Raw genomic sequence first — 224658 nt, forward strand, 5'->3', positions numbered from 1 at the left:
CTCCATCATGTTTTGGCTGATGGGCATGTGCTTGTCGTACTGATTGATGACCAGCCGCAGCCGTTCTGCGCGATAGCCCAACGAATGGCAGATCTCCATCAGTTTTCGGCCAGCGCGCAGATAGGGGAGGCTGAGATGCAACACGGGGTAGATCACGTTGCTGTGATCGAGCACGACGATGGAGGCCGGATTGATGTCCTGCCCAACATCGAAGACCACCACGTCATACATTGACGCGGCTAGAGCGAGGATGCGCTCGAGGTGCGTTGCCTTGATCTCGCCGCTCTTGATCGGGTCTCCGGCGCCGGCCAGCACATCAAAGTCTTGCGACACGTGGGTGAGACAAGCGTCGAGCAGGGCTGCGTCGAGCCGATCAATCTGATTGCACACATTGGCCAGCGTGGCGGGGGGCGATTGATCGGTGAGCAGGAACGCGGCGTCGCCGTATTGCTGACAGAGATCGATCAGCAGCACACGCTTGCCGTGGCGGGCGCTGAGCACGTGGGCGAAGTTGGCTGCGATGAATGTCGTGCCACTGCCGCCTCGGCACGAAAGGAACGACACCACCTGCCCGTCATTGTGCGAGCTGGAGAGTGCGTGGCTGGTGCAACGCTGCACTTCGTCGCGAAACTCCTGCGCTTCAGGCGGCCACGGCAGCACGCATTGCACGCCGGCACGCATGGCACGCATCAGCAGGTCTGCGGACGGTGCTTCGGTCAGGAGCATGCATAGTGTCTCGGGGTGCTCGCTGGACAGGCGGCGCAGTTGCTGGAGGTCGTCGCTGCTGAAGCGGCTGGCTTCCAGGATCAACAGGTCATTGCCTTGCCCGAGGTCAGGCCGAGTCAGTGCCTGAGACGGCGTGGCGCGCGTGCGTTGCACGACATGGTTCGCGGCCTGTGTAATCAACCCGGCCAGGTGCTGCAGGTGCGATTCGTCGGCGGATACGAGGGCGATCTTGGCCATTGCCTTGCTCCTGTAAGCCTTGCGTGGCGCGGCAGCAGCCTGGTGCGCCACAGGTTAGGTCACTTGCCCATGGAGTCCAGGCTATTGCCCGAACTGACGCCCACGGTGAACGCGCTGGCGTCCGACTGCGGCGCACGGTATTGAGTGTTGTAGCGGTCCATGGCGGACGTAGCAGCGCGTCCGTCGACACCGCTTACCGGGTCGCTGTTCATCGAAGCATTCGGGTTCAGCGTCTGCATGACGCGTACCGTATGTACGGCCTCGCCGAAGTGCTTGTCGTAGACCGGCGTCGAGCTCATGCAGCCGGCCAGGGCGAGAGCCAGTCCGCTGCAGAGTCCGACACGCGCGAGCATCGAAATGGTGTTCATGGTTTTCTCCTTGACGATTGCTGGCGATGGGCTCAGTTGCCGGTGGATTGCTCGCCAGTCGCTACAAAGCGCCGTGTATCGCGGGGCGCGGTACTGGCGGCGGGGGCGACCGGAGTAACAGGAGCCGCCGGCGCCGCAGGTACGTTGGTAGGCGTCGGAGCTTGGGCGGACGGTCCTGGCGCTGCAGCGGGCTCTGCGGCGGCCTTTTCCGGGTTGGCGGCGGGGGCTGCAACTGCGGTTGGCTGGCTGGCGGGTGCCTGGACGTGGCCCTCCATGTTGCCGTTGAGGTACAGCTCGCCGCGGTTGATCGTTCCGAAGCTGTCGGTCGGAAGCGGATACTGAGCCGGCAGCGGCTTGACCAGCCGCGGTGTGACCACGAACAACAGCTCGGTCTGGTCTTGCTGGAAGCTGGTGCTGCGTGCCAATGAACCGATGATCGGCAGCTCGCCAATGCCCGGGAGTGCTTTCAGGCTGCCCGTGATGTTGTTCTTGATGAGGCCGCCAATGGCGAAGCTCTGGCCGTCATGCACCTGTAGCGTGGTCGACGCGCGGCGTGTGGTGATGAGCGGCAGGATCGACGTGTTGTTGCTGTTGGGCGCGGTGACAGCCACACCTGTGGGCGACAGTTCCGACACCTCGGGCGACACCTTCAGGTTGATGCGTCCGTTCTCCATGACCGTGGGGGTGAAGCGCAGGCCCACACCGAAGGTTTCTTCCTGCAGAACGATCGTGGCCACGCCGTTGGCGGCAGCGCCCTGCGCCACCGGGATGAACACCTTACCGCCCGCCAGGAAGCTGGCCTCTTGCCCGCTGATGGCCATCAGGCTCGGTTCGGCCAGCACCTTCACCAAGCCATCGCCCTTTTGCGCATCGAGCGCGAACTTGAGCGGCAAGTGGTTGGCCTTGCTGAAGTTGACGATGTCGCTCGAGCCCGAGAGGAAGTTGGCGATGGCCCCGAAAGACCAGCTACCGAACGCACCGTTCGCGTTGAACGCGGCGCCCATCTGGTCAATCAGCGTCTTGGACACCTCGGCCACCTTCACTTCCAGCATGACCTGCTGGGGTGCTTCGACCGTCATCATGTTGATGATGCGCGGGCTGCGCAGCGGTGCTCCGGGGCCGGCGGTGTGGAGCTGCTGGCCACCCTGGCCGGTCGCGTTCTGATCGCCCTCGTTGGGGCCGCGCGTGCGGCGCATGACAAAGGCGTTGGCAATGTCGACCACCTTTTGCGCCTGGACGGAATCGCTGACAGAGCCGCCGAGGACCAGGCTATCGGCGGCGGCCGACACCTGCACATTCCGGGCTTCGGGCATCAACTTGCGCAGCGTGGATTGCAGACCGCCTGGGTCGGCACCGACGGCCACGTCCACCACGCTGCACGACCCGCTGCGGCCCTGCACGATCATGTTGGTGGAGCCCACTTCCAGCCCCAGCACGTACAGCGTCTGCGGAGAGACGAGCATCGCCTGCACGACGTTCGGATTGCCGACGGTACGGCTTCGCACGGGCTCGGGCAGTTGCACCATCGTCGATTTGCCGACCGGCACCGTGACCTCGCTGTGCGAACGCATGGGGCCCGTGCAGTTTGGGCCCTTGCCGGCCGAGTCGCGGTTGGCTTCAGCGGAGGCGGGGCTGCCAATCGTGAGCTGGATTGGGCCGTTGGCCGCCATCTTCAGCGGCTTGCCCGGTGCTGCCGCATTGTTGGTCAGGATGGCGCTCTCGACGCCCACCTGGCCATGCGCCATACCCACGCACAGCACCCCCAGCGCGGCCGCCGCAAACGCCTTGCGTGTCAGGTACGGTCCGATGCAGCGCTTGGCGCTGCGATGAACGAGTCGGTCCATGACGATCCCCCAGATTGGTTGTTCTGCATGACAGGGCCGGTGCCCCGTCGGACTCAGGACTCTCTTCGCGGAGCCTCTCGTCTGTTTCTTCTTTTCTTCGCGCGATGCCTGCCGATGCTCAGAAGCACTCTTGGCTGTGCTGCACGCCGTTGATCACGCCCACGCAGTTGCCTGCGGACCGACGCTCGGCCACGCGATGCACGATCTGCACCGTCTTCACCACTGGCACCGCCACGGCCGTGCTCACGACGGGCTCTTTGAGGAGCGTGCTCTTGGTGGCGCCGGCAGTGACGTCATGCTGCGAGTCCACTTGGTTGCGCAATACCAGCGAGAGATTGCCGACGCTGCGTGCCAGATCGATCTTCTCGGCCTGCTCCGGCGTGACTTCCAGCGTGACGGCATTGACGACCTTGGGCTTGGTGTCGTCGCGGTTGACCTCCTGGGCCACAGCCAGCACGAGAATCTTTTCCAGCACGATCTTCGAGATCGACTGGTCATTGCGATCGGCGCCAGGCTTGGCTTCCCTGGAGTCCTGCTGCGTGTTGACGATGATGTCGACGTAGCTGCCCGGCAATGCGAAGCCCGCCACGCCCACCACGTCATTGACCCGTACGGTGATCGCGCGCTTGCCTTCGGCGATCACGGCTGACAGACCGCCTGCTGTCCCGACCGGCGTCAGCTTGGAGTCGAGCACCGGCTCGCCGCGCGTGAGGCTGGCGCGCACAACGCGGCCATCCAGCGCGTGCGGGTCGTTGATCGCCCCCGGGGGCAGGCTGGAGGCTGGCCAATCGACCAGCTTGATGGCCTCGGGCGACAGGCGCTGGCCCAGATCGATGTCCGTCGCCGCGACCGCGATCTTGGTGATGCCGCTGCCGCTTTGCTGCGTCAGCCAGCGCGACGCGAAGGCCACCGCCGCAAGCGCGGCAATCGTGGCAATGAGCAGCATGGAAAGGATGCGCAGGTTTTTCATTTCCCAACCCCTTCTGTCAGTGTTCAATCCCACCGCCACTTGGTTCGCAGGCAGGCGGGGGGTAAGCACGGCCGGCCAAGACGCCGGTCGTTTGCGCGGTGCTCGGGCGAAGGGGGCGGATGCCAGGACGGACGCGGACCGTCCGCATGGCGATGGGGCGCCGCACTGGTCCTGGCTTGCCCAATCGTTCGACTGCATTGACGCATTTCACTTCCCCCGCGTGGGCCGCTGTTGCGCGGCCCTTGAATGCCGTGGTATCTGATGCGTGCCTGGGACGTTGTTGACCGGTCGTGCCTGACCGGTGGTCGTCAGCTGTTCTTGCAGCGCTTGGGCACGCGCCAGAGTTCCTCCCCTCGACTACATCGCTCCCCACTTCACCAGCAACGTGCCTGCGGCAAACGCCACCGCATAAGGCAACTGGATCGTTCCACCGTGCTTCGGACCTTGCCCTTCTGCATGCACGGCCTTGCTGCCGAACGGGATTGACAGCAATAGCGCCGAGACCCCCGCCGCCGAGCGGCGTGCCTCCCGGCGCAGCAGCACCATGACGAGCGCCAGTACACCGCCCGCAAGAAAACTCACCAAGGCCACATGAAAGGCACCGAACGGCCCCATGAACGCGCCGATCGCGCCCATCAGTTTCACGTCGCCCGCGCCCATGCCACCGAGCACAAAGAACCCGAAGCACAAGCCAATGCCAACAGCGGCGCCGCCAAGCCAAGCTAGACAACCTGCGCCCACGCCGATTGCCATGCCCTGTGCTACGAGCGCGCTGACCAGACCCATGCCCACCAGCCAGTTCGGGATGCGGCGGGTGCGCACGTCGTACGCGGCGGCCGTAAGCACCAGCAGAATCAGGGCGAGATTGGCTAGGCTGAGGTGAGTCGAAGTGGTCATGGCACCGGTCCCCCGGGGGCACTGTCTTGTTTCCTGTCCGTGCGACGCCGTTGGCGCTGTCGGCCAGGATCGATTCGGCCGGATCAGGTCCGAGTTCTCCGGACCTGACCTGGGCACACAAACACTACTCAGGCGGCGGCCGTCGACAGCTGGGTCGCGATGGTGCTCCAGATGCTGCCGACGGCAGCCTTGACGGTGGGGCCAGAGGCCACCATCACCAGTGCCACAAATGCCAGCAGCAGTGCGTATTCCACGCCGGCTGCACCGTCTTCTTCGCGCACGAAACGCTTGATCATGGCTTTCATGTCCAACTCCTTTGGTCACGGTTCAAGGAAGAGCGCACCGCTGAAGATCGGGCGCGTTTTGGCCAGGCAAGCCGGCCAGGGTCGGATCGAGGGGGTTCGGGATTTCGCGAGCGAGTGCCGGCGCCATGCCAGCCAGGACCGGCACGTTCCAGTTCACTACGCGATAGACGAGGCTCCCCCGACTTCACCGCTGCCCAGGGGCGACGCGTGTGGCAAGCCACCCGCGCTGCCTCGCCGTGCGCATCGCCGCTGGTGCGACGGTTGCGCCATGGGTGTCGCGAATCGGCCGGTATGACCTTCAGGAACCGGTTCGCGCCCGGGCATACTGCAAAAACCACTACCTGCGATCGTCCGGCTACCGTGCCGGTGCGCTTCGCAATGGGCCTGTGTTCAATGGCACTGGCCCTGTTCTGAACTTCCCCAAGACACCAAATTGGGTGCCGTGTTCTTGTTGTCGCGACCGGCGCGTCGGTCCGTCACCACATGAGGTGCTTTGAGGCGCGCCGCTTGCCCGCTTCAGTCACCGTGGTGACCATGGCCGTTTCCGTTTCCGTTTCCGTTTCCGTTGTTGCCGTTGCCGTTGCCGTCATCGCTGCCGCCACCTCCGGATTGACGCGAGCTGGCCATCGACGACAACCCCGTCGACGTGTTGTTCCAGATCGCGCCGGTGGACGTTTTGACGCTCAGACGAAATCCGGCCATTGCCAAAGCGACGAACGTCAGCAGCAACGCGTACTCAATGCCGGCAGCTCCGATGCTCTTGCGCTTGCTTCCTGCAGTCTTGGTTTTCACGTTGATCTCTCTGAAGCTTGGTCTGGAGTTTCCGGAACGGTCCGCCGCTATGTTGTGCGAAACATAAGAGCGACGACCGTGCCATTGCTGCTAAGTCCTTGATTTTCAATGGTTGAGCAGGCAGGTGAGCGTCTAGCCCAGGCAAAAGGCCGGCGCTTGTTTCCCCGGCGTCACGCGGAATTTGTGCCGCATGCAAGACAGCAAACGATGACGCACATGGGCTTTGCGCAAATGCCAAACGTGAAAGTGACGGATGCGCGTTGTGCGCTGCAAAAAGCCGCGGGTAAGCCCGCATCCGTGCCACCCGCGCCAATGCGTGCATTGCTGAAACATTGGGGCGCTTGCCAGGACAAGATGCGATGCGGTGCAGTCGTCCGGCTCGATGTGGCCGCAAGGTGTCTCGGGCGGGGTCTTGCAGGAAGAGAGGACCGCTTTATCGGAGAGGTGGCCTACGGCGGAAGCTGGGCCTGATCTCGACGCCCGATGCGCGCGTAGCCAGCCCCTCGTATGGAAGGATTAGGCGCGTGGCTGACAGGGGTGGCGCGGCCGGGCGCGTCGAAACCGTTTCAGTTCTGAAACATGGCCCAGCACGGCAGGGGGAAAAATAAATGAAGCGTTGCGCCGTTACAGCACGACCGGCCGGTCGCTCAGCTCATTGGTGCGCGGCGTGCCATCGGAAGGCACGTGCGCGGCGAGGAGGTCGTTGATCTGCGCCAGCGCGTCGAGCACCGGCGCCATGGTCACGCGCTGCGCAAAGCCACGCGTGATGGTCTCGCAGATGGCGCGCCACGCGTGTGCGTCCACCTTGGCGGCGATACCGTGGTCGGCCAGGATCTCGACCGCGTGGTCGGCCAGGTTGATGTAGAGCAGCACGCCCACGTGCTCGCGCGTGTTCCACACCTCCAGCAGCCCGAACAACGTCCGGGCACGGTGCCGCGGCGACATCCCGGCCCAGGCGTCGCGCACGGGCAACGAGCTCTCGATGACGACGCGCACTTCGCCGCGATGGTGTTGTTCGCCTTCGCGCACGGCGGCTTCAAGCTTTTGCAGATCCGCCGGCGGAAACGCCCGCCTTGCATGCGACGAGGTTGTCAGCAGATGGGTCAGGGCACGGCGCGCGCCGTGGTGATGTCGGGTCGTGGAAGCCATGGATACGTTCACCGGTTACCAGTTGCCGGAGGCACCACCGCCACCGAAATCACCACCACCCCCGCCGCTAAAACCGCCGCCTCCACCGCCGCCGCCACCGAAATCACCGCCGCCGCGTCCCCAGCCGCCGCCCAATCCACCGCCTAAGCCGCCAATGGTGCCCGGGCCCCAGCCGCGATTGCCCATCACCACGCGCGAGCCGGGCCGGCCGGGCAGGCTGCCCGTGACGCGCCCGCCCGAGCGCATGGCCGCGCTGAGCACGAAGAACACGATGATCGCCAGCGGAAACAGCACCGGCAGCCAATCGCCGATGCCGCCGCCGGATTGCTGACGCTTCGCCCGCTCGGCAGGCGGCAGGCTCTCTTGTGCAATGACGGTCTGGATGGCCGAGATACCTGCCGACAGCCCGCCGTAGAAATCGCCCTGGCGGAAGTGCGGCGCCATCACGTCCTGCAGGACATGCTTGGATTGCGCGTCGGTCAGCGCACCTTCCAGCCCGCGCCCCACCTCGATGCGCATCTTGCGCAGCGATGCCGGGTTGTCCTTGGCGATGAGGATGATCGCGCCGTCGTCCACGCCCTTGCGGCCGGCCTTCCACGCATCGGCCACGCGGATGCCGTACGCCTCGATGGGTTCCGGCGCGGTAGACGGCACCATCAGCACGAAGATCTGGCTGCCGCGCTGCTGTTCGTAATCGGCCAGCACCTGCTCGAGCGCGCTCTTCTGTTCGGCGCTGAGCGTGCCGGTCAGGTCGGTCACGCGCGCGGCCAGCGGCGGCACGGCCACCATGTCGCTTTGCGCGCGCGCAGGCAACGCGGCGGCCAGCCACAGGGCCGCAGTCAGCAGGAAGGTGAAGCAGGCACGCGCGCGCATCGACATGATCGTCAGCTCGTCAGAACTTCACTGCCGGGGCGGTGGAAATCCCCTTTTCGTTCTCGACCGTGAAGTTCGGCTTGACCTGGTAGCCCATCACCTTGGCCGTCAGGTTGGTCGGGAAGCTACGGGTCAGCACGTTGTAGTCCTGCACCGATTTGATGTAGCGCTGACGCGCCACGGTGATGCGGTTCTCGGTGCCTTCCAGTTGCGATTGCAGATCACGGAACGACTGGTCAGCCTTGAGTTGAGGGTAGTTCTCCGACACGGCCATCAGGCGCGACAGCGCGCTCGAAAGCTCGCCCTGCACCTGCTGGAATTTCTGGAACGCCGCCGGGTCGTTCAGGACCTCCGGCGTGATCTGGAAGCTGGTGGCTGCCGCGCGCGCCTTGGTTACGGCTTCGAGCGTGTCCTTTTCGTGGGACGCATAGCCCTTGACCGTATTCACCAGGTTGGGAATCAGGTCCGCACGGCGCTGGTACTGGTTGACCACCTCGGCCCAGGCAGCCTTGGTGGCCTCATCCTTCGCCTGGAAATCGTTATAGCCGCACGCAGACAGGAATGGCGCAACCAGCACGGCCAACGACAGCGTCAGCCAGCGCAGCACCGAAAAACGCGTCGAGCGGAAGGTCAGGGCAGGGGTCATGAAATCCTCTAGATCTTGAATCCGAAAAGAATGTGGCATGAGACCGACGTCGTTACATGACGTTTCAGCGCACTGTAGCTTATGCGCTTGACGCTCCAGTCACACATCAGTACGGTATGGAGACTTTTTTGACAATTTCCATGCGCGTGATTTCCCGTTCCTCGTCGATCAGCACGGCACCGGCCTTCAGCCTGTCGGTCGTGTCGACGCTCGCGCGCGCCAAAAAAGCCACCAAACAGCCGCTCGTCTGACCGGAGCGCTGTTCCGTCAGATGGGCGACGGAACAGCGGTTGACCGATACGTTAGACACGGTTGCCTCTCACCCGCATCTCGCGGGGCCGCATTCCCGAAGCGCTTCTGACGGTTCTTTGACCGGTCGTTGATTCGTCCAGGAGTGTTGTCGTGCTTGAAAATTCATCCATCAATCTGTACACCCGCGAGCGTCCGTCTTATGCGGGCATCTGGGTGCCCATCGTGACGCCGTTTGCCGATGACGCGGCACGGTCGGTGGACCACGGCGCCCTGTATACATTAGTGGTGCGGTATCGCGAGCTGGGCGTCGCGGGTTTCGTGGCGTGTGGCAGTACCGGTGAAGCCGCTGCGCTGACCGATCAGGAACAGGCCGACGTGCTCGATACGGTACGTGCCGCCGCCGACGGCTTACCCGTAGTGATGGGTGTCTCGGGCAGCGCTCTCGCATCGGTGCGCGAGCGGATGCTGCGCCTCGCTGAGCATCGGCCGGCAGCGTTCCTGATTCCCGCGCCTTCCTACATTCGGCCATCGCAGGACGGGATCATCGAATACTTCACCGCACTGGCCGACGCCTCGCCTGTGCCGGTGCTCTTGTACGACATTCCGTATCGCACCGGCGCAAACATCGACACCGAAACGCTGCTCGCGCTGGCGGCGCATCCCAACATCCACGGCATCAAGGATTGCGGCGGCGACGCGGACAAGACGCAGCGCCTGATCGCCGACGGGCGGTTGCAGGTGCTGGCCGGGGAAGATGCGCAGGTGTTCGGCACGCTGTGCGCCGGCGGTGTCGGGGCGATTATTGCTGCCGCGCATGTCCGCACGGAGCTGTTTGTCGAGATGGCAAGGGCGGTGCAGGAGCAGCGGTTGAACGATGCGCGGCGGTTGCATCACGCGCTGGCACCGGTGATTCGGTTGCTGTTTGCCGAGACGAACCCTGGGCCTTTGAAGGCTTGGCTGGCTGCCGAGGGGTTGATTCGCAATGTGTTGCGGGCGCCGATGATGATGGCTTCCGAGGGTTTGGGGCGGGAGTTAGGGGAGGTGGTTGGACGGGTTTGAGTTTTTTGTTGGTGGTCCATCCCCCTTTCAGTCCCGGCAGGGGATGAAACAGGGGATGCACCGCCAAGTCCCATCCCCCAAATACAAGAAACTCAAATACCCTTAAACGCCTTCCGGGCCGCCTCAAACGTCGCATCCAGAATCGCATCATCGTGCGTGGCGGACACGAAACCCGCCTCAAACGCGGACGGTGCCAGATAGACGCCCTGATCCAGCATCGCATGGAAGAACGCATTGAAGCGCCCAACATCGCTCTTGGTGACTTCAGCAAAGCTCGTCGGCACGCCTTCGCGGAAGTAGATGCCGAACATGCCGCCCACGCTGTCAGCGGCAAACGGCACGCCAGCCTCGCGCGCAATTTCGGCCAGCCCATCCACCAGTTTTCGTGTCTGGACAGCGAGCCTGTCATGGAAACCCTCCGCAGCAATCAGCCGCAGCGTGGTCAGGCCAGCCGCCACGGCCAGCGGATTTCCCGACAATGTGCCCGCCTGGTACACGTTGCCTAGCGGCGCCAGGAATCCCATGATGTCGCGGCGGCCACCAAACGCCGCGGCCGGCATGCCCCCGCCAATCACCTTGCCCAGGCACGTCAGGTCCGGCTTGATCCCGTACAGCGCCTGCGCGCAACCGAGCGCCACGCGGAAACCCGTCATCACCTCGTCAAAGATCAGCACGGCGCCGTGCTCGGTACACAGCGCGCGCATGGCCTGATGGAATTCGTTGCTGCCACGCACCAAGTTCATGTTGCCGGCCACCGGCTCGACGATCACGGCGGCGATTTCCTTGCCGTGGCGCGCGAACGCCTCGCGCAGCGCGGTGACGTCGTTGTATGGCAGCACCATCGTGTGCTTGACCACGTCTTCCGGCACGCCGGCGGAAGAGGGCGCGTTCTGCGTCGTATCGGCAAACGTCAGCAGGCCCGAACCGGCCTTGACCAGCAGGCTGTCGGCGTGACCGTGGTAGCAGCCCTCGAACTTGACGATCAGGTCACGCCCGGTAAAGCCGCGGGCCAGTCGCAGGGCGCTCATGGTCGCTTCGGTGCCCGACGACACGAGCCGCACCTGCTCGATCGACGGCACGAGCTTGCAGATTTCCTCGGCCATGACGACTTCGGCCTCGGTAGGCGCGCCGAACGAGAAGCTGTCGGCTGCCACGTCCTGCACGGCACGCACGACGTCCGGGTGCGCGTGTCCGACGATCATCGGGCCCCATGAGCCGACGTAGTCGATATAGCGCGTGCCGTCGGCGTCCCACAGGTACGGGCCGGCTGCCTTGGCAATGAAGCGCGGGGTGCCGCCCACCGAGCGGAAGGCGCGTACCGGCGAGTTCACTCCGCCGGGGATGGTCTTCTGGGCACGTTCAAACAGGGCGGCGCTGCGGGAGGGAGTCGACATGGAGGGTGTTCGGAGAGAGCGTGGCGCCGGGCTGAGCGGCGCTGCGGCACGGTTTAAAGGCGGTTCGAGGCGATTATGTGGTGGTTTGCCGCAGATCCGGGTTGGATGCGGTCAAACACCGTGTCTGCCCGGTGCCTGTTCTGGCGCAGCCGGGCGTGATTCGGTACCATCTGGCCTGCCATTTTAATAGACGGAACCCACCGAAGCTTTGCCCTATGGAACAACAGATTGAATACAAGACGTGGATGTGCCTGATTTGCGGCTGGATCTACGACGAAGAACAAGGCGCCCCGGACGACGGCATTGCGCCTGGCACGAAGTGGGAAGACGTGCCCATCAACTGGACGTGCCCCGAGTGCGGCGCGCGCAAGGAAGACTTCGAAATGGTGCAGATCTGATCCGGATCTGACCTGTCTCCCGTCAGCAAGTGAGTGTTTGCCCTCTTGCTGACAGCCAAGTATCAGGAAGTGACGGTTCGATGAATGGGCTCGTCGCTTCCATGCCACAAGCGCCCGGCGGACGGCCGGCGCCATTGACGGCGAATAGGTGACTTGTCACACTTCGTCAAATTCTGAGCTTCACACTTCATAAGCGGGCCGGGGGGCGTAGTTTTGAAGTCGTCGCCAGCGTGGGCCTTTTCCGTTTGGAGGGCACGCTGCGTGGCGATTTGCCGCGATCCATCCGGTCAGAATGTCGTGGCGACCCGTGGTCGCGCACTGCGAGAACATGATGCAATCCGCGCGGGTGGAACAACTGGCTGACTCTCAACCGCTGGCGAACTCTCCGCTGGCGCATTCCCTGACAGGCTGCAAAGTGCTGGTAATCGACGATTCCAGCACCATTCGCCGTACCGCGCAGATTTTCCTCACCCAGGCCGGGTGCCAGGTCGTGCTGGCCGAAGACGGCTTCGACGCACTGGCCAAGGTGGGTGACCTGAAGCCCGATCTCGTGTTCTGCGACATCCTGATGCCCAATCTAGACGGCTACCAGACCTGCTCGCTGATCAAGAAAAGCCCAAAGTTTCATGCCACGCCTGTGATCATGCTGTCTTCGCGCGACGGAATTTTTGACCGCGCGCGGGGCAAGTCGGTCGGGGCGGTGGACCATCTCGCCAAGCCGTTCTCGAAGGAAGCGCTGCTGGAGGCGGTCCAGACGCATTTGCCGGTGGCGCAAGCCGCCGCGCAGTGACGGCATCTCTCTTAATGAAGGACTGTTTGTATGGCAATCAAGAAAGTGTTGGTGGTCGATGATTCTCCGACCGAAGCGCTGCACCTGTCGGAGATTCTCGGCAAGAACGGTTTCAAGGTGACGGTCGCTGCCGATAGCGAGCAGGCCATGACCAAGCTCGAAGCCGAAACCTTCGACCTGATCCTGATGGACGTGGTGATGCCGGGCCAGAACGGCTACCAGGCAACCCGCGCCATCAAGAAGGACGAGCGCTTCCAGGGCATCCCCGTGATCATGTGCACGACCAAGGGCCTGGAGACCGACCGCGTGTGGGGTATGCGCCAGGGCGCATCGGACTACATCGTCAAGCCGGTGAAGGCCGAAGAGCTGCTCGAGAAGATCGCCAAGCTGGCGCAGTGATGCTGCGACAGTTCGTTTAGAAGCGCGACGTCGAGACCGCGCGCAGCAAAGACCCAGCACCGGACATGAGCCAGACGTGAACGAACAGCGCACCAACCTGACCTCCCGCCAGCGCCTGCACGAATACCAGGCGATGCTGGCCCGCCGCCTGCAGGAGGCGCGCGCCAAGTCGGCGACGGAAGGCTTTCTGGGCGTGCAGATCGGCGAGCACCACTGGCTGCTGTCGCTGACCGAAACCGGCGAGGTGCTGGACTACCAGCCGCCCGCACGCGTGCCGCTCACACAGCCGTGGTACCTCGGTCTCGTGAACGCGCGCGGCAATCTGCTCGGCGTGATCGATTTCGGCCTGTTCTGCGGTGAAGCGCCGACGGGCAGTGGCAGCGGCGCCAAGATCGTGGTGCTGTCCAAAGACCCGCAGCGTGCGTGCGCGATTGTCGTGCCGCGCGTGGCCGGCCTGCGCAGCCTGAGCGATCTGCAGCCTGCGGAAGCCACGGCGGAAGTGGGGCGCCCGTGGTTGGGACGCGCCTGGAGCGATGCGCAGGGCACGCAATGGCGCGAACTGGATGTGCGGCAGTTGCTGGCCGATCCGGCGTTCCTGCAGGTCGGTCGCAGCCGCACGTAAAGCGAGTGGGCAATCAGGCCGTAGAGCCGTAGAGCACACGAGAAAGAAAGATTGGGCACGCCGCAACGGGAGCGGCGTGTGCAGGGGCAAGAGGCGGTGCGAGGCGCGTGCAACAGGGCGCGCCAGGTGGCCAAGGTGTATTCACGGGCATCGCCGAAGGTGCGTACCACGCCAGATGGAACAAGGCGCGGACGCGGACGGGAAATCCATGCGGCTGATCTCGACAGAACGGGACGGCAGCATCGACAAGAAAAGAGGGTCCTATGGGGTTCAAGTGGTTCAACGCAGGTCGCCGTGCCGGTGAGGCAGGGGCGCCGGAGGTTGCAGCGGAGGGCGCGTCGGCGGCTTCCGTGCAGTTGGCGCAGTTGGACAATGCGTCCCATACGGATGACGACAATCCTGCTGGCACGCCCACGCAACTGGGCCGCTCGCCCATGGATGCCGTGGTCGGCTGGATGGAGCGCGTGCCGTTTGCCGCGCAGCAGCGCGTGTTCACGATCGGCCTGGTGGTCGGTCTGCTGGCCCTGCTGATCTCGGTGTACCTGGATAACCGCCAGGCCAACAACGGTTCGGTGCAGATTGAAATTGCCGGTGACACGCTGATGCACTCGCAGCGTCTGGCCAAGGCGGTGCCGGTTGCGCTGCTGGGTAACACCAACGCATTCGCCCAGCTCAAGGAGAGCCGCGCGCGTCTGCAGGAAAACCTCGATGCGCTGAAGAACGGCAACTCCGAGCGCGGTGTACGCGCCTCGGGTGGCGATGCCGAAGCGCTGCTCGACAAGTCGATCGAAGAGTGGAAGCGCAGCGACAAGAGCGCCCAGGCCATTCTGGCGCAGGAAAAGACGCTGGTGGCGGTGGGTAAGACGCTGAACGTGTTCAACGCGTCGAACCCCGAACTGCTGGAAGAAGCCGAGCAGATCTCGTCGATGAAGCTGCAGACCAACGCGCCGGCGCGTGAAGTGGCCGCCTCGTCGCAGCTGGTGATGTTGACGCAGCGTCTGGGTAAGAACATGAACGAGTTCCTGGCCGGCGAAGGCGTGAACCCGGAAACGGCGTTCCTGCTCGGTAAGGACACCAACACCTTCCGCGAAACCCTGAACGGCCTGCTCAACGGCTCGGAAGCGCTGCGCCTGTCGGCTGCCACCGATGCCGAGACGAAGGGCTACCTGCAAGAGCTGTCGACCCGCTTCGACAACGTGCAGAAGACCACGCAGATCATTCTGGAAAACCTGCCGGGCCTGATCGCTGCCAAGCGCGCCCAGCAGCAGATCTTCAACGACAACGAAAAGCTGCGTGCCGACCTGTCGGACCTGCAGTCGGCCTATGCCGGCAGCGTGCGCAGCCGTCCGGTGACGCTCGGTGCGGTGGTGCTGTCGGCCATCCTGACCGTGGTCTGCCTGGCTGGCCTGGCCGCCCTGTACCTGCGCGATTCGCGCGTGCGTACGATGGAAGCAGAAGCCCGTCAGCGCGAAGCTGAAGAGCGCCGGATGGTGGAAAAGCGCAACAACGACTCCACCCAGGCTGCAATTCTGCGTCTGATGAACGAGCTGCAGGACATTGCAGACGGTGACTTGACCAAGCAGGCCACCGTGTCGGAAGACATTACCGGCGCCATCGCCGACTCGGTGAACTACACCGTGGAAGAACTGCGCGAGCTGGTCGGCCGGGTGCAGCAGACGGCCGAGCAGGTGACGCAGGCATCGTCGGCGGTGCAGACCACGTCGGAAAGCCTGGTGGCCGCGTCGGAAGAACAATCGCGCCAGATTCGCCAGACCGGTCAGTCGGTGGTGGAGATGGCGGACCGCATTACGCAGGTCTCGCGCGGCGCAGCCGAATCGGCCAACGTCGCACGCGCCTCGCTGGCTGCTGCCGAGCAAGGTCAGCAGGCCGTGCAGAACGCCATCACGGGCATGAACGACATCCGTGATCAGATTCAGGAAACCTCGAAGCGGATCAAGCGCCTGGGCGAGTCGTCGCAGGAGATCGGTGAAATCGTTGAGCTGATCTCGGACATTACCGAGCAGACCAACGTGCTGGCACTGAACGCGGCGATCCAGGCCGCATCGGCTGGTGAAGCGGGCCGCGGCTTCTCGGTGGTGGCAGAAGAAGTGCAGCGCCTGGCAGAACGCTCTGCCGAGGCAGCCAAGCAGATCGGGGCGCTGATCCGCACCATCCAGACCGACACGCAAGACGCGGTTCACGCCATGGAGCGCAGCACGGCGGGTGTGGTGGAAGGGGCGAAGCTGTCCGATAACGCCGGTGCCGCACTGGTGGAGATCGGCCGCGTGTCGCGCCAGCTTGCCGAACTGATTGAGAGCATTTCGCAGACGACGTCGCACGAAGCGACGCTGGCTTCGGACGTTGCGCAGAACATCGAACAGATCCTGCATATCACGGAGCAGACCTCCACGGGTACGCGCCAGACCGCACAGTCGGTGCGCCAGCTGACGCAGCTTGCTGAAGAACTGCGTGACTCCGTGGCGCGGTTCCGCATCGCCTGATCTCGTCACCACTGGATTTCGGGCGGGAACGCCGAAGGGGCCACCCCGGGGCAATCGCGGCAACCGCCACCTGCTTTTTGGAAGCACACATGCGTCATCAATCTGCCGCCGAGCCCGCCCAGTCCCATCCTGCCTCGCTTGAGGCGACCGGGGCCCCCGCGGTTCGTCCGAAAGCCGCCGTGCCCGCACGTGATCTCTCCGCGCTGGCGTGGGTTGCGCCCAACATGCGCGCCGCGCTCGACGATGCCGTGCGCGAGTTCGGCGAATACGCAGCCGATGTCATCGCCGATCCGGAGGTCATCGGTGCGCGCGATACGACATCGCTGCGCCTGGCCGGCCAGTATCTGCACCAGGCCGCCGGCGCGCTGTTGATCGTCGGCCTGCGCGGTGTCGACGTGTATTGCCAGGCCGCCAAGCGCCTGCTTGAGGCAGTGGATGCCGGCACCGTTCCAGCCGACGCCCAGACGCTGGATGTGTTCTCGCGCGCCGTGCAGGCGTTGCAGGAATACGTGGCCGACCTGATGGCCGGTATGGGCGAAGAGCCGCTGCGCCTGTTCCAGCCGTATCAGGCCGTGCTGACCCGCCTGGGCGAAGAGCGCATCCATCCGGCCGACCTGTGGGCCGATGAGTTGCGGCACCTGCCGGCGCTACTGCTGCCCTCGCGCGATCTGCCGGGCCTGGCGCGCCTGCGCCGCAAGTTCGAGCTCGCCTTGCTGACCGCGCTGCGGGCGCCGGCCTCGAACGCCGATGGAGCGGTGGTGGATCCGTCGGCCGCCGCAGCGGCCTACGCCCCGCTGGAAGACCTGCTGCATGGCATCCGCGCGCTTGAGCGTGAACCGCGCCGCGCCGGAGACGATCTGCACCGCGATCTGTGGCTCGTGCTGGCCCTGACCTTTGGTGCCCTGCGTGCTGGCCTGGTGCCGGCCGACATGACCGCCAAGCGCCTCGCCGCACGCGTCAACCTGCTGCTGCGCCAGTACTCGCACAACAATGTCCATCTGCCGCAAGGCCTGCTGACCGACGCGCTGTATTTGCTGGCCGGCATGGCGTACAGCAACGCGCCGGCAACGCCGGTGGGCGACGACACGCTCGGCCCGGACATCGTGGCGTGTGTTGAGGCCTTTGCGATTCCGCCTACGCACGCACCGGCTGGCGCACTGCACACGCGCCAGTATTACGCGCTGCTGCCGACGGATACCAGCGACACGCTGCAACGCGTCGGCCGCTCGCTCGAAACACTGAGCCAACAACCTGCGCCCGCTGCGGACGAACTCGACGCTGCACTGCAGACGCTGGCGCTGCATGCCGATGCGCTCGGTCAGCCGGCGCTGTCTGAGCTGTCGAATCGCCTGACCGAAGCTGCCGGGCAGGACGTTGCCCCTACGCTGCAATTCCTATCGCGCATGCTGGCCCGCCCGTGGGCGCTGCATGGTGAATCCGGCGATTTGCGCAGCGCGTGGTTTGCCGCTCGCTGCAGTGAATTGGCCGAACACGCCCGCGTCGCGCAAGACGGTCAGGCCGTGCCGGCACCTGCATGGCTCACGCTGCTGGCCGGAGAAGCTGTGCAACGCCGCACGCGTGCTGAACAGGTTCGCGCACTGCAAACGCAGCTGGCATCCGCCGAAACGCACCTCGATGCTTTCGAGCGCGAAGGCGAAGAAAGCGGCGGTCTTCAGGAAGCCGCCCGTCTGTTCGGCGAGATGCAAAACGCCTTCGCCGCGCTGGACGCCTATGAGGCGGTGCATGCCACCGAAGCTGCGCAGTCGACCATCAACGCTCTACAAGCTGCGGGCGAAGGCGCAACCGCCGATCGCGAACGCTACCTGGCCGCGCTGGCCGCCAACGTCAGCGGCCTGCAGGCCCTGCTGGATGCACTCTCCGCCGGCACAGAGTTGACCGGTGGCCAAGTCGACGAGATCGTCATCGAAGGCCAGTTGACCCCGAATGCGCGCGAGACCGCATGGCGCGAGTTCGTCTTCGATACCGAATCCGGCATGCTGGCCCGCCGCGAGCCTCAGTCCGAAACGCAGTCCGGCGCAGACGCGGCCAACGCCGATGCGGCGTCGCCGCTGCAATCGTTGCTCGATCGCCTGCTGGCCAAGCAACCGGTCGACCCGACCGACCCGCTGGCTGCGGAGCTGCGCACTGCGCTGCAGGAAGCGCGCGATGCCGCCGCCATCGACGACGATCCGGCTCGCCGACGCCGCCTGGAAGAGGCGCTGGCCCAGTTCGATGCATGGCAGGTTGGCAGCCCCGGCGCGCTTGAGCGGATGCAGGCCGCATTGGCTGCACCGGTTGCCGCGCCTGCCGCCGCCGCACCTGCGCCAACTGCCGCACGGGATACCCAATCCATTGATGCCGAGCTGCTCGACATCTTCCTGTCTGAAGCCGAAGAAGTGCTAGCCGGCGTGCGCGCCGATCTGCAGGGTCTGCAGGCCGCTGCCGACATGGGCACCGGCGGTCTGGCTGCCGGTTCGGACCTGGACTTGCTTACGCAGCTGCGCCGCGCGTTCCACACGCTCAAGGGCTCGGGCCGCATGGTCGGGCTCACGCGCTATGGCGAAGCGGCCTGGGCCATCGAGCAGGTGATGAATGTCTGGCTGGCCGAGAGCCGTGTGCCGACGCCTGACCTGGCCGCGCTCCTCACGCGCGCCGAGTCCGAGTTGTCGACGTGGGCCGCTGCCATCGCGCAAACGCCCCAAGCCGATCACGCCATCGAACCGCTGGTCGCCGCCGCAGAGCGCGTGCGCCATGGCGGCCCATTCGTGTGGCTGGAGGCCGTGCCGACGTCTGAGCCAGCCGAAGCTGCTCCGGCCGCTGAATACGCAGAGCCGCATCGGGTGGAAGCGCCGGCGGCTGAAACCGCATCGCACGACGCAGTCGCTGAACCGTCGTTGGAATTGGCCGCGCCGGATGCCCCCGTTGCTGAAGCCGAAGACGCGGTCGCGCTCACATGGGACGACGAACCAGCGATCCCTGAAGCCGAGGCGCCGGTGTCCGACGCCACCGCACCGGTCGTCGAGCATGAGGGCGTCGAGCCGGTTACAGAGCACGTTGAAGAGGCGCATCAGGAAGCCGCCGCTGAACCGCTTGCCGCCGATGCCGACGCCAAGGTGATCCCATTCCCGTTCGCGCAGACCGGCGAGCCGGAAGAGTTACCGCACGACGATGGTGTAAAGGAGATTGGTCCGGTCCGCATCAGCGTGGCGCTGTACAACGTCTACCTGCAGGAAGCCGATGATCTGATCCGCCGCCTGGGTGTGGATTTCTCGGAGTGGCGCCACGAAGGCCGCACGCCGCCGAGCGAGCTGGCCCTGCGCGCCGCGCACACGCTGCAAGGCAGTTCCGCCGTGGTTGAGCTGGAGCCCGTGCGCCAGTTGGCTGGGGCGCTGGAGCAGGTGCTGTTGAACCTGAACAGCCGGCCAGTGGCGATGCATCCGGGCGATTTCCGTCTGCTCGATCAAGCCGTCGAGCGCATGCGCGGCATGCTGCATCAATTTGCCGCCAGCCTGTGGCCGGACACTGACGAGCCGCTGCGCCGCAGCCTGGACGAGCTGTGCGAGCGCCTGCTCGTGCGGCCGCGCCTGCCGCTGGAGCCGGCACCCGCTGCCTTCTCCGAAGCCGAACAGGCCGAGAATGAAACTGCCGGTTCGGCTGGCGAGCCCGAGTTTGACCCGGCACCGGTTGCGCCGACGTTCGTGCCGGTGCACGAGTCGCCGGTTGCCGAACCTGCCGTGGGTGAACTGGTCCGCCAGGCGCCGGCAGACGCGCTCGACCCGGCGCTGCTTGAGATCTTCCTGGAAGAAGCGCACGTCGCGCTGCCCGAGCTGGGTCAGCATCTGCGCGCTTGGGAAGCCGCGCCGCAAGACCGCAATGCCGCCGGCCTCCTCCTGCGCAACCTGCACACCGTCAAGGGCAGTGCGCGCATGGCCGGTGCCATGACGCTGGGTCAGGCCGCGCACGAAATGGAAAGTGCCATTGAAGGCGGCCTGCGGCAGAACCGCGTGGACGACGCGCTGTTCCGCAAGCTCTACGTGTGGTTCGACCGCATTCAAGCGCACGTCGATGCGCTGGGCGCGGGCAACCTGCTGCCGCTCGATGCCGGCCTTGCGGATGCCGCCGATGCCACGCAGGCATCGTCCGAAACGCAAAGCCCGTCCGGTAGTTCGATGCTGCCTGCAGTGGCCGCCACCAGCGTAGATTTGGCCGGCACGCGCAGCCCCGAAGCCGAGGCGCTGGAAGTGGCCGAACGCCAGCGCGCGATGGTGCGGGTGCAGGCGCGTGCGCTCGATTCGCTCATCAACGATGCGGGTGAAGTCGGAGCGGCGCGTGCGCGCCTTGAGTCGGAAGTCGATGCGCTGAAGACCTATCTGTCGGAACTGAACGACAACGTGGCGCGTTTGCGCTCGCAGGTGCGTGAGATCGAAATCCAGGCCGAAACGCAGATGGAGTCGCGCATTGCTGATGCGGCTGCGCACGACGAGTCGTTCGACCCGCTGGAGTTCGACCGATTCACGCGCTTGCAGGAACTCACGCGGATGATGGCCGAGTCCGTCAACGACGTGGCGACGGTGCAGCAGAACTTGTTCCGCGGTTTCGATCAGGCATCGCTCGATCTGGAAACGCAGGCGCGCCTCACGCGCGGTCTGCAGCGCAGCCTGATGCGTGCGCGCATGGTGCAGTTCGATACCGTGGCCGACCGTCTGTATCGCGTGGCGCGCCAGGCAGCAGCGGAAACCGGCAAGGAAGTCCGGCTGTTCATCAAGGGCGGTACGGTAGAACTGGATCGCAGCGTGCTGGACCGCATGGGCGGCCCGCTGGAACACATGATTCGGAATGCGGTTGCGCACGGCATTGAATCGGCCGACGAGCGCCGCGCCAAGGGCAAGGCACCCGCCGGTGAACTGACGCTCGAAGTGCAGCAGGAAGGTAACGAAGTCGTCCTGCACTTCGTCGACGACGGCGCGGGCCTGAACCTCGATCGCATCCGCGCGCGTGCGTTGGAGCGTCAACTGCTGGCTGCCGACGAAGAAGCCAGCGACGCGCGCCTCACCGAGATGATCTTCACGCCGGGCTTCTCCACGGCCGATCAGGTGTCGGAACTGGCCGGCCGCGGCGTGGGCATGGACGTGGTGCGTGCGGAAACCGTCGCCCTGGGCGGCCGGATTTCGCTGCAGACCACGCCGGAAGTCGGTACGCGCTTCACCATCCACCTGCCGCTGACGACTGCGATTACGCAGGTGCTGCTGGTGCGTGTGAGCGAGCGTGTGTACGCGATTCCGTCGGGCATGATCGACCACGTGCAGCAACTGCGCCCGCAGGCGCTGGCCGAGGCGTACAACGCCGCCGCGCTGCAACTGCCGACGGGCCCCGTGCCGTTCCACTACTTTGGCGCGCTGCTTGAAGAAGCGACGTCTGTCACAAGCGGGCGCAAGTACTCGCCGGCCGTGGTCGTGCGCAACGGTGCTGACCGCGCCGCCGTGCATGTCGATGAAGTGATCGGCAACCGCGAAGTCGTGGTCAAGCACATTGGCCCGCACCTTGCGCGTCTGGAAGGTATTGCCGGTGCAACGACGCTGGGCGACGGCGAGATCGTGCTGATCTACAACCCTGTGGTGCTCACGCAGCGCTTTGAGCGCGAAGCGGTTGCACGCAGCCTGTCAGACCCGGAAGCCACGGGCGCCGTGGCCGAGCTGCAGCGCGACGGCAGCACCGACGCCGTGCCGGGCCTCGCCACACAGCCGATCGTCATGGTGGTCGACGATTCGCTTACGGTGCGCAAGGTCACGCAGCGTTTGCTTACGCGCTCCGGCTACCAGGCCGTGCTCGCACGCGACGGTGTGGATGCGCTGCGTCAGTTGCAGGAGATCACGCCCGACGCAATGCTCGTCGACATCGAAATGCCGCACATGGATGGTTTCGACCTCACACGCAACGTGCGTGCGGACGAACGTATCGGCGCCACGCCAATCATCATGATCACCTCGCGTACGGCGGACAAACACCGCCGTTACGCAGCGGAGATCGGCGTGAACGTCTACCTGGGCAAGCCGTACAACGAAGAGGAGTTGCTACAGCATCTGCGCAACCTCATCGGCGAGCGCGCACCGGCGGCCAAGGCAGGCTGACGAGACGCTTCGCAGAAACAACTACGGGCCGGTAACACACCGGCCCGTAGTTTTTGGCGGGTGGTGATCTTCAATCGTCGGCGCCGGCTTTGCTGAGTGCCGCAGCCTCAGCGCCCGATGTGCGATGTGCCTTGGTGACGGCATAGCGGTCGAGCGTTGCTGCGCGGGCGGCCGCGTGGTCGACGATGGGCAGCGGATACGTCTCGCCCAGTACCACGCTTGCTTCCTTCAACACATTGGCCGGTGCCGTCCATGGCGCATGGATGTACTTGTCGGGCAGCTTCGCCAGTTGCGGCAGGTACTTGCGGATGAAGCGGCCTTGCGGGTCGAACTTCTCCGATTGCGTGACGGGGTTGAAGATGCGGAACCACGGTTGCGCGTCGCACCCACTGGACGCGGCCCACTGCCAGCCGCCGTTGTTGGCGGAAAAGTCGAAATCGTTGAGCACGTCGGCAAAATACTGCTCGCCGCGCCGCCAGTCGATACCAAGATCCTTGATGAGAAAACTGGCCGCGACCATGCGCAGGCGGTTGTGCATGTAGCCGCTCTGGAAAATCTGCAGCATGGCCGCATCGACGAGCGGATAACCGGTGCGCGCGGCCTTCCACGCTTCAAAGCGCGCGTCGCCAGTGTCGCCGTCCACCCAGCGGATACGATCGAATTCCGGATGGAACGCGGCGCCGTCGGCCAGATCGGGGCGGTGGTGCAGGATCATGAAATAGAAATCCCGCCAGACCAGTTCCGACAGCCACGTCGCCGCGCCCCGGCTGCCGCGCAGCATGGAGGCATGGGCACGCGCGGCCAGCGTGCGGATCGACACGGTGCCAAAGCGCAAATGCGTTGACAGATAGCTGGGCCCGCGCACGGCGGGAAAGTCGCGGCGCGCATGGTAGTCGTCCATGCGCTCTTCAAATTCGTCGAGCAGGGTTTGCCCGCCCGACATGCCGCTGGGCAGGGCGATTTCCGACAGATTGGTGCGGGCGAAGCCCATCGCTTCCAGCGCCGGCGTTGGGTGCGCAAGTGCCTCAGGCGGCTTCGCCAGCGCGCCGAAGTAGGGCTCTGTCGGATACGCGCGCAAGTCGAACGGCGTCAGCGCGGCCAACCAGGCGTTCTTGTAAGGCGTGAAGACGCCGTACGGTTTGCCTTGCCCATTCAGGATCTCGTCGCGCTCGAAGATCACCTGATCCTTGAAGTCGAACCAAGCGCACGGCTGCTGCGCCAATGCTTTGCGCACCGCTTCGTCGCGGGCTTGTGCAGAAGGTTCTTCATCATGGTTGGCGAAAACCGCTTCGACGTTGAGCTGGCGCGCGATCTCCGGAATCGCGTGGCGTGGGTGGTCATGGACGACGATCAGGTCGCCGCCGGTCTCGCGCAATGCGCCGCGGAGTTCTTCGATGGACGCACGGATGAACTCGACGCGGCGGTCGGACTTGAGCCCGCGCGCAAGCAGCGCGTCGAGGATGTCGCGATCGAACACGAACACGCAATAGACCTCGCGGCAGTGCCGCAAGGCATAATGCAGCGCCGCGTGGTCAACGTGCCGCAGATCGCGCCGGAACCACACCAGACCACGCTGGAAGTGCGCTCCGATGTTGTAAGGCTGGCGGCTTGGGGCGGTGGAAGGCATCGGATGGAATCGGTTGCTCTTTAGACTGGCGGAGCGTATCGCAAAATTCGCCCCTTTTTGTTTTGTTCACGTTGTTGTCATGGCTGATTCTTCCCGTCTTCCGCTGTATCGCATCCTCCAATCCCAGGGTTTCGGCACCCGCCGCTATTGCAAGGACCTCGTCCTCGCGGGGCTGGTCTTCGTCAACGGCGTCGAGATGGAAAGCCCCGATGCGCTGGTCGATACCGCCGGCCTGGTCCTGGATGTCGACGGCGAACGCTGGGCATACCACGCCCGCGCCTATCTGATGCTCAACAAGCCGGCCGGCGTGGAGTGCTCGCAAAAGCCGAAACATCATCCGAGCGTGTACACGCTGCTGCCGGTGCCGCTGCGCGAGCGCGCCGTGCAGTGCGTCGGGCGGCTCGACCAGGACACCACGGGGTTGCTGCTGCTGACCGACGACGGCCAGTTCGTCCACACCATCACCAGCCCGCGCCACCAGGTGCCCAAGGTGTACGAGATCACCACCGCCGAGCCCGTGACCGAGGCGCAGATCGCCCAGCTGTGCGCCGGCGTGCTGCTGGCTGACGAAAATGAAAACGTTGCCGCCGCCTGGGCCGAGCGCGTCGGCACGCACCACTTGCGCATGGCGCTCACGCAGGGCAAATACCACCAAGTGAAACGCATGGTGGCCGCCGCCGGTAACCATGTGGCTGGCTTGCACCGCAGCGCCATTGGCGGGTTGTCGCTGGGGGATCTGGCGCCGGGCGAATGGCGCTGGCTGGAAGCCGCCGATCTGGAAGCGCTAAACACCACGCCACCCCATGCAACCGGGCCAAGTGCCTGAAGCGGCACAATGCGTAATCCCAAAAAACCTTGCGCTGAAGGCCGATTCCTCCAAATGAGAGGGGCAGCGGCCGGGGGCTTTTGGTAAACTCCCCCCATGGCCTCGCCTGACGCACTTATCAATCTCACGAATCAGTTCCTGATCGCTATGCCCGGCATGGCGGACTCCACGTTTTCGGGCACGGTCGTGTACATGTGCGAGCACAACGAGCGCGGTGCGCTTGGGCTCGTCATCAACCGCCCCATCGACATCGACTTGGCGACGCTGTTCGACAAGATCGACCTCAAGCTCGAAATCCATCCCCTGGCAGAACAATCCGTGTACTACGGCGGCCCGGTGCAGACCGAGCGCGGGTTTGTGCTGCACGACGCCACGGGCGCGTATTCGTCGTCGCTGGCGGTCCCTGGCGGGCTGGAAATGACCACCTCCAAGGATGTGCTGGAAGCCGTCGCCCAGGGCGGCGGCCCCCACCGTTTCATCCTGACCCTCGGGTATGCCGGCTGGAGTGCCGGTCAACTGGAAGACGAAATCAGCCGCAACGGCTGGCTGACCGTCCAGGCCGATCCCGAGATCATCTTCAACGTGCCTCCGGAAGCGCGGTTTGCCGCGGCGCTGAATCTGCTCGGCATCAACCCCGCCATGCTGTCGGGTGAGGCCGGGCATGCCTGAGCCGGCACGTCCGGCCCCCGCTCCCATGCCCGCAGAAGGCACCTTGCTGGCATTCGATTACGGCGAAAAGCGCATTGGCGTGGCGCTCGGCAATTCCATCACGCGTTCGGCACGGGCGCTGGAAACCATTCCGAACCGCTCGGTCGATTTCCGCTTCGCGCAGATCAGCCGGCTGGTCGGAGAATGGCAGCCTGTGGGTTTTGTGGTCGGCATGCCGGTCCACCCCGACGGAGAGGAACAGCCGATGATCAAGCTCGCCAAGCGCTTCGGCAATCAATTGCACGGCCGCTATGGTCTGCCGGTCACCTGGGTGGATGAGCGTTATTCGTCCATCGCTGCGCAGGATGCCGGTGCCTCCGACGATGTGCTCGACGCAGAAGCCGCGCGCATCATCCTCCAACAGTTTTTCGACGAACACGCATGACATCGCAACAGATCGATGCCGAGGCGCTGTACCAGAGCCTCGTTGCACAACTGCGCACGCGGCTGGCCGACGGCCACACCTGGTCGGTGGCCGGCATTGTCAGCGGCGGCGCCTGGATCGCCAAGCGGCTGGCGCATGACCTTGGCCTGCCGGAATACGGCGTCGTCAACGTTGCCATGCACCGCGACGACTACGCGAAGAAGGGCCTGCACGCCAAGGCGCAACCGACCACGCTGCCGTTCGATGTGAACGAGCGCCGCATCCTCCTGGTGGACGACGTGCTGGCCAGCGGCCGCACCATCCGCGCGGCCATCAACGAGCTGTTCGACTACGGCCGTCCGGCGGCGGTGGAACTGGCCGTGCTGGTCGACCGCGGTGAACGCCAACTGCCTGTTGCGCCGGATTACATCGGGGAACGCATCACGCTGCCCGCCGATGAATCGCTCGTGCTGAGCGAAGCCGGCGAGGGCGCTGCCGCGCGCTTCACCTTCACGCGCGAGCCCAAGGGCACCTGACTTCAAGCGCGCACCGCACCGGCTTTGACCTGACCTGTACTGACCTCGTCGCCTTTCGTTTCTCCATGCCCAAGACTTTTGCCAACCCGCAGCTCACGAAAAACGGCGAGCTTAAGCACCTGCTGTCGATCGAGGGATTGTCGCGCGACATCCTCACGCACGTGCTGGACACCGCGCAGCAGTTCGTCTCCGTATCGGATTCCGACCGCGAGGTGAAGAAGGTGCCGCTGCTGCGCGGCAAGAGCGTGTTCAACCTGTTCTTCGAGAATTCCACGCGCACGCGCACCACGTTCGAGATCGCAGCCAAGCGGCTGTCGGCGGACGTGATCAATCTGAACATCAATGCGTCTTCCACGAGCAAGGGCGAGTCGCTGCTCGACACGATCAACAATCTGTCGGCGATGCAGGCGGACATGTTTGTCGTGCGGCATGCCAGTTCCGGGGCGCCGTACCTGATCGCCGAGCACGTGGCGCCGCATGTGCACGTGATCAATGCGGGCGATGGCCGTCATGCACACCCCACGCAGGGGCTGCTCGACATGTTCACCATCCGTCACTACAAGAAGGATTTTTCCAACCTGACGGTGGCGATCGTCGGCGACATCCTGCACTCGCGCGTGGCGCGTTCCGACATCCACGCGCTGACGACGCTGGGTTGCGCCGAAGTGCGTGCCATCGGCCCGCGCACGCTGTTGCCGGGCGGACTGGAGCACATGGGCGTGCGGGTCTTCCACAACATGGAAGAGGGCCTGAAGGGCGTGGATGTGGTCATCATGCTGCGCCTGCAGAACGAGCGCATGAGCGGTGCGCTGTTGCCCTCCGCGCAGGAATACTTCAAGGCCTACGGCCTCACGCAGGACCGCCTGGCGCTGGCCAAGCCGGACGCCATCGTCATGCACCCCGGCCCGATGAACCGCGGCGTGGAGATCGACTCCGCCGTGGCCGACGGTGTGCAATCGGTGATCCTGAATCAGGTGACGTTCGGCATCGCGGTGCGCATGGCGGTCATGGGCATCGTGGCTGGCAACAACGACTAAGAAGAGCAATGAAACTGCATATCAAAGGCGGCCGCCTGATCGACCCGGCCAACGGTATCGACGCACAACAGGACTTGTACATCGCGGCAAGCAAGGTGGTCGGTGTCGGCCACGCGCCGGCAGATTTCCATGCCAACAAGACCATCGACGCGACGGGCTTGGTTGTTTGCCCGGGCCTGATTGACTTGTCCGCCCGCCTGCGCGAGCCGGGTTTCGAATACAAGGCCACGCTCGAATCGGAAATGGCCGCGGCCATGGCCGGCGGCGTGACCTCGCTGGTGTGCCCGCCGGACACCGATCCTGTGCTGGACGAACCCGGCCTGGTCGAGATGCTCAAGTTTCGCGCGCGCAACCTGAACCAGGCGCATGTGTATCCGCTCGGTGCGCTCACTGTCGGCTTGAAGGGCGCGGTGCTGACGGAGATGGCCGAATTGACAGAGTCTGGCTGCGTGGGCTTCTCGCAGACCGATGCGCCGATGGCCGACACGCAAGTGCTGATGCGTGCGCTGCAATACGCGCAGACCTTTGGCTTCACCGTCTGGCTGCGCCCCGAAGACCCGTATCTGGGCAAGGGCGGCGTGGCCGCAAGCGGCCCGCTGGCTTCACGCCTGGGCCTCTCGGGTGTGCCGGTAATCGCCGAGACGGTGCGCCTGCACACCATCTTCGAACTGATTCGCAGCACAGGCGCCCGCGTTCACCTGTGCCGTTTGTCGTCGGCCGCCGGCATCGAGCTTGTACGCCGCGCAAAAGCCGAAGGCCTGCCGGTCACGTGCGATGTGAACGTCCACCATATCTCGCTCACCGACATCGATATCGGCTACTTCAATTCGCAGATGCGCTTTGTGCCGCCGCTGCGTTCCGGGCGCGACCGCGATGGCATCGTGCGTGCGCTGGCGGATGGCACGATCGACGCGATCTGTTCCGACCACACGCCCGTGGATGACGACGAGAAGCTGCTACCGTTTGCCGAGGCCACGCCGGGCGCGACCGGCCTCGAAACCCTGCTGCCGCTCACGTTGCGCTGGGCCACCGAACACAAGGTCGAGCTTTCGAAGGCGCTGGCCCGCATCACCAGCGAGCCTGCTCGCGTGCTGGGCCTGCGTGCGGGCTCGCTGGAAGTGGGTGCGATGGCCGATGTGTGTGTGTTCGATCCGGAAGCGACCTGGAAACTTGAGCCTCGCGCTCTGCGCAGCCAAGGCAAGAACTCGCCCTACCTGGGCTTTGAGCTGGCCGGCCGCGTGCGCGCCACAATGGTCGCCGGCCACCTTGCCTATGACGGGCATTGATCAGCGCGTGGCAAGCGCGCCCGCCGAGGCCAGCTCGCTGCAGCGCAAGCATGTGCTGCGCAAGCTGCGTTTGCTCGTACATCTGGTCGAAGGCCTGATCACGTGCGCGCTGCTGTTCTGGTGGATCAAGCCGCACACCAAGCAGGCGCTGATTCAGCGGTGGTCGCGCAAGTTGCTCGCGCTCTTCCGCGTGTCGCTCGTGGTGCATGGCGAGCCCGTCGCGGGCCCGGAACTGGCCGGCTCCATGCTGGTGTCCAACCACGTGTCGTGGATCGACATCTACGCGATCAACAGTTGGTACCCGCCGCGCTTCGTCGCCAAATCAGAGATCCGCAGCTGGCCGGTGATTGGCTGGCTGTGCGCGCAGACCGGCGTGCTGTTCGTCGAGCGCGCCCGCAAGCGCGATGCGCATCGCATCATGCACGTCATTGCCGATGCAATGCGTTCTGGCGATGCCATTTGCGTGTTTCCTGAAGGGACGACGTCTGACGGGCTGCAGCTGCTGCCGTTCCACGCCAACCTTTTTCAGGCGCCGGTCAGCGCAGGCGCACCGATCCGCCCGCTGGCGCTGCGCTATCGCATTGCCGCGACGGGCGAGTTGACGACCATTCCCGCGTATATCGGCGATCTGTCGATGATGGATACGATCAACGCCATGCTGAACGGGCCGCCGTTGGTGGTGGAGGTGTTCGTAGGCCCCGCCGTGGCCCCCGAGATGGACCGCCGGGCGCTGGCTGCACATAGCCAGGAAGCCGTTGCCAACCTGATCGCTCGCGCGGGCTAGGTCAACCGGCTATTTCTTTTTGTGCGCGAGCGGGTCCTGCGCCTGCTCGCAATCCACCTGGATCACGTCACGTCCGGCCGGCGCGAGCGACAGCTTGGCAGCCGTAAGCTTGCCTCCCCACACGCAGCCGGTATCCAAGCCCATCACATCGTCGCGCATCACCAGCCCGCGTGTGGACCAATGCCCGAACACGATCGGCGTGCCGCGCGTGCGGCGGCCCGGCACGTCGAACCACGGCATGTGGCCGTCCGGAGCGCCATCGGCATCCGTCGTGTCGAACTCCATCGTGCCGTCTGGCTTGCAGAAGCGTAGGCGCGTCAGGGCGTTGATGGTCAGACGCAGGCGGTCCATGCCGACGAGATCATTGCTCCACTTGTCTGGATGGTTGCCAAACGCATCGGCCAGGAAGGCTTTCCAATGCGGGCTGCGCAGTTCGCGCTCCACCGCACCGGCCAGCTCCAGTACGTCGCCAGTCGTCCACTGCGGCAGAACGCCGGCGTGCACCATCAGGAAACCGTTTTCGAAGATGGCCAGCGGCTGGTGACGCAGCCATGTGATGAGCTGGTCGCTATCGGGCGTGGAGAGGATGTCGCCGAGCGTGTCGCGCTTGCCGGGTTTGCGCACTCCCGCAGCTACGGCCAATAGGTGGATGTCGTGGTTGCCCAGGACGGTGCGTGCACGGCCGGTCTCGCAAAGTGCGATGACTTGGCGCAGCGTGGCCAGCGACTCGGGGCCGCGGTTGATGAGGTCGCCGACGAAGCGCAGGGGAGCGTTGGCGGGGAGAGCGGCCAGCAGAGTCTGGAGGGGGGAGCAGCAGCCTTGGAGGTCGCCGATGGCGTGGGGAGTCTTTTGCAGATGTTCCATGTGCACTCAGCCGCGCATTTGAACCGGACGAGGTGTTGCAATCGCAATTGTTACAACGCGCTACAAAAAGATCGAGCGCTTTAGCAGGGCATGTACGGGGGTCAGATAGAATACGCGACTTCCCTCAAAATTTGACAATTTCCGCTGGTCCCCGCAGGGGCGGCAGGGCGGATTCCCGAGGCACGCGGAAGGCGCGGCAAGGAGTACACAGTTTGTCCTACATTCTGGTCACCGGCGGTGCCGGCTTTATTGGTGGCAATTTCGTTCTGAACTGGTTAGCGGACCCGAGCGCTGACGGTATCGTCAACGTCGATAAACTGACCTACGCGGGCAACCGCAAGACGCTGGCGGCAGTCGAGCAAGATTCGCGTCATGTATTTTCGCAAACGGACATCTGCGATCGTGCTGCGCTCGACCGGCTGTTCGCACAATACCGGCCGCGCGCGGTGGTTCACTTTGCTGCCGAAAGCCACGTAGACCGCTCCATCCACGGTCCCGGGGAGTTTATTCAGACCAACATCGTCGGCACCTTCACCCTGCTGGAGGCGGCACGCGCCTATTGGAGTGGGCTCGACGACGAAGCCAAGGCTGCATTCCGCTTCCTGCATGTTTCGACGGACGAGGTCTTTGGCTCGCTCGGCCCGACCGATCCGCAGTTCTCCGAAACCACGCCCTATGCACCCAACAGCCCGTACTCCGCGTCCAAGGCAGCATCGGACCACCTCGTGCGGGCCTATCACCATACGTACGGGCTGCCGGTCCTGACGACCAACTGTTCCAACAACTACGGTCCGTACCATTTTCCGGAAAAGCTGATTCCGCTAATGATCACCAATGCGCTCAGCGGCAAACCGCTGCCGGTGTACGGTGACGGCCAGAATGTGCGCGATTGGCTGTACGTGGGCGACCACTGTGCTGCCATCCGGGAGGCACTCGCGCGCGGGCGCCTGGGTGAGACGTACAACGTAGGCGGCTGGAACGAGAAAACCAACCTCGATGTGGTCTACACCCTCTGCGATCTGCTTGATGAACTGAAGCCGAAGGCTGCTGGCTCCTATCGTGATCAGATCACCTTCGTGAAAGACCGCCCCGGGCACGATCGCCGCTACGCGATCGATGCTCGTAAGCTCGAGCGTGAGCTTGGCTGGAAACCGGCCGAGACTTTCGAGACCGGCCTCCGGAAGACCGTTCAGTGGTATCTGGACAACCAGGCTTGGGTGCAGGACGTTGTGTCGGGCGAATACCGGAACTGGGTTGCGAAGCAGTATGCAGCATAAGGCGCGCCCCATCCCTAGCCTGCTGGTGACCGGAAGCAACGGTCAGGTCGGCTTCGAGCTCCGGCGCAGCCTTGCGCCTTTGGGCGACGTGATTGCCCTGGACCGTGCCACATGTGACCTCACTCGGCCCGACATGCTGCGCAAGGTGGTACGCGAGTACCGCCCCGACGTCATCGTCAACCCCGCCGCTTACACCGCCGTCGACAAGGCCGAGACAGACGCCCAGACGGCATTCGCCGTCAACAGCACGGCAGCGGGCGTGCTGGCTGAAGAGACACGTGCCCTCGGCAGCCTCCTGGTGCACTACAGCACCGACTATGTCTTTGACGGCACCAAGGACGGCGCCTATGTCGAGACCGACCCCGTCAATCCTCAGTCGGTCTATGGCAAGAGCAAGCTTGCCGGCGAAGAGGCGATCGCGCAGTCGGGCGCGACTGCGTTGGTCATGCGCACGTGCTGGGTGGCTGGGGCGCATGGCGGCAACTTTGCCAAGACCATGCTGAAGCTCGGCCGCGAGCGAGACAGCCTGCGCGTGATTGCAGACCAATTTGGCGCGCCCACCACGGCTGCACTCATTGCAGACGTGACCGCGCAGATTGTCGCCCGGGCCTGGTTGGCCGGCGATCGCGCAGCGTTTCCGTCCGGCGTGTACCACTTGGCTGCTGCGGGTGAAACGACCTGGCACGGTTACGCCACCGCCGTACTGCGTTACGCCAAGGCGCTCGGGGTCGAACTCAAGGTCGATCCGGATCGCATCGAGGCCATTCCGGCAACCGCATACCCATTGCCGGCGCCGCGGCCTGCCAATTCCCGCATGAACACGGGCAAGCTTGTCGAAACATTCGGCGTACATCTGCCAGACTGGCAACGGGGCATTCATCTCCTGTTGGACCAAATCCTTTCCTGAACGACTCGCTATGCGCAAGGGCATTATCCTGGCCGGAGGCTCCGGCACTCGGCTCTACCCGATCACCCGCTCGGTTTCAAAGCAACTGCTGCCGGTGTACGACAAGCCGATGATCTATTACCCGCTGTCTACGCTGATGCTGGCGGGGATTCGAGACATTCTCATCATTTCCACACCGGAAGACACACCGCGTTTTACTGAAATGCTGGGTGACGGCAGCAAGTGGGGGCTTAACCTGCAATACGCGGTACAGCCTTCGCCGGACGGGCTGGCGCAAGCGTTCATCATTGGTCGAGATTTTGTCGGCAATGATCCTTCGGCGTTGATTCTTGGTGACAATATATTTCATGGTCATGATTTGATCAAACAACTGGAACGAGCTTCTCAACAGGATCGAGGAGCCACGGTGTTTGCCTATCATGTCCACGATCCCGAACGTTATGGCGTAGTCGAGTTTGATGAAAACTTCCGCGCTTTGTCGTTGGAGGAGAAACCAAGCAAACCACGCTCGAACTATGCTGTCACAGGCTTGTATTTCTATGACACGCAGGTGTGTGATATCGCCGCGGACATTAAGCCTTCTGCGCGTGGCGAACTCGAGATTACGGATGTTAATAAGCGCTATCTGGAGCAAGATTCGCTGGATGTAGAAATCATGGGGCGTGGCTATGCGTGGTTGGACACTGGGACTCACGACTCGTTACTCGAGGCCGCCGCATTTATCGCCACACTGCAAAAACGTCAAGGCTTGATGGTGGCTTGTCCTGAAGAGATTGCGTACAGAAAAAATTGGATTTCGCTCGAGCAAGTCGAAAAGCTAGCGGCACCCCTAGCAAAAAATGGTTATGGTGCCTATCTCAAACAAATCGTCGCTGAGCACGTCGCATGAATCTAACTACTATTCCGACCTCGCTTCCTGAAGTTCTTATCCTTGAGCCTAAAGTATTCGGTGATGCGCGAGGGTTTTTCTTTGAGAGCTTCAACGCTAAGAGTTTCGAAGTGGCGACCGGTTGCCAGCGAGCCTTCGTACAGGATAATCACTCCCGTTCCGCTCATAAGGTGCTGCGCGGTCTGCACTATCAGGTTGTGCGACCACAAGGCAAGCTAGTCCGAGTCGTTGCGGGGGAAGTTTTCGATGTTGCGGTGGATCTGCGCAAGAGCTCACCAAATTTTGGTAAATGGGCAGGGGCGGTACTTTCTGCAGAAAATAAGCGACAACTTTGGGTTCCAGAGGGATTTGCGCATGGTTTTGTCGTTCTTTCCGATAGCGCGGAATTTCTCTACAAAACTACAGACTATTGGTATCCCGAGCATGAGCGAAGCGTGCTTTGGAATGATTCGGATATCGGCATTGAATGGCCATTCAAAGGCGAGCCTCTACTGGCAGCAAAGGACGCCGCGGCTAAGCGTTTAGTAGACGCCGATTTCTACGACTGAGCATGTCAGGGTGTGGTGCAACGATCGGAGACACCGCTTTCGCACATAATCTCTAAAGAAGTAATTTGATAACATCGAATTCAAGTGCAACGCCCAACTCTCTAATGCAGTCCACCGAAAACAGCAAAGCGAAAGGCCTCTCGTTGTCATTTCTCCGCAATGTCGGGTGGAACCTGTTCGGACAAATCGCTCCACTAGTTGCCGCGTTGATCAGCATCCCGATTTTGGTTAAGCATCTGGGCGTAGATCGATTCGGCTTATTGACTATCGCGTGGATGCTGATCGGCTATTTTAGTCTGTTTGATCTTGGCATCGGTAGAGCTCTTACTCAACTGCTTGCTCAGCGCATTGCTCAGGGCCGCCATAGATCGGTCGGCCCCTTGCTATGGACCGGTACTGCGGCAATGGCAATACTAGGACTGGTTGCCATGATGGTCCTTGGCATATCAGCTCATTGGATAGCCTATAGCGCGCTAAAGATCCCCTCTGAACTGCGCACTGAAACGTATTGGGCACTTTTGTCGCTCACTCCGGCGCTCCCGGCGGTTATGCTTGCCGCGGCCTTCCGAGGGGCATTGGAAGCTAAGCATGCGTTTAAATTAGTCAACCTAGTGCGAATACCTCTAGGGGTGCTAATGTTCGTTGCGCCGTTGTGTCTGCTTCCTTTCTCCAATAGTTTGGTTGGCGTGTTTGCCTCGCTGCTTGCTGTCCGATTACTGACCTGCGTTGCATTCTGGTTATGCCTACGCGGCGAAATGCCGGATGCACTATCGTATCGCTTTGACAGGCGTTTGCTTCCACAGCTGTTTCGATTCGGTGGCTGGATGACGGTCACAAATATCGTCAGCCCTCTCATGGTTCAAATGGATCGATTCGTCATAGGTGCAATGTTGTCGACGGCAGCAGTTGCATATTATTCCACTCCGTTTGAAATGGTTTCAAAGGTTTTGATAATTCCAGGCGCGATTGCTGGGGTTTGCTTTCCCGCATTCGCAAAGTATTTTGGCGAACGAAACTTCATTGCGGCAGGTAAGCTTCTAAAACAAAGTATTGTTATCACTGCTGTTGTATTGGGGCTCGTCACGGTGATTGCGCTCGCACTTGCTAAGATTGTTCTTAACATATGGGTGGGTGAAGCTTTTGCTTTGCATAGCACTAGTGTTATGAAAATGCTGATTGTAGGTATGCTAATTAATGGAGTTGGTCATATTCCATTCTCATTCATACAGGGCATTGGAAAGCCAAAAATTACTGCTCAGTTCCATTTGATGGAGCTTGTCATTTATGCGCCTTTGGTGATTTTTTTGATAGAGGTTCATGGAATCATTGGTGCGGCGGTCGCGTGGACGCTTCGCGCAGCAATTGATACCACTTTGCTGACCGGATATTCATTCTTCGCTTTACGGCGAGCTCGGGATGGCAATTCTTTGCAATATAGCCAAAAGGGTTAGGCCATGAAGACAGTTGCGGCTATTGTTGTCACTTATTTGCCAGAGAAAGATCATTTCCGGAAATTGCTCTCTGCTTTAAAGGGGCAAGTTCAAAAAATTATTATTGTTGACAATAGCCCAGCGGATCATGTTGACCACGAGATGGGAGGCGATATTATTTTTATTTCAAATAAGAATAATATTGGATTGGCGGCTGCCCAAAATCAAGGCATCGAACGAGCTCTGTCGGATGGGGCAACTGACATAATTCTCTTCGACCAAGATAGTTTGCCTCGGAGCGATATGGTGCATCACCTATTGCAGGCTCAGGACGTTTTGGCAATGCAAGGTTTAAGGGTTAGCTCTGTGGGACCAGTCGCCGTCGACTGCCGATCCGGCCGCAGAGCCCCCTTCTTTCGTTTGAAAGGATGCTCATTCGAAAAAGTAGCCACGTCCTCGGAAGGTGCTCCAGTGCCTTGTATATATACAATTGCGTCGGGTCAATTGATTAATCGCAACTGTCTGCACTCTGTTGGATTGATGCGTGATGATTTTTTCATTGATTACATCGATATCGAATGGGGGCTTCGTGCGAATCAAAAAGGCTATCTCGCGTATGGAGTGCCGGCAGCCATCATGCAGCATCGAGTTGGGGATAATGTAATACGGGTTCTAACAAAAGAAATTCCCGTGCATAGCCCCCTGCGCTCTTACTTCATGGTGAGAAACGCGATAACTCTTTATAGGGATAAAAATGTGCCATTTTCTTGGAAGGTTGCAGACGTGAAATCTCTTGCAAAAAAGCTGCTAGTGACAGTATTTTTTGGCTGCAATCGATTTAATCACATGAAAAACATTATGAAGGCCTGCAAAGAAAGCATATTAAAATAATCGAGCAGAAAGATGGCTGCCATATATTTCTGCGTCGCTGCACTATTGTTGTTGAGTGCCGACCTCTTTTATTTTGTCCGTCCGGTGCAATTTTTCCTTGTCGCACTCGTCCTGTTGACGGTATTCGCAGGAAACCAGCTGAATGGGGCGGACTGGATAAATTACACTACGGTGTACGCCAGGGTGGCTGAAACTACATTGGAAGAATCGCTTGCGGCGCCTGATTTCGAGCCATTGTTTACGATTTGGATGTGGTTATTCTCTCATGCGGGAGCTTCATACCAGACTTTTGTTGCATCGATCGCAGTTTTTAATGTGGGAGCGCTCTTATTTGTAGCGATTTTGCTACGAATAAGAAATATAGGCTTCCTATTTGCGATTATATTTCTCATGGAAGGGTGGTCTTTATATCAAGAGCAGATAAGAAATTCTCTTGCGCTAAGTTTATGTCTTCTTGCGTGTGCGCTGAAGGCGCGAGAAAGGCCAAAACTTGCGATTATCACGGTTGTTATTGCTGTCGGCTTCCATTTTAGTGCGCTAGTTGGTTTTTTCTACATTTACCTGCTGGATGTTATTAGACGGCGGAATAACCTTAGTCCGCCCAGCTTGGCATCTATTGTAAGATCTACAATTGTCGTTGCGCTGATATTTGGTGCTCCTCTTTATATTGGATTGCGTGATCCGGATATATTTTCTTTTGTTCCAATTATTCCGGAGAAACTGCGTTTCTATGGGCAGGATATCACCTCGGGGAGTTCTCTCCTTAATGCAGGACTTTTGATCTACCCAATAGGTTTTTTGGTGCTCTGCCAGAGATATCCCGCTATAGCGCGAGCAGGAAATGTTTTTCTCTCTTTTTCGTTCGTGGTTGGCGTGATATGGTGCCTAATTGGGACAATCTTGCGGACTAGTGCTATCCTCACTCGCTTCGAGCACTATTTCTTGATGTTAATACCTTTTGCGTTTGTCGCTTATCGAGGCGACGGAGCAAAGGTGAGGATAAGCAGCTGCATAATCGTATTGATTTTTGCGTCTATCTTTACGGTTAGGCTATTAATTCAGCCTGGACATGCTGAATGGACTGCAAATTATCAGAATGTTTTTATAAGCGATTTTTTTGGATTACCATTGAAAAGTGAGGATGCTAGGCGAACGGCGGTATGTGACGCGCTAAACGACGCTGGTATCGATTTTTGCAACACTCAATCATTACATCCATGACTATAAGCGCTTTGACAATTTGCTCTCTGAACTACTTGGCGAGAGCGCTGGTGCTGGCCGAGTCTTATCTGCTGCATCATCCGGATCATCATTTTTCAATTGTATTGGTTGATCGGAAAGACGTAGATGTTCTCCCAGAGATGCCAAATGTCCAGTTTATTTGGGCGGAAGACCTAGGAATCCAGGACTTCTGGAAGAAAGCATTCATGTTTGATGTGATCGAGTTTAATACTAATGTTAAGCCGAAGGCGATGCTGCGCTTGTTGGAGAGCCAGGATGCTGTGGTCTATTTAGACCCTGATATTAAGGTATACGCCCCGCTTACCCCCGTGATGAGCGCTCTTGAATCACATTCAGTGGTTGTTACTCCGCACGCGAACCAGCCTATTTTGGATGGAAAAAAGCCAGATGATTTGGAATTTCTTAAATTTGGGAGTTTCAATCTTGGCTTCGTCGGTGTGGCGGCATCGGGCGAGGGGAGGAGATTTCTGGAATGGTGGTCCGATCGATGTCTCGAATTTGGATTTTATGAGCCACAAATGGGGCTCGCGGTCGATCAAAAATGGGTGCAGCTTGCTCCCTGCTATTTCCCAAATCTTGGCATCTTGCATGATCCAGGTTTGAATTTGGCTTTCTGGAATCTTCACGAGCGCACGCTATCTCAAGTTGACGAAAAGTGGGTCGTCAATGATGAATTCCCGCTGCGCTTTATTCATTTCAGCTCGTTTAATTCATCTCATCCAGAGAATATTGCGAACAAGCAATCTCGTTTTGCTCCAAACAGCAGAGAAGATTTTATTGCGGTGGCACGAGACTACGCCAATGAGTTGCATGGTAAAGAGCGAGAATATCCAACCACAAGAAGGTATTCTTTTGACTACTTTACCAACGGGAAGCCAGTTTCGGTCACACTGCGTCGCGCATATGCGTCACGCCTTGACGAATTTGGTCATGTAGAGCAGCCGTTCGACACGAACGAGGGGGTTTATGCGTTTGCTAAGCAAAACGGACTGCTATCTAGGAATGATACACCGGCGAAAAGGAAGACATTCAAAGACATCGGAGCTGAGAGTGTTCAAGTTAAGGTAATAAATTTTTTGCTGCGACTCGCGTTGCGAATCCTAGGGCCGGACCGATATTTTGATTTGATGAGATATATGGCCCATATCTCTTCCATTCGAAATCAGGCTGAAGTATTTAAGGTGAAATAGGGCGCAATTCCAATAAAGGGTGATATTTTGAAAGTACTCATTTCCGGCGGCGCCGGTTTTATTGGCTATCATCTCAGCAACAGGCTGCGCACTTGCAACGCATCTCTACGTATTCTCGATAACCTCTCGCCTCAGATACACGGGGAGTTGCCGGACAATCTGGACTGGCTCATACATCCGCAGATCGAGTACATCAGAGGCAGCGTGGTTGATCGCGATACATGGAAGCGTGCTCTTGATGGCGTGGACGTTGTCGTCCACCTAGCAGCTGAAACGGGTACAGGGCAGTCGATGTACCAGATCGCCCACTATAACGAAGTGAATTCGCAGGGTACGGCCCTGCTGCTGGATATCATTGCCCAGGGCGAAGCGTCTCAGGTAAAGCGCTTGGTTCTTGCTTCTAGCCGATCCGTCTACGGGGAGGGGGCCTATGTTTGTCCATCTTGCGGGCTGGATCCTGTGTATCCTGATAGCCGCAGTCTGGAAGCTCTTGCAGCACACCGTTGGGAATACGAGTGCCCGGCGTGTGTTCAGGAACTGGCTCCTCGCCCAACCCGTGAAGACGATCGTGTACGTCCCGCGTCAATCTATGCAGCGACCAAGTACGCGCAGGAAGATCTCGTGCAGATCGCCTGTAAAGCCTTGGGCATTGGCTACGTTATTTTTCGATTCCAGAACGTTTATGGCGAAGGGCAGTCACTAAATAATCCCTACACCGGGATTCTGTCCATCTTTTCTACACGAGTGAGACGTGGTTTGATTCTGCCTCTGTTCGAGGATGGGAAAGAAAGTCGGGATTTCGTTCATGTCGAAGATGTCGCCGAAGCCGTGACGTTGGGTGTCTCGGCAAAACAGCATGCCAATGCGGTTTTCAATGTGGGTAGCGGTGAAGCATCATCTGTCCAAGCGGTGGCCGATCAGCTTTCTCTCGCGTTGGGGGTCCAGCCAAATACGCAAGTGACGCATCAATACCGTCTAGGAGATATCCGGCACTGTTATGCAGACCTGACACGCATTGGGGATGCGCTGGGCTTCAAACCAGGCGTATCGTTGTCTGATGGAATGAAGCGCTTTGCCGGTTGGGTAATGGCACAACCATTGCCGGAGGACAAGCTCGACAAAGCCAATGAGGAACTAAAAGCGCGAAAGCTAATGGGCTGATAATGAATCCTCCATTTCAACTGCGCTCCTACTTGCAGGCCGATCTTTGTCAAGCGGTTCGATTGCAAGGCGGTGATCCTACCTCGCTTTCTGTCGCGAGATTGTGGTTCGGGTTGCTGTCTCCGCGCTTCGGTCCGGTTTTGTTATGCCGCCTAACGTATTGGTTGGCGCTGAAAGGGCTTAAGCCCATAGCAAGGCTTGTGTCTTTGATCAATTTTGTGGCCTTCGGTGTAGAAATCGCTCTACAAGCAGATATCGGGCCTGGATTGTTTTTTCCGCATTCTCAAGGAATCGTCATTGGTTCCTGGCGGATAGGAAAAAACTCAGTGATTTATCAAGGAGTAACTCTCGGGGCCAAAGAGCTTGACTTCGCGTACAACGAGCATTCACGGCCTACCTTGGGCGACAATGTAACTGTTGGTGCTGGCGCGAAGGTATTAGGCGGCGTCGAAATTGGCACAGGCGCCCGCGTGGGTGCCAATGCAGTTGTAGTGACATCCATTCCCCCCAATGCTGTAGCAGTGGGAGTGCCTGCCAAGGTTATAGACACATGAGCACACCTGAATATCCTCTAGCTGGAAAGCGTGTATTGATTATGAGTCCGCGCTTTTTTGGCTACGAGAACGCGATTGCCGATGCCGCCCGAGCGTTGGGGGCGCATACCATCGTTGTGCTGGACAAACCGTCAAACACGATTTGGACGAAGGCAGCCACGCGCGTTTTCCCATCCGCGGTAGCATCGCGGATGATGGAGTATGTCAGATCGATGCAGGATCGTTATGGATATCAAGGTTTTGACGAAATTATCGTAATAAAGGGGGAGGCGCTGACTGCCGGTGCGGTTCATCTTCTGCGTGAATCTTTCCCTAATGCTCGGTGTATCTATTACAACTGGGATTCGCTGAGAAACTATCCGCACCTCAGGGAAATTCTCCCGCAGTTCGATGCGTGCTTTAGTTTTGACCCAGAGGACTGTGCATCCACGAAGGGGTTAAAGCATCTTCCACTATTTTATGTGGATGAATATAGAGATTTGCCCGCAGAGCTTGTTCAGTATGAGCTGTTCGCGGTGGCTTCGTTGCACTCAGATCGTTACGAAGTCACTAGAAAGGTGATGCAGGCCTGCCCTGCAGATGCTCGAGCGCTCACATATTTTTTTTTCCCCAGTCTCGTTGCTTTAATGGGGAAGAAGTTCTTGGAGCCTAACCTTGTTATTCCTCCTCTTCGGGAGATTAACTGGCGGCCCATGTCGAAAGACGCAATGTTGCAAGGTTTAGCGCGCAGCCGTGCCGTTATTGACATCCAACATCCCAATCAGACTGGATTGACGATGCGTACAATCGAAATGATTGGGGCGCGTAGAAAGCTTATTACTACTAATGCGCTGGTTAAATCTTATGATTTTTATGATAAAAATAATATTGCTGTAGTTGATAGGGTGTCGCCAGTAATTCCTAGCGATTTTCTTTCAACTGATTATGTTGCAGTGCGACAGGATATCCGAAAAAAATATAGTATTCACGCTTGGCTGGCCGTTTTGCTTGGATTGCAGCCGCTTGGCGTCTATCGGAATGGTGGTGGATAGCCATTATCCATCGATGATGGGGTACCGTATGTGATTTTGTGCGGCTATTGATGATTTTTTTGTTGGGTGTGATTTTGCTTGGTAAAAAAGTGCTAAAGACAGACCTCCGTGGAGTGTAAATATGGCTGGCTTATTGTTTTTCAGATGTTATTTTCATGTGTGAAAAGTTAATTCTTGGTGGGTATTAAAATAATATGCTATTTAATCAATCGGGACTATTGAGAGAGAAAACTCTGGCGCGCGTGAACGCAATGCGCTCCGTTGTTGGACGATAAAACTGCGCGCTTCCTATGCTTACATTGTCGGTGGCTTTTCTTGTGTCGTTTGTCGTGACGCTGATGGTGATCCGGTATTCGAGCCTTCACGCTCATATCACTGCCGACTGGGATCTTGACGGTGTGCAGAAATTCCATGCTCGTCCCGTACCACGCGTCGGCGGGCTCGGGATTGTGCTGGCGCTCGCGGCCGCAGCCGTGGCCGCGTGGATAAGAGACCCCAAGCTCGTGGGGTATCCGTTTCTATTGCTGGTGCTTTGCGTCATGCCCGCTTTCGTTGCAGGCTTTATCGAAGACATGACAAAGCGAGTCAGTCCACGGGAGCGCTTGCTTGCGACAATGGCGGCAGCCTTGGCGGCGGTCTATTTCCTTAACGCGAAAATCGTTCGGATCGACGTCCACCTCATCGATATGGCGTTAGCCTTCCCCATCATCTCCATCGTGATCACGACGATTGCGGTGGCTGGCCTGGCCAATTCCATCAACATCATCGACGGCTTCAACGGGCTCGCTTCTATGGTGGCGATGATGATGTTTGTCTCGCTCGCTTACGTCGCATTCCACGTGGGGGATACGTTGATTCTGACGATCGCGTTCGCCATGATCGGGGCGATCCTCGGCTTCTTCATTTGGAATTTTCCGGCCGGACACATCTTCCTGGGCGATGGGGGAGCCTACATGATCGGCTTTGTTCTTGCGGAGTGCAGTATTTTGCTGGTGCTGCGCAATGTCAGCGTTTCAGCTTGGTACCCCGTACTGATGGTGATCTATCCGATCTTTGAGACGCTGTTCTCGATCTATCGGCGGCGGGTTCTCAAGGGGGTCCCTGCTGGCTACCCGGATGGAGTGCACCTGCATACCTTGATCTATCAGCGCGTCATGCGGTGGGCTGTGGGTAGTAAGGACGAACGGCACCGGCTGCGGCGGAACTCATTAACCTCGCCCTACCTTTGGCTCCTGAGTCTGCTGGCGGTGCTACCAGCAACACTGTTTTGGAATAACGAGCTGGCTCTTCTTGGATTTGTCGCGGTTTTTATTTTTTTCTATGTCTGGCTCTACTGGCGCATCGTGAGGTTCCAATCGCCGCGCTGGCTCATCGTCAAAAAGCACCATCGAGTGAAGAAGCACCATGAACACTAATCCGCACCCTGACGATACGCCTGAAAACGATGCAGTGATGGTGACGGCGGGGCAGGTTCTGGCCTTTCTGTATCGCCACATTAAGAAGCTCGCTTTGACTGGCATTGTAGGTGGCGCGGTCGCGATAGGTGTCGCATTGATGCTGCCGAAGCAATGGGAAGCCAGCGCGGCGCTGCAGATCGGCCAGATCGCCAGCGAGGCTCCCCAGTCTCCTGCCATACCCATTGAGGCTGCGGGTCGCGCGATGGAACGACTACAACTGCCTCAATTCAAGGATGTGGTTCTACAAAAGCTCGGTCTGCCGCTGGGGGCTGGCGAAAACGCTGACACGGATCTCATCCGCAGTTCGCTGAAAGTCACGCAACTCAAGAACGCTGACCTCATCCAACTGACTGTGCGCGGCTTTTCCCAGGCAGATGCGCAGTTGTATGCGAAGGCGTTCTTGGATGAGCTGGTTGGGGCACATGCGTCCCTTGCTAAACCGTCGATCGACAAGATTAACGCAAACATGGCTGAAGTGACCCGATCGATTGCTGCGGAAGAGGCCAGGAAAACTCACCTTGCGGAACTGGCTCGTGTTCGTGATCAAGCAAAGCACACAGAGACGTTTCCAGCGGCAGTATTGTTGGCAAACACGACGGCCGAGAACGATAAGCAGCTCCAAGCCCTCCGTCAACGCGAAATTAGTATCCGAGAACAACTGAATCCTGAACGCACCTTCAACACGCGGCTTTTCGGCCCAATGTTCGTCAGTCCGCGCCACGTATTTCCGAACCGCTTGATTTTCGCGGCAATCGGCCTGGTGCTTGGCTTGCTTGTTGCGGTGGGTTGGGGGCTCTTCAGCGACTGTCGGAAGGGTATTCTCCGGTGCCGCGGGTAATTGCTTCTATTTGTGAGCCAGTGCCCGCCAGCTCTTTTACGAAAGACGATTGAATCAGGCTATATGCAGACACAACTGAACCCCACCATCTTCAAAGCCTACGACATCCGCGGCATCGTCGGAAAAACCGTCGATGCAGAAACCGCACGACTGATCGGCCGTGCGTTCGGCTCCGCAGCACGCGCCAAGGGCGAATCCGCCGTCGTCATCGGTCGCGATGGCCGCTTGTCTGGCCCGGAACTGCTCGCAGCGCTGGCAGACGGCCTGCGCGCGAGCGGCGTCGATGTGATCGATTTGGGTCTTGTGGCCACGCCGATGGTCTACTTTGGCACAAACATCGAGCTGGCCGGCCGTCGCGCCACGTCGGGCGTGATGGTTACGGGCAGCCACAATCCGCCCGACTACAACGGTTTCAAGATGGTGCTGGCCGGCCAGGCCATCTACGGCGAACAGATTCAAGCATTGCGCACACGCATCGAGCAGGGCGATTTCACTGAGGGCTCAGGCGATTATGTCCAGGTGGACATCCGCCAACAGTACATCGACCGAATCGTCTCGGACGTCAAGCTGAGCCGCCCGATGAAGATTGCCGTGGACTGCGGCAACGGTGTGGCAGGCGCCTTTGCGCCGGAGCTGTTCCGTGCGATGGGCTGCGAGGTGACGGAGTTGTTCTGCGAGGTGGATGGCCACTTCCCGAACCACCATCCGGACCCGGCCCACGTCGAGAACCTGCAGGACTTGGTGCGCACGCTGCAGACCACGGATTGTGAACTCGGCCTCGCGTTCGATGGCGACGGCGACCGCCTGGGCGTGGTTACCAAGGACGGCCAGGTCATCTTCCCCGACCGCCAGTTGATGCTTTTCGCGCAGGAAGTCCTGTCGCGCAACCCGGGCGGCGAAATCATCTTTGACGTGAAGTGCACGGGCAAGTTGGCGCCCTTCATTCGCGAGCACGGCGGTAAGGCCACGATGTGGAAGACGGGCCATTCGCTCGTCAAGGCCAAGCTGAAAGAAACGGGCGCGCCACTGGCCGGCGAGATGAGCGGCCACATTTTCTTCAAGGATCGCTGGTACGGTTTCGATGACGGTCTGTACACGGGCGCGCGCCTGCTGGAGATCGTCTCGCGTCTGGCCGACCCGAGCGCCACGCTCAACGCGCTGCCGAACTCGCACTGCACGCCAGAGCTGCAGCTGAAGTGTGCCGAGGGTGAATCGTTCGAGCTGCTCGACAAGATCAAGGCCAATGCCACGTTTGCCGGCGCAAAGGAAGTCAACCGCATCGACGGCGTGCGCGTGGAATACGAAGATGGCTTCGGCTTGGCGCGTCCGTCCAACACCACGCCGGTGGTGGTGATGCGCTTCGAGGCCGACAACGATGCCGCGATGACGCGTATTCAGGGCGAATTCCGTCGCGTGATCCTGGCCGAGAAGCCGGACGCGCAACTGCCGTTCTGATCGCACGGTTCGCACTCATGAAGTTGGGGGAAGGGGTGGCGGCATGCGCGTGCTGATCGTCAAGGTGTCGTCGCTTGGCGATGTGGTGCATTGCACGCCGGTGGTGGCCGATATCCTGCGTGCGCATCCGGATGCCGAGATCGACTGGGTGGTCGAGGAGGGCTTTGCCGGACTGGTGCGCATCGTGCGCGGGGTCCGGGGCGTGATTCCGTTTTCCCTGCGGCGGTGGCGCAAGTCACTGGGCTCCGGCAGGACTTGGGGTGAGGTGGCGGCGTTCCGTCGCGCATTGCGTGCGAAGTCGTACGACGCGGTGCTCGATACGCAAGGCCTGATCAAAACGGCGCTCGTGGCTGCGCAGGCCAAGCTGGCGCCGGGTGGTTTCGTGGCGGGCTTCGGCAATCGGACGGAAGGCGCAGGCTATGAGCCGCTTGCGAAGCTGTTCTACCAACGCAAGGTCGAAATGGAACCGCACATCCACGTAGTCGAGCGCTCGCGCCGCATGGTGGCGGAGGCGCTCGGTTATGCGCTGCCTGACGCCATCGACTTCGGTTTGCAGCCGCCCGCCGACTTGCCGTTCAATCTGCCACGTCCGTACGTGGCACTGGTGCATGCGACTTCGCGCGCCGACAAAGGTTGGCCGCTCGAGGCGTGGGTGGATGTTGCACGCGCGCTGCTTGCACGCGACTACGCCATCGCCTTGCCGTGGGGCAGCGAGACCGAGCGACGCACGAGTGAATCCATCCGCGAAGCCATCGTCGCGGCGGTGCCGGGTACGGTCGGACGCGTGGTGATTCCGCCGCGCATGTCTCTGCCCGATGTGACGGCATTTCTCGATCAAGCGATTGCGGTAGTCGGGGTGGATACCGGCCTCGTGCACATTGCTGCAGCGTTGTGCAAGCCGACCGTGGCGCTTTACAACTTCACCACGTCGTGGCGTACCGGTGGCTATTGGACGCCGAACGTACACGACATCGGCAACGCCCAGGCCCATCCCACCAGCGCGCAGGCGCTCGCTGCGCTCCGTACGCTGGGTGTGCTCTGATGCTGCGCCTTCTGTATCGCTGGTTATGGCGCATCGCGCTGCCGTTCGCCCTGCTGCGCCTGTGGTGGCGCGGCCGAAAGGAGCCCGGCTATCGCCAGCACGTCGGCGAGCGGCTCGGCTTCTACCCGCCACGCCCGAATCCGGACCGCCCGTTGCTGTGGGTGCATGCCGTGTCCGTTGGCGAGACACGCGCCGCGCAGCCGCTGATCGATGCGCTGTTGGCGCGCTTTCCCCACCACGCTGTCCTGCTGACGCACATGACGCCGACGGGGCGCCGCACCGGCGCCGAGTTTGCGGTCCAACGCAGCGGCCGGGTCATCCAGGCGTATCTGCCGTACGACTTGCCGAGTGCAGTCGATCGGTTTCTGCGTCATTTCCAGCCGCGTCTTGGTTTGCTGATGGAGACCGAGATCTGGCCGGTGCTGATCGAGCGTGCCTACTCGGCTGGTGTGCCGATGGTGCTCGTCAACGGGCGCCTGTCTGCGCGCAGCCACCGGCGGACCGCGCGCCTGGGTGACGCCGCGCGCCAGACGTACGCGCAACTCGCCGCGGTGCTGGCACAGACGCCCGACGATGCTGATCGCTACCGCTCGCTCGGCGTGCCGCGCGTGCGGGTGACCGGCAACCTGAAGTTCGACATCACGCCGCATGTGGACCAGATCATGGCTGGCCGCGTGCTGCATGATGCGTTGCACGGTCGCTCAGCATGGGTGGCGGCCAGCACGCGTGAGGGCGAAGAGGCGTTGCTGCTCGACGCATGGCTGGCACATCGCGCGCAGCATGTCGGGCGCCGGCATGCCCTGCTGATTCTTGTGCCGCGTCATCCGCAGCGCTTTGATGAAGCGGCCCAGGCCGCCGAGCGCGCAGGCCTACGCGTCGTTCGTCGCAGTGCATTGTCGGTGTCGGCTGCAGGGTTGACGGATTCCGATCGACTTGCCGAGGCCGATGTCTTGCTTGGTGATTCGATGGGCGAGATGGCGCTGTATTACTCAGCTGGCGAAGTGGCGTTCATTGGCGGTAGCCTGCTTCCGCTCGGTGGGCAGAACTTGATCGAGGCCTGCGCAGTTGGCACGCCCGTGGTCATCGGCCCGCATACATTCAACTTCGCGCAGGCAACGCGCGATGCAGTGGCCGCAGGCGCGTGCGCGCAGGTGGCCGATGCTGCCGCGGCCGTACGTGTGATCGACGCGTGGCTGTCCGATGCCGATGCGCGCGAAGCCGCATCACGTGCCGCGCTGGCGTTTGCCGCCACACACGGCGGTGCGACGGCGCGCACGGTGGAAGCGGTGGCATCCCTGGTCTTGCCGACGCTGTAACGCTGTGTACGTCCGGCACGAAACGTGCGAACTCATGGCGAGCCGGACAGACTAATGGCTCTTCGTGTAGTTTGCATTCCGTCACCGTTCACGATCCGTTTATGTCCCAATCGAATCGACCCAAGCCGAGCCTGCTGCAAACGCCGCGCCGCGTGGTGCTGACCGCCGCGGCGCTGGCAGCCGTGACCGCCGCCACCATCATCGGTGCCGGCTGCATGACGCCAACGCCTTCATCCTCGCCCGCCGCGGCAGCCCCCGCTGCTGCGTCAGCGTCCGCCGCTGCAACCAAACAGACTCCTGCCAACGCCGCACCCAATACGGGCCAGGCGTCGCTCGCCCAAGCGCAGGGCGAAGGCCGCTCGCGGTTCGTGCTCGTGCGTTGGCAAGAGTCGGGCGCTGCGCCCAAGGAATTGCCCTCTGCCGAAGGCGACGACGCTGACCCGGCTGCGCAGCCGATTTCCATCGAATTCAGTGGCGGCCTCGAGGCCGCCAACGGCGTGGTGTCCGGCTACTCGGGCTGCAATCGCTTCTCGGGGCCGTATGAGAAGCTCGCCTCGGGCATGCGCTTCGGCAACCTGGTGTCGACGCGCATGGCATGTGACCCGGCGCGCATGGAGTTGGAAACCGCCTTCCTGGAGGCGCTCAAGTCGCCGTTGGCGACTGTCGGTATGCAGCCCTCGGCCAGCGGCAAGCAGGGCCGCCAGGTGATCTGGAAGACGACCAGCGGCGCACTGCTGCAGTTTGCCGAACGGCCTTTGCCGCCGCGCGGCCAGACCCACTGATCAGCGCTTGGCGGATTTGCCGGCAGGTTTGGCCGATTCAGATTTGGCGCTTGCCGGTGGTAACGCCGTGATATCGCTCGAGCCGTTGGCCGTGAGCAGCGTGTTCACCTGAATCACGTCTGCCTCGGTCAACGAGCCGGCAGCAGACTTCAGCCGCAGCCCATTGACAATGGTGTCGTAACGCGCCCGTGCCAGATCGCGGCGTGCCTGAAAGAGCTGCGCCTGCGAATTCAGCACATCGGTGCCGATGCGTACGCCCACACCGTAGGCGAGCTGATTGGAGTCGTACGCCGTGCGCGCCGACAGCTCGGCCGCTTCCAGCGCTTTCACCTGCGCAAGTCCGGCAATGACGCCGATATAGGCTTGCCGCACACCTTGTTCGGCAGAACGGCGGGCGAACTCAAGATCGTTTGCGGCCTTGGTTTCCAGCGCGATGTTCTCACGCACGCGCGACTGGATCGCACCGCCCGCAAAGATCGGGATCGACACCTGCACGCCAATCTGTGAACTGTCGAAGCGCGCGCCGCCCGGCAGCGACGGCAGGTATTGGTTGCCGCTGGCATTGGTGTGGCCGGTCTGCGCCACGAGGTCGATCGAAGGCAGGTGGCCCGCGGTGGCCTTCTTCACATCGCGCTCGGCACTTTGCAGGTTGTATTGCGCCAGTGCCACCTGCAGGTTGCTGCTGCGCGCCTGATCCACCCAAGGTTCTGCTGAAGCGGGCTCCGGCTGGGGGATCGTGACGCCCGGGCGCACGCCGGCCAGCGTGCCAACAGGCTCCCCGATGATCTGCTTGAGCGCCGACTGCTTGATCTCGAAGTCGCTGCGTGCGGCGATGACGCTGGCGTCGATCGCGTCGCGGCGGGCCTGCGCGTCGTTCGCGTCGGTGATGTTGGCGTTGCCGACGTCAAAGTTGCGGCGCGCCTGTTCGTACTGCTGTTGGATGGCATCGCGCTGCGCGGTGGCGAGCTGCAGCGTGTCCTGCGCGTTGAGCACGTCAAAGTAGGCCTGTGCCGTGCGCGTGATGAGATCGAGTTGCGCTTGCGCGAGCGAAGCCTCGGCGGCCTGCGCAGCGATTTCGCCTTGCTTGTAGGTTTCCCACCTGTCCCAGCGGAAGAGCGGCTGCGACAGCGACAGCGTCCAGCCCGTCGAAGAGAACGTCTTGTTGAATTCAGCCGGGGCGTTTTGATCGAAGATGATGCGCGTGGAACTCCAGGCGCCGCCAATTTGCGGCAGCAGACCGGCGCGGCCTTGCGTGAGCTTTTCGCGTTGCGCCAGCGACTGCGCGCGCGCCGATGCGAATTGCGGATCGTTGGCCAGCGCGGCGCGGTAGGCGGAGAGAAGGTCGGTTGCAGCGGCCGTGTTCGGTTGGGACTGCGCCCACGCGAACATCGGCATCATCGAACAGCACAGCACAACAAGCGAACCGCGCGCGGCCATCCGCGTACGGCTACTGCGAGCAACAGTCATAAAGCCCCCGAGCGAGGAGGAAACGTTCGCGTTCGGAAGGCAGCGCGGGCGCGTCAGACCCTGTTCAGTGCCTGTGGCGCGTGAACAGGGCTTTGCCCGGCGGCGGCTTCCCCAATCAGTACGTCGCCATCTGCGGGTCCACCTGGTTAGCCCAGGCATGGACGCCGCCTTGCAGGTTGTAGACGCGCGCAGCATCAAAGCCGGCACGTTGAATCAGAAACTGCGCAACCTGCGCGCTGCGTCCGCCGTGGTGGCAGATGCAGACGATGTCTTGGTCAGCATTCAGCTCGCTGGCACGTACCGGGATCTGGTCCATCGGGATGTGCGTGATGCCGGGAATGGCACAGATTTCCACCTCCTCCGTCCAGCGCACGTCGAGCAGGACGGGCTTAGCGCGCGATGCGTCGGCGAGCCATTGGGCGAGGGTGGTGGGAGCGAGCTGCTGCATGATGATTGGGGGCCGAGAGGGATCAGAAGCGGAAGGACGACGGCGCGGGAACACCCACCAGCGGCGTCACATACGTCTCGAACAGGTTGCGCGTCTGATATTCGGTGTTGGAGATGCGCGTGATGAGCTGCGCTTCCATGACCGGCGCGCCGCCCACGAAGATCGACAGGCGGCCACCCACCTTGAGCTGCTTGAGCAGCGCTTCCGGCACGGCGGGCACCGAGCCCGACACGCAGATCACGTCGTACAGGCCTTCGCCCCAACCTTGCGCGCCGCTGGCTTCCACCACGTCGACGTTGGTCACGCCATTGCGCGAGAGATTGTCGCGGGCGAAGGCCACGAGTTCCGGCACGATGTCCAGCGTGGTGACCTGGCGGCCGCGATGGGCCAGCAGGGCGGCCATGTAGCCCGAACCGGCGCCCACTTCCAGCACGTCTTCGTGCTTGCGCACAGCCAGCTCCTGCAGCACGCGAGCTTCAACGCGCGGTGCCAGCATGTTCTGGCCGCCGGCCAGCGGGATCTCCATGTCGACGAAAGCCAGCGCGCGGTAGGCCTCGGGCACGTAGTGTTCGCGCTTGACGACGCTGAGCAGGTCGAGAACGTCGGTATCGAGCACGTCCCAAGGACGGATTTGCTGCTCGATCATGTTGAACCGGGATTTTTCGATGTCCATGGGCATGCCTTCCACGCGGAGCGAGTGATGCAAATGAGGGTTTGACGACAAACCCGGCATTTTAGCAAGTCCGGAGGACATTCCGGCAGACGTTGTCATGACGAGGCGCCTTGATCGGGGTTGTTGCCGCCCTCGGGCAAGGGGCGCCACGGTTGCGCGGTGAGGGCGGGTGGTGGCGGAATCACCGCGCCCGTCGCCGGATTGCGTAGCACGCCGTGCAGCAGCAGTGACACGACGTGGGCGATGAACGCCTTCGGTTCCAGCTCCCGGTGCGAGCAGGGGCCGAACGAATGCTTCCACATCATCAGGAAGATCATCGGCGCGACCATGGTCAGCGTGGTGAGGTCGATGTTGACGTCACGGAATTCGCCGCGGGCCATGCCGCGTTCGAGGATGCGCGCGAACAGGCGGTCGCAGCGGTCGATGACTTCTTCGTGGTAGTACTGCGCCAGGTCGGGAAAGTTGCCCGACTCGGCCATCAGCAGCTTGGTGAGACCCGAAGCCGGCGATTCGCCGATGAGTTCCCACCAGCCTATCAGGATCTCATGCAGCAGCGCTTCGCTGGTGCCGTCGAAACTGTCGATCAGGGCCTCGCCCTCGGCCAGCGCGGGCACCAGGTTTTCCTGCACCACGGCCTTGAACAGCTCTTCCTTGTTGGCGAAGTACAGGTACACCGTGCCCTTGGACACGCCGGCCGCCGACGCCACGTCTTCCAGCCGCGTGGCCGCATAGCCGCGCGCCACGAACAGGTTCAGCGCGGCGGCGACCAGTTCTTGGGGGCGGGCCTCTTTGCGGCGCGTCCAGCGTTTGGAGGAGGAGTCGGAATCTTGATCGGTCACGGCGGTAGGCGTCAGCCAGCGCACGAGATCACTGACTCACGGATAACTTACTTTTCGGTCATTAATGTACGCATGCCGCAAGGGTGGGTCAAGCGGCATCGGCATTGTCAATCAGACCGGGCCTCGATTGTGCTGGTGCACAATAGCGGTTTCCGCCCTGATTTCACCCGCTTGGACAGCATGGACTGTCGACCTCACTGCGGCGCGTGCTGCATCGCGCCTTCCATTTCCAGCCCCATTCCTGGCATGCCGAACGGCAAGCCGGCCGGCGTGCGCTGTGCGCAACTGGATGACGCCAACGGTTGCCGGATTTTCGGCCAGCCGGAACGTCCGGCGGTGTGCGGCAGCCTGCAGCCCGCGCCCGACATGTGCGGAGGCTCGGCCACGCATGCCATGCAGTTCCTGACCCGACTTGAACTCGCTACCGCAGCGCACTGAACTGTCATGACCGATTCCACGAAACCCGCTGTCCGCTCCAACCGCGTCCGCTGGTGGGCGGGTGCGGTCGCTGCTGCAGTGGCGGTTGCCGTCACGCTCGTGGCTTGCATGCCGACCGGCTGGACCGGTGACGGCTACACCTTTTCCCGCGGCCAGATGCAGGACGCGCTGGCGCACAAGTTTCCGTTCCAGCGGCGCTTTCTCGGCTTCTTTGACGTGACGCTGTCGAACCCGCAGGTGTCGCTCGACCCCGCGCGCAATCGCATCGCCATCCAGGCAGATGCCGTGGTGGAAAGCGGCCTGTTCCGCCAGCCGCTGACAGGGCCGCTGGCCGTCTCCAGCGGCTTGCATTACGACCCGCCCACGCATTCGATCCGACTGAATCAGCCCAGTGTTGATCGCTTCGATCTGCAGAACGTGCCCGGCGGTATCGGTCCGCAGATCAGCTCGATCGGTTCGTTGATTGCGGGCCAGTTGCTCAATGACTACGCCGTCTACACGTTCAAGCCCGACCAGCTGAAAGTGGCCGGCATTGCGGTCGAGCCCGGTACAATCACAGTTTTGCCCGAAGGTGTGCACGTTCAAGCCAAGCGGCCCTGAATCTGCAGCACGCCCAGCGCTTCGTTTTCTTCTTCCTTCTTTGCCTACTGCATGGACATCGCACTCGCCATCAAAGCGCTGATTCTCGGCATCGTCGAAGGCCTGACCGAGTTCCTTCCCATTTCCAGCACCGGCCACCTGATCCTCGCTGGCCAACTGCTCGACTTCAATGACGAAAAAGGCAAGATCTTCGAGATCGTGATCCAGTTCGGTGCCATCCTGGCGGTGTGCTGGGAGTTCCGTCACAAGATCATCGACGTGATCAAGGGGCTGCCGAATGATCCGCGTCAGCAGCGTTTTGCGATCAACGTGATCGTGGCGACGATTCCCGCGATCACGCTTGCGCTGATCTTCGGCAAAGCGATCAAGGCGCATCTGTTCAACCCGATTGTGGTGGCGTCGGCGTTCATCATTGGCGGCTTTGTGATCCTGTGGGCCGAATGGCGCGAACGTCATCGCGGCGAGACACATGACCCGCGCGCCAATGCACTGCTCGAAGCCGCCAAGGCTGGCGCGCCGCGCATTGAAACGCTGGACGACCTGCGCATCTCCGACGCCATCAAGGTGGGTTTCGCGCAGTGCTTCGCGCTGATTCCGGGCACGTCGCGCTCCGGCTCGACCATCATCGGCGGCCTGCTGTTTGGGCTGTCGCGCAAGGTGGCGACGGAGTTCTCGTTTTTCCTGGCGATTCCCGTGATTTTCGGTGCGACGGTGTACGAGCTGTACAAGTCGCGTGCGCTGCTGTCGGCCGATGATCTGTCGATCTTCGCCGTGGGGTTTGTGGCCGCATTCATCTCCGCGTTCTTCTGCGTGCGCTGGCTGCTGAAGTTCATTGCCACGCATGATTTTCGCGGTTTTGCTTGGTACCGGATCATCTTCGGCATCATCGTGCTGGTGACGGCTTATACGCACCTCATCGCCTGGCAAGCCTGAGCTACAGGCGAGCAATTCCCTTCCTCGGTGCGAGGCTTTCGCACCGTCTGCACGATCGGGCGGATTCGGACACACTGGCGGTTTCTTTAGCCAGCCGCTGACAGCCGAATCTCCCGATCATGAGTGCTCTCTTCCAGCCTTTCTCCCTGCGCGGTCTCACGCTTGAGAACCGCATCGTCATTTCGCCGATGTGCCAGTACTCGGCCGACAACGGCCAAGCCACGGCGTGGCACCACACGCATCTGGGCAGCCTGTCGCTTTCGGGCGCCGGATTGCTGATGATCGAGGCGACCGCGGTGTCGCCAGAAGGCCGCATCACGAACGGCTGCCTGGGTTTGTGGGACGACGCGACCGAAGCCGCGCTTGAGCGCACGCTGGCTGCCATTCGCCAGAATGCGTTGGTGCCGATCGGCATGCAGATCGCGCACGCGGGCCGCAAGGCTTCGAGCGCTCGGCCTTGGGAAGGCGGAGCGTTGCTGGCGCTCGATGCCGGCGGCTGGGAAACGATGGGTCCCTCCCCGCTGCCACAGCGCCCTGAAGAGCGCCCCCCGCGCGAAATGACCGATGCGGACCTCGCCCGCGTGCGCGATCAATTTGTCGATACCGCGCGTCGGGCTGTGCGCTTGGGCCTATCGGCCATCGAACTGCATGCCGCACACGGCTATCTGCTGCACGAATTCCTGTCGCCGATTGCCAATCAGCGCACCGATGCCTTTGGCGGTTCACGCGAAAACCGCATGCGTTATCCGCTGGAGATTTTCGATGCGGTGCGCGCAGTGGTGCCGGACAACATCCCCGTGGGCGTGCGCGTGTCGGCCACCGATTGGGTGGAGGGCGGCTGGACGCCGGAAGATTCGGTGGCATTTGCGCAGGCACTGCGTGCCCGCGGCTGCGATTGGATCGATGCGTCGTCGGGCGGTGTGTCGCCGCTGCAGCAGATTCCGCTGTCGACGGGCTATCAGGTGCCGTTTGCCGAGAAGATCCGAAACGAGGCCGACATTCCGACCATCGCCGTCGGCCTCATCAACGAAGCGCATGAGGCTGAGGCCATCGTTGCGCAAGGGCGCGCGGACTTGGTCGCTGTCGGCCGGGCCTTCCTCTACAACCCGCACTGGGCCTGGGCGGCGGCCGCTGAGCTGGGCGCGACAGTCAAGGCGCCGCCGCAATACTGGCGCGCCTTCCCGCGCCACGCCAAGAACCTCTTCGGCGATACGCATTTCGGCGCACGCTGACTCGCGCGAGCGTGCGCGGACGTGGCTAGCCGCGCTTGCGGAAGACCACGTCCCACACGCCGTGCCCGAGGCGCAGGCCGCGTTTCTCGAACTTGGTGACAGGGCGGTAGTCGGGGCGCGGTGCAAAGCCGTCGGCGGTGTTTTCCAGCGTCGGCTCGGACGACAGCACCTCCAGCATCTGGTGGGCGTATTCCTCCCAGTCCGTCGCGCAGTGCAGATAGCCGCCCGGTTTCAGGTGCGCCGCCAGACGTGCGACAAATGGGCTCTGGATCAGGCGCCGCTTGTTGTGGCGCTTCTTGTGCCAGGGGTCGGGGAAGAACACGTGGATGCCATCCAGCGTACCCTCCGGAATCATCTGCGCCAGCACTTCCACGGCATCGTGCGAAACGATACGGATGTTGCCGATTTCGCGTTCGCCGATCAGCTTGAGCAGCGCTCCAACGCCCGGCTCATGCACCTCGACGCCCAGAAAATCGTCGTCCGGGCGCAATTGCGCGATGTGCGCGGTGGTTTCACCCATGCCGAAGCCGATCTCGAAGATGCGCTTGGCGCCAGCGCGGGCGAAGGCGGCGTCCCAGTCCAGCGGCTCCGTGGTGTAGGGCAATTGGAAGCGCGGACCGAGTTCATCGATGGCACGCTGCTGGCCGGTCGACGTACGGCCGGCGCGGCGCACGAACGAGCGGATGCGACGCGGGTGGCCGGTTTCCGCACCGCTTTCGGCGCTTTCCGCGGTATGGGTGTCTTGCGATTCCGGCGTGATGTCGTCGGGGCCGGTGCCCGGCTGTTCGATGGGCTGCATGGAGATCCCGTGCCGGTTGCCCGTCAATGGACGAGGGGCGCGCAGGCAACAAAAAAGCCGCCGAGGGCGGCTTCAGACTGTTCGGTGGAGCGGGCGATGGGAATCGAACCCACGGCTCTAGCTTGGGAAGCTAGGGTATTACCATTATACGACGCCCGCGTAGACTACTATTTTACCCGGCTTTGCCCGAGCTTCGCAAACAGCGCCTGTGGCGGCTTCAGCGCCGCAGCGCCATCGCCTGCATGGCCGCATCCACGAACTTCGCGGCGGCGTGTTCGCCCGCCAGGGGGGCTGCAGCCCTCGCGCATGCGGCAACCACGTCGCACAGCGATTGCGGGTCTTCCTTGCAGGCCCGCAGCAGCGGCATGGCGGCACCTGCCGCAGAGCCGAAGTGCTGCACGGCCAAACGCATCAGCTCGACCTTGACCACGTTGGGCAACACGTCGGCCAACTCCGGTGGAACGGCAGGCTGTGGCGCAGAAATGACCTGGACCGGCGCCGTGTGCGGCTTGCTGGCGTCATTGGCGGCAGGCTCGTCGATCGGCGCCGCCACCGCTTGCAGACCAAGCGTCATGCCCGTCAACGGCGGCAGCTCGTCGTAGATGTGCGAGAGGGCAGCAGGGCCGGGGCTGCCATGGTCGTCGAACAATGGACGATTGAAGTGCGCGATGGGGTCGAAAGGCGGGGCGGTCGCTGCGTTTTCAGGCGAGATACCGGGCAGCACGTCGACCATGCCGGCCCGTTGCAGCCCCACCAGCAGGTCGTCGAGGTCCGGCCAGTCGCTCAGCAGTTGATGCAGTTGACCGACCGTGCGGGCTCCGTCAATGAGGATCAGCAGATGCCGCTGGCGCATCTGCATGTCATGGCGGCGCTGGGCTAAGGCTTCGCGGCCGTCCTCCGTCTTGATCAGGACGTTCGTCGTTACAAGCATGGTGACTCCCCGTTAAGCAGACTTGCCCGGCATCTTGATGTGCCGGTGCTAGCTGTACGTTAGTCATCACACCCGGCCCCTGCCATCGTTCGATTGGCGGAGATTGTGAAACCAGAGACCAACGATCGGTCTAGCTCCGCCACGATTCCAATGCGGGCGCGGGCTCGCCGTGCGCGCTGCTTTGCCGAGCCAGCGACCCGGCGTAGGCCGCGTACCACGCGAGCACCTCCGGGTTTGCCATTGCATCGGGGTGGGCGACGCGCTCGACTGGTGCGCCAAGCAGCAGTTTCTTGATGGGCACTTCCATCTTCTTGCCAGAGAGCGTGCGCGGCACACCTGGCGCCTGCACGATCACGTTGGGCACATGCCGGGCTGACAGTCCCGCCTTGATGCGTGCGTTGATCGTGCTGCGCAGCGTGTCGTCGAGCGTCGCACCTTCGCGCAGCACGACGAACAGCGGCATGAACGATTCGCGGCCGAGAAATTCGAGATCGACGACGAGGCTGTCGAGCACTTCCGGTAGGTCTTCCACTACGCGGTACAGCTCGGCTGTGCCCATGCGGATACCGTGGCGGTTGATCGTGGCATCCGACCGGCCGTAGATGATGGCGCCGCCGCGCGGGGTGATCTTGATCCAGTCGCCATGGCGCCACCGGCCGGGGTACATGTCGAAGTAGCTGTCGCGGTAGCGGCTGCCATCGGTATCGCCCCAGAAGAACAGCGGCATCGATGGGATTGGTGCCGTGCAGACCAGTTCGCCCACTGCATCGATCAGCGGGTGGCCGGCCTCGTCCAGGGCTTCAACACGCGAGCCGAGGTTGCGGCATTGCATCTCACCTGCATAGACGGGCAGCGTGGCGACGCCGCCCACGAAGCATCCGGCGAAATCGGTGCCGCCGGAAATCGGATTGAGCCAGACATCGGCCTTCACGTGGCGGTAGATCCAGTCATACGCCTCGGCGGAGAGCGGCGAGCCCGTCGACCCAACCGCGCGCAGCTTCGACAAGTCGAAATCGCGACCGGGCTCGATGCCGGCCTTCAGGCAATTGGCGAAGAACGCCGCCCCGGCGCCAAAGAAGGTCACGCCCGCATCCTGTGCGAAGCGCCACAGCGTATTGAGATCGGGCGTGCCGGGGTTGCCGTCGTAGATGGCGAGCGTGACGCCGCCCAGCAGGCCGCTCGCTTGCGAATTCCACATGACCCACCCGGTGCTGCTGTACCAGTGGTAGACGTCGTCGGGGCCAAGGTCGAGATGCAGCGCGCCCATCATCGTCTGCACCAGCAGCAGGCCGCCATGGCCGTGCACGATCGGCTTGGGCATGCCGGTGGTGCCGGACGAATAGAGAATCCACAGCGGGTGGTCGGCGGCAACGGGTGTGACGACGAGTGGCACGTCGTCGGTCGTCAGGTCGCGCCAGTCGCGGGCCTCTGGGAAACGTGCGCGGTTGATCTCGCCAAGCAACTGCGGCACGAGCACGAGGTGTTCGACTGTTGGCAGCGCGTCGACCATCTCTGCGACCACGTCGGCGCGGTCGAACGCGCGGCCGCCGTAGTGATAGCCGTCCACCGCGATCAGCACTTTGGGCTCGATCTGGCGGAAGCGGTCGGTCACGGCCACCTGGCCCATGTCGGGCGCACAGACAGACCAGATGGCCCCGACGCTGGCCGCGGCGAGAAACGCCACCATCGCGTCCGGCGTGTTCGACAGATATGCGGCGACGCGGTCGCCCGGCACCACGCCCATCTTGCGCAGCGCATCCGCCAGCGAGGCAACGCGCTGGCGCAGTTCGCGCCATGACAAGTCAGCCAGCGGCTTGGTCTCGCTGGCGTATCGGATGGCGGTGCGGTCGGGGCTGCCGCCTTCTTCCACGTGGCGCATGACCTGATCGACGTAATTGAGCTTCGCGCCGACCAGCCATTGCGCGCCGGGCATGGTGCGGTCGCCCAGCATCTGCGTGAACGGTGTCGAGGCGCGCAGGTCGAGGTAGTCCCAGACGGACGTCCAGAACGCCTCGAGTTCAGTGGTCGACCATTCCCAGAGTCGTGCGTAGCCCTCGGGCGTGGTCGCCGAAAAGCGCAGCCCGCGTTCGCGCGCGAGCCAGTCGAGGTAATGCGTCAGGCGCGAGCGCGCGATGAAGTCAGCCGATGGCGTCCATAGCAGGGCGCCTTCCTGGATGGTGCTCATGTGTCTCCTCCGCCGGTCAGGCAAGGGGAAAGCCGCCCGCTCTATCGAGGTGGCAGGTCGGCCAAGAGGGGGCGACGCTTCAGATGCCGCCCATGCACAGATACTTGAGTTCGAGATACTCGTCGATGCCGTAGACCGAACCTTCGCGGCCGAGGCCCGACTGCTTGATGCCGCCAAACGGCGCGACCTCGTTCGAGATCAGCCCCGTGTTGATGCCGACCATGCCGTATTCGAGTTGCTCGGCCACGCGCCAGATGCGGCCGATGTCACGGCTGAAGAAGTACGAAGCCAAGCCGAATTCGGTGTCGTTGGCCAGGCGCACGACTTCCGCTTCGTCCTGGAATTTGAAGATGGCGGAGACCGGGCCGAAGGTCTCTTCGCGAGCGATCAGCATGTCGGGCGTGGCGTCCGCCAGCACGGTGGGCTCGACAAAACGTTGCGAGCCGAAGCCCTGCATCAGCTTGCCGCCGGCGGTCAGGCGTGCGCCTTTCTGCGTCGCATCGTCGATGTGGCGCTGCACTTTCTCCACGGCCTGGTCGTCGATCAGCGGGCCTTGAACAACGCCCAACTCGAAGCCGTTGCCGACCTTGATGCCGCGCACCTTGGCGGAGAGCTTCTCGACAAACGCGTCGTACACCGAGGCATGGACATAGAAACGGTTCGTACACACGCACGTCTGACCCGCGTTGCGGTACTTCGACTGCACCGCGCCCTCCACGGCAGCATCGATGTCGGCGTCGTCGAACACGATGAACGGCGCATGGCCGCCCAGTTCAAGCGCCACCTTCTTCACCGTCGGCGAGCATTGCTGCATCAGGATGCGGCCCACCGGCGTCGAGCCCGTGAACGACAGATGGCGCACGATCGGCGATTCGCACAGGGCTTTGCCGATGGCGATCGAGCGGTCCGCATCGCCCGTCACCACGTTGACCACGCCCTCGGGAATGCCTGCGCGGTGCGCCAATTCGGCCATCGCCAGCGCGGAAAGCGGCGTCTGTTCTGCCGGCTTGATGACGATGGTGCAGCCTGCCGCCATGGCCGGCGCGACTTTGCGGGTGATCATCGCCAGCGGGAAGTTCCACGGCGTGATGGATGCGCACACGCCCACCGGCTGCTTCAACACGACCATGCGCTTGTCGCGCCAGGTGCTGGCCATCACGTCGCCGGAGACGCGCTTGGCCTCTTCGGCAAACCATTCGATGAACGACGCGCCGTAGACGATCTCGCCTTTGGCTTCGGCCAGCGGCTTGCCTTGTTCCGCGGTCATCAGCGCGGCGAGGTCGTCGGCGTTGGCGATCAGCAGGTCGAACCAGCGGCGCATCAGGCCGGCGCGCTCTTTGCCGGTCAACTCCCGCCATGCGGGCCACGCCGCATTGGCTGCGTCGATCGCGCGCAACGTTTCTGCGTGGCCGAGATTGGCGACGTCGGCCAGGTGTGCGTTGGTGGCTGGGTCGTAGACGGGAAACGTCGCGCCGTCTACCGCGCCTACCCAGGCGCCGTCGACATAGGACTGCGTCTTGACGAGGGTGCGGTCTGTGATGCGCTCCAGCGCGTTGGAGGCTGTGTGGGATGAGTCGAGTGCTTCGGCCATGGCGTTCTCCATAAGGAAGGCGGACCCAGTACAAAAAAGGGCCCGCCTTTTAGATGCAGCAGTCGCTTAACTCGCTAAGAATAACCGAACGGTCGTTCGCTCGCAGACCGTGCCGCCAGGCCTTGTGGTTATTGGAAGAGCGTGTCCCACATGGCGTCGACCTTGGCCTTGACAGCGGTATCCATGACGATGGGCTGGCCCCATTCGCGCGTGGTTTCGCCGGGCCATTTGTTGGTGGCATCGATGCCCATCTTGGAGCCCAGGCCCGACACCGGGGACGCAAAATCGAGGTAATCGATCGGCGTGTTTTCGACCATGACCGTGTCGCGCGCCGGATCCACGCGCGTGGTGATCGCCCAGATCACTTCCTTCCAGTCGCGCAGGTTCACGTCGTCGTCCACCACGACGATGAACTTCGTATACATGAACTGCCGCAGGAAGCTCCACACGCCAAACATCACGCGCTTGGCGTGGCCGGCGTATTGCTTCTTCATGCTGACCAGCGCCATGCGATAGCTGCAGCCCTCGGGCGGCAGATAGAAATCGGCAATCTCCGGAAACTGCTTCTGCAGCAGCGGCACGAACACTTCATTGAGCGCCACGCCGAGCACGGCCGGCTCATCGGGCGGCTTGCCTGTATATGTGGAGTGATAGATCGGGTCGCGGCGCATCGTGATGCGCTCGACCGTGAACACGGGGAACCAGTCCTGCTCGTTGTAATAGCCGGTGTGATCGCCGAAGGGGCCTTCGAGCGCGTGCTGATAGCCACTCGGGTGCGTCGGGTCCGGCTGGATGTGGCCTTCGAGGATGATTTCGGCGCCGGCCGGCACTTGCAGTTGCGCCTGCGCCAAGGACGGCGTCAGGCATGTCGCAAGTTCGGTCCGGCTGCCGCGTAGCAGCCCCGCAAACTGGTACTCCGACAATGTGTCCGGCACCGGCGTCACCGCGCCAAGAATGGTGGCCGGGTCGGCGCCCAGTGCCACCACAATCGGAAACGGCTGACCCGGATTGGCGATGGCGTGCTCGCGGAAATCCAGCGCGCCGCCGCGGTGCGCCAGCCAACGCATGATGAGCTGGTTGCGACTGATGACCTGCTGCCGGTAGATCCCCAGGTTCTGCCGCTTCTTGTGCGGCCCGCGCGTGATGACCAGCCCCCAGGTGACGAGCGGCGCCGCATCGCCGGGCCAGCACGTCTGTACGGGGATGCGCGAGAGATCAACGTCATTCCCTTCCCACACGATCTCCTGGCACGCCGGCGACGACACCTTGCGCGGCGCCATATCCCACACGGCCTTGGCCATCGTCCACAGCTTGCCGGCTTCACGCAGGCCGCGCGGCGGTTCGGGCTCTTTCAACGCCGAGAGCAGGCGACCGACGTCCCGCAGTTCATCGAGCGACTCCGCGCCCATGCCCAGCGCCACGCGACGCGTGGTGCCAAACAGGTTCGCGAGCACCGGCATGTCGTACTTCTGTGCGCCGTCCACCGGCTGCTCAAAGACGACCGCTGGGCCTTCGGCGCGCAGCAGACGGTCACAGACTTCGGTCATTTCCAGGCGCGGCGACACCGGCCGGTGTACGCGGCGCAGTTCGCCCGTGCGCTCGAGCTGGGCGAGAAAGTCACGTAAGTCTCTGTATTGCATGGAGATTTTGTAACCAAAGGTAAGGTCGATCGCCTATCACGCGGACGGGCCGCCCCCCGAACGGTCGTCCGGGCGACATTTTTTTGGTGTAGGCAGGGTGGCCGCGATTGTACGACCAAAACCGCATGGCCCCCTGATGACAGAACGCGTCGCAGGTCAGCTAGTCGCAACAACGGGACGCATATCATAACTTTTGGATATGAAAAATCGTTTCTTTATGATTGACTTGGCATAACGCGCTTCCTACAATCCAATCCGATCTGGTAATTGTTGCAACGCAACATGTTTTCGGCTAATGCCTTCGCCCTGTTCTCAACCATGTGAGGGGCGACACCAGAGCACATCAGCATCGCTGCGGGACGTGACCTCCCCAAGGACACGGCCCGCATTTCTCTGGGCACTAGGGGAGTGCCCCCAACAGATGCCGGCTGACTGCAACAGCGCGGCATCCTTACTAAAAACCGTTGCGACCTGAAACGCACGGCGCCATGCAAAAGAAAGGCGTCTACCGGATCTGAGCAGCGGACGGAGGTAAGTATGAACGGTTGGAAAACCCTTCATTCTTCCGGGATCGGATCGGCGCTGCAACGCCGGCTCGTCGCCCCGGTTGGCCGCCGCCTCGCGCGTGCCGGTCAAGTTGCGCTGCCTCGTAAGCTGCGCATGGAGTTGAACGCAGGGGGCGCCGCCGCGTCCCGCAATGAGTTGCATCCTGGCGTACTGCTGGTGTTCCGCAGCGGGCATGTCGTGCTCAATAGCATCGGCTTGCTGGCGGTCGCGGCCGCAGTTGCACTCTCGCTGAACAGCGAGTGGCGTGCCACGGTCGCTCAACGCGTGCTGCATTTCACGCCGGGTGTCGACACCAGTGTCGCCTCGGCAAATCCGTCACCCGCAATTGCGGCTGGCGTGCAGCCGGTGGCTTTTGCACCGACAGCGCCGTCCGCCGGCACGGGCGCCGCTCAAGCTGTCGCTCCGGCGACGGCCCAGGGTGGCACGGTCGCGGCGGCAGGTTGGGACGCGCTTTCGAAGGTGCCGTCCGTGGCCGAGTTGGCTGCGCAGATTCCGAACACGCAAGTCGTCCGCGACGCGCGTGAGTCGGCAACCGCCGGTACCCCGCGAGAGCAGGCTGCCGTGGCGGAATACATTGCCCGCAAGTATCGCGTGGCGGCTACAGCCACCGGCCAGCTGGTGAAGGCTGCGTATCAGACCGGCAAGGAAGTCGGCCTGGATCCATTGCTCATCCTTGGCGTGATGGCGATCGAGTCCAGCTTCAACCCGTTCGCCGAGAGCGGTATGGGTGCGCAGGGCCTGATGCAGGTCATGACGAAGGTCCACCAGGACAAGTACGAAGTGATGGGCGGCGTCGGTGCAGCGCTCAACCCGTACGCCAACATCAAGGTCGGTGCGCTGGTACTGAAGGATTGCATCGCACGCGCAGGATCGATCGAGGGCGGCCTGAAGCTGTATGTCGGGGCCGTGACCCAGGGCGATGGCGGCTACGGCGGCAAGGTGTTGCAGGAGCGTTCGCGCCTGCGCATGGTCGCGACGGGCCATCGTTCGCCGATGACTGCGGCATCCGAACGTGAACCGGTGAAGCCGGTGGCGACAGCCGCGCCCGTGGCGCAGGCTGACGTGAAGACGCAAGCCGCCAAGCCGACCGACAAACCGGCCCCACGCCAACAGGAAGAGGCGCGTCTGGACAGTAAGTCGCAGGGCCAAGCCTGATCAGCTTGATTCGCTGCACTAAATAGAAAGGCCGTCCTCCGGGATGGCCTTTTTGTTTTGGCGATACGAAGCGTGCTTTATCGACCGAATAGCTTGCCGAGCCGTGCGACCGCTTCTTCCAGATGTGCCATCGACGTGGCGTAGGACAGCCGGATGTAGTGCCGCGCTGTATGCGGTCCAAAATCGAGTCCCGGCACGAGCACCACGCCCGCGTCGTGCAGCATCGACTGGGTGAGGGCATCGGCATCGTCGGCACGCGGATGGTTCACGCCTCGGCAATCGGCGTAAACATAGAACGCTCCGTCCGGCTTGACCGGTACCTTGAAGCCGAGCGATTCCAGGGCCGGCACAATGAAATCCCGGCGGCGGCGGAATTCGGCCTTGCGCTCTTCGTAAATCGCCAACGCTTCCGGCTCGAAGCACGCGAGCGCCGCGTACTGCGCCACCGCCGACGCGCAGATGAACAGGTTCTGCGCGACCTTTTCGAACTCGGGCACCAGTTCGGCGGGCGCCACCAGCCAGCCGAGTCGCCAGCCGGTCATGTTGAAATACTTGGAGAAGCTGTTGATCGTGACGACATCGTCGCCGAACGACAGTGCCGAGACGGGGGCTTGGTCGTACGAAAGGCCTTGGTAAATCTCGTCGACGATCGAAAATCCGCCTCGCGCGCGTACCGTCTGCACAATACGCTGCAGCTCATCCGGCAGGATCGACGTGCCCGTCGGATTGGAAGGAGAGGCCAGCAGCACGCCCTGCGTGCGGTCGCCCCAGTGAGCGTCGACCTGCGCAGCCGTCAACTGGAAGCGTTCGTCCGGCCCCGACGGCACCAGCTTTGCCTCGCCATTGAAGGCATCCACGAAGTGACGGTTGCACGGATAGCTCGGATCGGGCATCAGGACTTCGCCGCCGATCTCCACCAGCACCGCACACGCCAGCAGCAATGCTGCCGACGCGCCCGCCGTCACGACGATGCGCTCGGGAGCGATGTCGAGGCCGTAAACGGTGTGATAGTAGCGGGCGATTGCCTGGCGCAGCGGGCGAATGCCCAAGGCCCCGGTGTACTGCGTGACGCCGCGCCGCATGGCGTCGGCCGCGGCTTGCACGACGGGCTCGGCGGCGGTGAAGTCCGGCTCGCCGATGCCCATGTGGATGATGCTGCGTCCCGCCAGTTCCAGTTCGCGGGCCTGCTTGGCCAGCTCCATCACGTGAAAGGCGCGGATATTGGCGAGCCGGGCGGCTGTCTGCAGGCGGTAGGCGTCCATCTTGAAGCGAAGCAAAAAGGTAAAGCGAACCACAGACGCCGAATTACCGGCGGGCAGCGACCTCGACAGCGCGGACCTGGGCGGCCAGTTTGTCCAGCACGCCGTTGACGTACTTGTAGCCTTCGACGCCGCCAAAGGTCTTGGTCAGCTCAACCGCCTCGTTGATCACGACCTTGTACGGGATGTCCACGCAGTGCACCAACTCGTACGCGCCGACCAGCAGGGCGGCACGCTCGACCGGCGACAGCTCGGCAACCGGACGATCCAGGTACGGCGTGAACGCCTCTGTCAGCGTGGTTTCTTCGCGGATCGCACCGTGCAGCAGCGCGTCGAAGTGCGCGCGGTCGGCCTTGTTGAAGCCTTGCGCGTCCTGCAGATGCGCCTCGACCACGCCCGGGTCGTTGCGATTGAGCAGCCATTGATACAGACCCTGCAGCGCCAGTTCGCGCGCACGGCGGCGCGCGCTCTTGGCGGGCGCTTTGGCCTTGGCTTGGGAATTGTCTTGCGTCATGGGAAAAGCCTTTGCGCGAGGAAGCGCTTATTCATTCTCGCCGTCGTCGTCCTGGCCGTGATCCTGCAGACCGTCGAGGTCGTTGGTCAGGTTGGCCATTTCGACAGCGGTGCGGGCGCAGTCGCGACCCTTTTCGCGGGTGCGGGCGTGGGCCTGTGCGTCGGTGTCGGTGGTCAGGATGCCGTTGGCGATGGCGATGTTGAAGTCCAGGCCCACGCGCGTGATGCCGGCGCCCGATTCGTTGGACACCAGCTCGAAGTGGTACGTCTCGCCGCGGATGACTGCGCCCAGTGCGATCAGCGCGTCGAACTGGCCCGATTCGGCCATCTTTTGCAGGGCCAGCGGGACTTCCAGCGCACCCGGCACGGTGACCAGCAGCACGTCTTCGCCGGCCACACCGAGTTGTTCGAGTTCAGCGACGCATGCTTCGCGCAGCGCTTCGCACACGGGCTCGTTAAAACGCGCCTGGACGATGCCGATGCGCAGGCCTTCGCCGTTGAGATTGGTCGGGTAGAAGCCGTGGTCCATGGTGTATTCCGGTTGGGGTTGCCTGAGGTTGTCTATCTGGCAACGTCAAAAAAAAAGAGGGCCTGCGCGGCAGCTTAGCTACCGCGGAACATTCAGTGCGTGGCGGTGGACGAATGAGAAGTGACGCCTGGCGCATCCGCCATCGACTGGTACGCCGTCACTTCCAGATCGTAGCCGACCATGCTCGGCAGCTTGAGTGGCGAGGCCAGCACCCGCATCTTGCCCACGCCCACCTCCTTGAGAATCTGTGCGCCGATTCCATAGATGCGCGGATCGGGTTTCGTGCGCGGGCGCTCGTGGGGTGCATCCAGCGCGGTGAACTGGGTGAACAGGCGGTCCGCCGAATCGCCGCAATTGAGCAGTACGACGACGCCGGTCGGGGCGGCCTGCACTGCACGCAGGGCAGCGGGCACGCTCCACGAGTGCGTCGTGCGCTGGCATTCCAGCAGATCAAGCACCGACAGGGGCTCATGCACGCGCACCAGCGTTTCGGTGTCCGGTGTCGGCGTGCCCTTGACCAGCGCCAGATGGGCGCGGCCGGCCGCGCGGTCGCGGAAGGCAACGGCATGGAACGTGCCGAACTGCGTCTCCATCGTGCGCTCGCCGACGCGCTCGACGATGCTCTCGGTGCGGCTGCGATATTGGATCAAGTCGGCAATCGTGCCGATCTTCAAACCGTGTTTCTTGGCGAATTCCACCAGGTCCGGCAAGCGCGCCATGGTGCCGTCGTCCTTCAGGATCTCGCAGATCACGGCGGCGGGCGTCAGGCCAGCCAGTGCGGTCAGGTCGCAGCCGGCTTCGGTATGGCCGGCGCGCATGAGCACGCCACCCTTCTGGGCCCTCAGCGGGAAGATGTGGCCCGGATTCACCAGATCAGACGGTTTCGCGTTCTTGGCCGCGGCCACCTGGATCGTGCGCGCACGGTCGGCTGCCGAAATACCCGTGGTCACACCCTCGGCCGCTTCGATCGATACGGTGAAATTGGTGCCGAACTGCGTGCCGTTGCGGCTCGCCATCATGGGCAGGTCGAGCTGATCGCAATGTTCTTCGGTGAGCGTCAGGCACACCAGGCCGCGCGCGTGCGTGACCATGAAGTTGATGGCTTCTGGCGTGACGAAATCGCTCGCCAGGATCAGGTCGCCTTCGTTCTCACGGTCTTCCTCGTCGACCAGGATGACCATGCGGCCGGCGCGGATTTCGGCAATGATTTCTTCGACTGTGGCGATCGACATGGCGTAGCAGGGGTGCGCGCCGCCGGTCAACTCCCGCCAATCGGTGATTTCGGGGGCCGTGCGACTGCGTAAATGGGAAGCCCGCTATTGTACGCCAAGGCGGCCCCAAGCCAGTGGGGCCAATGGTTCAAACGGCTGCCAGGGGTTGTGTGCCCACGGGCAGGCCAATAGCGGCGTGGGTCAACATGCGTTCCACGTAGCGGGCGATCAGGTCGATCTCCAGGTTGACCTGGCTGCCGGCCTTCAAGTGTTTGAGCGTGGTGACTGCCACGGTGTGCGGGATCAGATTGATCGAGAACTCGCAGCCATCGGCGTCGTCACGGACGGTATTGACCGTAAGCGATACGCCGTTCACCACCACGGAGCCCTTGTAGGCCAGATATTTGCCTAGCTCTGCCGGCGCCCGCACACGCAGTTCGTGGGATTCGTTGACGGGCGCGAAGTGTGTGACCGTGCCCAGGCCGTCCACGTGGCCTGACACGAGGTGCCCCCCGATGTGGTCCGCCAGGCGCAGGGCCTTCTCCAGATTGACCTCGCCCGGGCCTTCCAGCCCGACTGTCTTGGAGAGCGATTCGCGTGACACATCGACCTCGAAACGGTTGTCGGCTTTGGCGACGACCGTCATGCACGCGCCCTGGATGGCAATCGAATCGCCCAAAGCCACGTCTGCAAGCGGCAGGCCGCCGGCGTCGATGGACAAGCGCACGCCGGCATCGGCGTTGTCGCCAAGCGGCGAGACAGTTTCAATTCGGCCAACTGCGGCGACGATTCCGGTGAACATAAGCAATCAATCCGTCGGGTTGCGGCGCGCCAGGATGCGGAGATCGCCCCCGATGCGCGAGATATCGTGAAAGAAGAATTCGGCCGCGCCTTCCAGCGTCTGCAGAGGCCCCATATTGAACATGCCCTGGCCCGAGCCCAGCACCTTCGGCGCCAGATAGACGAGGACCTCGTCAACCAGCCCTTCGCGCAGCAGCGAGCCGTTAAGCTTGAAGCCGGCCTCGACGTGCAGCTCGTTGATTTCGCGGCGGCCAAGTTCGCGCAGAACCGCGGCCAGGTCGACCTTTCCAGCTGCATTGGGCAGCAGGATGACCTCTGCGCCGCGCTCGCTCAACGCCCGCATGCGGCCCGCTTCGGGCTGGGCGGCAAAAATCAGCGTCGGCTCATGGTGACCATCTGCCGTGAGGATATGCGCGTCGAGCGGCACGTCCAGCGCAGAGTCGATCAGCACGCGGCGTGGCTGGCGAGGCGTATTGACGGCACGCACGGTCAGTCGCGGATTGTCTTCGCGTACGGTGCCGATGCCGGTCAGGATGGCGCACGCACGCGCGCGCCAGCGGTGCCCGTCGTTGCGCGCTTCGGCTTCGGTAATCCATTGGCTGACGCCGTTGTCCAACGCAGTGCGGCCGTCCAGGGATGCGCCGACCTTCACGCGCACCCACGGCGTGCCGCGGGTCATACGCGAAACGAAACCGATATTCAGCTCGCGCGCCTCGCGCTCAAGCAGACCGCAACGCACGTCCACGCCGGCATCGCGCAGCTTCTGCAGACCACGCCCAGAGACGGCAGGATTTGGATCTTCCATGGCCGCCACCACGCGTGCAATGCCTGCTTCGACCAGTCGATCTGCGCAGGGCGGGGTGCGGCCAAAGTGGCTGCAGGGCTCCAGCGTCACATAAGCGGTGGCGCCGCGCACGTCCTGGCCGCGCGACTGGGCGTCCTTGATGGCCTGGATTTCAGCATGGTCCTGGCCGGCGGGTTGTGTGTAGCCCTCGCCGATGACGGTGTCGTCTCGCACGATCACGCACCCGACACGCGGGTTCGGCGTGGTGGTGAACAAGCCCTTCTCGGCCAGCGCCAGGGCGCGCTGCATCATGGCGTGGTCGAAGTCGGAGAACATGAGCAAGAAAACGGGAGTTTGGGTTAATCGTTGTTAGCCGAGGCGCCAGTGCCGCACGTTTTGGTGTCCTTGGCCGGATCGCAGATGCGGGCGCGGCCTGCGGAACTGATACGGACCCGCCGCTCATGTGCTCCAGATCGGATTGTCAGCGTGCCGTAGAGCTGGCTGCCGTTGCGCTGTCGCGAGTATCCCACAGGTGCAAAAGAGAGGGTGTCGACATCCCGCTGTGACGCCGTGAACGCAAATTCGACGGGCGGCATCACAGGCGGCGACACGCGCATCAAGATATCTTGGGTGCCGGGTTCAAGGGGCGTCGCCTGCGTTTGCGGCGAGGGCGTCATATACAACGCCCATCCCGACGACCAGCCTTGCCCAGCGTTGGACGGGCCGAGGTGGACCCACGCACGCTGATCGCGCGACATGGTCTGCGCCAGCGAGATCGCGCTGACAAAGCGGTCGGCCAGAACGACGACGGTCTCGCGTTGCCACCAATTCAACGCTGCGGGCGCGGCGAACACCGCAAGGATCGATATCACGCTCAGGACGACGACGAGCTCAGTCAGCGTGAAGCCGGCCCGCAGACGAGACGCGTTCATGGCCAGCATGCGGGCGATGCCGGTTGGCGCGTATTGCCGATCTGCGTGAACCGTTCGCCGGTGTTGCGCAGGATAAGCGCGCCGCAGTCGGTGCCCGCGTGCACCGGCTGGGCGACGACTTCAATGCAATGTGCGGCAGCACGCCCATCGCACGGGCCAGCAAGCAAGTGATAGCCGGAGATGTATTCCGGAATGTTGGCCGGTGAGGAGCTATTGCCTGTGTGCGCATACTGGCGTTCCAATTCCACCATGGTTGAGACCAGCGCCGCATGCGCCGCAGTCCGCCGCGCGCGCTCATGGTGTCTCGACCAGGTTTGTATGGCGGCGCCGGTCAACAACGCAGCGATAACCAATGCGATCGTAAGCTCGACAAGCGTGAATGCGGCATAGCGATACTTCATCGTAGGCCCTCCTCGATCAGCTCACGCCAGTTCAGGCGGCCGAGCATGAAGGTTTGCGAATGGGGGGCGGTTGCGTCGTGCTGGTCGCTTGTGGTGTAGACGCGTTGTGTCACCGTGCCACTGGGTCGAATGGTGGGCAGTGCAGCTTCGGTGGTGGTCTGAGGCGTGGATGTATGGCGCGGCACTCGGGGGCGGAAGACTGTTTGCAGCACGACACTGACCGCGGGGTCGGCGCCAAATCCTGCTGCCGTGATGCGATACAACCAAAGCGGTGGCGTGTCATCGCTATGCCGAGTTTGGCCGTGCCATCGATCGGGAATCGGCTCAATGACGTACCGCGCAGTGCGGCCAGCAGTGCGCAGGGTGCCTGGGAGGCGTGCGTCGATCTCTACGGCGAGGGTGGTTGCATCGAGCAGTCGCGCCAACATCCAGAGCGATTGGTCGGGTTGCGGCTGACATAGCCCGAGCGAGACGTCGCTGCCGCACGCTCCCATGAGGAAGCCTCGTCGCGAACCCGGTTCCAGGGCGGCGATACGTTCCCGGGGCAAGGCCGCCATACATTCGAGGTTCGTGGGCGTTTCGGTGGCGACGGACAGTTCGCACTCCGCCGCATTCAGCGCCATTTCGGCGCCGTATTTGGCCAAGGCACGATCGGCCGTGAGAGACGTGCGGTGTCGTTGATCCAACACCAGATGGAAGGTCGCCGTGGTCAGTAGGCCGAGCAACACCACCGCAGGCATCACGACCATCATCGAGAAACCACGCGCTTTGGCGCTAACGCTCAACATACGTCCACATCGCAGGCGAGTGGATTGCGCAAGCGTACCGTTGCCGTGAAAACGGCACGACGGCGTTGGGGTTCGGTTGGCGTGAAGTGCAAGTCCTGTGCGTCGGCGCCTTCAACTCGCTTGAGGTCGGGAAATAGCGCGAGTGTGGACGTGGCCTTGTTGGCTGACCTGGGCGTGTTGTATTCGCCGCGAACGACCAGCGCGATGTGCACGGCTTGAACCTGGCGCCATTGCTCGGTAGTGAGCGACCGCGCGGACAGTGTCGTGCTCGAGGTGCCGCCGGGGGAGCGAACCACATACAGAAGCTGCATTGTTTCGACGCCGCGGACCATGCTATTAGATGTCCAACGGCCCCCCACAGTCTGACCGGCTTGATGCCTTCGCGAGCGGCACATGAGCTGCGGTTCTTGATCCGTCGATCGGGCGAGATAAAGCAGCATGTATCCCGCGCGCTGGTCGTCGCCGCCGTTTTGAACCGGCTCAGCGACCCCGTAGCCGGAGCAATCGATGATGCTGTCGTCAGCTCGCTGCGGGTTGGCATGCATGCTGCGGCCAGCAAAGCGGACCAGCACGGCATCGCTGTTTCGGATGCCACTGCCGTTGCAGCCAAGGACTTCCGTTTCGGGAGGGGTGCAACTGTCCGCACCTTGAATCGATAGCGTCGCCTTCGCGTCTGGCCATCGGCGCTCTGGCGATGCTGCTGGCGTATCGGTTGCCCACCCTGCATGCTGCAGTGCCATTGTCAGCAATTCCAGCGCTTGCGTGCCGCGGCTTTCGATCAGGGCATCGTCGGCAACGCGCTGATAGCTTGCACGGGCCAGGAGTGTCAGTTGCAGCGCGATGCCAAGCACGATCAGCCCGACCAGCGTGCCGATCAGCAACTCCGCAAGCGTCGCGCCCCGCCGAGCATGAGAGAGCCGGCACATGTCAGTGCACGTTTGCGGATTCGGCCTGGTTGTTTTGCGTTCGGACGTTGGTCGATAGCTGTCGCAGGCTTTGGCTGGTGATCTCCATCCGTTCAAGTGCGGTCAAGGTGCCCGCCGCACATAGGGACAATACGGCAAGTGCGACAAGGGATTCGAGCAAGATGGCGCCGTGTTGGCGCTTGACGTGATGGCAGGCAGGCATGAGTCGACGGACACTTGGAAAGTCGCTCAAGTTAGTGTGAATTTGGCCGTATAACTGTCATATCTGGTCAATACCCTCCCCGGGAGTCGGGCGCGCGGCGTCCATGTTGCGACGGATCGTTGGTTTTTCACCAACACTGACCTTCCCGAATCTCGCGGTTGAAGGAGGGGGTTGTTGACACTTTTTGACTAATTCCCCACTATTCCGGGGATGCAATCTGCCTGGGCTTTTTTGTCGCGCAGATGATCACGTTCACGGGGGTCGGACGTGAGCCATCGTAGAAGAACTCAAATTAGTTCCAAATTGGCAGCGCGCGAACTCGATTGCGTCGTGACTGCCGCATAAAACAATAGTCGGGGGTTCGAGTCATGCTTAACGGGATCTCGCCCATTGGGCGATGTGGGTTTCTAGCCAGTCGTTTTTTGCACTGATATGGCGGCAGCGGTCCGCAATCACCTTACCGCGCATCAACTTCAATCGTCACGCAACCGTTGGTCTGGGTACCAGGGAGAATGGCGTGGCGAAGCTGTCGGCGTTCGCGCCGACAAAGTGTCGTGTCACAGCCAAATTGATACAGATATGTCGCACCCGAATGGGCGAAGCGGCGTGCGGGGGCGCGCCGATTGCATTCGCTCGAAACGCATTCAGGGCGTCTCGCTGGTTGAGTTGATGGTGACGTTGGCGATCGTGGCGGTTCTGGCGGTAATAGCGACACCATCGTATGTCGGGCTTACACAGCGGACGCGGTTGCAGGCCGAAGCCAATTCTTTGGTCAACGATCTGCAATTTGCTCGTAGTGAGGCGATCAAGCGCGGACAGCCGGTTAGTCTTTGTCCATCGTCCAACGGTACCGCATGCAATACGACCAACACGAGTAATTGGGAAGCCGGCTGGATCGTCTTCAATGACATCAATGGCTCGGGTACGACAGATTCCACCAGCGATGTACCGCTGCGCGTGCGTGGCCCCCTTCCGAGCGGCGATACGTTCAGGCCCAGTCCCGCGGCTTCTGCGGTGACGTATAACCGCGATGGGTTCGCGACCAATTTGATCAATGGCACCGTCACGATGACGTTACATACCGCGGCGCCAGTCAATGACAGTGCAACGCGGTGCGTTGCGATCAACATGGTCGGCCGGCAAATCGTACAGACGAAGGGGACCGGCGCATGCAACTGATTATGCGGCGCCGTGCTGCGGCTGGATTCTCGCTGATCGAGGCGCTGATCACCATGGTGGTGGTTGGCGTGGGTCTGCTGGGTTTGGCAAAAATTCAGGCGGCAGCAGTGGGCAATACGCAGATCTCGCGCATACGTTCGCTGGTTGCGCTGCAGACCGAAAGCCTAGCAGCCGCCATGCACGGAAATAGCGCTTTCTGGGCTGCGGGAGGCACCGCTCCCGCAACGTTTAGCGTGACGGGCACGACTATCACAGACAGCTCGAATGTGTTGAATCAGACACTGACCGCCGGCGCGTGCCTTTCTGGGAAGTCCTGTACGCCGGCTCAATTGGCTGCATACGATGTTCAGCAATGGGCCAGCACGATGAACGCGAACTTCCCGGGCTATTCCGCTACCGTCAATTGCACAACGGCAACGGGTGTGCCGGTGAGCTGCAACATCACGGTGAGCTGGAATGAAAAGTACGTCGCGATCAACAGCACAACGTCAGCGTCCGGGGTGGTCACGGCGTCCACCCAGAGCTTTACGGTTTACGTCCAGCCATGAGCGCCAATTCGATGACGCACCGGATGCAATCGGCACGCAGCCAAGGCGGTACGAGCCTAGTCGAGATACTGATCGCTATGGTGATTGCGCTGTTCATCATGACTGGCGTGGTCGTTGTATTCGTGAACATGCAGAAGAGCTTCACGAGCCAGGATCAGCTTGCGCAGTTGCAAGACAATGAGCGACTGGCGCTGACCATCTTGACCAATGTTGTACAGCAGGCGGGGTATTTCCCCAACCCGACAGTCAACACGGCCCTATCGGCATTCCCGGCGAATGGCTCGCTGGCTGCCGGCCAGGTGATTTCCGGTACTTCGGGTGCCACCGCAGGTACGGATACGGTAACAACTCGGTTTGCGACTGCCAGTGGGGACGGCACCATGAACTGTCTGGGCCAGACAAACACGACCGGCGCTCAGCAGGTCTACATCAACACATTGTCTGTCAATGCCAATAACGAACTGCAATGCGCGATGACGCTTATCTCCAGCGGTGTAACTACCACGGTACCGCTGGTGAGTGGCGTCACCAGATTGAGCGTGCTGTATGGCACTGATACCAACAGCAACGGCTATGACGACTCTTATCTGACCGCCGCGCAGGTGGCGGCGTCGGGTTATTGGTCGCAAGTCCATACCGTTCAGGTCACGCTCACCTTTACGACACAGTTTGGTAACCAAGTTGGGCAGGCGCAGAGCACAACGTGGGTGCAGAACATCGGCCTGAAGAATCAGTCATGAGCATCACCATGCGTTTTTCCAAGCTGCCAAATCGCGCTGACCGTGGGTACACCCTCGTTGTTGGATTGCTTCTGCTGGTTGTTCTCACGCTGTTTGCTATTGGCATGTTCCGTAGCTTTGGCTTGCAAGAGAAGATTGCGGCCAACACGCGAGATAAGCAGCGTGCGCTTGAGGCTGCACAGAGCGCCCTTCAGTACGGCGAATGGTGGCTGGGGCAGGGCAACGGCTCGCCCGGCATCGCGTGCTCAGGTGTAAACAATGGCAACACGCTCGCAAATATGCGGGTGTGCAACACCGCTCTGGCGACCCCCTCTACTTTGCCGTGGGGCGTTGGGTCAACCTATCTGCCGCCTTCCATGACGGCGAACGGCGGTGGGGGCATGGCCGGTGCGAGCTCTCCAGCGGGGGATATCAACTACGCAGGTGTCCCAGGCTTATACATCAACTACATGGGTATGAGCCCGAACGGGCTTGCTCAGCTTTTCCAAGTCACCGCCTATGGTTTTGGCGGTGATGCAACGACAGCAGCAGTGGTGCAGAGCACCTATCGCATTAGTTCTGGCGCCAAAGATCTGGGGCAACAGTGATGAAAACAATTCAACGGGTGGGTTTGCTGGCAACCGCTGCGCTACTGCCAGGTGTTGCCAGGGCGCAGTTGGTGATCAGCGACACGCTGACGGGTGCCTCGTCTTCATATAACTGGAAGGCCCTCAATGGTGCTTGCCTGACCGCGGGCAATGGCAGCGGCACAATTCCGGCGTGTTCGGGGCTCAGCTACTACAGTGGTACGACCCTGGTGGGGGGCGTCACTGGTACGCTTCCCGATGCGGTGGGCTCGGGGGCTCTGCGTCTGACCAATGGTGATACAACCACGGGTAGCAACGGCAATAACCAGACGGGCGCTGTCGTTTCCAACTTCACCTTCCCGACCAATCAGGGCATACAGGTAACGTTCACGACGGTGACGTACGGTGGTAATGCCTATAAGAATGCCGCTGGCCAAGCGTCCGGCGCTGACGGCATCAGTTTCTTCTTGGCCGACGGAAAGTACCCGGCTACGGTCGGGGCGCTGGGGGGCAGTCTGGGTTACAGCTGTTCTAACGGCAACCCTACGTACGATGGCGTGCAGGGTGGTTATATCGGCCTCGGTATCGATGAGTTCGGAAACTTCTCGAACGCCGGCGACAACACCAGCTCCGGAGCCAGCGGTGGCGCAATTCCCGGTCGCATTAGCTTGCGCGGTGCGGGCAACACCAACTGGGCGAACTTGTCCACTAAGTACGCGAAGTATTATCCGTCGGCCTTGAGCACGACGCAGATGAACGCTGTGCAGAGCACGTGTGCAGCAGGCTATCTATACAACTTTAGCGGTACGGGGCAGCAGGACGCGAACGGTTACTACATCGACGACGGCAGCCAGACGACCGAGCAGATTCCATATAACTACAACTATCTTGGCGGCGATACGTTAAGTAGTACCGTCAAGCTCTATAGCCAGGAAGCTGCTGGAAAGAATTCGGCAGGTGGCAGCAAGGCGGTTCGGGGGAACGCGACCCCCATCACCTACGCACTTAGTATCACACAAGACGGTCTGCTGAGCCTCTCATATAGCGTGAATGGCGGCACAGCGCAGCCTGTGATCACAAACCAAAGTATCACCGCGTCGAACGGGCCGCTGCCTGCGTCATTCCGCTTTGGTTTCTCAGCCGGTACCGGCGGTGGCAGCAACGTGCACGAAATCACCTGCTTCAAGGCGGCTCCGGTGGGGCAAGCCAACAGTTCAGCAGGTACCAACGTGCAGCAGTCGGCTCGCGTGGAAGCCGGGACGCAGGTGTATCTCGCCTACTATCATCCGACCAACTGGTGGGGGGAGTTGACCGCGCAGAACCTGGTGATGGACCCGACCACGGGCATTGTCTCCATCGCAACCAATGCCAACTGGAATGCCAGTTGCACCTTGACCGGCGGGGCATGCCCGGCCATCAGTTCTACGTCCACTGTGACAGCGCAAGCCCCTTCAGCGCGAAGCATTTTGACGTGGAATGGCACCAGCGGCATTCCGTTCCAGTGGTCGAACCTCACATCAGCGCAGAAGAATGTCTTGGACAGTAGTTCCGCGAGCAGCACCAGCAGCCCGCGTCAACTCTATCTGCGTGGAGATCGCAGCAAAGAGGTCGCCAGTGGCGGCGCCTTCCGCACCCGTACTGGCGTGATGGGCGACATCATGAACTCCAGCCCGACCTGGGTCGGAGCGCCATCGGCACCGTATACCGGACCTTGGGTGGATTCTCTTTATTCCTCGGCAACTCCGTCCGAGCCTGCCGGTAGCTATGCCCTCTTCAAGACCAATAATGCACAGCGGGCGAACGTTGTGTACGTTGGCGCAAATGACGGCATGCTGCATGGTTTCCGTGCAGGTGGTTACGATGCCAATGGCAATTTCACTACGGCGACGACGCCGAACGACGGGAAGGAAGTTCTTGCCTACATGCCGGCAGCGGCCCTGAACACCATCTACAACACCAACGGCAAACTGGATTTCAGCTCCCCTTCGTATGCGCACAATCTGTATGTGGATGCGACTCCCGGGACAGGCGAGCTCTACTACAAAAATGCCTGGCATACGTGGCTGGTCGGTGGGCTGGGTGGTGGTGGCAACGCCTCCGGCGCGATTGCGGACAACACGAGCGTAGGCACGGGCGCTCTTTATGCCCTCGATATCACTAATCCCGCCAACTTCAGTGAGGGCAACGCCAGCTCGCTAGTTATCGGCGAATGGTCGTCCGCCAATCTCAAGTGCACCAACGTCGCCGGTTGTGCCAGCTATCTTGGTAACACCTACGGTACCCCAGTGATCCGCCGTCTTCACAATGGCAATTGGGCGGTGCTATTCGGAAATGGACTGAATAGCTCAAGCGGTGGTGCAGGTCTGTACATCATGCTGGTGGCAAGCGATGGAACCACATCCTTCTACTACCTCGACACGGGCTACGGCCCGAGCAAGGATCCTCTGAAAGCCAACAATAAGAACGGTATCGCCTATGTAACGCCAGCGGATCTTGATGGCGATCACATTACCGACTATGTGTACGCAGGCGATGCGTTCGGCAACGTCTGGCGTTTCGATCTGACGTCGCAGAATCCAGCATCCTGGAGCGTTTCCAGCGCGCCAATGTTCTCAACGCCGGCTGGTCAACCGATCACCAGCAAGGTGGCGGTTGCAGCCATCCCGGGTAGCGGCACAGGAGCGCCGCGTGTGCTCGTCAGCTTCGGCACCGGTCAGGCGTTCCCCGTAACGCAGACCAGCGCAGCCGCCTATTCCAGCAACACTGCACAGTCCCTGTATGGTGTCTGGGACTGGAACATGAACGCTTGGAACGCGATCGCACCGGCGGCTGCGGTCTATGCAACCCTGACCGGCCCGCAGACGGTGACTGCGTCGACCCTGCAGACGCAGAGCATTACCAACACGTCCGTCAGTTCGGGCACGATGCCGTCCTACCGGACTGTGAGCAACAACAAGGTGTGTTGGGTGGGTTCGACAGCGTGTGGCACTAGCAGTACTGCCAATACCCAGTTCGGCTGGAAGCTCGCGCTGCCCAGCACCACCACGGGCTCTGGTTCGAGTGCGGTTACCAACTATGAACAGGTGGTCTATAACCCAACGCTCGCCTATGGCATGTTCATTGTCAACACGACGGTGCCTGGCACGCAACAGGTTTTGTCCTGTACCTCGACGCCTGCGTCTGGCTACACCATGGCCATCTCTGTCGCATCGGGTGGGGCGGGCACCGCGTCGTTCTTCGGTGACAACAACAATAACTTCCCGACACTCAACGGCGGCATTGTCAGCGGTATCGGTTTGAGTGGTACCGGCACACCGTCTATCGTGACCGCCAACAAGCTGCCGTATCTGGTGCAGCAGACAGTGAACGGCACGGGTACGGTCAACCAGATCAACCCGAGCGCCGCCGGTGTTGGCTCGCGCATGACTTGGACCAAGCTGCGCTGATCATGAGTCGAAATACAACTTCTACCCTGTCACGTGGCGAAAGCGGTTTCTCGTTGATGGAGCTGATGATCACGGTAGCGATCATCGCCATCCTGGCCCGCATCGCCTATCCGTCGTACCAGCAATACATCCTCAAATCGCACCGGGCAGATGCGAAGACCGCACTGCTGGATTTGGCAGTGCGCCAAGAGCGGTTTTTTACACTGCAGAATAACTATGCAGCGTCGCCCGCTTCGCTGGGCTATGCGGCGGCGAGCTTTCCGTTCGCCATTCAGTCTGGCACGCAGTCGTACTATCAGCTGAATGTTGCAGTAACGGGCACGGCCGGCGCGAGTGGTGCTGCAGCGCCTGGCTATTCCGCTTCCGCTGTGCCGGTCAGTCCGCAGACGGCCGATGCGTGTGGGACATACACCATCAACCAACTCGGCGTACAAAGCAACGCAAACATGGCTGCGGGTACCACGTCAGCGCAGTGTTGGTAACAGGAAACAAGAAAGGGCCCGTCGGGGCCCTTTTTCACTTCCGCACATTCGTCGCCGCAACCTCATCCAGCACGTCCCGAAACTCAGCCAGATCCTCAAAACTCCGATACACCGACGCAAACCGGATGTACCCGATCTTGTCCAGCCGCTTGAGTTCGCGCATCACCAGCTCGCCCACGCGATCGCTGCCGATTTCCTTCTCGCCGTGGCTGAGGAGTTTTTCTTCGATGCGGGCGATGGCCTCGTCGATGGCCTCGGCGGAAACGGGGCGCTTGCGCAGCGCCAGGCGCATGGAATCCTTGACCTTGTTGCGGTCGTAGTCGACACGGCTGCCGTTCTTTTTGACGACGGCGGGGAAGAACAGCTCGATGCGTTCGTAGGTGGTGAAGCGGCGGTCGCAGGATTCGCAACGACGGCGGCGGCGCACGGTGTCGCCTTCTTCCGACATGCGGGTATCAATGACCTGGGTGGCCGCGTGGCCGCAAAAGGGGCATTTCATGCCGGTGGTCTCCTCGGCAACCTCAAAGAACGCACTGCGCTAAAAGAACAACGCCGCGATGGCCCCTCATTCAATTCGGGGCGCATCGCGGCAGGGTACTACGTGGCCGGAAGATCCGGCCATCGGCGGATGCCTCAGCCGTAGACCGGGAACTGCTTGGTCAGCTCAGCCACCTTGGCGCGCACGGCGGCGATGTTGGCCTCGTCGTGCGGGTTGTCCAGCACATCGGCGATCAGGTGGGCGACCTTCACGGCCTCGGCTTCCTTGAAGCCACGCGTGGTCATGGCGGGCGAACCCAGGCGCACGCCCGACGTCACGAACGGCTTTTCCGGGTCATTCGGAATGGCGTTCTTGTTGACCGTGATGTGTGCATCACCCAGTACCTTTTCGGCTTCCTTGCCGGTGATCTTCTTGGCGCGCAGGTCGACCAGCATCACGTGGCTTTCGGTGCGGCCGGAGACGATACGCAGGCCGCGGGCCATCAGCGTTTCGGCCATGGCTGCCGCGTTCTTCACCACCTGTTGCTGGTAAGCCTTGAACTCGGGCGACAGTGCTTCCTTGAACGCCACCGCCTTGCCGGCAATCACGTGCATTAGCGGGCCGCCCTGGATACCCGGGAAGATCGCCGAGTTGATGGCCTTCTCGTGTTCGGCCTTCATCAGGATCACGCCGCCGCGCGGGCCGCGCAGGCTCTTGTGCGTGGTGGTCGTTACAAAGTCAGCGTGCGGCACCGGGTTCGGGTACACACCGGCGGCGATCAGGCCGGCGTAGTGGGCCATGTCCACCATAAAGTACGCACCAATCGACTTGGCGATCTTGCCGATGCGTTCGAAATCGATGCGCAGCGCAAATGCCGATGCGCCGGCAATGATCAGCTTCGGCTTCTTCTCCTGTGCCAGGGCTTCCAGCGCGTCGTAATCGATGTCTTCCTGAGCGTTCAGGCCGTAGCTGACCACGTTGAACCACTTGCCGCTCATGTTGAGCGCCATGCCGTGCGTCAGATGGCCGCCTTCAGCCAGGCTCATGCCCATGATCGTGTCACCCGGCTTGAGCACGGCGAAGAACACGCCCTGGTTGGCCTGCGAGCCCGAGTTCGGCTGCACGTTGGCGGCTTCGGCCCCAAAGAGCTGCTTCACGCGGTCGATGGCGAGCTGTTCCACCACGTCCACGTATTCGCAACCGCCGTAGTAACGCTTGCCGGGGTAGCCCTCGGCGTACTTGTTGGTCAGTTGCGAGCCCTGCGCGGCCATCACGGCCGGGGAGGTGTAGTTCTCGGAGGCAATCAACTCGATGTGGTCTTCCTGACGCTGATTTTCCTTCTGGATGGCGGCAAAGATTTCGGGATCGATCTGGTCGATCGTATAGCGGCTGCGTTCGAACATGGCGAGTGTCTGGTCTGAAACGAAACGGAAATGGCGGAGATCGGGCGAGGCGTGGGGAAACATGCGCGCGGCTTGAACGACTGCGCTCGGCGTTGGCCGATTGCAGAGGTGTCCGAGTCACCCTGTGCTTCCCATTCGCTGCCCAGGCGAGCGGCAGGCGCCATTGTGCATGACGCCAGAAACCTTGCGCTTCCTCGTGGTCGCTGCCCACATGTCGAAGCCGCTCAAAGCAGCTTCAGGATTCGCCAGTCGCGCAAGGTGGAATGGTTGCTCGCGAGTGTACGACAGCGCCATGGCCGCCGCAAGAAGCGGGCGCGCAGACACGCACATTGCGGTGCAATAGGGCACAAGGCTTCAGGTAAACTCTGATCTTTCGCAATTTCAGGTCCGGAGACACTTCCATGATCGTATTCGTGACCGGCGCAACGGCCGGGTTCGGCGCGGCCATCGCGCGGCGTTTCGTGCGAGAAGGCCATCGTGTGATTGCGGCAGGCCGCCGCCAGGACCGCCTCGACGCGCTCAAGGCCGAATTGGGCGACGCCGTGCTGCCGTTCGTGCTGGACGTGCTGGATGCCGACGCCGTTGCGACCTTGCCGGGCTCCCTGCCCGAGGGTTGGCGCGAAGTCGATGTCCTGGTGAACAACGCCGGCCTGGCACTGGGCCTGGAACCCGCCCAGCGTGCCGACCTGACCGATTGGGACCGCATGATCGGCACCAACTGCTCCGGGCTCGTGCATATGACGCGTGCGCTACTTCCCGCCATGGTGGAGCGCAATCGTGGTCACATCATCAACATTGGCTCGATCGCGGGGACGTATCCGTATCCGGGCGGCAACGTGTATGGCGCCACCAAGGCGTTCGTCCGCCAGTTTTCGTTGAACTTGCGGGCAGACCTGACCGGCACGCGCGTACGCGTATCGAACGTCGAGCCAGGGCTGTGCTCCGGCACGGAGTTTTCCAACGTGCGTTTCAAGGGCGACGATGCCCGTGTGGAGAAGGTTTACGAAGGCACGGAAGCCCTCACCGCCGACGACATCGCCGAAGCGGTCTACTGGATGGCGGCGCTGCCGGCGCACTTCAATGTCAACGCGATGGAGCTGATGCCCGTTTGCCAGTCATTCTCGGCCACCAGCGTGACGCGAGGCATGGCCTGAATTCGAGCGCAAGGTCTCGGCCAGTCGGTGGATGTCTGGCCGTCATTTGCGTCTTGGTAAAATTACCCAATGTCTTCTTTTGACTGGAACCTGCGCGTGTATTGGGAAGATACCGACGCAGGCGGCGTCGTGTTTTACGCCAACTATTTGAAATTTTTCGAGCGCGCCCGCACCGAGTGGCTGCGCGCGCTTGGGGTCGATCAGCAGGTGCTGGCCGACACGACCGGAGCCATTTTCGTGGTGCGCAGCACTGCCGTGGATTACCGCGCGCCGGCACGCCTGGACGACCTGCTTCAGATCCGTTCGCGTATGGAACGGGTCGGCCCCGCGTCGGTCCAATTCGCCCAAGAAGGCTGGCGCGGCGACGTTTTGCTCGCATCAGGCACGATTCGTGTTGGATGTGTCGACCGGCTCACTTTCCGGCCGACCCCGATTCCCGCTCCCGTACTCGCAACCATCAAAGCCGCCGCATGAATCCCGTCGAGGTCACACAAGATCTGTCGATCGTCTCGCTGGTGCTGCATGCCAGCCTCCTGGTCCAATTCGTCATGGGCCTCTTGCTGGTGATGTCGCTGTTCTCATGGACGTACATCTTCCGCAAAGCCTTTGCACTACGCGCAGCGCGCAGCCAGACCGAATCGTTCGAGCGCGATTTCTGGGCCGGCGGCGACTTGCAGGCGCTGTATCAGAGCGCTGCCAACAACCGCCACACCACCGGCGCGCTGGAACGTATCTTCGAAGCCGGCATGCGCGAATACCTGAAGGCGCGTGAGCTGCAGCGCGGCGGCGGCGATCCGAGCGCCATTCTCGATGCTTCGCGCCGTGCCATGCGCGCCGCCTACCAGCGCGAGATGGACTCGCTGGAGTCCCACCTGCCGTTCCTCGCGTCGGTCGGCTCGGTCAGTCCGTATATCGGCCTGTTCGGCACGGTCTGGGGGATCATGAACGCCTTCCGCGGCCTGTCCAACGTACAACAGGCGACCCTCTCGGCCGTAGCGCCCGGTATTGCCGAAGCGCTGGTCGCCACGGCCATCGGTCTGTTTGCGGCCATTCCGGCGGTGATCGCCTACAACCGCTATGCCACCGAGATCGACCGCCTGGCCAACCGCTTCGAGAGCTTCATGGAAGAGTTCTCGAACATCCTCCAGCGCCAGACGCGCTAAGGAGTCGCGCTCATGGCTACCATCCAGCGAACGCGCCGCGCCCGACGGGCCAAGGCCGACATCAACGTCGTTCCGTACATCGACGTGATGCTGGTGCTGCTGGTCATCTTCATGGTGGCGGCGCCCGTGGTGAACCCGGGCGTGGTCAATCTGCCATCGGTGGCAAACGCGACGCCGCAGCAGACGCAGCCGCCCATTGTGGTGACCATCAAGAGCGACGGCACGATCCTTGCTCGCATCAAGACCGGTTCCGGCGCCACCGAGCAGAAGCTCGCCAACAACAACGAGCTGCGCGCATTCGTGAAGCAGCGCACCGACGAAAACCCCGACCAGCCCGTCGTGATTGCCGCCGACAAGTCGGTCCAGTACGACCGCGTGCTGACCGTGATGAGCGTGCTCAAGGGCGATGGCGTGAAGCGCGTCGGCCTGATGGTGAAATCGTCATGAGCACGCTGAAGAATCCGGGCGAGGCAACCTGAACGTCATGGCTACGACGTCGTTGCACCGTTACGAGCCTGTTCGCGAGCGCGGCACGCTGCGCGCGTTCGGGCTGGCGGTCCTGACACACGTTCTGCTGATCATCTTTCTGTACTTTGGCGTGCAGTGGCAGAGCAGTACCCCGCGCGGCGAGGAGGCTGAACTGTGGGACGAGGCGGCGGTTCAGCAGGCCGTGCAGCAGGCCGCGCCGGTGCCCGAGGTCAAGCCCGAACCGGTGATCAAGGCGCCGCCGGCCAAGGTGGAAGAGGAAGCGGATATCGCGCTGGAGCAGCAAAAGCGCAAGCGCGAACAGGAGGCTGCTGCCGCCCGTGAGGCCGAACTCGCTCGCCGCGCCGCAGAAGAACGGGCAGAAGCCCAGCGTCAAGCCCGTCTGAAGGAAGAGCAACAGGCGCGTCAGGCGGAACTCCAACGGAAGGCCCTGGCCGAACAGCGGGCCAAGGAAAAGGCCGCTGAGAAGGCTGCCGCGGACGCAGCGCAGGCCCGCAAGAATGCACAGCTTCAAGCCCAGGCCGAAGCGAAGGCGAAGGCGGAAGCCGAGGCGAAGCAGAAGGAATTGAAGGCCAAGGCCGCCGCAGAAGCCAAGGCCAAGGCCGATGCCGAGCGTAAGGCAAGTGAATCGCGCGCCAACGCACAACGCCAGGCGCAGCTGGAACGGCTGCGTGCGATGGCCGGTGCGGGTGCGACGGGCACGGTGGCGGGTTCCGGTGGCGGTGTCGGCAATGCCCAGGGCACGGGCGGTACGGCGTCGGCCGGATACGCCGAGCGTGTGCGGGCCAAGGTCAAGCCGAACATCCTGTTCGATCCGTCGGCCGTCAATGGCAACCCGTCTGCCGTCGTGTCGGTGCAGATGGCGCCGGACGGTTCGATCCTGTCCAAGCGCCTGACGAAATCGAGTGGCAACGGCGCCTATGACGAAGCCGTGATGCGCGCAGTTGAGCGCTCCGACCCGCTGCCGCGCGATACCAACGGCAAAGCGCCGTCGAGCGTCATCCTGACGTTCCGGCCGAAGGAATAACGGGCTAGCGCCACTCAAGGCAGCGCTGGCCGGCGTACTCGGATTCCGGATTTGATAGTAGGGAAGATGAACATGATGCGAACGATGTGGATCCCGATGTTCCGACGTGCAGCGCAGGCGCTTCTGCTGAGCGCAGCGTGCGCGGGCGTGGCCCATGCCCAGCTCAACGTGGAGATCTCGGGTGTCGGCGCCAGCCAATACCCGATTGCAATCGCCAACTTCCAGGGCGAAGCACAGGCTCCGCAAAACCTCTCCGCGATTGTCCGGGCGGACCTGGCGCGCAGCGGTCGTTTCTCGAACGTCGATGTGGCCGGGGCAGTCGTGCCGGAAAGCCCGGCGCCTGACCTGGGTGCCTGGAAAACCAAGGGCGCCGCAGCCTTCGTGGGCGGCACCGTGACGCGCAACGGCGACCGCTACGAGATTCGTTTCCGCCTGTACGACACCGCCAAGGGCGAAAGCCTGGGCGGCCTGTCGCTTACGCGTGGCCCTGGCCAACTGCGCCTGGCCGCGCATGAAATTGCCGATTACATCTACCAGAAGCTGATTGGCGAGCGCGGTGTTTTTGCAACGCGTCTGTCGTACGTGTCCAAGGTTGGCCGTCGCTTCCAACTGCAGATATCTGACTCGGATGGCGCCAACCCGCAGATCGCGTTGACGAGCAATGAGCCGATCATCTCGCCGTCGTGGTCGCCGGATGGCACCAAAGTCGCGTATGTGTCGTTCGAGAGCAAGAAGCCGGTGGTGTACGTGCATGACCTGGTGGCAGGCCGCCGTACGGTGATCTCGAACCAGAAGGGCAACAACTCTGCGCCGGCCTGGTCGCCGGACGGCCGTCATGTGGCGGTGTCGCTCTCGCGCGATGGCAATACGCAAGTCTACCTGGTCAACGCCGATGGCTCGGGCCTGCGCCGCCTGAGCCGCAGCAGCGCGATCGATACCGAACCGTCGTTTTCGCCGGATGGCCGGTACATCTATTTCACCAGCGACCGCGGCGGTGCGCCGCAGATCTATCGCATGTCGGTTGACGGCGAAGAGGCGGGCGCTGCGCAACGCGTGACGTTCAAGGGCAACTACAACACGAGCCCGCGCGTGTCGCCGGACGGCAAGCTGCTGGCGTACATTTCGCGCGTGGGCGGTGCCTTCCGCCTGTACACGCAGGATTTGTCGAATGGCGATGTGAACGCGTTGACGGACACCTCTAACGATGAATCGCCGAGCTTTGCGGCCAACGGCAAGTTCATCCTGTATGCCACGCGCGTTGGCGGCAAATCGGTGTTGGCCGCTGTGTCCACCGATGGCCGCACGCGTCAGGTTCTTTCCCTCCAGGCCGGCGAAGTTCGTGAGCCGGCGTGGGGTCCTTTCATGCAATAACGAAGCTGTTCCACTAGGAGAAATCGGACATGTCGAAGTCCCAAACCATGATCAAACTCGCAGCCATTGCCGCGCTGCTGGCCCTGGGCGCTTGCAGCTCGGGCGTGAAGCTGGACGATACGGCCAAGAACGGTACGGGCGGTGCCGCCGGCACGGGTGCGGATGCCCGCACGGTGACCCCGGTGGACGTGGGCCGCGACGAACTGACCGACCCGAACAGCCCGCTGGCCAAGCGCAGCATCTACTTCGATTTCGACAGCTACTCGGTCAAGCCGGAGTACCAAGGCTTGCTGGGTCAGCACTCGCGCTACCTGCAATCGCACAATCAGCGCAAGGTCCTGATCCAGGGCAACACCGACGAGCGCGGCACCAGCGAATACAACCTCGCACTGGGCCAGAAGCGTGCCGAGGCCGTGCGTCGCGCCCTGTCGTCGATGGGCGTGCCTGACAGCCAGATGGAAGCCGTGAGCCTGGGCAAGGAAAAGCCGCAAGCGACCGGCCACGACGAAGACTCGTGGGCACAGAACCGCCGCGCCGACATCGTCTATTAATCGGTACGGTTTGAAGTGGAACGCGCCGGCTGCGAGGTTGCGGCCGGCGTTCTTACGTTGGCAATCACATGAATACGATGATGAAACAGCGCGCTTATGGGGCCATGCGTCGGGCCGTCCTGCTGGCGACGCTCGTCGCGGGTGGCGCCCTCACCATGGCCGGCCCGGCGGCAGCGGGGGTGTTTGACGACGATGAGGCGCGCCGCGCCATCATCGACATGCGCGACAAGTTCAACAACTTCCAGTCGACGGCTGCCCAGCGCATCGATCAGAACAGCAAGAACCTGATCGACGCGCAAAACCAGATCGAGACACTCAAATCGGAAGTGGCGCGCCTGCGCGGGCAGAACGAAGTCCTGCAGAACAGCGTCGATACGCTGACCAAGCAGCAAAAGGATTACTACGCCGACCTCGATGCGCGCCTGAAGAAGTTCGAGCCGCAGCAAGCCACGGTGGATGGCCGCGAAGGCATGGTCCAGCCGAACGAGAAGCCGGAATACGACGCTGCGCTCAAGGCGTTCCAGGGCGGGGACTTCAAGGGCGCAGGCAATCAGTTCTCGGCGTTCGTGAAGAAGTATCCCCAAAGCCCGTATCTGCCGCTCGCGCAGTTCTGGCTAGGCAACGCGCTCTATGCGCAGCGCGACTACAAGGGCTCGAGCTACGTGCTCGAGAACATGGCGCGCAGCAACCCGCAGCATCCGAAGGCGCCCGATGCGCTGCTGCAGGTGGCGACCAACCAGGGCGAGTCTGGCCAGAAGGCGGCCGCACGCAAGACGCTGGAATCGGTGGTCTCTCAGTATCCCGGCACCGAGCAGGCCAAGACGGCGCAAAGCCGTCTGAAGTCGATGCGCTGATCGGCAGGCCGCTCGGCATGTAAACAAACGCCCGCCCGTGGCTGCACCGGCGGGCGTTTTTTCATGGACCGCTGAATAGCGGGCATATGCCCGGTTGGGCGCGGGCAGGGCGGCGGCACGCTAAAATGCGGGCCTTCCCGATTTGCTTTGCAAGGCTTTACCCATGAAAAAACGCGCCATCGTCCTGCTCTCCGGCGGGCTGGACTCTGCCACCGTGCTCGCCATGGCCAATGCGGACGGTTTTGAGACTTACGCGCTGTCGATGCGCTACGGCCAGCGCCATTCGTCCGAGTTGGAAGCAGCCAAGAAAGTGGCGGCGGCGCTCGGCGCAGTGCGACATGAAATCGTCGATCTGGACTTGCGCAAGTTCGGGGGCTCCGCGTTGACGGACGATGCGCTCGACGTGCCGACTGACGGCGCGCAGACGGGTATCCCGATCACGTATGTGCCGGCGCGCAACACGATCATGCTGTCGCTGGCGCTTGGCTGGGCCGAGGCGGTCGGCGCACGCGACCTATTCTTTGGCGCGAATGCCGTGGACTACTCCGGCTATCCGGATTGCCGCCCCGAATACGTTGCCGCTTACGAAACGCTCGCCAACCTGGCGACAAAGGCCGGTGTGGAAGGCGAGCGCATCCGAGTGAACGCACCCATCATCGACATGACCAAGGCGGAAATCATCCAGGCCGGTGTGCGGCTGGGCGTGGACTACGGCCTGACCGTGTCGTGCTACAAGGCCGACGACGCCGGCCGCGCTTGCGGCGTGTGCGATTCGTGCCGCATCCGCAAGGCCGGCTTTGAAGCCGCGGGCGTGCCCGATCCCACCCGCTACGTCTGAGGCACCATGCCCGATATCGACCTCAACGTGTTGTCCCACACAGTGCTGTGGGGCACGTTTGTGCTGACGTTCGTGTTTGGCGCGATCCTTCAGCGCACGCACTTCTGCACGATGGGCGCGGTGTCCGATGTCGTCAACATCGGCGACTGGAATCGGCTGCGCATGTGGGCGCTGGCCATCGGCGTGGCCATGATCGGCACGGGATGCCTGAGCTGGCTTGGCCTGATCGATACGAGCAAGACGATCTACACGGCGAGCAAGCTGCTGTGGCTGTCGTCGCTGGTGGGCGGGCTGTTGTTCGGCTTCGGCATGGTGCTGGGCTCGGGGTGCGGCAGCAAGACGCTGGTGCGCATCGGCGGCGGCAATCTCAAGTCGGTCGTGGTGTTCGTGTTCCTGGGGCTTGCGGCGTACATGACGCTCAAGGGCGTGTTTGGCGTGGTGCGTGTGGCAACGGTGGACAGCGTAGCCGTTGCGTTGCCGACGTCGCAGGATCTGCCGAGCGTGCTGGGCCACGCGTTCTCCGGTGATGTGCGCATGCTGCGTCTGGTGCTGGCGCTGGGGATCGGCGGGGCGCTGTCGCTGTGGGCGCTGCTGGGGCGCGATTTCCGCACGGGCGACAACCTGCTGGGCGGCATCGGCGTCGGGCTCATCATCGTCGGCATGTGGTACGTATCGGGGCATCTCGGTTACGTGCAGGAAGATCCGAACACGCTGCAGGAAGCGTTTGTGGCGACCAACAGCGGGCGCATGGAAGCGCTGAGCTTCGTGGCTCCGGTGTCGTACACGCTGGAGTGGCTGATGTTCTTCAGTGATACATCGAAGGTACTGACGGTCGGCATTGTGAGCGTGCTTGGCGTGATTGCAGGATCGGCAGCGGTGGCGCTGGCCACGCGCACGTTCCGCTGGGAGGGCTTTGCCAATGCCGAGGACACGGGCAACCACATCATTGGCGGCATCCTGATGGGCATTGGGGGCGTTACGGCGCTGGGTTGCACGATCGGGCAGGGGCTGTCGGGCGTGTCGACGCTGGCGATCGGTTCGTTCATCGCGCTGGCCGGCATCGTGATCGGTGCGGTGCTGGCGTTCCGCTACCAGATGTGGCGAATGGAGCAGCTCGTTTGATCTGGTGAGCGTTGACAGAATCGCAGATATCTTCCTATAATCGCGGTCTTTGGGGTCTTTAGCTCAGTCGGTAGAGCAGTAGACTTTTAATCTATTGGTCGCGGGTTCGAATCCCGCAGGACCCACCAAATACCATAAGGCTCGGCAGGAAACTGTCGGGCCTTTTGCGTTTCTCGGGGTTATGCCAGGGTTAGGCCACGGCGAATTGGTCTCCGCTCGAATGCTGCTGCGGTCACACTGTGCCTGGTCAGCCGCCTCCCTAAACACCCTTCGGATCGGAGGGGGGGAGGGGGAAAACTTCGCTGTCGACGGACTACTCTTGAGACCTTCCCAAAATTTTTTCAAATTTGGCAGCGTGTAGTTGCTCCAGTGCGCACGATGCTCAATATGCAGCCTCCGCTGCAGGCAGTCGACCGCCGCCTCGATCTCGACGTCCACACCAGACAGCCTTTCCACTTTCTACATCGTCGCCAGCTGACGTCGGAAGCCGTCCCTTGTGGCTGTCCGCAAGCAGGAACCCTATGATGCTGTCATCGAAGCCGGCGCTCGCACAGTGATCGGCCAATCGAAACGCAGCGAAGGCAGCAGTGGTGACCGTGTGGCGGGCAGCCCACGCTGCACGTTATTGAATGCGCTGCCAGGAGAAATGGAGGGCCCGGACTGTGTTGACTTTGCATGAGGCGATAGTCGAAGTGCTCTCGAACTCCGCCGAGGCGATGACGGCACGTGTGATTGCCGCGAAGGTTAACTGCCTTGGCCTGTACTCGCGCCTCGATGGCCTACCGGTGCCCCCAAATCAGATCAGTGCTCGCGTGAACAAGTATCCACACCTTTTTACGCGCAAAAATGGCCTGATTGGTCTGCAACACAGATCGCCGGCGAACTTGGCGCTCGCGCGGCAGCGAAATCAACTTCCCAATACGCTTGCGTCCGCTGGGTTCATCTGCGAGGAGGGCGACTCACGGGCGTTGGCGCCGATCGCTGGCCTGCCCTTTCATGACGTGGGTATCGTAGGCGACCTTCTTGCAACCGGATTGCCTCGGTATGACTGGCTGGATCGGTGCGGGGTCTATGCGCTGATTCTTCCGCCGGAGTGCGAGGTTTCCTTCTTGGACTCGACCCATTCACGCAAAGCTGGCAATGTCCTCTCGCCGTGGGAGGAAGACCGGTTAAGCAGAAAGTGGGTTAATGGCACGCGAGTTATATACATCGGACTCGCGGGGGACCGCTCGCCGCGTTCGCTTCGCCAGCGGCTCAGGGACCTCCTAAACCACTGTGCCGGAAAGACATCGATCAACGGTCCCCACAAGGGCGGCGAAATTCTATGGCAATTGGCAAAGTACGAGTCGCTGTTGCTGCGCGCAATGCCCACGGATGGCCCGCCAGTGCCGCGCGACACCGAGCGCGCCCTGCTTGAGGCGTTCGTGAAGTTACATGGCACCCTTCCGTTCGCCAATCGCAAGGGATAGTTCGATCATCACTGCCCAATGCTGACGGCGACAAGAACACTAGCGCGGGTTGCAGGATGGGCTGCTGGCAATCAATGTCAGATTTGGATAGGCGGTGAGCTTCTTGCCCCATCAGTCGAGTGCTGGATAGTCCCTTGCTGGTTTGTACTTCCGAGCCGCTCCAGCGTGCAAATAACGTCGTCGGCTAGGTCGACGCGCGCGATGGCTGCGCTGGGTCCAACCTGCCAGCCTACCTTGCCGTCCGTAAACGCGACGGGGATAGCAATACCAAAGTCACCTTCAATTTTCCGCCGGCTGGTTGGCTTTTCCTTTGCCATTGGCATGCGCACACGCGCGAGAGCATCTCGCATCGAATGAACTAGCACCCGATGGTCGGAGCCTTCAGGCAGGTTGTCGCGCGCTTCCTCTGCCCAACGCCGGGCAAACTCGTACATGCCCATCACCCACAACTCAGAAAGGGTGAGAAGCCGCGCCACCTGGACAGGGTCGGCATAGCGGGGATCGCTTGGACGCTCGTGGATTAGCGCTTCTTCAAGAAAAAGCTCTGCATCGATCGCTGCCAAGCCGTGGAGCTTTGAGAGCTGATCCGGCCGATTTCGCAGTGCGACATGAGATGGCGCTACCCACCGTTGCATGCGTGCCTTGAATTGCTTGACATGTTCTTGGGATAGGTCTGCGAGCATGCGTTCTCTCATCTTCAAGCGACATACGAAAATGCTTAGCTTGCCAGCTTGTGAAGGTAGTACAAGTCTGGTCGGGCATCCACGATCGCATCTAATGCCGCAAGATCGCGCGACTCTGGGTTCAGCCTCGCGTCGATGTTTTCTTCCTTAATAGGCACAGGGAATCGATCGTGGCCGGCCTCTGAAATCTCCGGGGGCGGATCGTCGGTGATGATGGCGAACGACAGCAGATCCTTTTCACCGGGTTTCGTCCAACGTGACCAGAGACAGGCAACGAGCATCGTCTGCGGCGGGTCGGACCGGAATTCAAGCACGCTGATCTTTCCGTCTGGTCTCCTCGGCGATCTGGTGCAGTTCGTCAAGCGACAACGCTGCAAAGCACTCACGAACGGGTTGTGACATATGCACACCGTTAAGGCTTCCGGGTTTGATGCCGCGAGCGCATCTGATTTGGCGATGCATCGCCAGCGGCTAACCTTTCGCGGTAGGCCTTTCGCTCCGCCAGCTCTTCTTGAAACCAGGTCTCGCCCGACAGTTCTTCATGGAGGGCAGCCACTGCAATTCCGAAAGCGTCAACTTCGCGACTGCTGAGGCCGGCGGATTCAGCCACCTGATATGCGCGGCGGACGATGACTTGGAGCGCACGGATTTCAACCAGCAACCTGTGCACAAGGGGGTCACCGCCGTATCGGCCGCTGATCTGCTGGAGCTGCGCGAGAGAGAACACCGGATTTTGAAGGCGAAGGGGAATGGCATGGTGGAAAAAATACTGTATATGCATACAGTATTTGAGCACCAAATTCCCCCGTCAACTTAGACATTACAGACGTGGATAAGACCGCACCTGGAGGCGTCAGTATCGTTCGCTGTGCTTTGGGCAGCCCAGACACTGGGACGGGCCGATCGTGCCTCAGCGAGCCGCTGCTGCGGTTTGAGGCACCTTGGGGAAAGGTGGAGGAAGGTGCACCCGGGCGCCTCGCCACTCCGGCGCGCGCGGTTGGGACCCCGCCTCACTGCTCGCTTCATCGAGCGGTTTTTATGCAAGGGCAAAAACCCCGCAAAACGGCCCGAGGCAAGGCGCAGAAGGCCGATTGCAAGTTCGGCGGCCTTGTGCAGATTTATGCACCCAGCTTATGCGGTTGCTAGACTGGAACGGCAGATCAAAAAGGGGGGGAGGGCTATGGCGCTACAGAGCGAAGGGACCGACTTTGCTGGTGCTTCGGCACGCATGAAGGACATCAAGCCCGAATACCGCGAGCACGTTGCGCAAATGCTCAACATGACAATCGCGACGCTGACTCAAACTGTCATGTCGTGGGGCTTTGAGATAGTCAAGCATCTTGCGGTGATCAACACAGCCGGCGTCGCCGGCGCGGCCGCAATTTACAGTGTTCCGGCCGCCAAGAACGCGGCATTCGCCGCACTTCCATGGTTTTTGGGAGGGCTTGCAGTGACCATCTTCGCGATGTTGCTCATTTACACCAGCGGTGTGCTTGTTACTTGGTCTCTCCGGGAAAAGGTGATGATGGCGCTGACAGATCAAGCGCCAATCGCGTCGGTTAAAGCACCAGCGTGGGCGCGGATTGCCATGGCCGCCAACTGGTTTTCAGCGTTGGGAGCGTTCGCACTGTTCCTGGTCGGCGTGTGCAAGCTCGTGTGGAGGGCTTAGGCATGAACACCAAAATTCACGTGTACATCGATAGTTGCGCCTGGAACTACCTGTTCCGCAATCAGCTTGACTTAGCTCAGGAACTGCCGGGGGATCGCTATTCGCTTTGTGTCACCAGGGAGGTGGAGATTGAAATTGACGCTATACCTGCCACCGGCAAGGACGGGATCGATAAGCGAGCACTCAAGCAATTCATAGCTGATGCGATTGAGACAAACTCCATACAGACAACCAGTGTTTTCGGCTTCGCGTCTGTCGAACCGGATGGCAGCCTTTCCAAGATCCAAGTCTTCGGAGGCTTCGATCAGAGTACATTCCAATCGACGGCTGATCGAGAGTGGTATGAGTCCGAAGCGGTGACCAAGCTGCTAGACGGAAAAAAACTGAGCGGATCGGGTCTCGGCAAGGCCCAAGCCGACGCATCATTGGCGGTTCGATCGTTCGAAGCCGTCGTCTTGACGGATGAGCGCAAGGACAAGAGCGGGCCACTCAAGCTCGCTCGACAGCAAAGTGGCTGGATCGTGCATCTCAGTGAAGACTTGGAGCCGAGCGGATTGGCCCTCGGGGCCTTTATCGAGAAGATGATTCCAAGGGATGCGAGCTGAGACTTGCAACCGCTGTAAGAGAGGCGCCTAGTTCCATAAAGGGCCCTGGAGCATCTCAAAGCACGTGTACGTTGCGTGGATTGTCAGGGACCATCGCAGGTGACCAAAGACAATGGACCGCCAATGAAAAACGGGCCCGAAGGCCTGTCAAATCAACACTTAGATTGTCTTCTGTAATCTTTGGTACTGCGGTGTATTGGTGCATCAGTGGGAATCGAACCGGCATCGTCGCGAGTTTCCACGGCTGCTGTCGACCTTGAGCGGTCGGTTAAGAAACTGCGGGCGAACGATCGCCCTCTGCTCCGCTGCAAACGGTCGGACTGACGTCCTACGCGGCAGTGCTTTCCTTCCCGAATACAATCCGGCTGCTTTGAAAGCGTGTGTCGTAACGAATCTTAAAGACCATAATATTCTGCGCGAATGCGGCAAAATCCTGAGCCATAATTCGATACTTAATCCGTTCTGCGGGGATCTGATTAGTCTCAAAATTCCATGCAGCCAGAATCCCCGCCACATAATCAGGCAAACGCACGAACTCGTCATACCACATGGCGTCTTGACCCGCATCCGGTGTCGGCGCTCCGATAATAGGCCCGCCGTCGGGAATGGCAATGCGAAAATGCTCCGCAAGCCCCATCAAGTTCTGAACGCCAATGTCAAATACAACTCCTTCGCACCAAGTGGTCATCTTGTCACGATCGGGCAGCCAACCTGCCACTTCGATGGGCCGCTCACGTGCGAGAAGGAGAGTGACAAAACAGAAAAGATCGCTCAGGAGATAAAGATCAGATAGAAGCGTGATGTTAAATCTGTTCGCCTTGCTTTCCTGCTTTAGGGCTTTGAGCCGACGCAAGCTGTCACCTGTGCGTCCCTGCCCGATCAGCGCATCGACAGTCATTGAGACTGATTCACGCGCGACCGCGAGGGGATCAGACCCTTCCCCATTGTAAAAAACTTGTGGAGCTCGGGGTAAGATGAATGCGATATGGAAACGTCGCTTGTCGCGCAGAAATTCAATGGTTTCAGTCGGTATTATCTTTGATTTCTTCCAGTCTTTTGGAATTGACTTTTGAATTTCGTCCTTAATTTCGACGAGCGTAGCGTCATATGGGATGAGTGAAAAACAAAAAACATTGTTTGGTCGATCTTCGTCGTGAAGGCAAAAATCAGCAGAGATATGCCACTTTGTTACTTGGGGGTTGTGGGCTAAAAAATCTCTAAATACTGCGCGCCCAGACTGATCAAACGTTGCGAACAATGCTTTTATTTTTTCTGTGATCTCAATCATTTTTATTTAGGGGTATTTTTTCTCTTCTAGGTAATGCTGAATTCAAGATCAATCCCGGTAGGCTGATAATCTTGGGAAACAAGAATTCTCGCTCACCGTTTAACGCTCGATCACAGCCGTTCAGCCGGCAACGTTCGCAACTAGGCGTGAACCAATACAGTACCAATCCACTTCACCGATGATCTGGAAGCCGAGACGTACGTGCAGAACATCTACACGGCCGAAGCGGACTAGTTCGCAAGGGTAGACTGCAGGATCACGCAAGCACAACTTGAATCCATTTTGAGGCTGATTCACGATGGCAAAAAAATACGACGCATTTGAAGCATATCTACGCAGTCTGCCCGGAGACACCATAAGGCTTACGTACGACCAAATTAGAGAATACGGTGGCCTGGAAAAATTGCCAAAATCCGTCTCTGAGCACGCGTATCAATATCTCAGTAACTCAAAGTCTCAACCTATCCCCGCCGCGTGGCTACGCGCCGGGTGGTGGAAGTTTAATCACAACTACAATGAACAGTACATTGATCTGCACCGTTCCGTCCCACTTGAAGCGGTGACGCTGGCGGATGACGTCGGCGACGATGGTGTACAGAACGAAAATCGGCAACTGGTGAACGTCAAGACCCGACGCGGTCAGCGTGATTTCCGCGAACGTCTCCGGCGCGCTTACGGTGACACTTGCGCGATTACGGGCTCAATCGTCGTGCCTCTTCTTGAAGCAGCGCACATCGTGCCGCACGCGCACAAAACGAACTACGCCACGTCAAACGGGTTGCTCCTGCGTGCGGACATGCACACGCTGTTCGACATGCATCTCATCGCTGTTGATTCGGACGGTCGGGTCGTTGTCTCAGGAAGGCTTCAAGGTACTGAGTACGCGCAATACCATTTGCAGCGACTTAAAGCTTTTCCTCAAACTCCGGTTGACCAACCGTCCTCGGAGAACCTGAAACGCCATCACGGTCGATTCCTCGCTAGCCAAGAAACGACTCACTCAACCGCGCAATCTCGGTAAACAGCGCAACGAGGGCGGATTAGCGTTAGACATGGACCGACCCTGTCTCTACCCCTCGACACTCGGCCGTCGCGGGTGGGGGAGGTTAGCGGCTGTTCTTGGTCTTCAGTCTCGTCCCTGCCCCGGTGTGGAGCTGCGATGGCATGGGCTCCACTAGCCAGTCCACATCTCTCCGTCCAGTGAGAGTTGTTCTGCCAAGTCCACGATGAGCTTGCGGCGAACCTCCGGCATGGCCCGGAGCCGCGCAATCAACTCGGCCTCGTATGCCGTCAAGGCGCCCACGTCGCCAGCTTTCGCCTTCCTCTTTCGGTGCTTGCCAGCCGATTCAGGGATGCCAAAGCGCAGCCACTGCAGCGGGACGTCCAGCCAGGCGGCCAACGTTTCAATCTTATCGAGGGTCGGCATCGCTGTGCCCACCAGCCACTTATGGGCGGCCTGAGCTGAGATGGGCTCGCCTGTGGTTCGCAGATTGAACTGGAGAGCGAGTTCAGCCGCCGAGCCGATTTTTTTCGAGCTACGGGTTAGGGCCTGCTTGAGGCGTTCGGCGAAGGCGTGTTTTTCTTCCGACGTGGGCATGCCCCGCAGTGTCGGAGAGCCACTCCGATGCTAGGAAACCAAATGGTTTTACAAATAGACTGATTGGTTTATATTGGGTTGGGGGGGCGGACAGCGGGCAGAGACTTCAGGAGCCATCTGCTGTTGTCGAGGAAGGCTATCGTGGGCGAAGAAGACAAGGATCAAGATCGAAGCGGATGGGTGATTCCGACTAAAAAGAAGGGGCAAAAGAACGCCCGTACCGACGCGGCGCTTACCGTGCTGGTGTCGATGGGGTTGGCCACGGCATTCTTTGCTCTCTTTGGGGGACTGCGTGGGGCAGTGACTGGCGCCATAGTTGGGGCCTTCTGGGGCGCATACAGGATATGGACTGGGGATGCCTAAGGGAGCACAACTCCACTAACGTGCACGCCCGACAAACGATGTATCACTGATTCAAGTTCGATCTTAGGGGACAGCCATGAAGCCATCAATTTTCCCCTGGGTGCTCGCCGCAACAGCATCCTGTGTTGCTCCGTACGCTTTCTCGCAGGACTCAGACCAGTCGATTCTTCTACGACAGATTCGCGACCAAATGGCGCTCCAGCAGTTGCAGCAGCAACAGGTCGAGCCGCGTGGGCAGGGTACGACTTCGCTCTTCGACCAGATCAATAGCTCGACGAGTACTCCGGAAAGGACTCGGAACACGGTTGAGCAGACTAGGCAACTACAACTGCAGAATGAGATCATGGCTCAGTGCCTACAACTGCTAAGAAACGGCGAGAGCAATCTGCCATCGATCTGTAACAGCATGGTGCACTAACGACCGTCGCGCCAACTCTGGTCCGGTATCTAGGCATCAGCTGACTCCGTAGCGTTCAACACACCATGCCCCGGCGATTGTTGGACAAAGAGCTCTCGGAGGAATCGGTCTCCAGCTTGCGGTGCTGCCAGCCCACCAGGGTGCCAGATGGAAACAGGTGGAGGTGCTGAGGGATCGGGATGTAATCGGGAAATACGCTGTCTGGCCGATGCTTGTTTTCCTCGTTGGTCATGATGACCGTCCTGTCACGCTCAAGGAAGTAGGCAAAGAACTCTGCCAACTCCATCGGCTCGGAACGATTGAAATACAGAGCCTGCGCAGTAGTTGCGCGGTCTTGTTGGTGTCCTCGCTGCAACTGCCTTGGTGGCCGCTTGAAGTCATGCTCAGCAAACACTTTAAGCGCCGCAGGCGTGATACCAATGACGCGCCAAGACCATGGGCGCGCTCCCATGAGGCTCGTAAGCATTCGTGTTGCATCAGCCCTCGTAAACCCCTTGGGGTACGCCTTGATCGCTTCAAACTGCGCGACGTAGATCGAGTGCAGCGCTGCACGTAGCTGTGCGTCTGTAAGGATTGTCTGCATCGTTTTCTTACCCCACCTTCAGTAGCCATATCAAAGCAGCGGCGCGGCAATTTTTTCGACCTTTTCCGCGCAATCCGAGCGGCTGGAATCGGTGCCTCACCTATCCAGTGCGGCAGAGGCGGACAGTGGAGAGCTTGCCTGTGAATCCTTAGAATAGTGCTATCCAGATTTGGGGAAAGCTCCATGAGTGATGCTATTCACCGCCAAGGTAGCGTGCACAGTAGCGACGACAGGCGCATCGCTGCTATCCAATTCGTCCTGCTTGGCAGTATGCGACGCACGGCTGAAGCCACCGGCATCCCCGTCCGAACGCTCTACGATTGGCAGAAGACGGACTGGTGGGAGACCCTCGTCGCACAAGTCCGCACGGAAATGGAGGGGGAGATCGATGCCACCCTATCCAAGATGATTCAGTTGGCGCTTGCCGCCACCATGGATCGGCTGGAGAACGGCGACTACGTCGTTACGGCCAAGGGCGAAATCGTGCGCAAGCCCGTCTCAGCTCGCGACGTCATGGCGATCCTTGCGATGGCCATCGACAAACGACAGGTATTGCGAGACGCGATGGCAACAGTGCCACAGCAGCGGCTAGGGAACCTGGCCGACCGGCTGCGAGAACTCGGGGAGCACAAGAGGAACGCCACCTCGCCTGTGTAACGGTACCCCGATGGGGGAGTGCTTCTCGCGGTCAGATCATCGCTTGGCAGGCTGTTCAATTTTTTATAGCTAGGCAGCCGGACAGCAGTCCGGACAGAACCGGACATCTGCGGACATCACGGACAAAACCGGACAGACATGGACACACACCTATAGGTGTGTCCTGTCCTGTCTGATGTCCTCTTTCAGGCATCAATGTCATGGGCGTCTTGCATTGATCGAGCTGCCAGGGATAAAACGCCGCTTGGTGAACGAACGATCCAGCCGTCCTGTCGTGCGGCTTCGAGCGCGCGGTTGAAGCCACGGCGCCTAGCCTCCTCGGTAAGCTCACGGCAAGCCTTGTTGAACGCCTCTCTGATTTCCGGCTCCAGTGCACCGTGTTCGAGGTCGCGCATCACCGCCAGGAGCGTTGCGGAATGCTTGCTGTGCCGGCGTTGGCTTGTTGCCGGAGCGGAAGCGGTGGGTGAGAACTCGGCGGTAAGAGAGCTGCGAGGGTCAGCGTCTTCGTCCACGCCGAGATCCATCACGTGGAGGTCAAAGGACAGAGGGGCGGGGCACTCGGCATCCTTCATCTTTTCGCAGGTGAGCGTTGCCTTGTGGGCCTGCCCTTCCAGTCGGAACATGAAGTCGGTATTTGCCTTGATCGTGTAGCTGCCTCGTGCGCGGGTCTTGTCATGCCCCGTATGGTGGATCAGGATCACCGAGGAACCTTGGCAGGCTGCACGAATCTCGGTTGTGAGGATGCGGAAGAACGCCGCCATTTCGCTGGTCGAGTTTTCGTCTCCGTCGAAGTTCTGGCTCAGGGTATCGATCAGGATTAGCACCGGGGCACCGAGCTCTGTACCAAGCTGCCGAATTGCCGCCTTTACGCTCGCAGCGCAGTCCTTGTCATTGAGCGGAAGCGGAGTCGTGCACACGCGCAAGGGTACGGCACCGGGATCTAGATTTTGGCGCTTGTGCCAAGCCTCTATGCGGTAGCGCAAGCTGCTTCCGCCTTCGCCTGCAACGTACAGGACAAGGCCACCCAGGGTTTTCCTGTCGCACCAAGGCAGGCCATGGGCAATATGCAGGGCTAGATCCAGCGCGACGAACGTCTTATATGAGCCGGCCTCACCGTAAAGGATTCCTGTCGCGTCCGCAGGGATCAGGCCCTTCACTATCCAGCGACAGGCGTTGGCCGCACCGCAGAGCGTGGTGTAGTCCTTGAACAGCCCTGGCGTGATGTGGGTTCGAGGCGTTCCACTATCCCGCTCACTTCCTGTGCTCTCGGTATAGGGCAGTGCCAGGACCCTCTTGATGTCCTGGAGTAGCGCGTTGCCTGACAGTGGCGGTCGTGTTCTGTCGGCGTGATACCTCAGTGGGCTCTTCTCTATTACGTAGGCAATGTGCTCGGCGGTATAGCCGGCCGCACAGAGGGCACGGTAGGATGCAGCCCGTGCTTCGCTGGGAGAGTGATACCCACAGCTATCTCGATATCCACGCTGCAGCAATGCGATGATATGGTCGTCAAGCTCAACCACCGGCGGCTTAGCGCCTAGCAACTGCGGTGCGGGATCATTGGCCGGCTCACGTCCTGCATGCTCGACGCTCACCAATAGCTCGAAGAGGTCGTCAGGCATATCGAGGATCTCGGCATCGAGGTCCTTCCACTTATACGCGCCGACGTGCGTGGTGGATGGCGCGACGACAATGATTGCATTGCCTGTGATGATGTCGAGGCCAGAGTTGGCGTGGCAGGGGCCAAGCCGCACGTTTGTGTGCTTGCGCAGCCGACATCGCTGCGCCGGCGTGAGCCTGAAGATCTTATGCCAGCCCCCAGACTGGGAGCGTTGCGTCAGAGTAGATCTGATGGGTGGGTACTTGGCGGCTAGCCAGGCAAGTGTACGTGCTCCCTCCTTTCCATCCTTTGTATCGATATCCAAGGCTACGTATTCATCGCCCATGAATAGGCCGACGTTGTCGGCCGGATGCGCGCTCCAATGATCCTGTATCTCTTCAACTGTACGTAGCGGATGCTGTTCCCAGTCCTTGATGTAAGGATTCTTGGCATACGGGTGCACAGGGACTACTGGATGCCCGCACCGCACATAGAATTTGGCAGCTTGGTCCAGCTTGGTGAGGTCGTACGGCAGTCCATTGACTGCACCCTGTCCGGCTGGTTCGCCGTTCGGCGCAATGGAGTCGTGTGCTCGCGGCATACTACTACTCGCGGAAAAACATGGGCCTGGGGCCCTTTGATCGGCAGGTGCACCTCTACGGTGTCCTTGACCTGGGTAGGTCCCGAACGCTATTGCGGGACTCGAGTCAGTAAAGGGTGCAGTCAATGGGGCTCTGGGGACTGCGCTTTGAAACGATAGAACACGCCGCCACTACCGTCCTCATGGATTTCGACATCGTGTATGCCCCTCAGCCAGGGCATGAAGAAGGGAAGGTGCCCCCACGGGATGCCGATCCTGTTTCTCCAAAACCACTGCGTGGAGCTGGAGTCGTCGGTGGGGATGACAGCGCCTGGCCCCAGCTCTTCTAACAGTGCATCGTGAATAGCCGACACTAGTTGGCCGTATTGCACAATCACCTTCTCCCAGGGTCCGTCAGGATCGATCCGGGTGGCAGCCATACCCCGTACGTCGGGCTGTCCCTTGGGTGTGTGCTTACGCGGCATGATCAACCCTCACATTCCGTTCCAGGAATGCATCCAGGTCCGACTGCCGGTACCTGACCAGCCGGCCAACTTTGAGGTACGGGAGACCATACCTGCCGACGCAGCGCCAGACCTCAAGGGAGCGCGGCTTGACTCCGAGGTAGGCCGCAGCCTGTTCAGTGGTGAGTAGATCGGACTGGGGGGGCTGAGCGCCCCGTTGTAGATGTTGCTGGTTCATCTGTACATCCTTCGTGAGTCCCCGCTATTCCGGCGGGCATGGATGTACTGTAAGAAGGACCGAGGTGCTTGGCTATTGGCAAACCGATGCGGAAACTTACGCCGATTTGTGAGGGCGGTCAGCCCTTTCGGCGCGGTCCGCTGCCGCCTGCTGTCGAGCTCGCATCCTTTCGGGCAGTCGACGGACTCGCTCCCGGAGTGCAGGGAGCAGGATGTTTAAGAGTGCTCTGAGCTTCCTGGTGTTCCTGACCGCACGCTGGTCGGCAGGGTTGCCCACCCTTGCACGAATTACTTGCAGGCCGTGCCGAAGGAATTCAAGAAGCTCTGCAGGAACGTCAGCCTCCGGGTTGTCGACAAATTCTGCTGGTTTCCCTAGGCAGGACTTGCGCACGTCGAGCAAATTCCAAAGTAGTTCATCAAGAGCCTCATCCGGCTTATGTTGGGTCTTCTCGCGCTTGGTCCGCTCTATGCGGCCGTTGTTGATGCGTTGCGCCTCAGGGATGCCTTGCGCAAGGAGCTGAATGACGCGGCGGGCGTTGAGGGTGAGGTCATGCGCAGCTTCGACAGCCTGATCTTGTGCGTAAGCGGTCACGGGCCGAGGCTCGGTTTGCTCGGTTCGCGATTCCTCTTCGATTGCGTACTGCAGTCCGATCGCTATCAGCCCCAGCACGTCGCTATCAAGCTTTTGCTGGAGCGTCTGGACAGCTGACGTGATCGAGCCTAACTTCGATTTGACTTCCGTGTGGGTTTGGCGCTGCTGCAGCTGCCATGCGATGAAGATGAACTGGTGGGCGCAGCCGTTCAGCCGCTCTACCATCGTATCGACCATATCGTCACTGAGTTCGACGCTATCGATGTCAGCAAGGTCCCGCGCATCGTCCGCAGAAAACCATGAGAAGCCAGCACCATCACTCATGATGCTGTCTCTTTCGAAGTGGGGAAACCACCGCAGTGGGCCGCAACCCGGCTGTGCGCAGGATGTAGTCAGTAACCAGTTGCATTGGCTCGCGCAGACGCTCTACATCCATCACGATGTAGCCAGCTGTCACGTCGTTGCCGCTCTTGTGGTTGAGCAGCCGTTTGAGAGCGTATGCAGGGATGTCCAGGGACTCTGCGATCGTGATGAACGTGCGCCGCAGATCGTGCAGTGTGAAGGAGACGCCGGATTCCTCGACTACCTTTGCCGTCTGCCTCCGCGTTTCGACTAGATACCCGGCCTTGCCAGTGCCGGGGAAGACGTAGTCGCCTGCAACTGCCTCTTTCCGAGTAGACAGCATGTCATAAAGGTAGTCCGACAGTGGCAACGTGTGACGTTGCTTGTTCTTCGTCTCGTGGAACGTGAAGGTGCGAGCTATGAGGTCCACTTGATCCCATCGCAGCTTAGCTGCCTCAGTGCGCCTAGCGCCTGTCAAGATCAAAAAGAGTAGATAGTCGCGGACGTCCTCTGGCTTGGCATTGGCCACTCGCTGGCTGTTTCCGTCTACTGTAGGGAGCGCCAGCACAGCCGCAAACCAAGGCTTCAGGTCCTGTAGCCGCAGAACAGTGCTGCGTCGGCCCACTGGATACCACGCTCGTGTCTGCGATAGCCGCTTCACTGGGTTCTCAGCGATGATGGGCTCGCCCTTGCTGTTCTCATACTTGGCTGCTGCGAAGTTCAGCACCGTGCGCAATACGCGCATTGAACAGTTCGCCTGGGCATGCGAAAACTCTCCCATCTTGGCGTGCCGCTTCTCCACCATGTCTTTGGTGATCGACACGATGGGCTTATCCAACCAGTCCTTGAAGGACTCTCCAGAGCGGCGAGGCTTGTGCTTTGAGCGCCTAGCGTCTGTACGATCCTCCTCCGCATGGAAGCCCATGATGCGTTCGTAGCTGTAGACCGTGCGGGGGGACAGGTTCTTGCGGGCGCGGAGAAATTCCGCGAAGGTTTCGCGCAGCGTGACGCCTTTGGCGCGCTTGGCCTTCAATTCATCCCCGGGGTTGCCCCCTGCCTCGACGAGGGCGTTCACCTGTGCCGCCGCAGTTCGAGCCTGCTCAATGGTCATCTGTGGATAGCGGCCCAGCGTCCTACGCTGCGGTTTCTTGTCATCCTTCAGCCACCTGTAAACGGAGAACGTCTTTACGCCGCTCTCCGTCACTCGGAGTTGCAAGCCGGGGGTCTTGGAGTCGTGGTAGGTCTCCCGCGAACCTGGCTTGGCAGCGGGAAGGGCGTCCAGTGTCGCCTTGGTGAAGTTGAGGGAGCGGGTCATGTGCTCCTCCAGGGTTATGCCGGGGTTATGAGATTGGTGAATTACCGTGCATCTCTACCTAACCCCATGAAAGCTAGAATAGGCTCCAGATGGCTATACGTAAAGGTTCGTGCAAGATCATGAATCTGCAGGTTGCGGAGCTCAAACAAACTTTTAATCTATTGGTCGCGGGTTCGAATCCCGCAGGACCCACCAAAATTCGAAGGGCTGGCAGGCAACTGTCGGCCCTTTTTGTTTGGCCGTGCTCCGCGCGATTGCCGTCTCCTTCCGCTTTGGGTGGCCGGGCTTTTCACATCGATAGCGCGGTGTGCCTTCCCGATAGCGCCATCGCACTGACCGCCGCGGATCAAATGGCCGACGGGTCGCGTCGGCTACCGCCGCTAGGGATTTCCTCTATAGCGTTCAGGATCTGCAGCCACCAACATAGCTCCAATTGGAACCGGTTCCATAACGGAAAAAGCGCACACATGGCAGATATCGTGATTGTTGCGAGCGCGTTCGGCGCCGCTCAGGTGCGCGAGCAGGGGCATCACGCCTATGTTCCCCTGGCCGCTTCGGTCGGCGCAGCCGGCTTCGAGGTGCGGCGTGAATTGTTGCCCGCTGGGCTGGATGGCACGGTATCGGCTGACTTACTGGCTGCATTGGGCCGCCTGATGGCAGCGCATGGTCTGTGGGCGGTCTATTCCACGCCGGCCGCGCTGTACACGGACGTCGGCGCTCTGGACACGGTCGCTGTCCGAGGTGCGCTGGTTGAAGCGCAAACCTTGGGTGCGCGCATCGTGAAGTTCCAGCTTGGCGGCTTCGCTGGCGATGCATCGGCGGAGTTGCTAGCCCGACTCCTGCAAGGCTGGCGGGCACGGGTGCTGGTCGAGAACGGTCAGCAGGCGGTGGGCGGGTCGCTGTCGCAGTTCCAAGGCTTGTTCGGCGCATTGGAAGCGGCGGACGTGGCCGACATGCTCGGCATGACGTTCGACGTTGGCAACTGGGAGTGGGCTGGCGAAACGCCGCTCACGTGCGCGCAGGCGCTGGCCCCGTACGTCGAATACATCCATTGCAAGAGCGTCGCGGGCGAGGGCGCGCGTCGCTTTGCCGTGGCGCCTGCGGGCAACGATGCCCGATTCGCCGCTGTGCTGGCCGCGCTGCCCGGCGATGTACCGCGCGGCATCGAATTTCCGTTCAACGCGGTCGATCCCGCCGCGGACGCCCATCAACATGTCATGTGGCTCAAGGCCGCCTGACGGTGACTCGACATCGAAGGAGCTGACGCATGTCGCATACGTTGGATGTCATCACCTACGGCGAAGCCATGGCGATGTTCGTGGCGACGGCGCCCGGGCCGCTCGCGCAGGCCACGCAGTTCACCAAGCGCATCGCAGGTGCCGATCTGAACGTCGCCGTGGGCTTGAGCCGCCTCGGTTTTCGCGTCGGCTATGTGAGCCGGGTGGGGCAGGATTCGTTTGGTGAATACGTGCTGGAAACGCTGGCACGCGAACGGATCGACGCATCGTGTGTAGCGGTGGATCCGCAATATCCCACGGGCTTCCAACTGAAGGCGCGCGCCGACGAAGGCAGCGACCCGCGTGTCGAATACTTCCGTAAAGGCTCGGCCGCCAGCCGCCTCTCCCGCGCCGACTATGTCGCCGACTACGTGCTCAGCGCGCGCCATCTGCATCTGACGGGTGTGGCCCCCGCAATTTCAGCGTCGTCGTGTGAACTGGCGTTCCACCTTGCGCGAGAGATGCGTGCGGCCGGGGGGGCGATCTCCTTCGATCCGAACCTGCGCCCAACGCTGTGGCCGTCCGCCGCGGAGATGGTAAGCACGCTCAACGCGCTGGCGTCGCTTTCCGATTGGGTGCTGCCCGGCTTGGCCGAGGGGCAGCAACTGACCGGCTATGACACCCCGGCCGATATCGCGCGCTTCTATCTCGATCAAGGTGCGCGAGGTGTGGCCATCAAGCTGGGTGCGGCCGGTGCGTACTACCGGACCGCCGACGGAGCAGAAGGCATCGCCGACGGCGTGCGTGTAGCGCGCGTCGTCGACACAGTGGGCGCGGGCGACGGCTTTGCGGTGGGCGTTGTCAGCGCGCTGCTTGAAGGGCTGTCGCCCGATCTGGCTGTTGCGCGCGGCAACCGTATTGGCGCACTGGCGATCCAGGTGATCGGAGATTCCGAAGGCCTGCCGACGCGCGCCGCGCTCGAGGTGCTTGAACAAACGGCCCGCATGGCATGCGAGCCGGAACCCATTTCCAACGTGTAACGCAGCGCTTCGACTGCCGCCCGTCACGGGCAACGCAAACCATCAAAGGAGACACGACCATGGCAACGCAACTGGCCGCGCGGCGCTGGTGGATGATCATGCCGATCGTCTTTATCACCTACAGCCTGGCCTACCTCGATCGCGCGAACTATGGCTTCGCAGCGGCGGCCGGCATCAATCACGATCTGGGGATCAGCCAGGGGCTCTCGTCGTTGATTGGTGCGCTGTTCTTCCTCGGCTATTTCTTCTTCCAGATTCCCGGCGCGATCTACGCAGAACGCCGCAGCGTGAAGAAGCTCGTGTTCATCAGCCTCGTGCTGTGGGGCTTGTGCGCCGCGCTCACGGGCGTCGTGAGTGACATTCCAACGTTGATGGCGATCCGGTTTGTACTGGGTGTGGTCGAGGCGGCCGTCATGCCGGCGATGCTCATCTACATCAGCAACTGGTTTACCAAGCACGAGCGTTCGCGCGCGAATACATTTCTGATTCTGGGCAATCCCGTGACCGTGCTCTGGATGTCGGTGGTATCGGGCTACCTCGTGCGCGAGTTCGGCTGGCGCCATATGTTCATCGCCGAGGGCGTGCCCGCCATCATCTGGGCCGTGTGCTGGTGGTGCCTGGTGCAGGACAAGCCCGCGCAGGCGCCGTGGCTGAGCCCACAGGAAAAGCGCGACCTCGAACAGGCACTGGCTGCGGAGCAGGCGGCCATCAAGCCGATGCGCAACTATGGCGAGGCCTTCCGCTCGCCTGTCGTCATCAAGCTGTGCGCGCAGTACTTCTGCTGGAGCATCGGCGTCTATGGCTTCGTGCTGTGGCTACCGTCCATCGTGAAGAACGGCTCGTCGCTTGGCATGGTCGAGACGGGCTGGCTGTCTGCGCTGCCGTATCTGGCGGCCACCATCGCGATGCTCGCGGCGTCGTGGGCGTCGGACAAGGTGGGGTCGCGGCGCGGTTTCGTCTGGCCGTTCCTGCTGGTGGGCGCTGCAGCGTTTGCTGCGTCGTTTGCACTCGGGTCAACGCATTTCTGGATGTCGTATGTGCTGCTCGTGATTGCCGGCGCGGCGATGTATGCGCCGTATGGTCCGTTCTTCGCAATCGTGCCGGAGCTTCTGCCGAAGAACGTCGCCGGTGGCGCGATGGCGCTGATCAACAGCATGGGCGCCCTCGGTTCGTTTGTCGGCTCGTACTTCGTTGGCTACTTGAACGGTGCCACGGGCTCTCCGCTGGCGTCGTACGCATTCATGAGCGCGGCGCTGTTGGCCGCCGTGGTGCTCACGCTCTGCGTCAAGCCGCAACCGCGTGATGCGTACACGCTCGCCCACCCTGTGCCTGGAAAATGAACTGATGAAACCGCTTGTCGTTGCCTACAAGCCTTTGCCCGACGATGTCACGGCTCAGTTGCGCGAGCATGTCGAACTCGTGCAGGTTGACGGTGCCGAGGCGTTGACCGAGGCGCTTACAAAGGCCGAGGGTGCGATCGGTGCGAGCCTGAAGATCACGCCCCAAATGCTCGACCACGCGCCCCGCCTCAAGGCGTGGTCTACGATCTCCGTCGGCTATGACAATTTCGATGTGCCCGATCTCACGCGTCGGGGCATCGTGCTGGCGCACACACCTGATGTGTTGACGGAGTCAACTGCCGATACCGTGTTTTCGCTGATCCTCTCGTCTGCGCGGCGCGTTGTGGAACTGGCCGAGTGGGTCAGGGCCGGCAACTGGCAGCGCAGCATCGGACCCGAGCTTTACGGCACGGATGTTCAGGGCAAGACGATTGGCATCGTCGGCCTGGGGCGGATCGGTGCGGCATTGGCCCGCCGTGCGGCGCACGGGTTTCGGATGCACGTGCTCTACACGAACCGGCATCCGCATCCCGAGGCCGAAGCGCAGTACGGCGCGCGCCGCGTGACGCTCGACACATTGCTGGCCGAAGCGGATTTTGTTTGCCTGCAGGTGCCGCTGACGCCGGAAACGCAGCACCTGATCGGCGCGGCAGAACTGGCGAAGATGAAGCGCAGTGCGATTCTCATCAATGCATCGCGTGGGGCCGTCGTCGACGAAGCAGCGCTCATCGATGCGTTGCGTAACGGGACGATACGCGGCGCGGGGCTCGATGTGTTCGAGCACGAACCGCTGCCGGCCAACTCGCCACTGCTGGCGATGAACAACGTGGTTGCACTACCCCATATCGGCTCCGCGACGCACGAGACGCGACACGCAATGGCCCGCTGCGCGGCTGACAACCTGATCAAGGCGCTGGTCGGTACGTTGCGTGAGAACCTAGTCAATCCACAGGTGCTGGAGCCCGCCCGCGCCTCATGAGCCGAGTGCCGGGATTGCGCTATGATCCTCGCACTCCGGCTTCGGCCCCTCGGGCCGACGGCCTGCTCTGAAGCGCAACGTGACTGATTTCCCATCCCCTTCCTCCCGCCCTGCGACCATCACCGACGTGGCCCGCGAAGCGGGAACCGGCAAGACCAGTGTGTCCCGCTACCTGAATGGCGAGACGCAGGTCCTTTCCGAAGATTTGCGACAGCGCATCGAAGCCGCCATCCAGCGGTTGAACTACCGGCCCAACCAGATGGCGCGCGGTCTCAAGCGCGGCCGCAATCGCCTGCTCGGCATGTTGGTGGCCGACCTGACCAATCCTTACACGATCGAAGTCCTGCAAGGCGTGGAGGCGGCCTGCCACGCGCTGGGCTACATGCCGCTCATCTGCCACGCCGCAAACGAGATCGAGATGGAGCGCCGGTTCGTGCAGTTGCTGACGACGTATCGGGTTGAAGGCCTGATCGTCAATGCGCTCGGCGCGGAAGAGGCCGTGTTGCGGCCGCTGCGGGGTGGCGGCATTCCGGCTGTGCTGGTGGATCGCACGGTAGAAGGGTTCGACGCCGACCTCGTGGGGCTCGATAACCGCGGCGCCGTCAGCTTGGGCGTGCAGCATTTGCTCGATCAAGGTTTCGATGCCATTCAGTTCATCGTGCAACCGTTTCAACAGGTCAGCTCGCGGCGCGAGCGTGAACGTGCATTCCGAGAGGCGATGGCAGCGCGAGGGCGGCCAGCGGAGCGAGCCGTTGTGCTTGACCCGAACGACGCCGCCTCGACTGAACGTGCGCTGGCCGAGATCGCCGCACGCATCGATGCGGTGCACAGCCGCGGCGGAAAACGGCTGGCGCTGTTTGTTGCCAATGCGCCGGTGGCGCTCATCGTGGCGCGGCATCTGCGCACGCAGTTCGGCGCGGCGTGGCAGGAGCGTGCGGCGCTGTTGTCGATCGACGATCCGGAATGGGCGGAGTTGATCGGCATCACGACGATCCGGCAACCGACGTACGACATCGGTTACAAGGCCGTCGAGTTCGTGCATGAACGCATCGAGGGCGTGACCGGGGACGCCCGCGTCGTATTGCTGCCTGGTACGCTCGTCGAGCGTGCTTCGACGATGCATGTTATTGAGGCTGCGTCATGACGTTGCGTCTCTACCTCGCCGGGCCGGATGTTTTCCGGCCCGAGTCCATCGCGCACGGCGAAGCCCTTAAGGCGCTGTGCGCGGAGTTCGGCTTCATCGGTCTGTATCCGCTCGACAACGCGATCGCCCCACAGGCCGACGGCCCTGCCACTGCTGAGGAGATCTATCGCCAGAACATCGCGCTGATCGATTTAGCTGACGCCGTGCTGGCCAACGTAGCGGACTTCCGGGGCCACGAGCCCGATTCCGGCACGTGCTTCGAAATCGGTTACGCCATCGCCCGCGGCAAAGACGTGTGGTGCTATCACGTGCCCGCCGCGCCGCTCCTGGCGCAGGTGCCGAACACCAACGGCAACGATGCCGACGGCTGGGCCGTGGAAGATTTCGGCCTGCCGCGCAACCTCATGATCGCTTGCAGTTGTCACCTCGTCGTGGGCGATGCGCGCGCGTGCCTCGAGCGCATGCGCGTGCACTACGCATAGTCGCGCGCTGGATATGCGTATGCGGATTGCTTCCTTCAAGGCGGTCGGGGCCATCCGTATAGTGCCTGCACCGGATGGCGTCTCCGACGCGAGGCAAGCGCATGAAGCTCGACGATCTGCATCAACTCCCCGACCTTACGCATCTGCTGGCTGAGTTGGCGGCAACCGCAGCGCAGCGTGACCAGCACGGCGGCCATGCCGCGCACGAGAAAGCTGCGATTGCGCGAGCGGGCCTGCTGCCCCTGGTGATCCCCACGCAATACGGCGGAAGCGGCGTCAGTTGGGCCGATGCCTTTGCCGCAGTGCGCGCCATCGCCGCGGTCGACAGCTCCCTTGGGCACCTGCTCGCCTTCCAGTATCTGCAAACCGCAACCGTCTATCTGTACGGCTCCGACGCGCAACGCGAACGCTTCCTGCGTCCGACCGCTGAGCTGGGGTGGTGGTGGGGCAACGCTGTCAATCCGCTCGATCATCGACTGCGTGCGCAGCGCTCGGGCAGCGGTTGGCTGCTCGATGGCGAAAAGGGTTTCTGTTCCGGCACGCTCGGCTCCGACGTGATGGTCGTGTCTGCCCACGATGCGGCCAGCGGCAACCCCGTTGTCGCAGTGGTGCCGACCGCGCGCTACGGCATCACGGTGCGGGATGACTGGCATCCGATCGGGCAGCGCCAGACCGACAGCGCGTCTGTGCAATTCCGGCACGTGCAGGTCAGCGAAGACGAAGTGCTGGTCCGCCCCGAGGCCGTCCTCACGCCATATCAAACGTTGCGTTCCTGTATCGCGCAGAACGTACTGGTCAATCTCTACACGGGCATTGCGGCAGGCGCGCTGGACGAGGCCCGCAAGCACACGCTGCAATCGTCACGGCCGTGGATTACATCGGGTGTGGAGCGCGCGGCGGACGATCCTTACCAAATTCACCGCTTTGGCGAGATGCGCGTGCAATGGCTGGCTGCAGAAGCGCTGGCCGATCGCGCCATCCAGCGGTTGGACCGCGCTTGGCGCAAAGGCGCTGCGCTCAGCGCCGAGGAGCGTGCCGAAGTGTCGCTCGCTACGGCCGAAGCCAAGGTATTGGCACATCGTGCCGCGTTGTTCGTCGCCCAGGAATTGTTCGAGGCGACGGGCGCACGCTCGACCAAGGCGGCGCTCGCGCTGGACCGCTTCTGGCGCAACGCGCGCACGCATACGCTGCACGACCCGCTCGACTACAAGCTGCGCGCCATCGGCCGCTACGCGCTGGAAGGCATCCTGCCCGACGCCACCATCTACGGCTGAACGCCTATCGATCTGCGCATTCCTTCGTTGGCACACGACTGCGGCGGGCGGTGTAATGTGAAATTCGTCTATTGCCGCGCGCTTACATCATGTCCGACGCCGTTGTTGCCGCCGTTGTTGCCACGGATGCTCCTGCCGTCCACACAGCCCGCTTCCACATTCGCCGCTTGCCCGACGCGCCGCTTGGCGCAGAGGTTCTCGGCCTGGGCGATGCATCCGACTTGTCTGACGCGGATATCGCCGCCATCCGCCAAGCGTGGCTCGCGCATGACGGCCTGCTCGTTTTCCGTGACGTCGAATTCACGCCGCAGGCGCAAGTGGCCTTCAGCCGCCGCTTCGGCCCGCAGCAGGTGCATGTGCTGAACCAGTTTCATCTGAGCGGCTATCCGGAAATCCTGGTCGTTTCCAACGTCGTTGAGAACGGTAAGCCGATCGGCCTGGGCGATGCAGGGCGGGATTGGCATTCAGATCTTTCGTACAAGCCGCTGCCGAGCCTCGGTTCGATGCTGCTCACGCGCGAGTTGCCGGAAGAGGGCGGCGACACGTTGTTCGCCAACATGGTGCGCGCCTACGAAACGCTGCCGGCTGATCTCAAGCGCATCATCGAAGGCCGCCGTGCGGTGCATTCGTATGTGTACCGCTATGAGCGACTGCGCGCGCTGTCGACCTGGCGTCCGCCGCTCACGCAAGCGCAGCGCGACGCCGTGCCGCCGGTCGATCACCCCGTTGTGCGCACGCATCCGGAAACCGGCAAACGTGCGCTCTTCGTCAACGAAGGCTTCACCTCGCACATCATCGGCTTGCCGGAAGACGAAAGCACCAGCGTGCTGGAGCAGCTCTTCGCCCACAGCATCCGCGCCGACAACGTCTACACGCACCGCTGGTGCCCCGGTGACATGCTGTTCTGGGATAACCGCTCCACCATCCACTTCGCGCCGGGCTGCCCAGACAAGTATCGGCGCACGCTGCATCGCACGACCATCGAAGGCGACGTGCCGGCTTAGGCGCTGTTCGTCTACAGCCCGGCCTCGGCCAGGCGAGCGTCAATACTTGTCAGCGTCAACGTCTGCGCAAACAACCGCGTGAGCGATTGGCTCGCATACTGGGGCATCTCGTCCGCAGTGGTCCAGCGGTACGCATCCATCTCCGGGATGAGCCGGCCGCTGTAGTAGCTGTTGAACATCGACGTGCACGTCAGCGTGTCGAGTGCGACTTCGGCGCGGCGCAGGCGCGTGGCGAACAAGTGCAGCTCTTTGTCACGGCGATAGGGGAAACGGCCAAGTTCGATCAGTGCATGGCTGTCGAGCACCAGGCCGGTTTCCTCGCGCGTCTCGCGCAGGGCGGTGTCGCGGTGGTTCTCGGCCGGGTCGGGCGCGCCTTTGGGGATGTCCCAGTGGCGCGTCTCGGTTGCGTGCGCGAGGAGCACATCGCCATCTTCGTTGAGCAGCACCAGGCCGCAGGACAGGGCGATCGGCATGCTATTTCGCTCCGCCGATTTGTGTGATGCGTGCAGTCAGCAACTGGTGCTCACGGCTGAACAGCCGGCGATAGGCCAGCAGCACGGCCGCAACCGTCCCCAGCCCGGAAGCTGCCGCCAGCAGGAACATGATGACGATCTGGTAGCGCACGGCCTCCAGCGGTGACTGCCCGGCCAGCACCTGGCCCGTCATCATGCCGGGCAGGCTCACCACGCCCACCACGGTCATCTGGTTGATGATCGGTGTCATCCCGGCGCGCACGGCCGTTCGCGCTGCGTTGCGCGCCGCTTCCCAGCGCGTGCCGCCGAGCGCAAGAATCGTCTCCACTTGGTCGCGCGTGGCAGTCAGCTCACCGGTCATGCGCTCGAGCGCCAGGCCTACGCCGGTGAGCGTGTTGCCAAGAATCATCCCCATGATCGGGATGGCGTATTGCGGCTCATACCACGGGCGCGCATGCAGCACGGCCACCAGCCCGATCGCGCCGATCAGCCATGTGCTGCCGAAAACCGACAACGTACCGTCCAGCCGCAAGCCCGTGTAACTGCGCGCGCCGCGGCTGCCGGTTGCGTGCCCCGCAATCAGCGTCATGACAGCCACGATGCCCAGCACTACCGCCCAATGCGCGTGGGCGAATACCCATTCGAGCACGAAGCCCACCGCCAGCAACTGCACCACGGTGCGCACGGCCGCCCACGCCAGACGCCGCTCGAGCCCAAGCCCCAGTCCAACGGACAGTGCGCCATTCACGAGGATCAGTGCAGCCGCAATACCGACCTGCCAGGCGGAAAGGGAGAGGTCCTGGCCGTTCATCGCTCGGGCCCCGTGTCGAGTTGCCCGGCAACCATCTTCCAATGCTGCCGGCCGATGCGCTCTGCTTGCGCCGAATCGTGTGTCACCCACATCCACGCATGCCGCTCGGGTGCCTGCACAAACCAATGCTGCAACAGCGCCTCGACCGCACGCGCAGAGGCGGGGTCAAGGGCCGCCGTAGGCTCGTCCAGCAGCAGGACGGTCGGCCGTGTCTGTAGTGTGCGAACCAGCGCCGCGATCTGTGCTTCACCGCCGGAAAGATCGGCGGCGTTCTTGTCGAGAAAGCTGGCGTCGCGCTCGGCACCCACAAGCAAGGCGATAGCGGCGTCCCGATCGAAGCCGGTGCTTTGGCGCCGCACGTGCAGCTGATAGGGCAGGCGCAGGTTGTCTTCCACCGTACCGGGCAGCAGCGCTGGGCGCTGGCGCACGTACGCCACGTGACAGCGATAGGCCGGAACCGCGCGCGGGCCGATCGCTTGGCCATGCCATGTCACTTGCCCGTCATCGAACGGATCGAGCAGCGCCAGCGTGCGCAGCAGCACGCTCTTGCCCGCGCCGGATGGCCCGGTCAGCGCAATACGGTCGCCTGCCTGCACAGCAAGCGTGGCAGATTGCAGCAGCGTGACACCGGTGCGTGCATCGCGGCGTTGGAGGTGGGTGGCGGCCAGCATGGTGGGACGAGTGTGTTGCGTACGGTATGGCATCAATGCGTTGCATTTATGCATTATGCATATGAGCGGGGGGAGTGGTCCTCCACCGTAATCGTCAGTACGCCTGCGCAGGCGCAGTGCCGCCGCCTCGTGGTTACGCCATCCACGCGTCATGCGGAATGGTCCCTAGCCCAAACGGAGCAGTGCCAATGCGTTGGCCAGTGGCCGGTGTCGGACGAATCCGACATGCCATTCAGCGACGGGCGGGTCGCCATTTGCGCATCCGGGGCATAGCATCGAAGCATCACTAGAAGAGGCGATGGAGGGCGCCATGGAGACCGACAAAGTGCAAGTTGCCCACCCATGGTGGCAGCCGGGAGTCTTTGCATCTGCGCTGGCGATTTTTTTGTGGATCTGCGCGGAGCTGCCTCCCGATATGCTTGGCACCATCTTCCATGCGGGTACGTCGCCCGATTCTCTTCGGCATGTTGGTGACACCCTGTTCGTGATTGGCTGGACCGCCAGCGGCGCGCTGATGTGGAGTGGCCGACGGCGTGTCGCGCATGACGCTGACGTGACAGCGCAGCCGGCTGAGGCGGAAGTTGGCGCCACTGGTCAACCGCACGGGCTTGCTGGTTTGCGCCAGAGCATGGCCCGGCGGTGGGAGCGCATGCGTCATCCGATTCCGCTGCACTGATATTGCGCTGCCGCAAATGAGAAAGGCCGGATTGCCCGGCCTTTTCTTGCGGGCGCAGCCTTCAAGAGGTGCTGCCTGGGATGATCTCCTCCGCATCGGCGTTGGGCGCCGAGGTTGGCGCGCCGGCGTGCTCGCCTTGTGCCTCCTGCCATTTCTTGTAGCCCCACCAGGCCGCTCCGGCCATGATCCCCACCTTGCCGAGCTTGCGCGTGATCCGGCCGATGACGGTGCGGCGCAATCCTGCATACGCGAGCGACAGTACAGTGCCCAGCAGCGGATACTCACGCGCAATGCCCAGCGTCCGCATCAGGCTGTTTGGCCGGGCCAGCGGGCGGAACAGGCTTGGCAGCAATGCTCCGAGGCCGCCCAGGCTGAAGGTACGGCTACTGGCGCGATGGACATCGTTGCGGGCTTGAGCGTAGTCGTAGCGCTCCAGCGCGGCGCGCGTGAGCAGCAATTCCTTGCGCACGCTCAAGGGCAGGCGTGTCTCGGCGCCGCGGCGTGACGGCCGCACATGGTGCCGCGCGCTCGATGCGGGTTCGTTCACGGATGTGCCCGGTGACGGCGCGTGTTCGGTCGGATCAGTCATCGGCGCAGGATCTCCCGGTCTTTGTCTAGTTCGGCCAGCGTGGCCTCGAACAGCGGCGGTGCGTCGCGCAGCAGCGAACGCACCTTCCACAGGCACGCTGCAGCGCCCAGCGCATACAGCGCCGCCATCACGGCAAGGGACTGCCAGCGATACGTATCCCAGCACAGGATGACCACCAGCGCCGTCAGCGTCATGATGGACAGGGCGATCAGGCTCACGGCCAACATGCCCAGGAAGGCGGTGCCGAGCAGCCGTTCTTTTTCTTCAGCCAGCTCGACGCTCGCCAGCTCGAGCCGCGTCTGCAGCATCGAGACGACCGTGCCGGCCAGTTTCTTCAAGGAAGCGAACAGCTTGGGGCTGGTGTCGTCGGTCATGAGGAGTGGAAAGGGTGCGAGGCGGATGGCGCCAGTGCCAACACAGCACGCGCCATGCCCGGAATGGAACCGCGAAAATGCAACTGGCCGATGGCGCGATCCACAGGGCGCGCGCCATCGGCCAGGAAGGGTGCCGCGGGTTACTTGCGGTTGAGCAGCAGGCCGATCAGCAGGCCTACGCCGGCCGCCACGCCTACGGCTTGCCACGGGTGGTCGTGGACGTAGTCGTCGGTGGCGCGTGCAGCAGCCTTGCTCTTGTGGACGACCGCGTCTTGCAGGTCCTGCGCCTTTTCCTTGGCTTGGCGGAGCATGCCCATGCCGCGCTCGCGCAACTCGGCGGCCTTTTCGCCGCTGCTGGACGCAGCTTGTTTGAGCAGGGTTTCAGCGTCGGACAGAACAGTTTTCACGTCGGTCATCAGTTTCTCCTTATTGACGGAATCGGCCAGGTTGGGGGAAGTGTTCGTCATGGTCGGGTCCTCGTTATCGGGGTGGGTCAATCGTCAATATGTCGGCGCGCTTATTCGCTAGCATATGTGTGGGCGTTGCGAAACTTCAAGCGCCCGCATTGCGCATGCTGCGATGGATCAAGACCGCAGTCATTGTCCGGCAATGTGCGCATGCCTTCCACCTTGTTGTCAGCAAATGCCGGGCCTAATGACGAAAAGTGATGTTGTTGTGAATTTATAGTCGTTTTGGTTGGATGGCAATCTGGCTATAGTGGTTCCCAATCTGTGTATGGAGGACACGATGTCTCTACGTTTGGGCGATATCGCCCCTGATTTCGAGCAGGATTCAAGCGAAGGCCGCATCAAGTTTCATGAGTGGCTGGGCAACAGCTGGGGCGTGCTTTTCTCGCACCCGGCCGACTACACGCCCGTTTGCACCACCGAACTGGGCCTGACCGCCAAGCTGAAGGACGAATTTGCCAAGCGCAATGTCAAGGCGATTGCGCTGTCGGTCGATTCGGTCGAGTCCCACAAGGGCTGGATCAACGATATCAACGAGACGCAGAACACCAGCGTCAACTTCCCGATCATTGCCGATCCCGATCGCAAGGTTTCGCAGCTGTACGACATGATTCATCCGAATGCGAGCGAGACGTTTACCGTGCGTTCACTGTTCGTGATCGATCCGAACAAGAAGATTCGCCTGACGATTACGTATCCGGCATCGACAGGGCGCAATTTCAATGAAGTGCTGCGTGTGATCGACTCGCTGCAGTTGACCGAGTACCACAGCGTGGCCACGCCGGGTAACTGGCAGGACGGCGATGACGTGGTCATCGTGCCGTCGCTGAAGGATGAGGAAGTCATCAAGCAGAAATTTCCGAAGGGCTACAAGGCGTTGCGCCCGTATCTGCGCCTGACGCCGCAGCCCAACAAGTGACCGTCTCCTTGGTAGTGTGATTGCCGCCCGGCCCTGTGCCGGGCGTTTTTTGTCGTGCCGTGCAAAACAAAACCGGCCAGCCCTTTCGGGTCTGGCCGGTTTGTCTTTTTTGAAGACGGTGCCGTGTGTGATCAGATCGCCCAGCCGCCTACGTAGAACGCGACCAGTGCAGCGGCGATCGCCACGGTGCCGATGTTCAGCTTGCGCCATTCGCCGGCCACCAGGCGGCCGATGACCAGCGTGCTGAAGCCAAGCATGATACCGGTGACGATATTGCAGGTCAGCACGATGAACACGGCGCAGACCAGCCCGGACAGCGCGTCGACCATGTCGTCCATGTGCAGCTTGCTCACGCTGGAGAGCATCAGCAAGCCGACATACATCAGCGCCGGGGCCGTTGCGTACGACGGCACCAGTCCCGCCAGCGGCGAGAAGAACATCACGGCCAGGAACATCAGGCCGACCACCACGGCCGTCAGGCCCGTCTTGCCGCCAGCCGCCACGCCAACCGTCGACTCGATGTAGGCGGCCGCAGGAGCCCCGCCGAAGAACGCCGAGAAGATCGAGCTGATCGAATCGGCCGTGAGCGCGCGACCACCGTTGATGATGTGGCCCTTGTCGTTGAGCAGCCCGGCCTGGCCGGCGACTGCGCGGATCGTGCCGGTGGCATCGAACACGGCGGTCATCACCAGAGCCAGCACGCTGGGCAGCACGGCGGCCGTAAGTGCGCCGCGAATATCCATTGTGCCGATCAGCGAGGCATGCCCTGCAGCGGCGAGCGAGGGCACGGCGAACACGCCGGTGAACTTCACGGCCGGATCAAAGATCAGGCCCAGGACCGAGATGGCAATGATCACGATCAGGATGCCGCCCGGCACGCGACGACGCTCCATGCCGAAGATGGCGGCCAGCCCCAGCACAGACATCATCACCGGGAAGGCAGTGACGTGGCCCAGTGCAACGGGCAGGCCCGTACCGGCGTTCTTGACGACCAGCCCCACGTCGTTGGACGCGATCAGCAGCAGGAACAGGCCAATGCCGATGCCCGTGCCGTGTGCGACGCCCGAAGGCAGGTTGCGCAGAATCCACGAGCGCACGCCCGTAGCCGAGATGGCGGTGAAGACCACACCCATCAGGAACACCGCGCCGAGCGCGATTTCCGGCGACAGCTTTTGCCCCAGCACCAGGCCAAAGGCCATGAACGCGGTCAGCGAGATTGCGCAGCCGATGGCGATCGGCAGCTTGGCCCACAAGCCCATGAGCAGGGAGCCGAAGGCGGTGGTCAGACACACCGCGACGAACACTGCGCTGGTATCAAAGCCGGCCTTGCCCAGCATGCCGGGCACGACAAATACGGCGTAGACCATCGCCATGAAGGTTGTGATGCCAGCCACGACCTCGCGCTTTTGCGTGCTGCCGCGTGCAGAAATCTGGAAATAGCGATCAATGGCACGCGCATCGGCGATGCCAGCGGTGCCAAGTTCCGTCGACGACGGAATGGACTGTTCAGCCATGGTGGGTTTGTCTCCTGGCAGGACTCCGCGCCGGCCGATCTTGGTCGTCCGCGTAGGGTGCCCTGTTCTGGTTTTGATATCGGTACGGGTGCCTGCGTACGCGCGCCGGCATTCTCCAGACCGTTGTCTCGCGATTGGTTTTGTCGCGTGGCGCTGCAATCTGCGTGTGGATCGCGCGCTCGTTCTATCGGTGTGAGGGACGTGCGGCCCAACAATCCGCCGACACTTGGACCGAAGCATAGACGCGCGCTACCGCCGATTCATGCGGCGTAGCGTATCCCGGTCATTTGCAAATTGGTATATCGCGAGGGGCGGAGAACAACGGTGCCCAGGACGGGCGAGAGGTGCAGCCACGGGTGTGGCGAGTGGTGCACGAGTGTGCCCCAACTCGCCGGAAAAACAAAGCGCAATCAGAAGAACGCCTGAATGCCGGTCTGTGCGCGGCCGAGGATCAGCGCGTGGATATCGTGCGTGCCCTCGTAGGTATTCACGACTTCCAGATTCACCACGTGGCGGATCACGCCGAACTCGTCGGAGATGCCGTTGCCGCCCAGCATGTCGCGCGCCACGCGGGCGATGTCGAGCGACTTGCCGCACGAGTTGCGCTTCATGATCGAGGTGATTTCCACCGCGGCCGTGCCTTCGTCCTTCATGCGGCCCAGGCGCAGGCAACCTTGCAGGCCGAGCGTGATTTCGGTCTGCATGTCGGCCAGCTTTTTTTGCACGAGCTGGTTGGCGGCGAGCGGGCGGCCGAACTGCTTGCGATCCAGCACGTACTGGCGTGCGATGTGCCAGCAGGCTTCGGCAGCGCCCAGCGCACCCCACGCGATGCCGTAGCGCGCCGAGTTCAGGCACGTGAACGGACCCTTCAGGCCGCGTACGCCCGGCATCAGGTTGTCTTCCGGCACGAACACTTCGTCCAGCACGATTTCACCAGTGATCGACGTACGCAGGCCAACCTTGCCGTGGATGGCAGGCGCCGTGAGACCCTTCCAGCCCTTCTCCAGGATGAAGCCGCGGATTTCGTCCTCGCCGTTGTCGTTCGGCAGCTTGGCCCACACGACAAACACATCGGCGATGGGCGAGTTGGTGATCCACATCTTGGCGCCCGACAGCGAGTAGCCGCCGTCGACCTTCTTGGCGCGCGTGATCATCGAGGCCGGGTCGGAACCGTGGTTCGGTTCGGTCAGGCCGAAGCAGCCGATCCACTCGCCGGTGGCCAGCTTGGGCAGATACTTCTGCTTTTGCGCCTCGCTGCCGAATTCGTAGATCGGCACCATCACGAGCGACGACTGCACGCTCATCATCGAGCGGTAGCCTGAATCCACCCGTTCGACTTCACGTGCGATCAGGCCGTAGCTGACGTAGTTCAGGCCCGGGCCGCCGTACTGCTCGGGAATCGTCGGGCCCAGCAGGCCCAGCTCGCCCATCTCACGAAAGATCGACGCGTCGGTCTTTTCGTGCCGGAACGACTCCAGCACGCGCGGCATCAGCTTGTCCTGGCAGTACGACGCGGCGGCGTCGCGCACCATGCGTTCGTCGTCGGTCAGTTGTTGGTCGAGCAGCAGGGGGTCGGCCCAATTGAAGGCGTTGCGAGCGGTCACGGCGGTCGTCTCCGAGTCGTTGTTGTTCCGATATACGGAACACAGTTTCGAAATTTAGGGCTATGATAGCGCAACCGCCGACGATTTCCAGGGCTTTTTTGCCATGAGCACGACCCGCCTCCCCGATCCCGAATTCGACACCGCGCCCGCCGAGTCGAGCGACCCGAATTTCGTCACGGCACTCGCGCGCGGGCTGGAACTGCTGCGCGCATTCCGCCCTGGCGATACGTTGCTCGGCAACCAGGAATTCGTCCGGCGCACGGGCTTTCCCAAGGCCACAGTCAGTCGATTGGCGGGCACGCTGGTCTCGCTCGGTTATCTGCGCTACGACGATGCGCTCGGCAAATACGGGCTCGACGCCGGTGTGCTCGCACTCGGGTTTGCCTACCTGGCCTCGAGCGACGTGATCCAGCTCGCGCGGCCACACATGAGCGCGTTTGCGCAGCGCTTTGGCGTGTCGATCTCGCTCGGCAAGCGCGATCGGTTGGATATGGTTTATCTGGAGACGATCCGCCACGACAGCCCGTCGATGAGCGGGTCGTCCGGGCTGGGCGTGGGCTCGCGGCTGTCGCTGCTGTCGAGTTCGATGGGCCGGGCGTATCTGGCTTCGTTGCCCGCCGCGCGGCGTGAGCGCCTGTACGAAGCACTGCGCACGCAGCAGCCGGCGCAGTGGGCGGCAGAAGGTGCCGCCGCAGATGACGCTGTCAAAGCCGGCGTACGCAACGGCTACGCCGTATCGCTGCGCGACTGGCATCCCGCCATCCACGCATGCGCAGTCGCGTTCTTCGCGCCAAGCCAGCGCGAGCCGTATGTCGTGAGTTGCAGCGCGCCATACACCTCCGCCGATGCAGAGCGCATCCGCGACGAACTGGCCCCCGCGCTACGCGAGTTCGCGGCACGGCTAGGCCAAGTGGTTGAGCCCGCCGCGTAGGCCGCTCTAAGATTAGTCAGAACCTGCTCTGCCGCCGGACCTTGCATCCAGACGGTGTGGCCGTACCCGGCCCTAGATGGCGCCTTGGATTTTTGTCGCGGGGAGGAAAAAGGAAGGAGCCCTGTTTGAGCGCAGCGAGTTTGGCTCCTTCCCCTTCCCGTGACACAAATCCAAGGGGAAGTCGCCATCTCGGGCGCGCCTTTCTTTGCTTACTTTCTTTGGCAAGACAAAGAAAGTGAGTCAGCCCCGGCAGGGGATGAAACCAGAGATCGACCAATAGCAAAAGTCACAAGTCAGTCCGCAACTTCCAAAGCTCCGGAAACAACACCACGTCCAGCATCTTCCGCAGGTAACCGACGCCCTCGGTGCCGCCCGTCCCACGCTTGAAGCCAATCACGCGCTCCACCGTGGTCACATGCCGGAAGCGCCATTGCCGGAACGCATCTTCCAGATCGACGAACTTCTCAGCCAGCTCGTACAGCTCCCAGTGGTGCGTCGGGTCTCGATAGACCTCCAGCCACGCCGCTTCCACCGAGGCGTTGTAAGTCACGGGACGCGACCAGTCACGCTCGATGCAATCTGCGTCGAATGCAAAGCCGTGACGCGCCATGTAACGCACCGCCTCGTCGTACAGCGACGGCGTTTCCAACGCAGCCCTGACCTGTTCGTAATGCTCGGTGCGATGCGCGTGCGGCTTGAGCATCGCCGCGTTCTTGTTGCCGAGGATGAACTCGATCTCGCGGTACTGATACGACTGAAAGCCTGACGATTGCCCGAGGTGCGGACGCATGGCCGAGTACTCCGGCGGCGTCATCGTGGCGAGCACGTTCCACGCCTGCACCAGCTGATCCATGATGCGCGACACGCGCGCCAGCATCTTGAACGCAGGCGGCAGGTTGTCATTGCGCACGCAATCCCGCGCGGCGCGCAACTCGTGCAGCATCAGCTTCATCCACAGCTCGGTGGTCTGATGCTGAACGATGAAGAGCATCTCGTTGTGATCCGGCGAGCGCGGGTGTTGTGCGTTCAATATCTGGTCGAGCGCGAGGTAGTCGCCATAGCTCATCGATTTTGAAAAATCGAGCTGCGCGTCGTGCCAGCCTTCGCCCTGGGCGGCATGCATGGGGCAGCCCGATGCTGCGGGTTGGTTCGGGTTCGACATCTCAGGTCACCAGCGTACGTTCGTTGAATTGGGCCGATTGCCACGCGCCGGTTTCCAGCACATCGCGCAACACCTCCACGGCATCCCACACATCGGCAAAGCTCGTATACAGCGGCGTGAAACCGAAGCGCATGATGCGTGGCTCGCGGTAGTCGCCGATCACGCCGCGCGCGATCAGTGCCTGCACCACGGCATAGCCGTTGGGGTGTTCGTAGCTGACATGGCTGCCGCGGATGGCGTGGTTACGCGGCGTTACGAGCGTGAGGGGAAAGCCTGCGCAGCGCGTTTCCACCAGCGTGATGAAGAGATCGGTGAGCGCCAGCGACTTGGCGCGCAGGGCGGCCATCGACGTCTGCGCGAAGATGTCGAGCCCGCATTCCACCATCGCCATCGACGTGATCGGCTGCGTGCCGCACAGGAAGCGGCCGATGCCGGCATCGGCGTCGTAGCGCGACTCCATCGCGAACGGCCGCACGTGGCCCCACCAGCCCGATAGCGGCTGCCAGAAGCGCTCGCGCAACGCCGGTGCCACCCACACGAAGGCTGGCGAGCCGGGGCCGCCGTTGAGGTATTTGTAGGTACAGCCGATGGCGTAATCCGCGCCGCCTGCGTGCAGGTCAACGGGCACAGCGCCCGCCGAATGCGCCAGATCCCAGATGGCCAGCGCGCCGTGCTTGTGCGCCAGCGCCGAGACGGCCGCCATGTCGTACATGTGCCCGCTCTTGTAGTTCACGTGCGTCAGCATGGTGACGGCGACGTCGTCGCCCAGCGCCCCTTCCAGTTCTTCCGGCGAGTCGATCAGGCGCAGTTTGTAGCCGTCGCGCAGCAGGTCGGCCAGGCCTTCAGCGATGTAGAGGTCGGTCGGAAAGTTATGCGTTTCCGACACGATGATCTTGCGGGCGGGCGCGTCTTCGCGCTGCACGCGAATCGCGGCGGCCAGCACCTTGAAGAGATTGATCGATGTGGTGTCGGTGACGACGACTTCGTCTTCGCGCGCACCAATCAGCGGGGCAAGCTTGTTGCCCAGGCGGCGCGGCAACTCAAACCAGCCGGCCTGGTTCCAGCTGCGGATCAGGCCATCGCCCCATTCGTTGGCGACGACTTCCTGCGCGCGGGCGAGCGCAGCTTTCGGGCGGGCGCCCAGAGAGTTGCCGTCGAGATAAATCACGCCGTCGGGCAGCGCAAAGGCGTCGCGCAGCGCGGCGATCGGATCGGCCGCGTCGCGTTCGACGCAGGAGTTGCGGGTGATGGTCATGTGAATGCCGGGTGAAAAGGGGTGGGTGTTCTGTCGTTGTGTCGATCAGGGGAGGCTGCGCAGCACGGCGCGCACCGGACTCGCATCGAGCGTGGCGAACTTGAGTGGCAGGGCGATCAGTTCGTAATCGCCGGCGGGCACTTCGTCGAGCACGAGCCCTTCGAGGATGGCGAGGCCGTGTTTGCCCACGGCGTGGTGCGCGTCCATGGTCTTGGAGGTCTGCGGGTCGAGCGAGGCGGTGTCGACGCCAATGAGCTTGACGCCGTGCGCGGCCATCAATGCGATCGTCTCGGGCGCAACGGCGGCAAAGTCGGCGTCCCACGCGGTTTGCGGCATCTGTGCGTACGTTCGCAGCAACACGCGCGGCGGTACGTCGGTCAATGCATCGCGCACGTGTTCGGGCTCGACGCGCGCCGCGCCCACACAGTGAATAACGCGGCACGGGCCCAGGTAGGCGTCCAGCGGCACCTGGCCGATGGCAGCGCCGTCCGCGCGGTAGTGCAGCGGGGCATCGGCATGCGCACCCGTGTGCGGCGAGAGAGTGATGCGCCCGACGTTGACTGGGCAGTCACCTTCGAGCTTCCACGCAATTTCCTGCGAAAACGGCGTATCGCCGGGCCAAGTGGGCGTGGCAGGCGAGAGGGCGGGGCTGATGTCCCACAAAGTGCGTTCCAAGGCGGCTCCGGGGCGGAAAATTCGTTGAATCCGTGCCGAAATGATAGGGAAATCCGCGCGCAATGGGTTTGCATAATCGTGCGCGTCATCGCATCAGATTCGCATAAAATGCAAAGTAATCAAAATATGACGCAAGGAAGCGCGAAGAATGCAACTCGATACCACCGATCTGCGCATTCTGCAGGTGTTGCAGGAAGACGGCCGCATCAGCAACCAGGATTTGGCGGAGCGCGTCGCGCTGTCGCCGTCGGCCTGTCTGCGGCGTGTGCGGATGCTGGAAGAGGGCGGCGCCATCACCGGTTATCGGGCGCAACTGGGCCGCGCCGCGCTCGGGCTGGAACTGGAAGCGATCGTGCAGGTGTCGATGCGCCAAGACGTGACGGGCTGGCACGAGACGTTCATGGCCGCCGTGCAGAGTTGGCCCGAGATCGTGGCCGCTTACATCATCACCGGGGATTGCAACTACATCCTGCGCGTGCAGGCGCCCAACCTGCAGCACTACTCGGAGTTCATCATCGAGCGGCTGTACAAGACGCCTGGCGTGATGGACATCCGCTCGAATATCGTTCTGCGCACCATCAAGGACCGCGACGGCGGTCTGGCGCTGTTGATGGAAGCGCGGGGCGTGCGTCCGCTCGAGGGCAAGGCGACGGGCAAGGGCGGGAGAGCAAAGTAGAAAGTGGCGCCGGACTTTCTGACGAGAATCAATCCCCTACTGAAAGCATGCGCGGATAGTGGCCCTGTGTTGTCGACCGGAGCGGGCCATGGCCAAGAAGTTTCCGCTGCATCCTGTGCACCCCGAGCGCATCTGCTGGGGCTGCGACAAGTATTGCTCCACCGACGCCCTGGGCTGCGGCAACGGCTCGGGCCGCACGCAGCACCCCGCCGAGCTGCTCGGCGACGACTGGTATGAATTCGGGGATTGGGGCATCGACGCGGACGCGCCGCAGAAACCAGGCACGCCCGCCTAATATGGCTGGCTGGTCAGTCGCCGATGCGCGTGAGCGACGAGAACGCGCCTCGATGGAACACCAGCGGTGCGCCATTCGCGTCGATCACGCCGCAGCGCTCGACTTCACCGACGAAGATGACGTGGTCACCCTCGTCATATCGGCTGCGGTTATGGCACTCGAACCAGGCCAGTGACTGCGCGAGGATCGGCAGGCCGGTGGGGCTCAGGCGGTAGTCGATGTTGGCAAAGCGGTCGCCCTTGAGCGTGGCGAAGCGCTTGCACAGGGCCAGTTGCTCGGCTGCGAGAACATTGATGACGTAGTGCGAGCCTGCGTGGAACAACGGAAATGAATTCGCCTGCACGCCCAGGCTCCACAGCACCAGCGGCGGGTCCAGCGACACTGAATTGAACGAGCTGGCCGTCACCCCGACGAACGCCGGCGTACCTGGCCGGCCTTCCGAGCGCGTGGTGACCACCGTCACGCCAGTGGCAAACTGGGACAGGGCATGCCGGAAATGCGCGGCATCGAAATCGGGCGGGGTGGCGCGGCCATGTGGGCGTCGATGCGCCGACGCCTCGCGCGCGGAAGATTCCGGGTCGCGCGCATCCATGGGAATGGCTCCGTTTTGGTCCATGAAAACTACCGAAAGTAATGCTCAATTGTAACGGACGCGCGATAGGCCGCGCCCGGGTAGGGCTTTGCATGATTCTGCGGTCATATGGGGGAGCCTGTGTCAGGATTAGAGCCTTCGGCCGACCAATGGCAGCCCAATCAATGCAGGAGAATCCGAATGACTGAACAACGCGCCCTTGAAACCGCCGTCCTGGGCGGAGGCTGCTTCTGGTGCCTGGAAGCCGTGTTCCAGCAGGTGCAAGGGGTGCAGAGCGTGGTGTCCGGCTATGCCGGCGGCCATGTCGATCGCCCGAGTTACCGTGCCGTTTGCAATGGCAACACTGGTCATGCCGAAGTGGTGGCCGTGAAGTTCGACCCCGCCGTGATCCCGTATCGCGAGATTCTCGACATCTTCTTCGCCATTCACGACCCGACCACGGTTGATCGCCAGGGCAACGACGTTGGCCCGCAATACCGCTCGGCCATCTTCGCGCAAACGCCCGAGCAACTGGCGACGGCGCGCACGGCCATCGCCGAGCTGGGCGCCAGCGACATCTTTGAAGCGCCCATCGTGACCGAACTGGTGGATGCCGCTGACGGCAAGGTCACCTTCTGGCGTGCCGAGGACGAGCACCAGAACTACTTCCGCGACCACCCGGCCCAGGGCTACTGCGCGTTCGTCATCTCGCCCAAGGTGGCGAAATTCCGCAAGCAGTTCGCACACCGCTTGCAGGGTTAGGAGAGGACGCCGAGGCTACGCTGCGTCTGCCGGCAAGCGCGCGGCAATGGCCTCGGCCAGCTTGATGCACGACAACGGGGATGATCCTTCTGCCTTGTTGCTGACCAGGATCGTTACCCTGCGCCCAGCCGCCAGCGCGGCGACCGCCATGTCGGCCAGCGTTTCGCGCGAGAACGGGTCTTCATCGACGAGCTTGTTGAACGGTTTGTACGCTGCTTCGGCTTGCGCGTAGCGATAGCGGCTGTTCAGGTTCCAGCGCACCACCAACGGGCCACCCCCACCTTCATCCAGCAGCGCAACGGCGGCCGCTTGCCGGTCCACTGCCGGCATCCGCTCATGCAGGCCGACGCAATAACGCACCCCCGCCGCGCGCAGCATTTTGATGAAGCGCGGCGTGAGCAGCGTGGCGTCGCGCAATTCCACCGCGTAGACGGCGTCGGGATTGAGCTGCGGATCGAGTGGCGGCAACGCGGCCAGGAACGCCGCAAGCCGTTCCACAAAACCGGTGGCATCTTCAGCCAGCGCGCCCAGCGGCGAAAGCTGAAACACCAGCGGCCCGCATCGCGTCCCGAGCCCGCGGGTGGCCGGCTCGACAAAGTCGCGGATCGCAAATTCGGCATTCAGGAAGGCAGGATTGGCCATGCGCCCGCGCCCGTCCGATTCACGAATCCACGCGTCGCATACGGCAGAGGTTGCCTTGACGGCAAAGCGGAAGTCTTCCGGCACGCTAGCCGCGTAGGCGACGTAGTCCGCCAGTGGGATCGGCGAATAGAACCCGCGATCGATGCTGACCGTGCGCAGCAGCGGGTGCTGGGCATACGCCGCCAGGCCCTTGCGGGCGAGCATCGATTCGGAATACTCGCCCGCATATACCAGCCCGTCCCACCCCGGATACGACCATGACGACGTGCCGATGCGCAGGGCGCGCGGCAAGCGCTGCGCGAGCGCAGCCACATCGGGCGCAATTACGGCCGGCTGCACGCCCTGTCGCGCGGGCGAGCGTTTGGGTTTCGGTGCGGAGGTGCCGGGTTCGGCGGTCGCGTTGTCGCTTAGGGCGGGCGGCGCGCCGAACAGATCGTCGATGGGGGAGCTGTCGGTCAAATGGTTACGCGTAGATATAGCGGCGCGACCACGGGATCGTCGTCGCCGACTTGCCGGCCTTCTGCAGCACGGTCTGGAAGATCGAGATTTCGTCGGCGTCGAAGGCGTGTGCGCAGCCGGCCAGGTAGACGCGCCAGATGCGGTACTTCTTCTCGCCCACCATTGCGCGGATGGTTTCGCCGTTGGCCTCGAAGCGCTCGGCCCAGTGTTCGAGCGTGCGCGCATAGTGGCGGCGCAGGCTTTCAACGTCAAGCGCTTCCAGGCCGCCATCCTGCGCGGCGCTCAGCGCCAGCGAGATGTGCGGCAGCTCCCCTTGCGGAAAGACATAGCGATCGATGAAATCGCCGCCGCCCATCGAGCTTTCGCCGCCGGCCGAGTCCGACGACGTGATGCCGTGGTTCATCGCAATGCCGTTGTCGGCCAGCAGGTCGTGCATGCGGCGGAAATACCCGGGCAGGTTCTTGCGGCCGACGTGCTCGAACATGCCGACGCTGGTGATGCGGTCAAACTGGCCGGTCAGGTCGCGGTAGTCCTGGATGCGGATTTCGATCTGGTCTTGCAAGCCGGCCGCCCGCACGCGTTCGGTGGCGAGATCGTACTGGTTTTGCGACAGCGTCACGCCCAGGCAACGCGCGCCGTACTTCTGGGCGGCACGCAGCACCAGCGCACCCCAGCCGCAGCCGATATCGAGCAACGTCTGCCCGGGCTGCAAGCGGATCTTGGTGAGGATGTGGTCGATCTTCTTGAGTTGCGCCTCGTCGAGCGTTTCATCGCCGTTCTCAAAGTAGGCGCAGGAGTAGACCATGTTCTCGTCCAGCCACAGTTTGTAGAAGTCGTTGGAAACGTCGTAGTGGTACTGGATCGATTCCTTGTCGCCTTCCTTCGTGTGGGCGAAGTGGCGCACCACGCGGGCCAGCGCATTGCCGCTGCTGACCGCGGCCGCAGCAGCCAGGCTGTAGCTCACATTGATGATGTCCGCCAGCTTGCCGTCCAGGTCGATCTTTTCCTGGACGTACGCCTCGCCAAGGTTGTTCAGCGTTGGGGAGAGCAGCAGCGGCAGAGCGCTCGCTTCGCGCACGGTGAGCGTGACGCGGGGCTGCTCGAAGCGGCCCAGCTCGTATTGATCACCGTTCCATAACCGCAGGCGCACGGGAAGGTTGGCAGACTCGCGGATGTCCTGGATCCACTGCTCAAGTTTGCGGTCAATCGCCTGTTGGAAAAACATGTCGACGCCTCCCTGATGTGCCAGTGTTCGGGACGGCCATCGGATTGCGGCCCGAACGGATCACTTTAGCTTACGACAAACTTTCCCATTGTGCTGTGCGGGTCTTACGGGGACGTGCCGGACCGATCCTTCGGCAGCAAGCGCCGTGCCGGCATGACGCGATGCGCAATAACGTATTGCGCATCTGCCGTCAGGCTACGGGGCGAGGCGGACGATTGTCCAGCTGCCGTCGGCATGCTTGCGGTACTCCAGCCGATCGTGCAGCCGCGACGGGCGGCCTTGCCAGAATTCCAGCCGCTCGGGCAGCAGCCGGTAGCCGCCCCAGTGGGGCGGGCGCGGCGGGGCGTCGCCAAAGCGCTGGCGGTATTCGGCTTCGCGAGCTTCCAGCGTGGCGCGATCGGGCACTTCGCTGCTTTGCTCCGAGGCCCAGGCGCCCAGACGGGAGCCGAGCGGGCGCGAGTGGTAATAGGCATCGCTTTCGGCGTCGCTCACTTTTTCGACGATGCCCTGGATGCGCACTTGCCGCTCCAGCCCGATCCAGTGGAACAGCAGCGCTGCGCGCGGATTGGCGGCCAGTTCTTCGCCCTTGTGGCTGGCGTAGTTCGTGAAGAAGGTGAAGCCGCGCTCGTCCAGGTTCTTGAGCAGAACGATGCGGGCCGAGGGCTGGCCATGCGGGTCGACGGTGGCGAGCGTCATGGCGTTGACTTCAGCGATCTCGGCCTTCAGGGCCTCGTCGAACCAGCGGCGGAACTGGCGCAGGGGGTTGGCGTCCACGTCGGCGATGTCGAGCGAAGCGCGGGCGTAATCGGTACGGATATCGGCAATGGAGGTCATGAGCGTGGCGAATGCGGCATGCGAACGGGCCGAGTATAGACAAACACCGCCTGCCGTTATTTTCTTGCGCGCAAAAGGCCTGGCACGGTTTGCGCTTGCGGCGGGAGGCTGGCGATCCGTTTTGCGCCGCTTTATTGGCTAGTCAAGGGTATCAGGCTGCGGCGCTCGCCGCGTCTGCCACAAAAATTTCAACAGGATGTCGAAAATGGTCCCCCGTTCCCATGATCCCGACACCCCTGCCGGCTTGACGCGCCGCCAGTGGCTGCAGGGCACACTCGCGTTGGCCGCGGCCGGGCTGGCGGGCTCGCAGGTGCTGCGCGCGGTCGCCCAGGGCCCGACTGAATCGCTCGATGCATTCATCGCGTTGTCACAGGCGCTGACGGCCCGGCCCGCGCTGGATCGCGGCGTGGGCACGCGGTTGCTGGCGGCGCTTGGCAAATCGAGCGCCGACTTTGCCGCGCAATTGCGGCCGCTGGCGCAGGCGTTGGCAGTGGGCTCGCTTTCCGATGCGCAGCAGAAGACCGCGCTGCAGATTCTGGAAGCGTGGTACCTGGGTGTGGTCGACGGCAATGTCGTCACGTACGAGCAAGCGCTGATGTATAGCGTGGTTTCAGACACGCTCGTCATGCGCACGTATTGCCCCAACCAGCCCGGCTTCTGGGCCGAGCCCCCCGTCGAGAGGCAAGCCTGATGGCCCAATCTGAACAAACTCGCCAACAAGCCGATATCGTGGTGGTGGGCTCCGGCGTGGCCGGGGCGCTGGTGGCGTACGAGCTGGCGCGCGCGGGCAAGTCAGTGCTGATGCTCGAAGCCGGCCCGCGCCTGCCGCGCTGGGAAATTGTCGAGCGCTTCCGCAACCAGGCCGACAAGATGGATTTCATGGCGCCGTATCCGTCAACGCCATGGGCACCGCATCCGGAATATGGCCCGCCCAACAACTACCTCGTGCTCAAGGGTGAGCATCAGTTCAACTCGCAGTACATCCGGGCGGTGGGCGGCACGACGTGGCACTGGGCCGCATCGACGTGGCGCTTCCTTCCGAACGATTTCAAGCTGCGCAGCGTGTATGGCATCGCGCGCGACTGGCCGATCCAGTATCAGGATCTGGAGCGCTATTACGGCCTGGCCGAAGAGGCCCTCGGCGTCTGGGGACCGAACGACGAAGACCTCGGTTCGCCGCGTAGCCAGCCTTATCCGATGACGCCGCTCCCGCTCTCGTTCAGTGAACGCACGATCAAGGACGCGCTCAATGCGCACGACGCGAGCTTCCACGTGGTCACCGAGCCGGTGGCGCGCAACAGTCGCCCGTACGACGGTCGCCCCACCTGCTGCGGCAACAACAACTGCATGCCGATCTGCCCGATCGGTGCGATGTACAACGGCATCGTGCATGTGGAGAAAGCCGAGCAGGCCGGCGCACGGCTGATCGAGAACGCCGTGGTCTTCAAGCTCGAAGTCGGCCCCAACAAGCGCATCGTGGCGGCGCGGTACAAGGATTCGAAAGGCGCCGAGCACCGCGTGGAAGGCAAGTGGTTCGTGCTGGCTGCCAACGGCATCGAAACGCCCAAGCTGATGCTGATGTCGACCAGCCAGGATTTTCCGAAGGGCGTGGGCAACAGCTCCGACATGGTGGGGCGCAACCTGATGGACCATCCCGGCACCGGCGTGAGCTTCTATGCCGACCGCAAGCTATGGCCGGGACGCGGGCCGCAGGAAATGACGTCGCTGATCGGCTTTCGCGATGGGCCGTTTCGCGCCACGCAGGCTGGCAAGAAGCTGCACCTGTCGAACATCTCGCGCATCGAGCAGGAAACGCAGCGCATCTTCAAGGAAGGCAAGCTCATCAAGCCGGCCGACCTCGATGCACGCATTCGCGACCAGGCCGCGCGCTACGTGCAGTTCGACAGCTTTCACGAGATCTTGCCGCTGCCCGAGAACCGCATCGTGCCGAGTGCGACGGAAGTGGACGCCATCGGCATTCCACGCCCCGAGATCACGTACCACATTGACGATTACGTCAAACGCAGCGCCGTGCATACGCGGGAGGTCTACGCGACGGCAGCCCAGGTAATGGGCGGCACCAATGTCGAATTCCACGACGACTTCGCACCCAACAATCACATCACCGGCGCAACCATCATGGGGGCCGATCCGAAAGACTCCGTGGTCGACAAGGATTGCCGGACCTTCGACCATCCGAATCTGTTCATCAGCAGCAGTTCCGCCATGCCGACGGTGGGCACCGTCAACGTGACGCTGACCATCGCGGCACTGGCCCTGAGGATTGCCGATCAACTGAAGAAGGAGGCGTGAGATGAAAGCGATCGCTTCCTTCTCGCTGCTGTTGCTGACTGGCCTGCTGGCGAATGCGTGGGCGAAGGACACGCCGGCCGACACCGCACAGATCAAACGCGGCGAATACCTCGCCATTGCGGCCGACTGTGCAGCCTGCCACACGGCACCGGGCGGCAAGCCGTTTGCCGGCGGCTTGCCGATGCAGATCCCGATGCTGGGCACAATCTACAGCAGCAACATCACGCCCGATGAAAGGACCGGCATCGGCAAATGGACCTACGAAGAATTCGAGCGCGCCGTGCGAAAAGGCGTGGACGATGACGGCAATAATCTGTATCCCGCCATGCCGTATCCATCGTACGCAAAGATCAACGATGCGGACATGCGCGATCTCTATGCGTACTTCCGCAACGGCGTCACGGCGGTGGAAAACCGACGGCCGCGCAGCACCATCCGCTGGCCGCTGAACATGCGCTGGCCGCTCAAGCTGTGGAACCTCATCTTCCTCAAGAGCGAGCCGTACGTAGCGAAGGCCGACAAATCTCCGACGTGGAATCGCGGTGCGTACCTCACGCAAGGGCTGGCACACTGCGGCACGTGCCACACGCCGCGCGGTTTCGCCATGCAGGAAAAGGCACTGGATGAGCGCGCCAGCGGTTATCTGGCGGGCTCAACGCTCGCGGGCTGGACGGCATTCAACATCACCTCGGACCCAACGAGCGGCATCGGTGCCTGGAAGCGGGAACAGCTCGTGCAATACCTGCGCACCGGCAGCGTGCCCGGCGTGGCGCAAGCCGCGGGCCCAATGGGCGAAGCGGTGCAGCACAGCTTCTCGCGGATGACGATGCAGGACGTCGAGTCCATCGCCGAATATCTGCGGACCGTGCCTGCGGTGAGCAACAACCTTGAACGCGCACGGCAGGATTGGGGCAAGCCCGCCACCGATGTGACAGCGCTGCGCGGCAAGCCCATCGAGACCACCATCGACGCCGCGCGTCTGTACCTCGGCAATTGCGCCACGTGTCACCAGGCCGATGGACGCGGCACGCCTGATGGCTATTACCCGCCGCTGCTGCACAACTCGACGGTCGGGACGCGGGACACGACCAACCTGGTGCAGGTGATCCTGTTCGGCATTGAACGCAAGGCAGGCGACAAGCACATCGGCATGCCGGCGTTTGGGCGTGAGCTGTCCAACGAACAACTCGCCGCGCTGACGAATTACGTCACACGCCAGTTTGGCGACCCGGCCACGCCGGGGGTGACTGCCGAAGCCATCGCAAAGCGGCGTTCATTGCAGTAGCGGCGATGGTGCCGGCGGCGGGGTTCAGCCGCCGGTGGTCAGCGGTTCGCGCGACGGCGGGCCTGCGCGACGCTGCGGCGCTGCGGTCTTGCCCGAGTCGGGCTGCGTCGACTTCAAATCGCCTTCCGGCGTGCGGCCCGGCTTCTTGCTGTGATATGTCTGGCCGGGCGGCGGTGCGATCGGGCGTTGGCGCACATCCGCGAGCAGCTTGCCGCAGGCGCTTTCGGGCGCCGGCTTGAGCTCAAGCACAGGCAGTACCGCCGCCACCGGCGCCGTCAGTGCCAGCGCCACTGCGCCGCCTGCCCGCAGCGCCACGACGGCCGGGTTGACCGACACATCCGGATGCTTGTAAGTGCCCTTCACATACAGCGGCGTGCGCAGCGAAAACACGCGCAGCCCCTTCGAATCCGGATGGATGGTGAAGTCCAGCGCTTCCTGCTTGAAACTCGTCGCGCCGGTCACGTCGATGACGGCATCCTGTGTATCCACCACGAACGTGCGTGCCTGCGCCAGCCCATTGCTCACGGCAAAGTCGCCGGCCGCGCAGTTGATGGTGACCTGCTTGTCGCCAAAGAGCTTGGTCAGGATCACGTTGCCGACGTTCAGCCCCATGGCTTCCAGGATGAACTTGCTGATGGTGCCTTGCTCCACCAGGATCTTCACCTCGCCGTTGGAAGAGCCGAGCAGTGCCGACACCGAGTTGCCCGTGGCCGAGAGCCGCGCATCGCCGTTGATCTCGCCCACGCTTGCACGCACGGACTCGATCTTCGGGAACAGTTGCTTGATCTTGAAGTGCCGTGCTGCCAGCGCGGCGCGCGCCTGCATGGGCGTGGCATGCCCGTCGAGCTGGATGTTGGAGCTGAGCGTACCGCCCGCAACGCCGAAGTTAAGCGGGTCCAGCGTGAGCACCGCATCCTGCAATTTGACGTGCGTAACAAGGTGGTTGATCGGCAGATCTGCGGTGTGGACGATGCGCTCGCCGGTAAACTTCACGTCGGCATCGATGGCGTTCCAGCGATCGGTGCGGAAGGGCTCCACCGGCAGCACCTTGTCGGCAGGCTGGCGCACGGTCTTGCTGTCGCCGGGGTCGGTGCTCGGGTCAGCGCGCTTGGCCTTGCTGGCGTTGGAGTCGGCGCCGATGATGGGCGCGAGGTCGGCAAACAGCAATTGATGCGAAACCAACTCGCCCGTCAATTGCGGACGGGGCTCGCGCATCGTATAGGCGAGGGTGCCGCCTAAATCGGAGCCGCCCACGCGGCCTGTGAATTTCTCGTAGCGCCACGTCGAACCCCGTTTTCGCAACTCGCCGATCAGCCTGCCGCGCGTGTCGAAGGGGGGCGTATCCGGCAGCACCACGCCAGTCAGCGGATACAGCTGCGCCATGCTCGCGCCCGACAAGTGCAGGCGTAAGTCGATCGCTGTCAGGCTGGCGGGGTTGGTGAGCGTGCCGGCCAGGTCAATGCGTGTCTTGCCGACCGTCACGTCGGCCTGCAGCGGGTAGGGCCGTTGCGCGTCCTGCAGGCGGAGCACGCCGCCCGCCTTCCCGCTACCCGTGATGGCGGCGTTGTTATAGGTGCCCTTGACCGTCCACGCAATTCCATAAGGCTGCTGCGGATCCGGCGCCGCCGGCGTCTGTGCCGCGGTAGCGGAGGCTGCGGCGCCGGACGCAGCCGGCTCCTTGGCGGGCTGATCCGCGCTTTTGATGGCCGTGCCGTTAGCAGCGGTGTACAGCGTCTGGTTGTCTATGGTGTCGACGGTTGCCGTCAGGTGAATGCGCTTGATGTCGTCGTCCAGCGCCAGCGAGCCCCTGCTGAACGCAATTTCGCGCAGGTCCAGTTTCCAGTCTGAGGGCTTCTTGTTGTTGCCTTCGCCGCGCGTCAGATCGAACGTCCAGTTGTTGCGGTTCTGCTTGTCGCGCTCAAGCGCAATCGCGGGGGTGTCGAGTGTGACGCTCGGGATGACAATGCGATGCGCGAGCAGCGGCAGCGCCTCCAGCACAAACGTGAGTTGCCGGATGGTGGCCACGTTCGGCTGCTTGGCCCAATCCGGGTTTCCGACGGTGATGTCGTTGGCAATGAACCGAGGCCAGGGCACGTAAGCACGCCAGCCGGATTCGCCTTCGGGCTTCTTCCACGTGAGCACCAGATCGCCGTTGATGGCGAAGGGGCGTCCGATGGCTTGCGAGACGCGATCATTGAGATAAGGCCTGGCGCGGTTCCAGTCGAACGTCAGCACAAAGATGACCGCCGCTGCCACGATGACGACGGGTGTGATGACCAGTCCGAGGGCGAGTTTGCCGGATGTACGCATCGTGTTTTTGTCGGTATTGGCACAAAAATGCGACCGCGCGCGTTGATATATAGTTCGGCGCAACCACGATTCAATTGTGTCATGAGCCAAGTAGCAATCAGCGCGCCAGCGCACCCGCCCATCCTCGATGACGAATACGCACGCCGCTTTGGTGGGGTTGCCCGGTTGTACGGCCCCCAAGCGCTTGAGCGTTTCGCGGCGGCGCACGTTTGCGTGATCGGTATCGGCGGCGTGGGCTCGTGGGTGGCCGAGGCAGTGGCGCGCTGCGGTGTCGGCAAATTCACGCTGATCGACCTCGATCACATCGCGGTGTCCAACACCAACCGCCAGATCCACGCGCTGGGCGACGCGTATGGCATGGCCAAGGTTGACGCCATGGCAGAGCGCATTCTGCAGATCAATCCGCGCGCCGAGATCAGCCGCATTGATGATTTCGTGACGGTCGAGAACGCCGAAGCATTGCTCGGCCATCCGTTCGATTACGTGATCGACGCGATCGATGCGGTGAAAGTGAAGACGGCCATCATTGCGTTCTGCAAACGCACCGGCAAACGCGTCGTGACGTGCGGCGCCGCGGGTGGGCAATTGGACCCCACGCGCATTCGCGTGACCGATCTCTCGCGCACGATTCAAGACCCGCTGCTGGCCAAGGTGCGCGGCAACCTGCGTCGCCAGCACGGCTTTTCGAAAAACCCGAAGTCGCGTTTTGGTATCGACGCGGTGTTCTCCGACGAGCCGCTGCGCTACCCCGAACCCGAGCAGCAGGCGTGCGCTGTGGAGTTGCCGGTCGAGTCCAGCCACGCCGGCATCGACGACCTTGCAGCGGCGGGCCACATTGCCGTGGTCAACGCGCCGCCCGCGCCACAGCCTGCGCAGGGGCCGCAGGGCCTGGCATGCGCGGGGTTTGGTTCGTCCGTATGTGTGACGGCGGTGTTCGGGATGGTGGCCGCGTCAACGGCGCTGCGGGCGATCGCCGGCGTCTGATGGCGTATTGCTTGATCGAGGAATGACCTGATCGAGCTTCTCGCGGATGGTGTCGGCATATACGCCCGACCATCCATCGCGGGGCTGGCTGTTGGCAAAGACCACAAAACCGGGCATGACCGACACGCCGTATCGATCGGCGGTGTGCTGGTTTTCGTCGAAGTCCATCGTGACGAAGGTGGCACGTCCGGCGTAGCTCGATTCCATCTGCTCGAGGCTGGCCACGGCGGACTGGCTCGGGTGGCTCCACTCCGCGGCAAAGCACACCACCACCGGGTTGCGTTGCGAGGCGTCGATCACATCGGATTGAAACGAGGCATCGTTGACGGTCTTCATGGGCGCTCCCAGAGTGGAGTGGACGCCCGCGCAACGAAGGCCTGCGGGCAGGGCCACTCTGACTCTAGGCAGCGGACCGCCGGTCGACAACCTGTGTTCAGCCAACGTGCTCCATGGTGCGCATCGCGTTGCCCATTTGCGCCAGATACGTCGTCATCATGCGGTCCATCACGTCGACATGCTGCGCAAACCAGGCGGGCAATTCCGCCACCAGCCGACGGCCCAGTTCCATCTCGCCAGCGGCGGCGCGCTTGCGCACTTCGCGGCAAAGCGCCAGCACATTGTCGTGTTCGCCGCGGTGGCAGTGGCGCGGGGGGAAGTCGGCCGCGTCCATCCAGGCGTTTTCTTCAGCGAAGTGGTGCTCGGTGTGGTCGATGAAGGCATCGAGCGCGCCAATGAACTCGGCATCCGATGCATCTGCAACGGCATTGAGCAAGGCACAGAACTCGACGTGGTTGGCGTCAGTGGCAGCATCTCCGAGTTGGAGTGCCTCCGACCATTCGATCACGGGCATGGCAGGCTGAAGAATTGGATGGGCGAGGCGATCAGCTTAAGCGACGCACACCACGCCGCAGTTTGACGACGGGCAAACGTATTAGCCGGCGTCCGGCGCGGGATGTTGCTGCAGCACTTCCACCGCCCGCGCATAGAGCGCCACGGACGGGGCATAGCCACGCCCGATCTGGTACAGCGTGCCGCCCTGTTCGGCCAGCAAGCTGGGGAAGCCGGTGATACCCCAGCGGCGCGACAGGCGGAAGTCTTCGCGCGTTTCATCGCGCAGCGCATCCGTGTCGAACACAGCATCGAAGTGTTCCGCCTCGACGCCATTGGCGAGCGCAACGTCGCGCAGCACACCGGCCTGTGTGGTGTCGCGGCCTTCGCCGTAGAAGGCGTGCTGGATGGCATGGAAGAAGGTGAGCACGCGTTCGTCGTCCTCTGCCCAGTGTTCGCGCGCCATGACGACGGCGCGGCAGGCGGGTTCGGTGTCGTAGACGAAGCCGTCACGGCGCATCGCCACCGCGGGCGACTGGTCGAACGGCATGCCGCTGCGTTCGGCCACGGCATGCCAGTGGTGGAGGATTTCGTCGCGCTTGTCTGCGGCCATTGGTTCGCGCTGCCCGGGGCGCAGGCCGCCGGTGATGACCGTAACAGGCGCCGGTGCGCCCAGCGTGTCCGCCAGCCGCTTGCGCAGGTCAGCCAACTGTGGACCGAAGCCGTAGCACCAGGAACACATCGGATCGGCCACGTAGATCAATCGCATGATGGCTGCCTCAATTCAATTTGGACGCAAGCTGCCGGCGCCAGTGTGATACCGCCTGGGGCGCGTCGCGCATCATGTCGAACACCGAAACCATGGTCTTGCGCGCAATGTCGTCGCGGAAGGCGCGATCCCGCTCGACGATGGCGAGCAATTGCTCCAGGGCGGCTTCGTAATCCTGGCCGGCGATGTACTGCTGTGCCAGGTCGAGCCGTGCCTGCAGATTGTCCGGTTGCGCTTGCACGACCGTGCGCAAGGCGCCGGCATCGGGCAGCGTATCGGCCCGTTCGGTGGCCCTCAGGCGCGTTTCCAGCGGGGCATAGCGCGCATCCTGCGGCGCCTTGGGTGAAAGCAAGGCGAATTCGCCCTGCGCGGCATGCGCGTCGCCGGTGTCGAGGAGCAGGTTCACCAGCGCAAAGCGCGCGGCATCGAAGCCGGGGTCGAAGGCCAGCGCGTTCTGGAACGCTTCGCGCGCGAGGGCGGTTTCGCCGGCTTGGCTCGCGGCGAGCCCTTCGCGATAGGCGACTTCGGCGGGTTGCGGAATCACGCGGTCAAGGAAGGCACGCAATTGCGCTTCGGGCAACACGCCGACGAACTGGTCGACCGGCTTGCCATCGACGAACGCCACCACGTACGGGATGCTGCGCACATGGAACTGGGCAGAAAGTTCCGGGTTTTCGTCTGAGTTGATCTTCGCGAGCTTCCATTTGCCGGCATATTCGGCCTCCAGCTTTTCCAGCATCGGGCCCAATGTGCGGCACGGGCCGCACCACGGCGCCCAGAAATCGACCAGCACCGGGATCTGGCGTGAGGTTTCGACCACTTCCTGCGCGAAATTCTGCGAGGTGATGTCGCTCATCGTCGGGCTTCTCCTGAGGGGCAATGGCGCCGGCATATCCGCCGGCGAGAGGTATCGTGCATTTTACTTGGGGTGGGCCGGGCCGTTTCGAGGCCGCCTGCCGTCCGTCTGCCCGCCGCATAACGTATGTCAGAGCAACGGTTGAAAATAGAACGATCGTTCGGATACCATCGGGTAAAAACAACACACAGATTTACGGAGACATGGCATGACACGACCGCACTTCCAGTTCTGGCCCCGACGTTTGCCGCACAACATCAGCTCGCCGCAAACGAGCCTTTGGTACAACCTGGAAGTGTCGGCGCGACGCTATCCGGACAAGGATGCCGTCATCTTCTACGGTCGGCACACCACATTCCACGAACTGCACGATGACGCGGTGGCCGTAGCCGGCTGGCTGCAGCAGGTGGCGGGCGTGCAGAAGGGCGATCGCGTATTGCTGTACATGCAGAACTGTCCGCAGTTCATGGCCGCTTACTACGGCATCTTGAGGGCCGATGCGGTGGTCGTGCCGGTCAATCCGATGAACCGGCCTGAAGAGTTCAAGCATTACGTGACCGATTCGGGCGCTGCCACGGTCATCTGCAGCGCCGACCTGGCCGTCAATGTGACGACGGCCAACGCCGAGCTGCCGGAAGCGCAGCGCACCAGGCACCTGCTGGTCACGTCGTACGCCGATGCGCTGCCTGCCACGTACGAATATCCCGAAGATGCGCCCCCCGCCTGGATCACCGCTCAGCATCCGGCGCAGCCCGGCGCCGTTGCATGGAACGACGTGCTCGCGCAGCGCCTTGTGCCCGGCCCGCACACCGCTGGACCCGACGACCTTGCCGTGATGCCGTACACGTCGGGCACGACGGGTTTCCCGAAGGGCTGCATGCACCCGCACCGCACGGTGATGCACAACATCGTCGGCGGTTCGATGTGGTCGAACGGGACGAAGGAAGGCGTGAGCCTGTCGATCATCCCGTTGTTCCATGTGACCGGCATGCAGTACGGCATGAACGCGCCGATCTACATGGGTTCGACGGTCGTGATGCTGCCGCGCTGGGATCGCGAGGTGGCGGGGCGGCTGATCTCGCGCTACAAGATCACGCATTGGACGAACATCCCCACCATGGTCATCGACTTCCTGGCGAGTCCGCAGCTCGCGGAGTTCGACCTGTCGAGCCTCGCCTACATCGGCGGCGGCGGCGCGGCGATGCCGCAGGCCGTGGCCGAGCGCCTGCTGAAGGATTTCAACCTGGCGTACCAGGAAGGCTACGGCCTCTCGGAAACCATCGCGCCGACGCACAGCAATCCGGCCGATCGCGCCAAGCAGCAGTGCCTGGGCATTCCCGTGTTCAACACCGATGCGCGCATCGTCGATCCGCAGACGCTCAAGGAGTTGCCCCCGGGCGAGGTGGGCGAAATCATTGTCAGCGGCCCGCAGGTGTTCCTCGGCTACTGGGGCAAGCCTCAGGCCACCGCCGAGGTCTTCATCGAATTCGAAGGCAAGAAGTTTTTCCGCACGGGCGACCTTGGCAGGATGGACGAAGACGGCTACTTCTTCCTCACCGACCGGCTGAAACGCATGATCAACGCGTCGGGCTTCAAGGTCTGGCCGGCCGAAGTGGAAAGCCTGCTGTACAAGCATCCCGACGTGCAGGAGGCTTGCATTATCGGCACGCGCGATGCGTATCGCGGCGAGTCGGTCAAGGCAGTGGTGGTGCTCAAGGCCCACGCCAAGGGCAAGACCACCGAAGACGACATCATCAACTGGGCGCGCGACAACATGGCGGCCTACAAGTACCCGCGCGTGGTCGAGTTTGTGGATGCGCTGCCCAAGTCCGGCACGGGCAAGGTGATGTGGCGCACGCTGCAGGAGCAGGAAAACGCAAGGAATGAGGCGGCCGAGAAACCGGCCGCCGCGTAAGGAGCGCGTCAAGAGAAAGGGCCCGAGTGGCCCCTTTTTCAATGTCCGCGCGCCTTGAAGAGCAGCGCGCCGATGCCGTGGAAACCACGCTGACGCGCATGCCGCATCGGCGTGACGCCACCGCGGTCGGCCAGGTTCGGGTCCGCTCCGCCGTCGAGCAGAACTTGTACGGTCTTCTCGTATTTGTCGCTGCCATCGCCCAGCGCCACGGCTTCGATCAGCGCGGTCAGGCCCAGGTTGTTTGTGGCATCGGGTGGAACGCCGGCCTTCACGAGTTCATTGACGACTTCGACATAGCCACGACGCGCGGCCGGGATGAGCGCGGTGTCGCCGTCAGCGTTGGTGGCGCGCAGGTTGGCGCCGTGCGACAGGGCTAAGCGCACCGTTTCCGCATCGCCCTGGCTGGCAGCGAGCAGAAAGGCGCTGTTCTGCGTGTTGTCCTGCAGGTTGACGTCGGCACCGGCCTGGATGAGCAGGCGTGCTGCCGCGCCCATGTGCGCCATGACGGCAGCGATGAGCGCGGTGCGGCCATCGGCGTCGCGCGCCTTGAGGCTGGCGCCTTCGGCCAGCAACGACTGGATCGCCATCGTGTTGCCGGCCTGTGCGGCAAGGATCAGGTCGCGGTCACGCGTGGCCGGGTCGCTGCGGCGCACGGGGCGGGTGTCCGCGGCGTGGGTCGCACCGGGTGCGACTTTCGCGCCGGCGCTGGCCGCCACATGCAGGATGGGCAGATGCTGCTCCTGCCACGCGTTGGCCATGTCGCCCACAGCCAACGCCATCCCCAGCATGACGCCGATGAGCTGGTTGAGCGCGGGATGCGGAGCGATGAGCATGGCGGGCGGGTTCAGGCGCTGAGATAGGGATCGGGCAGCGGCGCGGTGTAGGTTGCGTCCGTTGCATCGGTCGTGGCGCAGGGGCCGTTTGCCGCGTCGGTCGCCTGCAGGCGCGACCACAGGCGGTCCAGATACGGATCGTGCAGCCCGTTGCTGGCCAGGCCGATCAGCGTGCGCTGCAGGTATTCGCGTGCCGGGCCGTACAGTCCGACCGCCTCGCGCAGGCAGCCGACCACGCGCTCGTCCGGCAGGCGGCCGGCATAGGCTTCATGCGCGCGGTTCATGACAAAGGCCAGCGCCAGGACGCGTCGGCCGTTGATCTCGGTAGGCAGCCAGCGGGGCAGGTATGCGCCAGTCAGCATTTCGCGGCGCCAGAGCACGCGGAATTCATGTTCGGCACGGTCGCGCGGTACGCGGAAGGCGACGCCTCGGCAACTGCCGCCACGGTCCAGTCCGAGTACGAGCCCCGGGTTGTCCCAGGTGCCGCGATTGATGCGGGAATAGAGGTAGAAGCCGCGGTGATAGCCGTGCACCGTGGCGCGGGCGGCCTCGGTGTGGAAGATCATCGGGTTCCAGATGAGCGAGCCGTAGCCGAACACCCAGGCGTCCTGGCAGTCGCCGTGCGCAGCCGACAACCGCGCGAGCGTCGATGCAAGCGACGCTTCCAGCGCAGCCTCGGTCAGCAACGACGACGCGACGGGCGAATCACCCAGGGCGGCGCGCAACCGGTTCTGTTCGAGATCCTCTCGGGTGACGGCCATGTCGCAAGCATAGAGCAATCGTCAAGAGTGGTCACGCAAGCGGACGGCCGATGGCCCGGAAACAGGGCGTTGCGCGTGTAGGCGGAGGCTTGACTATGGCGCGGCCGCAACGGTGAAGCGTGCGCAGCCGGAAACTGGAGGCGGGGGAACGGAATTGAACCGTCTTATACGGCTTTGCAAGCCGCAGCATTGACCACTCTGCCACCCCGCCGGGGGAGGCGGCTCGTGATGCACCGTGTGATGCATCGCAAGCCGGGGCGGATTCTAGCGCAGGATCAGACTTCCAGCAGGTCGACTTCAAAAAGCAACGTTGCGTTCGGGGGGATCACGCCGCCCGCGCCGCGTGCGCCGTAGCCCAGGGCTGCCGGGATGATCAGCTTGCGCGTGCCGCCGACCTTCATGCCTTGCACGCCTTCGTCCCAGCCCTTGATGACCATGCCGCCGCCCAGGTGAAAGGCGAACGGGTCGTTACGGTCCTTGCTGGAATCGAACTTCTTGCCAGCCTGGCCGTTTTCGTAGAGCCAGCCGGTGTAGTGCACGGTGACGTACTGGCCAGCCGTGGCTTGCGCGCCGTCGCCGACGACGACATCTTCGTATTGCAGGCCGCTTGCGGTGGTTTCGATGGTCATGATGAGCCTCGTGGAGTGGCGTGGGTGATAAGGGAACAGGCTCAGGCAGCGGTTGCGGCCTTGAGTGTTTCGAGCTGGACGTGGACGTTGTCCGCGTCGTTGGCGATCCAGATGTCGCCGTCCTGGATGGTGACCTGCAGACGCATGGTGCGTTCCACCATGGCGGCCAGCGCGGCCACGGTGTCCGCCGCGACTTCATACACCGATACGTTGGCAAAGCGCGTGACCTTGGTCTCGGTCTGCTGCCACCACACGCGGCTGGCGTTGCCACTATATGTGTAGACGGCGACCTGCTCTGCGCGGTTGCTGGCCTTGCGGATGCGCGTGTCGTCGGGGTTGCCGAGGTCGATCCACAGCTCGATGGCGTCGGTCAGATCGCGCTGCCAGAGTTCGGGCTCGTCGGGTTCGGACAGGCCGCGCGTGAAGGCAAGTGTTTCGCTGGCGTGGCGGGCGAAGGCAAGCACGCGCACCATCATGCGTTCGTCGTTCTCGCTCGGGTGGCGGGCGACGGTCAGCGCGTGGTTGGCGTAGTAGTGGCGATCCATGTCGGCGATCTGCAGATCGACCTTGTAGATCGTGGATTTCAGGGCCATGCGGGTGGTCGGCAAATGGGCCGTTTTTGGCAAAGCGCGCATTGTCGCACGGGCCGATGAAGCTGAAGGCATTGCCGGGGCGCATTCCCAACGGCAGCCGTTTGCGGTATACGAGCGGTGCGTGCGCCAGTCGGCGCATGGTTTTCCTATCCAAACCAGGACAATCAGAACGATGCGTTGGATATTCGGAATCGTGGGGCTGCTGCTCGGAGGCCTGTCGGGGGGCGTCGTCGGGGCGTTCTTTGGGGCGGTGATCGGTCTGGGACTGGCCTCGCTGATTTTGTACATGGACAAGCGGGCCAGTGCGCAGTGGGCCAATCTGCCCGACGGCACGGGCACAACCGGCGCGGGGCAGGGCCATGCGGCCACGCAGGCAGCCGTGTCGCCGCCGCCCGCGACGCTGCAGGAGCGTGTGGCGCGGCTTGAGCATGAGGTTTCGCTCCTGCGTCGGCAACTGGCTGAAATCAGGGGTGGAACGTTTGCAGCGCCTGCCGATATGGAGGCTGCTGCCGTTGAATCGCCGCCGACCGCGACAGAGGCGTTGCCAGCGGTGGAGTCGCTTGCCGCGCCTGTGCCGGCGCCGCAGGTGTCGGTTCCGCAGCCGACGCCTCAACCTGTTCCCCAGCCCGTGCCCGTCTTGGCACCGCACGAGCCCGATTGGGTCGAGCGCGCCGTGGGCGCTGCCCGCGACTGGCTACTGGGCGGCAACAGCGTGGTGCGGGTCGGCATTCTGGTCCTGTTTTTCGGCGTGGCGTTCCTGCTCAAGTACGCGGCGGACAATAGCCTGCTGCCGGTTGAGTTCCGGCTGGCGGGTGTGGCGGTCGGGGCGATCGTGCTGCTCGGCATCGGTTGGCGCCTGCGCGAAAAGCGTCCGGGCTATGCGCTCGTGCTGCAGGGCGGCGGGGTCGGCGTGCTTTATCTGACGGTGTTTGCTGCGACGCGCGTGGTGCCGTTGCTCAACCCTGGGATGGCGTTTCCGCTGCTGGTGCTGATCTGCGCGCTGGCCGCCGGGTTGGCGGTCAAGCAGAACGCGCCGGCGCTCGCCTTTACCGGCAGCGCGGGCGGGTTCCTGGCGCCGATTCTGATCTCGACTGGACAGGGCAGCCACGTGGCGCTGTTCAGCTATTACGCGCTGCTGAACGCGGGCATCTTCGCCATTGCGTGGTTCCGGGCGTGGCGGGCGCTGAATCTGCTCGGCTTCGTCTTTACGTTCGGCATTGCCACGGCGTGGGGCGTGCTGCGCTATCAGCCGTCGTTGCTGGCGAGCACCGAGCCGTTCCTGATCCTCTTCTTCCTGATGTATGTGAGCATTGCGCTGCTGACCGCGCTGCGCCGCCATGTCAGCCTCACCAACTACGTTGACGGCACGCTGGTGTTCGGCACGCCGCTGGTGGCAATGGGTTTGCAGACTGGGCTGGTGCACCACATTCCGTTTGCGATGGCGTGGAGCGCCACCGCGCTGGCCGCGTTCTATCTGGGGATTGCGGGCTGGCTGGCGCCGAGGCGTGCCAGCCTTGGCCTGCTGTACGAGGCGATGTTCGCGCTCGGCGTGATCTTCATCGCGCTGGCGATTCCGCTGGCCTTCGATGGGCGCACGACCAGTGCGGTGTGGGCGCTGGAAGGTGCTGCCGTGGTTTGGCTGGGCGTGCGCCAGCAGCGGCGTCTGGCGCTGGCGGCAGGCCTCCTTTTGCAACTCGCGGCAGGCGCCGCCTTCGCCTTGGATGCCGCATTCGATTGGGCGCCGCAGAGCGGCTGGGCCGTGCTCAACAGCCGCTATATCGGCGGGGTATTGATTGCGCTGGCGGGCGTCTTCAGCGGCTGGCGCCTGCATGGCAAGGCGGAGGCGCGTGCATGGCTGAAGGCCGCGCCGGTGCTTGGGGTTGTGGCGTCGGGGTGGGGCTTGCTGTGGTGGCTCGGCAGCGGCAGCAACGAGATTGATCGCTGGGCCTGGCGCATCGCCAGCAAGACCGTCGACCGGCCGGACATTCCACTGTGGGCCGTCTTCGCCGTGCTGACGGCGTGGGCTGCGCACGGCCTGCGCCGGAAGCTCGATTGGGCGCTGGCCGAGTGGCCTGCGCTGGCGTTGTCGCCGGTGCTGGCGCTGATTTCGCTGGCTGCGATCGAACACTGGGTGCCCTCTCCGCTGGCCGGGTGGGGCGGGCTGGTGTGGATTGCGGCCGTGGTGCTGGCCTTCGTGCTGCTGCGCCGGCAGGAGCGCGACGTGAAGGGCGCCATCCTCGCGCCGCTGCATACCGTGCTGTTCTGGCTGATCTGCGGCGTACTGGCCACGGAAGGCTACTGGCGCCTCGACGCCTACGTGCCCGAGGGCACCTGGAGCTTCGCCGCCTGGGCCTATGCCTACGGCGCGCTGCTTGCCCTGCTGGCGGGCGCGGGCTGGCGGGTCCGCTGGCCGATCGCCCGGTTCGAGCGCGCCTACCTGCTGTGGGGTGCCGCGCCGCTGGCGGCCCTGCTGTGGCTATGGAGCCTGGCGAGCGCCGCCAGCGACGGCAATGCCGCGCCGCTGTTCTACCTGCCGATTCTCAACCCGCTGGACGTGGCGCAACTGTTGGTTTTCCTCGCTATCGCGTTGTGGATGCGTCGCGTGGCACTGCAGAAGCTCGTACCTGAGCCGATAGTGATCGGCTACGCCATCGGCGCGACGCTGTTCATCTGGGCCAACGCAGTGCTGCTGCGCACGCTGCACCATTGGGCGCATGTGCCGTACACACCGGACGATCTGGGTGCCTCGATGCTGGTACAGGCATCGTTGTCGATGTTCTGGACGGTACTGGCATTGGCGGTGATGGTGTTTGCCACGCGGCGCGCCAGCCGCGCGCTGTGGTTCACCGGCGGGGCGCTGCTGGGCGTGACGGTGGTCAAGCTGTTCCTGTTCGACCTGTCACGCGTCACGGGTGTCGAGCGCATCGTGTCGTTTATCGCGATTGGCGTGCTGCTGTTGTTGATCGGCTATCTGTCGCCGTTGCCGCCGAAGCCCAAAACCAGTGCCGATGCTGGAACCGGGGAGGTCCTGTGAAGAAGGTTGCTTTTGCGATGGCCGTGGCGTCGCTGTTGTCTGCGCCGGCCTGGGCCGAACGCTTTGCGCTGACGGGCACGCCCGGCGCCCCTTACTACGCCGTCACGCTGAGCGAAGACGTCTACGCCCATGCGCACGAGGCCACCCTGGCCGACCTGCGCATCCTCAATGGCGACGGCGAGCCCGTGCCCTTTACCATCGATATCCCGCGCGATCCGCCGCCCCAGGCACGCACGCTGCGCGACGTGCACTGGTTCGCCACGCCCATCGACGATGCACAGAAGCCCGGCGCCGCAGGTGTCGTGCTCGGTACCGATGGCGTGCTGCGTGCGAGCGGCGCTCAGCTGTCGCAGGCGTCTGTGCGCGCGTGGTTGGTCGACCTCAGCCAGCTTCGTGACACGGTGACTGCGCTGGTCGTTGCGCTGCCCGCTGCGGAATTCCAGAGCGGTGTGAGCGTGCAGGCCAGCGATGACTTGCAACACTGGAGCCCGGTCGCTCAGGCCACGCTATTCCGTCTGTCCAATCAGGGCAGCACGTTGGTGCAGGACCGCATCGAGTTCACAGGGCTGCGGGCGAAATACCTGCGTCTGACGTGGCAAGGCAAACCGCCTGCGCCGGACGCCGTGCGCGCAGAATTGGCTGCCGGTGCGCCAGTGGCGCTTGCGGATAACGCCATTCAGTGGCGCTCGGGGCTGGCGCCAGTGCAGACGCCCGCGGCGGGCGACTACCAGTTCGATACCGGCGGCGTGTTCCCGGTCGAGCGTGTGAAGATCCGTCTGCCGCAAGCCAACACCGTCGCACAGGCAACGCTCTATGCGCGGGCCGATGCCCAGGCGCCCTGGCGGCCGGTGACATCTGCCCGCCTGTTCCGGCTGGCTGGTGCCAACGGGAAGGGCGAGCAGGAGAGCGCGGCCATCACGGTGCCCGCCACGGGGGAGCGCTACTGGCGTCTGCAGGTCGACACGCGCAGCGGCGGCCTGGGTGCCGGCGCGCCGGAATTGGCGATCGGCTGGCGTCCGGCCACGGTCACGTATGCGGCGCGCGGCAATGTGCCGTTCACGCTGGCGGTGGCGGAAGTGGCGCGCGGCAATCCGGTCGCACGCGCGGATCTGCTGGCGGGTGCGTCGCCCGCCATTGCGCAGGCACAGCTTGGCGCGATGAGCGATTCGCCTGCCGACGCGCTGACAGCCGAGCCACCTGGTGGCCGCCGGCGCCAGTGGGTGCTGTGGGGCGCGCTGTTGGCCGCGGTAGCGGTGCTGGGCGGGATGGCTTGGCGGTTGTTCCGCGCGCCGTCGGTGCCACCGGATGCTTCGACGTAATCTGCATTGCCCGAAGAAAACGGCGCCACCTGGGCGCCGTTTCTTCCTGGCGGAGCGCATGTTCAGTGCGCAAAGGCCGGTTGCACGAACAGCGCAACGCACAAGGCAAAGCCCGCAAACCACATCAGCGAACGCAGCGGAGCCCAGTTGGCGAGATAGCACACCGTGTACAGCACGCGCACCACGATAAATGCGATGGCCAGCAGGTTGATGCGGTCGATGATGCCGCCGCCCAGGATGGCCACCAGCACTGCCACTGCAAAGAACGGAAACGCTTCGAAGTGGTTCTGCTGTGCGGCGGCGGCACGGCCCGCGACGCCGGTTTGCTGCGCGAGCCACGCGCGCGGGTTGCGATTGTCGTACCGCGGGCCTTTGGCCTTGGCGATGCCGACGCACACGATCGGCAACACCGCTGCCACCAGAACGCACCAGAGGGCGATCGGCATGGTCAGTCTCCTGGATGTGGATGGGTGTGAAGGTGCCGCACCGTAGCACAAGGCGCGTTTTCAAACACCTGAGACGTTAGTCGAAACCTTGCACGGCAATGCGCACATCCCCGAGCATGACAACCTGGCCCGCTCGGATCTTGGCCGTCTTGCGCAGTTCCGGCTGGCCGTCGACCGTGACCGCACCATCGGCGACAACCGCCTTGCCGGCGCCGCCGCTGTCCACCACGCCGGTGAGCTTGAGCAGCTTGTGCAGCTCGATGTATTCGGTGGTCAAGGCGAAATCGATATTGGGCATGGATGGATTGCGAGGTTTATTGAGGCGTGGCTTCCACGCTGATGTCGAGGTCGACGCGGTCACCCACGTCGGGCAGGAAACGCGTCATGCCGAAGGCGCTTCGGGCAATGGCGAGGTGAAAATCGCCGCCGCAGACGTGGCGCGTGCTGCCGGGCATCTTTTCGTCGCCGCAACTGAAGCGCCGCACCTCTAGCCGCACAGGCTGCGTCACACCGTGCAGCGTCAGATTGGCCTCAATGGCTATGAGCTTGCCGCCTTCCACGACAAAGCGGTCGCTGCGCAGACGGATGACCGGGAACTTCGCAGCGTCGAGAAACTGCTCCGATTTCAGCACGCCGTCCAGCACGCGCAGGCGCGTGTTGATGGAGTCGGCGTCGACGGTGAAATCGAAGCCGCCCTGGTGGGTGGCTTCATCGAAGTTGATGGCGCCGTCGATTTTGTCGAAGCGGCCGCGCATCGTGCTGCGATCGAAATGCGATGCGCCGAAGTAGACCGATGTGTGCGCCAGGTCTGGCGCAAATGACGCGGCGAAGGCGGGAGAGGTGAACAACCCCGCCAGCAATAGAATCCATGCACGCATGATGCCTCCGATATCAGAGGCCCATGGCGCGCATGGGCCTGTGCTTACTTGCCCCAACTGTCCTTCAGGCCGACCACGCGGTTGAACACGGGCTTGCCCGGCTGCGAGTCGCTGCGGTCTGCCACGAAGTAGCCATGGCGCTCGAACTGGAAGCGGTCTTCCGCCTTGGCCGTTGCCAGCGTCGGCTCCAGGTAGGCCGTGACGATCTTCTTGGAGTGCGGGTTGAGCGCATCCAGGAAGTTCTTGTCGCCCGAATCCGGTTGCGGATCGCTGAACAGGCGGTCGTACAGGCGCACTTCAGCTTCCAGCGCATGTGCGGCGCTCACCCAGTGGATGTTGCCCTTCACCTTCACGCTGTCAGCACCCGGCGTGCCACTCTTCGTGTCCGGAATGATGTTGGCGTGCACGGCGGTGATGTTGCCGTCGGCATCCTTGTCGCAGCCGGTGCATTCGATCACATAGCCGTAGCGCAGGCGCACCTTGTTGCCCGGGAAGAGGCGGAAGTAGCCCTTGGGCGGCGTCTCGGTAAAGTCTTCGCGCTCGATCCACAGCTCACGCGTGAGCGGGAATTCGCGGCGGCCGAGTTCGGGTTGCTTCGGGTGCACGGGTGCGGAGCACGGCTCGTTGAAATCGGCCGGCACGTTGTCGAGCACCAGCTTGACCGGGTCCAGCACGGCCACCGAGCGCGGCGCACGCGCGTCGAGGTCGTCACGCACGGCGCCTTCCAGGATGCTCATGTCGATCCAGCTGTCGGCCTTCGACACACCCACGCGTTCGCAGAACAGCTGGATCGATTCGGGCGTGTAGCCACGGCGGCGGATGCCAACGAGCGTCGGCATGCGCGGGTCGTCCCAGCCGTCGACGCGCTTTTCCGTCACCAGTTGCAGCAGCTTGCGCTTGCTGGTGATGGCGTAGGTCAGGTGCAGGCGCGCGAATTCGTATTGATGCGGCAGCGGGGCGGCCAGCACGCCGGCATCACGCAGGTGGTCGAGCACCCAGTCATACAGCGGGCGGTTGTTCTCGAACTCCAGCGTGCAGAGCGAATGCGTGATGTTCTCCAGCGCATCGGAAATGCAATGCGTGAAGTCGTACATCGGGTAGATGCACCACGCGTCGCCGGTGCGGTGGTGATGCGCATGGCGGATGCGGTACAGCACCGGGTCGCGCATCACGATGTTCGGCGCGGCCATGTCGATCTTGGCGCGCAGCACGTGCTCGCCGTCCTTGTACTTGCCGGCGCGCATGTCGCGGAACAGCGCCAGGTTTTCGTCCACCGAGCGATCACGGAACGGCGACGGTGTGCCCGGGCGGGTGAAATCGCCGCGGTTGGCGGCGATCTGTTCGGCGCTCTGACTGTCGACGTAGGCTACGCCGCGCTGGATCAGCACCTCGGCAAAGCCGTAGAGCTGCTCGAAGTAGTCGCTGGCGTAGTACAGGTGTTCGCCGCCGGCGTCGCTCCACGAGTAGCCGAGCCAGTGCACGGCGTCGATGATGGAATCGACGTATTCGGTGTCTTCCTTGACGGGGTTCGTGTCGTCAAAGCGCAGGTGGCAGCGGCCGTTGTAATCGCGGGCCATGCCGAAGTTCACCCAGATGCTCTTGGCGTGACCGATGTGCAGGTAACCGTTGGGCTCCGGCGGAAAGCGCGTGACCACCGGCGGAATCGGCTGGCCAGTGGCGTCCTTGCGATCGGCGTAGGTGCCTTGCGCGAGGTCGGCGTCAATGATCTGGCGCAGGAAGTTGGACGTCGGGGCGGTGGCGTTGTCTTGGCTCATGGGAGTGCGTGATTCGGCAATCCCGGGATTTTACCGTGCCCGGCGCTCCGCGCCCCGGGACGCTATTTACGCTGGGCCAGGCCATCGAGCGCCTGTGCGCGCAACAGCTCATGCGAGGCGGTGAAGGTCTGTTGGCGCAGTTGTGCGATTTGCGCGGCCCGATCGGCATCCGACAGGCCGGCAAAGGCGTTGATGCGATCGCGTTCACGGGCGTACGCGACGTAGCGGGTGCGCCAGTCGGCTTCCTCGCGATTGCCCTGGATGAGGCGGTCGGCTACCAGGTTGTCCACCCCCCGGGCCGACAGGCGCTGGCGCATCTCGGCTTCGCTCATGCCCTGCTTGGTCCACGTTTCCATGTCGCTGGCGAGCTTGAGCGGGGCGGAGGCGTCGCGGCGCGCCTGCTGTACCGATGGCGGGAGATTGGCGTCGATGGCGGCGATCCTGGCCGTACGCTGTTCCGGCGTGAGCGACGGGTCGGCCATCACAGCGAGGCGGTCGAGCGCGGCGGCGTCCATCGCGTCGTCATCGCCATACCAGGCCTGGGCGACGTCCGCGCCAAGGTATTGGCGGCGCAGCGCGGTGCGGTCGCTCAACTGCTGGCGCAGCGTGGCGATCAGCTCCGGGCGCTGCTGGACCTGTTCGAGGCTCGGCTTGTTGCGGCTGGTGGCGCCGGTTTGAGCCGCCGCCTTGCGATAGGCCAGGTAGTGCTGGAGCAGCGATTGCGCTTCTGCCAGTGCCGGCGTGATCAGCTTGGCGCGCAGATGCGCCTCGGCCATCGACACACGCTGCACCTCGGGCAGCGAGGCGGGCACGTCGAGGAAGTAGTCGAACACCGCGCGATTGGCGGCTTCGAGGATGAGGTGGCCGCTCGTATCCACATGCAGGCCGTCCGGCGCCTGTGTATCGGCCAGCTCCGGTGCAGGCGCGGCCTGTGCCGAAGGTTCGGCGCCGACACTGCCGATGAAGGCGCCCTTGGCCGCCTGCGGCTGCGCCATGGGGGAGTCAGGCGCGTCCGACGCATGCCACCAGTAGACTCCGCCCGCCATCGACACCGCCACCAGCACGGCGACAACAAACGTCATGGGCTGTATCGAGGGCGATTGGGGCTTCATGGTGGCGAATGCCTTGGGTGGTCGAATGCTCGGATGGTCAGAGACCGGCCGTCTTCAGCCGATTGGCCTGCGTGCGGATCACCGCGACCGGGTCGGCCGCGCCCCAGCCGATCAGACCGAGCAGCTGGTTGACCTCATCCAGGTGGTTCCACGCGTAATCCGTCGACAAGACCTGCCCGAACTTCGCGCTGCATACGGAGACAAGCCCGTCATTCGTCCCCGAACCGCGCGCCTGCATGACGCCGCCGCTGAAAACCAGCACCGGATCAAACACGTCGAGCACGTTGGTGGCAGTGGAGCGGCCCGTCCACGAATACAGCTTCTGCACGTTGCCATTGCGCACGTCGGTGGCGCTGCCGGTGTTGCATCCGCTGGCGAGGCCCGCGCTGGGGAACGCCTTGTTGAAATCAGCCGCACCCGATGTCGACAGGATATGCAGCGCCGCAAAGCCGTTCTGCGGATTGCTGTTGCCGTTGAACCAGCCGAGCACCGAGCCGAATACGTCGGCACCGAGGTTCACGAGCGCCTGGAACGGCGCCGGTGTCGATTCCACAAAGTCCGCAAACTCCGACCCTTTGTGGGGCGTGCCAATGGTGGTGACGGAGGCCACGAGGTTCGGCACCACTGCCGCCGCATAGCGCGAGGTCAGGCCGCCCTGGCTGTGACCAATGAGGTTGACCTTGGTGGCGCCCGTGGCGGCAAGCACGCTGCGAATCTGGCTGACGAGCTGTTCTCCGCGCACGGTTTCATCGTTGAAGGCGGAGACATCGGCCACGTAGACATTGGCGCCGTTGGCACGCAGGTCTTCGGGGATCTGATACCAGTAATCGACCACGCCGAGAAACTTGCTGGTGCCCGACAGGCCATGCACCAACACGATCGGATACTTCGTCGCGGCATAGGTGCTGGCGGCCTGCGCCGGCGCGACGGCACCCAAGCTGAGGGCCGATGCGGCCAAGACGGCGGCTGCAGCGTGCGTGCGCAGGAAGCTGCGCGCTGATCCATACACAGCATGGAGCAGGGAAGTCTGTGACATTCGGTTGTCTCCTGGACATTGGATGGGTGGTCGACCTCTTTGGGCCGATCGCCCTCCGTTATCCGAAGCGCCGTGTCCGACGTCAACTGAAGTGGAGGTCTGGCTCTAATGCTGCGCCGCCGCGTGCGCAAACAAAAACCGGAGGGCAGGCCTCCGGTTTCGTAGGGTGCGATGCAGCAACGTCGCCATGCTTATTCTTCTTGAAACGCTTCCACGCGTTTTCTGTTGATGGCGGGCAGCGCCACCAGCAAGACGAGGATGCCCGCCGCGATCAGCAGCCCCATCGACAGCGGCCGCATAACGAAAGTGGAGAAATCCCCGCGCGAGAGCAGCAGCGCGCGGCGGAAGTTCTCTTCCATCATCGGCCCAAGCACGAAGCCGAGCAGCATGGGCGCCGGTTCGCAGCGCAGCTTGACGAACATGTAGCCGATCAAGCCGAAGAGCGCGGTCTGGAAGATATCGAACGTCGTGTTCGACACTGAATACACGCCGATGCAGCAGAACACCAGGATGGCCGGATACAGGAAGCGATACGGCACCTTCAACAGGCGTACCCACACGCCGATCATCGGCAGGTTCAACACGATCAGCATCAGGTTGCCGATCCACATCGAGGCGATGAGGCCCCAGAACAGCGCCGGGTTGCTGGTCATCACCTGCGGGCCGGGCTGGATGTTGTGGATGGTCATCGCGCCCACCATCAGCGCCATCACTGCGTTGGGCGGAATGCCCAGCGTGAGCAGCGGGATGAAAGACGTCTGCGCCGCAGCATTGTTGGCCGATTCCGGGCCCGCCACGCCTTCGATGGCGCCCTTGCCGAATTCGCTTGAATACTTCGAGGTTTTCTTCTCCAGCGAGTACGACGCGAACGATGCCAGCGTCGCGCCGCCGCCCGGCAGGATGCCCAGGAGCGAGCCCAGCGCCGTGCCGCGCAGTACGGCCGGGATCATGCGCTTGAAATCTTCGCGGCTGGGCCAGAGGTTACGCACGTGCTCGACAAAGGTTTCACGATGCTCCTTCTGTTCGAGGTTGGCGATGATCTCGGCAAAGCCGAACACGCCCATCGCCACCGACACGAAGTTCAGCCCGTCGGCCAGCTCCGGCACGTCGAACGAATAACGCGCGGTGCCCGAGTTCACATCGGTGCCGACCAGGCCGAGCAACAGGCCCAGCACGATCATCGCAATCGCCTTGACGAGCGAGCCCGACGCCAGTACCACCGCGCCGATCAGGCCCAGCACCATCAGCGAGAAGTATTCCGCCGGCCCGAAGTTGAACGCGAATTCCGACAGCGGCGTGGCAAACGCCGCCAGCACCAGCGTGGCCACGCAGCCCGCGAAGAACGAGCCGAGGCCCGCCGTGGCCAGCGCCACGCCCGCGCGCCCGCGCCGCGCCATCTGGTAGCCGTCGATGGTCGTCACCACCGAGGAGGATTCGCCCGGCAGGTTAACGAGGATGGCTGTGGTGGAGCCGCCGTACTGCGCGCCGTAGTAAATGCCGGCCAGCATGATGAGCGCGGCCACCGGCGGCAGCGCGTACGTGGCCGGCAGCAGCATCGCAATCGTGGCGATGGGGCCGAGGCCCGGCAGCACGCCGATCAACGTACCCAGCACGCAGCCGATGAATGCGTAAATCAGGTTCTGGATGGAAAGCGCTGTGGAGAAGCCCAGAGCGAGATTGGCGAAGAGGTCCATGGTGTCGTGTGCCTCTCGCTCAATTGCCGATGAAGGCCGGCCACACCGGGAACTGCAGCTTGAGCCCGTACACGAAGGCCGCCAGGCTCATCACCACCATCACGATGGCGGTGCCGGCCGCACCCTTGAGCGTGAACTCGTGGCTGGCCATGCTGGAGACCAGCACGAGCACCACAAGCGAGAGCACCAGCCCAAGCGGTTGCAGCAACAGCCCGAACAGCACCACGGAGCCGAGAACCCACAGCAGCGTCTTGACGTCCCAACGCGGAATGCGATCGACCACGCCCTTGCGGGACACCGATTGCACGACGACAACCACGCCCAGCAGCACGAGCACCACGCCCAGCCAGAACGGGAAGTAGCCCGGGCCCATGCTGCCGGCCGTGCCCATGCGGTAGCTGCGCGCCAGAAGGGCAAACGCCGCACCGGCGACGATGAACATGACGCCGGATGCAAAGTCCTGGTGACTGCGGATCACCGGACGACCTCGTGGATCGTTCTGCAAGTCTGGTCTCCTCGGGATGGCGTGCCGCGCGGGTTCGGCGGGCCGCCTTATGCCTGGTAAGGCGACCAAGTTTGCACGCTAAGCAGACCGGCTTTCAAGCAGCTTGCGGAGGGGAGGGTATGCCGCTTCATGAGCCGGCGCGGCGCCCCGGGCAAACGGTTCAGGGTTTGTCCCTAGCGTTGCCCTGGGCAACATTGGGGCCGCACCGCGCGGTTGCGCGGTCCCCGGTGCAATTACATGCCGATACCGCGCGCCATCAGCACGGCCGCCAACGGAATGAAGATGATCAGGTGCGACTCGACCATGACCCAGCGGCGCGTCTTGGCAATCTCCGACGGCGTGGGCACGAAGTCGGGCAGCGTCTTGCCCTGCTTCTTCCAGCGCAGGATGTTGATGGTCGGAACAATCGACATCAGCCCCACGAGAATGAACAGCCCGATCTTGATGTGGAAGATCGGGTTGTGGACATAAAACGCGTAGCCCTTCGCACCGTAAATCACACGCAGCACGCCGGTGACAACCACCGCGACGGCCGCCACGCCGTACACAGCGTCATAACGTCCCAGGCGTTTGCGGATCTCCGGCGTCATGTCGGGACGCAGCACCACGGCCTCGGCGGTGAGAAAGACGATTAGCGTGAAGATCGAGATGTAATGCAAGTAAGCCAGCAACGCATCAAGCCACATGTGGACCTCGTCAGGGGTGGGGAAATGGTTTGCGCCAAATGCTCCGGTTCAGATCACGCCGCGCCTGCGCAGCGAGTCGACCTGGTCCGCGCTCAGGTTCAACACGTCGCGCAGCACGGCCCCGGTGTGCTCGCCGAGCAGCGGCGGGTGGCTGGCGGCCTTGGGCGGCGTGGCGCTCATCTTGACCGGGCTGCCGACAAGCTTGACGGTGCCCGCGCTCGGATGCGGAAGATCGACACGCAGGCCACGCGCCTGCACCTGCTCGTTGTCGAACACCTCGTCGAGCGAATTGATCGGGCCGCACGGCACGCCGGCGGCTTCAAGCTTGTCGATCCATTCGCCTTTGCCGAAGCGCTTGACCATTTCGGCCAGGATCGGCACCAGCACGTCGCGGTTGGCCACGCGCTGCGGGTTGGTGGCAAAGCGCGGGTCGTCGGCCAGCTCGGGCATGCCGCCCGCATCCACAAAGCGCCGGAACTGCCCGTCGTTGCCGACCGCCACGATGATCCAGCCATTGGCTGCCTGGAACGTCTGATACGGCACGATGTTCGGATGCGCATTGCCCCAGCGCTTGGGGGCCTCGCCGCTGGCGAGGTAGTTGGTGTTCATGTTGGCCAGCATGGCGACCTGCACATCCAGCAGCGCCATGTCGATGTACTGGCCCTCGCCGGTGCGGTCGCGATGGGCCAACGCCGCCAGCACGGCCACGGTGGCGTACATGCCGGTCATCAAATCCGAGATGGCCACGCCGGCCTTTTGCGGACCGCCGCCGGGCAGGTCGTCGCGCTCGCCGGTCAGGCTCATGAAGCCGCCCATGCCTTGCACGATGAAGTCGTAGCCGGCGCGTGGGGCGTAAGGGCCGGTCTGGCCGAAGCCCGTGATCGAGCAGTAGACGAGGTCCGGCTTCACCGCCTTGAGCGATGCATAGTCGAGTCCGTACTTCTTGAGCTGGCCGACCTTGTAGTTCTCGAGCACCACATCGGCGTGCGCGGCGAGCTGGCGGACGATGTCCTGGCCCTCGGGCGTGCTGATGTCGACGGTGATCGACCGCTTGTTTCGATTGGCGGCGAGGTAATAGGCGGCTTCGGCGGTGTTGTTGCCCGCTTCGTCCTTGAGCCACGGCGGGCCCCATGTGCGCGTGTCGTCGCCGGCGCCGGGACGCTCCACCTTGATGACGTCGGCGCCAAAATCGGCAAGGTTCTGTGCGCACCAGGGGCCGGCAAGCACGCGGGTCAGGTCGAGAACACGAAGATGGCTCAGAGCGCCCATGGATTGACGAATCGACACGATTGGAACGGGTGCACTCTACACCACGCTCCGGGGTACCCCCAGCCCCATGCGACGAATGGGCGCTAATACATTAGCAACCCCGTATAATCAATAGCTTGCACTGATCCAAGATGCGCCGGGCGGTTGCCCCAGGCGCCATGCTGACTCCGGCACCCCGCGACATGAAAGCCTCCGATATCCGCCAAAAATTCCTGACGTTCTTTGAGGGCAAGGGCCACACCGTGGTGCGCTCTTCGCCGCTGGTGCCGGGCAACGACCCGACGCTGCTGTTCACCAACTCCGGCATGGTGCAGTTCAAGGACGTCTTCCTCGGTACCGACAAGCGCCCGTACGTGCGCGCGGCCTCCGTGCAGCGCTGCCTGCGCGCCGGCGGCAAGCACAACGACCTGGAAAATGTCGGCTACACGGCGCGCCACCACACGTTCTTCGAAATGCTCGGCAACTGGTCGTTCGGCGACTACTTCAAGCGCGACGCACTCGTGTGGGCGTGGGAGCTGCTGACGCAGGAATACAAGCTGCCGGCTGAGAGGCTGTGGGCCACCGTCTACCAGACCGACGACGAGGCCTACGACATCTGGACCAAGGTCATCGGCCTGCCGCCCGAGCGCGTCGTGCGCATCGGCGACAACAAGGGCGCGCCGTATGCCTCCGACAACTTCTGGCAGATGGCCGAAACCGGCCCGTGCGGCCCGTGCTCGGAAATCTTCTACGACCACGGCCCGGACGTCTGGGGCGGCCCCCCGGGAAGCCCGGAAGCCGACGGCGACCGCTACATCGAAATCTGGAACAACGTGTTCATGCAGTTCGATCGCCAGCTCGATCCGGCGACCGGCGAATACACGCTGACTCCGTTGCCCGCACCGTGCGTCGACACCGGCATGGGCATGGAACGCCTGGCTGCCATCCTGCAGCACGTGCACAGCAACTACGAGATCGACCTGTTCCAGGCGCTCATCGCTGCCGCTGCGCGCGAGACGAACACGAAGGATCTGGCCAACAACTCGCTGCGCGTGATTGCCGACCACATCCGTGCATGCTCCTTCCTGATCGTCGACGGCGTGATCCCGGGCAATGAGGGCCGCGGCTACGTGCTGCGCCGGATCATCCGCCGCGCCATCCGTCACGGTTACAAGCTCGGCTGCCGCGCAGCGTTCTTCCACAAGCTGGTGGACGACCTCGTCGCGCAGATGGGCGAAGCCTATCCGGAACTGCGCGAGGCGCGCGACCGCGTGGTCGAAGTGCTGCGCACGGAAGAAGCCCGCTTCTTCGAGACCATCGAGCACGGCATGTCGATCCTCGACGCCGCGCTGGGCGAGCTGAAGACCTCGGGTGCCAAGATGCTCGACGGCGAGCTGGCCTTCAAGCTGCACGACACCTACGGTTTCCCGCTGGACCTGACGCAAGACGTCTGCCGCGAGAACGACGTGATCGTCGACGAAGCCGCCTTTGACGCCGCCATGACCCGCCAACGCGAGCAGGCACGCGCCGCCGGCAAGTTCAAGATGGCCGCCGGCACGCTCGACTACACCGGCGACAAGACGACGTTCCACGGCTACGAGCAGCTTGTGCGCGAAACCGCGCGTGTGACGGCGTTGTTTGTCGACGGTGCATCGGTGCAGGAAATGCATCCGGGCCAGACCGGCGTGGTGGTACTGGACCACACCCCGTTCTATGCGGAATCGGGCGGCCAGGTTGGCGACCAGGGCACGCTCAAGGCTGCGACCGTCTGGTTTGATGTGGTCGACACGCTCAAGGTGCGGCCGGACGTGTTCGGCCACCACGGCGAGCTGCGCACCGGCGTGCTGAAGGTTGGCGATGCCGTGGCGGCGGAGGTGGACGCAGTGCGCCGCGCGCGCACCATGCGCAACCACTCGGCCACCCACCTGATGCACAAGGCGCTGCGCGAAGTGCTGGGCAGCCACGTGCAGCAGAAGGGCTCGCTGGTGGATGCGGAAAAAACCCGCTTCGACTTCTCGCACAACGCACCGATGACGCCGCTGCAGATCCGCGAAGTGGAAGCGCGCGTCAACGCAGAAATTTTCGCCAACGCGGCCACGAGCGCGCAGCTCATGGGCTTTGACGACGCGGTCAAGAATGGGGCGATGGCGCTTTTCGGCGAGAAGTACGGCGACGAAGTGCGCGTGCTGTCGATCGGTTCGTCGAAGGAACTGTGTGGCGGCACGCACGTGGCGCGCACGGGCGACATCGGCCTGTTCAAGATCGTGAGCGAATCGGGCGTGGCGGCGGGGATTCGCCGTGTGGAGGCCATCACTGGCGACAACGTGCTGCATTACCTGCAGACGCTCGATACGCGCATCAACGAAGCGGCTGCCGTACTGCGTGCGCAGCCGTCGGAACTGACGTCGCGCATCGTGCAGGTGCAGGACCAGGTCAAGACGCTCGAGAAGGAACTGGAGCGCCTGAAATCGAAGCTGGCCGCAAGCCAGGGCGACGAACTCGTGAGCCAGGCCGTGGACGTTGCCGGTATCAAGGTGCTGGCTGCCAAGCTGGACGGCGCCGATGCCAAGACGCTGCGCGAGACCATGGACAAGCTCAAGGACAAGCTGCAGACCGCCGCCATCGTGCTGGGCAGCGTGACCGACGGCAAGGTCGCGCTGATTGCCGGCGTGACGGCTGATGCCACGGCCAAGGTCAAGGCGGGCGAACTGGTCAACTTTGTCGCCCAGCAAGTCGGCGGCAAGGGCGGCGGCCGCCCGGACATGGCGCAGGCTGGCGGTACGGAACCGGACAACCTGCCGCAGGCGCTGGCCGGCGTGGCGGCGTGGGTGCAGCAGAAGGTCTGATGTAAGCCTTCGCACCGGATGCGCTGAACGGCGCGCGTTCCTGGAAACGGGGCGCGCGCCGTTCGCCTTTGGGGCCCCATTCCGTGCGCCGCGCACGCATCGCAGTCTTGTATAAGCCAGCTTGACAAGTTGGCTGGCAAACGCCAGCCGCTAGAGACAGGCCCCGCCATGGCCTATACCGGGAAAACGTTGCCGATTGTGTAGCGATTGCGTGCCCCTTGGCAGGCAATTTGCATCGGTGGCGCGCGCTGGCCCCCCCAGCGCGGGTTGACTCCATCCGTATCCCAAAAATCCGAGGAGAACCATGAGCGTCCTATCTGACAAGGTTGACGCCCCGCCACCGCAGCCGCCGCACCGGCTGCTCGGGCGCAAAGGCAAACGATTGGCGCGTGCCGTCGCGGTTGGCGCATTGCTGGCGGCGGGCGTTGGCGCGTCGACGCAGCCGGGTGCGCAACTCGCACCGGAATCGCACGCGCGCAAGGTCAAGGTGCTGATCATCAGCATGTTCGCGCCCGAGGCGCAACCGTGGATCGACAAGCTTGGCCTCACGCAGGACGTGCCGGTGCCGGGCCTGTCCATCGACTACCCGAACGTGCATTGCAATGCCAGCGACGTCTGCCAGCTCACCACCGGCATGGGCAAGGCAAATGCTGCGTCATCCGTATCTGCGCTGATCTACAGCGGCAAGTTCGATCTGCAGCGCACGTACTTCCTCGTGGCGGGCATTGCGGGGATCGATCCGTCGCAGGGCACGCTCGGCAGCGCGGCGTGGGCGCGCTTCCTCGTCGACAGCGACATCGCGTGGGAGATCGATGCGCGCGAGGTGCCCGCCAGCTGGCCGAACGGTTTCATCGGCATCAACACGCAAGGCCCAGGGCAGAAGCCGCCGCTGGATTACAAGACCGAAGTCTTTCGCGTGAACGAGGCGCTGCTGCAGAAGGCCCTGGCGCTCTCCAAGGGCGCGGTGCTGGACGACAACGCCACCGCACGGGCCTATCGTGCCAACTACCCGAGCGCACCCGCCAACCAGCCGCCGTCTGTCGTGCAATGCGACACCGCTGCCGGCAACACGTACTGGCACGGCGCCAAGCTGGGCGAGCGCGAAGCCGCGTGGGTCAAGCTGCTGACGGACGGGCAGGGCACGTATTGCACCACGCAGCAGGAAGACAACGCCACCTTTGAGGCGCTCACGCGCGGCGCGAAGGCGGGGCTGCTCGATCTGCAGCGGGTGGCCGTGCTGCGCACTGCATCCAATTTCGATCGGCCGTATCCGGGGCAGACACCGTACGACTCGCTGGTCAACAGCAACTCGGGCGGGTTCGTGCCTTCGCTCAACAACCTGTATCTGGCGGGTGGCCCGCTGGTCAACGAGATCGTCACGCGCTGGAGCGTGTGGAAACACGGAGTGCCCTCGCCATGATCGATTCCCGATTCAAGATGCCCATGCCGCGTTTGCGTACGATCGCCAAGCTCTGCGCCGTCGGTGCCGCAGCGCTGACCTTGAACAGCTGCGCGTATGACGGAGTGAAGGTCATCGTCATCAACATGTTCCAGGGCGAAGCCCAACCCTTTATCGACCGCTACGACCTGAAGGAGAAGGTCTACATCTCCGGCCTGTCGCCCGACGCGCCCAACATGCTGTGCAACTACGACGGCATCTGCCAGGTCACCACGGGCATGGGCTACGCAAATGCCGCGTCGACGATTTCCGCGCTGCTCTATCGCAGCAAGCTGGATCTCTCGCACACGTACTTTGTGATTGCCGGCATTGCGGGCATCGATCCGCGGCAGGGGACGGTGGGCTCGGCGGCGTGGGCGCGGTATGCGGTCGATTACGGCCTGTCGCACGAGATCGATGCGCGCGAGATGCCGGCCGGCTGGCCGTACGGCTACTTTGGCATCGGCACCAAGGGCCCCGGCCAGAAGCCGCCGATGGACTACCGCACCGAGGTGTTCCAGCTCAACGAGACGCTGCTGCAGAAGGCGTACACGCTGTCGAAATCGGCGACGCTGGAAGACAGCCCCGAGGCCATCGCCTTCCGCAAGAACTACGCATATGCGCCGGCCAATCAGCCGCCTGCCGTCATCCAGTGCGACGTGGCTTCCGCCGATACATGGTGGGCCGGCCGCAACCTCGGACAGCGAGCGCGTGACTGGGTGAAGACGATGACCGACAACAAGGGCACCTACTGCACGACGGCGCAAGAAGACAACGCCACGCTGGAAGTCCTGACGCGCGGCGCCCGTGCCGGCAAGGTCGACTTCAGCCGTGTGGCATTGCTGCGCGCCGGGTCCGACTTCGATCGTCCGTACGACGGCCAGAGCGCCTCCGACGGGCTCATCAACTATGCGCAGCAGGGCGGCTTTGTGCCGGCCACGCACAACCTCGTCAATGCGGCCAAGCCGTTATTGGACGACATCGTGCAGCACTGGCCCCAGTGGAAACAGGGGGTGCCGGCGAATTAACAGTTGCCGACATCACATTTCAATCTATATAATGCGAATCATTCGCATTTGATGGAAGGCCAGAGGCGAATGCCCGACCGCTGACCATCGCTCCCACCGGGCGAGCCAGCAGGTTTCCACCTGCCAGCCAAGGGGTCGACGCGCCGCGTGATGTATTGCGGCGCGTTTTCTCTTCTCTGAGCGCATTGCCGCGCGTCCGGTTTCGCCAATCCTGATCGACCCTTTGCCCGCGATGAACCGTCATCTCGCGGCTCGCGCCTTCTCGTGCGCGCTCGCCGCCATTCCTCTTGCCGTTTCCACATTGGCGCATGCCGAAGCAGGCCAGCCGGCTGCAGGCGGCGCCACGGTGGACCTCAACGAGACGACTATCACGGCAGGCAGCCAGCGGGGCTTTGCAGCCAGCACGGCACAGGTCGGAGCGTTCCGCGGGATGGCGTTGCGCGACATCCCTGCCACCGTGAACGTGGTCACGCGCGAGGCGCTCGACGCGCAGCAGGACACGTCGCTGTACGACGCCCTGCGCAATACGGCCGGCGTGACGCGCCAGCAGCTCTCAGGCGAAACGTTCGACAACCTCGCCATCCGCGGCGTGACTCTGGAGAACCGCACCAATTTCCGCTTCAACGGCTCGATGCCGATGGCTGCACTCACGGCGATCCCGCTGGAAGACAAGGAACGCGTGGAGGTGCTCAAGGGTGTATCGGCGCTGTATTACGGCTACACGACGCCGGGCGGCGTGGTGAATCTCGTGACCAAGCGGGCCGGCAACACGCGGGTGACAACGCTGGGCATGCAGTTCGACAGCAACGGCAGTGTGGTCGGCACGCTGGACCTGGGGCGCCGTTTTGGTGAAGACAATCAATATGGCCTGCGCTTCAATGCGGCGGGCGGCTCGCTGCAGTCGCCGACGAGCGGCATTGACGGTACGCGCCAGCTCGCGGCCGTGGCCTTCGACTGGAAGGTCAACAGCCGGCTCAGCCTGAAAGCCGACGTGGAATATTCGCGCAAGGTCATCACCGAACAGTCGGTGGTGACGCTGCCCGCCGCCAAAAACGGCGTCATCACCTTGCCGGCCATGCCCGATCCGGCCAAACGCATTGCGCCGGGCTGGGCCGACTTTGACGGCAACAACACAAACGCGTTGCTGCGTGCCGATTACGCGCTCGCCGACGCATGGCTGCTGACGGTGGAGGGTGGCATGTCGGAAACGGCGCGTACGCGGGCGTTCTCCGAATTTCGGCTGACGAACACGCTGACGGGCGCCGGCACGCTGTCCGGCCAGCGCCAGAGCGGTCGCTGGAATACCAGCCACGTGCGGGTAGACGTTTCCGGTACCGAGAAGACGGGGTGGATCACGCATGACCTGACCTTCGGCGTGGCGCGATCCGACATGCGTCAGGCGGCCGTGTACTCGGACCGCTTCTCAGGCGCGCAGAATCTGTACAACCCGGTCGACCTCGGCTGGCTGCCGACCACCGGCACCGGCTTTACCGCCGAGCAGCGCGCCGTAGACAGCGGCGTCTACGCGCTGGATCGCATGACGCTGTCGGAGCACTGGCAGGTGATCGCCGGACTGCGCTACACGCGCTATACCAGCGAGCAGGCGCCCAACCGTTATGAAGCCAGCAAGACCACGCCGCTGGGGGCGGTCATCTACAAGTTCACGCCGACGCTGTCGGCGTATGCGTCGTACGCACAAGGCCTGGAAGCCGGAGCGCGCGCCCCAAATACGGCCGCCAATGCCAATGTGGCCATGCCGCCCGCGCTGTCGGAGCAGAAGGAACTCGGCCTGCGTTACGAAACACCGGCCGGCACACAGCTCGCCGCTGCCGTGTACGACATCGACCGCGCGGCGAGCTACACCAACGACGCGAACATCTTCGTGCAGGACGGCCGCGAGCGGATTCGGGGTATCGAGCTGACCGCGCAAGGCCGCGTCACCCAGGATTTGTCGCTGCTGGCCTCGGCCGGCTGGACGGACGCGAAGTTCCGCGGTGTCGGCAATGGCCTCGACGGAAAAACGCCGGAAAACACGCCGCGCAGCACTGCCAGCGTCTTTGCCGAATACACGTTGCCGATGCTGCGTGCTGTCTCGTTCAACGCGGGCGCCTACTACCTCGGCCCACGGCCTGTGAACGACGCCAACCAAGCAGAGCTGGGCGGCACGACGCTCTTCAGCGCAGGCGTGCGCTATGTGACGCGGATTTCGGGCAAGCGCGCGACGCTGCAATTCAATGTCGACAACCTGACCGACAAGCGCTACTGGGCGGGCGCCGGCAACAACCGTCTGTCGATGGGCGCGCCGCGGCTGTTCAAGCTCGGCATGAAGATCGATCTGTGATGCGGGTCAGCCGCCGGCGGCTTTCTTTACCGCGCCCAGCACTTCCATCGGCAGCGGAAAGACAATCGTCGAACTCTTGTCGCCGGCGATCTGCGTGAGCGTCTGAAGATAGCGCAACTGGATTGCCTCGGGCTGCTGGGCTAGCATGCGTGCGGCTTCGAGCAGCTTTTCCGACGCCTGCAGTTCGCCTTCCGCGTGGATGACCTTGGCACGGCGTTCGCGCTCGGCCTCGGCCTGACGGGCGATGGCGCGGATCATCGATTCGTTCAGGTCGACGTGTTTGATCTCCACGTTCGCGATCTTGATGCCCCACGGGTCGGTCTGGATGTCGAGCACCTTCTGGATGTCGAGGTTGAGCTTTTCGCGCTCGGCCAGCATCTCGTCCAGCTCGTGCTTGCCCAGGATGGCCCGCAGCGTCGTCTGGGCGAGCTGGCTGGTGGCTTCCAGATAGTTGGCCACCTGGATGATGGCGCGCTCCGGATCGACCACACGGAAATACACCACCGCATTGACCTTGACCGAAACGTTGTCGTGCGAGATCACATCCTGCGGCGGCACGTCCATCACAACCGTACGCAGATCCACGCGCACCATTTGCTGGATCGCCGGTACGATCAGCACCAGCCCCGGCCCCTTCACGCGCCAGAAGCGGCCCAGCAGAAACACCACGCCGCGCTCGTATTCGCGCAGCACCCGGAACGACGAGATGACCAGCAGCACGGCCAGGAAGATCAGGCCGCCTGCGCTGAAGAAGCCGTAAAGCATTTTTCTTCTCCTTATGAAGACGCGGCGAGGGGGGCAACGGGTTCCACCATCAGTGTCAGCCCACGCCGGGCGATCACACGCACCTGATCGCCACGCGCGATGCCACCATCGCAGCGCACGCGCCAGCGCTCGCCATGGATGCGCGCCCAGCCGTCGCTGTCGGCATCGGCGTCCGGTGTATCGACGTCCACTACTTCGCCTGTCATGCCGATGAGCGTATCGCCGCCGGTCACGATCGGCCGCCGTCGCGCACGCACCGCCAGGCTGGAGAGCGCTAGAACAACGGTCAGGCTTACGAAGGCCAGTCCGATGATGAGCGGAAGCGGCACGCCAAAGCCCGGGGTTTGCGTATCGATCAGCATCACCGCGCCCAGCACGAACGCAACGATGCCGCCCACGCCGAGCGCGCCGAACGTCGGCAGGAATGCTTCAGCCACCATACAGCCGAGGCCAAGTGCAATGAGGGCAAGCCCCGCGTAGTTGATCGGCAGCATCTGCAGCCCGTAGAGCGCCACTACGATGCACACTGCGCCGAGGATGCCGGGCACGACCATGCCAGGGGTCGAGAATTCGAAGATCAGTGCATACACGCCCACCGTCAGCAGCAACAGCGCCAAGCTCGGGTCGGTAATGACGCCGAGGAAGTGGTTGCGCCAGTCCGGCTCCAGCGTGACGATGGTTGCCTCGGCTGTACGCAGCGTGACGTCGCCGGCGGACGTGCGCACCGCGCGGCCGTCGACTTGCTTGAGCAGATCAGGAAGGCTTGCGGCAACAAGGTCGACCACGTGCTGGCTGGCGGCTTCGGTCGCGTCGAGGCTCACGGCCTCACGCACGGCGCGCTCGGCCCATTCCGCGTTGCGACCGCGCAGTTGCGCCAGCCCGCGGATGTACGCCGCCGCGTCGTGCATCTGCTTGCGGGCGAGGGTGTCTTCGTTGCTGGAAGAGGCGCTTGGCGCGCTGGCCGGCTTGGCGCCGTCGCCGGGGCTCGGGGCGTGGCCGCCCATGCCGATTGCCACGGGAGACGCCGCACCCAGGTTCGTGGCGGGCGCCATCGCCGCAACGTGGCAGGCGTAGAGAATGTAGGTGCCAGCGCTCGCTGCCCGCGCGCCGCCGGGCGCCACGTAGCCCGCCACCGGCACGGGCGACGCAAGGATGGCCTGAATGATCTGGCGCATCGACGCATCGAGGCCGCCGGGCGTATCCATTTGCAGCACAACGAGCTGCGCTCCCTGATCGCGTGCCTGTTGCAGGCCGCGGATCACGTAGGCTGCGCTGGCCGGCCCAATGGCACCGGTGACCGGCAACACCACGACCGGAGCGGCTGCCACGGCAAGGCTGGTCCAGACCGCGGCCATCACCGCTGCCAACCATCCCATCCAATGCTGCATCCGCAACGATCGTTGCATCTGCGCCTCCGTCCGTGATTGCCGCCCTTTGCCCGATCAGACTGGCGGCACGATCCCGACTTTCGCTGATCCGCTTTCAGTTTAGGCAGCAATCGCCTCGTGTGGGGTGGCGCTTGCCGCCGGCTGCGGCTCGCTCAGCACCTGAACGAGCGCCTGCAGGGCAGGGCCAGCCATGTCGCGGTGCCAGGCGAGCAGCGTGTCGACACGGCCCGGCTTGCCTAGCGTGTGGATGCTGATTTCTGGCGCATTCGTATATAGCTCGAGCACCGAGCGAGGCACCAGCGCCACACCAATGCCGGCGGCCGCGCACGCGATGATGGCGTGGTAGGAGCCAAGCTCCAGCACGCGGGACGGCACCACGCCGTCTGCGGCGAACCAGTCTTCGATCAATTGCCGATAGGCGCAGCCAGGTTCGAACGCGAGCATGCCGGCAGTCTGCACGTCCGCCGCGCGGCGGATCGGTGGATGGGCGCGGTGGGCAATCAGCACCAGCTCTTCGGCAAATGCCGGCAGCGTGGTCATGGCGGCGCGCGTGTTGTTCAGGCACGCCGTTTCGGCAACGAACGCGCAATCGACTTCAAAGTTCGATAGCGCCTGGAGTGAGTGGCGCGTGGTCATCGTCACCAGTTCGAGCTGCACGCGCGGCCAGCGTTGATGCAGCGTGGCCAGGAGAGCAGGAAGGCGGCTGGCCGCCGTGCTTTCCATCGAGGCGATGCGCAGGCGCCCGTGCGGCTCGCGCGGCTGCACGGCCTGGCGCGCTTCGGCGGCCAGGCGGAGGATGTCGTCGGCGTAGGTCAGCAGGGTCTGTCCGGCGGGCGTCAGCACCATGCGCTTGCTTTCGCGCACGAACAGCTGCACGCCGAGTGACGCTTCGAGCTGGCGGATGCGTGTCGTCACATTCGACTGCACGCGATTGAGCTGCTGCGCCGCCCGCGTGACGCCGCCTTCGCGCACGACGGCGCGGAAGATCTCGAGCGAGGACAGATCCATATGTATCCCAAATGCTAATGGGTTCGTTCAATATAATTCATTTTTCAGGATGAGCGGCCTTGCGTACGATGAAGTGCCGATTCCCTCATCCGGGCCCACTCCATGGAGCACACGCTGTCTTCCCCCTCAGCCTTGTCCGCCGCGCATTCCCAGCGAGCCAGCGCTTGGCGCGTGGCGATTGCGGGCATGGTGGCGCTGTCCGTGGCGATGGGCATCGGCCGCTTCGCCTTCACGCCGATCCTGCCGATGATGCTTCACGACGGCAGCTTGACGCTGGCCCAGGGTAGCTGGCTCGCCACCGGCAACTACCTCGGCTATTTCGTGGGCGCGCTGGCTTGCATGGCGGTGCGCGGCGACGCGGCACGGCTCATCCGAATCGGTCTGGTTGCGACGGTGCTGCTGACCGCCGGAATGGGCGTTCTGCAAGGGCAGCCGGCGTGGCTTGTGCTGCGCTTTGCGGCAGGCATGGCCAGCGCGCTCGTGTTCGTCTTTACGGCGGGCTGGTGCCTGCATCGGCTTACCGAGCTTGGGCATGCAGCGCTTGGCGGCATCATCTTCTGCGGGCCCGGCTTGGGCATCGCCATTCCGGGGCTGGCGGCCAGCGGCATGGTGGCGCTGGGTTGGCATGCAACGTCGGCGTGGATTGCGTTTGGCGTGCTGTCTGCGCTGCTTTCGGCGGCGGTGTGGTCGACCATTCGGCCCGAGGCACCGGCGCATGCCGCTCCGGCGCCCGCCGCATCCGGCAAAGCACCCGGCCTGGATGCGCCCACCAGCGCGCTCACGATTGCCTACGGTCTGGCCGGGTTCGGCTACATCATCACCGCCACGTTCCTGCCCGTGATCGCCCGTAAGGTGCTACCTGCAGGTTCGCTCTGGCCCGATCTGTTCTGGCCGATGTTCGGTGCCGGCGTGGCGCTCGGGGCATTCCTTTCCACGCGGATCAGCCTGGCGCGCGACAACCGTTCGCTGCTGGCCACGGCCTATGGCATGCAAGCGGTTGCCGTGACCATCAGCATCGTCTGGCCGACAGTGGCGGGGCTTGCGCTTTCGAGCACGCTGCTAGGCCTGCCATTCACGGCGATCACGCTGTTCGCCATGCGCGAGGCGCGCCGGCTCTGGCCGCATGCCGCGCCGCGTCTGATGGGGCTGATGACGGCCGCGTATGGCATCGGCCAGATCGCCGGGCCGCCGCTGGCGAACCGGCTGTTTGCGGCCACGGGCGGCTTCAATGCATCGCTTGCCGTGGCAGCCGTGTCGCTCGTGGCTGGCGTGGTCATCTTTCTTGTGGTCAAGCGCGTGGCCCCGGCGCGTGCGTGATGCGCGGCATGTAAAGACGCGGACAGCGCGGTCGGTGCACCCGTTCTAGAATGCCTCCTCCATTGGAGGAGCCTCATGTCTTTTGCCCTGCGCCCCGATGCCGTTGTGCCCGGCGGCGAGATCAGCCAAGCCGAGCGTGCGGTGCGCGTCGATCTGGCAGCCGCGTATCGACTGGCCGCGCTCAACGGTTGGGACGATCTGGTCTACACCCATCTGTCTGCGACCGTGCCGGGCGAGGCCGATCACTTCCTGATCAACGCTTTCGGCCTGGCGTTCGACGAAATCACCGCATCCAACCTCGTCAAGATCAATGGCCGCGGCCAGCTAGTCGGCGATTGGCCCGAGGGCGCTGCGCGTCCGTCCGTCAACGTCACGGGCTTTGCATTGCACGCGGCCGTGCATGCCGCACGGCCTGACGCACAGTGTGTGATCCATCTGCATAACACGGCGGGCATTGCCGTGTCGGCGCAGAAGCACGGGCTGCTGCCGCTTTCACAGCATGCCCTGCGTTTTCACCGGCGTATTGCATATCACGATTACGAAGGTTTGGCTTTTACGCCCGAAGAGGGCACGCGTCTTACCGCGTCGCTCGGCAATCATTTCGCCATGCTGCTGCGCAATCACGGCACGCTCACCATCGGCCGCATCGTGGCGGAGGCGCACGTTTTGATGGCCACGCTCATCAAGGCTTGCGAGATCCAGATCCAGATCCAGATCCAGGCGCAGGCCGGCGGCGAGGTCGTCTCGCCCGCGCCGCACGTGGCAGATCGCGCGGCGGAACAGCTCGAAGATGGCGGCGCCATCGAAGGCGTGATCGAGTGGCCGGCGCTGTTGCGCAAACTGGATAAAATCGACGCTTCGTATCGCGACTGACGCGACTGATACAACCGCCGCGACTATCAGAGCGACGCACTAAACAGGAGACACCATGCCGACTTTCCATATCGAGATGTTCGAGGGCCGCAGCGTTGAGCAGAAGCGCAAGCTCGTCGAAGAGGTGACGCGCGTCACCTGCGAATCGCTGGGCTGCGCCCCGGGCGCCGTCGACATCATCATCACCGACATCAAGCGCGAGAACTGGGCTACCGGCGGTGTGCTGTGGTCCGAGCAGAAGTAACCCATTCTTTTCCACTCACATTTGCCGGCCCGCCATGCAGCCCAAGCAGCATTTCGCCTCAGACAACTACGCGGGCTTCTGCCCGGAGTCGCTGAAGTATTTCCTGGAGGCCAACGGCAGCGGCCATGAGCCGGCCTATGGCGATGATTCGTGGACGCAGCGCGTGTGCGACCGCATTCGCGACCTGTTCGAGACGGATTGCGAAGTCTTCTTCGTCTTCAACGGCACGGCGGCCAATTCGCTGGCGCTGTCGTCGCTATGCCAGTCGTATCACTCCGTGATCTGCCACGAGCTGGCGCACATCGAAACGGACGAATGCGGCGGCCCCGAGTTCTTTTCCAACGGCTCGAAGTTGCTGACCGCCAAGGGCGAGAACGGCAAGCTGACCCCGGATGCGGTGGAAGCCCTCGTCACGCGGCGCTCCGATATCCACTACCCGAAGCCCAAGGTCGTTTCGCTGACGCAGTCGACGGAAGTCGGCACCGTCTACACGGTGGATGAGGTGCGCGCGATTGCCGCGATTGCCAAGCGTCGGCAGTTGCGCGTGCACATGGATGGCGCGCGTTTTGCCAACGCGGTGGCCTCGCTTGGGGTGCATCCGTCCGAGATCACGTGGCGTGCCGGCGTGGATGTGCTGTGCTTTGGGGGCACGAAGAACGGCCTGCCGGTCGGCGAGGCGGTTGTCTTCTTCGACCGCCGTCTGGCGGAAGACTTCGCCTATCGCGTCAAGCAGGCTGGGCAGCTGGCGTCGAAGATGCGCTTCATCTCGGCGCCGTGGCTGGGTCTGCTCGAGAACGATGTGTGGCTGCGCAACGCGCGTCACGGCAACGCGATGGCGCAGTTACTGCACGCGCGCATTGCCGACGTGCCGGGCGTGCGCATCATGTTCCCGACCGAGTCGAACGCCGTGTTCGCCGAGTTGCCGGTGCCCGCCATTGAGGCACTGCGCGCCCGCGGCTGGCGTTTCTACACCTTCATTGGTGCCGGCGGCTGCCGCCTGATGTGTTCGTGGGATGTGGAGCCCGAGACGGTGGAAGCCTTCGCCGCCGACATCCGCAACGCCTGTGAGCAAGCTGTCTAACGCATCTCTCTGCCATGAGCTTCGACTACCGCTTCTGCCCCCAATGCGCTACGTCGCTCGTCGAGCAGCACAACGCCGGCCGCCTGCGCATCGCGTGCCCCGCGCAGGACTGCGGCTTCGTGCACTGGAACAATCCGTTGCCCGTCCTGGCGGCGGTTGTCGAATACCGCGGGCAGATGTTTCTCGCGCGCAATGCGCTGTGGCCTGAGGGCATGTTCGCGCTCGTCACGGGTTTTCTCGAACGCGACGAGACACCCGAAGAGGGCATCGCGCGCGAGCTGAAGGAGGAGACGAATCTCGACGCTCGCTCGATCTCGCTGATCGGTGTGTATGAGTTCATCCGCAAGAATGAACTGATCATTGCGTACCACGTGGTGGCCGATGGCGAGATCGCGCTGTCGGAAGAGTTGGTTGAATACCGCCTGAAGCCGTTCGAGAAAGTCCGCCCCTGGACGGCCGGCACTGGTTATGCCGTCGCCGATTTCCTGACCGCGCGCGGGCTGCCCGTCAGCTACATCGACATCCGTACCGGCGAACCGGCTGAGCCGCCGCCGCGCCAGTGGCAACCCACGCGGCTCGTTACAATTCCGGAATGACTGACGCGAGTGGCACTGCGCCGCTTGCCCGTACCACTGAGGAAGACATGGAGTTTCAGAAGGAAATCGACGCGCGCGGCCTGAATTGCCCGCTGCCCATCCTGCGCACGAAGAAGGCGCTTGCCGACATGCAAAGCGGCGACGTGCTCAAGATTCTTGCCACCGACCCCGGCGCCACGCGCGACTTCCAAGCGTTCGCCAAGCAGACCGGCAACGAGCTGCTGGAGCATAGCGAGCACGACAAGGTGTTCACGTTCTACATGCGCCGCCGCTGATCTGGCAGCGCGTTCAATGAAAACGGGGCGATCCGGCCAAACCGGATCGCCCCGTTTTGATTTGGCGGCGGATCGTTTCACCGACTTTGTGTGGCTACTTGCGCGCTTCCATCGCCATGCGCAGCGCCAGGCTGGTCAGCACGGTGCCCATCAGGTAGCGCTGAACCGACAGCCAGCTCGGCTTGCGCGAGAGGAATGCAGCGATGCTGCCGGCCGTGGCCGCGATCATCGAATTGACGGTCAAGCTCACGCAGATCTGCGTGAGCCCCAGGCAGACCGATTGCACCAGCACGCTGCCGTGCGCCGGCTCGATGAACTGCGGCAGCAGCGACAGATACAGCACCGCCACTTTCGGGTTGAGCAGGCTGGTCAGCAAGCCCATCGTGTAGAGCTTGCGCGGGCTGTCCACCGGTAGTTCACGCACCTGGAACGGCGCCCGGCCGCCGGGCCGCACCGCCTGCCAGGCGAGGTACAGCAGATAGATCGCACCGCCAAAGCGCAGCGCATCGTAGGCAAACGGCACGGCCATCAGCAAGGCGGTGATGCCGAATGCGGCGCACAGCATGTAGAAGACGAAGCCCGTGGCGATGCCCGCCAGCGACACCAGCCCGGCGTTACGCCCCTGGCAGATCGAACGCGAGATCAGGTAGATCATGTTCGGGCCCGGCGTCAGCACCATGCCGAGCGCAACCAAGGCAAAGGTGAGCAGATTGGTGAGGGTAGGCATGGCGAAATCGCTGTCTGCGGAAAGGGCGAAGAGCTTGCAGGCTAGCACTGGCCGCGATTCGGCCAACAGGTACAGAAATCCATAAATTTTCGCGATTCTGTATCGGTCCCACGTAGACAACACGCCGACGGCAGCGTCGACGCTTGTTTCATTTTTTGGTGAGCGCGGGCTGCGAGGAAGGAACGGCTTACAGAATGCTGAACGATCGGTGACGGCACGCCATGCGTGCGTCATCGGCGTTGCTGAGGGTATGCCGAAATCCTTTTATTCCCCAACCCCCCCGTCCCCATGCGCCTGCATTTCCTCCTTGCCGCCGTGCTGTCCGTGGCGTTGCCTGCTCAAGCCGAGCTTCTCATCAGCGAGTACGTAGAAGGCAGCTCGAACAACAAGGCCATCGAAATCTACAACCCGGACGGCGCCGAAGCCGATCTGTCGGTCTACAAGATCGAGCAGTACAACAATGGCGCCAGCACGCCCACCGCGTCGTTTGCGCTCTCGGGCAAGCTGGCGCCAGGCGCCGTCCATGTGATGGCCCACAGCACACTGGCCAGCGTGCTCGGCAGCCGCGTCAACCAGACTGCGGCGTTCTCCTTCAATGGCGACGATGCGCTGACGCTCACGCGTTCCGGCGTGGTTGTCGACCGCATCGGCCAGGTTGGCTATCAACCGCCGTCCGGCTTCTGGGGTACAGCCAGCGCCGGCACCAAGGACCACACGCTGCGCCGCCAAGGCACGGTGAAGGCGGGCGACACGGACAGCACAGCTGCCTTCAATCCATCCCTTCAGTGGGATGCCTTCAATATCGACGACTTCTCCGACCTTGGCCTGTACAACGGGCAGGGCACCGTCACGCCACCACCCGCCGTTGCGATGTGCGGCGCGCCGGCAACGCACCTTGCGGATGTGCAGGGCGCCGGGGCCACTTCGCCGCTGGTCGGCCTGAACGTCGAGATCGAAGCCGTCGTGACCGCCGACTATAGTGGCGCCACCGGCTTTAACGGCTTCTTCGTGCAACAACCCGACGCGCAGCGCCGCCGGTTGTCTGGCGTGTCGGAAGGCCTGTTCGTCTATGCACCGGGCGTCAGCGCCCGCGCTGGTGACCTCGTCCACCTGGTCGGCAAGGTCGAGGAGAAGTACGGCCAGACGCAACTGACGCTGGCCACCAACGGCATCGCAAGCTGCGCCAGCGGCTCCAGCGTGACGCCGATCGACGTGACGTTGCCCGTGGCCGATGCGAGGGCGTGGTCGGCGTATGAAGGGATGCTCGTGCGCCTGCCGCAGACCCTCACGGTGAGCGAGACGTACGAACTTGGACGCTACGGCAGTCTGCTGCTCAGCAACGGGCGCCTGCCATTGCCGACAAACGTGGCACGGCCCGCAACTGGCGCGGCGGCCCAGGCATCGGCCAATGCGCTGAACCGCATCGTGCTTGACGATGGCTCCAATCAGCAAAATCCCGCCAGCGTGCGTTACCCGGCGCCGGGCCTGTCGGCGGTAAATCCAGTGCGCGCCGGCTATACCGTGAGCGGTGTGCAGGGCGTGCTTGATATGCGCTACAACGCCTGGCGCCTGCAGCCTGTCCCGGGTGCGGCCGCGCCGGCTTTCAATGCTGCTGCGAACCCGCGTGCGGGTGCCCCTGCGCGCCACGCCCAGGCCGATGTGCGCGTCGCTTCGTTCAACGTGCTGAACTACTTCAACGGAGACGGCAAAGGGGCTGGCTTTGACGATCCGGCCAATCGGGGTGCCAAGACACAGGCCGAGTTCGAACGCCAGGAAGCCAAGATCGTCGCCGCCATCCGCGAGCTCAATGCCGACGTGGTCGGCCTGATGGAAATCGAGAACGACGGCTACGGCGAGCTCAGCGCCATCCGCCGCCTGACGACCCAGCTTGGCGCCGACTGGCGCTATGTCGACCCGGGCATACCGAAGCTCGGCGGCGATGCGATCACGGTGGCAATCATCTACAACGGCCGCACAGTGGAGCCCGTCGGCACGCCGGCCACGCTTGCCATCGACGACAAGAACCGCCAGCCGCTCGCGCGCAGCTTCCGACGCATCGGCGGCACGCAGAACTTCACCGTCGTCGTGAATCATCTGAAGTCGAAGGGCTGCTCCGGCGCGACCGGCAAGGACGCCGACCAAGGCGATGGCCAAAGCTGCTGGAACCCCACCCGCGTCCGCGCTGCCGGCCTGATCGCCGACTGGCTGGCGACCTCGCCGACCGGCGTGGCGGACATCGGCAAGCTCCTTATCGGCGACCTCAACAGCTATGCCAAGGAAGACCCCATCGTGCTGTTCGCCGACAAAGGCTACGCCGACATGGTGGCGAAGTTCGTCGGCAAGGATGCGTACAGCTACGTCTATGGCGGCGAAGCCGGCTACATCGACCATGCGCTGGCCACTCCGGGCCTGGCCGAACGTGTGCGCGCCGTGCACGAGTGGCACATCAACGCCGATGAGCCGATTGCGCTGGAATACTCGTTCGCCTACAAAAGCGCCGAACAGCAGCAGACGTTCTACGCGCCGGACGCCTACCGCTCGTCGGACCACGATCCGGTGCTGGTCGACCTCGCGCTCAATACGCAGACGGCAGGTGGCGGCACGAGTCCGGAAGGCGATGCGGCGGCGGGTGCGGCCACTGGCAGCACAGGGGTGGGGGGTGCCGGTGCGGTGGACCCGATTCTCGGGCTCGTACTGGCCGCCGCTGCGGTAGCCTTGGCGCGGCGTCGTGCGTGTCGGTTCTGAGCGTCTGCGCGCTTCCTCGGGCGACGCGCGGCAGCTCCATCACCAGTCGAATCGCATCCGTGCGTTCGCTGACCGTTCGACACAGCCTTAAGGTCGTTTCCGGCCATCCGGCTCGGGACTGAATTAAGCTTCTGAACTGGCGCGATCAGCAACATCGCGAACCCGACGCGCCGAGGCAATCGATTCCGATATGGCGACGGGGGGGAGATGTGGGCAATGTAGCCGCGGCGGTCCGCGCGCTGATCTTAGGCTTCTGGCTCGGCTTGATGTCCGGCGGCAGCAATGCGGCCCCAACTTCGCTGTTCACCCCCGAAGAGGATGCCTGGATCGCCGCGCATCCGATCGTGCGCACCTGCGTGGATGCGCATTGGCGTCCGTTCGAGTTTGTCAAAGCCGGCAAGGTGGCCGGCATGGTTCCATCGTTCCTCGATGCGGTTGCCCATGTGAGTGGGCTGCGTTTCGAATATGTGGACGGTGCGTGCTGGAACGGCTCGCTGGCTGCACTGAAGCTCGGGCAGGTGGACATGCTCCCCGACTGGAGCAAGGACGAAGCCGTGGCACCCTACCGAGACGGTTACATCGCGAGCACGCCGTACTATGTCGGGACAATCGCCATCGTTACGGCGGAACAGGAAAACCTGTTCGCCAGTTTCTCGCAACTGTCCGGCAAGCGGCTTGCGATCAAGGGCGGCGGTGGTCTTGAACTGGCCATCCGCCGCAGCTCCGTCCCAGTGAAGTTGGTAACGTTTCAAAATGAGTCCGACGCGTTGCAGGCGGTTGTTGACGGCGATGCCGACGCCGCACTCGGGACGGACGCTTCGATCGTTCCGCAACTGCACCGGCAGTTCAAGGGCCGGCTGTTCCTCTCGGGCAGCCTCTGGGACCGGCCTTATGCGTTGACGATGGTCACGCGCGATGACAATCCCGTGCTCGCGTCGATTCTCGATAAATCGCTGACCGCCATTTCGGCGTCGGAGGCCGATGCTATCCGGCAGCGGTGGCAGGAAACGACCGACTACGGCGCGCCGTCGCTGGCGTCGATCCTGCATTACCGCTGGCGCCAGGTCGCTCTCGTTGCGGCCGTTGTTCTGGCGTTTGCGGTGTTGGCCTATGTGCTATGGCGTGCGCGTGTGGCCGCCGTTCGCAGTGAGCGTGAAAAGGCGATGTTCCTCGCATTCATCAGCCACGAAATCCGCACGCCGATGCACACGATTCTTGCGTCGCTGGAACTGCTGCAGCGCTCGCAATTGACAGGCCAGCAAGCCAGTCGCGCGGATGCCGCTGTCTCGGCGTCGGAAACGCTCTTGGCCCTGCTTGACGATGTCCTTGAATACTCGCGTCTCGAATCCCGCAGCGTGACACTCGCGCCTCAGCCTACGGCGATCGGGCCGTGGGCCGAGCAGACTCTGGACATGGTCCGCTGGCGCTCCGATGAGAAGAAGCTGGCGTTGTCGCTCGATCTTGCCTGCGCGCCGGATTTCAGCGTGGAGATCGATGCCATGCGCGTGCGGCAGATCGTTTTGAACCTGTTGGTGAACGCGATCAAATTCACCACGGTCGGCAAGGTTGTCCTCCGCGTCGACTATCTGCCCGGAAAGCGGCGCGGCAGCGGAACGCTCGTACTCGAGGTCAGAGACACGGGCATGGGCATTCCGCCCGAGCGCCAGCGAAACATTTTCGAACCGTATGCACGCGTGGAAAGCCCTGGCAATCGCGGTGCCAGCGGAACAGGGCTGGGCTTGTCGATCTGCCACGAACTCGTGGAGTTGATAGGAGGCGTGATCACCGTCAGCAGCAGCCCCGAGGTCGGCACGGTGTTCACTGTCATGTTGCCGGCACGGGAGGCGCGCGCAGAGATGGCGTTGCCAAAGGCTGCGGAAGCAGCGGGGGCGTCTGCGCCTCACGCAATATCGCCTCCTCGGGCGGCAAAGGCGCCGTCGCCGGAATCGGAGGAGGGGCCGCTGGTCCTAGTGGTGGATGACCACGAAGCGGTGCAACACGCGATCCAGCATCAGCTTGAGGCACTGGCCTGCCGGTCTGCAATCGCCGGCACCGGTGAGGCCGCGCTCGAACGGTTTGCGTCAGCAGCGTTTGACATGGTGCTGCTCGACTGCAATCTGCCCGGGATTGATGGATATACCGTCGCGCAGCGCATGCGAAACATCGAACATCAGCGCGGAGGCGAGCGCACGCCCATTGTGGCCATCTCGGCTGTGACAGACGACACGCACCGCGTCCGGTGTTTCGACAGCGGCATGGACGGCGTCCTTAGCAAGCCGCTGCGCCTTGCCGCCTTACGGGAACTGATCGAGCTTTGGTGCGGCCATGGTGATTCCGGCTCCCGTACGGTGCAGGCAGAGCGCGAGACGGAATCGACGGTGGACGTGCTGGCGATCTATCGAGAGACCATGAAAACCGATCTTGAAATGCTCGCGCAGGGTCTCGCAGATCGGAATATCGAGCAGGCACGTCGCGCGGCACATCGGATATCCGGTGCCGCTGCCGTTGTGGACGACCTGCGAACGCGCCAAGTGGCAAGCGAATTGGAGCGGCATCTTTCGAAGGCGTCGGGGGGCATCACGGCAGACGCGCATGCGCTCCTGGCGGAACTCCAATCGCTGCACCCGACGGACAGCGCCACTACCTGAATTTGTCAACGGAGCGAACGTCGCTCCGGTTCCGTATCCCCCCACATATGCCGTGTACGCCTTGCCTGAGGCGGCACGGAGCCTTGTGCTGCAACGATTTCCGGGTTCTGCCGCATGCCTAGCGAGTCGCCTCGTTCGTGACGAGAATGTCTCCGCGCGCCCCAATGCCTAAAGCGGAGGCGTGCGAGCAGAACGCAAGAATCCCTCCGCTTTTTCAGAACAGTCTGATATGGCGCAGCCGCCACGCTTGGAATACTTGCGCCTGCCTTCTTCGATAGGCATTTGTTCTCGACCAAATCCCGCACGTTCGTGCTGCGGATTCAATCTAAGGGTAAGTCAATGAAAGCAAAACTGTTCCTGGCTGGCGTCGCCGTGTCTGCTCTTTCTTTCGCCGCAATGGCGCAAGCAGCGCCTGCGTCGGTGGATGGCGTTATCAATTTCCAAGGCACGATCCTGAGCGACACCTGCAAGGTGTCTTCGCTCACCGGCGATGCAGGCACCATCAACGTGAACATGGGCAAGATCGCTGCGGACGACATCGGCACGATTGCTGCACCGAAGCTTCTGACCAGCGGTTCTGGCTCGGCCAACATTGACGTGGTGTGCAAGACGGGCGCCAAGGTCAGCATGAAGTTCGCCGGTAAGGCGGCCGACCTGAGCGCCGACAAGAAGACGCTGCGCGTGAATAGCGGCAACACCGCTGCAGGTTTCGCACAAGGTGTGGGCATCGCCGTGTACGAAGGTACGGGCGCAGGTGCAAACGCGTTCGACCTGAGCAACGGCGATCTGCTGGCACAGACCACGGTGCCGGCGACCGGCGGGGCAGTCAACGTCCGGTTCTCCGCCGCCTATGTGGCCGCAGACGCGGCCAAGATCAAGCCGGGTATTGCCAACGCCAGCCTGCCGTTCACGCTCACCTACGAGTAAACGTAAGCCAAGCGCCAGCCAACGCGGCTGGCTTCAATCGGCAGCGGTCATTACCCCGCTGCCGCCTATTTCTTCACAGGCAGTTCCGGATATGAAAGCAAAACGATACGCCGTTGGCGCGGCGTTGGCGTGCGCGTTGGTTGCGTCCGCGAGCCACGCCAGCATTTCACTCAGCACCACGCGCGTCATCTTTGATGGAAAGAACAAGGAAAGCTCAGTGGTCGTCAGCAATGATGGTCAAGATGCGCTGCTCCAGGCGTGGCTGGATCCATTGGAAGACGTAGCCAATGCCCAACTGCCGTTCGCAATTACACCGCCTTTGGCAAAGGTTGGTGCCAAGCAGCAGCAACTGCTGCGTGTGCTGTACGAAGGCGTCGGCATGCCAACGGATCGCGAATCCGTATTTTGGCTGAACGTCCAGGAGATTCCTCAGACCGCCAAAGAAGACAACGTCCTGCAATTGGCTGTTCGTCAACGCATCAAGGTGTTCTACCGGCCCACCGGTCTGGCTGGCGATCCGGTCAAGGCGCCTACACGCCTGCAATGGCAGTTGAACCAGGGCGCCGGCAAAGGGCTGCTGCGCTTGACCAATCCGAGCCTGTATCACGTGACCGTGGTGGACGCCAAGGTGCATGTCGGCAGTGCAGAGGAGCCCGTCATCGACGCGAAGATGATCGCGCCTAACTCGACGGTTGCTGTGCCCGTCAAGCTGCCGGCCGCCGGAGCCGGCGCACCCGAGCTCCGCTACGACGTCATTAACGACTACGGCGGCCGCCAAAGTTACCGCGTCACCTTGCACAGCAGTCAGCCGAGCACGCCGGTCTCAGCCGGCAATTGATTGAGCTGGCCTAACGCCAGTTCGATTCCGCCAGCCCGCCTGGGCTGGCTTAGCCCGCACCCACCGTAGCGGAGCTTGCCTATGTGACAGCCATCCGATTCACAAAGCCAGAAGCGAGCATTGCAATGTCTACCTGCCAGACGACCAAAGCGTTCTCCAGAAAGGCCGTTGGGAAAGCGGCTCCTGTACGCCTGAGCACAACGCCGCTCTACCTGGCCGTGTGTCTTGCGATGATGAACAGCGCGCGCGCCACCGAAGGGGAGACGCTCGTCGCACAGGTGGATCCAACGCTCCTCGCATTCAATACGAGTTTCCTGAACGGCCAAGGGCGGCCAGCGGACCTGAGCGCCGTACTGAGTTCGGGCAGCAGCGTGCCGCCCGGAAACTATCGGGTGGAGGTGGAGGTCAACGGTAATCTGGTCGGCCGTCGCGACATCGATTTCTACCAAGACACCGACAAGGCCAAGCTGCGCCCGTGCCTGACCGCGAAGATGCTTCAGGACTTCGGTGTCAACCTGAGCGCGATCAACCCGCCGCTGGATGTCAACAGCCAAGCCTGCCTTGATCTGCCGCACCTGCTGGACCAGGCATCGGTCGATTTCGATGCCGGCAGGCTGCAGCTCAATCTGAGCATTCCGCAGGCCTTTCTTTCCCGCGCGGCGCGCGGCTATATAGACCCTGCGCTGTGGGACGAAGGGGTCAATGCCGGCTACGTCAACTACCAGTTCAGCGGCAACTACGGTCACAGCCACATCGGCACTGACAGCAGCAGCTACTTCGTTGGCCTGCAGAACGGCGTGAATATAGGTCGCTGGCGCCTGCGAAACGAGTCCACGCTCACCGGTAGCAACAGCGGCCAGACGCGCTTCAAGAGCAACCGCACGCTCGTGCAGCGCGATGTCGATGCCATCAAGGGCCAGCTGACGTTCGGCGAGCAGTATTCCGACGCGACGTTGTTTGATAGCGTGCGGTTTCGCGGTGTGCAAGTCACTTCTGACGATGCCATGCTGCCCGACAGCGAGCGCGGCTATGCGCCGGTGGTGCGCGGTCAAGCAGCCACCAACGCGGTGGTCGAGGTGCGCCAGAGCGGCTATGTGCTCTATCGGGCCAACGTGCCGCCTGGCCCTTTCCAGCTGACCGACATCTTCCCGTCCGGCTCCAATGGCGATCTGGAGATCACCGTCATTGAAGCTGACGGTAGCAAGCGCGTCACGCATCAGGCGTTCTCCAGCCTGCCGCTGATGCTGCGCAAGGGGCGCCTGAAGTATAGCTTTGCAGCCGGCAAGTACGATGGGGACCAGGGCCCCGCGCCTAATCTGGTCAGCGGCTCGCTCGTCTATGGCCTGACCGACAACAGCACGGTGGCGGGCGGCCTGCAAGTGTCGAAAGACTTCCAGGCCTTGAACGTGGGGGTCGGTACGAACACGCCCGTCGGCGCCCTGTCGGTGGACATCACGCAGTCGAGCAGCCGCGCGCAGGGTAAGCGCGACACCGGACAGAGTGTGCGCATCTTGTATGCCAAGACTTTTACGCGCACCAACACGAACTTCACGCTCGCGGCCTATCGCTACTCGACGTCGGGCTATCGCACGTTTAACGACCACGTTAACGACCTGCATAACGCCGATGGCGTGCAATCCGGCCGCAGCCGCTCGCGCGTCGACTTGACGACCAGCCAGGACCTAGGCGGACCTGATCGCAAGTATGGCAGCGTCTACCTGAACGTCAGCCAGCAGACCTATTGGAACCAGCCGGGCTCCAGCCGCAGCATCAGCGTCGGCTACGGCAACAACTGGAAACGGCTCAGCTACAACCTGAGTCTCAGCCAGACGAAGGACAGCCGCTTTGGCAGCAACGGCAGCAATACGCAGGTCATGCTCACGATGTCGATCCCGCTGGGTGGCAAGCTGCAATCACAGCGTGCTTACACCAACGTCAGCAACGACAGTAGCGGCGGCACAAACATCCAGAGCGGTCTGAGTGGTTTCATCAGCGAAAAGACGTCATATGCCATGCAGGCCGGCTATACCAGCAGCGGGCGTGGCGCGACGGGCGGTGCAAGCATTACACACGATGCCGATGCTGGCCAGCTTTCAGCCAACATCAATGTCGCACGGGACTACCAATCGGCCAGCATGAATGCCATGGGTGCCGTAGTGGTACATGGCGGCGGCGTCAACCTGAGCCGTACTGTCGGCGACACCTTTGCGCTCATGAAAATGGAGGGCCTCAAGGGCACGGACATCCGCACCGACGGTGGCATTCCGGTTGGTAGAAACGGCTACGCGGTGGTGACCTACGCACAGCCTTACCGGCTGAGCGCTTTGCGTCCCGACACGCATAACCTGGGCGCCGACGTCGAGCTCGAAGACACCGTCAAGCAGGTCGTGCCGCGCCGCGGCGCCATCGTGCAGGCGACCTTTCGTGGCTACAGCGGTCGGCGTGCGCAGTTCACTCTGCAACAGATCGACGGCAAACCGGTGCCGTTTGGCGCCAGCGTGCAAGACGCGCAAACCGGCAAACAGTTGGGCATTGCGGACCCGAATGGCAATGCGTTTGTGCTGCTCAACCAGGAGCAGGGCACGTTGGTTGTGAAATGGAAAGAAGGCCAATGCCAGGCACCCTATGCGTTGCCGAAAGCAGAAGCTGGCCGGAACTACCAGCGGCAGACGTTGCGTTGTAGATAGCCACCGGGCTCTCGAATCCTCCGCGGCCATGGATACATGGTCCATCGCATATAAGCAAAACTTGGAAAGAATCGTCGATGCAAAAAAATCTATACCCCCTCGAGTCGGATCATCTTCTCCGCGCTTTCTGTATGGCCGCGTTCTTCTTGGCGGCTCTGCTCGCCTCGCCAGCTGACGCCGCGAACTGCACGATGCATCAAGGCGCCGTCGTCAAGCAACTCGCGTTTCAAATACCTTCAAGCTTTACCGTACCGCGCGATGCACCCATCGGTACCGTTATCTATGAAAGCGCACCTATCACGAATAGCGCACAAGACACACCGGCCTTCACCTGTACTGCCGCCTTCCGCTGGGGTTTGGTGAATTCGGTCGGAGGGATTCCGCCTGCCGCTACCAAAGTCGATATGCCGATCGGAAATACCGGACTGGCGTGGGGCCTCGTCTACGATAACAAGAAGTCGACTCCAGCACCGCTACCCGCAGCTTCACTGGGGATCCAACAGGTAGCGGACACCTACACATTCGTGAGCACGTCTTTCTCGTTAAGGATCAGGAAGATTGGCCCAGTTGCGCCAGGCGCTGCCGTTGAGGCGGGGCTTCTGGGGTATGTCAACATGAATGACGAGTTCAACGTCTTTATCGTTCGAACCTCCACAAAGGCAAGCGTTACAGCCCAGAGTTGCAGGACGCCAGATGTCATCGTGCAGATGGGAGATCGGAATCGTGTCGGACAATTCAAAGGTGTTGGCACTTCGTTGGCGCCTGTGAATTTTTCGATCAATCTGAACGAGTGCCCCTCGGGCATTAGCAAGGTTTCTTATCTACTGAAGCCAAACACCCAAATCTTGGATGCCGCGCAGTCGGTCGTCGCGCTCGACGCTGAATCGGTAGCTAAGGGGGTCGGCCTGCAGGTTCTTGACCAGAACGGAAAGCCGGCGGTGTTGAACGAGAAGATCGCTTTTAGCGAGTACGACAAGGCTGGTGGAAATTTCAGTATCCCGCTAAAAGCAGCCTATCGGCAAACCGCTCCAGTCGTTGGAGCGGGCACAGCGAATAGCTCGCTGACTTTTGTGATGAGCTACGAGTAGCTTGGTGTGCAGGCGGCTTCATCAAGCATGGCAGCCGGTGCGAGTTCAGTGATCGGCGTACTTGGTGTACCAACAAAAAACCCCGCAGAGCCAAGCCCAGCGGGGTTTTTTGCCAAACGTTGAAGCCGTTTGAAAGATGTTTGGTGGAGCCGGCGGGAATCGAACCCGCGTCCGCAAGCCCTCCACAGAGAGTTCTACATACTTAGTTCTGTCATTTGATTTAACCGCCGCATCGCGGACGAACACGCTCTACGACGGCGATTCACTAAGTTTTCGTCTCTAGGCCCGTGACTCACCTAAAGCTTATCTGACGTAAATGACCTCGCTGGTCTTGCGACCCTAGCCCGTCAGCGAGCCAGTGCGAGGACGGCGGCCCTTAGGCTGCCAGTGCGTAACGTTCGTCGTTAGCAGTTATTGCATTCCCATTGATTAACGAGGTGACGGGTCCTCGGTATGCCCTCCGCTGCTTCGCAACCCACGTCGAAACCAGGTCGGCCCCAGTAAGGAAGTGTCGATTATCCCATAGATGGGCTACTTCAGCGAGAAATCAACCCGCGTCGTCTTGCCCTTGTCCTTGATGCCCTCTGCGCTCAGTTTTGGGGCGACAACAAAGAGGCGCTCCGGATCCACGCGTTCTGCAAGTGCAACATGCACCGCATTCGCGCGACGCTGCGCGAGTTCACGCAGATCCGCATCCGTCACTTGCACGTTGGTTTCCATCAGCTTGCGCATCTCGTCGGGCGGCAACGATTTGGCCAGCCCGATCACGTTGCGCGGTTTTGGGAACTTGACGGCTTTGTATGCGCGTTCAAGGTACTTGTTCTCCTCTTCCGGCTTGACGGTGGTATCTGCCTCAGCAGCGTCGCCGGCGTCCTTGAGTTTCTGCTCGCGAATCTGACGGTTCACGGCTTCCCGGCGCAGGCCGTCGCGGTCGAATTCCGGATCGACGCGGCCGATGATGTCGACCTTCAGGGCAGGGCGGTCCTTGAGTGCAGTGGCAAGTTTGTCCAGTTTGGCGACCGATGCCTGGCTGATGTTCGACGTGCCCGGATCGAACTCGATGTAGCCGAGTTCTTCGCCGCCGCTGCCGCCAAACGCGCTGGCCAGCAGCGAGAACGGCGCCGTCACAGCGCGTGCGATGAGGTTGACGAATGCACGCAGGATGACGCCGCCGATGCTGAACTGTGGGTCATCGAGCGAGCCAGATACCGGCACGCGCACGTCGATCTCGCCCCGCGAATTCTTCAGCAGCGCCACCGCCAGTCGCACCGGCAGATTGGTGGCGTCCTTACTCTCTACGCGGTCGCCGAAGGTGAGCTGGTCGATGAAGATGTGGTTGTCGGCGGTCAACTTGCCCTGGTCGAGCAGGTAGTGCAGATCCATCGTCAGCTTGCCCTTGGTGATCGGGTAGCCAGCGTACTTGGCGGAGTAGGGCGTGAGGTTGGTCAGTTCCACGCCGTCGGCCTTGGCTGTCAGATCCACAAAGGCCGTGGGCGCGAGCGGATTGACTTTGCCGTGGATGTCGACGGGCGCGGTGCCGTCGACGCTGCCTCGCAGCGTCACGTCGGCGGGTGTCTGGCTGGCAGCCGTGCTGATCGTGCCGATCGAGCCGCCGATGGCGGTCAGGTTGGCGGTGTAGTTCGGTTTGACGAAGTTGTCGGTGAAGCGGATGTTGCCGTCCTGCAGCGTGATGGCGTCAACGCGCAGGTCGGCGCCGCCGGCTTTGGGCGTGGGGCCCGTGGCTGTGACGGTGACGGCCGATGCGGGTGCCGCAGTCGGGGCCGAAGCCACCACGGGCGCGGCTGCCGGGGCGGAAGCTGCTGCGGCCGATGCCGATGCAGGTTCGCTTTGCGTCAGCGAGCGCCGCTCCTCGGTCGGCTGCACGCGGATGTCCTGCAGGTTCAGGCGCCCATTCGGGTTGATGATGATCCGCGCGTAGAACGTCGATAGCGCCACCGCACCCACCCGCACGCGCGGCGTAGTGCCGTCGTAGTTGGCCTGGATGCGGCTGAGCGCGAGCGAGCGCCAGCGCAGGAAGTCATCCGAACTCACGCGGTCTTGCAGGCGCACGTTGCCCAGTGTCGCGTTGCCCTGGTAGTTCACCGTCAGCGCCTTGCCCTGGTTGAGCACGAGGCGCCCGTCCATCGATAGCAGCGCGCTCGTAATCGCCGCGTTCAACGACTTGTCCAGATACGGATCGAAGCCTGCGAGCGACAGGTTCTGCGAGTTCACGCGCAGGTCGGCCTTGAGCGGCTGCGGCACGACCTCGCCGCGCACATCGAGCTTGCCCTTGGCACCCAGCCCTGCGCCAATTTGCACGCTGACCGGTTTGCCGAGATCGGAGGAGGCGTTCTGCACGACCACGTTCAGCGGCTCGACACGCACCTTGACCGGGCGCGAGTTCGATTGGTCTTCAAAGCCGACAGCGCTGTTGTCCAGCTTGAGCGTTTGTACAGTCACAGCCCACGGCCTTTCCCCCGGGGCGTTCTGCTTTGCGTCGGACTTGACGGGCGCTGACGGGTTGCCCGCCACCGGTTGCGGACCATCGAGCAGCGTCAACGTGGTTGTACCGTCCTTCTTGCGCAGTGCGTCGATCTGCAGCCCGTCGGCACGCACTTCGTTGAGCGCGATGGTGCGTGCGCCCAGGTCGAAGCTCTTGACGTCCGCGCGCAGCAGCTTGGCGCGCAGCGCGGTGTCCTTACCCAAGGCGGGCGCCAGCGACAGATCGGCCAGGCTTGCGGTCAGCGGTTCCGCGCGCACGTTGAATTTGTCCGGCCCGAATTCGAGCGCCACCTTGCCGTCGGCCGATAGCGCACCGCTCTGCAATTGCGGTGCGCCCGCCTGGCGCAGATACGGGCTGATGCTGACCAGCTTCACGCCGTCCAGCTTCAGTTCCAGCTCGCCGGTGTTCTTCTCCAGCGAAGTGTTGCCTTTGACATTGAGCGTGCCGCCTTGCGCCAGCTTGGCGCCCACATCGAGCGAGGTCGGACCGCCCAACGTACGCACGCGAATGTCGCCGTGGAGGTCTTCCAGTATCAGGTCGGCAGCCGGCTGCGTGGTCGCGTCACGCCAGTGGACGGTGCTGTTGGTCAGTTGAAGCTTGTTGACCGCCACATCCAACGGTTTCGGCTTTGCGGTGGTCGCGGCCTCGGCCGTGGCAGCTTTCGCTTCGGCAGGTGCCGGCTTGCCGGCGAGTTGCGCGAAATTGATCGCTCCATCCGCACCGCGCGTGGCATCAACGCGCACGCCATCCAGCGTCAGCGCATCGAGGCGGAATACGTTGTCGAGCGGGCGCACGTCGGCAAGCGTTGCGCGCACTTGTTTGGCCGCCACCAGTGGCGCTTTCCTGGCGTCGACAACTTCCAGGTGGTCGAGGCCGGTCGTGCCATGCACGCGCAGCACCGGCGCGCCGCTCTTGGGCTTCTGGAACTCGATCGTCAGGTCGGTCGTCAGCTTGCCCTGTGGCACTGCCACCGGAAGCGGTCCGGGTACGTAGCCGAGGTAGCGGGGCAGATCCAGACCGTCGATCTTGATGTTGAGGTTCGATTCGAGCGACTCGGCAAACGGCTTTGTCTTGCCTGCGAAATGCAGCGGCGCACCGTCGATGCGCGCGGCCAGCAGCGGCTGCACGAAGATGTCCACGTCAGCGGGCAGGCTCGCCAGGAAAGGCACGCCTATCTGCAATCCGTCCACCTTGTGCTGTGCACCAAGCGGCTGGTCGGCAAAATCGATCGCGCCGTTGGTCAACTGCAGATTGGCAAAGACGAAACGTGCCGGCTCGTTCGACTTGGGCTTGGGCGCGGTTTCCGGCTGGCTTAGCTTGTCGACGATGTCGGAGAAGTTGAAACGCTGTTCGGCGGTGCGCACGATACGCACGTGCGGCGCATCGATGCTGAGTTCTTCAATCACGGGCGCGCGGCGGAAGATCGAACTCCACGACGCGTTCATATGCAGGTGGCCAACGTCGACGAACGGTGTCTTTCCGTCGCGCTCGGTCACGTGGAACTGGTCGACATCAAGCCGCAGCGTGTATGGGTTGATGCTGATCTTGCCCACCGAAACCGGCCGTTCCAGCAGCTTGCTGAGCTGGGTTTGAGCTACGTGGCGCAGCAGTGGCGGGCCGCCGAAGGCGCCGAGCAAACCGAACACCACCAGGAAGACCAGCACGCCGATCCCAATGCGCTTGGTGCGCCGTGATGTACCGACTCGCGCCACGCGTTGCCAGCCGGCCGTGCGGCGCACGCGTTCAAGCCGTGCGCGCCAGCCGTGGGTATTTGATTGCAGTTCAGGGCGCGAATCGGGGGAGGTACTCATGCTGGTGTCGGCGGCCATAGCGTGGCCTACTTCGTCAGTCGGTCGACCGCCACGTCCCCGATGGGAGGCAGCGGTCCTGAAAAGTGCGGCGCCCAGGCCTTCACCTGAGCATCGTGGTCAAGCGCGTTTCGATTCGAGCAGCAGCGGAATCAGCTCGGCCGCGCTGGCAATCAGCGCATCGGCGCGCCATTCCACGGGCGATGGTCCATTACCACAATAGCCGTAACTGGCCGCAATGGTAGGCATGCCGGCGGCGCGGCCGGCTTCAATGTCGCGAAGGTCGTCGCCCACGTAGACGATCTGCCGTGCATCGACGCCGATGGAGTCGGCCGCATGCAGCAGCGGGGCAGGGTGGGGCTTGGCGTGCGGCGTCGTGTCGCCCGCAACGACGCACGCCGGCGCCACCGGCAACGGCAACTGTGCAATCAACGGTACCGTCAGTCGGCCCGACTTGTTGGTGACGATCCCCCAGGGAATACCGGCACGGCCCAGTTCGGCCAGCACGTCTGCCATGCCCGGAAACAGCTGCGTACGCACGCAGATTTCCGCCTCATAGTTGGCGAGAAATGCCAGTCGCAGCGTTTCGAACTCCGCATCCCCCGGCCCAACGCCGAAGGCCACGCCAATCAGCCCGCGCGCACCATGCGAGGCCACCGGGCGAAGCACTTCGTAGTCGACCGGCTCGAGGCCGCGGTCAGTGCGTACCTTGTTGGCCGCCGCGGCCAAATCGGGAGCCGTGTCAGCCAGCGTGCCGTCCAGATCGAACAGCACCGCGCCCAGCGGATCGGGAAACCGGCGCGCCGTCATGCCTCGACCGGACGGCGCGTCGCCATCAGGTAGTTGACACTGGTGTCCTGCGTAAGAGCGTAGCGGGCGGTGATGGGGTTGTATTCCAGCCCGCGCATCTCTTGCGCCTGGAGGCCGGCCGTGCGTACGAACGCGCTCAGCTCTGACGGGCGGATGAACTTAGCGTAATCATGCGTGCCGCGCGGGAGCATGTTGAGGACGTATTCCGCGCCAATGACGGCCAGCAGATACGCCTTGGCATTCCGGTGGATGGTGGAGAAAAAGACGTATCCACCCGGTTTGACCAGCGTCGCGCAAGCGCGCACAACCGACGCCGGATCGGGCACATGTTCGAGCATCTCCATGCAAGTGACGACATCGAAGCTGCCAGGCTCGCGTGCGGCCAATGCTTCTGCTGCGATCTCCTCGTAATCGACGGTAACGCCCGCCTCGAGGCTATGCAGATCGGCAACACGCAATGCTTTGCGGGAGAGATCGATCCCTTTGACGATGGCCCCGGCACGCGCCATGCTCTCTGAGAGGATGCCGCCGCCGCAGCCCACGTCGACGACGCGTTTGCCTGCCAGCGGCGTGATGGACTGAATCCAGTCAAGCCGCAGCGGGTTGATTTCGTGCAAGGGTTTGAACTCGCTGTTCGGGTCCCACCAGCGGTGGGCGAGTTCGCTGAATTTTTCGAGTTCGCCGGGATCGGCGTTCGCGTGAGTGGTCGTCATGTTGCGCTGCGCCAGGGCATATCGGCTAGGTGAGGAAATGTACCAAAAAGCGAGGCCCCGACCAAATCAAGGGTCTGCGAAAAGGTTTCACATTGAAACAGACGTGAACAAACGCGCATGCAATTCCTCCAACTGTCACCTTCGCTCAAGGAGAGATCAATGAAATCCAAACACATTCTGATAGGACTGGGTGTTGCTGGCCTCACGGTGCTGGCAGGTTGCGCCGCGCCGGGTTACGGCGGTGGCTATAACGGCGGGTATTCTCAACAGCCTCCGGCGTACGGCCAGCAACCGGCTTATGGCGGGCAGCCGCAGCAAACGGGCGCACTGTATGGCCGAGTCGAATCGATCCAGCCGATGCAAGCTCCGGCCAATAGCCCGGGCATCTTGGGCACGATTATCGGTGGGGTGGCCGGCGGTATCCTCGGTCACCAAGTGGGCGGCGGTACGGGCAACACCGTTGCGACCATTGGCGGCGCAGCGCTTGGCGCCTATGCAGGCAACCAGGTTGAACAGCGCGCCGGTGCCGGTGGGCAAACCGTGTACCGCATCAGTGTGCGCCTGGACGATGGCCGCGTCGCGACCGTGACGCAGCGGAATCCGAACAACCTGCGTGTTGGCGATCGCGCCATGGTCGCCAACGATCAGGCGACACCTTCTTATTAGTAAGAGGGGCAGTTATAAAAAAGGGGCGCTGGGCGCCCCAAAAGCAAAAAAGCGATGGCGCATTTGGCGTCATCGCTTTTTCAATGCCCATCCCGAAGTAGACCAGACGAGGAAGATCCGCAGACCTATGGACGAAAAAAAGCCCAGCTTTCGCTGGGCTTTTTCCCGGTGTGAACCGACTTACTGAGCCTTGCGGGTGCCGACCACTTCGACGTCCACGCGGCGGTTCGGTTGCTGGCAGGCGATTTGTGCCTTGCGAGCGCCCTTGCACGACTTCGGATCAACCTTCAGCTGGCGCTTGCCCTTGCCTTCCGTGTAGACACGGTTGGCTTCGATGCCCTTGCTGACCAGGTAGCCCTTGACGGCTTCAGCACGACGGACCGACAGGCGGTCGTTGTACTTGTCCGAACCGAACGAGTCGGTGTGGCCAACGGCGATCACGACTTCCAGGTTGATGCCATTCAGCTTCGAGATCAGGTCGTCCAGCTTGGCTTTGCCTTCCGGCTTCAGCACAGCCTTGTCGAAATCGAACAGGGTGTCAGCAGCGAACGTAACCTTTTCGCTCGACACAACCGGAGCAGCCGGAGCAGCCGGAGCAGCGGTCGGAGCAGCAGCCGGGGCCAGAGCGCCGTCGCACTGAGCGTTGGCGGTTGCCGGCGTCCAGAAGCCATTGCGCCAGCACAGTTCGTTCGTGCCGTTCTTCCAGACCCACTCGCTCGTGCCGTTACCCCAGTTGTCGTTGACGGCCTTCTTTTCGTAGGGCACCGACTGAGCGTAAGCGGACGCAGCCATGGCTACCGCAGCTGCAGCGAACGCGAGCTTGGCAAATTTTTTCATATTTCTCCTCTCAGGATGAGATCACCGCAGAAGACTGCGAGCAGATGGGACGAAAACAAGTCATACATTCTTCGGAGTATAACATTCTCGGTGTGGTGAAGGCTCCACTTCGAACAATGTCTGCCTCTTCGCTGGGGGATTGTGCCACAAGCACGCACTCCTAAAAAGCAAATATAAGCGATTCGAACGGGGCGCCATGGCCTTGTGGTGTGTACGCAACAAGGCAGGAAATGGCTCGCAAACCCTTATGGGGATTGGGTCGCCGGTTTTGCCCTCCCTCGCAGGGAACGTGCCCGGGGTTGACGATGCGTCGCTCGCGCGCATGAGGGGAGGGGGCTTGCGGCATGGTAAAATGTTCTGTTATTCGCGCAACCGCAGCGTCCTGTGGTGCGCGTCACCGTGCTCACTAGGGACCTCCCACCGTTCGCCCAATGGATCAATTCGCCAAAGAGACACTCCCGGTATCGCTCGAAGAAGAAATGCGCAGTTCGTACCTCGCTTACGCCATGAGCGTGATCGTGGGCCGCGCGCTTCCCGATGTGCGGGATGGTCTCAAGCCGGTGCATCGCCGTGCGCTGTACTCAATGCACGAGCTGAACAACGACTGGAATCGCCCCTATAAGAAGTCCGCCCGTATCGTCGGGGATGTGATCGGTAAGTATCACCCCCACGGCGACACTGCTGTATACGACACCATCGTGCGGATGGCGCAGAACTTCTCGCTGCGCTACATGCTGGTCGACGGCCAAGGCAACTTCGGCTCGGTCGACGGCGACAACGCCGCGGCGATGCGTTACACCGAAATCCGCCTCTCGAAGATCGCCCACGAACTGCTGGCCGACCTCGACAAGGAAACCGTCAATTTCGAGCCGAACTACGACGGCTCCGAAACTGAACCGTCCGTTCTGCCGGCGCGCATTCCCAACTTGCTGATCAACGGTTCGTCCGGGATTGCGGTGGGGATGGCGACAAACATTCCGCCGCACAACCTCAATGAGGTGGTTGATGGCTGCTTGCACTTGCTGCGCAACCCGGAAGCGACGGTCGACGAGCTGATCGAACTGATTCCGGCGCCGGATTTCCCGACGGCGGGCATTATCTATGGCATTTCGGGTGTGCGTGAAGGCTATCGGACCGGCCGCGGCCGTGTGGTGATGCGCGCCAAGACGCACTTCGAAGATATCGACCGCGGCCAGCGCCAGGCGATCATCGTCGACGAACTGCCGTATCAAGTTAACAAGCGCACGCTGCTCGAGCGTATTGCCGAGCTGGTCACCGAAAAGCGCATCGAAGGCATTTCCGACATTCGCGACGAATCGGACAAGTCCGGCATGCGCGTGGTGATCGAACTGAAGCGCGGCGAGGTGCCGGAGGTTGTGCTCAACAACCTCTATAAGAATACGCAGCTGCAAGACACGTTCGGCATGAACATGGTGGCGCTGGTCGACGGCCAGCCGCGCCTGCTGAACCTGCGCCAGATGCTGGAGTGCTTCCTGCTGCATCGCCGCGAGGTGGTGACGCGTCGCACCGTGTTCGACCTGCGCAAGGCGCGCGAGCGTGGTCACATCCTGGAAGGTCTGGCTGTTGCGCTTGCCAACATCGACGAGTTCATCGCCATCATCAAGGCCGCCCCGACCCCGCCGGTCGCCAAGGCTGAGCTGATGAACCGCAGTTGGGATTCGGGCCTCGTCCGCGACATGCTCGTTCGCGCCGAGAGCGAAACCTCCGGCGGTGGCGCCGCGTATCGTCCGGAAGGTCTGCTCCCGGTGTTTGGTATGCAGGGCGACGGCTTGTACAGGCTGTCGGATACGCAAGCGCAGGAAATTCTGCAGATGCGCCTGCAACGCCTCACCGGGCTGGAGCAGGACAAGATCGTCCAGGAATACCGCGAAGTGATGGCGCAGATCGCCGATCTGCTGGATATCCTGGCGCGGCCGGAACGTATTACTGCCATCATCGTCGAGGAACTGACCGCGATCCGCGCGGAATTCGGCGATGAGCGTCGCTCGCAGATCGAGCACAATGCGACCGAGTTGGATACAGAAGACCTCATTACGCCACAAGATCTGGTGGTGACGCTGTCCCACAGCGGCTACATGAAGAGCCAGCCGATTTCCGAATACCGGGCGCAAAAGCGTGGCGGCCGCGGCAAGCAAGCTGCGGCGACCAAGGAAGACGATTGGATCGACACGCTATTCGTCGCCAACACACACGATTACATCCTCTGCTTCTCGAACCGCGGCCGTCTGTATTGGCTGAAGGTGTGGGAGGTGCCACAGGGCAGCCGTAACTCGCGCGGTCGCCCGATCGTCAATATGTTCCCGCTGTCGCCGGGCGAGAAGATCAACGTGATCCTGCCGGTGAAGCAGTTCGACGAGCAGCACTTCGTCTTTATGGCCACCTCCAAGGGGACGGTCAAGAAGACGGCGCTCACCGAATTCTCGAATCCGCGCAAGGCCGGCATTATCGCGGTCGATTTGGATGAGGGCGATTTCCTGATCGGCGCGGACATTACCGATGGTCAGCATGATGTGATGCTGTTCTCCGACGCCGGAAAGGCGGTGCGCTTCGATGAGAACGACGTGCGCCCGATGGGTCGTCAGGCGCGCGGTGTGCGCGGTATGAATCTCGAAGAGAACCAGCAGGTGATTGCCATGTTGGTCGCGCCGGCAGAAACCGCGGGCGAAGGTGCTCAATCCGTTGCGGGTAGCGTGCTGACCGCCACCGAAAACGGCTACGGCAAGCGTACCCCGATCTCGGAATACACCCGACATGGCCGCGGCACGAAAGGCATGATCGCCATCCAGACTTCGGAGCGTAACGGCAAGGTCGTGGCTGCGGCGCTTGTCGCGCCTGAAGACGAGATCATGCTGATCACGACAGGTGGCGTGCTGATCCGTACGCGTGTGGACGAGATTCGCGAAATGGGTCGCGCCACGCAAGGCGTCACGCTCATCTCGGTGGGTGAGGGCAACAAGCTGTCCGGGCTGCAACGGGTGATGGAGTCCGACGCTGAAGGCGCGGAGAGTGTCGAGGGTGCTGATGCGGCGGACGCCGCCCCGGATGCCGATGCACAGCCGGATGACAGCAGCGAGACATAATTGGAAACATCTTTTGCTTGCCGTTAGGCGCAGTTCTGTCATGATGCCGGACCTGTGCGCGGCAAGGGCCTGGAACTTTTGCATCACACGCCCGGCCTAAACGCAACGCTTATCTCAAGGGAGCAACAATGCACAAGAGTCTCAAACTCAAACATCTGATCGTGGTGGCCGGTTTCGCTCCGCTGTTTGCATTCGCGCAGGCTGGCGACGCTGACAAGACGGCAGCCATCAAGGATCTGCTGACGACGATGAACGTCGACGCAGCCATCAAGGGTCAGGGTGAAGTGCTGGCCAACGGCGCAAAGCAGGAAGCCCCGCTGGTGCTGGAGCAGGCACTGGTGGAGAACAAGACTCTGAATGACAAGCAGAAGCAAGCGGCTGTCGACAAGCTGAAGAAGAACGGCGCTGTGCAGCGCATGACCGACGGCGCTGGCAAGGACTTCGACACGGAAGCCTTCCGCAAGGACGCCCTGCAAGCCCACTATGACTCGCTGGGCAAGTACTACTCGACCCAGGAAATCAAGGACCTGACCACGTTCCTGAAGACTCCCAGCGGCCAGAAGTTCATGGCCAACCAAGGCAAGGCCATGCAGGAAGTGTGGGGCAATGTGATGCAGAAGTACGGTCCGCAAGTCGGCAAGAAGATGCGCGACATGGCTGACAAGGAAGTTGCTGCTGCTGCTGCTGCGAAGTAATTGACCGGCATAGACAGACGATCGGGACACAATCCCCGTCGGGCTGTCAGTTGGTAGATAATGGCTGCTTGGGTTTGTGCCCAGACAGCCATTTTTCTTTTGCCCTTCGTCCTATGAACCAAGCGGATCGAGCCCTCCAAGCCAGCCAGGCGCGTGTGTACAACTTTTCGGCAGGGCCGGCAGTGCTGCCGCTCGAGGTGCTGGAACAGGCGAAGGAGGAGATGGTCTCCTGGCACGGCAGCGGCATGAGCGTCATGGAGATGAGTCATCGCGGCCGCGAGTTTGAAAGCATCCTGGCAGCGGCGTTCAGCGATTTGCGCCAGTTGTTGGCCGTGCCGGACAACTACGAAATCCTTTTCCTGCAAGGTGGTGCCATCGCCGAAAACGCGATCGTGCCGCTGAACCTGATGCGCCGGCTGTCGGCCGATGCGCCGAAGGCGGATTACGTCGTCACCGGCACGTGGTCGGTCAAGTCGCAGCAGGAGGCGCGCAAGTACGGCGAGGTGAACATCGCCGCCACGAGCGAGGCCGAGCGTTTCCACAAGATTCCGGATGTGTCGAGCTGGAAGCTGTCGTCGGACGCGGCCTACGTGCACCTCTGCACAAACGAAACCATTGTTGGCGTTGAGTATCAGGAAACGCCCGACGTCGGTCAGTCGCACGGGCGTGTGGTGGTATCCGACGTGTCGAGCCACATTCTCTCGCGGCCGATCGACTGGAACGGCTACCAGGTCCTGTACGGCGGCGCGCAGAAAAACATCGGCCCTGCCGGCCTGACGATCGCCATCGTCCGCAAGGACCTTCTGGGTCATGCGCACCCGCTATGCCCGTCTGCGTTCAACTGGCGCCTCGTGGCCGAGAACGGCTCGATGTACAACACGCCGCCCACTTACGCCATCTACATCGCGGGGCTTGTGTTCCAGTGGATCAAGCGCCAGGGCGGGGTTGAGGCGCTGGAAACGCGGAACATCATCAAGTCGAAGATGCTGTACGACTTTATCGATGCCAGCAGCTTCTACCGCAATGAGATTCATCCGACGTGCCGGTCGCGCATGAATGTGCCGTTCTTCCTCAACGACGAGTCCCGCAGCGAGGCGTTCCTCGCGCAGGCGCGCGAGCGGGGGTTGGTACAGCTCAAGGGCCACAAGTCCGTGGGCGGCATGCGAGCGAGCATCTATAACGCGATGCCGCTGGAAGGTGTGGAGGCGCTGGTCGACTTCATGCGTGATTTTGAACGAGTGTCGGCGTAAGGCCCACCCTCAATCACGGCAGAACATTGCGCGAAACGCACGCTTCGCGCGGCAATTTGCAATCCGTTGCCGAACCCGATTCCTACAATGACCAGTCAGTCAGACGATACGAAGCAAAACAAGGACGCCGCATTGGCGGCGGAGCTTGCGCCGTTGCGCACGCAGATCGACGCCATCGACAACCAGCTTCTTTCGCTCCTCTCCGATCGCGCCAAGGTGGCGCAGGAAGTGGGCGAGGTGAAGAAGCGCTATTCGTCGCCGGCATTCCGGCCGGATCGCGAACTGCAGGTCATTCGCAAGATGCAGTCGGGCAATCCGGGGCCGCTGCACGACGAGAGCATCGCCGCCATCTGGCGCGAGGTGATGTCGGCGTGCCGTGGCCTGGAACAGGCGCTGCGGATCGGTTACCTCGGCCCGGCGGGCACGTTTTCGGAGCAGGCGGTGATCGCGCATTTCGGACACGAGATCCAGCCGATGCCGTGCCCGAGCATCGACGAAGTGTTTCGCGCGGCGGAGTCCGGCACGGTCGATTGCGGCGTGGTGCCGGTCGAAAATTCGACGGAAGGCGTGGTGTCGCGCACGCTCGATCTGTTCTTGCAGACGTCGCTGAAGATCAGCGGCGAGATTGCGCTGCGGGTGCACCATAACTTGCTGCACAAGACGGGCGACATGTCGCAGGTGAAGGTGGTGCGTGCGCATGCGCAGGCGCTGGCGCAGTGCCAACGGTGGTTGAACACGAACTATCCGAACCTGCCGCGCGAGGCCGTGTCGAGCAACGCCGAGGCCGCGCGCATGGCTGGCGAGGACGAAACGGTCGCCGCGCTGGCAAGCGTGCAGGCAGCCAACCGCTACGGCCTGCACGTGGTGCGTGCCAATGTGGAAGACGATCCGCACAACCGCACGCGCTTTGTCGTGATCGGCAATTACGAGACGGAGCCGAGCGGACGCGATCAGACGTCGTTGATTTTGTCGGTGCCGAACGAGGCCGGCGCCGTCTACAAGTTGCTGGCCCCGTTGGCCGAGAACGGCGTGTCGATGTGCCGCTTCGAGTCGCGTCCGGCGCGCAGCGGCGCGTGGGAGTACTACTTCTACGTCGACGTGGAAGGCCATCAGCGCGACCCGCAAGTAGCGCGCGCGCTGGAAAAACTGCGTCACGACGCAGCGTATTTCAAAGTGTTGGGGTCCTATCCCTCGGCACATTGAGGGATTCAAGGCGCTCTGCACGGGCAGAGCGTCGATAACGGAGGAGCACCCCATGTCGTTGCAGTTCGGCCCCGAGTATGTCCGCGCCATCGCCCCTTATGTGGCCGGCAAGCCGATTTCCGAAGTGGCACGTGAGTTCGGCCTGGATGCCGCGCGCATCGTCAAGCTGGCGTCCAACGAAAACCCGCTGGGCATGCCGCAGTCGGCCAAGAATGCGATGGCTGCGGCCATTGACGAACTGGCGCGCTATCCGGATGCCAACGGTTTCAGCCTGAAGGCCGCGCTGCATGCCAAGTTTGGCGTGCCCGAAACATGGATCACGCTCGGCAACGGGAGCAATGACATCCTTGAGCTGGCCGCTCGCGCGCTGGTGTCGCCAGGGCAGGCCGTGATTTACGCGCAGCACTCGTTTGCCGTGTATGCGCTCGCGGCCCAGGAAGTGGGCGCGCGCGCCATCGAGGTGCCGGCCCGCGATTACGGCCATGACCTCGACGCGATGGCCGCTGCCATCACGCCGGACACCCGCCTGATCTACATCGCCAACCCGAACAACCCGACCGGCACGTTCCTGCCGGCCGATGCGATTGCGGCGTTCCTGGCGAAGGTGCCGCCGACGGTGGTCGTCGTGCTGGACGAGGCGTACAACGAATTCCTGGAGCCGGAGCAGCAGTACGACTCCACCGCGTGGGTGCGCCAATACCCGAACTTGCTGGTGTCGCGCACGTTCTCCAAGGCGTACGGGCTGGCCGGCTTACGTGTTGGCTACGGCATTGCGCAACCTCAATTGACCGATCTGCTCAATCGCATCCGCCAGCCGTTCAACGTCAACAGCCTGGCGCAAGCAGCGGCGGTAGCAGCGCTCAACGACGCGGAATTTCTGCGCCAATCGGCTCAACTGAACGCTGCCGGCTACGTGCAACTGACGGACGCGTTTGATCGGCTGGGCCTTGAATACGTGCCGTCATCGGGCAATTTTGTCTTGGTGCGTGTGGGTGACGACAACGGCGCCGGTGCGCGCGTGAACATTGCATTGCTCAAGCAAGGTGTGATCGTGCGTCCTGTCGGCAACTACGGCTTGCCGCAATGGCTGCGCGTCAGCATCGGCTTACCGGAAGAGAACGCCACATTCATCGCCGCCCTGGAGGCAGCGCTGGCGCAGGAAAAAGCGGCCGCGTAACTTCCGTCGTAACCGCCGTGGCGCCCCGTTTCAGGCATCGGGCGCCGAGCACATCGGGCTACAATGCCGCTTTGTTTTTTTCTGGCAGGGCGATGTTGTGGCCTCTTCTTTTTCGAGTTCCCGGTTGGTGATTGTTGGCGTGGGCCTGATTGGCGGCTCGCTGGCGCTCGGCTTGCGTCGCGCCGGGGTGGTGGGGCATGTCGTGGGCGTCGGCCGATCGGCCGCCTCGCTTGAGGCGGCGATCCGCCTGGGCGTGATCGACGAAGCGCTACCTATGGAAGAGGCCGTGCGCGGCGCCGACATGGTGGTGCTGTGCGCACCCGTCGCGCAGACGTTGCCGTTGCTGCTCGCCATGCAGCCGCATCTGGGGCCGGACACCATCGTTACGGATGCCGGCAGCACCAAATCCGACGTCATCATGGCCGCCAAGACGGCGCTGGGCGATCAGGTCAGCCAGTTCGTGCCGGCGCATCCGATTGCCGGCCGTGAGCTGAACGGTGTGGAGGCAGCGCTGGCCGATCTCTATGTCGGCAAAAAGACCGTGCTATGCCCTCTGCAGGAAAACCGTCGCAGCAATATCGCCCGTGTGCAGGCGATGTGGGAAGCCGCGGGCGCCTATTGCCACATCATGTCGGCCGTGCAGCACGACGCCGTGTTCGCTGCGGTCAGCCACCTGCCGCACGTGCTGTCGTACGCGCTGGTCGCGCAGATCATCAATGCCGAAGATGCGTCGCTCAAGCTGGATTTTGCAGGCGGCGGTTTCCGCGATTTCACGCGCATCGCTGCATCATCGCCGGAAATGTGGCGTGACATCTGCTTATCGAATCGGGATGCGTTGCTACGGGAACTGACAACGTATGAAGCCGTGATCGGCCGTTTGAAGACGATGATTGCAGAGCAAGACGGCGCGTCGCTCGAGCGGGTATTCCGCCGTGCCAGCGAAGCGCGTCTGGCGTGGCCGCAACGTGCGGCGCACGGAAATGCAGCCGGTGGGCAATCCGAATAACGTTTTGAACTGAATGGATTCATGGAACATCTCGACGTCGGTCCGCTGAAGACGGCGCGCGGCACCATCAAGCTGCCGGGCTCCAAGAGCATCTCTAACCGTGTGCTGCTGCTCGCGGTACTCGCCCAGGGCGAGACCGTGGTGCGCGACCTACTGGATTCCGACGACACGCGCGTCATGCTCGAAGCGCTTGGCAAGCTGGGCGTCTCGGTCGAAGGCCTGGGCGACAACGCGTACCGTGTCACCGGCACCGGCGGCCGCTTCCCGAACAAGTCGGCCGACCTGTTCATGGGCAATGCGGGCACAGCCATCCGTCCGCTGACGGCTGCGCTGGCGCTGCAAGGTGGCGAGTACACGCTGCACGGCGTGCCGCGCATGCACGAACGGCCGATCGGCGACTTGGTCGACGGCCTGCGCCAAGTCGGTGCGCGCATCGACTACACGGGCAACGAGGGCTATCCGCCGCTGGCGATCCACGCCGCGCCGGTCAAGATCGACGCACCGATCCGTGTGCGCGGCGATGTGTCGAGCCAGTTCCTCACGGCATTGCTCATGGCGCTGCCGCTGGTCGAGTCTGCCGGCAACGTCACCATCGAAGTGGTCGGTGAGTTGATTTCCAAGCCTTACATCGAAATCACGCTGAACCTGATGGCGCGCTTCGGCGTGCAGGTCGTGCGTGATGGCTGGTCGTCGTTCACCGTGCCGACTGGCGTGGTCTACAAGGCGCCGGGCGAAATTTTTGTGGAAGGCGATGCCTCGTCCGCTTCGTACTTTCTCGCGGCCGGCGCGCTGGGTGGCGGGCCGGTGCGTGTGGAAGGCGTTGGCATGTCGAGCATCCAGGGCGATGTCCGCTTTGCCGATGCGCTCAACCGAATGGGCGCCAACGTCATGGCTGGCGGCAACTGGATCGAAGTGCGCGGCGTCGAGCGCGACGACGGCAAGTTGCACGCCGTCGAGTTGGATTGCAACCACATTCCGGATGCGGCAATGACGCTAGCCGTGGCCGCGCTGTTTGCCGACGGTACGACCACGCTCACGAACATCGCGAGCTGGCGCGTCAAGGAAACCGACCGCCTGACCGCCATGGCCACCGAGCTGCGCAAGCTCGGCGCCGAAGTCGAAGAGGGCGCAGACTACATTCGCGTGACGCCTCCGTCGCAATGGACGCTGCCGGCCGGCGGCATCGACACCTACGATGACCATCGCATGGCGATGGCCTTTTCGCTGGCGGCCTTCGGTCCGGTGTCAGTGCGGATCAACGACCCCCGTTGCGTCGGCAAGACGTTCCCGGAGTATTTCACGGCCTTCGGCGGCATCACCGCTTGAATCGCAATTAACCGCCTGCATTTTCATCATGTCCGACACCGCTGCTTCCATGCCCTACCCGGTCATCACCATTGACGGCCCGACCGCATCCGGCAAGGGCACGGTCGCTCACCAAGTTGCTGACCTCCTTGGTTTTCATCTGCTGGACAGCGGGTCGCTGTACCGACTGGTGGCCCTCGAAAGCATGCGCGAGAACGTCGATGACCACGACGTTGAAAATCTCGTGCGTATCGCCCGCGAACTGGATGTGCGCTTTAAGGCGGATCGCATCTGGCTCAAGGGCGAAGATGTGAGCTTGGCCCTGCGCCATGAGTCCGTGGGCAATCAAGCTTCGGCCATCGCCGTGCACGGCGCCGTGCGTGAGGCGCTCCACGCACGTCAGCGGGCCTTCTTGGAAGCCCCCGGTCTCGTGGCCGACGGCCGGGACATGGGCACCGTGGTTTTCCCCGAAGCGGTGCTTAAGGTGTTCCTGACGGCAAGTGTGCAGGCACGCGCCGAGCGGCGCTATAAACAATTGATTGCAAAGGGTTTTTCTGCTATAGTGGAAAGTCTTTCGCAGGACTTGGAGGCGCGTGATTTGCGGGATCGCACCCGCAGTGTCGCACCGCTGCGTCCGGCGCAAGATGCGCGGCAACTGGATTCGTCCGACATGACGGTCGATGAAGTCGTCGCGCAGGTACTGGACTGGTACCGTCAGGTGCAGGGCGCCAACAAGGCAAACTGACCCGGCTGAACTGGTTCGATCGGTGCCGGTGGCATGTCGCTGCCGGCGGTTGTTCAACTCGTAACCCCGCATGCGTGTCTTCGCCCGTTCTGTGCGAAAGCAATGCGAGGCATGTTCTGCGGATGTCCATTCTTTATGTCCCAAACTAACGAATCTTTTGCCGCCCTGTTCGAAGAGTCGATCGCCAAGTCCAATATGAAGGCTGGCGAAGTGATCTCTGCGGAAGTTGTGCGTATCGACCACAACTTCGTCGTTGTGAACGCGGGCCTGAAGTCTGAAGCTTTTGTTCCGGTCGAAGAGTTCCTGAACGATCAGGGCGAGCTGGAAGTGCAAGTCGGCGACTACGTTTCGGTCGCAATCGACGCGCTGGAAAACGGCTACGGCGACACGATCCTGTCGCGCGACAAGGCCAAGCGTCTGGCTTCGTGGCTGAACCTTGAGAAGGCACTGGAATCCGGCGAGATCATCTCCGGTACGGTGACTGGCAAGGTCAAGGGCGGCCTGACCGTCATGGTCAACGGTATTCGTGCATTCCTGCCGGGTTCGCTCGTCGACGTGCGTCCGATCAAGGACACCACGCCGTACGAAGGCAAGACCCTCGAATTCAAGGTCATCAAGCTGGATCGCAAGCGCAACAACGTTGTGCTGTCGCGCCGTGCCGTGGTTGAAGCCACGCTGGGCGAAGAGCGTCAGAAGCTGATGGAAACGCTCAAGGAAGGTGCAATCGTCAACGGTATCGTCAAGAACATCACCGACTACGGCGCGTTCGTGGATCTGGGTGGCATCGACGGTCTGCTGCACATCACCGACCTGGCATGGCGTCGTGTGCGTCACCCGAGCGAAGTGCTGTCGGTTGGCCAGGAAATCACCGCCAAGATCCTCAAGTTCGACCAAGAGAAGAACCGCGTTTCGCTGGGCGTCAAGCAACTGGGCGAAGATCCGTGGGTCGGCATCTCGCGCCGCTACCCGCAAGGCACCCGCCTGTTCGGCAAGGTGACCAACCTGACCGACTACGGCGCGTTCGTTGAGATCGAAGCCGGCATCGAAGGTCTGGTGCACGTGTCGGAAATGGACTGGACCAACAAGAACGTTGCTCCGTCCAAGGTTGTTCAGCTGGGCGACGAAGTGGAAGTCATGGTCCTGGACATCGACGAAGACAAGCGTCGTATCAGCCTGGGCATGAAGCAGTGCAAGGCCAACCCGTGGGACGATTTCGCTCGTAACCACAAGAAGGGCGACAAGCTGGCCGGCCAGATCAAGTCGATCACCGACTTCGGCGTGTTCATCGGTCTGCCGGGCGGCATCGACGGCCTGGTGCACCTGTCGGACCTGTCGTGGCAAGAGACTGGCGAAGAAGCCGTTCGCAAGTACAAGAAGGGCGACGAAGTGGAAGCCGTGGTGCTGGCGATCGACGTCGACAAGGAACGCATCTCGCTGGGTATCAAGCAACTGTCGGGCGACCCGTTCAACAACTTCGTGTCGACCAACGACAAGGGTTCGATCGTGCAGGTCACGATCAAGACCGTTGATCCCAAGGGCGCCGTTGTGCAGCTGGCTGACGACGTGGAAGGCTACCTGCGTGCCTCGGAAATCTCGAGCGACCGCGTGGAAGACGCCCGCAACGTGCTGAAGGAAGGCGAAACGATGACCGCGATGATCGTCAACATCGATCGCAAGTCGCGCAACATCAACGTCTCCATCAAGGCGAAGGACAGCGCCGACCAACAGGAAGCGATGCAGAAGTTCTCGGCGGATACCGGCGCAGCTGGTACCACGAACCTCGGCGCGCTGCTGAAGGCCAAGCTGAACGAAACCAACCAGTAAGCATCCACCGGGTCGACCCTAAAGAACGACGAGGACGCGCGCAAGATGCCCATGACCAAGTCCGAACTCGTGGAAAAGCTGGCCGCCCGCTTTCCGCAGTTGCTGCTGCGGGATGCGGACATCGCGGTCAAGACGATCCTCGATGCGATGTCCGACGCGCTGGCGGACGGGCACCGTATCGAGATCCGCGGGTTCGGGAGTTTCGGTCTGAATCGTCGTCCGCCCCGAGTCGGTCGCAATCCCAAGTCCGGCGAGAAGGTGCTGGTCCCTGAGAAACGGGTGCCGCACTTCAAGGCCGGTAAGGAATTGCGAGAAAGGGTTGACCGCAGCTTGGAGCGACAAGGCGAGCCTTCTTCGGAGGGCGAGCCTGCCGTGTCGCTTGCGGCTGTAAAGGCCGGCCGACAGGTTGACAGTAGCCGTCAGACTGCCGGTTTTCCGGTAGATGGGTCGGTGCCGCTGGCCATGTCGCGCTGAGCCAGGTAACACTTGGTTGTTTCAGGAACGCCCCGCCTGCCGGGGCGTTTTTTATTCCGGCAATGCCTGTGTGCTGCCACGCCCTGCGTGGCTGGCCGCCATATGAATCCGCTACAATGCGGCACATCCCGGCAATCGTGCCGCCAATTGCGTCGCATCCTGCAGCCGCACCGCCGCCCGTTTCTGAATCCGCATGAAATTTCTCGTCTGGGTCATCCGTATCCTGTTGTTTGTGCTGCTCTTCGTGCTGGCACTGCACAACACGGCGGAAGTCTCGCTCGTGCTGCCGTTCGGCGTGGTCTGGCACTCACCGTTGATCCTGATCGCCTTGGCGTTCTTTGTTGTCGGCATTTTGCTGGCCATGCTGGCGATGGCGCCGCGCGTGATGCGGCATCGCTTTGCGGCAAGCCGCCTGCGTCGTCAGATCGGTCGCATGAAGAAGGCCGAAGCGGTGACCGAGGTGCCGACGCCTGTGGTTGCCGACTCTCCGTATCACGTTCCCGGCCCCAAGGTCTGACGCATGGATTTTGATCTCTGGTGGCTGTTGGCAATCCCGCTGGTGTTTGGCTTGGGCTGGGCGGCTGCCCGACTCGATGCCCGCCAGTTGCGCACCGAACAATTGTCGCTGCCGCGCTCGTATTTCAAGGGTCTGAATTTCCTGCTCAACGAGCAGCCGGACAAGGCCATCGACGCTTTCATTGAAGTTGCTCGGCTGGACCCAGAGACCACCGAGCTGCACTTTGCGCTCGGCAGCCTGTTTCGTCGGCGCGGCGAAACCGAACGCGCCATTCGCGTTCACCAAAATCTCGTCAATCGCCCCGATCTGCCCCCCAATGAGCGCGATCACGCTTTGTTTGAACTGGGGCAAGACTTTCTGCGCGCGGGCTTGCTGGATCGCGCCGAGGAATCCCTGCGCATGCTGATGGAAGGCGCATTTGCTGAGCCGGCCAAGCGCGTGCTACTGGAGTTGTATGAAGTCGAGAAAGAGTGGCGCAAAGCCATTGAGGCCGCGCGTGAATTGCAGAAGCTGCAGGGCAAGGATTACGCCGTGCAGATCGCGCAGTTCTGCTGCGAGATCGCGCAGGAAGCGCTGCAGCGCAAGGATGTGCCGAGCGCCATCGAATGGCTGGAACGTGCCCTTCAGGAGAATCCCAAGAATGTGCGCGCCACCATTCAGTTGGGCGATGTGGCGCAAGGGCAGGGCGATGTTGAAGGCGCCATCAAGCGTTGGCGTAGCATCGAACAGCAAAACACTGCGTTCTTGCCCTTGGTGGCTGAACGGCTGATGAAGGCGTACACGCAGCTTGGTCGTGCCGCAGAGGGGCTCGCCTGGTTGCGCTCCAAGATGGACGCACGGCTGGGCCCCGAACTGCTCGATACGGTCTACAAATACGAACTGGACGTGCACGGTATCGACGATGCCGTGGCGCTGATGCGCGACCAGATTCGCCGTCAGCCCTCGTTGATGGCGTTGACGCGGCTGGTGGAAGCCGAGGCGACGCGCGCGTCCGAGGCGGTCGGCCATGAAGCACCTGCGACGGCCGACGTAGCCGAGAGTGCGTTGACGGATCCGGTTGAGGCGGGCAGCAATGCTGATATCCAGCGCGCGCAGGATCTCGGCGCCATTCGGGATTTGCTGCAAAGTCGAACGCGCAACTTGGCGCGCTACACCTGCCAGGAGTGCGGTTTTCGCGCGCGTCTGTTTTATTGGCAATGCCCCGGCTGCAACCGCTGGGAGACGTATGCCCCGCGCCGTACCGAAACGCTCGGCGGCAGCGGTGGCGCCAGCATGTAATTCAGTCCGGCGCGGTGTATTTGCGGCGACCGCGCAGGCGCTTTCTTAATCTTTAAATGTTCGTATGAAAATCACCATCATCGGTAGCGGTTATGTCGGTCTGGTCACCGGCGCGTGTCTGGCGGAGCTGGGCAACGATGTGTTCTGCCTCGACGTCGACCAGAAGAAGATCGACCTGCTCAACGCCGGCGGCGTGCCCATCTACGAACCCGGTCTGAAAGAGCTGATCGAGCGTAACCGTGCGGCTGGCCGCATCCAGTTTTCGACCGATGTGGCTGCCAGCGTGGCGCACGGCGACGTGCAGTTCATCGCTGTGGGCACGCCGCCGGATGAAGACGGTTCGGCCGACCTGAAGTACGTGCTCGCGGCTGCCCGCAACATCGCCCAGCACATGACGGGCTTCAAGGTGATCGTCGACAAATCGACGGTGCCTGTGGGAACGGGCGACAAGGTGCGTGCCGCGGTGGGCGATGTGCTGGCAATGCGCGGCAAGTCGGACATCGGCTTCTCTGTGGTATCGAATCCGGAATTCCTGAAGGAAGGCGCAGCGGTGGACGACTTCATGCGCCCCGACCGTATCGTGCTCGGCACCTATGGCGACGCCGATGGCCTGCGCGCCAAGGCGATCATGCGCACGCTTTACGCACCGTTCAACCGCAACCACGAGCGGACGTTCTACATGGACGTGCGCTCCGCCGAGTTCACTAAATACGCCGCCAATTCAATGCTCGCCACGCGCATTTCGTTCATGAACGAGATGGCCAATCTGGCGGACAAGGTGGGCGCAGACATCGAGCTCGTTCGCCTTGGCATCGGCTCTGACCCGCGTATCGGCTACAGCTTCCTCTACGCTGGCACCGGCTACGGCGGGTCGTGTTTCCCGAAGGACGTGCAAGCGCTGGTGCGCACGGCACAGGAGTACGGTCAGACGCTGCATGTGCTCGAAGCCGTCGAAGCTGTCAACGACAAGCAGAAGGAAGTGCTGGTCGGCAAGATCGAAGATCGCTTGGGAGCCGACCTGACCGGTCGCACATTCGCCATTTGGGGCCTGGCGTTCAAGCCGAACACCGATGACATGCGCGAGGCTCCGAGCCGCATTCTGATTGCCGCGCTGCTGGCCCGTGGCGCGCGCGTGCAAGTGTATGACCCGGTTGCGATGGAGGAGGCCCGCCATGCGTTGGGGCTCGATCTTTCTGCCGAACAACTGGAACGCGTGACGTTCTGCGCCGGTCAGATGGACGCGCTCAAGGATGCCGACGCTCTGGTCATCGTGACCGAGTGGAAGGCGTTCCGCAGCCCGGACTTTAATGCCGTGAAGGCCCTGTTGAAGACGCCGATGGTGTTCGACGGCCGCAACCTGTTCGAGCCGCAAGCCATGCGCGATGCGGGCTTTGAATACCAAGCCATCGGGCGCTCTACCCAATCGTAATCACCGAGACCCACCGGCCGCTGCCGACGCCCAGACCCATGACCACGCTCGCTTCCGAACAGATTCACGCCGCCCGCATCCTGGTGGTTGGCGACATGATGCTCGACCGCTACTGGTTTGGAGACGTCGATCGGATTTCACCGGAAGCACCGGTGCCCGTTGTGCAGATCAAGCGCCAGGATGAACGTCTTGGCGGTGCGGCCAACGTGGCCCGCAACGTGGCGGCGCTCGGTGCGCAGGCAGCCATGCTCGGTGTGATCGGCGACGACGAGCCGGGTCGCAGCATCGAAACGCTGCTCGGCGAGAGCCACGTCACCGGCCATCTCCATCGGGATCCGGCGGTCAACACGACGATCAAGCTGCGCGTGCTCGCACGTCAGCAGCAATTGATTCGCGTTGATTTTGAAAATGCGCCCACGCACGAAGTGCTGATGTCGGTGCTCGATCGTTACGGTACGCTGGTGCCGCAGCACGACGTGGTGGTGCTGTCCGACTACGGCAAGGGCGGTCTCACGCACGTCGGCAAGATGATCGAGACATCGCGCCAGGCGGGCCGCCGCGTGCTGGTCGACCCGAAGGGCGACGACTATTCGCGCTACAAGGGCGCGACCATGATCACGCCCAACCGGGCTGAAATGCGTCAGGTGGTCGGCTCGTGGAAGTCAGAGCAGGACCTCACCATCCGTGCGCAGAATCTGCGCCGTGAGTTGCAGCTCGAGGCACTTCTGCTTACGCGCTCGGAAGAAGGTATGACGCTTTATACCGAGCACGAGGTGCTGCACGTGTCGGCGCAGGCGCGCGAGGTGTTCGACGTGTCCGGTGCGGGCGACACTGTCATCGCCACCCTGGCCACGCTGCTGGGTGCGGGCGCCAACATCAAGGAAGCGGTTCAGTACGCGAATCGCGCAGGCGGCATCGTGGTCGGCAAGCTGGGTACGGCTGTCGTCACGCACGCAGAACTCTTCAACTGATCACCTGATCAACGGATCATGACCATCATCGTCACCGGCGCTGCCGGCTTTATCGGCGCCAACATCGTCAAGGGCCTGAACGAGCGCGGCGAGACCGACATCATCGCGGTGGACAACCTCACGCGGGCCGACAAGTTCAAGAACATCGTCGACTGCCAGATCAGCGATTACCTGGACAAGACCGATTTTGTCGAACGCTTTGCGCGCGGCGAGTTCGGCAAGGTCCGCGCGATCTTCCATGAAGGCGCCTGCTCCGACACCATGGAGACCGACGGCCGCTACATGATGGACAACAACTACCGCTACTCGCTGGCGGTGATGCGCGCGTGTCTGGACCAAGGCGTGCAGTTCCTCTATGCCTCTTCGGCCGCCACGTACGGCGCGTCGGAAACGTTCCGCGAAGAGCCCCACTTCGAGCGGCCGCTCAATGTGTATGGCTACTCCAAGCTGCTGTTCGACCAGATCGTGCGCCGTGTCATGCCGACCGCGCTGTCACAGATCGTCGGCTTCCGCTACTTCAACGTCTACGGCCCGCGCGAGCAGCACAAGGGCCGCATGGCGTCGGTGGCGTTCCACAACTTCAACCAGTTCCGCGCAGAAGGTACCGTCAAGCTGTTCGGCGAGTACAACGGCTACCCGCAAGGCGGCCAGATGCGCGATTTTGTGTCGGTGGAAGATGTGGTGAAGGTCAACCTGTTCTTCTTCGACAATCCGGACAAGTCGGGCATCTTCAATCTCGGTACGGGCCGCGCACAGCCGTTTAACGATATCGCCACGACGGTCGTGAACACGTTGCGCGCAGCAGAAGGCAAGCCGGCACTTTCCACCGAAGAGTTGGCTCAGGAAGGTCTCATCGAGTACGTCAAATTTCCCGATGCATTGCGCGGCAAATACCAGTGTTTCACGCAGGCTGACCAGTCCCGCCTGCGGGCGGCAGGCTACGCGGCGCCGTTCCTGACCGTGCAGGAAGGCGTGGAACGTTACTGTCAGTGGCTGCTGAAGCAGCCGGCCTGACCTGTCAGTCCTGCAAAGAATCAGACAGCGTGTGACTTTTTGTCCGTGCGCAGCAGCATCGCCAGGATGCTCTTTAAGATGTGCCGAAACCGCCGCTCACGTGGCGGTTTTTTTATTCCCTATACCCAGGAGAAGCACATGTTGAAGAAACTATTGGCCACCGCGCTGATGTCCCTGTCGATGCTGTCGATGTCGTGGGCGGCGGTAGATGTAAATACCGCGGACCACGCGGGGCTGGAGACGCTGTCCGGCATTGGCCCCAAGCGTTCCAAGTTGATTATCGAAGAGCGCACCAAGAATGGTCCGTACAAGGATGCTGCCGACTTCAAGGCCCGCGTGTCCGGCATTGGTGACAAGACGCTCGTCAAGCTCGAGAACGAAGGTCTGACGTTCGGTGCTCCGGCTCCTGCACCGGCAGCCAAGAAGGACGGCAAGGACGCTAAGAAGAAATAACGCTGGGTCACCCACCGACAACGCCCCGCCTCTAGCGGGGCGTTTTGCCATGCGCGGGGGAGGGATTTGGGCTGCATTACAATGGCCTGATTCCTGTCCCTTACGCATCATGGCCTATCTCACGATCGAAGACACCATCGGCAACACGCCGCTGGTCCAGCTCCAGCGCATTCCAGGCGAAGGCAACGCGCGTCGCGGCAATGTCATCCTCGGCAAACTCGAAGGCAATAACCCTGCCGGCTCGGTCAAGGATCGCCCTGCGCTGTCCATGATCAAGCGCGCCGAAGCGCGGGGCCGCATCAAGCCGGGCGATACGCTGATCGAGGCCACCTCGGGCAACACCGGTATTGCGCTGGCCATGGCCGCCGCGGTGCGAGGCTACAAGATGGTGCTCATCATGCCGGAAGACTTGTCGGTGGAACGCCGCCAGAGCATGGCCGCATACGGTGCCGAGATCATCCTCACCCCCGTCAAGGGCGGGATGGAATACGCTCGCGACTTGGCCGACGCGATGGAGAAGGAAGGCAAGGGCGTCATCCTCGATCAGTTCGCCAACCCCGACAACCCGCTTGCGCACTACGAGACCACCGGCCCAGAACTGTGGCGCGACACCGAAGGCCGCATTACGCATTTCGTCTCGGCGATGGGCACGACGGGCACCATCACGGGCGTATCGCGCTTCCTGAAAGAGAAGAACGCGGATATTCAGATCATTGGTGCACAACCGGAAGAAGGCTCGCGCATTCCGGGCATCCGGAAGTGGCCCGAGGCGTACATGCCGAAGATCTACGATCCGAAATACATTGATCGCACCGAACCGGTGAGCCAGTCCGACGCCGAGCACATGGCGCGACGCATGGCGCGTGAAGAAGGCATCTTCTGCGGGATCTCTGCGGCTGGCGCGTTGTGCGTCGCGCTGCGCGTGGCCGAGGAAGTCGAAAATGCGACGATCGTGTTCGTGGTGTGCGACCGGGGCGATCGCTACTTGTCGACGGGTGTCTTCCCCGCCTGACGGCACGCCGCATCGCCATGAAAAAAGCGCAGCCGAAGCTGCGCTTTTTTGTTGCGTGGACGGCAGATCAACCCTGCATCGCCTGGCGCACGGCCTGGCCCAACTCGTACACCGCCGCCGCATAGAAGAAGCTGCGGTTGTAGCGCGTGAGCACGTAGAAATTGCGCAGCCCGACGCGGTATTCGGTCGGCTGGCCGGGCGTGGGCAGATCGATCATCAGCACTTCGGTTTCCTGCTCGCGTGCGGTATCCACACCCGGAGCCAATGCCAGACCAGCGCGTGTGAGCCTGGACAACGTCATGCCGGGATACGGCTGGCCATCTGCGGCGGCGGCCGCAATGCCCTGGCTATCGGCATCGCCGGCGATGTTCCACATCACGGGGCGGTTCGGCTCCCAGCCATGCATCTGCAGGAAGCGGGCAACGCTGCCAATGGCATCCACCGCGCTGTTGCGCAGATCGATGTGGCCGTCGCGATCGTAATCGATGGCGTATTCGCGAATGCTGGTCGGCATGAACTGCGGAATGCCCACTGCGCCCGCATACGAGCCCAGGACCGAGAACGTGTCCGTGCCCGTGTCGCGGCACCAGAGCAGGAAGTCCTTCAACTGATTGCGGAACATCGTGCTGCGGTCTTCGCGGTTGGGCGTGTCGGGGTAGTCGAAAGCCAGCGTGGACAGCGCGTCAATCACGCGGAAGTTGCCCATGTCCCGGCCGTAGATGGTCTCCACGCCAAGGATGCCCACGATCACATCGGCCGGCACGCCGAATTCGTTCTCGGCGCGGCGCAGTGTGTCGCCGTATTGCTGCCAGAACCGCACGCCTGCGCCGATGCGGATCGGCTCAATGAAGCGGCCGCGATAGGCCGTCCAGCTGCGACGCGCGGGCGTGGCCGGCGGCAGGATCAAGCGCGCCACCGTGGCGGAATAGGCTGTGCCCGCAAACAGCGTATCGAGCGATGTCCGGTCAAAGTTGTACTGCGCGACCAGCATGCCGATGAAGGCCTGCGTCTGCGGGTTGTTGCGATAACGATCGGGATCAATCTCTTCTTCATGCACCGCGACGCGGCGCTTGGACGATTTGGCGGCCTTCTTGGCCGCCAGCGAGAGCGCCGGGAAAGAGAGCGCGGAGAGCGCTGCGCCAGCCACCAGGGCGCGCAATACGGGACGACGGGAAGAAAGCGATTGGCTCATGGGCAGGCTTCATACGGGATCGGGGCATTGTAGCGGATGCATCTGTTGGTTCGGCCAGGGCGCGCGGCGTTGTCGCACAGCCGTGCTAACGTAGCGGCTGGAGACACTGAAGCACACCGGATCACAACAACATGGCGACCGGCCTCTACACGCATCCCGAATTCCTCCGGCACGAGATGGGCCCACACCATCCCGAATGCCCGGACCGCCTGCGCGCGATCGAAGACCAGCTCATCGCCAGCCGCATCGAAGACTTGCTCGTCCCGTGCGAGGCGCCCCCTGCCACCGAGGCGCAGCTGTGTCGCGTGCATCGTGCCGAATACGTGCGCGAGCTGGTAGCCAGTGTGCCGATTGCCGGCTATATGCCGATCGATCCCGACACGTCGATGAACCCGCACACCTATATGGCCGCAGTGCTGGCCGCCGGTGCGGCGGTGGATGCCACCGACAAGGTCATCGCAGGCGAACTTGAAAATGCTTTCTGCAGCGTCCGCCCGCCCGGCCACCATGCCGAGCCTGGCCGCGCGATGGGCTTTTGCTTCTTCAACAACGTGGCCGTGGCCGCGCGTCACGCACTGGAGCATCACGGCTTGCAGCGCGTGGCGATCGTCGACTTTGATGTCCACCACGGCAACGGCACCGAAGCGGCCTTCCGCGATGAGCCCCGCGTGCTGATGTGCAGCATCTTCCAGCACCCGTTCTATCCGTATTCCGGCACCGAGGCGGTGGCGGCCAACATGGTCAACATTCCGCTACCGGCGTATACCAATGGCCTGACCGTACGCGAGGTGGTGGAGACCATCTGGCTGCCGCGCCTGGAGGCGTTCGAGCCCGAGATGCTGTTCATTTCTGCCGGCTTCGATGCGCATCGCGAAGACGATCTGGGCCAGATGGGCCTGGTCGAGGCGGACTACGCCTGGATTACGAAACAGCTGATGCAAGTGGCGCGCAAACACGCCAAGGGCCGGATCGTCAGCTGTCTGGAGGGCGGCTACAACCTCAGCGCGCTTGGCCGCAGCGTGGTGGCGCACGTCAAGGCACTTGCCGAGCTTTAGGCTATCAACGATGACAATTCATTGATGTCATTCGAAAAAGTAATAAAGACATCGTGAAAGAATCGTTCCTAGCATGTGGGGCCTGCCTTACACTAGCGCCTCATTCAAACAAAAAAGAGACGGCAACGGCCTAAGCAGGGCGGTTGCCGTTTTTGTCTGTACGCATGATCGAACTCAAGGGGATATCGCAGCACTTTCGGGGGGCGGGCGGCCATGACGTCCACGCGCTGCGCGACGTCGATCTGACCATCGACCGGGGAGAGATTTTCGGCATCATCGGCCGCAGCGGCGCGGGCAAGAGCACGCTCGTCCGCGTCATCAATCTGCTGAACCGGCCCACCTCCGGCACTGTCACCGTGGCGGGGCAGGAGCTCACCGCACTGAATGCCGATGGGCTGCGCCAGGCGCGCCGCAAGATCGGCATGATCTTCCAGCACTTCAATTTGCTGTCGTCGCGCACCGTGTACGACAACGTGGCGCTGCCGCTGGAGCTGGCCGGCACATCGCGCGAACGCATCCGCGAGATCGTGTTGCCGCTGCTGGAACTGGTGGGCCTGTCCGCACACAAGGATCGTTACCCCGCGCAGATTTCCGGTGGCCAGAAGCAGCGCGTTGGCATTGCCCGCGCGCTGGCGAGCCAGCCCGATGTGCTGCTCTCCGATGAGGCAACTTCCGCGCTGGACCCGGAGACGACGCGCTCGATTCTCGACCTGCTGCGCAAGATCAACGGCGAACTCGGTCTGACTATCGTGCTGATCACACACCAGATGGAAGTCATCAAGCAGGTGTGCGACCGCGTGGCGGTGCTTGACGCCGGCCGCGTTGTGGAACTGGGCCGCGTGATCGACGTGTTTCTGAAGCCCGAGCATGACGTGACGCGCGCGCTCATCGGTGAGGTGATCTCGCAGGAGTTGCCGCCGTCCGTTCTGGCGCGCGTGGAAAGTCGCCTCACCGCGCGTGAGCAGGGTGGCCGTGACCACCTGTTCCGCCTGGCATTTACCGGTGCAGGCGTGGACCAGCCGGTGCTGGCGCAGGCGATCCGCGACTATGGGCTCGACTTCAACATTCTCCATGGCCACATCGACGAGATTCAGGGCCAGGCCTTCGGCTCGCTGGCGATCCTGGCGTCGGGCGAAACCGCTGACATCAACAACGCGATGAACTTCCTGCGCGAGCAAGGCGTGGTGGTCGAGGAGATCAATCATGTGGTCTGACCTGACCGATCTGTTCCTGCCGGCCTTCTGGGAAACGCTGGCCATGGTGGGCGTGTCAGGCGGCATTGGCGCGCTGTTTGGCGTGCCGCTGGGCGTGCTGCTGTATCTGACGACCACGGGTGGCGTGCTGTCGGCACCGGTGTTCAACCGCGTGGCCGGCCTCGTCGTCAATGCCGTGCGTTCGGTGCCGTTCATCATCCTGCTGGTCGCGGTAATTCCATTCACGCGCTTGCTGGCCGGCTCTTCCATTGGCACTGCCGCGGCCATCGTGCCGCTGACGATTGCTGCGATTCCCTTTGTTGCGCGCCTGGTCGAGACTGCGCTGCGCGAAGTGGACCGCGGCCTGATCGAAGCCGCGCAATCGATGGGGGCGACGACGGGCCAACTCGTCTACAAGGTGTTGCTGCCCGAGGCGATGCCCGGCATCCTCGCCGGCCTGACGATCACCTTTGTCAGCCTGGTCGGCTACTCGGCCATGGCCGGTACCATCGGCGGCGGCGGCCTGGGCGACTTGGGCATCCGCTACGGCTATCAGCGCTATGAATCGGACATCATGCTGGCGGTTGTCGTCATCCTGATCGTCTTCGTGCAGGCGGTGCAATCGACGGGCGATTGGCTCGTGCGCCGCCTGAGCCACCGTTAATGACTCAATCGACAGACAAAGCGAGGAAACACAATGAACCGCCGTCAACTGCTGCAATGGTCCGCGAGTCTTGGTGCCGCATTGGCACTGGTCGCAGGCAGCGCCCTGGCGCAGAGCAAGCCGATCAAGATCGGCGTGACCGCCGGCCCGCACGCCGAGATCATGGAAGAAGTGAAGAAGGTCGCCGAAAAGGACGGCCTGAAACTCCAGATCGTCGAGTTCAACGATTACATCCAGCCAAACGCTGCCCTGGCTGCCGGCGATCTGGACGCCAACAGCTATCAGCACCAGCCGTATCTGGACGACCAGATTGCCACGCGCGGCTACAAGTTCGTGAGCGTCGGCCAGACCATCACCTTCCCGATGGGGATCTACTCGAAGAAGATCAAGTCGCTGAAGGAACTGAAGGAAGGTGCGCGCTTCGGCCTGCCGAACGACCCCACCAATGGCGGTCGCGCGCTCTTGCTGCTGCAATCGCAGGGCGTGATCAAACTCAAGCCGAACGCCGGTTTCAAGGCCTCGCCGCGCGACGTGGCCGAGAACCCGAAGAAGCTGAAGTTCGTCGAATTGGATGCCGCGCAACTGCCGCGCTCGCTGGATGATCTGGATGCCGCCGCCATCAACGGCAACTATGCGGAGAAGGCGAACCTGGACCCGACCAAGGACGGCATCGCCATCGAAAGCCCGAAGGGCCCGTATGCCAACGTGATTGCCATCCGCGTGGCCGACAAGGATCAACCCTGGGTCGCCAAGCTCGTGAAGGCGTATCATTCCGACGCTGTGAAGTCCTTCGTCAAGACGAAGTACAAAGATGCGGTGATTGTGGCTTGGTAACCACTTCGTGATCCTTCGGTGATCCGGTAGAGGGTTCTACCAAACAGATTGCCGGACGTTTGACTGGCGTCCGGCAAATTTTCGCGGTTAAAATAGCACGACCGTTCGGAAAAATTACGCGAGCGACCAGCCCCCCTTATAATGGCCGGCGTTTTGCAAAATCGTCTTATCAATTAGTGGAGTGAGCGCATGAAAGTCCTGGTCGCAGTCAAGCGCGTGATCGATTACAACGTGAAAGTTCGCGTGAAGACGGACGGCAGCGGTGTCGATCTGGCCAACGTCAAGATGAGCATGAACCCGTTCGACGAGATCGCCGTGGAAGAGGCGGTTCGCCTGAAGGAAGCGGGCGTCGCTACCGAAGTGATCGCCGTTTCGTGCGGCGTGACGCAGTGCCAGGAAACCCTGCGCACTGCCATGGCCATCGGCGCCGATCGCGGCATCCTGGTTGAAACGAATGAAGAACTGCAGCCGCTGGCCGTGGCCAAGCTGCTCAAAGCGCTGGTCGACAAGGAACAGCCGCAGCTGATCATCCTCGGCAAGCAGGCGATTGACGACGACGCCAACCAGACCGGCCAGATGCTGGCTGCGCTGGCCGGCCTGCCGCAAGCCACGTTTGCCTCGAAGGTGCAGATTGCCGACGGCAAGGCTTCGGTCACGCGTGAAGTGGACGGCGGCCTGGAGACCCTGTCGGTCAAGCTGCCGGCCGTGGTCACCACCGACCTGCGCCTGAACGAGCCGCGCTACGTGACGCTGCCGAACATCATGAAGGCGAAGAAGAAGCAACTCGACACGGTCAAGCCGGAAGATCTGGGCGTGGACGTTGCACCGCGCCTGAAGACGCTGAAGGTGGTCGAGCCCGCCAAGCGCAGCGCCGGCGTCATGGTGCCCGATGTGGCCACGCTGGTGTCCAAGCTCAAGACGGAAGCCAAGGTGCTGTAAGCGGCGGGTTTGTAACCTTCCCGCAACCGCACGCAACTTCAAGCACACCGAACAGGCAGATCAAGATGACCGCACTCGTTATTGCTGAACACGACAACCAATCCATCAAGGCCGCGACGCTGAACACCGTGACGGCCGCCGCCCAATGCGGCGGTGACGTCCACGTGCTGGTGGCCGGCGCTGGCTGCGGCGCCGCTGCACAGGCCGCCGCGCAGATCGCCGGCGTGACCAAGGTGCTGGTGGCCGACGCGCCCCAGTTTGCCGATGGACTGGCCGAGAACGTCGCCGAGCAGGCCCTGGCCGTTGCCGGCAACTACAACCACATCCTGGCGCCCGCCACCGCCTACGGCAAGAACATCCTGCCGCGCGTGGCCGCCAAGCTGGACGTGGCCCAGTTGTCCGACATCACCAAGGTCGACGGCCCGGACACTTTCGAGCGCCCGATCTACGCCGGCAACGCGATTGCCACCGTGCAATCGGCCGACAAGGTGAAGGTAATCACCGTGCGCGGCACGGCCTTCGACCCAGCTGCCGCCACTGGTGGCGCTGCAGCCACCGAAAACCTGACCGCCGTGGCGGACGCCGGCATCTCGCAATTCGTCTCGCGGGAGGTGACGAAGAGCGACCGCCCGGAACTGACCGCCGCGAAGATCATCGTGTCGGGCGGCCGTGGCGTAGGGTCGGGCGAGAACTACACCAAGGTGTTGACGCCGCTGGCCGACAAGCTGGGCGCCGCGCTGGGCGCCTCGCGTGCCGCAGTGGACGCCGGCTTCGTACCGAACGACTACCAGGTCGGTCAGACCGGCAAGATCGTCGCGCCGCAGCTGTACATCGCCGTCGGTATCTCGGGCGCGATCCAGCACTTGGCCGGCATGAAGGATTCGAAGGTGATCGTCGCGATCAACAAGGATCCGGAAGCGCCGATCTTCCAGGTGGCAGACTATGGCCTCGTGGGCGACCTGAACGCCGTCGTGCCGGAGCTGGTGACCGCACTGGGCTAATTGCACTGTGCGACGTGCCTTGGTTAAGGCGCGCCGCAATGCCCGACGCAAAGCCGTTTCCGACCTGTTTGGAAACGGCTTTTTTATACGCAAGCGCCATCAGGAGAGCGCGTCACGCACTCGATGCTGCGCTGTCCTGATCGCGCTTAACGAGAGTTGGAGAGAGACATGACCTATCAAGCCCCCGTCAAGGACATGCTGTTCGTGATGAACGAGCTGGCCGGCCTGGACAACGTCGCCAAGCTGCCCGGCTTTGAGGACGCCACCGCCGATACGGCGCAGGCCGTGCTGGAAGAAAGCGCGCGCTTTACCGGTGAAGTCGTTGCACCGCTGAATGTGGAAGGCGACCGTAACCCGAGCAGCTGGAAGGACGGCATCGTCACGGCCACCGCGGGTTTCAAGGAGGCGTTCGCGCAGTTCGGCCAAGGCGGCTGGCAGGGCGTGCAGCACCCGCTGGAATACGGCGGCCAGGGCCTGCCTAAGCTGATTGCCACGGCGTGCATCGAAATGCTGAATGCGGCCAACCTGTCGTTCGCCCTGTGCCCGCTGCTGACGGATGGCGCCATCGAGGCATTGCTGACCGCCGGCACCGAAGAACAGAAACAGCTTTTCGTCCCCAAGCTCATCTCCGGCGAATGGACGGGCACGATGAATCTCACCGAGCCGCAGGCCGGTTCGGATCTGGCACTCGTGCGCACGCGCGCCGAGCCGGTGGGCGACGGCACGTTCAAAATCTTCGGCACGAAGATCTTCATCACCTGGGGCGAGCACGACATGGCCGAGAACATCGTCCACCTCGTGCTGGCGCGTACGCCGGGCGCGCCGGAGGGTGTGAAGGGGATCTCGCTGTTCGTGGTGCCGAAGTTCATGGTCAATCCGGACGGCTCGCTGGGCGCGCGCAACGATGCGCATTGCGTGTCGATCGAACACAAGCTCGGCATCAAGGCGAGCCCGACGGCCGTGCTGCAATTTGGCGATAACGGCGGCGCGATCGGGACGCTGGTCGGCGAAGAAAATCGCGGCCTGGAATACATGTTCATCATGATGAACGCGGCGCGCTATGCGGTGGGCATGCAGGGCATTGGCGTGTCGGAGCGCGCGTACCAAAAGGCCGTGGCCTATGCGCGTGACCGTGTGCAGAGCCGCCCGGTGGATGGCTCTGCTGCCAAAGCTGTGCCCATCATTCATCACCCGGATGTGAAGCGCATGCTGCTGACGATGCGCGCCATGACCGAAGGCGCGCGTGCGCTGGCCTACGTGGCCGCCGCAGCGTGCGATGCAGGCCATCACTCCGCAGACGATGCTGCACGCAAGCAGAACGCAGCGCTGTACGAATTCCTGGTGCCGATCGTGAAGGGCTGGAGCACCGAGATGTCGATCGACGTGACGAGCCTGGGCGTGCAGGTGCACGGCGGCATGGGCTTTATCGAAGAGACGGGCGCCGCGCAGTTCTATCGTGATGCGCGCATCCTGCCGATCTACGAAGGCACCACGGCCATCCAGGCCAACGACCTGATCGGCCGCAAGACGGTGCGTGACGGGGGCGCGGTGGCGTTGGGCATCTGCGCGGAAATCGCCAAGGTGGAAGCGGCGCTCGCTGCGAAGGGCGGTGCGCATTGCGATGCGATGCGTGCGCGTCTGGCAGCGGGTCGCGAGGCGCTGGAATCGGTGGTGCGATTTGTGGTCGAGCAGACCAAGGCGCAACCGAACGCCGTGTTCGCGGGAAGCGTGCCGTATCTGCGGCTGTGCGGGATCGTGCTGTCGGGCTGGCAGATGGCGCGTGCGCTGCTGGTGGCCATTGACCGCGAGAGCGAAGACCCGAACTTCTACGGCGCGAAGATCGCCACGGCACGCGTGTTTGCAGACGTGTTGCTCACGCAGGCGCCGGGTATCGCACAGTCGATCCTGACGGGCGGCGAGACGATTGGTGCGGTGCCCGAAGCACAGTTTTGAACCGTATCAGCGGAACAAAAAAGGGAGGCTTCGGCCTCCCTTTTTACTGCGTGCGGCGCGGGCGATCAGGCCAGCGCAGGCTTGGTCGCCGGCATCGGCGTGCCGCCCAGGTAGCGATACACCGAGAGGTCATCCGAGCGAATGGCGGGCGAGCGGCCGGACACCAGATCCGCCAGCAGCTTGCCCGAGCCGCAGGCCATGGTCCAGCCCAACGTGCCGTGGCCCGTGTTGAGCCACAGGCCGCGCACTGGCGTCTGGCCCACGATGGGTGTGCCGTCCGGCGTCATCGGGCGCAGGCCCGTCCAGAAGGAGGCGCGCGACACATCCCCGGCACCCGGGAACAGATCGTTGACCACGAACTCCAGCGTCTTGCGCTTGCTCGGGTCCAGGCGCTTGTCATAGCCGACGATCTGCGCCATGCCACCCACGCGGATACGGTCGTCAAAGCGCGTCACGGCCACTTTGTAGGTCTCGTCCAGAATGGTGGACACGGGGCTCTTCGCCGCGTCCGCCATCGGCACGGTGATCGAGAACCCCTTGAGCGGGTAGACCGGCACGTTCACCAGATTCTTCAGGAACGGCGTGCTGTAGCTGCCCAGCGCCACGACCACGAGATCAGCATCGATCGGCTGGCCGTCGACCAGCGCGCCGCGTACGGCGTCGTTCTTGAAGATGAGGCTATTGATCGTGCTGTTGAAACGGAAGCGCACGCCGAGCTTTTCCGCCATCGCAGCCAGGCGCGTGGTGAAGAGCTGGCAATCGCCCGTTTCGTCATTGGGTAGGCGCAAGCCACCGGCCAGCTTGTGGCGGGTCGAGGCCAGGCCCGGTTCACTGCGCACGAGGTCTTCGCGCGAAAGCAGTTCGTAGGGCACGCCAGCACGCTCGAGCACGGCGATGTCGTTCGCGGCGCCGTCGAGCTGTTGCTGGGTGCGGAAGATTTGCAGCGTGCCTTGCTGGCGGCCTTCGTAGGCGATGCCGGTGTCGGCGCGCAGGTCGCGGATGCAGTCGCGGCTGTATTCAGCCAGGCGGACCATGCGCTCCTTGTTCTGCGCATAGCTGGCGGCGTCGCAGTTGCGCAGCATCTGCCACATCCACTTGAGTTGGAAGAGGGTGCCGTCGGGGCGGATCGTCAGCGGCGCGTGCTGCTGGAACATCCACTTGATGGCCTTGAGCGGGACGCCCGGCGCGGCCCACGGCGACGCGTAGCCCGGTGAGATCTGGCCAGCATTGGCGAAGCTCGTCTCCAGCGCCGGACCCGCTTCGCGGTCGACGACAGTGACTTCATGGCCCGCACGGGCCAGGTAATAGGCGCTCGTCACGCCAATCACGCCGCTGCCAAGAACGAGCACGCGCATGGTGATACTCCCCGGAGATGCATTTACGATAGATGCCGCTATCGTATTCGCACAAACCTAGTAATTGTTTCTGTATATTTGACCAAAACAGAAACTACTTCGATTTTGAGGCGTTTTAAGTCATGCGAACCCAGCGCAAGCCCGTCCGGGCACTCGACAAGCTCGATCGGCGCATCCTCGACCTCCTGCAAAAGGACGGGCGCCTGTCGATGAAGGAACTCTCCGAGGCAGTCGGCCTGACCATTACGCCGTGCATCGAGCGCGTCAAACGCCTGGAGCGCGAGGGCTTCATCCTGGGCTATTACGCGCGGCTCAACCCGGCCATGCTGGGAGCGTCGCTGCTGGTGTTCGTGGAGATCAGTCTGGGCAGTAAGTCCGGCAACATGTTCGAGCAGTTCCGGCGCGAGGTGTTGCGTATTCCGGAGGTGCTGGAGTGCCACCTCGTGTCCGGCGATTTCGATTACCTCATCAAGGCCCGCATTCGCGAGATGGGCGAATACCGGCGCTTGCTGGGCGACATCCTGCTGCAATTGCCAGGCGCCGTGCAGTCCAAGAGTTACATCGTGATGGAGGAGATCAAGGAGACGCTGGCCATCGATGTGACGGAAGAGGGCGGGTGACGTAGCGTTGTCACGGAAGCGCTTTAGGCTGGCCGGCAGCTTTATCACCGATAACGGAGCCCGCATGTCCGACCAGCCGATCTTCAAGCCGACCCGCCGCATACTGATCAAGGGTCTCGTTTCCGCTAGCGGCACCGCGATGCTCGGTTCACACATGGGCGAGGTGCTGGCCCAGGGCGTTGCTCCGGCCGCAGTGACGTCCGAGCGCCTGCGTCCGCAATTGCCCGGCGGTGTGATGAGCGGTGATATCACGGCTGACAGTGCCATCGTCTGGAGCCGCACCGATCGTCCGGCACGCATGATCGTCGAATACTCGACGGACGCCGCCTTCAAGAACGTTGCGCGTCGCGTTGGCCCAGCCGCACTTGAAAGCAACGGCCTGACAGCCCGCGTCGATCTGACCGGCCTGCCTGCCGGCGCAGACCTGTTCTACCGCGTGCGCTTCCAGGACCTCGTGCACGATAAGGTCTTCAGCGAGCCGGTTGCCGGTCGCTTCCGCACGGCGCCCGTCCAGGCCAATCGCCCCATCTGCTTCGTTTTCTCCGGCGACGAGGCCGGCCAGGGGTGGGGCATCAACGAGCGTTTCGGCGGCTATCGTCTGTACGAAGCGATGCGCCGCGAATCGCCCGACTTCTTCATCCACTCCGGCGATCAGATCTATGCCGACGGCCCGATCCAGGCCGAAGTGAAACTGCCCGACGGCTCGCTGTGGACCAACTTCGTTACCGAGGCGAAGTCGCACGTTGCACAGACGCTCGACGACTATCGCGGCGCCTTTGCCTACAACCAGCTCGACAAGAACAAGCGCGCGTTTTCCGCCGAGGTGCCGTTCCTCGTGCAGTGGGACGACCACGAGGTGCGCAACAACTGGTACCCCGGCCAGCAGATCGGCCCGGAAGAGAAGCGCTATCAGGAGCGCAGCGCATCGCTGCTGGCGGCCCGCGCGAAGCAGGCGATGTTCGAGTACAACCCGTTCCGTTTCAACCCCGTCGACCCCGAGCAGATCTACCGCGCATTCCGGTACGGCCCGCTGCTCGACGTGTTCATGCTGGACGAGCGCAGCTATCGCGGGCGCAATTCGCCGAACCGCCAGACCCGGCTGGATGCCGATTCGGCCTTCCTCGGTCCGGCACAGGCGGCGTGGCTCAAGCAATCGCTCAAGCAGTCGAAGGCGACATGGAAGGTGATTGCCAGCGACATGCCGATCTCGCTGGTGGTGCCCGATCTGAACCCCGATGTGCCCAAGGGCACCTACGAAGCGTGGGCGAATGCGGATGACGGTGCGCCGTCGGGACGCGAACTGGAACTGGCCGAAATCCTGCGCTTCATCAAGCAGGAAAACATTCAGAACGTGGTGCGGGTGACGGCAGACGTGCACTACGCGCAAGCGACGTACTACCATCCGTCGCGCGCCAAATTCACGGAGTTCAAACCGTTCTGGGAGTTCGTCGGCGGGCCGATCAACGCGGGCACCTTCGGACCGAATGGAGTGGACCAGACGTTTGGGCCGGACGTGCGCTACGTCAGCATTCCCAAGGACAATCCGCAGAACCAGTCGCCCGCGGCGCTGCAGCAATATTACGGCCGAGCCAAGATCGACCCGGCCACGCGCACGATGCTTGTATCGCTGCACGATCTCGACGGCAAATCGCTCTGGGAAGTGAAGCTCGATCCGGAGGCGTAGCCGGCGTCACCCACAGCGCGGTAGGAGCGGATGCGATAGGATCAGCAAGCCCCCGCATCCACTCTGTTCCGCTGTGTCCGATATGTCCGACCGCCGCGTCCCCCGCAAGGGACGCGGTGCCACATCCAGTCTGCAAGGCCGCTTCGAGCGCGACGAACGCACGCGCGTCGATGACGGCTGGCAACCGCTTGTCGGGCATCTCGATCCGGATGAGGCGCCGCCGCGCATCGAGACCAGCGTCTCCATCGAGCGGGCGCGCTCGATCCTCAGCCACAACCAGTCGCCGGATATTCCGTTTGGGGTGTCGCTCAATCCGTATCGCGGGTGTGAGCATGGTTGCGTGTATTGCTTTGCGCGGCCGACGCATGCGTATCTGGACTTATCGCCGGGACTCGATTTCGAGACCAGGCTGTTCGCCAAGACCAATGCCGCCGAGGTGCTGCGCGAAACGCTGGCCAAGCCAGGCTACCGCTGCGAGGCAATAGCGCTGGGCGTGAATACCGATGCATATCAACCGATTGAGCGCGAGTTGCGCATCAC

General features: G+C 62.7%; 212 protein-coding genes, 3 tRNA genes, 1 other RNA gene and 1 riboswitch (2 of these 217 only partly in view). Of the genes, 123 read left to right on the forward strand and 93 right to left on the reverse strand.

What is annotated here, in order from left to right:
- From RP6297_RS02950 to RP6297_RS03000, 11 genes are all read right to left on the reverse strand, one after another.
- A protein-coding gene (locus tag RP6297_RS02950; RefSeq protein ID WP_009238917.1) for an AAA family ATPase crosses the window boundary here: on the reverse strand, positions 1 to 963 show its 5' portion. Its footprint begins 231 nt before the window's first position; only the first 963 of its 1194 coding nucleotides appear in the window; its start codon is at positions 961 to 963; its stop codon lies off the left edge, out of view.
- A 59-nt stretch (positions 964 to 1022) separates the two neighbouring features.
- Entirely contained in the window at positions 1023 to 1331 is a 309-nt protein-coding gene (locus tag RP6297_RS02955; protein WP_009238916.1) for a hypothetical protein, read from the reverse strand.
- A 32-nt stretch (positions 1332 to 1363) separates the two neighbouring features.
- Positions 1364 to 3175 carry a type II and III secretion system protein family protein gene (locus RP6297_RS02960; RefSeq protein WP_009238915.1) on the reverse strand — a complete coding sequence of 604 codons (1812 nt, stop codon included), beginning with the start codon at positions 3173 to 3175 and terminating at the stop codon, positions 1364 to 1366.
- 118 nt (positions 3176 to 3293) lie between these two features.
- Complete coding sequence (gene cpaB / locus RP6297_RS02965) at positions 3294 to 4145, reverse strand: Flp pilus assembly protein CpaB (RefSeq protein ID WP_009238914.1); 852 nt, start codon at positions 4143 to 4145, stop codon at positions 3294 to 3296.
- Positions 4146 to 4502: 357 nt separating this feature from the next.
- The gene (locus RP6297_RS02970) at positions 4503 to 5042 is read right to left on the reverse strand and encodes an A24 family peptidase (protein ID WP_009238913.1); all 540 of its coding nucleotides are present in this window, start codon (positions 5040 to 5042) and stop codon (positions 4503 to 4505) included.
- Positions 5043 to 5170: 128 nt separating this feature from the next.
- Complete coding sequence (locus RP6297_RS02975) at positions 5171 to 5347, reverse strand: Flp family type IVb pilin (RefSeq protein WP_009238912.1); 177 nt, start codon at positions 5345 to 5347, stop codon at positions 5171 to 5173.
- A gap of 516 nt (positions 5348 to 5863) precedes the next feature.
- A complete protein-coding gene (locus RP6297_RS02980) occupies positions 5864 to 6139 on the reverse strand; it encodes a pilus assembly protein (RefSeq protein ID WP_009277287.1) in 276 nt (91 codons plus the stop codon).
- Positions 6140 to 6763: 624 nt separating this feature from the next.
- Positions 6764 to 7288 carry a TPM domain-containing protein gene (locus RP6297_RS02985; protein WP_009238910.1) on the reverse strand — a complete coding sequence of 175 codons (525 nt, stop codon included), beginning with the start codon at positions 7286 to 7288 and terminating at the stop codon, positions 6764 to 6766.
- Between the two features lie 15 nt (positions 7289 to 7303).
- On the reverse strand, positions 7304 to 8167 hold the full coding sequence (locus RP6297_RS02990) for a TPM domain-containing protein (RefSeq protein ID WP_009238909.1): 864 nt from the start codon (positions 8165 to 8167) through the stop codon (positions 7304 to 7306).
- Positions 8168 to 8180: 13 nt separating this feature from the next.
- On the reverse strand, positions 8181 to 8807 hold the full coding sequence (locus RP6297_RS02995) for a LemA family protein (RefSeq protein WP_009238908.1): 627 nt from the start codon (positions 8805 to 8807) through the stop codon (positions 8181 to 8183).
- A gap of 106 nt (positions 8808 to 8913) precedes the next feature.
- The gene (locus RP6297_RS03000) at positions 8914 to 9117 is read right to left on the reverse strand and encodes a hypothetical protein (RefSeq protein WP_009238907.1); all 204 of its coding nucleotides are present in this window, start codon (positions 9115 to 9117) and stop codon (positions 8914 to 8916) included.
- 92 nt (positions 9118 to 9209) lie between these two features.
- Between RP6297_RS03000 and dapA the strand changes: the two genes are divergently transcribed.
- A complete protein-coding gene (gene dapA, locus RP6297_RS03005; RefSeq protein ID WP_009238906.1) occupies positions 9210 to 10118 on the forward strand; it encodes a 4-hydroxy-tetrahydrodipicolinate synthase in 909 nt (302 codons plus the stop codon).
- Positions 10119 to 10210: 92 nt separating this feature from the next.
- Here dapA and hemL read toward each other — a convergent pair whose 3' ends face one another.
- On the reverse strand, positions 10211 to 11512 hold the full coding sequence (gene hemL / locus RP6297_RS03010; protein ID WP_009238905.1) for a glutamate-1-semialdehyde 2,1-aminomutase: 1302 nt from the start codon (positions 11510 to 11512) through the stop codon (positions 10211 to 10213).
- A gap of 215 nt (positions 11513 to 11727) precedes the next feature.
- Between hemL and RP6297_RS03015 the strand changes: the two genes are divergently transcribed.
- From RP6297_RS03015 to RP6297_RS03040, 6 genes are all read left to right on the forward strand, one after another.
- Complete coding sequence (locus RP6297_RS03015) at positions 11728 to 11910, forward strand: rubredoxin (protein ID WP_003261842.1); 183 nt, start codon at positions 11728 to 11730, stop codon at positions 11908 to 11910.
- A 292-nt stretch (positions 11911 to 12202) separates the two neighbouring features.
- Positions 12203 to 12700 (forward strand): response regulator, encoded by a 498-nt coding sequence (locus RP6297_RS03020; RefSeq protein WP_009238904.1) that lies wholly within the window; start codon positions 12203 to 12205, stop codon positions 12698 to 12700.
- A 30-nt stretch (positions 12701 to 12730) separates the two neighbouring features.
- Positions 12731 to 13099: a response regulator gene (locus RP6297_RS03025; protein WP_004629647.1), complete on the forward strand. Its 369-nt coding sequence runs from the start codon at positions 12731 to 12733 to the stop codon at positions 13097 to 13099.
- Between the two features lie 76 nt (positions 13100 to 13175).
- Positions 13176 to 13721 carry a chemotaxis protein CheW gene (locus RP6297_RS03030; protein WP_009238903.1) on the forward strand — a complete coding sequence of 182 codons (546 nt, stop codon included), beginning with the start codon at positions 13176 to 13178 and terminating at the stop codon, positions 13719 to 13721.
- 263 nt (positions 13722 to 13984) lie between these two features.
- Positions 13985 to 16222, forward strand: coding sequence for a methyl-accepting chemotaxis protein (locus RP6297_RS03035; protein WP_009238902.1), 2238 nt, complete (start codon positions 13985 to 13987; stop codon positions 16220 to 16222).
- 89 nt (positions 16223 to 16311) lie between these two features.
- Positions 16312 to 22350 (forward strand): hybrid sensor histidine kinase/response regulator, encoded by a 6039-nt coding sequence (locus RP6297_RS03040; RefSeq protein WP_009238901.1) that lies wholly within the window; start codon positions 16312 to 16314, stop codon positions 22348 to 22350.
- A gap of 70 nt (positions 22351 to 22420) precedes the next feature.
- Here the strand turns inward: RP6297_RS03040 and RP6297_RS03045 are convergent, their stop codons facing one another.
- A complete protein-coding gene (locus RP6297_RS03045) occupies positions 22421 to 23977 on the reverse strand; it encodes a cryptochrome/photolyase family protein (RefSeq protein ID WP_009238900.1) in 1557 nt (518 codons plus the stop codon).
- Between the two features lie 79 nt (positions 23978 to 24056).
- Between RP6297_RS03045 and RP6297_RS03050 the strand changes: the two genes are divergently transcribed.
- From RP6297_RS03050 to RP6297_RS03080, 7 genes are all read left to right on the forward strand, one after another.
- Positions 24057 to 24803, forward strand: coding sequence for a pseudouridine synthase (locus RP6297_RS03050; RefSeq protein ID WP_009238899.1), 747 nt, complete (start codon positions 24057 to 24059; stop codon positions 24801 to 24803).
- Between the two features lie 96 nt (positions 24804 to 24899).
- Positions 24900 to 25472 carry a YqgE/AlgH family protein gene (locus RP6297_RS03055; RefSeq protein ID WP_009238898.1) on the forward strand — a complete coding sequence of 191 codons (573 nt, stop codon included), beginning with the start codon at positions 24900 to 24902 and terminating at the stop codon, positions 25470 to 25472.
- Positions 25465 to 25896, forward strand: a complete 432-nt coding sequence (ruvX, locus tag RP6297_RS03060; protein WP_009238897.1) for a Holliday junction resolvase RuvX — start codon at positions 25465 to 25467, stop codon at positions 25894 to 25896. The genes RP6297_RS03055 and ruvX overlap by 8 nt, the downstream gene beginning before the upstream one ends.
- Positions 25893 to 26411, forward strand: a complete 519-nt coding sequence (gene pyrR / locus RP6297_RS03065) for a bifunctional pyr operon transcriptional regulator/uracil phosphoribosyltransferase PyrR (protein ID WP_009238896.1) — start codon at positions 25893 to 25895, stop codon at positions 26409 to 26411. The genes ruvX and pyrR overlap by 4 nt, the downstream gene beginning before the upstream one ends.
- Before the next feature lie 65 nt (positions 26412 to 26476).
- Positions 26477 to 27448: an aspartate carbamoyltransferase catalytic subunit gene (locus RP6297_RS03070; RefSeq protein WP_009238895.1), complete on the forward strand. Its 972-nt coding sequence runs from the start codon at positions 26477 to 26479 to the stop codon at positions 27446 to 27448.
- A gap of 8 nt (positions 27449 to 27456) precedes the next feature.
- Positions 27457 to 28734 (forward strand): dihydroorotase, encoded by a 1278-nt coding sequence (locus RP6297_RS03075; RefSeq protein ID WP_009238894.1) that lies wholly within the window; start codon positions 27457 to 27459, stop codon positions 28732 to 28734.
- Complete coding sequence (locus RP6297_RS03080; RefSeq protein WP_009238893.1) at positions 28721 to 29518, forward strand: lysophospholipid acyltransferase family protein; 798 nt, start codon at positions 28721 to 28723, stop codon at positions 29516 to 29518. The genes RP6297_RS03075 and RP6297_RS03080 overlap by 14 nt, the downstream gene beginning before the upstream one ends.
- 9 nt (positions 29519 to 29527) lie before the next feature.
- Here RP6297_RS03080 and RP6297_RS03085 read toward each other — a convergent pair whose 3' ends face one another.
- Complete coding sequence (locus RP6297_RS03085) at positions 29528 to 30382, reverse strand: symmetrical bis(5'-nucleosyl)-tetraphosphatase (protein ID WP_009238892.1); 855 nt, start codon at positions 30380 to 30382, stop codon at positions 29528 to 29530.
- A 212-nt stretch (positions 30383 to 30594) separates the two neighbouring features.
- Between RP6297_RS03085 and rfbB the strand changes: the two genes are divergently transcribed.
- The 17 genes from rfbB (at position 30595) to RP6297_RS03170 (ending at position 48392) form a co-directional block, all read left to right on the forward strand.
- Entirely contained in the window at positions 30595 to 31659 is a 1065-nt protein-coding gene (rfbB, locus tag RP6297_RS03090; RefSeq protein ID WP_009238891.1) for a dTDP-glucose 4,6-dehydratase, read from the forward strand.
- On the forward strand, positions 31649 to 32566 hold the full coding sequence (gene rfbD / locus RP6297_RS03095) for a dTDP-4-dehydrorhamnose reductase (protein ID WP_009238890.1): 918 nt from the start codon (positions 31649 to 31651) through the stop codon (positions 32564 to 32566). Before rfbB ends, rfbD begins: the two co-directional genes overlap by 11 nt.
- Positions 32567 to 32576: 10 nt before the next feature.
- The gene (gene rfbA, locus RP6297_RS03100) at positions 32577 to 33455 is read left to right on the forward strand and encodes a glucose-1-phosphate thymidylyltransferase RfbA (protein ID WP_009238889.1); all 879 of its coding nucleotides are present in this window, start codon (positions 32577 to 32579) and stop codon (positions 33453 to 33455) included.
- Positions 33452 to 34003: a dTDP-4-dehydrorhamnose 3,5-epimerase gene (rfbC, locus tag RP6297_RS03105; protein ID WP_009238888.1), complete on the forward strand. Its 552-nt coding sequence runs from the start codon at positions 33452 to 33454 to the stop codon at positions 34001 to 34003. The genes rfbA and rfbC overlap by 4 nt, the downstream gene beginning before the upstream one ends.
- Positions 34004 to 34107: 104 nt before the next feature.
- Positions 34108 to 35454, forward strand: coding sequence for a flippase (locus tag RP6297_RS03110; protein ID WP_009277289.1), 1347 nt, complete (start codon positions 34108 to 34110; stop codon positions 35452 to 35454).
- Positions 35455 to 35457: 3 nt separating this feature from the next.
- On the forward strand, positions 35458 to 36324 hold the full coding sequence (locus RP6297_RS03115) for a glycosyltransferase family 2 protein (RefSeq protein WP_009238886.1): 867 nt from the start codon (positions 35458 to 35460) through the stop codon (positions 36322 to 36324).
- Between the two features lie 12 nt (positions 36325 to 36336).
- Complete coding sequence (locus RP6297_RS03120) at positions 36337 to 37545, forward strand: EpsG family protein (protein WP_009238885.1); 1209 nt, start codon at positions 36337 to 36339, stop codon at positions 37543 to 37545.
- Entirely contained in the window at positions 37542 to 38756 is a 1215-nt protein-coding gene (locus tag RP6297_RS03125) for a hypothetical protein (protein ID WP_009238884.1), read from the forward strand. Before RP6297_RS03120 ends, RP6297_RS03125 begins: the two co-directional genes overlap by 4 nt.
- Positions 38757 to 38783: 27 nt before the next feature.
- Positions 38784 to 39917, forward strand: a complete 1134-nt coding sequence (locus RP6297_RS03130; RefSeq protein WP_009277291.1) for an NAD-dependent epimerase/dehydratase family protein — start codon at positions 38784 to 38786, stop codon at positions 39915 to 39917.
- A 2-nt stretch (positions 39918 to 39919) separates the two neighbouring features.
- Positions 39920 to 40471, forward strand: coding sequence for a serine O-acetyltransferase (locus RP6297_RS03135; RefSeq protein ID WP_009277292.1), 552 nt, complete (start codon positions 39920 to 39922; stop codon positions 40469 to 40471).
- Positions 40468 to 41502, forward strand: coding sequence for a CgeB family protein (locus tag RP6297_RS03140; protein ID WP_009238882.1), 1035 nt, complete (start codon positions 40468 to 40470; stop codon positions 41500 to 41502). The genes RP6297_RS03135 and RP6297_RS03140 overlap by 4 nt, the downstream gene beginning before the upstream one ends.
- A 290-nt stretch (positions 41503 to 41792) precedes the next feature.
- Positions 41793 to 42917 carry an MraY family glycosyltransferase gene (locus RP6297_RS03145; protein WP_009238881.1) on the forward strand — a complete coding sequence of 375 codons (1125 nt, stop codon included), beginning with the start codon at positions 41793 to 41795 and terminating at the stop codon, positions 42915 to 42917.
- A complete protein-coding gene (locus RP6297_RS03150; RefSeq protein WP_009238880.1) occupies positions 42907 to 43797 on the forward strand; it encodes a GumC domain-containing protein in 891 nt (296 codons plus the stop codon). The genes RP6297_RS03145 and RP6297_RS03150 overlap by 11 nt, the downstream gene beginning before the upstream one ends.
- Before the next feature lie 63 nt (positions 43798 to 43860).
- Positions 43861 to 45252, forward strand: coding sequence for a phosphomannomutase/phosphoglucomutase (locus RP6297_RS03155; RefSeq protein ID WP_009238879.1), 1392 nt, complete (start codon positions 43861 to 43863; stop codon positions 45250 to 45252).
- A gap of 43 nt (positions 45253 to 45295) precedes the next feature.
- On the forward strand, positions 45296 to 46294 hold the full coding sequence (gene waaC, locus RP6297_RS03160) for a lipopolysaccharide heptosyltransferase I (RefSeq protein ID WP_009238878.1): 999 nt from the start codon (positions 45296 to 45298) through the stop codon (positions 46292 to 46294).
- Positions 46294 to 47610 (forward strand): lipid IV(A) 3-deoxy-D-manno-octulosonic acid transferase, encoded by a 1317-nt coding sequence (gene waaA / locus RP6297_RS03165; RefSeq protein WP_009238877.1) that lies wholly within the window; start codon positions 46294 to 46296, stop codon positions 47608 to 47610. Before waaC ends, waaA begins: the two co-directional genes overlap by 1 nt.
- A gap of 101 nt (positions 47611 to 47711) precedes the next feature.
- Entirely contained in the window at positions 47712 to 48392 is a 681-nt protein-coding gene (locus RP6297_RS03170) for an META domain-containing protein (RefSeq protein ID WP_009238876.1), read from the forward strand.
- On the opposite strand, the gene RP6297_RS03175 is transcribed toward RP6297_RS03170, so the two are convergent.
- From RP6297_RS03175 to RP6297_RS03190, 4 genes are all read right to left on the reverse strand, one after another.
- A complete protein-coding gene (locus RP6297_RS03175; protein ID WP_009238875.1) occupies positions 48393 to 49829 on the reverse strand; it encodes a TolC family outer membrane protein in 1437 nt (478 codons plus the stop codon).
- 145 nt (positions 49830 to 49974) lie between these two features.
- Positions 49975 to 50307 (reverse strand): rhodanese-like domain-containing protein, encoded by a 333-nt coding sequence (locus RP6297_RS03180; RefSeq protein ID WP_009238874.1) that lies wholly within the window; start codon positions 50305 to 50307, stop codon positions 49975 to 49977.
- Positions 50308 to 50329: 22 nt separating this feature from the next.
- Positions 50330 to 50980, reverse strand: coding sequence for a protein-L-isoaspartate O-methyltransferase family protein (locus RP6297_RS03185; protein ID WP_009277294.1), 651 nt, complete (start codon positions 50978 to 50980; stop codon positions 50330 to 50332).
- A 95-nt stretch (positions 50981 to 51075) separates the two neighbouring features.
- Entirely contained in the window at positions 51076 to 51843 is a 768-nt protein-coding gene (locus RP6297_RS03190; RefSeq protein WP_009238872.1) for a TetR/AcrR family transcriptional regulator, read from the reverse strand.
- A gap of 156 nt (positions 51844 to 51999) precedes the next feature.
- On the opposite strand from RP6297_RS03190, the gene RP6297_RS03195 reads away from it, so the two are divergent.
- From RP6297_RS03195 to RP6297_RS03210, 4 genes are all read left to right on the forward strand, one after another.
- Positions 52000 to 52257: a YkgJ family cysteine cluster protein gene (locus RP6297_RS03195; protein WP_080725250.1), complete on the forward strand. Its 258-nt coding sequence runs from the start codon at positions 52000 to 52002 to the stop codon at positions 52255 to 52257.
- A gap of 6 nt (positions 52258 to 52263) precedes the next feature.
- Complete coding sequence (locus RP6297_RS03200) at positions 52264 to 52857, forward strand: DUF1439 domain-containing protein (RefSeq protein WP_009238870.1); 594 nt, start codon at positions 52264 to 52266, stop codon at positions 52855 to 52857.
- A 51-nt stretch (positions 52858 to 52908) separates the two neighbouring features.
- The gene (locus tag RP6297_RS03205) at positions 52909 to 53790 is read left to right on the forward strand and encodes an undecaprenyl-diphosphate phosphatase (RefSeq protein ID WP_009238869.1); all 882 of its coding nucleotides are present in this window, start codon (positions 52909 to 52911) and stop codon (positions 53788 to 53790) included.
- A 119-nt stretch (positions 53791 to 53909) separates the two neighbouring features.
- Positions 53910 to 55022 (forward strand): NADH:flavin oxidoreductase/NADH oxidase, encoded by a 1113-nt coding sequence (locus RP6297_RS03210; protein ID WP_009238868.1) that lies wholly within the window; start codon positions 53910 to 53912, stop codon positions 55020 to 55022.
- Positions 55023 to 55047: 25 nt separating this feature from the next.
- Here RP6297_RS03210 and trmB read toward each other — a convergent pair whose 3' ends face one another.
- The 6 genes from trmB to ubiD all read right to left on the reverse strand — a co-directional run bounded on the left by trmB (position 55048) and on the right by ubiD (position 62168).
- On the reverse strand, positions 55048 to 55821 hold the full coding sequence (trmB, locus tag RP6297_RS03215; protein ID WP_009238867.1) for a tRNA (guanosine(46)-N7)-methyltransferase TrmB: 774 nt from the start codon (positions 55819 to 55821) through the stop codon (positions 55048 to 55050).
- Between the two features lie 85 nt (positions 55822 to 55906).
- Positions 55907 to 55980 (reverse strand) — tRNA-Gly (locus tag RP6297_RS03220).
- A gap of 58 nt (positions 55981 to 56038) precedes the next feature.
- Positions 56039 to 56752 (reverse strand): hypothetical protein, encoded by a 714-nt coding sequence (locus RP6297_RS03225; RefSeq protein WP_009238866.1) that lies wholly within the window; start codon positions 56750 to 56752, stop codon positions 56039 to 56041.
- A 130-nt stretch (positions 56753 to 56882) separates the two neighbouring features.
- Positions 56883 to 58937: an acetoacetate--CoA ligase gene (locus RP6297_RS03230; protein ID WP_009238865.1), complete on the reverse strand. Its 2055-nt coding sequence runs from the start codon at positions 58935 to 58937 to the stop codon at positions 56883 to 56885.
- A gap of 79 nt (positions 58938 to 59016) precedes the next feature.
- Positions 59017 to 60528, reverse strand: coding sequence for an NAD-dependent succinate-semialdehyde dehydrogenase (locus RP6297_RS03235; RefSeq protein ID WP_009238864.1), 1512 nt, complete (start codon positions 60526 to 60528; stop codon positions 59017 to 59019).
- A gap of 128 nt (positions 60529 to 60656) precedes the next feature.
- A complete protein-coding gene (gene ubiD, locus RP6297_RS03240; protein WP_009238863.1) occupies positions 60657 to 62168 on the reverse strand; it encodes a 4-hydroxy-3-polyprenylbenzoate decarboxylase in 1512 nt (503 codons plus the stop codon).
- 537 nt (positions 62169 to 62705) lie between these two features.
- Here ubiD and RP6297_RS03245 point away from each other — a divergent pair.
- A complete protein-coding gene (locus tag RP6297_RS03245) occupies positions 62706 to 63890 on the forward strand; it encodes a lytic transglycosylase domain-containing protein (protein WP_009238862.1) in 1185 nt (394 codons plus the stop codon).
- 77 nt (positions 63891 to 63967) lie between these two features.
- Here the strand turns inward: RP6297_RS03245 and RP6297_RS03250 are convergent, their stop codons facing one another.
- From RP6297_RS03250 to RP6297_RS03300, 11 genes are all read right to left on the reverse strand, one after another.
- Positions 63968 to 65152 (reverse strand): pyridoxal phosphate-dependent aminotransferase, encoded by a 1185-nt coding sequence (locus RP6297_RS03250; RefSeq protein ID WP_009238861.1) that lies wholly within the window; start codon positions 65150 to 65152, stop codon positions 63968 to 63970.
- Positions 65153 to 65195: 43 nt separating this feature from the next.
- The gene (nusB, locus tag RP6297_RS03255; RefSeq protein ID WP_009238860.1) at positions 65196 to 65663 is read right to left on the reverse strand and encodes a transcription antitermination factor NusB; all 468 of its coding nucleotides are present in this window, start codon (positions 65661 to 65663) and stop codon (positions 65196 to 65198) included.
- A gap of 27 nt (positions 65664 to 65690) precedes the next feature.
- On the reverse strand, positions 65691 to 66191 hold the full coding sequence (ribH, locus tag RP6297_RS03260) for a 6,7-dimethyl-8-ribityllumazine synthase (protein WP_004629552.1): 501 nt from the start codon (positions 66189 to 66191) through the stop codon (positions 65691 to 65693).
- Positions 66192 to 66283: 92 nt separating this feature from the next.
- Positions 66284 to 67423, reverse strand: a complete 1140-nt coding sequence (gene ribBA, locus RP6297_RS03265; RefSeq protein ID WP_009238859.1) for a bifunctional 3,4-dihydroxy-2-butanone-4-phosphate synthase/GTP cyclohydrolase II — start codon at positions 67421 to 67423, stop codon at positions 66284 to 66286.
- 127 nt (positions 67424 to 67550) lie between these two features.
- Positions 67551 to 68204: a riboflavin synthase gene (locus RP6297_RS03270; RefSeq protein ID WP_009238858.1), complete on the reverse strand. Its 654-nt coding sequence runs from the start codon at positions 68202 to 68204 to the stop codon at positions 67551 to 67553.
- A gap of 6 nt (positions 68205 to 68210) precedes the next feature.
- On the reverse strand, positions 68211 to 69323 hold the full coding sequence (gene ribD, locus RP6297_RS03275) for a bifunctional diaminohydroxyphosphoribosylaminopyrimidine deaminase/5-amino-6-(5-phosphoribosylamino)uracil reductase RibD (RefSeq protein ID WP_009238857.1): 1113 nt from the start codon (positions 69321 to 69323) through the stop codon (positions 68211 to 68213).
- 23 nt (positions 69324 to 69346) lie between these two features.
- Positions 69347 to 69928: a GspH/FimT family pseudopilin gene (locus RP6297_RS03280; RefSeq protein ID WP_009238856.1), complete on the reverse strand. Its 582-nt coding sequence runs from the start codon at positions 69926 to 69928 to the stop codon at positions 69347 to 69349.
- Positions 69916 to 70320 (reverse strand): type IV pilin protein, encoded by a 405-nt coding sequence (locus RP6297_RS03285; RefSeq protein WP_009238855.1) that lies wholly within the window; start codon positions 70318 to 70320, stop codon positions 69916 to 69918. Before RP6297_RS03285 ends, RP6297_RS03280 begins: the two co-directional genes overlap by 13 nt.
- A complete protein-coding gene (locus RP6297_RS03290; RefSeq protein WP_009238854.1) occupies positions 70317 to 71072 on the reverse strand; it encodes a pilus assembly PilX family protein in 756 nt (251 codons plus the stop codon). The genes RP6297_RS03285 and RP6297_RS03290 overlap by 4 nt, the downstream gene beginning before the upstream one ends.
- Before the next feature lie 29 nt (positions 71073 to 71101).
- A complete protein-coding gene (locus RP6297_RS03295) occupies positions 71102 to 72034 on the reverse strand; it encodes a PilW family protein (protein WP_009238853.1) in 933 nt (310 codons plus the stop codon).
- Position 72035: 1 nt separating this feature from the next.
- On the reverse strand, positions 72036 to 72236 hold the full coding sequence (locus tag RP6297_RS03300; RefSeq protein WP_009238852.1) for a type IV pilus modification PilV family protein: 201 nt from the start codon (positions 72234 to 72236) through the stop codon (positions 72036 to 72038).
- 579 nt (positions 72237 to 72815) lie between these two features.
- Here RP6297_RS03300 and RP6297_RS03305 point away from each other — a divergent pair.
- The 6 genes from RP6297_RS03305 to RP6297_RS03330 are packed head-to-tail and all read left to right on the forward strand — an operon-like array spanning position 72816 to position 79197.
- Positions 72816 to 73415 (forward strand): GspH/FimT family pseudopilin, encoded by a 600-nt coding sequence (locus RP6297_RS03305; protein ID WP_108912248.1) that lies wholly within the window; start codon positions 72816 to 72818, stop codon positions 73413 to 73415.
- Positions 73406 to 73963, forward strand: a complete 558-nt coding sequence (pilV, locus tag RP6297_RS03310) for a type IV pilus modification protein PilV (RefSeq protein ID WP_009238850.1) — start codon at positions 73406 to 73408, stop codon at positions 73961 to 73963. Before RP6297_RS03305 ends, pilV begins: the two co-directional genes overlap by 10 nt.
- Positions 73960 to 74703 (forward strand): PilW family protein, encoded by a 744-nt coding sequence (locus RP6297_RS03315; protein WP_009238849.1) that lies wholly within the window; start codon positions 73960 to 73962, stop codon positions 74701 to 74703. Before pilV ends, RP6297_RS03315 begins: the two co-directional genes overlap by 4 nt.
- A complete protein-coding gene (locus tag RP6297_RS03320; protein ID WP_009277301.1) occupies positions 74700 to 75290 on the forward strand; it encodes a pilus assembly PilX family protein in 591 nt (196 codons plus the stop codon). The genes RP6297_RS03315 and RP6297_RS03320 overlap by 4 nt, the downstream gene beginning before the upstream one ends.
- Positions 75290 to 78715, forward strand: a complete 3426-nt coding sequence (locus RP6297_RS03325; RefSeq protein ID WP_009238847.1) for a pilus assembly protein — start codon at positions 75290 to 75292, stop codon at positions 78713 to 78715. Before RP6297_RS03320 ends, RP6297_RS03325 begins: the two co-directional genes overlap by 1 nt.
- Positions 78697 to 79197 carry a type IV pilin protein gene (locus RP6297_RS03330; protein WP_425328657.1) on the forward strand — a complete coding sequence of 167 codons (501 nt, stop codon included), beginning with the start codon at positions 78697 to 78699 and terminating at the stop codon, positions 79195 to 79197. The genes RP6297_RS03325 and RP6297_RS03330 overlap by 19 nt, the downstream gene beginning before the upstream one ends.
- A 34-nt stretch (positions 79198 to 79231) precedes the next feature.
- Here the strand turns inward: RP6297_RS03330 and nrdR are convergent, their stop codons facing one another.
- Both nrdR and glyA read right to left on the reverse strand, forming a co-directional pair.
- On the reverse strand, positions 79232 to 79696 hold the full coding sequence (gene nrdR, locus RP6297_RS03335; protein WP_004629525.1) for a transcriptional regulator NrdR: 465 nt from the start codon (positions 79694 to 79696) through the stop codon (positions 79232 to 79234).
- A 134-nt stretch (positions 79697 to 79830) separates the two neighbouring features.
- On the reverse strand, positions 79831 to 81078 hold the full coding sequence (gene glyA / locus RP6297_RS03340) for a serine hydroxymethyltransferase (protein ID WP_037027468.1): 1248 nt from the start codon (positions 81076 to 81078) through the stop codon (positions 79831 to 79833).
- 133 nt (positions 81079 to 81211) lie between these two features.
- Positions 81212 to 81341, reverse strand: a riboswitch (ZMP/ZTP riboswitch).
- A 138-nt stretch (positions 81342 to 81479) separates the two neighbouring features.
- Here glyA and ydfG point away from each other — a divergent pair.
- From ydfG to RP6297_RS03400, 12 genes are all read left to right on the forward strand, one after another.
- Positions 81480 to 82232, forward strand: a complete 753-nt coding sequence (ydfG, locus tag RP6297_RS03345) for a bifunctional NADP-dependent 3-hydroxy acid dehydrogenase/3-hydroxypropionate dehydrogenase YdfG (RefSeq protein ID WP_009238844.1) — start codon at positions 81480 to 81482, stop codon at positions 82230 to 82232.
- Between the two features lie 69 nt (positions 82233 to 82301).
- Complete coding sequence (gene ybgC, locus RP6297_RS03350; RefSeq protein ID WP_009238843.1) at positions 82302 to 82706, forward strand: tol-pal system-associated acyl-CoA thioesterase; 405 nt, start codon at positions 82302 to 82304, stop codon at positions 82704 to 82706.
- The gene (tolQ, locus tag RP6297_RS03355) at positions 82703 to 83395 is read left to right on the forward strand and encodes a protein TolQ (protein ID WP_012761461.1); all 693 of its coding nucleotides are present in this window, start codon (positions 82703 to 82705) and stop codon (positions 83393 to 83395) included. Before ybgC ends, tolQ begins: the two co-directional genes overlap by 4 nt.
- Before the next feature lie 12 nt (positions 83396 to 83407).
- Positions 83408 to 83842, forward strand: coding sequence for a protein TolR (tolR, locus tag RP6297_RS03360; protein WP_009238841.1), 435 nt, complete (start codon positions 83408 to 83410; stop codon positions 83840 to 83842).
- A gap of 37 nt (positions 83843 to 83879) precedes the next feature.
- Positions 83880 to 84908: a cell envelope integrity protein TolA gene (tolA, locus tag RP6297_RS03365; RefSeq protein WP_009238840.1), complete on the forward strand. Its 1029-nt coding sequence runs from the start codon at positions 83880 to 83882 to the stop codon at positions 84906 to 84908.
- A 66-nt stretch (positions 84909 to 84974) separates the two neighbouring features.
- Entirely contained in the window at positions 84975 to 86279 is a 1305-nt protein-coding gene (tolB, locus tag RP6297_RS03370; RefSeq protein ID WP_009238839.1) for a Tol-Pal system beta propeller repeat protein TolB, read from the forward strand.
- A 29-nt stretch (positions 86280 to 86308) separates the two neighbouring features.
- Positions 86309 to 86830, forward strand: coding sequence for a peptidoglycan-associated lipoprotein Pal (pal, locus tag RP6297_RS03375; protein WP_009238838.1), 522 nt, complete (start codon positions 86309 to 86311; stop codon positions 86828 to 86830).
- Between the two features lie 68 nt (positions 86831 to 86898).
- On the forward strand, positions 86899 to 87684 hold the full coding sequence (ybgF, locus tag RP6297_RS03380; protein ID WP_009238837.1) for a tol-pal system protein YbgF: 786 nt from the start codon (positions 86899 to 86901) through the stop codon (positions 87682 to 87684).
- Positions 87685 to 87847: 163 nt separating this feature from the next.
- Positions 87848 to 88522, forward strand: a complete 675-nt coding sequence (queC, locus tag RP6297_RS03385; RefSeq protein WP_009238836.1) for a 7-cyano-7-deazaguanine synthase QueC — start codon at positions 87848 to 87850, stop codon at positions 88520 to 88522.
- Between the two features lie 6 nt (positions 88523 to 88528).
- The gene (locus tag RP6297_RS03390; RefSeq protein WP_009238835.1) at positions 88529 to 89644 is read left to right on the forward strand and encodes a YeeE/YedE family protein; all 1116 of its coding nucleotides are present in this window, start codon (positions 88529 to 88531) and stop codon (positions 89642 to 89644) included.
- Between the two features lie 52 nt (positions 89645 to 89696).
- Positions 89697 to 89772 (forward strand) — tRNA-Lys (locus RP6297_RS03395).
- Between the two features lie 564 nt (positions 89773 to 90336).
- Positions 90337 to 91113: a hypothetical protein gene (locus RP6297_RS03400; RefSeq protein WP_139181156.1), complete on the forward strand. Its 777-nt coding sequence runs from the start codon at positions 90337 to 90339 to the stop codon at positions 91111 to 91113.
- Between the two features lie 77 nt (positions 91114 to 91190).
- On the opposite strand, the gene RP6297_RS03405 is transcribed toward RP6297_RS03400, so the two are convergent.
- The 3 genes from RP6297_RS03405 to RP6297_RS03415 form a co-directional block, all read right to left on the reverse strand.
- Positions 91191 to 91796, reverse strand: coding sequence for a hypothetical protein (locus RP6297_RS03405; RefSeq protein WP_009238812.1), 606 nt, complete (start codon positions 91794 to 91796; stop codon positions 91191 to 91193).
- Positions 91797 to 91831: 35 nt separating this feature from the next.
- Positions 91832 to 92110, reverse strand: a complete 279-nt coding sequence (locus RP6297_RS03410; RefSeq protein WP_009238811.1) for an SOS response-associated peptidase family protein — start codon at positions 92108 to 92110, stop codon at positions 91832 to 91834.
- A 98-nt stretch (positions 92111 to 92208) separates the two neighbouring features.
- Positions 92209 to 92577, reverse strand: coding sequence for a hypothetical protein (locus tag RP6297_RS03415; protein ID WP_108912250.1), 369 nt, complete (start codon positions 92575 to 92577; stop codon positions 92209 to 92211).
- Between the two features lie 447 nt (positions 92578 to 93024).
- Between RP6297_RS03415 and RP6297_RS03420 the strand changes: the two genes are divergently transcribed.
- Both RP6297_RS03420 and RP6297_RS03425 read left to right on the forward strand, forming a co-directional pair.
- Positions 93025 to 93465 (forward strand): hypothetical protein, encoded by a 441-nt coding sequence (locus RP6297_RS03420; protein WP_223293260.1) that lies wholly within the window; start codon positions 93025 to 93027, stop codon positions 93463 to 93465.
- Positions 93466 to 93467: 2 nt separating this feature from the next.
- On the forward strand, positions 93468 to 94070 hold the full coding sequence (locus RP6297_RS03425; RefSeq protein ID WP_009238808.1) for a hypothetical protein: 603 nt from the start codon (positions 93468 to 93470) through the stop codon (positions 94068 to 94070).
- A 328-nt stretch (positions 94071 to 94398) separates the two neighbouring features.
- Here the strand turns inward: RP6297_RS03425 and RP6297_RS03430 are convergent, their stop codons facing one another.
- A complete protein-coding gene (locus tag RP6297_RS03430; protein ID WP_009238806.1) occupies positions 94399 to 95358 on the reverse strand; it encodes a hypothetical protein in 960 nt (319 codons plus the stop codon).
- A gap of 298 nt (positions 95359 to 95656) precedes the next feature.
- On the opposite strand from RP6297_RS03430, the gene RP6297_RS03435 reads away from it, so the two are divergent.
- Positions 95657 to 96379 carry an HNH endonuclease gene (locus tag RP6297_RS03435; RefSeq protein WP_009238805.1) on the forward strand — a complete coding sequence of 241 codons (723 nt, stop codon included), beginning with the start codon at positions 95657 to 95659 and terminating at the stop codon, positions 96377 to 96379.
- Positions 96380 to 96532: 153 nt separating this feature from the next.
- Here the strand turns inward: RP6297_RS03435 and RP6297_RS03440 are convergent, their stop codons facing one another.
- Both RP6297_RS03440 and RP6297_RS03445 read right to left on the reverse strand, forming a co-directional pair.
- On the reverse strand, positions 96533 to 96955 hold the full coding sequence (locus tag RP6297_RS03440) for a transcriptional regulator (protein WP_009238804.1): 423 nt from the start codon (positions 96953 to 96955) through the stop codon (positions 96533 to 96535).
- A gap of 836 nt (positions 96956 to 97791) precedes the next feature.
- Positions 97792 to 98319, reverse strand: a complete 528-nt coding sequence (locus RP6297_RS03445) for a hypothetical protein (RefSeq protein ID WP_009277317.1) — start codon at positions 98317 to 98319, stop codon at positions 97792 to 97794.
- A 183-nt stretch (positions 98320 to 98502) separates the two neighbouring features.
- On the opposite strand from RP6297_RS03445, the gene RP6297_RS03450 reads away from it, so the two are divergent.
- Entirely contained in the window at positions 98503 to 98976 is a 474-nt protein-coding gene (locus tag RP6297_RS03450) for a hypothetical protein (RefSeq protein WP_009238800.1), read from the forward strand.
- A gap of 185 nt (positions 98977 to 99161) precedes the next feature.
- Here the strand turns inward: RP6297_RS03450 and RP6297_RS03455 are convergent, their stop codons facing one another.
- The 4 genes from RP6297_RS03455 to RP6297_RS03470 form a co-directional block, all read right to left on the reverse strand.
- On the reverse strand, positions 99162 to 101174 hold the full coding sequence (locus RP6297_RS03455) for an AAA family ATPase (protein WP_009238799.1): 2013 nt from the start codon (positions 101172 to 101174) through the stop codon (positions 99162 to 99164).
- A gap of 453 nt (positions 101175 to 101627) precedes the next feature.
- Positions 101628 to 101855: a helix-turn-helix domain-containing protein gene (locus tag RP6297_RS03460; RefSeq protein WP_009238797.1), complete on the reverse strand. Its 228-nt coding sequence runs from the start codon at positions 101853 to 101855 to the stop codon at positions 101628 to 101630.
- Positions 101856 to 101951: 96 nt separating this feature from the next.
- Positions 101952 to 102770 (reverse strand): hypothetical protein, encoded by an 819-nt coding sequence (locus tag RP6297_RS03465; RefSeq protein ID WP_009238796.1) that lies wholly within the window; start codon positions 102768 to 102770, stop codon positions 101952 to 101954.
- Positions 102763 to 104103 carry a tyrosine-type recombinase/integrase gene (locus RP6297_RS03470; protein WP_009238795.1) on the reverse strand — a complete coding sequence of 447 codons (1341 nt, stop codon included), beginning with the start codon at positions 104101 to 104103 and terminating at the stop codon, positions 102763 to 102765. Before RP6297_RS03470 ends, RP6297_RS03465 begins: the two co-directional genes overlap by 8 nt.
- 467 nt (positions 104104 to 104570) lie before the next feature.
- On the opposite strand from RP6297_RS03470, the gene RP6297_RS03475 reads away from it, so the two are divergent.
- The 8 genes from RP6297_RS03475 (at position 104571) to RP6297_RS03510 (ending at position 112583) form a co-directional block, all read left to right on the forward strand.
- Positions 104571 to 105341: a sugar phosphate isomerase/epimerase family protein gene (locus RP6297_RS03475; protein ID WP_009238794.1), complete on the forward strand. Its 771-nt coding sequence runs from the start codon at positions 104571 to 104573 to the stop codon at positions 105339 to 105341.
- A 29-nt stretch (positions 105342 to 105370) separates the two neighbouring features.
- Positions 105371 to 106360 carry a sugar kinase gene (locus RP6297_RS03480; RefSeq protein WP_009238793.1) on the forward strand — a complete coding sequence of 330 codons (990 nt, stop codon included), beginning with the start codon at positions 105371 to 105373 and terminating at the stop codon, positions 106358 to 106360.
- 59 nt (positions 106361 to 106419) lie between these two features.
- Positions 106420 to 107700, forward strand: a complete 1281-nt coding sequence (locus RP6297_RS03485) for an MFS transporter (protein WP_009238792.1) — start codon at positions 106420 to 106422, stop codon at positions 107698 to 107700.
- A 4-nt stretch (positions 107701 to 107704) separates the two neighbouring features.
- Positions 107705 to 108679, forward strand: coding sequence for a bifunctional glyoxylate/hydroxypyruvate reductase B (locus tag RP6297_RS03490; RefSeq protein WP_009277319.1), 975 nt, complete (start codon positions 107705 to 107707; stop codon positions 108677 to 108679).
- Positions 108680 to 108758: 79 nt separating this feature from the next.
- The gene (locus tag RP6297_RS03495; protein WP_009277320.1) at positions 108759 to 109823 is read left to right on the forward strand and encodes a LacI family DNA-binding transcriptional regulator; all 1065 of its coding nucleotides are present in this window, start codon (positions 108759 to 108761) and stop codon (positions 109821 to 109823) included.
- A complete protein-coding gene (locus RP6297_RS03500; protein WP_009238789.1) occupies positions 109820 to 110305 on the forward strand; it encodes a nucleoside 2-deoxyribosyltransferase in 486 nt (161 codons plus the stop codon). The genes RP6297_RS03495 and RP6297_RS03500 overlap by 4 nt, the downstream gene beginning before the upstream one ends.
- Before the next feature lie 101 nt (positions 110306 to 110406).
- Positions 110407 to 111579 (forward strand): acyl-CoA dehydrogenase family protein, encoded by a 1173-nt coding sequence (locus tag RP6297_RS03505; RefSeq protein ID WP_009238788.1) that lies wholly within the window; start codon positions 110407 to 110409, stop codon positions 111577 to 111579.
- An 89-nt stretch (positions 111580 to 111668) separates the two neighbouring features.
- Complete coding sequence (locus RP6297_RS03510) at positions 111669 to 112583, forward strand: TauD/TfdA dioxygenase family protein (RefSeq protein ID WP_009238787.1); 915 nt, start codon at positions 111669 to 111671, stop codon at positions 112581 to 112583.
- A gap of 11 nt (positions 112584 to 112594) precedes the next feature.
- Here RP6297_RS03510 and RP6297_RS03515 read toward each other — a convergent pair whose 3' ends face one another.
- From RP6297_RS03515 to RP6297_RS03525, 3 genes are read right to left on the reverse strand one after another with little or no spacing between them, the layout of a single operon-like run.
- The gene (locus tag RP6297_RS03515; RefSeq protein ID WP_009238786.1) at positions 112595 to 113056 is read right to left on the reverse strand and encodes an NUDIX hydrolase; all 462 of its coding nucleotides are present in this window, start codon (positions 113054 to 113056) and stop codon (positions 112595 to 112597) included.
- Between the two features lies 1 nt (position 113057).
- Positions 113058 to 113867: an ABC transporter permease gene (locus RP6297_RS03520; protein ID WP_009238785.1), complete on the reverse strand. Its 810-nt coding sequence runs from the start codon at positions 113865 to 113867 to the stop codon at positions 113058 to 113060.
- Positions 113864 to 114538 carry an ABC transporter ATP-binding protein gene (locus tag RP6297_RS03525; RefSeq protein ID WP_009238784.1) on the reverse strand — a complete coding sequence of 225 codons (675 nt, stop codon included), beginning with the start codon at positions 114536 to 114538 and terminating at the stop codon, positions 113864 to 113866. The genes RP6297_RS03520 and RP6297_RS03525 overlap by 4 nt, the downstream gene beginning before the upstream one ends.
- A 310-nt stretch (positions 114539 to 114848) precedes the next feature.
- Here RP6297_RS03525 and RP6297_RS03530 point away from each other — a divergent pair, with 310 nt between their 5' ends.
- Positions 114849 to 115214, forward strand: a complete 366-nt coding sequence (locus tag RP6297_RS03530; RefSeq protein WP_009238783.1) for a hypothetical protein — start codon at positions 114849 to 114851, stop codon at positions 115212 to 115214.
- A gap of 61 nt (positions 115215 to 115275) precedes the next feature.
- Here RP6297_RS03530 and RP6297_RS03535 read toward each other — a convergent pair whose 3' ends face one another.
- From RP6297_RS03535 to RP6297_RS03545, 3 genes are all read right to left on the reverse strand, one after another.
- The gene (locus RP6297_RS03535; protein ID WP_009238782.1) at positions 115276 to 115803 is read right to left on the reverse strand and encodes a DUF3318 domain-containing protein; all 528 of its coding nucleotides are present in this window, start codon (positions 115801 to 115803) and stop codon (positions 115276 to 115278) included.
- Positions 115800 to 116177 carry a phage holin family protein gene (locus RP6297_RS03540; protein ID WP_009238781.1) on the reverse strand — a complete coding sequence of 126 codons (378 nt, stop codon included), beginning with the start codon at positions 116175 to 116177 and terminating at the stop codon, positions 115800 to 115802. The genes RP6297_RS03535 and RP6297_RS03540 overlap by 4 nt, the downstream gene beginning before the upstream one ends.
- 140 nt (positions 116178 to 116317) lie before the next feature.
- Positions 116318 to 116644, reverse strand: a complete 327-nt coding sequence (locus RP6297_RS03545; RefSeq protein WP_009238780.1) for a DUF883 family protein — start codon at positions 116642 to 116644, stop codon at positions 116318 to 116320.
- Positions 116645 to 116924: 280 nt separating this feature from the next.
- Between RP6297_RS03545 and RP6297_RS03550 the strand changes: the two genes are divergently transcribed.
- Complete coding sequence (locus RP6297_RS03550) at positions 116925 to 117563, forward strand: peroxiredoxin (RefSeq protein ID WP_004629475.1); 639 nt, start codon at positions 116925 to 116927, stop codon at positions 117561 to 117563.
- 131 nt (positions 117564 to 117694) lie between these two features.
- Here the strand turns inward: RP6297_RS03550 and RP6297_RS03555 are convergent, their stop codons facing one another.
- The gene (locus RP6297_RS03555) at positions 117695 to 119077 is read right to left on the reverse strand and encodes an NCS2 family permease (RefSeq protein WP_009238779.1); all 1383 of its coding nucleotides are present in this window, start codon (positions 119075 to 119077) and stop codon (positions 117695 to 117697) included.
- Positions 119078 to 119487: 410 nt separating this feature from the next.
- Complete coding sequence (locus tag RP6297_RS03560) at positions 119488 to 120681, reverse strand: acyl-CoA dehydrogenase (protein WP_009238778.1); 1194 nt, start codon at positions 120679 to 120681, stop codon at positions 119488 to 119490.
- Positions 120682 to 120784: 103 nt separating this feature from the next.
- Here RP6297_RS03560 and RP6297_RS03565 point away from each other — a divergent pair, with 103 nt between their 5' ends.
- Positions 120785 to 121612, forward strand: a complete 828-nt coding sequence (locus tag RP6297_RS03565) for an IclR family transcriptional regulator (RefSeq protein WP_009238777.1) — start codon at positions 120785 to 120787, stop codon at positions 121610 to 121612.
- Between the two features lie 286 nt (positions 121613 to 121898).
- On the opposite strand, the gene kynA is transcribed toward RP6297_RS03565, so the two are convergent.
- The 3 genes from kynA to kynB are packed head-to-tail and all read right to left on the reverse strand — an operon-like array spanning position 121899 to position 124704.
- Positions 121899 to 122735: a tryptophan 2,3-dioxygenase gene (gene kynA / locus RP6297_RS03570; RefSeq protein ID WP_009238776.1), complete on the reverse strand. Its 837-nt coding sequence runs from the start codon at positions 122733 to 122735 to the stop codon at positions 121899 to 121901.
- 40 nt (positions 122736 to 122775) lie between these two features.
- Complete coding sequence (gene kynU / locus RP6297_RS03575) at positions 122776 to 124029, reverse strand: kynureninase (RefSeq protein WP_009238775.1); 1254 nt, start codon at positions 124027 to 124029, stop codon at positions 122776 to 122778.
- 45 nt (positions 124030 to 124074) lie between these two features.
- On the reverse strand, positions 124075 to 124704 hold the full coding sequence (gene kynB / locus RP6297_RS03580; RefSeq protein WP_009238774.1) for an arylformamidase: 630 nt from the start codon (positions 124702 to 124704) through the stop codon (positions 124075 to 124077).
- A 148-nt stretch (positions 124705 to 124852) separates the two neighbouring features.
- Here kynB and RP6297_RS03585 point away from each other — a divergent pair, with 148 nt between their 5' ends.
- Both RP6297_RS03585 and RP6297_RS03590 read left to right on the forward strand, forming a co-directional pair.
- Positions 124853 to 125380 carry an Lrp/AsnC family transcriptional regulator gene (locus tag RP6297_RS03585; RefSeq protein ID WP_004629463.1) on the forward strand — a complete coding sequence of 176 codons (528 nt, stop codon included), beginning with the start codon at positions 124853 to 124855 and terminating at the stop codon, positions 125378 to 125380.
- An 88-nt stretch (positions 125381 to 125468) separates the two neighbouring features.
- Positions 125469 to 125675, forward strand: coding sequence for a DUF3079 domain-containing protein (locus tag RP6297_RS03590; protein ID WP_004629461.1), 207 nt, complete (start codon positions 125469 to 125471; stop codon positions 125673 to 125675).
- Between the two features lie 13 nt (positions 125676 to 125688).
- Here RP6297_RS03590 and RP6297_RS03595 read toward each other — a convergent pair whose 3' ends face one another.
- Positions 125689 to 126267, reverse strand: a complete 579-nt coding sequence (locus tag RP6297_RS03595) for a flavin reductase family protein (protein ID WP_009238773.1) — start codon at positions 126265 to 126267, stop codon at positions 125689 to 125691.
- 180 nt (positions 126268 to 126447) lie between these two features.
- Between RP6297_RS03595 and msrA the strand changes: the two genes are divergently transcribed.
- Entirely contained in the window at positions 126448 to 127008 is a 561-nt protein-coding gene (gene msrA / locus RP6297_RS03600; protein ID WP_009238772.1) for a peptide-methionine (S)-S-oxide reductase MsrA, read from the forward strand.
- 15 nt (positions 127009 to 127023) lie between these two features.
- Here msrA and RP6297_RS03605 read toward each other — a convergent pair whose 3' ends face one another.
- From RP6297_RS03605 to pdxH, 3 genes are all read right to left on the reverse strand, one after another.
- Positions 127024 to 128109: a DUF72 domain-containing protein gene (locus tag RP6297_RS03605; protein ID WP_009238771.1), complete on the reverse strand. Its 1086-nt coding sequence runs from the start codon at positions 128107 to 128109 to the stop codon at positions 127024 to 127026.
- Between the two features lie 4 nt (positions 128110 to 128113).
- Positions 128114 to 129334 carry an SAM-dependent methyltransferase gene (locus RP6297_RS03610; RefSeq protein WP_009238770.1) on the reverse strand — a complete coding sequence of 407 codons (1221 nt, stop codon included), beginning with the start codon at positions 129332 to 129334 and terminating at the stop codon, positions 128114 to 128116.
- 195 nt (positions 129335 to 129529) lie between these two features.
- Positions 129530 to 130168, reverse strand: coding sequence for a pyridoxamine 5'-phosphate oxidase (gene pdxH, locus RP6297_RS03615; RefSeq protein ID WP_009238769.1), 639 nt, complete (start codon positions 130166 to 130168; stop codon positions 129530 to 129532).
- Between the two features lie 205 nt (positions 130169 to 130373).
- On the opposite strand from pdxH, the gene RP6297_RS03620 reads away from it, so the two are divergent.
- From RP6297_RS03620 to RP6297_RS03630, 3 genes are read left to right on the forward strand one after another with little or no spacing between them, the layout of a single operon-like run.
- The gene (locus RP6297_RS03620) at positions 130374 to 130859 is read left to right on the forward strand and encodes a sugar dehydrogenase complex small subunit (protein ID WP_009238768.1); all 486 of its coding nucleotides are present in this window, start codon (positions 130374 to 130376) and stop codon (positions 130857 to 130859) included.
- Complete coding sequence (locus RP6297_RS03625; RefSeq protein WP_009238767.1) at positions 130859 to 132481, forward strand: GMC family oxidoreductase; 1623 nt, start codon at positions 130859 to 130861, stop codon at positions 132479 to 132481. The genes RP6297_RS03620 and RP6297_RS03625 overlap by 1 nt, the downstream gene beginning before the upstream one ends.
- A 1-nt stretch (position 132482) precedes the next feature.
- Positions 132483 to 133766: a cytochrome c gene (locus tag RP6297_RS03630; RefSeq protein ID WP_009238766.1), complete on the forward strand. Its 1284-nt coding sequence runs from the start codon at positions 132483 to 132485 to the stop codon at positions 133764 to 133766.
- Positions 133767 to 133790: 24 nt separating this feature from the next.
- On the opposite strand, the gene RP6297_RS03635 is transcribed toward RP6297_RS03630, so the two are convergent.
- Positions 133791 to 136076 (reverse strand): AsmA family protein, encoded by a 2286-nt coding sequence (locus RP6297_RS03635; RefSeq protein WP_009238765.1) that lies wholly within the window; start codon positions 136074 to 136076, stop codon positions 133791 to 133793.
- 81 nt (positions 136077 to 136157) lie between these two features.
- Between RP6297_RS03635 and tcdA the strand changes: the two genes are divergently transcribed.
- Positions 136158 to 137060 (forward strand): tRNA cyclic N6-threonylcarbamoyladenosine(37) synthase TcdA, encoded by a 903-nt coding sequence (gene tcdA, locus RP6297_RS03640; protein ID WP_009238764.1) that lies wholly within the window; start codon positions 136158 to 136160, stop codon positions 137058 to 137060.
- Here the strand turns inward: tcdA and RP6297_RS03645 are convergent.
- From RP6297_RS03645 to trxA, 4 genes are all read right to left on the reverse strand, one after another.
- Positions 137028 to 137396 (reverse strand): thioredoxin family protein, encoded by a 369-nt coding sequence (locus tag RP6297_RS03645; protein WP_009238763.1) that lies wholly within the window; start codon positions 137394 to 137396, stop codon positions 137028 to 137030. The genes tcdA and RP6297_RS03645 overlap by 33 nt on opposite strands.
- A 97-nt stretch (positions 137397 to 137493) precedes the next feature.
- Positions 137494 to 137910: a bacteriohemerythrin gene (locus RP6297_RS03650; protein WP_009238762.1), complete on the reverse strand. Its 417-nt coding sequence runs from the start codon at positions 137908 to 137910 to the stop codon at positions 137494 to 137496.
- Between the two features lie 81 nt (positions 137911 to 137991).
- The gene (locus RP6297_RS03655) at positions 137992 to 138657 is read right to left on the reverse strand and encodes a DsbA family protein (protein ID WP_009238761.1); all 666 of its coding nucleotides are present in this window, start codon (positions 138655 to 138657) and stop codon (positions 137992 to 137994) included.
- Positions 138658 to 138667: 10 nt separating this feature from the next.
- Positions 138668 to 139513, reverse strand: a complete 846-nt coding sequence (trxA, locus tag RP6297_RS03660; RefSeq protein WP_009238760.1) for a thioredoxin — start codon at positions 139511 to 139513, stop codon at positions 138668 to 138670.
- Positions 139514 to 139721: 208 nt separating this feature from the next.
- Between trxA and RP6297_RS03665 the strand changes: the two genes are divergently transcribed.
- Complete coding sequence (locus RP6297_RS03665) at positions 139722 to 141428, forward strand: long-chain fatty acid--CoA ligase (RefSeq protein ID WP_009238759.1); 1707 nt, start codon at positions 139722 to 139724, stop codon at positions 141426 to 141428.
- Between the two features lie 38 nt (positions 141429 to 141466).
- Here the strand turns inward: RP6297_RS03665 and RP6297_RS03670 are convergent, their stop codons facing one another.
- From RP6297_RS03670 to RP6297_RS03690, 5 genes are all read right to left on the reverse strand, one after another.
- Positions 141467 to 142261 carry an ankyrin repeat domain-containing protein gene (locus RP6297_RS03670; RefSeq protein ID WP_009238758.1) on the reverse strand — a complete coding sequence of 265 codons (795 nt, stop codon included), beginning with the start codon at positions 142259 to 142261 and terminating at the stop codon, positions 141467 to 141469.
- Between the two features lie 11 nt (positions 142262 to 142272).
- Positions 142273 to 143022 carry a gamma-glutamylcyclotransferase gene (locus tag RP6297_RS03675; RefSeq protein ID WP_009238757.1) on the reverse strand — a complete coding sequence of 250 codons (750 nt, stop codon included), beginning with the start codon at positions 143020 to 143022 and terminating at the stop codon, positions 142273 to 142275.
- A gap of 135 nt (positions 143023 to 143157) precedes the next feature.
- A tRNA-Cys gene (locus RP6297_RS03680) sits at positions 143158 to 143233 on the reverse strand.
- Positions 143234 to 143297: 64 nt separating this feature from the next.
- Complete coding sequence (locus RP6297_RS03685; RefSeq protein ID WP_004629425.1) at positions 143298 to 143651, reverse strand: FKBP-type peptidyl-prolyl cis-trans isomerase; 354 nt, start codon at positions 143649 to 143651, stop codon at positions 143298 to 143300.
- Between the two features lie 41 nt (positions 143652 to 143692).
- The gene (locus RP6297_RS03690) at positions 143693 to 144244 is read right to left on the reverse strand and encodes a YaeQ family protein (protein WP_009277325.1); all 552 of its coding nucleotides are present in this window, start codon (positions 144242 to 144244) and stop codon (positions 143693 to 143695) included.
- Positions 144245 to 144416: 172 nt separating this feature from the next.
- Here RP6297_RS03690 and RP6297_RS03695 point away from each other — a divergent pair, with 172 nt between their 5' ends.
- Positions 144417 to 147278 carry a DUF2339 domain-containing protein gene (locus RP6297_RS03695; protein WP_009238755.1) on the forward strand — a complete coding sequence of 954 codons (2862 nt, stop codon included), beginning with the start codon at positions 144417 to 144419 and terminating at the stop codon, positions 147276 to 147278.
- On the forward strand, positions 147275 to 148597 hold the full coding sequence (locus tag RP6297_RS03700; protein ID WP_009238754.1) for a DUF3999 domain-containing protein: 1323 nt from the start codon (positions 147275 to 147277) through the stop codon (positions 148595 to 148597). The genes RP6297_RS03695 and RP6297_RS03700 overlap by 4 nt, the downstream gene beginning before the upstream one ends.
- 62 nt (positions 148598 to 148659) lie before the next feature.
- On the opposite strand, the gene RP6297_RS03705 is transcribed toward RP6297_RS03700, so the two are convergent.
- The 10 genes from RP6297_RS03705 to RP6297_RS03750 all read right to left on the reverse strand — a co-directional run bounded on the left by RP6297_RS03705 (position 148660) and on the right by RP6297_RS03750 (position 157998).
- The gene (locus RP6297_RS03705; RefSeq protein ID WP_009238753.1) at positions 148660 to 149043 is read right to left on the reverse strand and encodes an MAPEG family protein; all 384 of its coding nucleotides are present in this window, start codon (positions 149041 to 149043) and stop codon (positions 148660 to 148662) included.
- 76 nt (positions 149044 to 149119) lie between these two features.
- Positions 149120 to 149341 (reverse strand): RNA-binding S4 domain-containing protein, encoded by a 222-nt coding sequence (locus RP6297_RS03710; protein WP_009238752.1) that lies wholly within the window; start codon positions 149339 to 149341, stop codon positions 149120 to 149122.
- 16 nt (positions 149342 to 149357) lie between these two features.
- A complete protein-coding gene (locus RP6297_RS03715) occupies positions 149358 to 149921 on the reverse strand; it encodes a YceI family protein (protein ID WP_009238751.1) in 564 nt (187 codons plus the stop codon).
- A 44-nt stretch (positions 149922 to 149965) separates the two neighbouring features.
- The gene (locus RP6297_RS03720; RefSeq protein ID WP_009238750.1) at positions 149966 to 151696 is read right to left on the reverse strand and encodes a glutamine--tRNA ligase/YqeY domain fusion protein; all 1731 of its coding nucleotides are present in this window, start codon (positions 151694 to 151696) and stop codon (positions 149966 to 149968) included.
- Between the two features lie 62 nt (positions 151697 to 151758).
- On the reverse strand, positions 151759 to 152778 hold the full coding sequence (locus tag RP6297_RS03725; RefSeq protein WP_009277326.1) for a lipase secretion chaperone: 1020 nt from the start codon (positions 152776 to 152778) through the stop codon (positions 151759 to 151761).
- A gap of 67 nt (positions 152779 to 152845) precedes the next feature.
- The gene (locus RP6297_RS03730) at positions 152846 to 153844 is read right to left on the reverse strand and encodes a lipase family alpha/beta hydrolase (protein ID WP_009238748.1); all 999 of its coding nucleotides are present in this window, start codon (positions 153842 to 153844) and stop codon (positions 152846 to 152848) included.
- A gap of 191 nt (positions 153845 to 154035) precedes the next feature.
- Entirely contained in the window at positions 154036 to 155538 is a 1503-nt protein-coding gene (locus RP6297_RS03735) for a tripartite tricarboxylate transporter permease (protein WP_009238747.1), read from the reverse strand.
- A gap of 19 nt (positions 155539 to 155557) precedes the next feature.
- Complete coding sequence (locus tag RP6297_RS03740; protein ID WP_223293278.1) at positions 155558 to 155980, reverse strand: tripartite tricarboxylate transporter TctB family protein; 423 nt, start codon at positions 155978 to 155980, stop codon at positions 155558 to 155560.
- Positions 155981 to 156276: 296 nt separating this feature from the next.
- The gene (locus RP6297_RS03745; protein WP_009238745.1) at positions 156277 to 156729 is read right to left on the reverse strand and encodes a DUF2214 family protein; all 453 of its coding nucleotides are present in this window, start codon (positions 156727 to 156729) and stop codon (positions 156277 to 156279) included.
- A gap of 48 nt (positions 156730 to 156777) precedes the next feature.
- Positions 156778 to 157998, reverse strand: coding sequence for a CaiB/BaiF CoA transferase family protein (locus RP6297_RS03750; protein ID WP_009238744.1), 1221 nt, complete (start codon positions 157996 to 157998; stop codon positions 156778 to 156780).
- Positions 157999 to 158180: 182 nt separating this feature from the next.
- On the opposite strand from RP6297_RS03750, the gene alaS reads away from it, so the two are divergent.
- The 4 genes from alaS (at position 158181) to RP6297_RS03770 (ending at position 165630) form a co-directional block, all read left to right on the forward strand.
- Positions 158181 to 160823 carry an alanine--tRNA ligase gene (gene alaS, locus RP6297_RS03755; RefSeq protein ID WP_009277328.1) on the forward strand — a complete coding sequence of 881 codons (2643 nt, stop codon included), beginning with the start codon at positions 158181 to 158183 and terminating at the stop codon, positions 160821 to 160823.
- Positions 160824 to 161127: 304 nt separating this feature from the next.
- Positions 161128 to 162243 carry a purine-nucleoside phosphorylase gene (locus tag RP6297_RS03760; RefSeq protein WP_009238742.1) on the forward strand — a complete coding sequence of 372 codons (1116 nt, stop codon included), beginning with the start codon at positions 161128 to 161130 and terminating at the stop codon, positions 162241 to 162243.
- A complete protein-coding gene (locus tag RP6297_RS03765; protein ID WP_009238741.1) occupies positions 162240 to 163289 on the forward strand; it encodes a purine-nucleoside phosphorylase in 1050 nt (349 codons plus the stop codon). Before RP6297_RS03760 ends, RP6297_RS03765 begins: the two co-directional genes overlap by 4 nt.
- A gap of 232 nt (positions 163290 to 163521) precedes the next feature.
- Complete coding sequence (locus tag RP6297_RS03770) at positions 163522 to 165630, forward strand: TonB-dependent siderophore receptor (RefSeq protein WP_009238740.1); 2109 nt, start codon at positions 163522 to 163524, stop codon at positions 165628 to 165630.
- Positions 165631 to 165636: 6 nt separating this feature from the next.
- On the opposite strand, the gene RP6297_RS03775 is transcribed toward RP6297_RS03770, so the two are convergent.
- The 3 genes from RP6297_RS03775 to RP6297_RS03785 form a co-directional block, all read right to left on the reverse strand.
- The gene (locus tag RP6297_RS03775) at positions 165637 to 166395 is read right to left on the reverse strand and encodes a slipin family protein (protein WP_009238739.1); all 759 of its coding nucleotides are present in this window, start codon (positions 166393 to 166395) and stop codon (positions 165637 to 165639) included.
- Between the two features lie 11 nt (positions 166396 to 166406).
- A complete protein-coding gene (locus RP6297_RS03780; protein ID WP_009238738.1) occupies positions 166407 to 167801 on the reverse strand; it encodes an NfeD family protein in 1395 nt (464 codons plus the stop codon).
- An 81-nt stretch (positions 167802 to 167882) separates the two neighbouring features.
- Entirely contained in the window at positions 167883 to 168791 is a 909-nt protein-coding gene (locus RP6297_RS03785) for a LysR family transcriptional regulator (RefSeq protein WP_009238737.1), read from the reverse strand.
- 102 nt (positions 168792 to 168893) lie between these two features.
- On the opposite strand from RP6297_RS03785, the gene RP6297_RS03790 reads away from it, so the two are divergent.
- From RP6297_RS03790 to RP6297_RS03815, 6 genes are all read left to right on the forward strand, one after another.
- Positions 168894 to 170108, forward strand: coding sequence for a YbfB/YjiJ family MFS transporter (locus RP6297_RS03790; RefSeq protein WP_009238736.1), 1215 nt, complete (start codon positions 168894 to 168896; stop codon positions 170106 to 170108).
- A 75-nt stretch (positions 170109 to 170183) separates the two neighbouring features.
- Complete coding sequence (locus RP6297_RS03795; protein ID WP_009238735.1) at positions 170184 to 170981, forward strand: class II aldolase/adducin family protein; 798 nt, start codon at positions 170184 to 170186, stop codon at positions 170979 to 170981.
- Between the two features lie 55 nt (positions 170982 to 171036).
- The gene (locus RP6297_RS03800; protein ID WP_004629375.1) at positions 171037 to 171225 is read left to right on the forward strand and encodes a 4-oxalocrotonate tautomerase; all 189 of its coding nucleotides are present in this window, start codon (positions 171037 to 171039) and stop codon (positions 171223 to 171225) included.
- Positions 171226 to 171259: 34 nt separating this feature from the next.
- Positions 171260 to 172306: a threonine aldolase family protein gene (locus RP6297_RS03805; RefSeq protein ID WP_009238734.1), complete on the forward strand. Its 1047-nt coding sequence runs from the start codon at positions 171260 to 171262 to the stop codon at positions 172304 to 172306.
- Between the two features lie 14 nt (positions 172307 to 172320).
- Positions 172321 to 172902 (forward strand): NUDIX hydrolase, encoded by a 582-nt coding sequence (locus RP6297_RS03810; RefSeq protein ID WP_009238733.1) that lies wholly within the window; start codon positions 172321 to 172323, stop codon positions 172900 to 172902.
- A gap of 47 nt (positions 172903 to 172949) precedes the next feature.
- Positions 172950 to 173177 (forward strand): sulfurtransferase TusA family protein, encoded by a 228-nt coding sequence (locus RP6297_RS03815; protein ID WP_004629370.1) that lies wholly within the window; start codon positions 172950 to 172952, stop codon positions 173175 to 173177.
- A 94-nt stretch (positions 173178 to 173271) separates the two neighbouring features.
- On the opposite strand, the gene RP6297_RS03820 is transcribed toward RP6297_RS03815, so the two are convergent.
- Entirely contained in the window at positions 173272 to 173904 is a 633-nt protein-coding gene (locus tag RP6297_RS03820) for a LysE family translocator (RefSeq protein WP_009277329.1), read from the reverse strand.
- 288 nt (positions 173905 to 174192) lie between these two features.
- On the opposite strand from RP6297_RS03820, the gene RP6297_RS03825 reads away from it, so the two are divergent.
- The 6 genes from RP6297_RS03825 (at position 174193) to RP6297_RS03850 (ending at position 184837) form a co-directional block, all read left to right on the forward strand.
- Positions 174193 to 176649 carry an ExeM/NucH family extracellular endonuclease gene (locus RP6297_RS03825; RefSeq protein ID WP_009238731.1) on the forward strand — a complete coding sequence of 819 codons (2457 nt, stop codon included), beginning with the start codon at positions 174193 to 174195 and terminating at the stop codon, positions 176647 to 176649.
- A 209-nt stretch (positions 176650 to 176858) separates the two neighbouring features.
- Positions 176859 to 179297, forward strand: a complete 2439-nt coding sequence (locus tag RP6297_RS03830) for an ATP-binding protein (protein ID WP_009238730.1) — start codon at positions 176859 to 176861, stop codon at positions 179295 to 179297.
- Between the two features lie 339 nt (positions 179298 to 179636).
- Positions 179637 to 180224: a fimbrial protein gene (locus tag RP6297_RS03835; protein WP_009238729.1), complete on the forward strand. Its 588-nt coding sequence runs from the start codon at positions 179637 to 179639 to the stop codon at positions 180222 to 180224.
- 136 nt (positions 180225 to 180360) lie between these two features.
- On the forward strand, positions 180361 to 181062 hold the full coding sequence (locus tag RP6297_RS03840; RefSeq protein WP_223293261.1) for a fimbrial biogenesis chaperone: 702 nt from the start codon (positions 180361 to 180363) through the stop codon (positions 181060 to 181062).
- A gap of 125 nt (positions 181063 to 181187) precedes the next feature.
- Entirely contained in the window at positions 181188 to 183749 is a 2562-nt protein-coding gene (locus tag RP6297_RS03845) for a fimbria/pilus outer membrane usher protein (RefSeq protein WP_009238727.1), read from the forward strand.
- 131 nt (positions 183750 to 183880) lie between these two features.
- Positions 183881 to 184837, forward strand: a complete 957-nt coding sequence (locus tag RP6297_RS03850) for a fimbrial protein (RefSeq protein WP_009277331.1) — start codon at positions 183881 to 183883, stop codon at positions 184835 to 184837.
- 141 nt (positions 184838 to 184978) lie between these two features.
- Here RP6297_RS03850 and ssrA read toward each other — a convergent pair.
- The 4 genes from ssrA to ubiG all read right to left on the reverse strand — a co-directional run bounded on the left by ssrA (position 184979) and on the right by ubiG (position 190671).
- Positions 184979 to 185336, reverse strand: a transfer-messenger RNA (tmRNA) gene (ssrA, locus tag RP6297_RS03855).
- 32 nt (positions 185337 to 185368) lie between these two features.
- Positions 185369 to 189151, reverse strand: a complete 3783-nt coding sequence (locus RP6297_RS03860; RefSeq protein ID WP_037028710.1) for a DUF748 domain-containing protein — start codon at positions 189149 to 189151, stop codon at positions 185369 to 185371.
- A 117-nt stretch (positions 189152 to 189268) separates the two neighbouring features.
- Positions 189269 to 189958, reverse strand: coding sequence for an HAD-IA family hydrolase (locus RP6297_RS03865; protein ID WP_009238665.1), 690 nt, complete (start codon positions 189956 to 189958; stop codon positions 189269 to 189271).
- Positions 189955 to 190671 (reverse strand): bifunctional 2-polyprenyl-6-hydroxyphenol methylase/3-demethylubiquinol 3-O-methyltransferase UbiG, encoded by a 717-nt coding sequence (ubiG, locus tag RP6297_RS03870; protein ID WP_009238664.1) that lies wholly within the window; start codon positions 190669 to 190671, stop codon positions 189955 to 189957. The genes RP6297_RS03865 and ubiG overlap by 4 nt, the downstream gene beginning before the upstream one ends.
- Before the next feature lie 159 nt (positions 190672 to 190830).
- Here ubiG and RP6297_RS03875 point away from each other — a divergent pair, with 159 nt between their 5' ends.
- On the forward strand, positions 190831 to 191337 hold the full coding sequence (locus RP6297_RS03875) for an outer membrane lipoprotein (RefSeq protein ID WP_009238663.1): 507 nt from the start codon (positions 190831 to 190833) through the stop codon (positions 191335 to 191337).
- Between the two features lie 180 nt (positions 191338 to 191517).
- Here RP6297_RS03875 and ompA read toward each other — a convergent pair whose 3' ends face one another.
- Positions 191518 to 192174, reverse strand: a complete 657-nt coding sequence (gene ompA / locus RP6297_RS03880) for an outer membrane protein OmpA (RefSeq protein ID WP_009238662.1) — start codon at positions 192172 to 192174, stop codon at positions 191518 to 191520.
- 431 nt (positions 192175 to 192605) lie between these two features.
- On the opposite strand from ompA, the gene gyrA reads away from it, so the two are divergent.
- The 17 genes from gyrA to cysM all read left to right on the forward strand — a co-directional run bounded on the left by gyrA (position 192606) and on the right by cysM (position 211628).
- Positions 192606 to 195275, forward strand: a complete 2670-nt coding sequence (gene gyrA / locus RP6297_RS03885; protein WP_009238661.1) for a DNA gyrase subunit A — start codon at positions 192606 to 192608, stop codon at positions 195273 to 195275.
- Between the two features lie 128 nt (positions 195276 to 195403).
- Positions 195404 to 195970 carry a DUF2059 domain-containing protein gene (locus tag RP6297_RS03890; protein WP_009238660.1) on the forward strand — a complete coding sequence of 189 codons (567 nt, stop codon included), beginning with the start codon at positions 195404 to 195406 and terminating at the stop codon, positions 195968 to 195970.
- Positions 195971 to 196083: 113 nt separating this feature from the next.
- The gene (serC, locus tag RP6297_RS03895; protein ID WP_009238659.1) at positions 196084 to 197220 is read left to right on the forward strand and encodes a 3-phosphoserine/phosphohydroxythreonine transaminase; all 1137 of its coding nucleotides are present in this window, start codon (positions 196084 to 196086) and stop codon (positions 197218 to 197220) included.
- Positions 197221 to 197307: 87 nt separating this feature from the next.
- Positions 197308 to 198423 (forward strand): prephenate dehydratase, encoded by a 1116-nt coding sequence (pheA, locus tag RP6297_RS03900; protein ID WP_009238658.1) that lies wholly within the window; start codon positions 197308 to 197310, stop codon positions 198421 to 198423.
- 52 nt (positions 198424 to 198475) lie between these two features.
- Positions 198476 to 199600: a histidinol-phosphate transaminase gene (hisC, locus tag RP6297_RS03905; protein WP_009238657.1), complete on the forward strand. Its 1125-nt coding sequence runs from the start codon at positions 198476 to 198478 to the stop codon at positions 199598 to 199600.
- A gap of 97 nt (positions 199601 to 199697) precedes the next feature.
- Positions 199698 to 200606, forward strand: a complete 909-nt coding sequence (locus RP6297_RS03910; RefSeq protein ID WP_037027456.1) for a prephenate dehydrogenase — start codon at positions 199698 to 199700, stop codon at positions 200604 to 200606.
- A gap of 21 nt (positions 200607 to 200627) precedes the next feature.
- Entirely contained in the window at positions 200628 to 201932 is a 1305-nt protein-coding gene (aroA, locus tag RP6297_RS03915) for a 3-phosphoshikimate 1-carboxyvinyltransferase (RefSeq protein WP_009238655.1), read from the forward strand.
- Between the two features lie 28 nt (positions 201933 to 201960).
- Positions 201961 to 202656 carry a (d)CMP kinase gene (gene cmk, locus RP6297_RS03920; protein WP_009238654.1) on the forward strand — a complete coding sequence of 232 codons (696 nt, stop codon included), beginning with the start codon at positions 201961 to 201963 and terminating at the stop codon, positions 202654 to 202656.
- A gap of 135 nt (positions 202657 to 202791) precedes the next feature.
- On the forward strand, positions 202792 to 204480 hold the full coding sequence (gene rpsA / locus RP6297_RS03925; protein WP_009238653.1) for a 30S ribosomal protein S1: 1689 nt from the start codon (positions 202792 to 202794) through the stop codon (positions 204478 to 204480).
- A 45-nt stretch (positions 204481 to 204525) separates the two neighbouring features.
- Positions 204526 to 204954, forward strand: coding sequence for an integration host factor subunit beta (locus RP6297_RS03930; protein ID WP_009238652.1), 429 nt, complete (start codon positions 204526 to 204528; stop codon positions 204952 to 204954).
- A gap of 193 nt (positions 204955 to 205147) precedes the next feature.
- Positions 205148 to 205471 carry a LapA family protein gene (locus tag RP6297_RS03935; protein WP_009238651.1) on the forward strand — a complete coding sequence of 108 codons (324 nt, stop codon included), beginning with the start codon at positions 205148 to 205150 and terminating at the stop codon, positions 205469 to 205471.
- Between the two features lie 3 nt (positions 205472 to 205474).
- On the forward strand, positions 205475 to 206749 hold the full coding sequence (gene lapB / locus RP6297_RS03940; protein WP_009238650.1) for a lipopolysaccharide assembly protein LapB: 1275 nt from the start codon (positions 205475 to 205477) through the stop codon (positions 206747 to 206749).
- Between the two features lie 64 nt (positions 206750 to 206813).
- Positions 206814 to 208178, forward strand: coding sequence for a UDP-glucose dehydrogenase family protein (locus tag RP6297_RS03945; protein WP_009238649.1), 1365 nt, complete (start codon positions 206814 to 206816; stop codon positions 208176 to 208178).
- A 38-nt stretch (positions 208179 to 208216) separates the two neighbouring features.
- A complete protein-coding gene (rfaE1, locus tag RP6297_RS03950) occupies positions 208217 to 209149 on the forward strand; it encodes a D-glycero-beta-D-manno-heptose-7-phosphate kinase (protein ID WP_009238648.1) in 933 nt (310 codons plus the stop codon).
- Between the two features lie 18 nt (positions 209150 to 209167).
- The gene (gene rfaD / locus RP6297_RS03955) at positions 209168 to 210163 is read left to right on the forward strand and encodes an ADP-glyceromanno-heptose 6-epimerase (RefSeq protein WP_009238647.1); all 996 of its coding nucleotides are present in this window, start codon (positions 209168 to 209170) and stop codon (positions 210161 to 210163) included.
- A 138-nt stretch (positions 210164 to 210301) separates the two neighbouring features.
- Positions 210302 to 210616, forward strand: a complete 315-nt coding sequence (locus tag RP6297_RS03960; RefSeq protein ID WP_009238646.1) for a ComEA family DNA-binding protein — start codon at positions 210302 to 210304, stop codon at positions 210614 to 210616.
- Between the two features lie 109 nt (positions 210617 to 210725).
- Positions 210726 to 211628, forward strand: coding sequence for a cysteine synthase CysM (gene cysM, locus RP6297_RS03965; protein ID WP_009238645.1), 903 nt, complete (start codon positions 210726 to 210728; stop codon positions 211626 to 211628).
- Between the two features lie 67 nt (positions 211629 to 211695).
- Here the strand turns inward: cysM and mltB are convergent, their stop codons facing one another.
- On the reverse strand, positions 211696 to 212820 hold the full coding sequence (gene mltB, locus RP6297_RS03970; RefSeq protein ID WP_009238644.1) for a lytic murein transglycosylase B: 1125 nt from the start codon (positions 212818 to 212820) through the stop codon (positions 211696 to 211698).
- Positions 212821 to 212951: 131 nt separating this feature from the next.
- Between mltB and RP6297_RS03975 the strand changes: the two genes are divergently transcribed.
- From RP6297_RS03975 to RP6297_RS04005, 7 genes are all read left to right on the forward strand, one after another.
- Entirely contained in the window at positions 212952 to 213875 is a 924-nt protein-coding gene (locus RP6297_RS03975; protein WP_009238643.1) for a histone deacetylase family protein, read from the forward strand.
- 164 nt (positions 213876 to 214039) lie between these two features.
- Positions 214040 to 215089 (forward strand): methionine ABC transporter ATP-binding protein, encoded by a 1050-nt coding sequence (locus RP6297_RS03980; RefSeq protein ID WP_009277346.1) that lies wholly within the window; start codon positions 214040 to 214042, stop codon positions 215087 to 215089.
- On the forward strand, positions 215079 to 215732 hold the full coding sequence (locus tag RP6297_RS03985) for a methionine ABC transporter permease (protein ID WP_009238641.1): 654 nt from the start codon (positions 215079 to 215081) through the stop codon (positions 215730 to 215732). The genes RP6297_RS03980 and RP6297_RS03985 overlap by 11 nt, the downstream gene beginning before the upstream one ends.
- Positions 215733 to 215765: 33 nt before the next feature.
- On the forward strand, positions 215766 to 216566 hold the full coding sequence (locus tag RP6297_RS03990; RefSeq protein ID WP_009238640.1) for a MetQ/NlpA family ABC transporter substrate-binding protein: 801 nt from the start codon (positions 215766 to 215768) through the stop codon (positions 216564 to 216566).
- Between the two features lie 189 nt (positions 216567 to 216755).
- Entirely contained in the window at positions 216756 to 217505 is a 750-nt protein-coding gene (locus RP6297_RS03995; RefSeq protein WP_009238639.1) for an electron transfer flavoprotein subunit beta/FixA family protein, read from the forward strand.
- 65 nt (positions 217506 to 217570) lie between these two features.
- A complete protein-coding gene (locus RP6297_RS04000) occupies positions 217571 to 218506 on the forward strand; it encodes an electron transfer flavoprotein subunit alpha/FixB family protein (protein WP_009238638.1) in 936 nt (311 codons plus the stop codon).
- 168 nt (positions 218507 to 218674) lie between these two features.
- Positions 218675 to 220459, forward strand: coding sequence for an acyl-CoA dehydrogenase (locus RP6297_RS04005; protein WP_009238637.1), 1785 nt, complete (start codon positions 218675 to 218677; stop codon positions 220457 to 220459).
- Between the two features lie 65 nt (positions 220460 to 220524).
- On the opposite strand, the gene RP6297_RS04010 is transcribed toward RP6297_RS04005, so the two are convergent.
- Positions 220525 to 221814 carry a D-amino acid dehydrogenase gene (locus tag RP6297_RS04010; RefSeq protein WP_009238636.1) on the reverse strand — a complete coding sequence of 430 codons (1290 nt, stop codon included), beginning with the start codon at positions 221812 to 221814 and terminating at the stop codon, positions 220525 to 220527.
- Between the two features lie 122 nt (positions 221815 to 221936).
- Between RP6297_RS04010 and RP6297_RS04015 the strand changes: the two genes are divergently transcribed.
- The 3 genes from RP6297_RS04015 to RP6297_RS04025 all read left to right on the forward strand — a co-directional run.
- The gene (locus RP6297_RS04015; protein WP_009238635.1) at positions 221937 to 222434 is read left to right on the forward strand and encodes an Lrp/AsnC ligand binding domain-containing protein; all 498 of its coding nucleotides are present in this window, start codon (positions 221937 to 221939) and stop codon (positions 222432 to 222434) included.
- A gap of 64 nt (positions 222435 to 222498) precedes the next feature.
- Positions 222499 to 224118: an alkaline phosphatase D family protein gene (locus tag RP6297_RS04020; RefSeq protein ID WP_009238634.1), complete on the forward strand. Its 1620-nt coding sequence runs from the start codon at positions 222499 to 222501 to the stop codon at positions 224116 to 224118.
- Between the two features lie 82 nt (positions 224119 to 224200).
- A protein-coding gene (locus tag RP6297_RS04025) for a PA0069 family radical SAM protein (RefSeq protein ID WP_009238633.1) crosses the window boundary here: on the forward strand, positions 224201 to 224658 show its 5' end (the start). 667 nt of this gene lie beyond the right edge of the window; the window shows 458 of its 1125 coding nt (coding positions 1-458); its start codon is at positions 224201 to 224203; the stop codon falls past the right edge of the window.

This window comes from Ralstonia pickettii (assembly GCF_016466415.2).
GTDB classification, from domain to species: domain Bacteria; phylum Pseudomonadota; class Gammaproteobacteria; order Burkholderiales; family Burkholderiaceae; genus Ralstonia; species Ralstonia pickettii.

Excerpts from the sequence above, each read along its gene's own strand:
- cpaB (WP_009238914.1), bottom strand. The coding sequence starts at position 4,145 with ATGAAAAACCTGCGCATCCTTTCCATGCTGCTCATTGCCACGATTGCC.
- rpsA (WP_009238653.1), top strand. The coding sequence starts at position 202,792 with ATGTCCCAAACTAACGAATCTTTTGCCGCCCTGTTCGAAGAGTCGATC.
- msrA (WP_009238772.1), top strand. The coding sequence starts at position 126,448 with ATGACTGAACAACGCGCCCTTGAAACCGCCGTCCTGGGCGGAGGCTGC.
- RP6297_RS03945 (WP_009238649.1), top strand. The coding sequence starts at position 206,814 with ATGAAAATCACCATCATCGGTAGCGGTTATGTCGGTCTGGTCACCGGC.
- RP6297_RS03775 (WP_009238739.1), bottom strand. The coding sequence starts at position 166,395 with ATGCTTTACGGCTTCTTCAGCGCAGGCGGCCTGATCTTCCTGGCCGTG.
- cmk (WP_009238654.1), top strand. The coding sequence starts at position 201,961 with ATGTCCGACACCGCTGCTTCCATGCCCTACCCGGTCATCACCATTGAC.
- RP6297_RS04020 (WP_009238634.1), top strand. The coding sequence starts at position 222,499 with ATGTCCGACCAGCCGATCTTCAAGCCGACCCGCCGCATACTGATCAAG.
- RP6297_RS03515 (WP_009238786.1), bottom strand. The coding sequence starts at position 113,056 with ATGCCGATCGCCCTGTCCTGCGGCCTGGTGCTGCTCAACGAAGATGGC.
- RP6297_RS03025 (WP_004629647.1), top strand. The coding sequence starts at position 12,731 with ATGGCAATCAAGAAAGTGTTGGTGGTCGATGATTCTCCGACCGAAGCG.
- rfaE1 (WP_009238648.1), top strand. The coding sequence starts at position 208,217 with ATGACCACGCTCGCTTCCGAACAGATTCACGCCGCCCGCATCCTGGTG.
- RP6297_RS03020 (WP_009238904.1), top strand. The coding sequence starts at position 12,203 with ATGTCGTGGCGACCCGTGGTCGCGCACTGCGAGAACATGATGCAATCC.
- tolR (WP_009238841.1), top strand. The coding sequence starts at position 83,408 with ATGGCTACCATCCAGCGAACGCGCCGCGCCCGACGGGCCAAGGCCGAC.
- RP6297_RS03630 (WP_009238766.1), top strand. The coding sequence starts at position 132,483 with ATGAAAGCGATCGCTTCCTTCTCGCTGCTGTTGCTGACTGGCCTGCTG.
- rfbD (WP_009238890.1), top strand. The coding sequence starts at position 31,649 with ATGCAGCATAAGGCGCGCCCCATCCCTAGCCTGCTGGTGACCGGAAGC.
- pheA (WP_009238658.1), top strand. The coding sequence starts at position 197,308 with ATGACCAGTCAGTCAGACGATACGAAGCAAAACAAGGACGCCGCATTG.
- RP6297_RS03250 (WP_009238861.1), bottom strand. The coding sequence starts at position 65,152 with ATGGACGCCTACCGCCTGCAGACAGCCGCCCGGCTCGCCAATATCCGC.
- hisC (WP_009238657.1), top strand. The coding sequence starts at position 198,476 with ATGTCGTTGCAGTTCGGCCCCGAGTATGTCCGCGCCATCGCCCCTTAT.
- RP6297_RS03505 (WP_009238788.1), top strand. The coding sequence starts at position 110,407 with ATGAAGCTCGACGATCTGCATCAACTCCCCGACCTTACGCATCTGCTG.
- RP6297_RS03740 (WP_223293278.1), bottom strand. The coding sequence starts at position 155,980 with ATGTTCATCGTCGCCGGTGCGGCGTTTGCCCTTCTGGCGCGCAGCTAC.
- RP6297_RS03860 (WP_037028710.1), bottom strand. The coding sequence starts at position 189,151 with ATGAGTACCTCCCCCGATTCGCGCCCTGAACTGCAATCAAATACCCAC.
- RP6297_RS03545 (WP_009238780.1), bottom strand. The coding sequence starts at position 116,644 with ATGACGAACACTTCCCCCAACCTGGCCGATTCCGTCAATAAGGAGAAA.
- trmB (WP_009238867.1), bottom strand. The coding sequence starts at position 55,821 with ATGCAGCCCATCGAACAGCCGGGCACCGGCCCCGACGACATCACGCCG.
- RP6297_RS03300 (WP_009238852.1), bottom strand. The coding sequence starts at position 72,236 with ATGCCTGCCTGCCATCACGTCAAGCGCCAACACGGCGCCATCTTGCTC.
- RP6297_RS03155 (WP_009238879.1), top strand. The coding sequence starts at position 43,861 with ATGCAGACACAACTGAACCCCACCATCTTCAAAGCCTACGACATCCGC.
- RP6297_RS03705 (WP_009238753.1), bottom strand. The coding sequence starts at position 149,043 with ATGCCGATCGCCCTCTGGTGCGTTCTGGTGGCAGCGGTGTTGCCGATC.
- queC (WP_009238836.1), top strand. The coding sequence starts at position 87,848 with ATGAAAAAACGCGCCATCGTCCTGCTCTCCGGCGGGCTGGACTCTGCC.
- RP6297_RS03845 (WP_009238727.1), top strand. The coding sequence starts at position 181,188 with ATGTCTACCTGCCAGACGACCAAAGCGTTCTCCAGAAAGGCCGTTGGG.
- RP6297_RS03075 (WP_009238894.1), top strand. The coding sequence starts at position 27,457 with ATGAAACTGCATATCAAAGGCGGCCGCCTGATCGACCCGGCCAACGGT.
- waaA (WP_009238877.1), top strand. The coding sequence starts at position 46,294 with ATGCTGCGCCTTCTGTATCGCTGGTTATGGCGCATCGCGCTGCCGTTC.
- RP6297_RS03985 (WP_009238641.1), top strand. The coding sequence starts at position 215,079 with ATGTGGTCTGACCTGACCGATCTGTTCCTGCCGGCCTTCTGGGAAACG.
- RP6297_RS03185 (WP_009277294.1), bottom strand. The coding sequence starts at position 50,980 with ATGGACATCGAAAAATCCCGGTTCAACATGATCGAGCAGCAAATCCGT.
- rfaD (WP_009238647.1), top strand. The coding sequence starts at position 209,168 with ATGACCATCATCGTCACCGGCGCTGCCGGCTTTATCGGCGCCAACATC.
- RP6297_RS03430 (WP_009238806.1), bottom strand. The coding sequence starts at position 95,358 with ATGATTGAGATCACAGAAAAAATAAAAGCATTGTTCGCAACGTTTGAT.
- RP6297_RS03725 (WP_009277326.1), bottom strand. The coding sequence starts at position 152,778 with ATGACGTTTGTTGTCGCCGTGCTGGTGGCGGTGTCGATGGCGGGCGGA.
- RP6297_RS03405 (WP_009238812.1), bottom strand. The coding sequence starts at position 91,796 with ATGCTCGCAGACCTATCCCAAGAACATGTCAAGCAATTCAAGGCACGC.
- RP6297_RS03115 (WP_009238886.1), top strand. The coding sequence starts at position 35,458 with ATGAAGACAGTTGCGGCTATTGTTGTCACTTATTTGCCAGAGAAAGAT.
- ribD (WP_009238857.1), bottom strand. The coding sequence starts at position 69,323 with ATGTTCTCCGACTTCGACCACGCCATGATGCAGCGCGCCCTGGCGCTG.
- RP6297_RS03935 (WP_009238651.1), top strand. The coding sequence starts at position 205,148 with ATGAAATTTCTCGTCTGGGTCATCCGTATCCTGTTGTTTGTGCTGCTC.
- RP6297_RS03485 (WP_009238792.1), top strand. The coding sequence starts at position 106,420 with ATGGCAACGCAACTGGCCGCGCGGCGCTGGTGGATGATCATGCCGATC.
- RP6297_RS03200 (WP_009238870.1), top strand. The coding sequence starts at position 52,264 with ATGACCGATTCCACGAAACCCGCTGTCCGCTCCAACCGCGTCCGCTGG.
- ybgF (WP_009238837.1), top strand. The coding sequence starts at position 86,899 with ATGAATACGATGATGAAACAGCGCGCTTATGGGGCCATGCGTCGGGCC.
- RP6297_RS03390 (WP_009238835.1), top strand. The coding sequence starts at position 88,529 with ATGCCCGATATCGACCTCAACGTGTTGTCCCACACAGTGCTGTGGGGC.
- RP6297_RS03635 (WP_009238765.1), bottom strand. The coding sequence starts at position 136,076 with ATGCGTACATCCGGCAAACTCGCCCTCGGACTGGTCATCACACCCGTC.
- nrdR (WP_004629525.1), bottom strand. The coding sequence starts at position 79,696 with ATGAAATGCCCCTTTTGCGGCCACGCGGCCACCCAGGTCATTGATACC.
- RP6297_RS03715 (WP_009238751.1), bottom strand. The coding sequence starts at position 149,921 with ATGCGTGCATGGATTCTATTGCTGGCGGGGTTGTTCACCTCTCCCGCC.
- pyrR (WP_009238896.1), top strand. The coding sequence starts at position 25,893 with ATGACATCGCAACAGATCGATGCCGAGGCGCTGTACCAGAGCCTCGTT.
- RP6297_RS03435 (WP_009238805.1), top strand. The coding sequence starts at position 95,657 with ATGGCAAAAAAATACGACGCATTTGAAGCATATCTACGCAGTCTGCCC.
- tolQ (WP_012761461.1), top strand. The coding sequence starts at position 82,703 with ATGAATCCCGTCGAGGTCACACAAGATCTGTCGATCGTCTCGCTGGTG.
- RP6297_RS03745 (WP_009238745.1), bottom strand. The coding sequence starts at position 156,729 with ATGTGGCTTGATGCGTTGCTGGCTTACTTGCATTACATCTCGATCTTC.
- RP6297_RS03565 (WP_009238777.1), top strand. The coding sequence starts at position 120,785 with ATGAGCACGACCCGCCTCCCCGATCCCGAATTCGACACCGCGCCCGCC.
- RP6297_RS03015 (WP_003261842.1), top strand. The coding sequence starts at position 11,728 with ATGGAACAACAGATTGAATACAAGACGTGGATGTGCCTGATTTGCGGC.
- RP6297_RS03225 (WP_009238866.1), bottom strand. The coding sequence starts at position 56,752 with ATGCTTGTAACGACGAACGTCCTGATCAAGACGGAGGACGGCCGCGAA.
- RP6297_RS02970 (WP_009238913.1), bottom strand. The coding sequence starts at position 5,042 with ATGACCACTTCGACTCACCTCAGCCTAGCCAATCTCGCCCTGATTCTG.
- RP6297_RS03625 (WP_009238767.1), top strand. The coding sequence starts at position 130,859 with ATGGCCCAATCTGAACAAACTCGCCAACAAGCCGATATCGTGGTGGTG.
- pilV (WP_009238850.1), top strand. The coding sequence starts at position 73,406 with ATGCAACTGATTATGCGGCGCCGTGCTGCGGCTGGATTCTCGCTGATC.
- waaC (WP_009238878.1), top strand. The coding sequence starts at position 45,296 with ATGCGCGTGCTGATCGTCAAGGTGTCGTCGCTTGGCGATGTGGTGCAT.
- RP6297_RS03780 (WP_009238738.1), bottom strand. The coding sequence starts at position 167,801 with ATGCAACGATCGTTGCGGATGCAGCATTGGATGGGATGGTTGGCAGCG.
- RP6297_RS03490 (WP_009277319.1), top strand. The coding sequence starts at position 107,705 with ATGAAACCGCTTGTCGTTGCCTACAAGCCTTTGCCCGACGATGTCACG.
- RP6297_RS03135 (WP_009277292.1), top strand. The coding sequence starts at position 39,920 with ATGAATCCTCCATTTCAACTGCGCTCCTACTTGCAGGCCGATCTTTGT.
- RP6297_RS03235 (WP_009238864.1), bottom strand. The coding sequence starts at position 60,528 with ATGGCCGAAGCACTCGACTCATCCCACACAGCCTCCAACGCGCTGGAG.
- RP6297_RS03500 (WP_009238789.1), top strand. The coding sequence starts at position 109,820 with ATGACGTTGCGTCTCTACCTCGCCGGGCCGGATGTTTTCCGGCCCGAG.
- rfbC (WP_009238888.1), top strand. The coding sequence starts at position 33,452 with ATGAATCTAACTACTATTCCGACCTCGCTTCCTGAAGTTCTTATCCTT.
- RP6297_RS03120 (WP_009238885.1), top strand. The coding sequence starts at position 36,337 with ATGGCTGCCATATATTTCTGCGTCGCTGCACTATTGTTGTTGAGTGCC.
- RP6297_RS03510 (WP_009238787.1), top strand. The coding sequence starts at position 111,669 with ATGTCCGACGCCGTTGTTGCCGCCGTTGTTGCCACGGATGCTCCTGCC.
- trxA (WP_009238760.1), bottom strand. The coding sequence starts at position 139,513 with ATGAGCGACATCACCTCGCAGAATTTCGCGCAGGAAGTGGTCGAAACC.
- RP6297_RS03245 (WP_009238862.1), top strand. The coding sequence starts at position 62,706 with ATGAACGGTTGGAAAACCCTTCATTCTTCCGGGATCGGATCGGCGCTG.
- RP6297_RS03170 (WP_009238876.1), top strand. The coding sequence starts at position 47,712 with ATGTCCCAATCGAATCGACCCAAGCCGAGCCTGCTGCAAACGCCGCGC.
- RP6297_RS03290 (WP_009238854.1), bottom strand. The coding sequence starts at position 71,072 with ATGATGGTCGTGATGCCTGCGGTGGTGTTGCTCGGCCTACTGACCACG.
- RP6297_RS03865 (WP_009238665.1), bottom strand. The coding sequence starts at position 189,958 with ATGACGGCGCGCCGGTTTCCCGATCCGCTGGGCGCGGTGCTGTTCGAT.
- RP6297_RS03720 (WP_009238750.1), bottom strand. The coding sequence starts at position 151,696 with ATGAGCCAAGACAACGCCACCGCCCCGACGTCCAACTTCCTGCGCCAG.
- tolB (WP_009238839.1), top strand. The coding sequence starts at position 84,975 with ATGAACATGATGCGAACGATGTGGATCCCGATGTTCCGACGTGCAGCG.
- RP6297_RS03655 (WP_009238761.1), bottom strand. The coding sequence starts at position 138,657 with ATGCGATTGATCTACGTGGCCGATCCGATGTGTTCCTGGTGCTACGGC.
- RP6297_RS03795 (WP_009238735.1), top strand. The coding sequence starts at position 170,184 with ATGTCTTTTGCCCTGCGCCCCGATGCCGTTGTGCCCGGCGGCGAGATC.
- RP6297_RS03695 (WP_009238755.1), top strand. The coding sequence starts at position 144,417 with ATGCGTTGGATATTCGGAATCGTGGGGCTGCTGCTCGGAGGCCTGTCG.
- RP6297_RS03295 (WP_009238853.1), bottom strand. The coding sequence starts at position 72,034 with ATGTGCCGGCTCTCTCATGCTCGGCGGGGCGCGACGCTTGCGGAGTTG.
- RP6297_RS03670 (WP_009238758.1), bottom strand. The coding sequence starts at position 142,261 with ATGCTCATCGCTCCGCATCCCGCGCTCAACCAGCTCATCGGCGTCATG.
- RP6297_RS03125 (WP_009238884.1), top strand. The coding sequence starts at position 37,542 with ATGACTATAAGCGCTTTGACAATTTGCTCTCTGAACTACTTGGCGAGA.
- RP6297_RS03975 (WP_009238643.1), top strand. The coding sequence starts at position 212,952 with ATGGCGACCGGCCTCTACACGCATCCCGAATTCCTCCGGCACGAGATG.
- RP6297_RS03305 (WP_108912248.1), top strand. The coding sequence starts at position 72,816 with ATGTCGCACCCGAATGGGCGAAGCGGCGTGCGGGGGCGCGCCGATTGC.
- RP6297_RS03055 (WP_009238898.1), top strand. The coding sequence starts at position 24,900 with ATGGCCTCGCCTGACGCACTTATCAATCTCACGAATCAGTTCCTGATC.
- RP6297_RS03810 (WP_009238733.1), top strand. The coding sequence starts at position 172,321 with ATGAGCTTCGACTACCGCTTCTGCCCCCAATGCGCTACGTCGCTCGTC.
- RP6297_RS03320 (WP_009277301.1), top strand. The coding sequence starts at position 74,700 with ATGAGCATCACCATGCGTTTTTCCAAGCTGCCAAATCGCGCTGACCGT.
- RP6297_RS03175 (WP_009238875.1), bottom strand. The coding sequence starts at position 49,829 with ATGGCCGCGCGCGGTTCGCTTGTTGTGCTGTGCTGTTCGATGATGCCG.
- RP6297_RS03760 (WP_009238742.1), top strand. The coding sequence starts at position 161,128 with ATGAGCGTCCTATCTGACAAGGTTGACGCCCCGCCACCGCAGCCGCCG.
- RP6297_RS03645 (WP_009238763.1), bottom strand. The coding sequence starts at position 137,396 with ATGAAGACCGTCAACGATGCCTCGTTTCAATCCGATGTGATCGACGCC.
- RP6297_RS02955 (WP_009238916.1), bottom strand. The coding sequence starts at position 1,331 with ATGAACACCATTTCGATGCTCGCGCGTGTCGGACTCTGCAGCGGACTG.
- gyrA (WP_009238661.1), top strand. The coding sequence starts at position 192,606 with ATGGATCAATTCGCCAAAGAGACACTCCCGGTATCGCTCGAAGAAGAA.
- RP6297_RS03540 (WP_009238781.1), bottom strand. The coding sequence starts at position 116,177 with ATGACCGACGACACCAGCCCCAAGCTGTTCGCTTCCTTGAAGAAACTG.
- ubiG (WP_009238664.1), bottom strand. The coding sequence starts at position 190,671 with ATGACGACCACTCACGCGAACGCCGATCCCGGCGAACTCGAAAAATTC.
- RP6297_RS03445 (WP_009277317.1), bottom strand. The coding sequence starts at position 98,319 with ATGCAGACAATCCTTACAGACGCACAGCTACGTGCAGCGCTGCACTCG.
- RP6297_RS03590 (WP_004629461.1), top strand. The coding sequence starts at position 125,469 with ATGGCCAAGAAGTTTCCGCTGCATCCTGTGCACCCCGAGCGCATCTGC.
- RP6297_RS03790 (WP_009238736.1), top strand. The coding sequence starts at position 168,894 with ATGGAGCACACGCTGTCTTCCCCCTCAGCCTTGTCCGCCGCGCATTCC.
- RP6297_RS03285 (WP_009238855.1), bottom strand. The coding sequence starts at position 70,320 with ATGAAGTATCGCTATGCCGCATTCACGCTTGTCGAGCTTACGATCGCA.
- cysM (WP_009238645.1), top strand. The coding sequence starts at position 210,726 with ATGGCCTATCTCACGATCGAAGACACCATCGGCAACACGCCGCTGGTC.
- RP6297_RS03585 (WP_004629463.1), top strand. The coding sequence starts at position 124,853 with ATGCAACTCGATACCACCGATCTGCGCATTCTGCAGGTGTTGCAGGAA.
- RP6297_RS03085 (WP_009238892.1), bottom strand. The coding sequence starts at position 30,382 with ATGGAACATCTGCAAAAGACTCCCCACGCCATCGGCGACCTCCAAGGC.
- pdxH (WP_009238769.1), bottom strand. The coding sequence starts at position 130,168 with ATGACCTCCATTGCCGATATCCGTACCGATTACGCCCGCGCTTCGCTC.
- glyA (WP_037027468.1), bottom strand. The coding sequence starts at position 81,078 with ATGTTCGAACGCAGCCGCTATACGATCGACCAGATCGATCCCGAAATC.
- ubiD (WP_009238863.1), bottom strand. The coding sequence starts at position 62,168 with ATGCAATACAGAGACTTACGTGACTTTCTCGCCCAGCTCGAGCGCACG.
- RP6297_RS03480 (WP_009238793.1), top strand. The coding sequence starts at position 105,371 with ATGTCGCATACGTTGGATGTCATCACCTACGGCGAAGCCATGGCGATG.
- RP6297_RS03470 (WP_009238795.1), bottom strand. The coding sequence starts at position 104,103 with ATGACCCGCTCCCTCAACTTCACCAAGGCGACACTGGACGCCCTTCCC.
- RP6297_RS03530 (WP_009238783.1), top strand. The coding sequence starts at position 114,849 with ATGGAGACCGACAAAGTGCAAGTTGCCCACCCATGGTGGCAGCCGGGA.
- RP6297_RS03210 (WP_009238868.1), top strand. The coding sequence starts at position 53,910 with ATGAGTGCTCTCTTCCAGCCTTTCTCCCTGCGCGGTCTCACGCTTGAG.
- RP6297_RS03685 (WP_004629425.1), bottom strand. The coding sequence starts at position 143,651 with ATGACCATCGAAACCACCGCAAGCGGCCTGCAATACGAAGATGTCGTC.
- RP6297_RS02975 (WP_009238912.1), bottom strand. The coding sequence starts at position 5,347 with ATGAAAGCCATGATCAAGCGTTTCGTGCGCGAAGAAGACGGTGCAGCC.
- RP6297_RS03180 (WP_009238874.1), bottom strand. The coding sequence starts at position 50,307 with ATGCAGCAGCTCGCTCCCACCACCCTCGCCCAATGGCTCGCCGACGCA.
- RP6297_RS03825 (WP_009238731.1), top strand. The coding sequence starts at position 174,193 with ATGCGCCTGCATTTCCTCCTTGCCGCCGTGCTGTCCGTGGCGTTGCCT.
- RP6297_RS03080 (WP_009238893.1), top strand. The coding sequence starts at position 28,721 with ATGACGGGCATTGATCAGCGCGTGGCAAGCGCGCCCGCCGAGGCCAGC.
- RP6297_RS03035 (WP_009238902.1), top strand. The coding sequence starts at position 13,985 with ATGGGGTTCAAGTGGTTCAACGCAGGTCGCCGTGCCGGTGAGGCAGGG.
- RP6297_RS03535 (WP_009238782.1), bottom strand. The coding sequence starts at position 115,803 with ATGACTGATCCGACCGAACACGCGCCGTCACCGGGCACATCCGTGAAC.
- RP6297_RS03890 (WP_009238660.1), top strand. The coding sequence starts at position 195,404 with ATGCACAAGAGTCTCAAACTCAAACATCTGATCGTGGTGGCCGGTTTC.
- kynA (WP_009238776.1), bottom strand. The coding sequence starts at position 122,735 with ATGCATGCCGCCCAGGGCGAAGGCTGGCACGACGCGCAGCTCGATTTT.
- RP6297_RS03730 (WP_009238748.1), bottom strand. The coding sequence starts at position 153,844 with ATGTCACAGACTTCCCTGCTCCATGCTGTGTATGGATCAGCGCGCAGC.
- RP6297_RS04000 (WP_009238638.1), top strand. The coding sequence starts at position 217,571 with ATGACCGCACTCGTTATTGCTGAACACGACAACCAATCCATCAAGGCC.
- RP6297_RS03690 (WP_009277325.1), bottom strand. The coding sequence starts at position 144,244 with ATGGCCCTGAAATCCACGATCTACAAGGTCGATCTGCAGATCGCCGAC.
- RP6297_RS03110 (WP_009277289.1), top strand. The coding sequence starts at position 34,108 with ATGCAGTCCACCGAAAACAGCAAAGCGAAAGGCCTCTCGTTGTCATTT.
- RP6297_RS03525 (WP_009238784.1), bottom strand. The coding sequence starts at position 114,538 with ATGCTGGCCGCCACCCACCTCCAACGCCGCGATGCACGCACCGGTGTC.
- RP6297_RS03555 (WP_009238779.1), bottom strand. The coding sequence starts at position 119,077 with ATGGCTGAACAGTCCATTCCGTCGTCGACGGAACTTGGCACCGCTGGC.
- RP6297_RS03820 (WP_009277329.1), bottom strand. The coding sequence starts at position 173,904 with ATGCCTACCCTCACCAATCTGCTCACCTTTGCCTTGGTTGCGCTCGGC.
- RP6297_RS03465 (WP_009238796.1), bottom strand. The coding sequence starts at position 102,770 with ATGAGTGATGGTGCTGGCTTCTCATGGTTTTCTGCGGACGATGCGCGG.
- ribH (WP_004629552.1), bottom strand. The coding sequence starts at position 66,191 with ATGGACCACGGCTTCTACCCGACCAATCTCAACGGCGAAGGCCTGCGC.
- RP6297_RS03875 (WP_009238663.1), top strand. The coding sequence starts at position 190,831 with ATGAAATCCAAACACATTCTGATAGGACTGGGTGTTGCTGGCCTCACG.
- RP6297_RS03675 (WP_009238757.1), bottom strand. The coding sequence starts at position 143,022 with ATGGCCGTCACCCGAGAGGATCTCGAACAGAACCGGTTGCGCGCCGCC.
- RP6297_RS03735 (WP_009238747.1), bottom strand. The coding sequence starts at position 155,538 with ATGGACCTCTTCGCCAATCTCGCTCTGGGCTTCTCCACAGCGCTTTCC.
- RP6297_RS03710 (WP_009238752.1), bottom strand. The coding sequence starts at position 149,341 with ATGCCCAATATCGATTTCGCCTTGACCACCGAATACATCGAGCTGCAC.
- RP6297_RS03145 (WP_009238881.1), top strand. The coding sequence starts at position 41,793 with ATGCTTACATTGTCGGTGGCTTTTCTTGTGTCGTTTGTCGTGACGCTG.
- kynU (WP_009238775.1), bottom strand. The coding sequence starts at position 124,029 with ATGACCATCACCCGCAACTCCTGCGTCGAACGCGACGCGGCCGATCCG.
- RP6297_RS03475 (WP_009238794.1), top strand. The coding sequence starts at position 104,571 with ATGGCAGATATCGTGATTGTTGCGAGCGCGTTCGGCGCCGCTCAGGTG.
- RP6297_RS03610 (WP_009238770.1), bottom strand. The coding sequence starts at position 129,334 with ATGTTTTTCCAACAGGCGATTGACCGCAAACTTGAGCAGTGGATCCAG.
- lapB (WP_009238650.1), top strand. The coding sequence starts at position 205,475 with ATGGATTTTGATCTCTGGTGGCTGTTGGCAATCCCGCTGGTGTTTGGC.
- alaS (WP_009277328.1), top strand. The coding sequence starts at position 158,181 with ATGAAAGCCTCCGATATCCGCCAAAAATTCCTGACGTTCTTTGAGGGC.
- RP6297_RS03620 (WP_009238768.1), top strand. The coding sequence starts at position 130,374 with ATGGTCCCCCGTTCCCATGATCCCGACACCCCTGCCGGCTTGACGCGC.
- RP6297_RS03325 (WP_009238847.1), top strand. The coding sequence starts at position 75,290 with ATGAAAACAATTCAACGGGTGGGTTTGCTGGCAACCGCTGCGCTACTG.
- RP6297_RS03050 (WP_009238899.1), top strand. The coding sequence starts at position 24,057 with ATGGCTGATTCTTCCCGTCTTCCGCTGTATCGCATCCTCCAATCCCAG.
- RP6297_RS04010 (WP_009238636.1), bottom strand. The coding sequence starts at position 221,814 with ATGCGCGTGCTCGTTCTTGGCAGCGGCGTGATTGGCGTGACGAGCGCC.
- pal (WP_009238838.1), top strand. The coding sequence starts at position 86,309 with ATGTCGAAGTCCCAAACCATGATCAAACTCGCAGCCATTGCCGCGCTG.
- RP6297_RS03315 (WP_009238849.1), top strand. The coding sequence starts at position 73,960 with ATGAGCGCCAATTCGATGACGCACCGGATGCAATCGGCACGCAGCCAA.
- RP6297_RS03205 (WP_009238869.1), top strand. The coding sequence starts at position 52,909 with ATGGACATCGCACTCGCCATCAAAGCGCTGATTCTCGGCATCGTCGAA.
- rfbA (WP_009238889.1), top strand. The coding sequence starts at position 32,577 with ATGCGCAAGGGCATTATCCTGGCCGGAGGCTCCGGCACTCGGCTCTAC.
- RP6297_RS03270 (WP_009238858.1), bottom strand. The coding sequence starts at position 68,204 with ATGTTCACCGGAATCGTCGCCGCAGTTGGCCGAATTGAAACTGTCTCG.
- RP6297_RS02990 (WP_009238909.1), bottom strand. The coding sequence starts at position 8,167 with ATGTCGATGCGCGCGCGTGCCTGCTTCACCTTCCTGCTGACTGCGGCC.
- RP6297_RS03415 (WP_108912250.1), bottom strand. The coding sequence starts at position 92,577 with ATGCATATACAGTATTTTTTCCACCATGCCATTCCCCTTCGCCTTCAA.
- RP6297_RS03450 (WP_009238800.1), top strand. The coding sequence starts at position 98,503 with ATGAGTGATGCTATTCACCGCCAAGGTAGCGTGCACAGTAGCGACGAC.
- RP6297_RS03150 (WP_009238880.1), top strand. The coding sequence starts at position 42,907 with ATGAACACTAATCCGCACCCTGACGATACGCCTGAAAACGATGCAGTG.
- RP6297_RS03835 (WP_009238729.1), top strand. The coding sequence starts at position 179,637 with ATGAAAGCAAAACTGTTCCTGGCTGGCGTCGCCGTGTCTGCTCTTTCT.
- hemL (WP_009238905.1), bottom strand. The coding sequence starts at position 11,512 with ATGTCGACTCCCTCCCGCAGCGCCGCCCTGTTTGAACGTGCCCAGAAG.
- ruvX (WP_009238897.1), top strand. The coding sequence starts at position 25,465 with ATGCCTGAGCCGGCACGTCCGGCCCCCGCTCCCATGCCCGCAGAAGGC.
- nusB (WP_009238860.1), bottom strand. The coding sequence starts at position 65,663 with ATGACGCAAGACAATTCCCAAGCCAAGGCCAAAGCGCCCGCCAAGAGC.
- RP6297_RS03980 (WP_009277346.1), top strand. The coding sequence starts at position 214,040 with ATGATCGAACTCAAGGGGATATCGCAGCACTTTCGGGGGGCGGGCGGC.
- RP6297_RS03770 (WP_009238740.1), top strand. The coding sequence starts at position 163,522 with ATGAACCGTCATCTCGCGGCTCGCGCCTTCTCGTGCGCGCTCGCCGCC.
- RP6297_RS03420 (WP_223293260.1), top strand. The coding sequence starts at position 93,025 with ATGAAGGACATCAAGCCCGAATACCGCGAGCACGTTGCGCAAATGCTC.
- RP6297_RS03800 (WP_004629375.1), top strand. The coding sequence starts at position 171,037 with ATGCCGACTTTCCATATCGAGATGTTCGAGGGCCGCAGCGTTGAGCAG.
- RP6297_RS04015 (WP_009238635.1), top strand. The coding sequence starts at position 221,937 with ATGCGAACCCAGCGCAAGCCCGTCCGGGCACTCGACAAGCTCGATCGG.
- RP6297_RS04005 (WP_009238637.1), top strand. The coding sequence starts at position 218,675 with ATGACCTATCAAGCCCCCGTCAAGGACATGCTGTTCGTGATGAACGAG.
- RP6297_RS03665 (WP_009238759.1), top strand. The coding sequence starts at position 139,722 with ATGACACGACCGCACTTCCAGTTCTGGCCCCGACGTTTGCCGCACAAC.
- RP6297_RS03750 (WP_009238744.1), bottom strand. The coding sequence starts at position 157,998 with ATGGGCGCTCTGAGCCATCTTCGTGTTCTCGACCTGACCCGCGTGCTT.
- RP6297_RS03460 (WP_009238797.1), bottom strand. The coding sequence starts at position 101,855 with ATGAACCAGCAACATCTACAACGGGGCGCTCAGCCCCCCCAGTCCGAT.
- RP6297_RS03070 (WP_009238895.1), top strand. The coding sequence starts at position 26,477 with ATGCCCAAGACTTTTGCCAACCCGCAGCTCACGAAAAACGGCGAGCTT.
- RP6297_RS03995 (WP_009238639.1), top strand. The coding sequence starts at position 216,756 with ATGAAAGTCCTGGTCGCAGTCAAGCGCGTGATCGATTACAACGTGAAA.
- RP6297_RS03455 (WP_009238799.1), bottom strand. The coding sequence starts at position 101,174 with ATGCCGCGAGCACACGACTCCATTGCGCCGAACGGCGAACCAGCCGGA.
- RP6297_RS03930 (WP_009238652.1), top strand. The coding sequence starts at position 204,526 with ATGCCCATGACCAAGTCCGAACTCGTGGAAAAGCTGGCCGCCCGCTTT.
- RP6297_RS03040 (WP_009238901.1), top strand. The coding sequence starts at position 16,312 with ATGCGTCATCAATCTGCCGCCGAGCCCGCCCAGTCCCATCCTGCCTCG.
- RP6297_RS03280 (WP_009238856.1), bottom strand. The coding sequence starts at position 69,928 with ATGCTGGCCATGAACGCGTCTCGTCTGCGGGCCGGCTTCACGCTGACT.
- RP6297_RS03550 (WP_004629475.1), top strand. The coding sequence starts at position 116,925 with ATGTCTCTACGTTTGGGCGATATCGCCCCTGATTTCGAGCAGGATTCA.
- RP6297_RS03520 (WP_009238785.1), bottom strand. The coding sequence starts at position 113,867 with ATGAACGGCCAGGACCTCTCCCTTTCCGCCTGGCAGGTCGGTATTGCG.
- RP6297_RS03960 (WP_009238646.1), top strand. The coding sequence starts at position 210,302 with ATGTTGAAGAAACTATTGGCCACCGCGCTGATGTCCCTGTCGATGCTG.
- tcdA (WP_009238764.1), top strand. The coding sequence starts at position 136,158 with ATGAGCCAAGTAGCAATCAGCGCGCCAGCGCACCCGCCCATCCTCGAT.
- RP6297_RS03650 (WP_009238762.1), bottom strand. The coding sequence starts at position 137,910 with ATGCCCGTGATCGAATGGTCGGAGGCACTCCAACTCGGAGATGCTGCC.
- ydfG (WP_009238844.1), top strand. The coding sequence starts at position 81,480 with ATGATCGTATTCGTGACCGGCGCAACGGCCGGGTTCGGCGCGGCCATC.
- RP6297_RS03425 (WP_009238808.1), top strand. The coding sequence starts at position 93,468 with ATGAACACCAAAATTCACGTGTACATCGATAGTTGCGCCTGGAACTAC.
- ribBA (WP_009238859.1), bottom strand. The coding sequence starts at position 67,423 with ATGTCGATCGCCACAGTCGAAGAAATCATTGCCGAAATCCGCGCCGGC.
- mltB (WP_009238644.1), bottom strand. The coding sequence starts at position 212,820 with ATGAGCCAATCGCTTTCTTCCCGTCGTCCCGTATTGCGCGCCCTGGTG.
- RP6297_RS03045 (WP_009238900.1), bottom strand. The coding sequence starts at position 23,977 with ATGCCTTCCACCGCCCCAAGCCGCCAGCCTTACAACATCGGAGCGCAC.
- RP6297_RS03815 (WP_004629370.1), top strand. The coding sequence starts at position 172,950 with ATGGAGTTTCAGAAGGAAATCGACGCGCGCGGCCTGAATTGCCCGCTG.
- RP6297_RS03990 (WP_009238640.1), top strand. The coding sequence starts at position 215,766 with ATGAACCGCCGTCAACTGCTGCAATGGTCCGCGAGTCTTGGTGCCGCA.
- serC (WP_009238659.1), top strand. The coding sequence starts at position 196,084 with ATGAACCAAGCGGATCGAGCCCTCCAAGCCAGCCAGGCGCGTGTGTAC.
- RP6297_RS02960 (WP_009238915.1), bottom strand. The coding sequence starts at position 3,175 with ATGGACCGACTCGTTCATCGCAGCGCCAAGCGCTGCATCGGACCGTAC.
- RP6297_RS02995 (WP_009238908.1), bottom strand. The coding sequence starts at position 8,807 with ATGACCCCTGCCCTGACCTTCCGCTCGACGCGTTTTTCGGTGCTGCGC.
- ybgC (WP_009238843.1), top strand. The coding sequence starts at position 82,302 with ATGTCTTCTTTTGACTGGAACCTGCGCGTGTATTGGGAAGATACCGAC.
- RP6297_RS03440 (WP_009238804.1), bottom strand. The coding sequence starts at position 96,955 with ATGCCCACGTCGGAAGAAAAACACGCCTTCGCCGAACGCCTCAAGCAG.
- RP6297_RS03850 (WP_009277331.1), top strand. The coding sequence starts at position 183,881 with ATGGCCGCGTTCTTCTTGGCGGCTCTGCTCGCCTCGCCAGCTGACGCC.
- RP6297_RS03195 (WP_080725250.1), top strand. The coding sequence starts at position 52,000 with ATGGACTGTCGACCTCACTGCGGCGCGTGCTGCATCGCGCCTTCCATT.
- RP6297_RS03140 (WP_009238882.1), top strand. The coding sequence starts at position 40,468 with ATGAGCACACCTGAATATCCTCTAGCTGGAAAGCGTGTATTGATTATG.
- aroA (WP_009238655.1), top strand. The coding sequence starts at position 200,628 with ATGGAACATCTCGACGTCGGTCCGCTGAAGACGGCGCGCGGCACCATC.
- ompA (WP_009238662.1), bottom strand. The coding sequence starts at position 192,174 with ATGAAAAAATTTGCCAAGCTCGCGTTCGCTGCAGCTGCGGTAGCCATG.
- RP6297_RS03230 (WP_009238865.1), bottom strand. The coding sequence starts at position 58,937 with ATGAGCACCATCCAGGAAGGCGCCCTGCTATGGACGCCATCGGCTGAC.
- RP6297_RS03765 (WP_009238741.1), top strand. The coding sequence starts at position 162,240 with ATGATCGATTCCCGATTCAAGATGCCCATGCCGCGTTTGCGTACGATC.
- tolA (WP_009238840.1), top strand. The coding sequence starts at position 83,880 with ATGGCTACGACGTCGTTGCACCGTTACGAGCCTGTTCGCGAGCGCGGC.
- RP6297_RS02985 (WP_009238910.1), bottom strand. The coding sequence starts at position 7,288 with ATGGCTTCCACGACCCGACATCACCACGGCGCGCGCCGTGCCCTGACC.
- RP6297_RS03785 (WP_009238737.1), bottom strand. The coding sequence starts at position 168,791 with ATGGATCTGTCCTCGCTCGAGATCTTCCGCGCCGTCGTGCGCGAAGGC.
- RP6297_RS03805 (WP_009238734.1), top strand. The coding sequence starts at position 171,260 with ATGCAGCCCAAGCAGCATTTCGCCTCAGACAACTACGCGGGCTTCTGC.
- RP6297_RS03595 (WP_009238773.1), bottom strand. The coding sequence starts at position 126,267 with ATGGATGCGCGCGACCCGGAATCTTCCGCGCGCGAGGCGTCGGCGCAT.